Below are 229,075 nucleotides of genomic sequence, written 5' to 3'. Positions count from 1 at the left end.
CGATGAACTGTTGGCGGTCGCCGGACAGCGGGTTGCGGCCGATGTGCCAGCGGTCAATCCGGTGTTCGATGTGACTCCGGCTGATCTGGTGGACTACATCGTGACCGAAAAGGGCGTGATCGAGAGGCCGGATGCAGCCAAGCTGGCGCAACTGATGTGCCGCAAGCGCCTGCACTGATCAGCCGATTCGAAGGTGGCCGCGGGGTAGGTGTGCGGCACGCTTTGTGGTAATCTCCGCCAGTTTCCAAGGGGGCTGACTGCAGCCGCCTTCACTGCATCGAATCGTGGCATAACTCGTTGATTTGTCGTGAGTCGTTAGTGGCCTGAGGCCATAGCGACGAGCTCCGTAGCGTTCAGGAAGAATGGCGCGGAGTTTCACCAGAAAAAGGAACCAGGCTTCTCATGGGCGAACTGGCCAAAGAAATTCTCCCGGTCAATATCGAAGACGAGCTGAAACAGTCCTACCTCGACTACGCGATGAGCGTGATCGTCGGGCGTGCGCTGCCGGACGCGCGCGATGGCTTGAAGCCGGTGCATCGCCGTGTGCTGTACGCCATGAGCGAGCTGAACAACGACTGGAATAAGCCGTACAAGAAATCCGCCCGTGTGGTCGGTGACGTGATCGGTAAATACCACCCGCACGGCGACACTGCGGTGTACGACACCATCGTGCGTATGGCTCAGGACTTCTCTCTGCGCTACCTGCTGGTCGATGGCCAGGGTAACTTCGGCTCGGTGGACGGCGACAACGCCGCGGCCATGCGATACACCGAAGTGCGCATGACCAAACTGGCGCATGAGCTGCTGGCCGACCTGGACAAGGAAACCGTCGACTGGGTGCCCAACTACGACGGCACCGAGCAGATTCCGGCGGTCATGCCGACCAAGGTGCCGAACCTGCTGGTCAACGGCTCGTCCGGTATTGCCGTGGGCATGGCCACCAACATCCCGCCGCACAACCTTTCCGAAGTGATCGACGGTTGTCTGGCGCTCATCGACAACGCCGAGCTTACCGTCGATGACCTGATGCAATACATCCCCGGCCCGGACTTCCCGACCGCGGGCATCATCAACGGTCGTGCCGGCATCATCGAGGCCTACCGTACCGGCCGTGGCCGCATCTACGTGCGTGCCCGAGTCGAGGTCGAGGACATCGACAAGGCAGGCAACCGCCAGCAACTGGTCGTTACCGAGTTGCCCTATCAGCTGAACAAGGCGCGTCTGATCGAGAAGATCGCCGAGCTGGTGAAAGAGAAGAAGATCGAAGGCATCACCGAGCTGCGTGACGAATCCGACAAGGACGGCATGCGTGTGGTGATCGAGCTGCGTCGTGGTGAGGTGCCGGATGTTGTGCTGAACAACCTCTATGCCCAGACCCAGATGCAGAGCGTGTTCGGCATCAACGTCGTGGCACTGGTTGACGGTCAGCCGAAGATCATGAACCTCAAGGACATGCTCGAGGTGTTCGTCCGTCACCGCCGTGAAGTGGTGACCCGGCGTACCGTCCACGAGCTGCGCAAGGCGCGTGAGCGCGGCCACATTCTCGAAGGTCAGGCTGTCGCGCTGTCGAACATCGACCCGGTGATCGAGCTGATCAAGAACTCGCCGACGCCGGCTGAGGCCAAGGAGCGCCTGATCGCAGCTGCGTGGGAATCCAGTGCGGTCGAAGCCATGGTCGAGCGCGCGGGTGCTGATTCCTGCCGTCCTGAGGGGCTCGATCCGCAGTACGGCCTGCGTGACGGCAAGTATTTCCTCTCGCCTGAGCAGGCTCAGGCCATCCTCGAGCTGCGCCTGCACCGCCTGACTGGTCTGGAGCACGAGAAGCTGCTGTCCGAGTATCAGGAAATCCTCAACCTGATCGGCGAGTTGATCCATATCCTGACCAGTCCCGAGCGCCTGATGGAGGTCATTCGCGAGGAGCTGGAGAAGATCAAGGCCGAGTTCGGTGATGCTCGTCGTACCGAAATCACCGCGTCGCGTCAGGATCTGACCATCGCCGACCTGATCACCGAGGAAGAGCGTGTCGTCACCATCTCCCACGGTGGCTATGCCAAGAGCCAGCCGCTGGCTGCTTACGAGGCACAGCGTCGCGGTGGCAAGGGCAAGTCTGCCACCGGGGTGAAGGACGAGGACTACGTCGAGCACCTGCTGGTCGCCAACAGCCACGCGACCCTGTTGCTGTTCTCCAGTAAGGGCAAGGTGTACTGGCTGCGTACCTTCGAGATTCCTGAGGCCTCGCGTGCTGCGCGTGGTCGTCCGCTGGTCAACCTGCTGCCATTGGACGAGGGCGAGCGCATCACCGCGATGCTGCAGATCGACCTTGAAGCCCTGCAGCAGAGCGCTGGCGCCGACGAAGACCTGGACGACGAGGGCGTGGTGATCGAAGGCGAAGCCACCGAGGTGGTCGAGGCCGAGGAAGTCGAAGAAGTCGAGGGTGAAACTCCCGAGCTGGTCGCTGAGCCGACTGGCGCCTTCATCTTCATGGCCACTGCCTTCGGCACCGTGAAGAAGACTCCGCTGGTGCAGTTCAGCCGCCCGCGTAGCGCCGGCCTGATTGCCCTGAAGCTGGAAGAGGGCGACACCCTGATCGCGGCAGCCATCACCGATGGTGCCAAGGAAGTCATGTTGTTCTCCGACGCCGGCAAGGTGCTGCGTTTCGCCGAGAGCAAGGTGCGTACCATGGGCCGTACCGCTCGCGGTGTGCGCGGTATGCGCCTGGGCAAGGATCAGCAACTGATTTCCATGCTGATTCCGGAGTCCGGCGCGCAGATTCTCACTGCCTCTGAGCGCGGTTTTGGCAAGCGCACTGGCCTGGGCAAGTTCCCGCGTCGCGGTCGCGGCGGTCAGGGCGTGATCGCCATGGTCACCAGCGAGCGTAACGGCAAGCTGGTTGGCGCCATCCAGGTGCAGGACGGCGAGGAGATCATGCTGATTTCCGACCAGGGCACCCTGGTGCGTACTCGTGTCGACGAAGTCTCCAGTTCCGGCCGTAACACTCAGGGTGTGACCCTGATCAAGCTGGCCAAGGACGAGACGCTGGTCGGCCTGGAGCGTGTACAGGAGCCGACTCCGGTAGAAGACGACGAGCTGGTCGAAGGTGAAGAGGGGACTGAAGTCGCCGAAAATGCCGAAGTACCGGCCGTCGACGCCGAGGAAGCCGGCGAGGAGTGAAGTCGGGTTCGGTGGGAGGGCTTTAGTCGCGACTGTCGCCGCTGAAGCGCCTCCCGCAGAGCATAGGATGGGTTGAGCGCAGCGATACCCATCGGCAAGCAGTATGGACATGCCATCGCTGGTGGTGGCGTTCTGTGAATCTGAGAGAGACAGACGTGAGCAAGCGAGCTTTTAATTTCTGCGCCGGCCCTGCCGCCCTGCCAACCGCCGTACTGGAGCGTGCCCAGGCCGAAATGCTCGACTGGCAAGGTCGAGGTCTGTCGGTCATGGAAATGAGCCATCGCAGCGACGAATACGTAGCGATTGCCAGCCAGGCGGAACAGGACCTGCGCGATCTGCTCGCCGTGCCCAATGACTACAAGGTGCTGTTTCTGCAGGGTGGTGCCAGCCAGCAGTTCGCCGAGATTCCGCTGAACCTGCTGCCGGAAGACGGCGTGGCGGATTACGTCGAGACCGGTATCTGGTCGAAGAAAGCCATCGAAGAGGCGCGTCGCTATGGTGCCATCAATGTGGCTGCCAGTGCCAAGGCGCACGACTACTTTGCCATCCCTGGTCAGAACGACTGGCAGCTGTCGAAAAGTGCTGCCTACGTGCACTACTGCAGCAACGAAACCATCGGCGGCTTGCAGTTCGACTGGATTCCGCAGGTCGGCGATACCCCGCTGGTGGTGGACATGTCCTCGGACATCCTCTCGCGCCCCCTCGATGTTTCGCAGTTCGGCCTGATCTACGCCGGTGCGCAGAAGAATATCGGCCCGAGCGGCCTGGTCGTGGTGATCGTTCGTGAAGACCTGCTCGGTCGCGCCCGTTCGAACTGCCCGACCATGCTCGACTACAAGATCTCGGCCGATAACGGCTCGATGTACAACACTCCGGCGACCTATTCCTGGTACCTGTCCGGCCTGGTTTTCCAGTGGCTGAAGGAGCAGGGTGGTGTCGAGGCCATGGAGCGTATCAATCGCGCCAAGAAGGATCTGCTGTACAAGACCATCGACAGCAGCGACTTCTACAGCAACCCCATCGCCCACAACGCACGCTCCTGGATGAACGTGCCGTTCCGCCTGGCCGATGAGAAGCTGGACAAGGTCTTCCTGGCGGGCGCCGATGAGCGCGGCCTGCTCAACCTCAAGGGGCATCGCTCGGTAGGTGGTATGCGTGCCTCCATCTACAACGCTGTCGGCCTGGATGCGGTCGAGGCGTTGGTGGCCTACATGGCCGAGTTCGAGAAGGAGCACGGCTGATATGTCCGAGCAGGAGCTGAAGGCGCTGCGGGTACGCATCGACAATCTCGATGAGCGCATTCTCGAGCTGATCAGTGACCGCGCGCGCTGCGCCGAAGAAGTGGCGCGGGTGAAAATGAAGGAGCTGAAGGAAGGCGAGTCGCCGGTCTTCTACCGCCCCGAGCGTGAAGCTCAGGTGCTCAAGCGTGTCATGGAGCGTAACCAGGGGCCGCTGGGCAACGAGGAAATGGCGCGGTTGTTCCGTGAAATCATGTCCTCCTGCCTGGCGCTGGAAAACCCGCTGAAAGTCGCCTATCTCGGCCCTGAGGGTACCTTCAGCCAGGCTGCGGCGATGAAGCACTTCGGTCATGCGGTGATCAGCGTACCGATGGCTGCCATCGATGAAGTGTTCCGCGAAGTGGCTGCCGGTGCGGTGAACTTTGGCGTGGTGCCGGTGGAGAATTCCACCGAGGGCGCGATCAACCACACGCTGGACAGCTTCCTCGAGCACGATATGGTGATCTGTGGTGAAGTCGAGCTGCGTATCCACCATCACCTGCTGGTGGGCGAAACGACCCAGACCAACAAGATCACCCGAATCTACTCCCATGCCCAGTCGCTGGCTCAATGCCGCAAGTGGCTGGATGCGCACTACCCGAATGTCGAGCGCGTGGCGGTTTCCAGCAACGCCGATGCGGCCAAGCGGGTCAAGAGCGAGTGGAGCAGCGCGGCCATTGCCGGTGATATGGCGGCCAATCTGTATGGTCTGACCAAACTGGCCGAGAAGATCGAGGATCGCCCGGACAACTCCACGCGCTTTCTCATCATTGGCAGCCAGGAAGTGCCGCCGACCGGTGATGACAAGACCTCGATCATCGTCTCGATGCGCAACAAGCCGGGCGCGCTGCACGAGCTGCTGGTACCGTTCCACAACAACGGTATCGACCTGACTCGCATCGAAACGCGCCCCTCGCGCAGCGGCAAGTGGACCTACGTGTTCTTCATCGATTTCGTCGGCCATCATCGCGACCCATTGATCAAGGACGTGCTGGAGAAGCTCGCCCAGGAAGCCGTGGCGCTGAAGGTGCTGGGGTCTTATCCGAAGGCGGTGCTTTGAGTGGAGCCTGAGCTTCAGGTGCCACTGGGCTCCTCGCTTGTGGAGTGCAATCAGCGAGCACTGAGCAAGCAGCAGGAGCCTTGTGTCATCTGGTTCACGGGGCTCAGTGGTGCGGGCAAGTCGACTCTGGCCGAAGCGCTGGAGAGCAGCCTGCAAGCTGCAGGTCTGCATACCTATCTGCTCGATGGTGATCGCCTGCGTCTTGGCCTGAATCGTGATCTGGGTTTCTCCGAGTTGGAGCGGCAAGAGAATATTCGTCGGGCTGGTGAGGTGGCGGCATTGATGGCCGATGCAGGATTGATCGTGCTGGCCGCGTTCATTTCGCCTTTTCGCGCTGATCGCGATGCTGTGCGTCAATTGCTGCCCGGCCGATTCGTCGAGGTCTTCATTGATACGCCTCTGCACGTTTGCGAGGCCCGTGATCCGAAAGGACTGTACCGGCGGGCGCGAGCAGGCCTGATCCACAACTTCACGGGGCTTGATTCTCCATTCGAGGCACCGCAGGCTGCCGAGTTGCGTTTCGACACCAGCAGCTGTTCGGTTGAAGAGGCCGTGCAGCAGATCCACGACTACCTCAGGAGTCATCATGCTCTGTGAGTTCGTCAACCGTATTGCGTTAGAGAAGAGCCTCCATTCATGAGTTGCGATTTCCTAGCCCTGGCCCAGCCAGGCGTGCAAAAACTGTCCCCATACGTACCCGGCAAGCCAGTCGATGAGCTGGCCCGCGAGCTGGGGCTCGACCCTGCCGGCATCGTCAAGCTGGCCAGTAACGAGAACCCACTTGGCCCCAGCGCCAAGGTGCTTGCGGCAATTCGTGCCGAGCTGGACGAGCTGACCCGTTATCCCGACGGCAACGGTTTCACCCTCAAGGCTGCCCTGGCTGCGCGCTATGGCGTGCAGGCGGCGCAAGTCACGCTGGGCAACGGTTCCAACGACATTCTCGAGCTGGTCGCCCGTGCTTATCTGGCGCCCGGTCTCAATGCCGTGTTCAGCGACTATGCCTTCGCCGTCTATCCCATTGCCACTCAGGCCGTTGGTGCGCAAGGCAAGATCGTGCCAGCCAGGGATTACGGCCACGATCTGGACGCGATGCTGGCGGCCATCGATGCCAACACTCGTGTGGTATTCATCGCCAACCCCAACAACCCGACGGGCACCTGGTTCGGCCCTGAGGCGCTTGAAGCCTTCCTGGCCAAGGTGCCGGAGTCGGTGCTGGTGGTGCTCGACGAAGCCTACATCGAATACGCCGAAGGCGATGAATTGCCGGATGGGCTGGATTACCTGGCGCGTCATTCCAATCTGCTGGTTTCGCGCACGTTCTCCAAGGCCTACGGCCTGGCTTCGTTGCGTGTGGGTTACGCCATCAGCTCGCCAGCCATTGCCGATGTGCTCAATCGCGTACGCCAGCCCTTCAACGTCAATAGCCTGGCCCTGGCGGCTGCCTGTGCGGCGTTGGCCGATACCGAATACCTGGCCGAAGGGCGCCGCCTCAATGACGCCGGCATGCAGCAGTTGCAGGACGGCCTGCGTGAGCTGGGGCTGAGCTGGATTCCCTCCAAAGGCAATTTCATCGCCATTGATTTTGGGCGCGACACTGCCGCGATCAATCAGGCGCTGCTGCGTGAAGGGGTGATCGTGCGGCCGATGGCTGGCTATCGCATGCCCAACTTCCTGCGGGTATCGATTGGCTTGCCGCGGGAGAATTCGCGTTTCCTCGAGGCGCTGGCCAAGGTGCTGTCGGCGTGACTGTCACTGCAGTGCAATCGAATGCCCCTAAGATCGGCCGCCTGGTGGTGGTCGGTCTCGGCCTGATCGGTGGCTCTTTCGCCAAGGGGCTGCGTGAGCGGGAGCTGTGCCGGGAGGTGGTGGGTGTCGATCTGGATGCCGAATCGCGTCGCTTGGCCGTTCAGCTCGGCGTCGTGGATCGTTGCGAGAGCGACCTGGCGGCCGCCTGTCAGGGAGCGGATGTCATCCAGCTGGCAGTCCCTATCCTGGCCATGGAGAAGCTGCTTGCCGAGTTGGCCGTGCTCGACCTCGGTACTGCCGTGCTCACTGATGTGGGCAGCGCCAAGGGCAATGTAGTGCGCGCCGCGCGCCAGGCATTTACCGGCAAGTCCGTGCGTCTGGTGCCTGGCCATCCGATTGCCGGCTCCGAACAGAGTGGGGTTGAGGCGGCGAACGCCGAGCTGTTTCGTCGCCACAAGGTCATTCTCACGCCCTGCGAACATAGTGATGACGCGGCCTTGGCGTTGGTGGAAGACCTGTGGCGCGAGCTGGGAGCGGATGTCGAGGTGATGGAGGTGGAGCACCACGATCAGGTGCTCGCCGCTACCAGTCATCTGCCGCACCTGTTGGCCTTTACGCTGGTCGACTCGCTGGCCAAGCGCAGCGAGAACCTGGAGATTTTCCGCTATGCCGCTGGCGGTTTCCGTGATTTCACGCGGATTGCCGGCAGTGACCCAGTGATGTGGCACGATATCTTTCTCGCCAACCGCGAGGCTGTGCTGCGTACGCTGGACGTATTTCGCGATGACCTCGACGCTCTGCGCGACGCGGTCGACGCCGGGGATGGGCATCAACTGCTGGGCGTGTTCACGCGCGCTCGTGTTGCCCGCGAACATTTCAGCAAAATTCTGGCCCGCAGGGCCTATGTGGACGCTATGCACTCGACCGATCTGATTTTCCTGGCAAAACCCGGTAGCAGCCTGTCCGGACGTATCCGCGTACCCGGTGACAAATCCATCTCGCACCGTTCGATCATGCTGGGTTCGCTGGCTGAAGGCACTACCGAGGTAGAAGGCTTCCTCGAGGGGGAAGATGCGCTGGCTACGCTTCAGGCGTTTCGCGACATGGGGGTGGTCATCGAAGGCCCGCATCACGGCCGTGTGACCATTCATGGTGTCGGCCTCCATGGCCTGAAAGCGCCGGCCGGCCCTTTGTATATGGGTAACTCCGGTACCTCTATGCGTTTGCTCTCCGGTCTGCTGGCTGCGCAGTCGTTTGATACCACCCTGACTGGCGACGCTTCGCTGTCCAAGCGCCCGATGAATCGTGTGGCCAAGCCGTTGCGTGAAATGGGCGCGGTGATCGAGACCGGCCCTGAAGGTCGTCCGCCGCTGAATATCAAAGGCGGCCAGCGCCTGACGGGCATGGACTATCAAATGCCGATGGCCAGTGCCCAGGTCAAATCCTGCCTGCTGCTCGCGGGTCTCTATGCCGAGGGCAAGACCTCGGTGACCGAGCCGGCTCCGACTCGTGACCATACCGAGCGTATGCTGCGCGGCTTCGGCTACCCGGTCGACGTCGAAGGCAGTACTGCCACTGTCGAGTCCGGTCACAAACTCAGCGCCACGCGTATCGAAGTGCCAGCCGATATCTCGTCGGCAGCCTTCTTCCTGGTGGCGGCGAGCATCGCCGAGGGTTCAGAGTTGGTGCTCGAACATGTCGGCATCAATCCGACCCGTACCGGCGTCATCGATATCCTCAAGCTGATGGGCGGCGACATCACCCTGGAGAACCAGCGTGAAGTCGGCGGTGAGCTGGTTGCTGACATTCGTGTGCGCGCGGCGAAGCTCAAAGGCATCGAAATTCCGGAAAATCTGGTGCCACTGGCTATCGACGAATTCCCGGTGCTGTTCGTGGCGGCGGCGTGTGCCGAAGGCCGTACCGTGCTGCGCGGCGCCGAGGAGCTGCGCGTGAAGGAATCCGACCGTATCCAGGTCATGGCCGATGGTCTGATCGCTCTGGGCGTCAAGGCTGAGCCGACGCCGGACGGTATCGTCATCGAAGGCGGCACCATGGGCGGTGGTGAGGTCTGGGCGCATGGCGATCACCGTATCGCCATGTCCTTCAGCGTCGCCTCGCTGCGTGCCAGCGCGCCGATCCGCATCCATGACTGTGCCAACGTCGCCACCTCCTTCCCTAACTTCCTCGCCCTGGCCGCTGAAGTTGGCATCCAGGTGGCCGAAGAGGGCAAGGCATGAGCGCCCCGGTAATCACCGTCGACGGGCCGAGCGGCTCTGGCAAGGGCACGCTCTGCGCCTTGCTGGCCAAGCAATTGGGCTGGAATCTGCTCGATTCCGGCGCGCTCTATCGTCTGCTGGCCTTCGCTGCGGGCAATCACGGCATCGACCTGACCAATGAAGAAGCGCTCAAGCAATTGGCTGCGCATCTGGATGTGCAGTTCATCGACAAGCGCATCATCCTTGAAGGCGAGGAAGTGACCGATGCCATTCGTAACGAGCAGGTAGGGGCGGGGGCTTCGATGGTCGCGTCCTTGCCGGCGGTGCGTGAGGCGCTGTTGCAGCGTCAGCGCGCATTTCAGGAAATGCCGGGTCTGGTGGCCGATGGGCGCGACATGGGCACGGTGGTGTTTAGCGATGCCCCGCTGAAGATTTTCCTCACCGCCAGTGCCGAGGAGCGTGCCCGTCGCCGCTACTTGCAGTTGAAGGCCAAGGGCGATGATGTTAATCTCGCGAGTCTTCTCGACGAGATACGGGCGCGCGACGAGCGCGATACCCAGCGCGCGGTGGCGCCGCTCAAGCCGGCAGTCGACGCAATCCTGCTGGATTCCACCGAGCTTTCCATCGAGCAAGTGTTAGAACGAATTCTGCGCGAGGTCGCTGATCGCGATCTCGCCGGTTAAGGGTTCTCGATTGCCTTAAATCGATGAACTCGCAAGGAGGCATACGGGAGACCAGTCCTTGTCCCGTAGGCCTCTTTTTACATGAACGAACCCACATGGTCTGGAATGTGGTTTGGGCGAATCCCCGCCCTTGATCAACAGGAATCAACATGAGCGAAAGCTTTGCAGAACTTTTTGAAGAAAGCCTGAAATCCCTCGACATGCAGCCGGGTGCCATCATCACCGGTATCGTGGTCGACATCGACGGTGACTGGGTTACCGTTCACGCCGGTCTGAAGTCCGAGGGCGTCATCCCGCTCGACCAGTTCTTCAACGAACAAGGCGAGCTGACCATCAAGGTCGGTGACGAAGTCCACGTCGCGCTGGACGCGGTTGAAGATGGCTTCGGTGAAACCAAGCTGTCCCGCGAAAAAGCCAAGCGCGCTGAATCCTGGCTGGTTCTGGAAGCTGCGTTCAACGCTGAAGAAGTGGTCAAAGGCGTTATCAACGGTAAAGTCAAAGGCGGCTTCACTGTTGACGTCAACGGCATCCGCGCGTTCCTGCCGGGTTCCCTGGTTGACGTCCGTCCGGTGCGTGATACCACTCACCTGGAAGGCAAAGAGCTGGAATTCAAGGTCATCAAGCTCGACCAGAAGCGCAACAACGTTGTCGTTTCCCGTCGCAGTGTCCTGGAGGCCGAGAACAGCGCCGAGCGCGAAGCTCTGCTGGAATCCCTGCAGGAAGGCCAGCAAGTCAAAGGTATCGTCAAGAACCTCACCGACTACGGTGCGTTCGTTGACCTGGGCGGCGTAGATGGCCTGCTGCACATCACCGACATGGCTTGGAAGCGCATCAAGCACCCGTCCGAGATCGTCAACGTTGGCGACGAGATCGACGTCAAGGTTCTGAAGTACGATCGCGAGCGTAACCGCGTATCCCTGGGCCTGAAGCAACTGGGCGAAGACCCATGGGTTGCCATCAAGGCTCGTTACCCGGAAAATACCCGCGTTGTTGCCCGCGTCACCAACCTCACCGACTACGGCTGCTTCGCCGAGCTGGAAGAGGGCGTGGAAGGCCTGGTACACGTTTCCGAAATGGACTGGACCAACAAGAACATCCACCCGTCGAAAGTCGTTAACGTCGGCGACGAAGTGGAAGTCATGGTTCTGGACATCGACGAAGAGCGTCGTCGTATCTCCCTGGGTATCAAGCAGTGCAAGACTAACCCGTGGGAAGATTTCTCCGGCCAGTTCAACAAGGGTGACAAGATCTCCGGCACCATCAAGTCGATCACCGATTTCGGTATCTTCATTGGTCTGGACGGCGGCATCGATGGCCTGGTTCACCTGTCCGACATCTCCTGGAACGAAGCCGGCGAAGAAGCCGTGCGTCGCTTCAAGAAGGGCGACGAGCTGGAAACCGTCATCCTGTCGGTTGACCCGGAGCGCGAGCGCATCTCCCTGGGCATCAAGCAACTGGAAGATGATCCGTTCAGCAACTACGTCTCCATCAACGACAAGGGCACCATCGTCCGTGGCGTTGTGAAAGAAGTAGACGCCAAGGGCGCCATCATCGACCTGGGCAACGAGATCGAAGCGACTCTGAAAGCCTCCGAAATCAGCCGTGACCGCGTTGAAGACGCGCGTAATGTGCTGAAGGAAGGCGACGAAGTAGAAGCGAAGATCATCAGCGTCGACCGCAAGTCCCGCGTCATCAGCCTGTCCGTCAAGTCGAAAGACGTTGAAGACGAGAAAGACGCGATGAAGGAACTGCGTAACAAGCAAGACGTTGAAAGCACCGGTCCGACCACCATTGGTGATCTGATCCGTGCTCAGATGGAAAACCAGAACTAAGTTCGGGTAATTCATCCAAGAAAAAGGCGACCTTCGGGTCGCCTTTTTTGTTTTTGCTGTTCTTGGCGTATTGAAATCGCTCACAGACCTCTCTTCTAGAGTCCGACTTCTGTCTAGAAGAGATCGTCTGAGTGTCACTGCGCTGGGTGATTCTGGCTGTGCCGTAGCGCTAAATATCTGCTTGGTATCTGCCTGTTTCTGTGCTGAAGAAATCGCTATATGGGCGGTTACTCCCGATGTTGCGCTAACACCTTGTTTTTTGGGCTGTTCAAAAGCTGATCAGCGTGCTAAAACCGAACCGTCGAGTCTTCTAGCCGCTTGAAAAAGAAGGGAAAACCATGACCAAGTCGGAGTTGATCGAAAGAATTGTCACTCATCAAGGTCAGCTGTCCTCCAAGGATGTCGAACTGGCCATCAAGACCATGCTGGAACAAATGTCCCAGGCGCTGGCTACTGGAGATCGTATCGAGATTCGTGGCTTCGGCAGCTTTTCGCTGCACTATCGCGCGCCGCGCGTAGGGCGCAACCCGAAAACCGGTCAGTCGGTACGGCTGGACGGCAAGTTCGTGCCGCATTTCAAGCCAGGCAAGGAGTTGCGTGATCGGGTCAATGAGGATGAGTAGGGCAGTCCTGTTGCTCGCGTAGTGGCTTCGTTGTGCTGGTTTCCGGTATCAGTCTTTAAAAGGCTGACTCGTGCGGCTTCCCTCAATGCTATCGTGGTACTGCAAGGCGTCTAACCAGGCTCTGTCATCAGTTGCAGTGAATGAAAAGTACGTTCGTTCATTGGCTGTAGTCTTTTCTGAGGGCGAATGCTTCTCGAGAGGGCGGGAAAGACTTCCAATCGATAGTTCTCTTGATGCGCTCCAGGTTCTGCTCGCCCCTCCTCATGTCCATATCGACCATTCTGTCGTGTGCCTTCTCTATTGGCCGAAGTTTTCAAGCGGTTGATCTTCTGCGATGAGCCTTCTGCCAGGTTGCTGTTCGTAGTTCTCGATACCGAGCGGTGATACCTGTTCTGCTGGCACGTCCATGCTGAGTTCACGGTTTGGCTTGCGCCGGCGATGATTTGCATTGCCTGGCAGCGGGGGAGGAGAGCGCCATGATCTGGGTGTGCTATGCGTATCGAGCCCTCTGGTGCGGCAGTGCCCCAATACCCTTGCCATTGAAGATATCCATGGCGAGTACCCGGCGGGAGGCGCAGGTGAGCCGCTGTGGATACCGCGAGATGGGACTTTTGCAGGTGGCATGGGGATTGGGGCTATGATGCGCTGGCGTGGGTCATTATCATGCTCAGCTTTACCCCGGTAGCTGCCTTGATGTTCGTATGGCGTGTTCGCCTCCTGTGTTGGGCGCTCTAGTTTGAGGAGACTTAAAATCAACGTTCCCTTTATCGACCTGAAGCGCTTGGAAGCTGGCTTCCATGAGGCGCTGATGGAGAAGTTTCATGCAATGACCCTGGGCGCGCAGTTCATTGGCGGTGCCGAGGTTGCCACACTTGAAACCCGCCTGCAGTCCGAACTGCAGGTCACTCATGCCATCAGCTGTGCCAACGGCACTGATGCACTGCAACTGGCTCTGCGTGCAGTTGGTGTTGGCGCGGGCGACCTGGTGCTGGTGCCGAATGTCACCTTCTGGGCAACCTTCGAGGCAGTGGTTAACGTGGGAGCACGGCCGGTAACGGTCGATGCGGATCTCCGTGATGGCGGTGTCAGTTTCGAGGCATTCGAACAGGCCATTCGCAACGCCAAGCCAAAGGCTGCACTGGTGGCACATCTGTATGGCTGGGGCAGTGCTCGTCTGCTTGAGCTGCGCGCACTGTGTCGCGAGCAGGGCGTTGTTCTGGTGGAGGATGGTGCTCAGTCCTTTGGTGCACGCTACCAGGGGGAGCCCATCTACAAGGGGGCGCAGATTTCAACGACTTCCTTCTATCCGGCCAAGGTGCTGGGGGGGGCAGGAGATGGCGGCGCGGTGTTCACGGACGACGCCGCGCTGGCTGACAAGGTTCGACGCCTGGGCAATCACGGGCGTACTGCCCATTACGGTTACGGTGACGTAGGCTGGAACTCGCGACTGGATTCGCTGCAGGCGGCCTTCCTCAATCTGTCGCTGGATCATATCGACGCCCGTATTGCCTCTCGCCGTGAGGCGGTAGCGTTCTATCAGAAGCATCTGCCGGCTGCTGGTATCCAACTGATGAACGCCCCTTCCGACTATGACGAGAACGGCTATTGCAATGTCTGTCTGGTGCCGGATGCTGCGTTGAAGGCGCGTCTGGAGGCCGAGCTCAAGGCCGAGGGTATCGGCTTCGGCAATATCTATCCCGGCGTTATGTCCAGCCAGCCAGGTGCCGTAGCTTCTCTTGCCGGGCATTTCGGCGGTCAGGTGGGTGAGCAGTTGTGTGCCTCGGTACTCAACCTACCTCTGTTCCCGTACATGACCGAGTCTGAATTGCAGCGTGTGGTCGAGGTCGTCGGCTCCGTCATTGGAGGTACGAATGTCCGCTAACGATATCTACATTCATCCAACAGCCAATGTTTCCGGCAAGGCGAGTATCGGAGCCGGCACCAAGATCTGGATCAATGTGCAAATTCGCGAGAATGCGGTCATTGGCGAAGGTTGCATCCTTTCCAAGGATGTTTATGTGGATCATGCGGTGAAAATCGGCAACCGTTGCAAGATTCAGAACAGTGTCTCTGTCTACAACGGCGTGGAAATTGGTGATGATGTTTTCGTTGGCCCCAACGCCTGTTTTACCAATGATAAGGTTCCGCGTGCCTTCAATACCGAGTGGAAGGTCACTGCAACGCGCATTGATAGCGGAGCCAGCATCGGGGCTAACGCCACCATCGTTTGTGGCATAACGATCGGAGCGTTCGCCATGGTTGCAGCCGGCAGCGTGGTGACTAAAGATGTGCCGCCCTACACCCTTGTCATGGGGAACCCGGCGCGTGCGGTTGCTCGTATAGACCGTGAAGGCAATCGCGTTTGTGGAGAAGTGTGAAAACATGCAAGAGAAAGCTCTCAAGGTAGGTCTGATCGGCCTCGGTAACATGGGGCGCAATCACCTGCGCGTACTGTCGATGCTCAAGGGGGTCGAACTGGCGTTCGTGGCCGATGCCAATGTCGAGGTTGCTGCGAAGGCTGGCGAGTCGCATGGCATTCCCGGTGTGGTCGACCCGACGCCACTGTTGGCGGGTGTCGATGCGGTGGTGATCTGTACCCCGACCGTGACCCATGCGGACTACATTCGTCTGGCCGCTGCCCATGTCAAGAATATCTTCGTCGAGAAGCCCCTGGCGGCAACCCTGGAGGAGGCGCAGGAGATCGCTGCCTTCGCCAAGGATAAAGGTCTGAACATTCAGGTTGGTTTCATCGAGCGCTTCAACCCGGCGGTACAGGCTCTGAAAACCGTGCTCGATCGTACCGAGCGTGTCATCAGTCTGGACTTCACCCGCACCAACAAGGTCAGTGCGCGCATCACCGATGTCGACGTGGTCACCGACCTGATGATCCACGACATCGACCTGGCACTCTATCTCAACGGGCCGGCCATCTCGGTGGCCGCTCATGGCTTCGCCCACGGCAGCATGATCGATTTCGCTTCGGCGCTGATCACCCATGAGAGCGGCCAGTTTTCGCGTATCCAGGCCAGCCGCGTGACGGACAAGAAAATCCGCCAGATCGAAGGCACCTGCGTCGACATGTTCGTGGACTGCGACCTGCTGCGTAAGGAAATCCTGATCAACCGCCAGTCCGAAGCCCGTGATGCTGGCAGCCTGCCTTACGCTATTTCCGCTATCCAGGAAAGTGTTGCTGTTGCTCCGCAGGAGGCGCTGTTGACGGAGTTGCAGGCCTTCATGGCGATCTGTCGCCAGCCAACTGCTGGACGGGTTCCGGGCGTCGACGCCGGTGTTGACGCAATGAAAATATGTGCACAGATTCAGGCGGCGGTTCAGGCATGACGATTCGAGAAGGTTTCGCGGGCAAGGGGGTTCTGGTCACTGGCGGCGCCGGCTTCATCGGCAGCCACCTGGTGGATCGGTTGTTGGCTGAAGGTGCTGCGCATGTCGTGGTGATCGACAACCTCTTCGTCGGCTCCGAAGACAACCTTGCCGAGGCCCTGGCCAGTGGCAAGGCCACCTTCTATCGCGACGATGCCGAGTTGAGCACCAGCCTGGAGTACATCTTCACCAACCATGCAATCGACGTGGTGTTCAACTGTGCCACCAAGGCGCTGAACTATTCTTTCCTCAACCCGGCAAACGCCTTCGACACCAACGTCAAGGTGGTGCTGAACCTGCTCGAGTTGCAGCGGCGAGGGCTTTTCAGGACGCTGTGCCACTTCTCCACCTCCGAGGTTTATGGGTCGGCGGTGTACGAGCCGATGGACGAGGCCCACCCGCGCAATCCCACCACCACTTATGCCGCCGGCAAGGCCGCAGCGGATCTGGCGGTAGAAAGCTACGTGCGCATGTTCGGCGTCGATGCCTATATCGTTCGCCCGTTCAACAACTATGGGCCTCGCCAGAACCACAAGGGCATGCTGGCTGGGGTGATTCCGATCACTGCCGTCCGCCTGCTTACCGGTGGCACTCCGGAAATACATGGCGAAGGTACTCAGAGCCGGGACTTCATCTACGTTCACGACACCGTGGATGCGGTCGTCAAGTTGCATGACGTGCTACCGTCCGGCGAGACGGTGAACATCTCCACCGACAACCAGATTTCGATCAACGAACTGATTCCTCGCATCTGCGACCACTACGGTTACACCGGGGAAATCCTGCGCAAGCCCGCGCGTCATTCTGACGTGCTGTCGCACAACGCCAGTAACGAGAGGGTCAAGGGGGTGATCCAGTATCGCCTGACTCCGTTCGAGCAGGGACTGGCAGACACCCTTGACTGGTACACCCATCTGATCGGGAAGCGCGCATGAGCCAGATTCGTTTGATGAGGCCTTATATCGGGTTCGATGAGGTCGAAGCCGAGTTCCGTGAAGTGTTCGACAGCGGCATATTCACACGCGGTCAGCATGTTGACGCGTTTCGCTCGGAATTGGCTGCATACACCGGTGCGAAGCATGCCTTTCTGACTACGTCAGCGACGACATCGCTGTGGGTTTGCCTGAAACTTCTGGGTATCGGTCCGGGTGATGAAGTGATCGTTTCGGACTTCTCTTTTCCGGCCTCGGCGAATGTGATCGAAGACGTGGGGGCTCGACCGGTTTTTGCTGACGTGTGTCCGGAAACCTTCAACATGCGCCCCGAGGTTCTTGAGGCGCTTATCGGGCCGCGTACCAAGGCCGTGATGTTCGTGGATGCACTCGGCAATCCCACGGGCATTACCGAGATCAAGCGTATCTGCTCGGCAAAGCGTATTCCGTTGATCGAGGATGCGGCCTGTGCCATTGGCAGCTCGGAGAAGGGGGCTCGATGTGGCGCTATAGCCGACCTGACCTGTTTCAGTTTTCATCCGCGCAAACTCATCAGCACGGGTGAGGGGGGGGCTATCACCACGAACAGTGACGAGTGGGCAGACTGGTTGACGGTCAAGCTGGCCCATGGCGCCAACGGTATGAAGGGCGTGGCGTTGGACTTTGTCGACTACGGCTACAACTTCCGCCTTTCGGAACTTCAGGCGGTCATGGGACGCAAGCAGTTGGCCAAGATCGATAGCATCGTCAGAGAGCGCAACGAGATACGTGAACGCTATATGGAACAACTCGGTGAGCTGGGCTTCGTGGCGCAGAAGTCGGGAAGCGACGTCGTTTACAACGTACAGTCGATGGTGTTTCGGGTTCCTGAAGGATGTGACCGTGATCGCCTGATTGCCGACCTGCGGGGGACGGTTGAAACGACCATCGGTACCTATGCCTTGAGTTCAGGTAGTTATTTCTTGAGCAAGTACCGTGATGTCCAGCCGACGGCGGCGCAGCTCGAGGCGACCACCATTACCTTCCCCTGTTTTACCGGGCTGGATGTCGGTGCAGTGGCAGCAGCCGTACGTGCTGTGCTGCGTTAGGGGATGACGGCGGTGGAGTTGCTTGATCAGTTGAAACGCTTGTGGCTGGAACGCCGGAGCGAGGTGAATGAGCGTTTCAAGAGAACTTTGCCTCTGGCTGACTACATTGTTGACCGTTGGGAGAAGGCCCGCGAGTTAGGTTTTGGTGAAGGTACCTCTATCTACGACAGCAGTCTGGTGTTCGGTGATGTGCGTGTTGGTGAACACACCTGGATCGGCCCTTTCACTCTACTGGATGGCTCGGGTGGGGGGCTTGAGATCGGTTCGCACTGTTCTATCTCGGCGGGCGTGCAAATCTATACCCACGACACGGTCGAACGTTCCCTGAGCGGTGGCAAGGCTCCGATTGTTACTGCACCAACCCGGATCGGTTCCAACTGCTATATCGGACCCAATACGGTGATCGCCAAGGGGGTCACCATTGGTGATGGCGTGGTCATTGGTGCCAACAGTCTGGTGCTCAAGGACATACCTTCTGGCAGCAAGGCATTTGGGACACCCTGTCGCGTCGTCGGTGCCGCCTAGGTGAGAGATTGCGGTTCTGGGGTATCGAAGGATGGTTGCGTCTGGAGAATCGGCGGACGCTACGGAGGGAGGCATGGTCAATAAAGCGGCCAGCCTGGGTGTTCTTAATCTGCTTGCAGGCAAGGCACTGCGTGCGCCTCTCTGGCTGTTGATTTCTGCTCTTTTGGCCCGTGTGCTCGGCCCGGAGGGGCTGGGTTCCTGGTCAATGATTCTAGCAGCGGGGATGCTGATGAATCAGCTGCTCTTGCATTGGACTCAGTCGATCACTCAGCGTTTTGGACGAGTGGAGTGGCTGGACTCTGGTTCGCTGGATTCGACTTTCAGCATTCGCCTGCCTTTGTTGGTAGCCGGTACGATGCTCGCGCTAGTCGCGTTGTTCATTCTCCCCTTTGACTGGCTGCAGCGTTTTTTTGGTATCCGGAGTGGTGAAGTTCATGTGTTGCTTGCCATGCTGGCTTTCTGGTGCATGGCTGAAACTCAGGCACTACAACAGGTGCGTGAGCGCTTTGTGCACTTGGCATGGGCGCCTATTAGTGCGGACCTCGTGCTCATGGGGGCTATAGCGGCTATTGCGCTGATCCCGATGTTCAATGAGGCGACTCTTGCCGAACGGCTTCAGTTTCTGTTGCTGGCAATGGCATGTGGCTGGGGGGGGTGGCTGGCATGGGAGCTCCGCGGTATCGGCTTTCGGTTTCCTCTACGATCCTTCAGTTGGTCGCGACTGTCTTCTCAGATGCTCTTCGCGATTCCCCTGGTTCCTGGATTTTTAGTCGGTTATCTCGCGGAGTGGTGTGATTACTTTCTGATTCGCCATTTTTACGGTGAATATGAAATTGGCCTTTTTCATCCTGCGTATCAATATCTTCTGATTTTTATAGGTCTGCCGACCGCACTGGTTTCCGTGTTACTCCCCCGTGCCGTACAGCATTTCGAGGAGAAAGGGGCAGTTGCTATCGATCTGTTGGTCAAGCGAGATGCGCCCCGTTTTGCATTGGTTTGGGGCGTACTGATCCTTATTCCGCTGACGGTATTGCCTGGGCTTTTTCTGCTGCTGGTGGGGGAGGCGTTTACTTCATCGGCGGCACTGCTCAGCATCATGCTTGCTGTGGTTCCAGGTGCCATCGCGCAGCATCTCTTTGGCGTGGTCTATTTTCTGCAGGGGCGCTTACTGATTTCTACCTTCGCCTTCTTCCTTGTGAAACTGCTGGTGAATGCGGCGCTTTCCGCATTTCTTTTGCCGCTCATTGGCGTTACCGGGGCAGCTTACGGGGTGGTGTTTTCTTACATGATCCTGCAGTGGTTGTTCGTGATTTTTGCAGTTCCAGATCATCGCCTTCTGGCTCGTTTCGCCGGTGTCTTACTCTGGTGCCAAATAATCGGCCTACTGCTATGCCTTTTCGATGGCATCGTTCCTCGCCTTTTGATCGGCTGTGCGGCTTTGGCACTGTCGTTCTGCTGTATCCGCTTTACCCCCATCTTCGATGCACGAGAAATTGCGGCAGTTTTGCCACAGCGACTCAAGCGTCATGAGCAATGGCTGCTCTACTGGCTCGCGCGGCCGTCAACCTAGGAACAATCATGTTGTTGTCAATGCTGTTGGTAGTTGTCTTTGCTCTTGTTCTTCGGCTATTGCCCATGCGCCTTGCTCCTCATGGCGGTGGTGTCGATCAGTGGTTTTGGCGAGCCTATGTCGAGGAAACCAGGCGCCAGGGTGAGTTTCCACCGCGTCTCGCTCAGTTTCGGCTGGATGAGGCTCAATGGTACCCCCCGCTTTTTCCTTGGCTCCTGGCTAAGTTGCCACGGGTGGTTTTCGAGCGTTACGCGGGGCAGATGGCAATTTTGCTAGATCTTCTACGCCTGTTGCTGCTGATGGTGGCAGGTTATGTATTGGCTGGTGACTGGGCGGTTGCAGCCGTTGCCGGCTTGGTATATGCGCTGACCCCTGTGTTGATCACCTACAACATGCAATTGAATCCTCGTGGGCTCGGTGCGCTATTTCTTGATGCAGTTCTGCTGTTCACGGCAGCCGCTTTGCTGGGTGAAGAGGGAGGCTGGTGGTTTGCCGTGATCGTCGGAGGACTCGTGCTTTTGACTCACAAGATGACGACTCAATTGTTTGTGTTCACTGCATTGGTGGCGGGGGTCGCTCTACTCGAAGTGAGGTTTTTGTTGCTGCTGGTTTTGAGTGGGGTGGCGGCATTGCTTTTAAGTGCCGGGTTCTACCGTTTCGTGTTCTTGGCTCATGTGGACATTCTGCATTTCTGGTTTGCCAACTGGCGTTGGACTGGAGCGAATCCGGTACTGGAGTCACCGGTGTATGGCGAACCCGGGTTTGAGTCGTCCTCAAAGTTCTATCGCAAGGGCCTGCGCGCAGCTTTTCGCCGCCTCATGTTTGTGGTCGGCTTCAACCCGTGGATGCCGTCTGTTCTTTTGGTTGGATTGGTTCTCTGGCTGGAAGGACATCTCTTCGGTCATGCACAGTTACTGGCGTTCGGTTGGTTGGCCTGTTCATTTGCCTTTGCGCTCATGACCACCCTGCTACCACCGCTGCGTTGTTTAGGGCAAGGTTATCTTTATGGTTACAACGGAAGCTTTCCTGCAGCATTGGCGCTAGGCCTGAGTTGGCAGGCTGTCGCCAGTAGCTGGGTTGCGCTATTGATCTGTATTGCGACAGTCATCGCCTGTGGGGTTGCGCTTGCCGCCTTCTTCCGGACGCTACGCAGCAGTCGAACCCTGAAGGTGGATGAGGATCTGGATCAAGCCATTCGGCGGCTGGCGGAGTTACCCGAGGGCACTGTGATGTGCTTGCCGCAGCACTGGCATGACGTAGTGGCTTTCCGCACTGGGAAAGCAGTTGCGTTTGGTGGGCATGGTTACGGTTTTCGGTTGCTTCAGCCGGTTTTTCCTCGATTGCTTGTCCCGGTCGGTCAGCTCATTCGCGAGCAGAATGTCGCTTACCTGCTTGTCTGGCCTGCCTACGTGAACAAGCGTTTTCTGGACGACCTCCCACCCTCGGAGGTCGAGCAATGTGGCGAGTACTGTATCTATCGCTTTCAATGCAGACAGGAGTTCGGCGATGAGACGTAAACGCCTCTGCTTCATCACCACGGTTCCGATGGCGGTCTCTGCCTTTCTGCGCCTGCATATCGAGCGGCTTGTCGAGGACTACGATGTCTTCGTCATTTCCAACTACGCTACCGAACCACTCCCACGGGCGGCAGGGGTCACATATCTGAACGTGCCGCTGGCCCGCGAGATTTCTCCGTTGGCGGATCTGAAGGTCTTGTTCGCTCTCGTTCGCCTATTTCGTCATCACCGTTTTGACGCAGTGCATTCGGTCACGCCCAAGGCAGGGTTGCTGGGGATTCTGGCTGCTCGGATGGCCGGGGTGCCGGTGCGCGTGCATTGGTTTACCGGGCAGGTCTGGGTTACCCGAGCAGGAGTGGGGCGCGCCGTGCTCAAGAGTGCCGATCGACTGATTGCTGCTGCCGCCTCACATCTGTTGGCTGACAGCCCCTCGCAGCGTGATTTCCTTGTCGCTGAAGGGGTTTGTCGGGCTGGACGGATAGAGGTAATAGGTGACGGCTCGATTTGCGGCGTTGATGGTGAGCGCTTTCGTCCTGATCCACAGGCGCGTGAACGTGTGCGGATCAGCCACGGAATTCCGGCCGATGCGACTGTGGTGCTGTTTCTTGGGCGCTTGAATGCGGACAAGGGGCTACGTGAGCTGGCACAAGCGATGGTGGGGCTGGATGAGGTGTTTCCTGCTTTGCATTGGCTGATAGTGGGGCCTGATGAAGGGGGGATGGTCGAACATATTCGCACGGTTGCTGGAAGTCTGGCAGGGCGTCTGCATTTTCAGGGCTTCACCGGCGAGCCAGAGGCGTATATGGCTGCTGCGGAGATTTTCTGTCTGCCCAGTTACCGTGAGGGTTTCGGCAGCTCGGTACTCGAGGCTGCGGCGGCCGGGGTGCCCTCTGTTGCCTCCCGAATCTACGGGCTCACTGATGCAGTAGAAGAGGGCGTGTCGGGCTTGTTGGTGTCGCCTGCGAACGTACCTGAGTTGGTGGCCGCTCTGCGGCGTCTGCTGGAGAACGATGGAATGCGTCTGGACATGGGGTTGGCGGCGCGTGCTCGGGCATTGCAGCGCTTTTCGCGTGAGCGAATCGTCGGAGGCTTGAGTGACTTTTACGGTCGGGTGTTCGCTCAGGAAGGGAAGGTATGAGCTTCAAGCGGGTTTTCGATATCGTATGCAGTGCCCTGGCGCTGCTGCTGCTCTGGCCGGTGCTGCTGATTCTCTATGTGCTGGTGCGTACCAACCTCGGCTCTCCGGCCTTGTTCAGGCAGCAGCGTCCCGGGATGCATGGCCGGCCGTTCATGATGGTCAAGTTCCGTACCATGCTCGATGCGCTGGATGCGCAAGGCAATCCATTGCCTGACGACGTTCGTCTTACCCGCTTCGGTCGCTTGCTGCGAGCCACCAGTCTGGATGAGCTTCCCGAGTTGTGGAATGTACTCAAGGGCGAGATGAGTCTGGTGGGGCCACGTCCCTTGCTGATGGAATACCTGCCGCTATATAGCGCCGAACAGGCGCGGCGCCATGAGGTGCGCCCCGGAATCACCGGTTGGGCTCAGGTGAACGGACGCAATGCGCTGAGTTGGTCAGAGAAGTTCGCCCTGGATGTGTGGTATGTGGACAACCGTTCGTTGCTGCTCGACATTCGTATTCTGTTGCTGACGGTGAAGAAAGTGTTCGTGCGCGAGGGGATCAGTGCGGATGGGCAGGCCACTGCCAGCAAGTTCACCGGGGGGGAGAAATGAAACGCCTGGCGATTTTGGGGGCCAGTGGGCATGGCAAGGTTGCCGCTGATCTTGCTGAGTTGTGCGGCTGGGACGTTTCGTTTTTTGATGATGCATTCCCCGAGGTGCGATCCAATGGTGCTTGGTCAGTTGAAGGCGATCTGGCGGATCTTCTGAAGCAAGGGAGGCATTTCGACGCGGCGATCGTTGCCATCGGTCATAACCGTACGCGCCTTGCCAAGCTGGCATTGATTCGTGAAACAGGGTTAAGGCTTGCGACATTGATTCATCCCAGTGCCAGCATAAGTCGACATTCCGTCTTAGGTGCTGGTTGCGTCGTTTTTGCGGGGGTCGTGATCAATGCGTTCGCGCGAGTTGGGGAGGGCTGTATCCTTAACACGATGTGCAGCGTCGATCATGATTGTGTGCTGGGTGACGGTGTTCATGTAAGTCCGGGCGCGAACCTTGCCGGGGGGGTCGTAGTCGGCGAGGCGGCGTGGGTTGGCATAGGTGCAAGCGTTCGCCAGCTTGCCCGGATCGGTGCGGACGCCATTGTCGGCGCCGGTGCGGCAGTTATTGGTGATGTAGTGGAAGGAACCACCGTCGTAGGGGTTCCGGCCCGGGACATGTAGTTATTTATTGCGTGCCAGTTCCGTGCTGTTGCGCTCGTCAAATAGAGATCTCTTTGTGTTGAATAGCCCTTTTTCTCCTTGGCCGTCCTTTTCCGTCGAAGAAGCGGATGCCGCTCGAGATGTCATTCTTTCCAATCGAGTCAACTATTGGACGGGCGATCAATGCCGGCAGTTCGAGCGAGAGTTCGCCTCGTGGGTTGGCGCACGCTATGCCGTGGCATTGGCGAACGGCACCGTGGCTCTGGATCTGGCTCTCAAGGCTCTGGGGATCGGTTCGGGAGATGAGGTCGTGGTAACGCCCCGGACGTTCCTGGCTTCCGTTTCATGTATCGTCAATGCAGGGGCTATCCCGGTATTTGCCGAAGTGGATCCTGACTCACAGAACATTACAGCAGAAACGATCAAGGCGGTTTTGACACCTCGTACCAAAGCTGTGATCTGTGTGCATCTTGCGGGTTGGCCCTGTGATATGGATCCGATCATGGCCCTTGCCGAGAAGCACGACCTGAAGGTCGTCGAGGATTGTGCGCAGGCCCATGGTGCCTCTTACAAAGGGCGCTCGGTCGGAACTATCGGTCATGTGGGGGCCTGGTCGTTCTGTCAGGACAAGATCATGACCACCGGGGGTGAGGGCGGCATGGTCACGACCGATTGCCCTGATCTGTGGTCACGAATGTGGTCGTTCAAGGATCATGGAAAGAGCTGGGAGGCGGTCTACGAACGTGAACATACGCCTGGTTTTCGCTGGCTGCATGAGAGTTTCGGTACCAACTGGCGGATGATAGAAGTCCAGGCCGTTATTGGTCGTATTCAGCTAGACAGGATGCCGCTCTGGCACTCTCGGCGATTGGCCAACGCCCAGCGTATATGGGCTGCGGCAGGCGCCATGCCAGGATTGCGAGTGCCTGTCTTGCCAAGTGACATTGGGCATGCAGCATATAAGTGTTATGTGTTCGTCAAGCCTGAAGCTCTTCAAGGCGATTGGTCGAGAGATAGAGTTCTGGAGGCGATCAATTCTCGCGGCGTTCCCGCATTCTCGGGTTCTTGCTCGGAGGTCTACCTGGAGCGAGCATTCGAAGGTACTGGCTGGCGTCCGGAGCCTCATCTGACAGTTGCTCGCGAATTGGGTGAGACCAGCCTCATGTTCATGGTGCACCCAACCTTGACGGATCTGGAATTGGAGAAAACCGTTCAGGTGTTGGGGGATGTCATGTCTGAAGCGGTGAGCGGTAAGTGAATGCAATCCGAAGGACAGAAGGATGAGTAACTCAATAGATCGAGTGCGCCAGGTATTGCTGGAGCTTCCTCGGGGCAGGAAACGCCTTCTTCAGGTCATGGTCGATGTGCTTTTGCTATGGCTCGCACTCTGGCTGGCATTTTTTGTGCGTTTGGGAACATCGGTACTGATTGATCCTTTTGGGGAGTACCTGTGGTTATTCGTTGCCGCTCCGGCGACAGCAATTCCCTTGTTCGTGCGCTTTGGCCTTTATCGCGCGGTTCTGCGTTATTTCAGCAGCGCGGCGCTCATGACGATATTCAATGCGATCAGTTTATCGGCGCTTCTATTGGCTGTTGTGATCTACTTGATTCAGCCTGAAGAACTGATGCCTCGATCGGTTGTATTCATCTATTGGGCAATCTCTTTGCTGTTCGTTGGTGGGCTGCGTCTGCTCATGCGCCAGTACTTTAGCGGTGAGTTGTTCCCGCCCGGTCGTCAGTCGGTTCAGTCGGTCAAGGTGGCGATATACGGCGCGGGGGCTGCGGGAAATCAACTGCTCTCTGCATTGCGCATGAGTCACAGTATGAAACCGGTGGCCTTCATTGACGATGATGTCAGTTTGGGCGGCAGGGTTATCGCTGGAGTCAAGGTCTATGCCCCGAAGCATGTTGGGCGGATGATCGAAGAGACCGGAGCGCGTGAGCTGCTGCTGGCTATTCCTTCTGCATCCCGGGCCCGTCGGCGGGAGATCCTCGCCGCTCTTGAATGCCACCCCCTGCACGTGCGCAGTATCCCTGGATTCATGGATCTCGCCAGCGGGCGAGTGAAGGTCGAAGATCTTCAGGAAGTCGATATCGCCGACCTCCTGGGCCGCGACGCAGTACCTCCGCGCCAGGATTTATTCCAGCGCTGCATCAAGGATCAGGTCGTTCTGGTAACCGGTGCTGGTGGTTCCATTGGTTCGGAGCTGTGTCGGCAGATTCTCGCCAGCGGTGCGCGAACCTTGCTGCTCTTCGAACACAGCGAGTTCAACCTCTACAGTATCCATGGCGAGCTGCAGCAGCGTATCGATCGGGAGTCGCTGCCGATCAAGCTGGTGCCGATTCTGGGTTCTATCCGTAATGTCGAGCGTTTGTTCGACATTCTGCAGACCTGGCGCGTCAACACCGTTTATCACGCTGCCGCCTACAAGCATGTGCCAATGGTCGAGCATAACGTTGCTGAGGGTGTACTCAATAACCTGGTCGGTACGCTCAATGCCGCGCAGGCGTCGATCAAGGCGGGTGTTGCTAATTTTGTTCTGATCTCTACCGACAAGGCGGTGCGGCCTACAAATGTGATGGGTAGCACCAAGCGTCTGGCTGAGATGGTTCTGCAGGCATTGAGTCGTGAGTCTGCGCCGTTGCTGTTCGGTGATGAATCAGGTGTTCATCATGTCAACAAGACCCGTTTCACTATGGTGCGCTTCGGTAATGTGCTTGGTTCTTCTGGGTCGGTTATTCCGCTGTTCAGGGAGCAGATCAAGCAAGGTGGGCCGGTGACGGTGACTCACCCGAATATCACGCGCTATTTCATGACGATCCCTGAGGCGGCACAGCTGGTCATTCAGGCTGGTTCGTTAGGGCTGGGTGGTGATGTGTTCGTGCTGGATATGGGGGAGCCAGTGAAGATCGCCGATCTTGCTGAGAAGATGATTCGGCTGTCCGGCTTGAGCGTGCGTGATGAGTGTAACCCACATGGTGATATCGCCATCGAGTTCACTGGTCTTCGGCCTGGTGAAAAACTCTATGAGGAGTTGCTGATCGGCGAGGATGTAAAGCCGACTGAGCATCCGATGATCATGCGTGCCGAGGAGGACATGCTGCCTTGGGAGGGGCTCAAAACGCGCTTGCAGGGGTTGCTGGATGCAGTCGATGAGGATGATTACGCCCGTGTGCGTCTCCTGTTGCGTGAGGTGGTGCATGGTTATGTGCCGGAGGGTGAGATTGTCGACTGGATTCACCTCAGAAACCGGGAGCGTTGAGACGTCGATTTGACAGCTGGAAGATAGCGTCTAGGTTGATTCAAGTGGGGTTTGAAACCTCACTGGGATCTACTTACGACAAAGGAATGCAATCATGCTAAGACTCAGCCTATCTTCCGTCCTGTTCGCTGTTCTCGCTTCTTTCTCTCTGGCTGCAGCCGCAGCTGAAACTCCGAAAACCGAAAGTGCCAAACCGGCTACTGTTCAGGTGGCGCAGGTTGCTGTGGTCAATCTGAATACCGCTGATGCTGCAACCTTGCAGCGCGAGCTTTTGGGTATTGGAGCGACAAAGGCGCAAGCGATTGTGGCTTACCGAGAGGAGCACGGTAATTTTGCCTCGGTCGATGAGTTACTTGAGGTCAAGGGTATCGGTGAGGCGACGCTAGAGAAAAATCGCGATAAGTTGAGTGTGAACTGACGCCGGGCGGCGTTTCCATATGGGCCGGTCTTTTGACCGGCCTTTTGCGTTTTTGGCGTGCAAGAAATTGTTGTGTGGAGGAGTCGGTGCGCATGGCGCCCCCTACGGAGCGTCGCGTTTTTGAGGTCGTAGTAGGTGAATAGCTCGGTACAATAAATGAGCTAACGAAACCCTGAAAAAGCTCCACGCCGCCACTCTCGTGAATGTGCGAATCCAGGTGCTGCGGGGGCTGGATTATCCCTTTTGGGCCAGCACAAGCTCTGTTCAGCGATGAAGTCGCTGTCCCGCCTGCGCGGGAATAGCGACTATTTCAGACCATCCTTAAGTGATGACCTCGACAGTACAGCCCCGAAGGGGTGAGCGAAGCGAATAACCTGGGACATAGTCCCAGGTGAGAGTCCACAGGCAATAAAAAACCCAGCGCTTAGGCTGGGTTTCTTGAATTTGGCTCCGCGACCTGGACTCGAACCAGGGACCCAATGATTAACAGTCATTTGCTCTACCGACTGAGCTATCGCGGAACAACGGCGCGTATGTTACTGATTAAAAAAGAGAAGTCAACACTTTGGTATGACTTCTACGTTGCTACGATTCGGGCGTTCAGCAGGGGGGGCGTAGGAGGGGCTTTAGCCGCGACAGCCATCTGCCTGCAATAGATCGCGGCTGAAGCCCCTCCTACAGCGGCGTCGTGGTATGACGCATGCGGCGTATGGGCCGGCGTTTTTGTCTATCGCAGAGGCTTACAGCACGGCGTGGATGGCGCGGGTGACGCTATCCAGGTTGCCGTTGTTCAGCGCGGCGACGCAGATGCGGCCGGTGCCGACGGCGTAGATGCCAAACTCTTCCTTGAGGCGTTCCACTTGCTCCACGGTAAGGCCGGAGTAGGAGAACATGCCGCGTTGCTCGGCAACGAAACCGAAGTCGCGCTTGGCACCCAGTGCCGCCAGTTGCTCGACCATGGCCAGGCGCATGCTGCGAATGCGGTCGCGCATTTCGCCCAGCTCGGCTTCCCACATGGCGCGCAGCTCGGGGCTGTTGAGCACGCTGGCGACCACGGTGGCGCCGTGGGTCGGCGGGTTGGAGTAGTTAGTGCGGATCACGCGCTTGAGTTGCGACAGTACACGGCTCGATTCTTCGCGGCTGCTGGTGACCAGCGACAGGGCGCCGACACGCTCGCCATACAACGAGAACGATTTGGAGAAGGAGCTGGATACGAAGAATTCCAGACCCGACTCTGCGAACAGGCGCACGGCTTCGGCGTCCTGGTCGATGCCGTCACCGAAGCCTTGGTAGGCGATGTCGAGGAAGGGCACGTGCTCACGCTCGCGCAGCACTTCCAGCACGGCTTTCCAGTCTTCCAGTTGCAGGTCTACGCCGGTGGGATTGTGGCAGCAGGCATGCAGCACGACGATGGAGCGCGCCGGCAGGTTGCGCAGGTCTTCGAGCATGCCGCCGCGGTTCACGCCGTTGCTGAACGGATCGTAGTAGCGGTAGTTCTGCACCGGGAAACCGGCGGACTCGAACAGGGCGCGGTGGTTTTCCCAGCTCGGGTCACTGATGGCCACGGTGGCGTCTGGCAGCAGGCGCTTGAGGAAGTCGGCGCCGATCTTCAGGGCACCAGTACCGCCCAGGGCTTGGGTGGTGATCACCCGGCCGGCTTCGATAAGGGCTGCGCCCTTGCCGAACAGCAGTTCCTGCACAGCCTTGTCGTAAGCGGCGATGCCTTCGATCGGCAGGTAGCCACGCGGAGCGTGAGCCTCGATGCGCGCTTTTTCGGCTTCTGCGACGGCGCGCAGCAGCGGAATTCGCCCCTCTTCGTTGTAGTAGACGCCCACGCCAAGGTTGACCTTGGTCGTGCGGGTGTCCGCGTTGAATGCTTCGTTGAGGCCCAGGATGGGATCGCGCGGAGCCATTTCGACGGCAGAGAAGAGACTCATGATGGGTGCGGCAACTCGAGTGAGGGGTGGGTGGCCAGGCGTCCCCGACAAAAGCGCTAGGGGGCGCGTAAACGGGACGTTAGTATAACGACCCTGAATCCAGGGGGCGACAGCGCAAAGCCCTGAATTAAGGCCTTTTGCCAGGTAATTTGACTTTGCCTGACGGTATCGCCAGATCGCCCTGCAATTCATGGCTTTTGACGCAGTCCGAATGGATACGTCACAGCCATTTGTCGAGGTGCTGCATGTCCGAGTTTCAGTTGGTGACCCGCTTCAAACCTGCTGGCGATCAGCCCGAGGCGATTCGGCAGATGGTTGAGGGGCTGGAAGCCGGTCTGTCGCACCAGACCCTGCTTGGCGTGACGGGCTCGGGCAAGACCTTTTCCATTGCCAACGTGATTTCCAAGGTGCAGCGTCCGACTCTGGTTCTGGCGCCGAACAAGACCCTGGCGGCGCAGCTCTATGGTGAGTTCAAGGCGTTCTTCCCGAACAACGCGGTGGAGTATTTCGTCTCTTACTACGACTACTACCAGCCGGAAGCCTATGTGCCGTCGTCGGATACCTTCATCGAGAAGGATGCGTCGATCAACGACCATATCGAGCAGATGCGCCTATCGGCAACCAAGGCGCTGATTGAGCGCAAGGACGTCATCGTGGTCTGCACCGTATCCTCGATCTACGGCCTGGGCAGCCCCGAGGAGTACCTGAAAATGGTGTTGCACCTCGATCGTGGCGACAAGATGGATCAGCGCGCATTGCTGCGCCGCCTGGCTGAGCTGCAGTACACGCGCAATGATATGGATTTTGCCCGCGCGACGTTTCGTGTGCGCGGCGATGTGATCGATGTATTCCCTGCAGAGTCGGACCTGGAGGCCATTCGCGTCGAGCTGTTCGACGACGAGGTGGAGAGCATCAGCGCTTTCGATCCGCTCACCGGTGAGGTGATCCAGAAACTGCCGCGTTTCACCTTCTATCCGAAGAGTCACTACGTCACGCCACGCGAGACGCTGCTGGAGGCGGTGGAGCACATCAAGGTCGAGCTGCAGCAGCGCCTGGAATACCTGCGCGGCGCGAACAAGCTGGTGGAGGCGCAGCGCCTGGAGCAGCGCACGCGCTTCGATCTGGAAATGATCCTCGAACTGGGCTACTGCAACGGCATCGAAAACTACTCGCGCTATCTCTCTGGTCGTCCGGCAGGTGCGCCGCCACCCACTCTGTACGACTACCTGCCCGACGAAGCACTGCTGGTGATCGACGAATCCCACGTCTCGGTGCCGCAGGTTGGTGCGATGTACAAGGGCGACCGTTCACGCAAGGAGACGCTGGTGGAATACGGCTTCCGCCTGCCTTCGGCGCTGGACAACCGGCCGATGCGTTTCGAGGAGTGGGAGGCGGCCAGTCCGCAGACCATCTTCGTTTCGGCGACGCCTGGGCCTTATGAGGCGGAGCATGCCGGGCGCGTCGTCGAGCAGGTGGTACGGCCGACAGGCTTGGTCGACCCTCAACTGGAGGTGCGTCCTGCGCGTACCCAGGTCGACGACCTGCTGTCGGAGATCCGTTTGCGTGTGGCTGTGGGCGAGCGCGTGCTGGTCACCACCTTGACCAAGCGCATGGCGGAAGACTTGACCGACTACCTAGGCGATCACGACGTCAAGGTGCGTTACCTGCACTCGGATATCGATACCGTCGAGCGCGTGGAGATCATTCGTGATCTGCGTCTAGGCGCTTTCGACGTGCTGGTGGGGATCAACCTGCTGCGCGAGGGGCTGGATATGCCAGAGGTGTCACTGGTGGCGATCCTCGATGCGGACAAGGAGGGTTTCCTGCGTAGTGAGCGTTCGCTGATCCAGACCATCGGCCGTGCGGCGCGTAACCTCAACGGCAAGGCGATTCTCTACGGCGACAACATCACGGGCTCGATGCAGCGTGCCATCGATGAAACCGAGCGCCGCCGCGCCAAGCAGATCGCCTTCAACGAGGCCAATGGCATCGTGCCCAAGGGCGTGCAGAAGGACGTCAAGGACATCCTTGAAGGCGCTGTGGTGCCTGGCGCGCGCAGCAACAAGCGCAAGGGCATGGCCAAGGCGGCGGAGGAGCGCGCGCGTTACGAGAACGAACTGCGTTCGCCGAGCGAGATCACCAAGCGTATTCGTCAGCTGGAAGAGAAGATGTACGCCCTGGCGCGTGATCTAGAGTTCGAGGCCGCCGCGCAACTGCGCGACGAGATCCAGAAGTTGCGGGATCGGTTGTTGCAGGTTTGACGCCAGGGGCCGAGCAGCCAAGCCATTCCCGGATTGCATCCGGGCTCTGTTGGAGGCGCTTTCGACTCTGGCATCCTGCTTCGTTCTACCTCCTGCATCCATGCAGTCGTAGCGGCGACGGTCGCGGCTGAAGTCCCTCCCACGGTTCTACGTGTCCCCGTGCTTGGATCATGTCTTATCGATCCATTGCCTCGGCGGATGCAAAAAATGGCATCCACTCTGCGACTGAATTCGCGGCTGAAGCCGCTCCTACGGATGAGGCGCCAGCGTAGGCTGGATCACGCTTCATCGATCAGCATCTGGTGGATGCAAAAAGCGACATCAGCCTTAGGTGATAGGCGCGTTAATGCGCTGCGCCACCGCCCGCCATGTTCTGCGGCAGCTTTCGTGTCAACAGGATCGCCAGCATGCTCACTGCCAGGGCGATGCCAATGAAGTGGAAGGCATCGTTGTAAGCCATGATGATCGCTTGTTCATGGACGATCTGGCTGAGCTTGGCCAGCGCTGCCTGCTCGCTGCCCAGTGTCTGCGTCAGCAGGTGCAGGCGTTCCTCTACCTGTGGGTTGGTTGGCACGATGGATTCGCGCAAGTAGTCGAAGTAGACCTTGGCGCGGGCATCCAGCAGGGTAGCGAGCAGGGCGATACCGATGGCTCCACCCAGGTTGCGTAGGATGTTGAACAGGCTGGAGGCCGAGCCAGCGTCCTGCGGCATGATATAGGCCGTAGCGATCAGCGAAACCGTGACCATCACCAGCGGCTGGCCCAGCGCGCGGACGATCTGGATGTGCTGGAACTGTTCGCCCGCGAAGTCCGGGTTGAGCACGCCGGAGAAGAAACTCGCCGCGCCGAACAGGGCGAAGCCCAGGGCGCACAGCCATTTCGGCGAGATGATCTTCATCAGCTTGGGCACCAGAGGGATCAGGAATAGCTGCGGCACGCCCATCCACATGATCACTTCGCCGATCTGCATGGCGTTGTAGCCCTGGATTTGCGCCAGGTACAGCGGCAGCACGTAGATCGATCCATAGAGTCCGACGCCGAGCCCCAGGCTGGAAATGCTGGCCAGGCCGAAGTTGCGTTCGCGCAGCACGCCTAGGTTGATCAGCGGGTTGGGCCGGGATATCTGCAGAATGACGAACAGGATCAGGCTGACCAATGCCACGCTGCCCAGGCCGACGATCAGTTGCGATTCCAGCCAGTCCTTGCGATGACCCTCCTCGAGAAAAACCTGTAGACAACCCAAGCCCATACCCAGGGTGACGATGCCGGCGTAGTCGGTGGTCTTCAGCAGCTCCCAGTGCGGCGCCTTTTTCTCCAGGCCATAGAGCAGGCCGGCGATCATCAGCAGGCCAGGCGGCACGTTGATGTAGAAGATGTACTCCCAGCCCCAGTTCTCGGTCAGCCAGCCACCCAGTGTCGGGCCGATGGAGGGGGCGAAGGTTGCCGTGATGGCGAACAGTGCCATGCCCTTGGCGCGGTGGTGTTCGGGGAGCTTGATCAGCGTCATGGTGAACGCCAGCGGGATCAGCGCGCCGCCGGTGAAACCCTGCAGGGCGCGGAACACGATCATGCTTTCCAGGCTCCAGGCCAGGGAGCACAGCAGCGAGGCGATCAGAAAACCTACCGACACCCATACGGCCAAGCGGCGTGCCGAGAGCAACTGCACCAGCCAGGCAGTCAGCGGGATCATGATGATCTCGGCCACCAGATAGGACGTGGAAATCCACGAACCTTCCTCAAGCGTTGCGGACAGCGCGCCCTGGATGTCCTTCAGCGAGGAGTTGGTGATCTGGATATCCAGCACTGCCATGAAGGCGCCGAGCATGGCGCTCATCACGGCGATCCAGTCACGGCGGCTGGGTTCCGCCGTCGGGCGGATCAGCGCATCACCCGCCATGGCTGTCGTCGCTGCGCAGATCCACGGTGACTTCCACCGACATGCCGGGACGGATCAGCCCGCGCAACGGATTATCGGCGGCGAAGGTCAGCTTGACCGGGATGCGTTGCACCACCTTGGTGAAGTTGCCGGTGGCGTTGTCTGGCGGTAGCAGGCTGAACTGCGCGCCGGAGGCGGCGAACAGGCTGTCGATGCGGCCTTCGATAGGCGTATCCGGATAGCTGTCGAACAGTAGTTCGGCCTTCTGCCCCGGGCGCATGCGGCCGATCTGGGTTTCCTTGAAGTTGGCCTGGATCCAGATGTCCTGATCCGGCACAAGCGACAGCAGGTAGGCGCCGCTCTGTACCACCTGGCCTTCGCGTGCCGAGCGCTGGCCGACGAGGCCGCTGATCGGCGCATGAATCTGCGTGCGCGCGAGATTGAGGTCGGCCTGTTCCAGGTCGGCCTGGGAGGAGAGGATCAGCGCGTCCAGGCGCTTGAGTTCGGCTTCCAGGCTGGCAACCTGTTGCCGTTGCGCCTGCAGGTCGGCTTGAGCCTTGGCTACCTGCGAGCGGGCCACGCGGTTGTCGGCGGCCAGCGTGGTCACGCGTTCTTCGGAGACATAACCCGGCTTGCGTAGGGTCTGGGCGCGGCCCAAGTCGAGCTTGGCGCGTTCGAGGGTGGCCTGGCTGGCAGACACGTCGGCCTGGCTGGCGGCGATCAGGCTGGCCTGCTGGTCAAGCTTGCTCTGCGCCTGGGTGCGTTCGGCCTGATGGGTTTCCAGTGCGGCGAGGGCGCGCTGGCGGGCCAGGCGGAAATCGGCGTCTTCCAGTACCGCCAGGAGCTGGCCGGCCTCTACATGCTGGTTATCGCGCACCAGCACTTTTTCGATGCGCGCATTCAACTGGCTGGAGACCCGAGTGATCTCGCCCTGCACATAAGCGTTGTCGGTACTTTCATGGTAGCGACCGACCAGCAGCCAATGGGCGAGCAGGGCGCCGGCAATCAGCACCAGCAGGATCACGAAGACGAAAAGGCGACGTTGCAGTTTGGCGGGCATGCTTGAGGCTCGAGATGCGGCAGGGAAATGTAAGTAAATTTAACAGTGTTCCCTTTGCGCTAGTAGACTCTAGGCCTGGCATGCTTTGTTGCGTATGAGGAACAATCATGGGGCTGGATGATGCTTTGATTTTTACCCGGGTAGTGGATTGCCATAGTTTCACGCAGGCCGCGACCAGCCTGGGTATGCAGAAATCGACGGTGAGTCGGCGTATCGCACTGCTTGAGGAGCGCCTGGGTGTGCGTCTGCTCAATCGCACCACGCGCAAGTTGCGCCTGACCGAAGTGGGGCAGGCTTACTACGAACGCTGCCGGCAGATCATGCTCGACTTCGCCGAAGCCGAGCAGGCGGTGATGCAGTTGCAACGCGAACCCTCCGGATTACTGCGCATTACTTCACCGATCGAGTTTGGCCAGCTTTTTCTCGGGCGCGTGCTGGGTGAGTTCATGCGCCAGTACCCGCAGATCGACGCCGAGGTGGAGTTGACCTCGCGCTTGGTGGATCCGCTGGAGGAGGGCGTGGATATCGCCATCCAGGTCGGCCAACCGCAGGATTCCACCCTGATCGCGCGCAAGCTGTTCGAAAGCGGTCGACGCCTGTGTGCAAGCCCTGCGTACCTCGCTGCGCACGGTACACCGCGTAGCGTCGCCGAGCTGGAGGGTCATCGGGCGATACTGTTGCAGCACGACGCGCCGCGTTACTGGCCGTTGCTGGGTGAGCATCTGCCGTGTCAGCGGGTGATGACCTGCAACAACATCACCTTTGCCCGTGAGGCGACGCTGGCGGGCGCCGGGATTTCCGGGTTGCCGGTGATGATCAGCGAAGAGGCGGTGCGCAGCGGCCGCCTGGTCGAGCTGCTGCCTGAGGCGCGCTTGCCGGTAGGTGAGGTGTATGCCATCTACCCGTCGCGGCGCTTCCAGGCGATGAAGGTCAAGACTTTCCTCGACTTCCTCATCGCCAGCTTGCCGATCACCCGCGGCGGGTTGCTGGAGCCAGGGGCCGCCGGCCTGCTAACATCGCCCGCTTGATTCAAACCTCGTGTCTTCCATCCGAGAGCATTCATGACCACCGTCCGTACCCGTATCGCGCCATCGCCAACCGGCGACCCCCATGTCGGCACCGCCTATATCGCGTTGTTCAACCTGTGTTTTGCCCGTCAGCATGGTGGCCAGTTCATCCTGCGCATCGAGGACACCGACCAGGTTCGTTCCACGCGTGAGTCCGAACAGCAGATTTTCGACGCGCTGCGCTGGCTGGGTATCGAATGGGACGAAGGCCCGGACGTTGGCGGCCCGCACGGCCCGTACCGGCAGAGTGAACGTGGCGAGATCTACAAGAAGTACTCCGATGAACTGGTCGGCAAGGGCCATGCCTTCCCGTGCTTCTGCTCCGCCGAGCGCCTCGATGAAGTGCGCGCGCAGCAGATGGCCAACAAGGAAACCCCGCGTTACGACGGGCACTGCATGCACATGGAGCCGGCCGAGGCGCAGCGTCGCATCGCTGCGGGCGAGTCCCATGTGGTGCGCATGAAGGTGCCGAGCGAAGGCGTTTGCGTGGTGCCGGACATGCTCCGTGGCAATGTCGAGATCCCATGGGATCGCATGGACATGCAGGTGCTGATGAAGGCCGATGGCCTGCCGACCTACTTCCTGGCCAATGTGGTCGATGACCACCTGATGGGTATCACTCACGTGCTGCGTGGCGAAGAGTGGCTGCCGTCCGCGCCCAAGCTGATCAAGCTATACGAATACTTCGGTTGGGAGCAGCCGGCACTGTGCTACATGCCGTTGCTGCGTAACCCGGACAAGAGCAAACTGTCCAAACGCAAGAACCCGACCAGTGTGACGTTCTACGAGCGCATGGGCTACCTGCCGCAGGCCATGCTCAACTACCTGGGGCGCATGGGCTGGTCGATGCCGGACGAGCGCGAGAAGTTCTCGCTGGCCGAGATGATCGAACACTTCGACATCAACCGTGTGTCGCTGGGCGGGCCGATTTTCGATCTGGAGAAGCTGTCCTGGCTCAATGGCCAGTGGCTGCGTGAGCTGCCTGTGGAAACCTTCGCTGCCGAAGTGCAGAAGTGGGCGCTCAATCCTGAATACCTGATGAAGATCGCACCGCACGTGCAGGGCAGGGTGGAAACCTTCAGCCAGATCGCACCGCTGGCCGGTTTCTTCTTCTCAGGTGGTCTTAACCTGGACGCCAAGCTGTTCGAGCACAAGAAGCTCTCTGCTGATCAGGTGCGCCAGTTGATGCAACTGATCCTGTGGAAACTCGAATCGTTGCGTCAGTGGGAAAAGGAGCGCATCACCGGTTGCATTCAGGCCGTGGTCGAGCACCTGGAGCTGAAGCTGCGTGATGCCATGCCGCTGATGTTCGCTGCCATCACCGGTCAGGCGAGCTCGGTATCGGTGCTCGATGCGATGGAAATCCTTGGCCCGGATCTGACTCGTTTCCGTCTGCGCCAGGCGCTGGAGCTGCTGGGCGGCACCTCGAAGAAGGAAACCAAGGAGTGGGAAAAGCTGCTGGCAGCCATCGCTTGATGCCTTCGTAGGGCACGCCGTGCGCACCGAGTGTCGTGCTGTTGAGCATCGGTGCGCATGGTGCACCCTACGAGACGTCACGCGACCCTAAGTAATTGTTCTAGTGGCAAAAACTTTGGGCTAGCAGGAAAAATGTTGTTGACAGGCAATCGGGGCGCTCTTAACATGCGCCCCGTCCTCGAGATGGGGCTATAGCTCAGCTGGGAGAGCGCTTGCATGGCATGCAAGAGGTCAACGGTTCGATCCCGTTTAGCTCCACCAATCTCGGCTCCTTCGGGAGTACCAGAATCGATGTGAGTCGGTTCACGATCAGGGTCTTGCGTCCCCTTCGTCTAGTGGCCTAGGACACCGCCCTTTCACGGCGGTAACAGGGGTTCGAGTCCCCTAGGGGACGCCACTATTTCCAGCCGCAGCGCTTAGGCGTTGCAGCCAGACCGAAAGGTTTCGGGGCTATAGCTCAGCTGGGAGAGCGCTTGCATGGCATGCAAGAGGTCAACGGTTCGATCCCGTTTAGCTCCACCAAACACTGACAAGGCCAGCTTAGTGCTGGCCTTGTTCTTCGAAGGTTTTGTCCCCTTCGTCTAGTGGCCTAGGACACCGCCCTTTCACGGCGGTAACAGGGGTTCGAGTCCCCTAGGGGACGCCATTTTCCAGTCGTAATGTGCAAGCGTTACGAACCGACCGCAAGGTTCCGGGGCTATAGCTCAGCTGGGAGAGCGCTTGCATGGCATGCAAGAGGTCAACGGTTCGATCCCGTTTAGCTCCACCAACCACACAAGGCCAGCCTAGCGCTGGCCTTGTCGTTCGAAGGTTTCGTCCCCTTCGTCTAGTGGCCTAGGACACCGCCCTTTCACGGCGGTAACAGGGGTTCGAGTCCCCTAGGGGACGCCATTTTTCTTGCCGCATTTGCGGAACCAGGGGCTACTTCTTCGGAAGTGGCCCTTTTTTATTGCCCGCCGTTTCTGCTGCCAGTGATGCCAGTGCGCTTCTGTGTTGTTCGTGGCTCGTGGCCGGCGCTTTCATATTGCAGTGCTGGCTTTATTCGCCCTGGCTGGCGCTTGGGCGTCGTCTTGCCTTTTAATATGATGAATGTAATATTACTTTCATCATATGAAGGGCAATGCCATGAGTGAGCGCAAGACTGAAACTCGCCAACGCATTCTTGAGGCTGCTAGTGGCCTGCTTGTGGAGCGCGGTCCCGCTGATCCGGCTGTAGCGGAGGTAATGGCTGCCGCCGGGCTTACGGTCGGCGGCTTCTATGCGCATTTCGCCAGCAAGGATGCCCTGATGCTGGAGGCCTTCCGCCAGCTATTGGCGCGCCGCCGTGATCGCCTTGCTGCGGTCGACGCAGGTCTCAATGGTGTGGAGCGCCGGGCGTTGCTGGCGGCTTTCTATCTTTCGCGCAAACACCGCGATGCACTCGATGAGCGCTGCCCCGTACCCAGTTCGATCGGTGAGATCGAGCGCTTGCCGGAGGGCTTTCGCCAGGCGCTTGCAGAACATGTTCAGTTGCTGGCGGCACAAATGAGTGAGACGCCGGAGGAGGCTGACATCGCGTTGGCTGATCTGGCTTTGATGGTGGGTGGCCTGGCTTTGGCCAGGGCGTTGGGGCCAGGTGAGCTGTCCGATCGCCTGCTGCGTTCTGCCAAGTCGGCGATCAAATGAAATCAGGTGCGTAGGAGAGTGCGATGAACCAGATGATCTGGGTGCGTGGTGTCAATGCGGCATTGGGGCGACTGGTTCCGCAAATGTTGGCGGGCCGTTTGCGTGAGCGCTTCATGACGCCGCGCAGCTTGCCGCCTCGGGACTGGGAGCTGCCGCTGCTGGCCAGTGCCGAACGCATCACGCTGCGCTTCGGCCTGTCGGCGCTGCGTTGGGGGAGTGGCCCCACCGTGTTGTTGATGCATGGCTGGGAGGGGCGGCCGACGCAATTCGCAAGGCTGATCAGTGGCCTGGTGGAGGCGGGTTATGGCGTCGTGGCACTGGATGCGCCGGCGCATGGTCGATCGCCGGGGCGAGAGGCGAATGTGGTGTTGTTCGCCAGGGCGCTGCTGGAAGCGGCCAGCGAGTTGCCGCCGTTGCATGCGGTAATCGGCCACTCCATGGGCGGAGCCAGTGCATTGCTGGCGACGCAGATGGGTCTGCGTACTGGTGCTTTGGTGAGCATTTCAGCGCCGAGCAGGATTCTTACCATGTTGCGTGGTTTCGCCCGTTTCATGGGGTTGCCGGTCCGGGCGCGTGAGCATTTCATCAGCCAGGTGGAGCGCACGGCAGGAATTCCGGCCGCACATCTCGACGTGCAGCGCTATCAACTGCAGTTGCCGGGTTTGATCGTACATGCCGAAGATGATCCGCTGGTGCCGGTGGGCGAGGCGGAGCTGATTCACCGGGCCTGGTTCGATAGCCAGCTACTACGCCTGCCTGCAGGTGGTCATCAACGTTTGCTCGGTGACCCGCAGGTGCTGCAGGCGGTGCTCGCTCTGCTCGGAGAGGTGCGTCAGGCGCCGTCCAGGGTGCTGGCTTCGTAGCTGGCAACACGGTTGCGCCCGGCCGCCTTGGCGCGGTAAAGGGCTCGATCGGCCAGGTCGAGCCAGCTTTCGCCGCAGTCCGGGGCGTCGGGGATTCCCGCATGCAGGCCGATGCTGATACTCAACGGGATCGACTGTTGCTGGTAGAGGCAGGGGTGGCGGGCCAGGTCGTCACGCAGTTGTTCGGCCAGATCGAGTGCGCCAGTCAGGTCGGTGCTGTCGAGCAGGGCGACGAATTCCTCTCCGCCGAAACGTGCCAGCAGGTCGCTGCTGCGCAGGCGTTGCTGGATGCGTTGGGCGGCGTGGCGCAGGCAGGCGTCTCCGGCGAGGTGGCCATAGCGGTCATTGACCTGCTTGAAGTGATCCAGATCCAGCATCAGTACGGCCAGCGATTGGCGGCTGCGTTCGGCACGGGCGCAGGCGCGCGCCAGCTCCTCACTCAGTGTCTGGCGATTGAACAGGTTGGTCAGGCCGTCACGGCGATTCAGTTCGGCCAGACGCAGGTTGGCGCTGGACAGCTGTTGCAGCGTTTCCTCCAGCGCTGCCGTGCGCTCCTTCACGCGTTGTTCCAGGTTCTCGCTGATCTGCGTTTGCAGCTCCAGGTGTTTGGCCTGCTCGCTGCTGAGCTGGCGCGCCTGGGTGATCAGTTTGGCCTGGGCCATGCGCTCGGCCTCCTGCACCTGGCGGATACGGGCAGCCAGGGCGATGGAGAAGACCGTCATCTCGATCACGCCGCCGATCTGTTGGGCATGTAGCGTCAGCAGCGAATAGGGCAGTACGCCTGTTCCGGTGAGGATGCTGGCCAGGCTGGCGCTGATCAGCACGAACCAGCCCAGAGCGAACAGGCGTGCCGCAGCGTAACCGGCACGCCAGCGCAGCAGGGTGATGACGAAGGCGGCGAGGGCGCAGGCGACGATGAGCACGAAGCTGGCGATCAGTGCCGGCTGGTAGGGGCCGAGCAGGGCCATGACCAGTACCAGCCAGGCGCAGGCTTTCAGGCTGTGAGCGACCCGGCGATAGGCGGCGGGCGCTTCACGCAGCGCCAGCACGCCATAGGTGAACTGGATGCCGAACAAGGTGGCCAGCGCCGAGCTGAGCGGGAAACTCAGCTGCTGCCAGGTCAGGGCGTTGGGCCACAGCCATTGGAAGGCAAAGCCGAGCTGGATGAACTCATAGAGACTGAAGCTGGCGACGAACAGGCAGTACCAGAGGTAGTTGCGGTCGTGGGTGATGCAGAAGATCGACAGGTTGTAGACGAACATCCCCAGCAGCGCACCGAAGAACAGCCCCTGAAACAGCAAGCTGCGCTGCTCCTGGTGGTCGAAGGCCTCGTGGGTCATCAGGCTGGCGCTGAGGTTGGCCGAGCCGTTGGTCTGCATGCGTAGCCAGATCCGTCGTTGTTCGCCCGCGGCCACAGTCAGCGGCAGCACCAGTTGGCGATGTTCGACCCAGCGCCAGTCGAACGGTCGCTGGTCGCCGGATCGATACACGCGTTCACCGTCCAGGCCGTAAGCATCCAGCTGATCCAGCAGTGGATTGCCGATCAGCAGTACCCAGTTCAAGGCGCGGGCGTGAGGGTTGTGCACATCCAGGCGCAGCCAGTAGGTGCTGCTGTCGTAGCCAAAGCTGGCATCGCGTCGGCCCACTGCCTGCCAGGCTGAATCGGGCAGGGCGCGCACCGTCTGGAAATCGCTATCGCCTTGCGGGTCTTTCCAGAGCTGCATGTAAGGGCCGGGCAGAACCTGGGTCTGTCCAGCTGGCAACGGCAGGCTGTCCGCCCAGGCGAGAACGGGTAGCAGCAGAAGCATCAGTAAGCGCAGGGTGGCAGTCAATTGCTCGGTTCTCATGTGCTCGGGCGAGCGCGGTGCAATTATGGCGCGCCGACCAGATGCGATGAAAGAGCGGCGCTGCAGAGAAAAAAACAGCGGCGTATCATGCGCGGCATTGGCGGGGGAGTCCGCCCGTCGATGTGACGCCGACCTGGGAGTTGAGAAATGAAGCTGACGATGGATGAGGTGCTGCGCCAGGCCCGCCCGGTAATGCCCGTTCTGGTGATCGAGGAAATCGAGCTGGCGCTGGATCTCGCTCGGGCGCTGCAGGATGGAGGGATAACCGTGCTGGAAGTGACCTTGCGTACACCGCGGGCGCTGGATGCGCTGGCTGCCATCCGCCGTGAGCTGCCGCAGTTGCTGGTCGGCGCCGGCACGCTGATCCACACCGAGCAGTTTCAGGAGGCGCGCGATGCCGGGGCGCAGTTCGCGGTGAGTCCGGGGTTCACCGAGCGCTTGGCGTTGGCGGCGGAAGATGCGGCGCTGCCCTATTTGCCGGGGGTGATGACACCTTCCGAGGTGCTACTGGCGCTGGAGCATGGTTATCGCTCGCTCAAGCTGTTCCCGGCCGATGGTGCCTCCAGCGTGAAGATGCTCAAAAGCTTCAAGGGGCCGTTCACGGGTATTCGTTTCTGCCCGACGGGCGGCGTCACGGCTGACAACCTGCTGAGTTTCCTGCGTCTGCCCAATGTCGCCTGCGTGGGTGGAACCTGGGTGGCGCCGAGCAATCTGGTGCGTGCCCGCGCCTGGGATCAGATAACCCAGCTTGCCGCTGAGGCGCGTGCGTTGGCTGCCAGCCTGGAGGCGCAACCATGAATTGGGATCTGCCAAGCCCTTTTGTCATCGACATCCAGGTCGGCGCTGATGATATCGATGGGCTCGGTCACGCCAACAATGCGGTGTATGTCAGTTGGCTGGAGCGCTGCGCCTGGCGTCATTCGCAGTTTCTTGGGCTGGATCTGGTCGAATACCGTCGCCTGGATCGTGCCATGGCCGTGGTGCGCCACGAGATCGATTATCTGGCCAGTGCTTATGAAGGGCAGGATCTGCAGATGGCGACCTGGATCGTCGAGTCCGATCAACGCCTGAAGATGGATCGACGCTTTCAACTGGTACGCCCCGAAGACGGGGCAACGCTGTTGCGGGCCAAGACCACCTTCGTCTGCATCGAGCTTTCCAGTGGGCGTCCCAAGCGCATGCCTGCGGAGTTCGTCGAGGGTTACGGCAAGGCGTTGTTACCGCCGGAGCTGTAACGGCGATCAGTCGAGCACTGGCGCGAGAAATACCTGCTCCGGTTCGACCGTGACGGCGAACTGGCGAGTTTCGCCGGGGCGCAGGATGACCGACTGCGCGACATCCGGCCCGCGACCACCGCAATAGCCGTCTGGTGAAATGGCGGCGGCCACGCTCAGTTCGCCACTGGGCAGATCCAGACTGGTGTGTTCGCCGGGCCCCAGCTTCGCTACCACCTGCTGGTTGACGTAGAGCTCCACGTCGCAGGCGTTCGGCGCGTTGTTGTCCCGGCTGAAGATCAGCCGGGCCGGGGCGTCGGCCACTGGATCTGCGGGCGCCGGTTCGATAGCAGCAGACAGCCCGTCGCTGGCTTGTAGGTTCATGCAGCACAGGCCGAGAGCAATTAGCGCGAGATGGCGCATGGCGCGTCTCCTGTTTTGGCGATGTGGCCAGTGTGGCCCATCTTGCGCGGCGCGTGCGCCCCCTTAAACTGTGCGCCCCATTTTTCCGGACAAGCTCATGCAAATCGCCCTGGCGCCCATGGAGGGGTTGGTCGACGAGATTCTGCGCGATGTACTGACCCGCGTCGGTGGCATCGACTGGTGCGTGACCGAGTTCATTCGAGTCAGCGAGCGTTTGTTGCCGGCTGCCACCTATCACAAGCTCGCTCCTGAACTCTTCACCGACGCTCGCACGCAAGCTGGCACGCCGATGCGCGTGCAGTTTCTCGGCTCCGACCCGCAATGCCTGGCCGACAACGCCGCTTTTGCCTGCAGCCTTGGCGCGCCGGTGATCGACCTCAATTTCGGTTGCCCGGCCAAGACGGTGAACAAGTCGCGCGGCGGTGCGGTGCTGCTCAAGGAGCCGGAGTTGTTGCACGCCATCGTCCGCGAAGTGCGGCGCACGGTGCCGGCCGAGATTCCTGTCACGGCCAAGATGCGTCTGGGCTTCGAAGGCAAGGAGGGCGCGCTGGATTGCGCGCGCGCACTCGCCGAGGGCGGGGCCAGCCAGATCGTCGTGCATGCGCGCACCAAGGTAGAGGGCTACAAACCACCGGCGCATTGGGAGTGGGTGGCGCGGGTGCAGGATGTGGTTGGTGTACCGGTATTCGCCAATGGCGAGGTGTGGACGCTGGAAGATTGGCGCCGCTGCCGCGAAATCAGTGGCGTGGATGACATCATGCTGGGCCGCGGATTGGTGTCTCGCCCGGGGCTGGCGCGACAGATTGCGGCGGTCAGGGCCGGTGAGGCGCCGCAGGAAATGAGCTGGGCCGAACTGCAGCCCCTGTTGCTCGATTTCTGGCAGCAGGCGCGGCGCAAGTTGGCGCCGCGCTACGCGCCGGGGCGTTTGAAGCAGTGGCTGGCGATGCTTACGCGCACCTATCCGGAGGCCGTGGCGCTGTTCGCCGAGGTGCGGCGTGAGCAGGATTGCGCGCGCATTGACCAGTTGCTGGCGTTCTCCGTGTAGGGGGCGCTGTGCGCACCGCCTGTCAAACGTTGGTGCGCACGGCGAACCCTATTGTTTTTTTACTCTTGAAAATTTTCCGACCGACCTCAGATAAGTGACTGCGGGATGCCGAAGTCGGGTTCCGCACTATGACACTTGCTGAAATTTCAGGAGAATATTCATGAGCAACGTTCTGTCTCTGGCCCCTCTGTTCCGCCAGTCTGTCGGTTTTGACCGTTTCAACGATCTTTTCGAGTCTGCCCTGCGTAGCAATGATGCTGGCAGCTCCTACCCACCCTACAACGTCGAGAAGCACGGCGAGGATCACTACCGCATCGTGGTGGCTGCTGCCGGTTTCCAGGAAGATGACCTGGAGCTGCAAGTCGAGCGCGACGTGTTGACCGTGGTGGGCAACAAGCGTGATCGCAGCGCCGAGAGCATCAGCTATCTGCATCAGGGCATCGCCCAGCGTGCGTTCAAGCTGTCGTTCCGCCTGGCGGATCATATCGAGGTCAAAGGCGCTAACCTGGCCAACGGTCTGCTCCATGTCGAGCTGGAGCGTATCGTGCCGGAAGAGGCCAAGGCCAAGCGCATCCCCATCGGCAACCAGCGCCCGGCGTTGGAAAGCGGACAGTGATGGATGCATGACCAGAAGGCGCCCTGCGGGGCGCCTTCTTCGTTTCAGCCGTGCGCTTTCATTCGCTCTGGAGTGTTCAACTGGCCGGTTTTCGACGCTGTTTGTCCAGCAGCTCGCGAAACGCCTCCTGTGGCAGCGGCCTGCTGAACAGATAGCCCTGGTAGAGGTGGCAACCCTGCGCTTGTAGAAAGTCCAGTTGATCCTGTTGCTCCACGCCCTCGGCGATCAGTGCCAGCCCCAGGCTGCGTGCCATGGCGACGATGGCGCGGATGATCTCTGCGTCGTTAGGGTCGCAGGTCGCGTCGCGCACGAACGACTGGTCGATCTTCAGCATGTCCACCGGCAGGCGCTTGAGGTAGGTCAGCGAGCTGTAGCCGGTACCAAAGTCGTCCATGGCGAAGCTCACACCATGCTTTTTCAGGCGCAGCATCTTGCCGACGGTGTCGTCGATGTTCTGGATGACGATGCCTTCGGTGATCTCCAGTTTGAGCATGGCGTTGGGTAGCTGGCTGTTGCGCAGGCTGCTGGCGACTCGGTCGACGAAGTCGTGCTGGCGAAATTGTCGCGGGCTGATGTTGACGCACAGGCTGAAGCGCTCGCCGTCGATCAATCCATCGGCCATCAGGCGCGAGCAGAAATGGCAGGCTTCGACCAGCACCCAGCCGCCGACTTCGACGATCAGGCCGCTTTCTTCGAGTACCTGAATGAACTGGGCGGGCGATTGCGCGCCCAACTGCGGATGTTGCCAGCGCAACAGGGCCTCGGCGCCGACCACCTGACCATCGCGAGCATCGACCTGGGGCTGGAAGTGCAGTTCGAATTCACCGCGGGCCAGAGCCAGGCGCAGGTCGTTCTCCAGGCGCAAGCGCGCGCTGGCAGCGTCCTGCATGGTGGTGCGAAACAGCTGGATGGCGTTGCGCCCGGAGTCCTTGGCGCGATAGAGGGCGATATCGGCGCGCTTGAGCAGATCCGCCGGGGTATTGCCGTGGTCGGGAATCAGTGCGACGCCGATACTGGGCGTGACCTGCAGCCGGTGGCCGTCCAGCAGCATTGGCTCGGCCAGCAACTGGCGTAGCTTGTCGGCGACCTGGCGCACGTGGCGGGTCACTTCCGAGCGTTTACCTTCCAGGCCGGACAGCAGCACGACGAACTCATCGCCGCCGAGACGCGCCACGGTGTCTTCCAGGCGCACGCTGGCTTCCAGGCGCGCGGTGACCAGGCGCAGCACGCTATCGCCGACCGGATGGCCGAGCGAGTCGTTGATGTGCTTGAAGTGGTCGAGGTCGAGAAACAGCAGGGCGCCGCGCAGTTCGTGGCGTTTGAGCAGGGAAATCTGCTGGGTCAGGCGATCCATCAGCAGGGCGCGATTGGGCAGGTTGGTCAGCGCGTCGTGATAAGCCAGGTGCTGCACCTGCGCCTGCGCCTGCTTCAGTTCGCTGATGTCGCGCGCGGTGAGCAGCAGGCAGGGCACGCCGTTGAGTTCGATCGGTTGTACGGAAACGTCCACCAGGCGCACTTCGCCTTCGCGGTGCTGCCCGTGCATCTCCATGCGCAGAACCTGGCCGTGCTGCAGCAGGTGTTCGATCATCTGCGTGCGTTCTTCGGGGTAAGCCCAGATGTTCAGTTCATGCACGGTGCGGCCTACCACTTCCCAGGCCTGGTAGCCGGTAATGCGGGTAAAACCTTCGTTGACCTCGATGTAGCGCCCGGTGTCGCGCTCGGTGATGGTGATGGCGTCCGGGCTGGAGTGGAAGGCCTTGGCGAACTTTTCCTCGGAGCCTTTCAGGCGCTGCTCGCGCTCCACGCGTTCGCTGATGTCCACCAGCGTGCCGACCATGCGCAGCGGCTGGCCGGCTGCGTCCAACTGCAGTTTGGCGGTGCTTTCCAGAAAGCGCAGGTCGCCCTTGCCCTGCTGTACCCGATAGGTCACCTGATAATGGGTTTTGCCCTGTTCGACCAGCCGCAGGTAGCTCTGGCGAAGGCTCTGGCGATCCTCCATGGGCACCTGGCGGAAGAACGCCAGGAAATCACTCTCGAATGGTACCGGCTCCAACCCCTGCAGTTGCGAGGCGCGAGCGCTGGCGAACAGGCGGCGGGTAGGAATGTGCCAGTCCCAGGTGCCGAGATCGGCGGATTCCAGCGCCAGTTTCAGGCGCTGCTTGCTCTCCTGCAACGCCAGTTCCTGCGTGCGCTGTTCGGTGATGTTGCGCACGGTGAGTACCAGGCAGGTTTTGCCATCGAGTTCGATCTCGCCGCCGAACAGGAGGTTGATGCTGGCCTTGCCGTCGCGGCTGAGCAGGCGTACTTCGAGGTTGTTCAGATGGCCGGTGCGCAGGGCTTCGAGCATGCGCTGGCGGTCTTCGGGGGCGGCCCAGATGCCCAGCTCCAGCGAGGTACGGCCGACGGCTTCGGCGCAGCTCCAGCCGAACTGCTGCTCGAAGCTGGGGTTGACCTCGATGAAGCGGCCCGTGGCGCGTTCGGTGATGGAGACCGCGTCGGGGGTGTGCATGAAGGCCTTGGCGAACTTCTCCTCGCTGAAGCGCAGGGCATTCTCGGCACGTTTGCGCGCGCTGGTGTCGAGGAATGTGCAGAGCATCAGGCGATCGCCCTGCAGTTCGATGTACTGGCTCGATAGCACGCCGTCGAGGATGTCGCCGCTGCGCGTGCGTAACTGCACTTCCTGAATCACCGGTTCCCGGCTTTGCGGTGCCTGCTGGCGCAGGTGGTCGCGTTGCTGGGCGTGTACCCAGAGATTCAACTCATGAGTGGGGCGGCCGAGAATGTCGCTGGCAGTCCAGCCAAAGGCCTGGGTGAAGTGCTGATTGACCTCGATGATTTCGCTGTTGTCGTAGCGCACCAGCATCATGATGTCCGGGCTCAGACGGAACAGGCTGACGAAGCGTTCTTCCGATGCGCGTAGCGCCTCGGCGCGCTCCTGTTGGGCGCTGATGTCACGGATCACACCGAACATGCGTGGCCGCCCGTCGGCTTCGTACTGCAGGCTGCCGGTGATCTCCAACCAGTGCAGGCTGCCATCGGGCCAGCGGATGCGATGCCGCAGCGCATTGGTGATCTGCTCGCCCTGGAGAATGGCGTGGAAGGTTGCCAGGACTTCCGCGCGTTCCTCTTCGGGAATCAGCTCGATGTAATTCAGCTCGCGGGTGACCGGGCGGTTGGGGTCGAGGCCGAACAGCGCCTGGGCGCCGCGCGACCAGTTCACCTGGCCGCTGCGAATGTCCCAGTACCAGGTGCCCAGATGTGCGCCGTTGAGCGCGGCCAGCAGACGCGGCGCGTCTTGCCAGGTTTGCTCGAATTCGGCGGGATCCATCGCCGGTATGTGCGGCAGGGGCGGAGTCTGGTCAGTCGATCTGGCCATGTCCTGACCTTCCTCTGATAGGCGCGATGCGCGTTACGGGCGTTAGAACCTGTTCACGTTCTTGCGAGCTAGAGCCATACAAGGCAAAAACTGGCGAGGAAGCGGAATTTACGAGCCGTAAGTGAGCATTCCGAGCCTGTTTTTAACGCAGTAGGGCCGACGCGCAGCAGATCGTGATCAGGTTCTTAGAGGCATGCAGGGGGCTTTCTTATCCTTAGTAGTGCCACGTTAGCGTCAGGTCGATTGCCTACGCAAGATCGTCCCGCTGGCTGTCGAGCAGATCCATGAAGGCGCGTGCGGCATTCGACAGGGTTCGTTCGGTATGCAGGATGTAGCCTAGTTGGCGGGTCAGCTGTATGCCCGGTATCGGCAAGCGCGCCACCTGGTCGTCAAGCATGGTGCGTGGCAGCACGCTCCAGGCCAGGCCGATGGAGACCATCATCTTGATGGTTTCCAGGTAGTTGGTGCTCATGGCGATATTGGGCGTCAGGCCCTGGGCTTCGAACAGGCGCTGGACAATGTGATGGGTAAAGGTGTTGCCGCCAGGGAATACCGCCGGGTGCTGGGCGACATCGGCCAGGCTGATTACCTGACTGCGTGCCAGGGGGTGCTCCGGCGCTGCGACGAAATCCAGCGGGTCGTCCCAGACCGCGACGGCGCGGATCGGCTCGCGGGTTTCCGGGGCGAGGGTGATCACCGCCAGTTCGGCGCGGCCATGCAGGACTTCTTCGTACGCCACTTCCGAATCGAGAAACTGGATATCCAGTGCCACCTGCGGGTGGGCGCGGGTAAAGGCGCGCAACAGGGCAGGGAGGCGATGCAGGCCGATATGGTGGCTGGTGGCGAGGGTCAGGCGGCCGCTGACTTCACCCGACAGGTTGGTCAGCGCGCGGCGCGTGTCGTCCAGTACGTTGAGTATCTGGTAAGCACGCGGCAGCAGGGCGCGGCCGGCCTGGGTGAGGCCGATTTCGCGGCCGAGTCGGTCGAACAGGCGCACGCCCAGTTGCTGTTCCAGGCCGGCAATGCGCTTGCTCACGGCTGGCTGGGTCAGGTGCAGGCGTTCGCCAGCTTCGGAAAAGCTGCCGGTTTCGGCGATGGCGATAAAGGCATTGAGGTTGGCCAGATCCATGAAGCGCTCCGCGAATGGAAGGATGCCCTGAGCATACATTCCATCGGGGAATCCTTTGAATAAAAAATATGAATTTGAGTTATTTCGTGCCCGGCCATAGCATTCTCCTCATAAGCCGAAGGGCCATTTTCGCCCTGGCATAGAAAAGGGCACTTCCGACGCCAGGCGGTGATAACGCAGGCAGTCCCGGAAGTGTCCGAAAAGCGCTGATGAGGTAAGGCTGATGACTGGCAAGACGCTCTACGACAAGCTCTGGGAAATGCACGAAGTGAAACGTCGTGACGACGGTTCCTCGCTGATCTACATCGATCGTCACATTCTTCACGAAGTGACCTCGCCGCAGGCTTTCGAAGGCCTGCGTCTGGCTGGGCGCAAGCCGTGGCGCATCGACGCCAACATCGCCACCCCGGATCACAACGTGCCGACCACCAAGGCCGAGCGTCAGGGTGGCCTCGAAGCCATCGCCGACGAAGTTTCGCGCATTCAGGTACAGACCCTGGACGAGAACTGCGATGACTTCGGCATCCTCGAGTTCAAGATGAACGACGTGCGCCAGGGCATCGTCCACGTGGTCGGCCCGGAGCAGGGCGCTACCTTGCCGGGCATGACCGTCGTTTGCGGCGACTCGCACACCTCCACCCATGGCGCCTTCGGTGCCCTGGCTCATGGCATCGGCACCTCCGAGGTCGAGCACGTGCTCGCCACCCAGTGTCTGGTGGCCAAGAAAATGAAGAACATGCAGGTGCGCGTCGAAGGCAAGCTGCCGTTCGGCGTCACCGCCAAGGACATCGTGCTCGCGGTGATCGGCAAGATCGGTACCGCTGGCGGCAATGGCCATGCCCTGGAGTTCGCCGGCAGCGCGATTCGCGACCTGTCGCTGGAAGGGCGCATGACTATCTGCAACATGTCCATCGAAGCCGGCGCCCGTGTGGGCCTGGTGGCGGTGGACGAGAAAACCATCGCCTACGTCAAGGATCGTCCGTTCGCGCCCAAGGGTAGCGACTGGGACAAGGCCGTGGCGCAGTGGCAGAACCTGGTCTCCGATGCCGACGCGGTGTTCGACACCGTGGTTGAGCTGCGTGCCGAGGACATCAAGCCGCAGGTCAGCTGGGGCACCTCTCCCGAAATGGTCCTGGCCGTCGACCAGAACGTGCCGGATCCGGCCGTCGAAGCCGACCCGGTGAAGAAGGATTCCATCTCCCGCGCGCTGAAATACATGGGCCTGACCGCCAACCAGCCGATCACCGATATCCAGCTCGATCGCGTGTTCATCGGCTCATGCACCAACTCGCGCATCGAAGACCTGCGCGCCGCCGCCGAGGTGGCCAAGGGCCGCAAGGTCGCCAGCACCGTCAAGCAGGCGCTGGTGGTGCCGGGCTCCGGTCTGGTCAAGGCGCAAGCCGAGGCGGAAGGGCTGGACAAGATCTTCATCGAAGCCGGTTTCGAATGGCGTGAGCCGGGCTGCTCCATGTGCCTGGCGATGAACCCGGACAAGCTGGGCAGCGGCGAGCATTGCGCCTCGACCTCCAACCGCAACTTCGAAGGCCGTCAGGGCGCGGGTGGTCGTACCCACCTGGTCAGCCCGGCCATGGCTGCCGCTGCCGCGGTAACCGGTCGCTTCATCGATGTGCGCGAATTGATCCAGGCCTGAGGAGTAAACAGATGAAAGCCTTTACCCAACACACCGGCCTGGTCTGCCCGCTCGATCGTGCCAACGTCGACACCGATCAGATCATTCCCAAGCAGTTTCTCAAGTCGATCAAGCGCACCGGTTTTGGTCCGAACCTGTTCGACGAGTGGCGTTATCTGGATATCGGCCAGCCGAACCAGGACAACTCCAATCGCCCGATCAACCAGGAGTTCGTGCTCAACTTCCCGCGTTATCAGGGCGCCAGCGTGCTGCTGGCGCGCGAGAACTTCGGTTGCGGTTCTAGCCGCGAACATGCGCCGTGGGCGCTGGACGAGTATGGCTTCCGCACGGTGATCGCGCCGAGCTTTGCCGACATCTTCTTCAACAACAGCTTCAAGAACGGCCTGCTGCCGATCGTCCTCAAGGACGAGGAGGTCGACGCGCTGTTCGAACAGGCCGAGGCGACCGAGGGTTATCAACTGACCGTCGATCTGCAGGCGCAAACCGTGACGCGTCCGGATGGCGTGCAGTACAGCTTCGAAATCGATGCTTTCCGCAAGCACTGCCTGCTCAATGGCCTGGATGACATCGGCCTGACCCTGCAGGATCAGGACGCGATCAAGGCGTTCGAAGGCAAATATCAGCAGAGCAGCCCCTGGCTGTTCGGCGCGATCAAGTAGGTGCGCTGCGCGCACCGACTGACTCACTATTTAAAAGGTGCGCACGGCGCACCCTACTGCGTATCGAGGATGTGATGAGCAAGCAGATTCTGGTTCTCCCTGGCGACGGTATCGGTCCGGAAATCATGGCCGAGGCCGTGAAGGTGCTGAACCTGGCCAATGACAAGTTCTCCCTGGGCTTTGAATTGAGCTTCGATGACCTGGGTGGTGCGGCTATCGACCGCTACGGCGTACCGCTGGCCGACGAGACCCTGGCGCGTGCTCGCGCTGCCGATGCCGTGCTGCTCGGCGCCGTAGGCGGTCCGAAGTGGGACAACATCGACCCGGCCATCCGCCCGGAGCGCGGCTTGCTGAAGATCCGTTCGCAGCTGGGTCTGTTCGGCAACCTGCGTCCGGCCATCCTCTACCCGCAACTGGCCGAGGCTTCCAGTCTCAAGCCGGAAGTGGTCGCTGGCCTGGACATCCTCATCGTGCGTGAGTTGACCGGTGGCATCTATTTCGGTCAGCCGCGCGAGAGCAAGGTGCTGGAAAACGGCGAGCGCATGGCCTACGACACGCTGCCGTACAGCGAGAGCGAAATCCGCCGTATCGCCAAGGTCGGTTTCGACATGGCGCGCGTGCGTGGCAAGAAGCTGTGCTCGGTGGACAAGGCCAACGTCCTTGCGTCCAGCCAGCTGTGGCGCGCCGTGGTCGAGGAAGTGGCCAAGGACTACCCGGACGTCGAGCTGAGCCACATGTACGTCGACAACGCCGCAATGCAACTGGTGCGTGCGCCCAAGCAATTCGACGTAATGGTCACCGACAACATGTTTGGTGACATTTTGTCCGACGAGGCTTCGATGCTGACCGGTTCCATTGGCATGCTGCCGTCGGCATCCTTGGACGCCAACAACAAGGGCATGTACGAGCCGTGCCACGGCTCTGCGCCGGACATCGCCGGCAAGGGCATCGCCAACCCGCTGGCCACCATTCTCTCGGTGTCCATGATGCTGCGTTACAGCTTCGGCCAGGTCGCTGCTGCCGACGCCATCGAGCAAGCGGTGAGCCTGGTGCTGGATCAAGGCCTGCGTACTGGTGACATCTGGTCCGAGGGCAAGACCAAGGTCGGTACTGCTGCGATGGGTGATGCAGTAGTCGAAGCGCTGCGTAGTCTGTAATCTTCCCAGCCCCGCCGGGGTGGTTCCGGCGGGCTGTTTATATAGGTGTAGTCGTTATGAAACGTGTAGGTCTGATCGGTTGGCGTGGCATGGTCGGTTCCGTGCTCATGCAGCGCATGCTGGAAGAGCGGGACTTCGACCTGATCGAGCCGGTGTTCTTCACCACTTCCAATGTCGGTGGCCAAGGCCCTGCCATTGGCAAGGACATCGCTGCGCTGAAAGATGCCTACAGCATTGACGACCTCAAGGGCCTGGACGTGATCCTGACCTGTCAGGGTGGCGACTACACCAACGAAGTCTTCCCCAAACTGCGCGAAGCGGGCTGGCAGGGCTACTGGATCGATGCTGCTTCCAGCCTGCGCATGGATGACAGCTCGGTGATCGTGCTCGATCCGGTCAACCGCAAGGTGATCGACCAGGCGCTGGATGCCGGTGGCAAGAACTACATCGGCGGCAACTGCACCGTTAGCCTGATGCTGATGGCGTTGGGTGGTCTGTACGAGGCCGGCTTGGTCGAGTGGATGAGCGCCATGACCTATCAGGCCGCTTCGGGCGCCGGTGCGCAGAACATGCGCGAGCTGATCAAGCAGATGGGCGCGATCAATGGCGCTGTCGCCGATGATCTGGCTGATCCGGCCAGCGCCATTCTGGATATTGACCGCAAGGTCGCTGAAGCCATGCGTGGCGAAGGCTTCCCGGTCGACAACTTCGGCGTGCCGCTGGCTGGCAGCCTGATCCCGTACATCGACAAGGAACTGCCGAACGGGCAGAGCCGTGAAGAGTGGAAGGCGCAGGCCGAAACCAACAAGATTCTCGGTCGTTTCAAGAACCCGATCCCGGTCGACGGTATCTGCGTGCGCATCGGCGCCATGCGTTGCCACAGCCAGGCACTGACCATCAAGCTGAACAAAGACGTGCCGATGGCCGATATCGAAGGCCTGATCAGTCAGCACAACCCCTGGGTCAAGCTGGTGCCGAATCATCGTGAAGACTCCATTCGCGACCTCGGCCCGACCGCCGTCACTGGCACCCTGAGTGTTCCGGTCGGTCGTCTGCGCAAGCTGAACATGGGGTCGCAATACCTGGGTGCCTTCACTGTCGGCGATCAACTGTTGTGGGGCGCAGCCGAGCCGCTGCGCCGCATGCTGCGGATTCTGCTGGAGCGCTAAGCGCGCAAAGCCGGCGTCGAGTGTCAAAACAAAGCCCTTCTGCAACAGCAGAGGGGCTTTGTCTTTTCTGGGGACGAACCCGATTGCTTGGGCGGGAGGGCGCGGTTACAGTGCCGCTCCCTCTGCGTCACAGGTCCATTCCATGAGCCAGTCCATCAATATCGCCCTGATTGGCGCCACCGGTAGCGTCGGTGAGGCGCTGGTCGAATTACTCGAAGAGCGCGAGTTTCCTGTCAAGGAGCTGCATCTGCTGGCCAGTAGTGAGTCGGCGGGGCAGAGCCTGTCTTTTCGGGGGCGTCAGGTGCGGGTTCGCTCGCTCGATGCTTTCGATTTCTCTCAGGTGCAATTGGCTTTTTTCGCTGCTGGCAGCGAAGTGACGAAGGCATGCCATGAGCGCGCCCTGGCAGCTGGCTGTTCCTTGATCGATATGAGTGCAGCCTTGCCGCTGGCGCAAGCGCCTTGTGTATTGCCCGAACTGGGGCGCGAAGGCTTGCCGGTACTGAAGGCGCCTTTTCAGGTCAGTGCGCCGACGCCTTCTGCAGTGGCATGCGCTCTGGTATTGACGGCGCTTCGCCCGGTCGTGCAGCCACATCAATTGCAACTCACGGCCATGTTGTCGATGTCCACCCTTGGTCGTAGCGGCGTGCAGGAGTTGGCGCGACAAACCGCCGAGTTGCTGAATGGACGCCCCTTGGAGCCCAAGGGGGTCGATCGCCAGGTCGCCTTCAATCTGCTGGCGCAGGTTGGTGGCGTTGACGAACAGGGGCACGCTGAACTCGAAAAACGTCTGGCTGCTGAATTGCCGCAACTGTTGGAGTTGCCGGATTTGTCAGTTTCAGCAACTTGCGCTCTGGTGCCGGTATTTTTCGGCGACAGCCTGGCGCTCAGCGTGCAATGCGATTCGCCAGTTGACGTGACGGCAGCTCAGCAGGCGCTGGAAGCCGCGACAGGTATAGAACTGGTGGAGGCGGGCGATTACCCCACGGCCGTTGGCGATGCGGTGGGGCAGGATCAGGTGTATGTCGGTCGCGTTCGTGCCGGAGTAAGTGATCCACGGCAACTCAATTTGTGGATTGCGTCTGATAACGTAAGAAAAGGCGCCGCCCTGAATGCTGTGCAAATAGCCGAGTTATTGATAAAACACTATCTGTAAAAGATACTTACCTAGAAATTTGAAGAATCTTTCTAGCTTGGCAATACTGGCTGAGTTGATTGCTGAATGGGGAGCCGTTCTTGGAACGGAGGCAGGCGGCAATTCTCAAGACCTTCTCGCGCGCCGAGAAAAAAGATAAAACAAGGGATAACGCTATGGTTCGGGTTCGCAAACTGGTGCTGGCAATTGCGGCTGCTTCGGCGCTGTCTTCCGGTATGGCGCATGCGTTGGGGTTGGGTGAAGTCACCCTGCAGTCCTCGCTGAATCAGCCGTTGGTAGCGGAAATTGAACTGCTGGAGGTGCGCGACCTGGCCTCCAATGAAGTCATTCCCAGCCTCGCGACCCCTGAAGAATTCATTAAGGCTGGCGTCGATCGTCAATACTTTCTGACCGATCTGAAGTTTACGCCTGTACTCAAACCCAACGGCAAGAGCGTGATTCGCGTCACTTCCAGCAAGGCAGTACGTGAACCTTATCTGAACTTCCTGGTGGAAGTGCTCTGGCCGAATGGTCGGTTGTTGCGTGAATACACCCTGCTGCTCGATCCGCCGCTGTACTCCCCGCAAACCACTGCCGCTGCTGCCCCGCAATTGCCGATCGCAGCTCCGGCGCCCACTCCGCGCCCGTCCGTCGCTCCCGCACCTAGCAGTGCGGCGCCTGCACCCGCTCCACGTCCGGCTGCACCAGCACCGGCCGCACCTGCTTCGCGTTCCATTTCTGGCAACGAATACAGAACCACTGCCAACGATACGCTGTGGGAAATCGCCCAGCGTGTCGGTGGTGGTTCGGTCAATCAGACCATGCTGGCCATTCAGGATCTGAATCCTGATGCGTTCATCGGCGGCAACATCAACCGCATGAAGAGTGGCCAGGTACTGCGTCTGCCTGATGAGCAGCAGATTCGCCGTCGCAGCAATGCCGAGGCCATCGCTCAGGTCGCGGAACAGACTGCGGCCTGGCGTGAGGGCCGTGCAGTGGCTTCGCGTCAGCTCGACGCCACCCGCCGCACCACCGCCGGCTCGGCGCCGGCAACCGCTGAAAGTGGCGACAGCCTGAAGCTGGTGGCTGGCGACTCCGGTCGTTCTACCCGTGGCAGTGAAGCGGGTTCTGCCGATAGCAAGGCACTGACCGACAAGCTGGCGGTTACCCAGGAAAGCCTCGATTCGACCCGTCGTGAGAATGCCGAGCTGCAGAGCCGTGTTGGCGATCTGCAGAGTCAGCTGGACAAGCTGCAGCGCCTGATCGAACTGAAGGACAGCCAGCTGGCCAAGATGCAGGCCGAGATGGCTGGCGCTCCCGCCGCTCCGGCAGCGCCAGTTGCCACCGAAGAGCCCGCCGCTGCTGCTCCCGAGGCTGCGCCGCCCGTTGTGGAGGCTGCGACTCCGCCTGCTTCGCCGCCTGAGGAGGCAGCACCAGACTATAACTACTCCGAGGAGCCCGCAGCGCCAGTCGAAGACAGCGCTGCCACCGAACAGCCGGCCAGTGAGCCGGCTGATGCCGTTGCGCCGGTCGCTCCTGCCGAACAGCCTGCCAAGCCAGTCACTCCGGTAGCGCCGGCGCCTGCTCCAGCACCGCAGAGCTTCGTCGACGACCTGATGGCCAACCCCATGACCCTGGGTCTGGCTGGCGGTGGCGCGTTGCTGCTGTTGCTGGTTGCGTTGATGGCGCTTTCGCGTCGCAATGCCATGAAAGAGGCCGAGCTGCATGAAGAACTGGCCGACGATCTGGCCGAGAAAGACGCTTTCGCTTCTGACCTCGATATGCCGGAAGACAGCTTTGCCGACCTGGTCGACGATGCTCAGCAGGCAAGCCCGCTCGCCGGCGAAGAGCGCGTCACGGCGCAAACCGGCGATGCCTTGGGTGAGGCGGATATCTACATTGCCTATGGTCGTTTCAACCAGGCAGCAGAGCTGCTACAGAACGCCATCAATGACGAGCCGCAGCGCAGCGACCTACGTCTGAAATTGATGGAGGTCTATGCCGAGCTGGGGGATCGTGAGGGCTTTGCCCGTCAGGACAACGAGCTGCGTGAAATTGGTGGCGTCAATGCCGAAGCTGAGCAGTTGAAGTCCAAGTACCCGGCTATGGCTGCCTTCGTCGGCGCAGGCACTGTCGCTGCAGCTGCTGCAGCTGATGATGACCTTGGTGAGTTCAGCCTCGATGACCTGACGCTGGACGAGCCGAACAAAGATGCTCCGCTTGCCGCCGACAATATGGATGATGCCTTCGATCTGAGCCTGGATGATCTCGAGTCCGATCTGGGGCGTGACGCGTCGCCGGCTCAGGATGGCGCCACGACCTTGTCGCTGGACGATGACCTGGACTTCGGCCTGGTCGACGAGCCGACTGCATCGCCGGCAACCGCCAGCGATGATCTGGACTTCGATCTGGCGCTGGATGACGACAAGGTCGAGCTGTCCCAGCCTGCGAGCGATCTCTCTGAATTCAGCCTCGATCTGGACGAGCCCGCTCCGGCCGCGAGTGACGAAGCCGATGATTTCCTGCTGAGCCTCGACGATGACATCGCTGCAACTGCCCAGCCTGTAGATGAACTGGGTGATCTGGGCCTGGATCTGCCGGACGAAACCCCTGCGGTCGACCTCGACCTGCCGGCAGACTTCGATCTCTCTCTGGAAGACGAGGCGCCAGTGCAGCCTGTTGCCAATACCGATAGTTTCGCCGCACAGCTGGATGAAGTGACGGCAGAGCTGGATCAGCTGTCAGGCGACCTTGGGCAGCCGGATGCAGCGCCGCAGTCGTTCGACAGCCTGTCGAGCGATCTGGATGGTGACGACGACTTCGACTTCCTGTCCGGCACTGATGAAACCGCGACCAAGCTGGACTTGGCTCGGGCCTATATCGACATGGGTGACACCGAAGGTGCACGTGACATTCTTGATGAAGTGATTGCCGAGGGCAGCGATGCCCAACAGCAGGAAGCTCGCGAGATGATTGCCAAGATGGTTTGATTGATACATGTCTGACGCAGTACCTGTAGCGGCCGCCGAAATGGCGGCCGCTGGCTTTTCCAGAATCGCCCTGGGCCTCGAATACAAGGGCGCACGTTATCGTGGTTTCCAACGCCAGAGCGCGAACGTTCCGTCGATCCAGGGATACCTGGAGGCGGCCTTGTCCAAGGTCGCCGGTGGTGCGCCAGTGAGCATTCTCTGCGCGGGTCGTACCGATGCCTCCGTACATTCCAGTGGCCAGGTGGTGCACTTCGACACCACTGTCGAGCGCTCGCTGCATGCCTGGATCATGGGCGCCAACATGAACCTGCCCAATGACATCAGTGTGACCTGGGCGAAGGTGATGCCGGCGCATTTTCATGCGCGCTTCTCCGCCATGGCGCGGCGTTACCGCTACGTGATCTACAACGACCCGATTCGCCCGGCGCACATGGCCGAGGAAGTGACCTGGAACCATCGGCCGCTGGATGTGGCGCGCATGCGCGAAGCCTCCCAGGCACTGGTCGGTACGCATGATTTCAGTGCTTTCCGGGCGACGCGTTGCCAGGCCAAATCGCCGGTCAAGACCGTGCATCATCTGCAGTTGATCGAGCATGGCCGCTTCATCGTTCTGGATATTCGCGCCAATGCTTTTCTCCACCACATGGTGCGTAACATCGCCGGCGTGTTGATGACCATCGGTGCGGGTGAGCGGCCGCCGGAGTGGGCGCGCGAGGTGCTCGAGCGTGGTGACAGGCACAGCGGTGGAGTGACTGCGCATCCTTATGGTCTGTATCTGGTACAGGTCGACTACCCGGAAGAGTTCGAGTTGCCGCCGCGCTATCTCGGCCCGCATTTTCTCTCCGGCCTTCCGGACGTGCGACAGCCATAACCCTTTGCTACCATCCGAACCCGCATGGCGAGAGGTGTGAACGTGACGGTCGTACGCAGCAAGATTTGTGGGATCACCCGCATCGAGGATGCCCTTGCGGCGGTGGCGGCGGGAGCTGACGCCATCGGTCTGGTGTTCTATGCGAAAAGCCCGCGAGCAGTCAGCATCGAGCAGGCCGCCGCGATCTTGCAGGCGTTGCCGCCGTTCGTGACTACTGTGGGGCTGTTCGTCGACATGCCGCGCGATGAGTTGCAGCAGTTGCTGCAGCGTCTGCCGCTGGATCTGTTGCAGTTCCACGGCGATGAGTCGCCGGCCGATTGTGAGGGCCATGGCCGCCCCTACATCAAGGCGCTGCGGGTTCGCCCCGGTGAGGACGTGTCGGCAGCCATGGCGCCCTACAGCGGTGCGCGGGGCATTTTGCTGGATACCTTCGTCGAGGGTGTGCCAGGTGGTACAGGCGCTTCATTCGACTGGTCGCTGGTGCCGGAAAATGCTGGCAAGCCGATCATCCTGGCCGGCGGCCTCGATGCAGGCAATGTCGCCTTGGCGATTCGCCAGGTGCGCCCCTATGCCGTTGATGTCAGCGGTGGGATAGAGGCCAGTAAAGGCATAAAGGATGCAGGCAAGATTCGCGCGTTCATTCAGGCCGTGCATGATCTGCGATGTGACGGCGACTCGAACGAGGCCGTCAATTAGCCTGTCACACCGCCAGCAGGCAGTCCTGAACTGACCTGCCGATATGGCGGACAAGAATTGCTGGAGGTGGGCGTCCATCGTGAGTCGCTCACCCGAACCAACGGTTATGGAGAAATGACAGCATGAGCAACTGGTTGGTAGACAAACTCATTCCCTCGATCATGCGTTCCGAGGTGAAGAAAAGCTCAGTGCCCGAAGGCCTGTGGCACAAGTGCCCGTCCTGTGAGGCCGTGCTTTATCGTCCCGAGCTGGAAAAGACGCTCGATGTCTGCCCCAAGTGCAACCATCACATGCGTATCGGCGCCCGTGCCCGTATCGATCTGTTCCTTGACGCCGATGGCCGCGAGGAGCTGGGCGCTGACCTGGAGCCGGTCGACCGTCTGAAATTCCGCGACAGCAAAAAGTACAAGGATCGCCTGAGCGCTGCGCAAAAGCAGACCGGCGAGAAGGACGCGTTGATCGCCATGAGCGGCACCCTCGAAGGCATGCCGATCGCGGTTTGCGCGTTCGAGTTCTCCTTCATGGGCGGTTCCATGGGCGCCATTGTCGGCGAGCGTTTCGTTCAGGCGGCCAATGTCGCACTGGAAAAACGTTGCCCGCTGGTGTGCTTCTCCGCCTCCGGTGGTGCGCGCATGCAGGAGGCGCTGATCTCGTTGATGCAGATGGCTAAGACTTCCGCTGCACTGGCGCGCCTGCGTGAAGAGGGCCTGCCATTCATTTCCGTGCTGACCGACCCGGTCTATGGCGGCGTTTCCGCCAGCCTGGCGATGCTCGGTGACGTGACCGTGGCCGAGCCCAAGGCGTTGATCGGTTTCGCCGGCCCGCGCGTGATCGAGCAGACCGTGCGCGAGAAACTGCCGGAAGGCTTCCAGCGCAGCGAGTTCCTGCTGGAACACGGCGCCATCGACATGATCATCCCGCGTAATGAGCTGCGCCCGCGTCTGGCGCGCCTGCTGGCGCAACTGATGAATCGTCCATCTCCGGTTTCCCTGCCGGCCACTGCATGACCGAGCGCAGTCTGGGCGAGTGGCTCGCCTACCTCGAACAGCTGCATCCCTCGGCCATCGACATGGGCTTGGAGCGCTCGCGCGAAGTCGCGAAGCGCCTCGGCCTGGGCAAGCCCGCGCCGTTGGCGGTCACCGTGACCGGTACCAACGGCAAGGGCTCGACCTGTGCCTTTCTCGCCAGCCTCCTGCGTGAGCAGGGCCAGCGTGTCGGGCTCTACAGTTCCCCGCATCTGCTGCGCTACAGCGAGCGTGTCGTGATCGATGGTCGCGAGGCGAGCGATGCTGAGCTGTGCCAGGCTTTCGCGGCGGTCGAGGCGGCGCGTGGCGAGATTTCCCTGACCTACTTCGAGATGGGCACCTTGGCCGCCTTCTGGCTGTTCGAGCGTGCCGGTCTGGATGCCGTGGTGCTCGAAGTCGGGCTGGGCGGTCGCCTGGATGCGGTGAATCTGATCGATGCCGATCTCGCGCTGATTACCAGTATCGGCCTGGATCATGCTGACTGGCTGGGCGATACCCGGGAATCGGTAGCCTTCGAGAAGGCTGGCATCATGCGGGCAGGCAAGCCAGCCTTGTGTGGCGATCTCGACCCGCCGTCGCCTTTGCTTGAGCAGGTCGTAGCGCTGGATTCACCGTTGTTCCTGCGCGGGCGGGATTACGATCTGGCCCTCTCGGAGGCGGGGTGGAGCTGGTTCGGTCTGAATGCTGCCGGCCAGGTGCTGAGGCTGCAGAGTCTGCCGCTGCTGGATTTGCCGATGGAAAATGCGGCACTGGCATTGCAGGCTTATGCCTTGCTGGATCTGCCCTGGGATGAGCAGGCCATCGTCCGCGGGTTGTTGGCGACGCGAGTAGCGGGCCGCCTGGATCGGCGTACGCTGACATGGCAGGGCAAGTCCCTGACCTTGCTGCTGGATGTCGGTCATAACCCTCATGCAGCAGACTACCTTGCCCAGCGCCTGGAGGCCCGGCCACCTGCAGGGCAGCGCCTGGCGGTGTTCGGTCTGCTTGCGGACAAGGATCTGCCAGGCGTCGTTGCGCCGTTGCTGGCTCAGATCGCTCAGTGGGGTATTACCCCGTTGAATACGCCGCGCTCACGTCCTGCTGCGGAGCTTGCAGCTCACCTGCAGGGGCTTGCCGCTCGTGTCGTGCAGTATCCGAGTGTGCATGCCGCGTTGGCTGGGCAGTGCGACAAGGCTGCGAGCGGGGACGAAATCTTGGTGTTTGGTTCGTTCTTTTGTGTCGCCGAAGCGCTGGATTGGTTGGCCGGGCAGGGCTGAGTTTGGCTGTCGGGTCTGGCGCCATACGGTATTGCGATGGCAGTATCGCAGCCTCAGGCTTTGAGACTGTGGAGTAGGGGATGGCATTGTTGGACAAGGGGCTCAAGCAGCGCATGGTCGGTGCTCTGGTGCTGGTGGCGCTGGCGGTGATTTTCCTGCCCATGCTGCTGTCGCGCGAAGACGAGATGCGCCGTGTGGTCGTGGATGCGCCGGCCATGCCGCAAGCGCCGGCTACTGCCGAGATCATCGTGCAACCTGCCGAGGTCGTTGAGCCTGAGGAGCTGCCGCAGGAGCCGGTTCCCGTCGAAGAGGTGAATCCGCAGATTGTCGAGGTGCCGGAGCAGCCCAAGCCCACTTCGCCACCTGTTGCCGCGCCGAGCAAGCCTGAGCCGGCCAAGACCGAACCGGTGGCTACGAGCGCGCCAGCCAAACCTGATAACCGCCTGGATGCCAACAACCTGCCAATTAGTTGGTCCGTGCAGTTGGCCAGTCTGTCCAGTCGCGCTGGGGCGGAAGCCCTGCAGAAGACCCTGCGCAGTCAGGGCTACAACGCCTATATCCGTACGTTCGACGGCATGAACCGGGTGTTCGTCGGGCCATTGATCGAGCGGGCCGAGGCCGAGCGCCTGCGTGACCAGCTCAATCGCCAGCACAAACTCAGCGGTTTCGTGGTGCGTTTCCAGCCTGAGGCGGGCTGAACCCGTCGTTGACATGCAAAGCCCGGTTACCCGATTCGCCGGGCTCTGCTAAAATGCTCCGCCTTTTCCGCTGGTAGGCCGCACCGTGGTATTCACCTGGGTCGATTGGGCGATCATCGCCGTCATCGCCATTTCTAGTTTGATCAGTCTGAAGCGCGGCTTCGTCAAGGAAGCCCTGTCGCTGCTGACCTGGATCATCGCCGGCGTGGTTGCCTGGATGTTTGGCGGCGCTCTGGCCCAGCACCTCGTCGAATTTATCGAAACGCCTTCTGCGCGGGTGATTGCGGCTTGTGCCATTCTCTTCATCGCCACCTTGCTGGTGGGCGCTCTGGTCAATTTCCTCATCGGTGAGCTGATTCGCGTGACTGGCCTGTCCGGTACCGACCGTTTTCTCGGCATGGTATTCGGCGCCGCGCGCGGTGGTTTGTTGGTGGTACTGCTGGTGGGGCTGATCAGCCTGGCGCCGGTGGAGCAGGATACGTGGTGGCAGCAGTCGCAACTGGTGCCGCATTTTCTGATGGTTGCCGACTGGTCGAAGAACCTCATTCTGGGGTGGTCCGATCAGTGGTTTACCGGTAGGTCGGCTCACCCAGCTGATCTGCTTTAAAAGAGTGACCGGTGCGGAGTAACCGCTGCATCGGTCGCTGAATTAGCCTGAACTATCTAGCAGGGGTCGTGGCACATGTGTGGCATCGTCGGTATCGTCGGTAAATCGAACGTCAATCAGGCGCTGTATGACGGGCTGACCGTCCTCCAGCACCGCGGCCAGGATGCTGCCGGTATTGTCACCAGCCATGATGGCCGCCTGTTCCTGCGCAAGGACAATGGCCTGGTGCGTGACGTGTTCCAGCAGCGTCACATGCAGCGTCTGGTTGGTCACATGGGTATCGGCCACGTGCGCTACCCCACTGCAGGCAGCTCCAGCTCGGCCGAAGCGCAGCCGTTCTATGTCAACTCGCCGTACGGCATCACCCTGGCGCACAACGGCAACCTGACCAACGTCGAGCAGTTGGCCAAGGAAATCTACGAGTCCGACCTGCGCCACGTGAACACCAATTCCGACTCGGAAGTGCTGCTCAACGTGTTCGCCCATGAGCTGGCCCAGCGCGGCAAGCTGCAGCCCACCGAGGAAGACGTGTTCGCCGCCGTCACGCATGTGCATGAGCGTTGCCTGGGTGGCTACGCCGTGGTGGCGATGATCACCGGCTACGGTATCGTCGGCTTCCGCGACCCCAATGGCATCCGTCCGATCGTGTTCGGCCAGCGTCACACCGACGAAGGTGTCGAATACATGATCGCTTCCGAGAGCGTGTCCCTGGACGTGCTCGGCTTTACCCTGATCCGCGACCTGGCGCCGGGCGAAGCGGTGTACATCACCGAAGACGGCAAGCTGTTCACTCGTCAGTGTGCGACGAATCCGAAATACGCTCCGTGCATATTCGAGCATGTCTATCTGGCGCGCCCGGATTCGATCATGGATGGCATCTCGGTCTACAAGGCGCGCCTGCGCATGGGCGAGAAGCTGGCCGACAAGATTCTGCGCGAGCGTCCGGAGCACGATATCGATGTGGTCATCCCGATTCCCGATACCAGCCGCACCGCGGCGCTGGAACTGGCCAACCATCTGGGCGTGAAGTTCCGCGAAGGCTTCGTCAAGAACCGCTACATCGGTCGTACCTTCATCATGCCCGGCCAGGCGGCCCGCAAGAAATCCGTGCGGCAGAAGCTCAACGCCATCGAACTGGAGTTCCGTGGCAAGAACGTGATGCTGGTGGATGACTCCATCGTCCGCGGTACCACCTGCAAGCAGATCATCCAGATGGCTCGCGAAGCCGGCGCGAAGAACGTCTACTTCTGCTCGGCGGCGCCAGCAGTACGCTACCCGAACGTCTACGGTATCGACATGCCCAGCGCTCATGAGCTGATCGCTCACGGCCGTACCACTGAAGAAGTCTGTGAGCTGATTGGCGCCGACTGGCTGGTCTACCAGGATCTGCCGGATCTGATCGAGGCGGTCAGTGGCAGCAAGAAGATCAAGATCGACAACTTCGACTGTGCAGTGTTCGATGGCAAGTACGTGACCGGTGACGTCGACGAGGCCTACCTGAATCGTATCGAGCAAGCGCGCAACGATGCGAGCAAGGTCAAGTCGCAAGCGGTCAGCGCGATCATCGATCTGTACAACAATTGACGCAGGCGGGCAGGGGCGACCCTGTCCGTTTCGAGGGCGCGCATGGCGCCCCCTAAAGTCCGTAGCCCGGATGCAATCCGGGGGAATATCACATTGAATTTCCCGGATTGCATCCGGGCTACTTTTCGTGAGGTAGCGATATGACCCAGGAATGGGATGCCGGTCGACTCGATAGCGACCTGGATGGCGTAGGCTTCGATACTCTGGCGGTGCGTGCTGGCCAGCACCGTTCGCCCGAGGGCGAGCATGGCGAGGCGCTGTTCCTGACCTCCAGCTATGTGTTCCGTACCGCAGCCGATGCGGCCGCGCGTTTTGCTGGCGAAGTGCCGGGCAACGTCTATTCGCGTTACACCAACCCCACCGTGCGCACCTTCGAGGAGCGTATCGCTGCCCTGGAAGGCGCCGAGCAGGCGGTGGCCACTGCTTCCGGCATGTCGGCCATTCTCGCCATCGTCATGAGCCTGTGCAGCGCCGGTGATCATGTGCTGGTGTCGCGTAGCGTGTTCGGTTCGACCATCAGTCTGTTCGAGAAGTACCTCAAGCGCTTCGGTATCTCTGTCGATTACGTGCCGCTGGCTGATCTCGATGCCTGGCAGGCGGCCTTCAAGCCAAACACCAAGCTGTTGTTCGTCGAGTCTCCGTCGAACCCCTTGGCCGAGTTGGTGGATATTGCGGCACTGGCCGAGATCGCTCATGCGCGTGGTGCGCTGCTGGCGGTAGACAACTGCTTCTGCACCCCAGCCCTGCAACAGCCGCTCAAGCTTGGCGCTGATATCGTCATGCATTCGGCGACCAAGTACATCGATGGCCAGGGGCGTGGGCTGGGTGGCGTGGTTGCTGGCCGCAAGGCGCAGATGGAGCTGGTAGTCGGCTTCCTGCGTACGGCCGGGCCGACACTCAGTCCATTCAATGCCTGGCTGTTCGTCAAGGGGCTGGAAACCCTGCGTATTCGCATGCGTGCGCAGAGCGAGAGTGCTCTGCAACTGGCGCTGTGGCTCGAACAGCAGCCTCAGGTCGAGCGCGTTTACTACGCCGGTTTGCCCAGTCATCCGCAGCATGAGCTGGCGAAGAAGCAGCAGAGCGCCTTTGGCGCGGTGGTCAGTTTCGAGGTCAAGGGCGGGCGTGAGGCCGCCTGGAAGGTGATCGATGGCACGCGTGTCATCTCCATCACTACCAACCTGGGCGACACCAAGACCACCATCGCTCATCCGGCCACCACGTCGCACGGCCGGCTGACACCGCAGGAGCGTGCTAACGCTGGTATCAGCGACAGCCTGATCCGCGTTGCCGTGGGCCTGGAAGAACTGGCAGACCTCAAGGTGGATCTGGCGCGCGGCTTGGCCTCGCTCTGAGCATGCTGGAGTGGGGGGCGAATGGCGCGCCCAATAATGGGCGTGTCGCGCTGGTCACCGGTGCCGCGCGTGGCATCGGTCTGGGCATCAGTGCCTGGCTGATCACCGAGGGTTGGCAGGTGGTGCTGGCGGACGTCGACCGTGAGCGGGGCTCCAAGGTAGCGCGTGCGCTGGGTGGCAACGCCTGGTTCGTCGCCATGGATGTAGCCAAGGAAGATCAGGTCAGTGTCGGCGTTGCCGAGATACTCGGGCAGTTCGGCCGCCTCGATGCATTGGTGTGCAGCGCGGCCATTTCCGACCCTTATACACCGCCGTTGGAGTCGCTCGATCTGCGGCGCTGGAATCGCATGCTGGCGGTGAACCTGACCGGGCCCATGCTGCTGGCCAAGCATTGCGCGCCCTATCTGCGTGGCCATCGTGGCGCCATCGTCAACATTGCCTCGACCCGGGCGAATCAGTCCGAAGCCGATTGTGAAGCTTACGCTGCGAGCAAGGGCGGGTTGGTGGCGCTGACTCATGCGCTGTCGGTCAGCCTGGGGCCGGAGGTGCGGGTGAACTGCGTCAGCCCTGGTTGGATCGATGCCCGTGACCCTTCACAACAACGCCTGGAGCCATTGTCAGTGTTCGATCACGTGCAGCATCCTGTCGGTCGCGTCGGTACGGTAGAAGATGTCGCGGGGCAGGTCGCCTGGCTGCTCTCTGATGCAGCTGGTTTCGTCACTGGGCAAGAGTTCGTGATCGATGGCGGCATGAGCCGCAAGATGATCTACCAGGACTGAGTGCGGTAGGGTGGGGGCATCCCGCCGGCAGACTATGGCGGGTTACACCCGCCCTACAACTGTTGCAGATTTGGCAAAAACGAAAAAGGCTCCCTAGGGAGCCTTTTTCGTCTGAGGCGAATTACATGTTGGGGTAATTCGGGCCGCCAGTGCCTTCCGGTGCGATCCAGGTGATATTCTGGGCCGGATCCTTGATGTCGCAGGTCTTGCAGTGCACGCAGTTCTGCGCGTTGATCTGGAAGCGTTTCTCGCCGTCTTCCTGGGTCACCACTTCATACACGCCGGCCGGGCAGTAGCGCTGCGCCGGTTCGTCGTACAGCGGCAGGTTCTTCGCCAGCGGGATGCTCGGGTCGGTGAGCTTCAGGTGGCAGGGCTGCTCTTCTTCGTGGTTGGTGTTGGACAGGAACACCGAGCTCAGCTTGTCGAAGCTCAGTTTGCCGTCCGGTTTCGGGTAGGCGATCTTCTTGCTCTCTGCGGCCGGCTTCAGGCAGGCGTAATCCGGCTTGTTGTCGTGCAGGGTGAAGGGGATCTTGCCACCGAAGATGTTCTGATCCAGCCAGTTGATGCCGCCACCAACGATGGCGCCGTACTTGTGGATAGCTGCGCCGAAATTGCGGCTGCGGAACAGCTCATCGTACAGCCAGCTGGCTTTGAAGCCATCTACGTAGTTGGTCAGTTCATCGCCGCCCTCACGGCCAGCAGCCAGGGCTTCGGCAATGGCGTCAGCAGCGAGCATGCCGGACTTCATGGCGGTATGGCTGCCCTTGATCTTGGCGAAGTTCAGGGTGCCGAGATCGCAGCCGATCAACGCGCCACCTGGGAATACCATCTTCGGCAGCGAGTTGATGCCGCCTTTGGCAATGGCGCGTGCACCGTAGGCCACGCGTTTGCCGCCTTCCAGGTACTTGGCGATCACCGGGTGATGCTTGTAGCGCTGGAACTCATCGAACGGCGACAGGTGCGGGTTGGCATAGGACAGGTCGATGATCAGGCCGACCACGACCTGGTTGTTTTCCAGGTGATAGAGGAAGGAGCCGCCGGTGTTCTCGGTGCCCATGATGTCCATCGGCCAGCCGGCAGTGTGAACCACCAGACCCTGCTCGTGCTTGGCTGGGTCGATGTCCCAGATTTCCTTGATGCCGATACCGTAGTGCTGGGCGTCGGCTTCGCTATCGAGGTTGTACTTCTTGATCAGCTGCTTGCCGATGTGGCCGCGGCAGCCTTCGGCGAACAGGGTGTACTTGGCACGCAGTTCCATGCCGGGAGTGTAGTAGCCTTCCTTTGGATGGCCTTCGCGGTCGACACCCAGGTCACCGGTGACGATGCCGCGCACTACGCCGCTCTCATCGATCAGGGCTTCCTGAGCGGCGAAGCCTGGATAGATCTCGACACCCAGATTCTCGGCCTGCTGGGCCAGCCAGCGGCACAGGTTGCCCAGGGAGATAATGTAATTTCCTTCGTTGTGCATGGTTTTCGGCACAAAGAAGTCGGGAATTCGGGTAGCCTTGTCGGCGTCGCGCAGCAGGTAGATGTCATCGCGCTTGACCGGGGTGTTCAGCGGAGCGCCGAGTTCTTTCCAGTCGGGGAAGAGTTCGTTCAGGGCTCGCGGTTCGAACACTGCACCAGAGAGGATGTGAGCACCGACTTCGGAGCCTTTTTCGACCACGCAGACGCTGATCTCCTGGCCCGCTTCAGCGGCTTTCTGCTTCAGTCGGCAGGCGGCGGACAGGCCAGACGGGCCGGCGCCGACGATGACGACGTCGAACTCCATAAATTCGCGTTCCACAGGCTATCTCCTACTCAGGCTCTTCGATGTTTTATGTGGGAGGACGCGGCTCGCTCCCTAAGCACGGCGTGCGCATTATATCTACACCCTCTCAACGGGCCAATACAAACGTTTGTTTGAATTTTCTGTAGGCCTGTTAGAATCATACTACATCGCGGATGACCGGCCAGTTCGCTGTATTGACCGGGCCAGGCCGCGGGGTCAAGATACGGGCGGTTTTGCGCTCGCCGTCTGGGCTGAAAGGTCGGTTCCTGTCGATTTTGCATCACCGGCCAGGCTCGCCTTGGCGACATTCTTATTCACCGGAGAGTAACGAGGAATCCATGAAGGTTCTTGTAGCTGTCAAACGAGTGGTTGACTACAACGTCAAGGTTCGCGTCAAGGCGGACAACAGCGGCGTCGACCTCGCCAACGTCAAGATGTCCATGAACCCCTTCTGCGAGATCGCCGTGGAAGAAGCCGTACGCCTGAAGGAGAAAGGCGTGGCGAGCGAAATCGTCGTCGTCTCCATTGGTCCGGCCACTGCCCAGGAGCAACTGCGTACCGCGCTGGCTCTGGGGGCCGACCGTGCCATCCTGGTCGAGTCCAGTGACGATCTGAACTCCCTGGCCGTGGCCAAGCTGCTCAAGGCAGTGGTCGACAAGGAGCAGCCGCAGCTGGTCATCCTCGGTAAGCAAGCCATCGACAGCGACAACAACCAGACCGGCCAGATGCTGGGCGCGCTGACTGGCTTCGCCCAGGGCACCTTCGCTTCCAAGGTCGAAGTGGCTGGCGACAAGGTCAACGTTACCCGTGAGATCGATGGCGGTCTGCAGACCGTTGCACTGAACCTGCCGGCGATCGTCACCACCGACCTGCGCCTGAACGAGCCGCGCTACGCATCGCTGCCGAACATCATGAAGGCCAAGAAGAAGCCGCTGGAAACCGTTACCCCGGACGCACTGGGCGTTTCCACCGCTTCCACCGTCAAGACCCTGAAAGTCGAAGCGCCGGCTGCTCGCAGCGCAGGCATCAAGGTCAAGTCCGTGGCTGAACTGGTCGAGAAACTGAAGAACGAGGCGAAGGTAATCTAAATGACTATCCTGGTTATCGCTGAACACACCAATGCCGCTCTGGCTGCCGCTACCCTGAACACCGTTGCTGCTGCGCAGAAGATCGGTGGCGATATTCACGTTCTGGTAGCCGGTGCCAACGCTGGCGCTGCTGCCGAAGCCGCTGCCAAGATCGCTGGCGTGGCCAAGGTTCTGGTTGCTGACAACGCTGCCTATGCCAACCAACTGCCGGAAAACGTCGCGCCGCTGGTAGCCGAGCTGGGCAAGAGCTACAGCCACATCCTGGCTGCCGCCACCAGCAACGGCAAGAACATCCTGCCGCGCGTCGCCGCTGCACTGGACGTCGATCAGATCTCCGAGATCATCGCCGTTGAAAGCGCCGACACCTTCAAGCGTCCGATCTACGCCGGTAACGCCATCGCTACCGTGCAGTCCTCGGCTGCCATCAAGGTGATCACCGTGCGTAGCACCGGCTTCGATGCCGTCGCTGCCGAAGGTGGTTCCGCTGCCGTTGAAGCCGTTTCCGGCCCGGCCGATGCCGGCAAGTCCGCCTTCGTTGGTGAAGAGCTGGCCAAGTCCGATCGTCCGGAACTGACCGCAGCCAAGATCGTCGTTTCCGGCGGCCGTGGCATGGGCAATGGCGACAACTTCAAGCACCTGTATTCACTGGCCGACAAGCTGGGTGCTGCCGTCGGCGCTTCCCGCGCTGCCGTCGACGCCGGTTTCGTACCGAACGACATGCAGGTCGGTCAGACCGGCAAGATCGTCGCGCCGCAGCTGTACATCGCCGTCGGTATCTCCGGTGCGATCCAGCACCTGGCGGGTATGAAAGACTCCAAGGTGATCGTTGCGATCAACAAGGACGAAGAGGCGCCGATCTTCCAGGTTGCAGACTACGGTCTGGTTGCTGACCTGTTCGAAGCCGTACCGGAGCTGGAAAAGCTGGTGTAAGCCGCTTTCTCAGCTACGAAAAACCCGCTCTCAGGAGCGGGTTTTTTATTGTCAGCCATACCTGCTGACCGCGCTGTGGCGCACGTGCACTACGAAGGTGCTACTACCCATTAGCTGCCTCTGCGGGCGTCATTTCAAACTATCGAGGAAATGGCGGTAGAGCAGGGCGCTTTCTTCGGGGCGCTCGAGCATCGGGGCGTGACCGACACCTTCCATGATCGCCACGCTGGGCTTCTGCAGCAGTGGGCGCATGACGTCGATGCTCGAGACATCCAGCACACGATCCTGTTTACCCCACAGCAAGAGAGTGGGCGCCTGGATCTTGGGCAATACGGGTTCCAGGGGGATATAACGCTCGATCAGTTGCTGGAACACCTGGTCGTAATGCGTGGCGTTGGCCATGGCGCGCTCGGCCAGGTAACCCTTGAGCGACTCTGGCAGATAGGGCGGCTCGACGAAGACAAACTGCAGCAGGCGCTGAAAATCCTCCGGCCGCCTGACCACCAGCGGATTGGAGGCTCCTCGCTCTATCAGTTTGAAAAGCTCGCTCTTGTTTGGCGTGTCGATTCCGGCATTGGCGAATAATGCCAGCGAGCGCACGCGATCTGGATAGCGCGCCGCAAAGAGTGCGGCAATATGCCCACCCATGGAATTACCCAGTAGGTGCGCCTGCTCGACTCCCAAGGCATCGAGAATGTTGGCCAGGCGTTCGGCCTGGGTGCCGACATCATAACTGCCTGGTGGACGATCACTCTCACCGAAGCCCGGCAGATCGAGGGCGATGACTCGATAGCCGTCGGTCAGGTGGCGGGAAAAGCGCAGCCAGTTATCCTTGTCAGCAGCAAAGCCGTGAAGCAGCACCAGGGTTTCACCGTTTGCCAACCCTCCCTCGTAGTAATGGATGTTAAGATCGCCGACATGCAGCTGTTGATGGCTGAGCCCAGCGCGCTGTTGTTCGAACAGTCGCAGGCTGGCCAACTGGGTCGCCGGGAAGCAGTACAGTATTGTCGCGATGCCGATTAGCAGTACGAGTAGACCAGAGAGCAGTTTTTTCATGGCGCGTCCTTATCGCGAATTATTATGGCGGCGCCATTAAGCTAGCATGAACACGGAAGCTTTCCGGAGCTCTCCCAACCTTACCGATCACCGCACGAACCGAGAGTAGCCAATGCCCGAGCGTTGTCTGTTTAAGTCACTGTTGCTGTGGTGTGCCGTGGCTCTGATGCCGGCAACTGCCTTGGCCGTGGGTAAATGCGAGCGCCTGGTGGCGACCGGTAACCCCGAGTATCCACCTTACCTGTGGCGTGATCCGCAGAATCCGCAGCAACTGATTGGCGCGAATGCCGATCTGCTCAAGCACCTGGCCAAAGAGTTGGGTGTCGTGGTGGATGTGATCTATACCGGCCCCTGGTCTCGTGCCCAGGACGAGGTGCGCACCGGACGGGTCGACCTGATCGCTGGCGCCTTCTTGACGCTGCCGCGCCTCGATAGCATGGACTACGTGCACCCAGCGTTCTTCTTCACGCCCAGCGTGGTTTGGGTGCGCAAGGGGGAGGCATTTCCCTACGGCAGCTGGATCGATCTGCAGGGGCATACCGGCGATACCCTGGTAGGTAACAGCTTTGGCCAGCAATTCGATGCTTTCGCCAAGCAGAATCTCACCCTGGAAGGCGTATCCAGCCTGACCCAGGCGTTCCAGAAGCTCATGCTCGGGCGCACCGACTATGTGCTTTACGAGCGCTATCCTGGCCTGGCCCTGGCCGAAACCCTGGGTATGGAAGATGACCTCGAAGTGCTGGATCCGCCGATTTCCAGTGAGGGCCTTTACCTGACCCTGTCGCACAACTCGGCTTGCAACGAGCCCTGGCTGCGCGGACAGCTGGCGCGGAAAATGACAGAATTGGTTGCCGCCGGGCTGCCCGAGCAATTGCTGCAGCGCAATCTGGAACTGTGGAAAGCCCAGCAGATGCAACCCGACCCGGTCGGCGACATCAATCAGTAGGATATTTTTGTGAATCGATTTCTTCTCGTGCTGCTGGCATTGGGCCTGACTGCCTGCGCCAGCGACCCGGCCCCCAATGAACAGCTGCGTCTGACCGAGCAGGCACTGGCTCAGGCGAAGGCGCTTGGTGTGGACGGCGAACAATCGGAGTCGCTGCGTCTGGCCGAAGACAAGTTCACACGAGCGCAAGCGGCACTGCAGGACGGGGATAACAAGGAGGCGCGTTTGCTGGCCGAGCAGGCCGAGCTGGACGCCCGCTTGGCTGAGGCCGAGCACCTCAATGGCAAGGGGCGTGAACAACTTGTGGAGTTGAACCACCGTATCAGCCGCCTGCGTCAACAACTGGGGGCCATGTGATGGGGGGCTTGAAAGCAATCTCTAGCCTGTTGCTGGCCAGTGTCGTGCTTGGCGGTTGTGCGGCTCACCAACCGGCAAGCGAGCAGGCATTGGAGGCGGCTCGCGTCAGCTTCCAGTCGGTCAAGGAAGATCCCAATGTACTGCGCGCTGCACCCAAGGATGTGATTCGCGCAGGCGAATCCCTGGGGCGTGCCGAGCGACTGTCGAGTTATTGGGGCAGTGCAGAGGATGTACGGCATTACGCCTACCTCAGCCAGCGCTATGCCGAAATCGCCCGGCAGCACAGCGAGATCAGTCTCAATCAAGAGCGTGCTGCCAAGCTGGAGCTGGAGCGCCAACGTCTGCAACTGACCTTGCGCGAAGCCAAGCTGCTCAGCGTGCAGCAGCACAGTGGATGGCTCGAGGAACAGATGGTCAGCCTCGCCACCAGCGAGACCGAGCGCGGGCTGGTCATGACCCTGGGCGACATGCTGTTCGACGCTGGTCGTGCCGAGTTGCAGCCGGCTGCCAATCGTACGGTACTCAAGCTTGTGCAATTCCTGCAGATCAACCCGCAGCGTCGCGTGCGCATCGAGGGTTATACCGATAACACCGGCAGTGCTGAGGAAAATCTTGAGCTGTCACGCGCCCGTGCGCAGGCAGTGGCTGATTTGCTGGTCGACCTTGGGGTCGACCCCAAGCGTATTCAGGTGGTCGGCTATGGTGTCGACTTCCCCGTGGCAGAGAATGCTTCGGCGCGAGGGCGTGCGCAGAATCGTCGAGTGGAGATCGTCTTCTCCGATGAGCGAGGCCAGCTCGGCGCCGAACGTTGATTTTGGCTTAACCCCTAACCCCGGCTTTGTCCGGGGTTTTTTATGTCTGCTCGATAGTCGTATCGGGAATACAGCTGCTGGCTGACGGCTGTATGGCGAAGACTGTTGTGATCTGTGCCGGTACAATTTTGTAGCAATAGGTTACTGTTATGGTTCAGTGATCCGGAGGAGGCCGCCATGACCAATCTGTTGCTTTATCAACGTATCGCCGGGCAGTTGGCCGAGGATATCCGTCGTGGCGTCTATCAGCCGGGTGAGCGCGTGCCCTCGGTACGCAAGATGAGTGCGCAGCTCAACGTCAGCCATGCCACGGTGTTGCAGGCCTACGCCAACCTCGAAGACCAGGGCCTGATTCGGGCGCGGCCGCAGTCCGGTTTCTACGTGCACCAGACGCCAGCGCTGACGGCGCCGACGCCGGATATCGCCAAGGTCGAGCGTCCGGGTCTGGTCACCCGTTCCAGCATCATCAATCAGGTGCTCACCGAGTCGCGGCGCGAAGGCGTGTTTCCGCTGGGCGCTGCTGTGCCGCATGTCGACTATCTGCCGGTAAGGGCACTGCACCAGCAATTGGCCAAGGTCACTCGTTTTCACAGCCCGCGCGCCTTCAGCTACATGTTCAGCCCAGGTTTCGAGCCGCTGCGCCGCCAGGTGGCGATCCGCATGCGTGATGCTGGTGTGGTGGTCGACCCCTCCGAGGTAGTGATCACCCACGGTTGCGTCGATGCGCTGCAGATGAGTTTGCGTGTACTGACCAAGCCCGGTGACCTGATCGCGGTGGAGTCACCGACCTACTACGGCCTGCTGCAACTGGCCGATCTGCTCGGCCTCAAGGTCATCGAGATTCCCTGTGACCCCACCACTGGCATTAGCCTGGAAGCGCTGCAACTGGCAGCCAACCAATGGCCGATAAAGGCATTGGTGCTGACTGCACGCCTATCCAATCCACTGGGCGGTACTATCCCCGAGGAGCGCCAGCGTCAGTTGTTGCGCCTCGCTGGAGACTACGATTTCCAGATCGTCGAGGACGATATCTACGGCGAGCTGATGTTCGAGCAGGGCCCGACCAAGGCGCTGAAATCGCATGATCGCGACAGTCGAGTGATCTATTGCTCTAGCTTCTCCAAGACGCTGTCGCCAGGTGTGCGCATCGGCTGGATCATCGCCGGCAAGTATCAGGACGAGGTTCAGCGGCTGCAGACTTTCTCCACCCACTCGGCCTGCAGCGTCACCCAGATGGCAGTGGCGGCCTATCTGGAAAATGGTGGTTATGACCGTCACCTGCGACATATCCGTCAGGAGTACCGCAAGAACCTCAGTGCCTTCCAATTGGCGGTACAGCAGTACTTTCCGACCGGCACGCAGATAACCCGGCCCAAGGGCGGCTTCATCCTCTGGGTCAGCCTGCCGGCACGGGTCAACACCAAGGATCTGCACCTGCGAGCGCTGCAGCAGGGCATTTCCATCGCACCGGGGTTGATCTTCAGCAACACCGAGCAGTTCAACCACTGCGTGCGCCTCAACTGCGGCATCCCGTGGAACCGTGAGGCCGAAAGGGCGCTGATGACGTTGGGCATGTTGGCGACGCAGCTATGCCAGGAGGCGGGCGGTTCCTGGGAGGATTGAAATAACCTTCCTGGCTTAACCCGCTTCATCGAAGGTCTGCGTCTACCTGAGCGAAGGTCTCGTGCCATTGCTCAGGAGATGCACCATGTCCGTTTATTCCTCGCTGCTAATTCGCCCGTTCACCGTCGGTTTTTCGGCGGGGACATTGCTTCTACTCGCCGCCTGCAGCGCCTCTGGCCCGGAGCCGGAAGCCCAGGCCAACTCGGAGCCGGCGCCGTCACTCGTACGTGAGCGCCTGGCTGCGCCCGCGGCGGCCGAGATGCATGTCGAGGCGAGTCAGAAGCGCATGGCGCCGATGGCTTACGCGCCGGCCCCCATCGCCGATATCCTGCCGCCGAGCTACCGTGACGAATCGCGCGAGCAGTACCAGGCCTATGCCGACAACCCGGTATTCGCTGTTGCCGAGACGCCGGTGTCCACCTTCAGCATCGACGTTGATACCGGCAGCTATGCCAACGTGCGGCGTTTCCTCAACGGCGGGCAACTGCCGCCGAAGGATGCTGTGCGCCTGGAGGAGCTGGTCAATTACTTCCCTTATGCCTATCCGTTGCCACAGGGGGATGTGCCTTTTGGCGTCAGCACCGAACTGGCTGTGACGCCGTGGAATCCACAGACGCGCCTGCTGCGCATCGCCATCAAGGCGTCGGATCGCAGCGTGGAGGAGCTGCCGCCAGCCAACCTGGTATTTCTGGTCGACGTGTCCGGGTCGATGCATCGCCGCGAAGGCCTGCCGATGGTGCAGGGCACGCTGAAGTTGCTGGTCGATCAGTTGCGCCCACAGGATCGCGTCTCGCTGGTCACCTATGCCGGTGACAGCCAGGTAGTGCTGGACTCCGCGCCCGGCAGCGACAAGGCGAAGATTCGTGCGGCTATCGATCAACTCAGCGCTGGCGGTTCGACGGCAGGGGAGTCGGGCATTCAGTTGGCTTACCAGCAGGCGAGCAAGCATATGATCGACGGCGGCATCAACCGCATCCTGCTGGCTACCGATGGTGACTTCAACGTCGGCATCAGCGACTTCGACAGCCTCAAGCAACTGGCGGCCGACAAGCGCAAGAGCGGCGTCTCGCTGACCACTCTGGGTTTCGGCGTGGACAACTACAACGAGCGCCTGATGGAGCAACTGGCCGACGCCGGTAACGGCAATTACGCCTATATCGACAACCTGCGCGAGGCGCGCAAGGTGCTGGTGGATCAGCTTGGCTCGACCCTGGCCACCGTGGCCAGTGACGTGAAGCTGCAACTGGAATTCAACCCGAGCGAGGTTAGCGAGTACCGCTTGTTGGGTTACGAGAACCGCGCACTCAAGCGCGAGGATTTCAGCAATGACAAGGTCGATGCCGGTGATATCGGCGCTGGTCACACCGTCACTGCGCTCTACGAGATTGTCCCCGCCGGCGGCAAGGGCTGGCTGGAGCCGCTGCGCTATCAGGCCACTGCCAAGCCCGCGAGCAAGAGCGGCGAACTGGCCTGGCTGCGGATTCGCTACAAGGCGCCGGGGGAGGTGAGTAGTCGACTGCTGGAACGCCCCATCGCGCGTGCCGAGGCCAAGCCGATGAACGCTGCCAGCGAGGATCTGCGTTTCGCCGCTGCGGTCGCGGCCTTCGCCCAGCAGCTCAAGGACGGCCGCTACACCGGCGACTTCGGTCTGGCGCAGAGCATCGAGTTGGCGCGCTCGGCCAAGGGCGAGGATCGCTTCGGCCTGCGCGGCGAATTCATCCAGCTGGCCGAAATTGCCCAGAGCCTGCACACTTCCGGCTCCACACCAGTAAGAGTTCAGCAGTGAACGCACCTCTCACGGATGACGACGCCGCGTTATTGCGGCGTTACCGCCGCGGCGATGCCGCGGCCTTCAACGCGCTGTACCAGCGTTATCGGCTCGGCCTGTTCCGCTTTCTGCTCGGCCTGTGTGGCGATCATGCCCTGGCCGAGGAAGTGTTCCAGGAAACCTGGATGAGCCTGATCCGCAGCCAGAGCGAGCAGCGCGAGGCGGTGCTGTTCAAGACCTGGCTGTACCAGATTGCCCGCAACCGCCTGATCGACCACTGGCGCAAGACGGGTCGTCATCAGGCCGGGCATGACGAATATGACGAAGGCCAGCACGCCCAGGCTGACCCGCAACCGAGCCCTGAGCAGCAGTTGAGTATGAGCCGCGATAGCGAGCGACTGCAGGCAGCGCTGGCCGACCTGCCGGAAGACCAACGCGAGGTGTTCCTGTTGCGTACTCATGGCGACCTGGAACTGAACGAGATTGCCGAGTTGACCCGCACACCGGCCGAGACGGTCAAGAGCCGTCTGCGCTATGCCCTGCAGAAATTGCGCCGGCTGCTGGCCACCGAGGAGTTGTCCGTATGACCCATGAACGAGAACCGCTGGATCACGAACAAGAGCTGTTGGCGCATTTCCGTACCCATGGCAGCGGTGAACCCTCGGCCGAGCTGGATGCACGTATCCTGGCGGCGGCCAGTGCGGCTGCCCGTGAAACCCAGCAGGCCCGGACTGATAGCGACAACGCCGGATGGGCGCAACGCCTGCACCAATGGCTGTTCGGCAGTGGCCGCCAGCGCTGGTCGGTGGCCGTGGCCGGGCTGGCTTGTGTCGGGATTGGCGTCAGCCTGACCTGGCGCACGCTGGAGCAAACGCCGGAAGCCTTCGATGCCGCGCCGCCCAGCGTGGCGATGAGCCCCGCCGCGCCAGCACCGGCGCCGATGGCGGCTAAGCGTGCTGCCGAGAGTGAGTCGATGGCGCGTATGTCTGTGCCCCAGGAGCGCCTCAAAGCCGAGGCCATGTCACGGCCAGTGCCGCCTGCTGCAGTTGCCGATACACCGATGGCCAGCACCGCCGCAATCGCTCCGATGGCCGAACTGGTGATCCAGAGCGAACCGCGTGAGGCGTTGCTGCGTCTGCTGGAGCTACGCAAGACCAACAAGCAGGAGGAGGCGCAGCAGCTGCTGGATCAGCTCAAGGTCGATTACCCGCAACTGGATATCGAAGCCGAGCTCGATCATCTGGCTAACGAGCCGTCAGCCGAATGAGCTGCCGGGTAAAAGTCGTGTAAGTCGACTTGTCAGGCGCGCCCAGGCGGAGGAGCATGGGCGCGTTACTGATCGAGTTACCCTTGTCCCATGATGCGTAAGTCCATTTTTCTGTTGCTGTGTGTGGGTTGGCTGAGCGCCTGTGAGCGTGCGCCTGAGCCTGAGCCTGTTGCGCAGCAGCCTGCACCTGAGCCCGCAGTGGTCACCGCGCCTGAACCTGCGCCCGTTGCCGAGGTTGCCAAGCCCAAACCGGTCGAACCTGCGCCGCCTGCCAAGGTGGTCGAAAACAAACCCGTGCCTCCCGCCAAACCGCCTGTTGCCGCCAAGCCCAAGCCTGCTACGGCACCACAGCCCAAGCCTGTCGAGCCCGATTCGAAGCTGGCGCTGGATCTCAGCGTGCCGCAGGAGCTGTTCGAGCAGGCGCTGGAAAGCGAAACCCGCGAAGAGCTTTCGCCAGTGCTGCCACCGCTATTTGGCGAGAAACCCGAAGTCCAGAGCCCGTTCCAGATCAGCGGTCGGCTGATCAGCAACGAGCGAGTAGACGACTACTGGGATTCCATCGAAGGCGCCGAGGTGCAGTTCGAGTTCAAACAGTAAGGCCGCGCGAGCGATCTGCCATTTCCAAGATGCGACCAGGGCCAAATCGATAAAGGCGGCGCGCGGGTATCATGCCTCTCGCCCACTCGCATTACTGGCAAAGGAGTGCCAATGTCTTTCAAAACGACTGAAAACGATTGTCCTGCGCAGGATAAAGTGGTGCTTGCCTTGCTGGCATTCATCACGCCCATCATTGGCGGCATCTTCCTGCCCTGGTGGAGCGTAGTCATGCTCATCCTGTCGATGATCCTTGCGATTGCGATCATCGCCCTTGCCGGATACACGGAGGTGGCCAAGCGGTTGCCTGCACCGCTGTTTATGTTGAGCATCGGGTTTGGCTTTCAACTCTGGGGCGAGGTTTCCGGGTTTCTTGGCTTCTGCGTCGGGCTGTTCGTTCTGCTGTTCAGCGGCGTTCACCTGATGTTCTGGGTGGATTTTCTTGGGCTCGGTGAACAGGACTCCAAACGCAGCTATGCCATGCGCTTTCAAGGTGCGGCAAACGTACTGGAGGTCAGGTCTCGCACGGACTATCTGGTTCAAGGCGTGGCCAACGATGCACGCGGTTCCAGGAAGCTTCAAATCGGTGTCGATCAATGGTCGCTGCCGAGCGCGCAAGCTGTGACGGTGACCAGCCCGGATAGCGAACAGCCTGTGGCAGTGAATGAGGTGCATCAGAAGCATCGCTGCCAAGGCGAAGTCGATCCTAGTGGCCGGCTGGTCTTCAACGCGCCACAAGGTAGCCGCTGTCTGCATGGTGAGCCACTGATGCCGACAGATATGTTGGGTGATCCGGTCTATAGCCTGTGGCTGGACGAGAAGCCGACGGGCCTGTTGATGGAGCAGGGGGCCTTGGTGCTCTGGCGCGATGACGGCCAGGCGCTGGTGTGCCGGGCACGTGTGGAGAGCCAGTCGGTGGGTGAAACGGCCACTTGGTCGTGGCAAATGGCATCTGGTTGGCGACCTTTGGACGAGCCCTGGCAGAGCCTTGTCGATGAACCACAGCTCGAATGGGGAATGCCTGATCGCCTGGATGGCGACCGTCTCGTCTACGAGGCGCGGCTGCTTGATCAAGTGGCCGGGCAGCCCTCGGCTGAAGCCCGGTTTCTGAGCCTATGTATTGAGTTGGCGGGTGAGCGGGCAGCGGCCGTGTCGCTGCAACTCCCGGCGATGCAAGACGGCGTACAACCTTGCCTGAGCATGCTGCGTAAGAGTCTTGACGGCCGCCGCCATGTATTTACTTGCCGAATGGGTGTCTGGCAGTTGCCAGGGCAATGGTGTCTCGATCACCGCATCTCCGACTGTGGGCGCTATCTGGCCTTGATCGCCTTTACCGAGACTCCGGCGGTTGCGCATCAGTTGGTTGTCGCTGACGTTCTAGCGCGGCGCCTGTTGATGCTCGATGAGGCGTTGTTGATTACCGGTCTGGGTGCATTCAACGATGGTGTCATCAGTCTGATTGCTGCCGATGACCGGAGATTACCCCGTCATGAGGCATTGTCCCCGACAGTTGATCAGGCCCAGCGCTTCGCCGCCGCTGGCGGATTGCGTTATCAGACAGCACGAGTTGCCGTCGATGCCTGGTCGTTGCGTCTCCTGCCCAACTGGCGCTTGGAATGGCATCCGGTACCTGCCAGTGTGCAGGACGATTACCTGCTGCCTGCGCCGTGTGGGCGTGATGCCGCGTGGTTGTTCGGCCTGACCAAAGCAGCTGATCAGGCACCGGGTGGCGGCTGCGTATTGACCGCTTCGGGTTGTGGGGTCGCGAACCTTGCGCCTTCGATGGTCTGGTCAGCGGACGGTCGTTACCTGGCTCTCAGTCGCAAGTCGGTCGAGGAAGATGCTGCTGGGGAGCCCTCGCCGCAATGGTTTCTGCTGCTTCTGGATACTCGCGAGCGCACGCTGCGTCAGGCCTTGCAGCCCCTGGGGGACATGCCATGTTTCGAAACATTCGATGATGCCGGCCTGCACCTCAGCAGCGCTGCGCAGAAAACACAGCTGATCATGATGCAAGCGATGTTGGCACTGCCCCGGCAGATGTTGATCCGCAGTGGCGATATCTGGTTGCCCTCCGAGCAACTGAGTGACGCTGTGCACTGGCAGCGTCTGGATAGGAGCCATCTGCAGAGTTGGCGAGCGACCGACGTTGCAGATACACGGGCCTGAGTGGCGCGTCAGAAACGGTAGGCCTGCCGCTCGATGTCGCTGTGCAGTTCGCTATCCAGTGGTTGGAAGGCATTCGAGCCCGGCAGCCGCACGTAGAGCAGACCATCGACCTTGCGCGGCTCATAGCCGGCCTGTTTGAGGTCGGTTTTCTTGTATTTGAAAGTGCCGGTGGTCTCGACTTCGCCGAGTAGGCGCACGAACAGCGGCGCGGCGTAGGCCGGCAGCTCCGCATCCAGGTGAGCGGCCAGTGCCGCGCCATCCAGCACGCAACCCGGCGCCAGGCGCAGCGCGGCCATGCCGCAACGGCCATTGGTGCCGGGAATCTCCACGCCGTAGACCACCGCATCTTCCACGCCGGGGACGGCGCCCAGCACATTTTCCACCTCGGTGGTGGAGACGTTCTCGCCTTTCCAGCGGAAGGTGTCGCCGAGACGGTCGACGAATTGCGCATGCTTGCAGCCGATGTCGCGCATCAGGTCGCCGGTGTTGAACCAGGCGTCGCCCTTCTTGAACACGTCGCGCAGGATCGCCGCCTCGCTCTTGGCCGGGTCGGTGTAGCCGTCGAACGGCCACTTGGCGCTGATCTCGCTGATCAACAGACCGGCTTCGCCCTTGTCGGCCTTCTGCAGGAAGCCGTTGCTGCCACGCACGGGGCGGTCGTTCTCCAGGTCGTAGCGGACGATGGCGTAGGTGGCCGGGGTGTAACCGACGGTATTGTCGAAGTTGAAGACGTTGGTGAAGCCGATGTTGCCTTCGCTGGAGGCATAGAACTCGGTGATCTGCTCGACGCCGAAACGCTGTTTGAACTCTGCCCAGATCGAGGGGCGCAGGCCATTACCGATCATGCAGCGCAGGCTGTTGCCTCGTTCTGCCGGATGCTCGGGCTGGTTGAGCAGATAGCGGCACAGTTCGCCGATGTAGCCGAAGCAGGTGGCCTGGTAGCGCGCCACGTCGCTCCAGAAGGCGCTGGCGGAGAACTTGCGGCGCAGGGCGATGGCCGCGCCGCCGGCTAGCACCGCGCTCCAGCATACGGTGACGGCATTGTTGTGGTAGCAGGGCAGGGTGAGGTAGAGCACGTCGCGTTCGTTCAGGGTCAGGCCGGAATGGCCGAAGCCGCCATAGGCCTTGATCCACTTGCCGTGGCTCATGATTGAGGCCTTGGGCAGGCCGGTGGTGCCGGAGGTGTAGATCAGGAAACAGGCGTCCTTCATGCGTACGCGCAGGCTGTCCGGTGGGTTGTCCTCGGCTTGGCCGCTGGCGATCTGCATGAGGTTGACCCAGCCGTCCGGTGCCTGGCCGGGGTCACGCAGGCAGTCCTGGTCGGCGATCCAGTAGCGGCGCGCCTGCTGGTTATGCAGCTGTGTCGCGATGTCGTCGAAGGCGCCGCGCAGCTCGTCACCGATGACCAGAAAGCCGGGTTTGACCAGGTTGAAGCTATGCGCCAGTACCTTGCCGCGCTGGGTGGTGTTGATCAGGGCGCCGACCGCGCCGAGCTTGCTCAGCGCGGCGAGGATCGCCAGCAGTTCCAGGCGGTTCTCCAGCATCACCGCGACCACGTCGCCATGGTTGACGCCCTCGGCCTTGAACGCCCAGGCCAGGCGGTTGGCCCAGGCATTGAAGGCGTGATAGCTGAGCTGGCGGTTTTCATCCATCAGCGCCGGACGCTCAGGGTGGCGCTCGGCGGCGCGCTGCAGCGCCCAGGCCAGCGACAGATTCTTTTCGCGGTTGCGGATGCCGGCGTAGTAGAGGCCACGCAGCATGCGCGGCACGCGCGGCAGGTGTTGTGGCAGGTGGGCCAGGAAGCGGAAGGGCGAAATCAGATCGGCTTGGCTCATGGGGCTCGCACTTGGCTGTTATGAATTGGAGGCGAGTTCTGACTCTAGTCAGCCAGGCGCGCAACAGCCATGGCTCTGGTGCGCTGAGTGGCGGGCAGATCGGCAAATAGTCTTGCCGTTCGTAGGGTGCGCTGTGCGCACCGGGCCAGGCGCAAATCCCAAGGTTGTTTCGGTGCGCGCGGCGCCCCCTACGGGTCAAGGCGCCCCGTAGCCCGGATTGCATCCGGGCTACGCAGCCAACGCATCCGAGACTTCAATCGACGAACAGATCAGGCACCAGGCTGCCGCCAGCGGGATCGAAGCGGTACTGCTCGAAGTCAGTGACGCCCTGTTCGCGCAGGATGTCCTCGTCGATCAGCAAGCGCCCGGTGATGCTGCGGCCCTGGCTAGCCAGGATCGCATGCGCTGCGTCGGCCATGATCGCCGGGGTGCGCGCGCGCTTGAAGGCGTCGCGGCTGCCCAGTTCGAATTCGATGGCGGCGGTGGCGATCATGGTCTTCGGCCACAGCGAGTTGACGCTGATCCCGTATTTCTTGAACTCCTCGCTCATGCCCAGGGTGAGCATGCTCATGCCGTATTTGGTGACGGTGTAGGGGCCGTGCTGGGCGAACCACTTGGAATCGAGGTTGAGTGGTGGGGAGAGGTTGAGGATATGTCCGCCGGCGCTCTTCTTCAGATAGGGCAGGGCCGCCTGGCTGCAGACCATCACCGCGCGGGTGTTGATCTGGTACATCAGGTCGAAGCGCTTGGGTTCGAGTTTCTCCACGCCCACCAGTTTGATCGCCCCGGCGTTGTTGACCAGCGCGTCGATGCCGCCGAAATGCTCGGCGGCCTGGGCCATGGCTGCCGCCACGGCCTGTTCGTCGCGCACGTCCAGCTGCAGCGCCAGCGCTTTGCCGCCAGCGGCTTCGACCTCGGCGGCGACGCTGAAGATGGTGCCTTCCAGTTTCGGGTGTGGCTCGGCGCTCTTGGCCGCGATGACGATGTTGGCGCCATCGGCGGCTGCCTTGAGGGCGATCTCGCGGCCGATGCCACGGCTGGCGCCGGTGATGAACAGGGTCTTGCCGGAAAGTGACATAGGCGTGCTCCTTCTTATTGTTGTGGGGCTGTGGGAAGGGCCGGGCGGCGATCCGCTTTAGCCGCGATGAACAACGCGCGCGGCTAAAGCCCCTCCCACAGCGATATTTCAGGCCCCTACAGCTTCGATTTCCACCAGCAACTGGCGATTCTTCACCTGGTCGCCCTGGCTCACGCCGACGCGGCGAACGATGCCATCGACGCCAGCCTTGAGCGGGTGCTCCATCTTCATCGCCTCAAGCACCACCAGCAGTTGTCCCTTGCTCACGCTGGCACCCTCGGCGATCAGTACGTCGACGATGGCGCCATCCATCGGTGCCTTAACCGCGCCGCTGCTGGCGGCGTTCTGCCCACCGGCTGGCTCGTGGGTGACATCGACCAGCTCCAGGTTGCCGTGTTCACCATACAGCCACAGGTGTTCGCCTTCGATGTGGTAAGCCTGGCGGCGGCGTACGCCGTCCAGCTCCAAAGTCAGCCAGCGGCCGTCGCTGGCCAGCAGGCGCAGGGACAGTTGTTCCTCACCCCGGCGCACGCAAAGGTGCGCTTGGGCGCCGCTGGCGAGTACGTCCAGCTCCACGGCGTGCTTGTGTTCGCCCTGCTTGAGGACGAAACGCCAGGGCGCGCTGCCGGCGCTGCGCCAGCCGGACAGGCCGGGCTGGTGTGCGCGAGCGTCGGCCGAGACTTGGTAGAGCAGGGCAGCGGCCATGGCCAGCTCGGCCAGGCTGGCCGTGTGCGGATGCAGGCTTGGGTCATCAGCGAAGTGTTCGGCGATGAACGCCGTGGTGGCGTTGCCGGCAGCGAACTCCGGATTCTTGAGCAGGTTGGCGAGGAAGCGCTGGTTGCCGTTGACGCCGAGCAGCACGCACTGCTCGACCGCGCGCACCAGCTTGCGCCGGGCCTCGTCGCGGGTTTCGCCGTAGGCGATAACCTTGGCCAGCATCGGATCGTAGAAGGGCGTGACGGCCTGGCCTTCGACCAGGCCGTGGTCGATGCGCACACCGGCCAGCAGTTCGGGCTCCCAGCGCAGCACCTGGCCGGTTTGCGGCAGGAAGCCGGCGGCCGAGTCTTCGGCGTACAGGCGCACTTCCATGGCATGGCCGGTGAGGCGAATGTCGTCCTGCTGCAGCGGCAGGGGCTGGCCTTCGGCTACGCGAATCTGCCAGGCCACCAGATCCTGCCCGGTGATCAGCTCGGTGACCGGGTGCTCGACCTGCAGGCGAGTGTTCATCTCTAGGAAGAAGAACTCGCCGGAGGTATCGAGGAGGAATTCCACGGTGCCTGCGCCGACGTAGTTGACCGAGGCAGCAGCCTTGACCGCCGCTTCACCCATGGCCTTGCGCAGATCGGGCGTCATGACCGGGCAGGGTGCTTCCTCGACCACCTTCTGGTGGCGGCGTTGCACCGAGCAGTCACGCTCGCCGAGATAGACGATATTGCCGTGCTGGTCGCCGAAGACCTGAATCTCCACGTGGCGTGGGCGGATCACCGCGCGTTCAAGGATCAGCTCACCGGAGCCGAAGGCGTTCTGCGCCTCCGAGCGGGCGGTGCGGATCTGCCCCAGCAGTTCGGCGGATTCGTGCACCAGACGCATGCCGCGACCACCACCACCGGCGCTGGCCTTGATCATCAGCGGGTAGCCGATGCGTTCGGCTTCGCTGGCCAGGGTGTCGTCATCCTGGGCGGCGCCTTCGTAGCCGGGGATGCAGGGCACGCCGGCTTCGAGCATGGCGATCTTCGACAGGCGCTTGCTGCCCATCAGGTGGATAGCTTCCACGGTCGGGCCGATAAAGACGATGCCGGCTGCTTCACAGGCACGGGCGAAATCGGCGTTCTCGGAGAGGAAGCCATAGCCGGGGTGAATGGCGTCGGCACCGGTCTTGCGCGCGGCCTCGATGATGGCGTCGATGCGCAGGTAGGACTGGTTGACCTGGGCCGGGCCGATGCACACGGCTTCGTCGGCGATCTGTACGTGGCGGGCGTCGGCATCGGCCTCGGAGTACACCGCCACGGTGCGGTAGCCGAGTTCGATGGCGGTGCGCATCACCCGGCAGGCGATCTCGCCGCGGTTGGCGATCAGGATCTTGTTGAATGCGGGCATCTTTGTGCTCCTGTGGGGCGATCCCCGGATTGCATCCGGGCTACGTTCTATTTGTTCCCTCTCCCCTTGGGGAGAGGGGAGCTACTACTGAGCCCACTTCGGCTTGCGCTTCTGCACGAAGGCCATGGTGCCTTCGACACCCTCGGCGCCGGTCACAGCGGCGGCGAACTGTTCGGCGGCGCGGTCGAGCAGCGGGCCGAGTGCTTCGTGTTCGCTGGCCAGCAGCAGCGCCTTGGTCTGGGCGTTAGCCTGTGGCGCACACTGACGAATTTGCTCCAGGGTCTCGTCCAGGCGCTGTTGCAGGGCAGCTTCATCCTGCTCGCAGTAGTGCACCAGGCCCAGACGCAGGGCCTCGGCACCGTCGAAGCGGGCGGCGGTCAGGGCCAGGCGGCGGGCCTGGGTCAGGCCGATGCGGTGCACGACGAAGGGGGCGATCTGCGCCGGGAGGATGCCCAGCGTGGTTTCCGGCAGGCCGAACTTGGCTCCGCTGGCAGCGATGGCCACATCGGAGACGCAGGCCAGGCCGAAGCCGCCGCCCAGCACGGCACCTTCCAGTACCGCTACCAATACCTGCGGCGTGGCCTGGGCCTCTTCCAGCAGCGCACCGAAGGCACGGTTCAGTTCGCGGTAGGCGTCTCCACCTTTGGCACGGGCGCCGGCCATGTCCTTGATATCGCCGCCGGCGCAGAAGTGGCCGGCGGCACCGCGCAGAACGAGGGCGCGCACGTTCGGATCATGGCGCACGGCCTCCAGCGTGGCGCGCAGTTCGCCGACCATGGCCAGGCTCATGGCGTTGCGGCTGTCCGGGCGGTTGAGGGTGATGTGCAGCACGCCACCGACGTAGCTCAGCAGCAGGGTTTCGCAGTGGGGCAGGTCGTTCATCGCATAGCCTCGGTGTAGGGCGGGTGAAACCCGCCGCAACGGTATGAGTGGCAGGTCAGCCTTTCTTTTTCCCTGGCAGGATGCCCATCAGCTTGCAGATGATGCCGAGCATGATTTCGTCGGCGCCGCCGCCGATGCTGACCAGGCGCACGTCGCGGTAGGCGCGCGACACCGGGTTGTCCCACATGAAGCCCATCCCGCCCCAGTACTGCAGGCAGGCGTCGGATACCTCGCGGCCCAGGCGGCCGGCCTTGAGCTTGGCCATCGAGGCCAGCCGGGTCACGTCGCGGCCTTTCACGTACTGTTCGGTGGCCTGGTAGACCAGCGCGCGCAGGGCTTCGATCTCGGTCTGCAGCTCGGCCATGCGGAAGTGGATGACCTGATTGTCGATCAGCGGTTGGCCGAAGGTGTGGCGCTGCTTGCAGTAGTCGATGGTGGTGTCGACGCAGTGCTCCAGGCCCTTGATCATGTTGGCCGCGCCGAACAGGCGCTCTTCCTGGAACTGCAGCATCTGCATCATGAAACCGGCGCCTTCGTGGCCGATGAGATAGCGCTGCGGCACGCGTACGTTGTCGAAGAACACCTGGGCGGTCTCCGAGCTGCGCATGCCGAGTTTGTCCAGGTGCGGGCTGACGCTGATGCCCGGGGTCTTCATCGGCACCACGATCAGTGATTTGTTGACGTGCGGCTTGTCGTCGCTGGTGTTGGCCAGCAGGCAGATGAAGTCGGCCGACGGCGAGTTGGTGATCCACATCTTGCTGCCGTTGATCACGTAGTCGTCGCCGTCCTTGCGCGCAGTGGTCTTCAGGCCCGCCACGTCGGAGCCGGCGCCGACTTCGGAGACACCGATGCAGCCGACCATCTCACCGGTGATGGCCGGGCGCAGGAACTCTTCGCGCAACTCGTCGGAGCCGAAGCGCGCCAGGGCTGGGGTGCACATGTCGGTCTGCACGCCGATGGACATGGGGATGCCGCCGCAATGGATGGTGCCGAACTCTTCGGCGGCGACGATGGAATAGCTGTAGTCCAGGCCCATGCCGCCGAATTTCTCCGGCTTGGAGATGCCCAGCAGGCCCAGCTCGCCGGCCTTCTTGAAAATGTCATGGATGGGGAAGCGGCCTTCTTTTTCCCACTCATCGACGTGCGGGTTGATTTCCTTGTCGACGAAGTTGCGGACGGTGCGGCGGAGTTCTTCGTGTTCTTGGGTGAAGATCATTGTTGTTGTTCTCCGTATTGAATGGGTCTGTAGGGCGGGTGAAACCCGCCGCATGCTTGGCGGGTTTCACCCGCCCTACGTTTAAAATCTCGCGACGCCGAAACGGTTGGATTTCAACGGTCGCAGGTTGGCTTCGGCGCAGATATCCAGCAAAAAGCCCAGCAGTTTGCGGGTGTCGCGCGGGTCGATCAGGCCGTCGTCCCACAGGCTGGCGGTGCCGTACAGCGCGGTGGACTGGCTGTCGAGCTTCTGTGCGGTCACGGTTTCCAGCATGTCGAGCATCTTTGGATCTGCTTCCTTGCCCTCCTTGGCGTGCTTGTCCTCGGTGACGATGCGTAGCACCTTGCCGGCCTGGGCGCCGCCCATCACGGCGGTCTTGCTGTTGGGCCAGGCGAAGATGAAGCGTGGGTCGAGGCCGCGGCCGCACATGGCGTAGTTGCCGGCGCCGTAGGAGCCGCCAACGACGATGGTGAGCTTGGGCACGGTGGCGTTGGCCACGGCCTGGATCATCTTCGAGCCGTGCTTGATCACGCCGTTCTGTTCCGATTCCGTGCCGACCATGAAGCCGGTGGTGTTGTGGAAGAACAGGATCGGCGTGTTGCTCTGCTCGCACAGCTGGATGAACTGCGCCGCCTTGGCCGCACCCTGCGGGGTGATCGGGCCGTTGTTGCCGATGAAACCGCAGGCCTGGCCTTCGATCTGCAAGTGGCCGCAGACGGTCTGGCTGTCGAACTCGTTCTTGAAGTCGAGGAACTCCGAGCCATCGGCGATGCGCGCGATGATCTCGCGTACGTCGTAGGGTTTCTTGGCATCGGCCGGCACCAGGCCGAGCAGTTCCTCGGCCGGGTACAGCGGTTCGCGCCAGTTTTTCGCCGGGCGCGTCGGTAACTGCTGGTTCCAGGGCAGCATGCCGAGGATCTCGCGCGCCAGGCGCACGCCGTCGGCGTCGTTCTCGGCCAGGTACTCGGCGGTGCCGGCGACCTGGGCGTGCATCTCGGCGCCGCCGAGTTGCTCGTCAGTGGCGATCTCACCGGTGGCGGCCTTGAGCAGGGGCGGGCCGGCGAGGAACATCTTGGCCTTGCCGCGTACCACTACCACGTAATCCGACAGGCCGGGCTGGTAGGCCCCGCCAGCGGTGCTGGAGCCATGTACTACGGTAATCTGCGGTAGGCCCATGGCGGACATGCGCGCCTGGTTGGCGAAGCCGCGTGCACCCTCGACGAAGATGTCGGCGGCATAGTTGAGGTTGGCGCCGCCGCTCTCGGCCAGGGTCACCACCGGCAGCTTGTTCTCGAAGGCGATCTGTTGCAGACGCAGGGATTTCTTCAGACCAGTGGGGGAGATAGTGCCGCCCTTGATCGCGCTGTTGTTGGCGATCACCAGGCAGCGCACGCCGGCGATGTAGCCGATGCCGGCGATCAGGCCGCCGCCGGCCTGGCTGCCATCCTTGTCGTCGTGCAGCTTGTAGCCGGCCAGCGAGGACAGTTCGAGGAACGGCGCGCCGGCGTCGAGCAACAGGTTGATGCGTTCACGCGGCAGCAACTGGCCGCGCTTCTCGAACTTGGCTTTGGCTTCCTGCGCCTTGTCGAGCACCTTCTGCTCGACGTCGCGGAAGGTTGCGATGGCCGCCAGCATGGTTTCGCGGTTCTGCGCGAAGGCTTCGCCATGCACATCGATTTCCGATTGGATCACGGGCATCGCCTTACTCCTGATCTTTCAGTACGTCGGGCACGTAGGCCCGGTGGAAACCGTTGTAGGACTCGCTGTTCTTCGCCTTGCCCAGCGTCCAGGCACGGGTGCCCTGGCTGGCGGCGCCATCGATACGGATGGTGTTGCCGCTGATGAAGTTGGCGCCGGGGCTGAGCAGGAAGACGATGGCCGCTGCCACCTCGGACTCGGTGCCGATACGCTGCAGCGGCACGTGATCCTTGAGGTTGCGGATCATGTTCTTCATCGACTCGGGGTAGGTGTCCATACCGCTGGAGGCGATCCAGCCCGGCGCTACGGCGTTGACCCGCACACCGGCGTGGCCCCATTCGTAGGCGGCGGTCTTGGTGAAGTTCTCCATGCCGGCCCGCGCCGCCCCCGAATGGCCCATGCCGGGCATGCCGCCCCACATGTCGGCGAGCATGTTGACGATGCTGCCGCCGTGCTTGCTCATGCTCTGCAGGAAGACTTCCTTGGCCACCAGGAAGCCGCCCACCAGATTGGTGCGCACCACGGTCTCGAAGCCTTTCTGGTTGATGCCGATCAGCGGCGCGGGGAACTGGCCGCCAGCATTGTTCACAAGCTGGTGGATGCGCCCACGTTCCTTGACCACCGCGACTACCATGGTCTTCACGGCTTCTTCGTCACGGATGTCACAGACCTGAAAGCTGGCGCTGCCGCCGTCTTCGGTGATCTCGGTGCAGGTCTTCTCTAGCTTTTCCTGCTTGCGCCCGACCAGCACCACATGGGCGCCCAGGTGGGCCAGTTCGTGGGCCACGCAGCGGCCGATGCCGCTGCCACCACCGGTGACCAGGATGGTCTGCCCGGCGAACAGGCCGGGTTTGAATACGGAGTCGTATGCCATTGTTGTTATTGTCCTCGTCGGTTCCTGTGGGAGCGGCTTCAGCCGCGATGCCCTTGCTTTATCCCAATCGCGGCTGAAGCCGCTCCCACGTATCAGCCGTGCAGTCGATCCGCCAATGCCCTGGGCACTGGCACCGGGAATTCCAGCAGTTGCTGGGCGAAGGCCTTGCCCTGCGGGTCGATGCGCAGGCTGGCGACGCCACCACCGCCAAGCGCGTTTTCCAGCAGGAAGTTGAGGCTGTGGCTGCCCGGCAGATACCAACGGCTGACGTGGCCCCGCTCGGCGTCCAGGGTATGCGCCATCCAGTTGGCCACGGCTTCGGGCGTCAGCGCAGCGGCGATCCACGCCAGGTATTCGGGCTTTCTGGCCATCACGCCGATGTTGCTGTGGTTGCCCTTATCGCCGGAGCGGGCCACGGCCAGGCGGATCAGCGGCACGGCAGCGTCGGCTTCACCCATCGCTACGGGCAGAGCGGCCGGTGCGCGGAGTTGCGCTGGGTCGAAGGTATCGATCTGGGGCAGGGCGACCGGATGGCGTTCGCCATCGATCTCGACGCTCAGGGCGCAGGCGCTCTTGTCCACCAGGAAGCTGAACAGACGGATCACCGGGTAGACGGTGGGGCGGCCGCCGACGATGCCGGTCAGGCCCGGCGCCATGCCGGTGGCAGCCTGGGCGATCTCGCGGGAGAAGAGGATCAGCGCCTCCTTCTTGGCATGGCGTGCAGCGATCTTCACCACTACCTCGCGGCTGTACTTGCGATGGGCATGGGCGCCATAGGTGGCTTCGCTGCCGAGCAGCTCGACGCTGACTTCCTGGTAACGACCCCAGCCACGCTCGGCGAACAGCTCTTCGGTCTTCTTGATGATCGCCTCGCTGACCCGTTCGGCCTTGGCCACGGCATCGATACCGGCCAGCAGGAAGCTGGCGGTGCAGCGGAAACCGTCCGGGTGCGTGGCGCTGACCTTGTACTGGTTGGTGGGCGGCAGGCCGAGGGCGCCCTGAAGCTGCACGCGGTTGTCGCCGACCTGGCTCAGCTCGACCTGGGTGAAGTCGCAGATCACGTCCGGCAGCAGATAGGCACGAGGATCGCCGATCTCGTAGAGCATCTGCTCGCCAACGGTAAAAGGCGTGACCAAGCCGCCGGAACCATCCGGCTTGGTCACGACGAAACGGCCATCGTCTTCGACTTCGACGATGGGGAAACCGATGTGCTCGTAATCCGGCACGTCGCGCCAGTCGGTGAAGTTGCCACCGGTGCACTGCGCGCCGCACTCGATGATGTGCCCGGCCAGCGCGGCCTGGGCCAGCTTGTCGTAGTCGCTCCAGGCCCAGCCGAATTCGTGCACCAGGGCAGCGCTGACCACCGCACTGTCGACCACGCGGCCAGTGATGACGATGTCGGCGCCCTGTTCCAGCGCGGCGACGATGCCCGGTGCGCCGAGGTAGGCGTTGACCGAAACGCAGAAGGGCGGCAGCGCGGCACCCGTGAACATCTCGCGGGTGCCGGCCTTGACCAGCTCGCCGAGCTTGGGGTGCAGGTTGTCGCCGTGCAGCACGGCGATCTTCAGGTTCACCCCGGCCTGCTCGCAGGCGGCGCTCAGAGCCGCAGCGCAGGCCATTGGGTTGACCCCGCCGGCGTTGCTGATGACGCGGGTTTTCTTCGCCGCCAGTTCGCCGAGCAGAGGCGCTAGCACCTCGACGAAGTCGCGGGCATAGCCATCATCCGGCTTCTTCATGCGGGCGCCGGCCATGATCGACATGGTGATCTCGGCCAGGTAGTCGAACACCAGGTAATCCAGTTCGGCGCCGCGAACCAGTTGAGCGGCAGCGGTGGAGGTGTCGCCCCAGAACGCGGAGGCGCAGCCGATGCGTACGGTTTTGGTCATTGGAATTGGCCCGTCACACATTTGAGAAGGTGAGCTCACACTACCAAGCAAGCGCTTGGTTGAAAAGTGGCAAAACACGACAAACTGGCCAAAAGTGCGGCCAAGCGCTTGCTTGGTTCATCCACCAGGCATAAATTTCACCAACAACGACAAGCACTTGCTGGCAGTTGCTCGAATTACGAGTAACTGCCAGCAGGGCCAAGAAATGGGGAGAAGCCAGCGTGGATGAACAAAATGCCCAGGCGGTGATGCAGGCGCTGGTCGACAGCGGCCAGCTCACCGACCCGGAGAGCGCACGCGGCAAGCTGCTGCAGATGGCGGCTCACCTGTTCCGCAGCAAGGGCTACGAGCGCACCACGGTGCGTGACCTGGCCAGCGCCATCGGCATCCAGTCGGGCAGCATCTTTCACCACTTCAAGAGCAAGGACGAGATTCTCCGCGCTGTGATGGAGGAAACCATCGTCTACAACACCGCGCTGATGCAGGCCGATCTTGCGCACGCGAAGGGCACCCGTGAACGCCTGCTGGCGCTGATTCGCTGCGAGCTGCAGTCGATCATGGGCGGTACTGGCGAGGCCATGGCGGTGCTGGTCTACGAATGGCGCTCGTTGTCGACGCAAAGTCAGGCCCAGGTGCTGGCCCTGCGCGACACCTACGAGCAGATCTGGCTGCAGGTGCTGAACGAGGCGCGTGAAGCCGGCTACTTCAAGGGTGATCCCTTCATCCAGCGAAGGTTTCTTACCGGAGCGCTGAGTTGGACTAACACCTGGTTTCGTCCGGAGGGACCAATGAGCCTGGATCAACTGGCCGAAGAAGCCCTGTCGCTGGTGTGCAAGGACGCTTGAGCGCGCGAGTCACCTCTGCTTCTGTGCTGCTTGGATGACGCCAGTTTTCGGGCGCTGTAGTAAGGGCGTGAGTTGTCGTCAGACGCGGTCTGGAAAGCGACATACGACTGAAAAACCATCTAGTCGGTCAGGGTAAGACTGGAGTAGGCTGAGCCGCACTAGAAGAAGGATTTTTTGGGGGACTCAAGATGCGGCATTGGGGGCGCTGGAATCATGGATGGCTGGCCGCTATCTGCTTGCTGTCGACCGGCTTGTTGTATGCCGCAGAAGTTGTCCGAGTTGGCGGTGCACACTTTCCGCCCTATGTGATCAAGTCCAACCTGAACGAGTCCAGCGGCCTGCTGCCGCAATTGCTCGATTCGCTCAATCAGGTGCAAGACGACTACCACTTCACCATGTTGCCCACCGCTATCGTGCGTCGCTTCAGCGATCTGCAACGTGGGCGCATCGACATGGCCATTTTCGAGAACCCGGAGTGGGGCTGGCAGGGGATCGATGTAGCCGCTGTCGACATGGGCCTGGAGGACGCCGAGTTGTTCGTCGCACGTGACGAGGAGGGGCGCGACCAGGGCTATTTCGAACAGGTACAGGGTAAGCGCCTGGCACTGTATCGCGGTTATCACTACGGTTTTGCGGGTTTCAACAGTGATCCCGAATACCTGACCCAAACCTTCAATGCCAACCTTGGCCATTCACATGACAGCAACCTACTGATGGTGCTGCGCGGGCGTGCAGATGTCGCTCTGGTCACGCGCTCCAATCTCTATGACTTCATCAAGCGCAATCGTGAGCATGCTCGCTCGTTACTGATTTCCGAGCGTACCGACCAGGTCTACCGTCATCACGCGATGATTCGTACCGGTGCGCCGATCAGCCCCGAGCGTTTCGCCGAGTTGCTCGAAGAGCTCCGGCTCAAGGGCGAACTGGCGCGGATCTTTTCGCCTTATCGCATCGCGGTCATGCCAGTCGTAGCGGATAACTCAACAGCGATAGATGCAGTAGATTGACCGCGCCATGTAGCGCGACCGCCAGGCTCAGGCGGCCGCTGTAGTGGAAGGCCAGGCCATAACCCAGGCCGGCGAGGCTCGCCAGTAGGGCGAATAACAGGCTGAATGGCATGTGAACCGCACCGAAGAGTGCAGCCGTTAGCAACAGCCCTGGCCAGGCCCCGAAGCGCTGCACCAGAGCAGGCTGCAGTACGCCACGAAACAGAAGCTCCTCGGCCAGCACGGCCACGCCCAGATTCACCAGCAACCACAGCAGCAGGCCTTCCGGCCATTTCGGCTGCCAGGCCACCAGTCCTAGTGCGATTGCCAGCACCGGCACCGCCAGCAAGGTGAGTAAGCAGACCCACAATACACGTGCTGGAGAAATGACCGGTCTGCTGGGCTGTCCCAGCCACCAGGCCAGCAGCGCCGTGCCGAGCAGCAACTTGTCCCAGGACAGGCGCAACGTATAGGGCGGTGCGTCAGGGCTGATCTGGCGTGGTTGCCAAAGCGTCTAGGGGCTGAAACCTGGTAGCAAGTGGGCCGCCAGTGCGACGCCAGCGACAAGCACCAACGCTCGCCACAGCCAAGCCGACAGGTGCCGTTCGCCAAGCAGGATCAGGACGCAGGCAGCCGTACCAAGTAACAGACCGACCGGCTGGATGAAGCCCAAAGCATGACCCAGCGCCAGGGTAAAGGCCGGTAGCAGCAGTCGCAGATGCAGGGGCATGGCGCCTCCTCGGGAGAAGGAGGCGCAGTCTAGCAGGCTCTCAGAGTAGAGATGGCGTACAGGATGGGTCAGCGCTCTCGGCTGTCCTTGGCGTCCTGTTCGACGTTGCGCTCGTGGATACGCTTGAGCTGTTCCTCGGTCAGCGGCAATTTCTTCGCCGTGTCGCGTAGCAGCAGGAGGCTGCCGAGGATGGAGCCCAAGGCCAGGATCAGGATGAGCCAGGCGTACCAGGGCATGATCGATTCCTCTTGCGGGTAGGGACTTCCACCATACCCGCTCGCAACCGGCTTGTCAGGCTGGCAGCTCGCGCACCGGCTGCAGGTTGCTGTCGTCCTTGAGCGACACGCCGCTGAGTTGCAGGCGCAAGGCCTGGCGCGCGAGGTAGTCGAGCTTGTGCGCCGCCAGCGCGTAGGGCAGCCCTTTGGGGCGCACGTTGGAGATGCAGTTGCGCGCGCTGTCCGGGCAGCCGATCCGCGGCGCGTAGGTCAGGTACAGGCCGAGACTGTCCGGCGAGGTCAGGCCTGGACGTTCGCCGATCATCACGATCACCAGGCGTGCGCGTAGCGCCTCGGCGATGCCGTCGCCGATGGCCACACGGCCCTGTTCGGCGAGCACTACCGGGGTGTTGGCCCAGTCGGTGTCGAAGTGCGCCTGGAAGGCTTGCAGCAGGGGCAGGGCATGGCGTTGCACGGCAATGGCCGAGAGGCCGTCGGCCAGCACGATCACCAGTTCCGGCGCCGGGGCTTCCTGCAACAGCTGCTGACGACATGCTTCGTGCAGTTGCCTGCCATGATCCGGGCGTAGCAGGTAGCTCTGACGATCCTCGGCGTTGCTGCGCACTTTAAGGGAGCGAAAACCAGCGTTCTGCAACTGGGCTTGTAGCTCGTCGAAGTCCAGCGGACGGTGCACGGCGTCGCGTGCCTGAGCATGGGCCAGGCCGAACTTCAGCACCTCGGTGGTAGGCAGGCTGCAGCCGACCCGGCCAAGGGCGATGCGCGCCGAAGTGTGTGCGCGCAGTTCGTCCCAGGGATTGTGCTGGATCAGGTCGTTGGTCATCAGGCGGCTCCCGAGATGTGTGGCAACTGCTTGAGCAGATGGTGACCACGGCCGATATCGCGTAGGCGGCCTCCCGGTTCGGTGATGGCCATGCGCGCCAGCCAGGCGTCGAATTCCGGCGCGCGTTTGAGGCCCAGCACGTTGCGCAGGTACAGCGCATCGTGGAACGAGGTGCTCTGGTAGTTGAGCATGATGTCGTCGGCGCCGGGGATGCCCATGATGAAGTTGATGCCAGCCGCACCGAGCAGGGTGAGCAGGTTGTCCATGTCATCCTGATCGGCTTCGGCGTGGTTGGTGTAGCAGACGTCGCAGCCCATCGGCAGGCCGAGCAACTTGGCGCAGAAATGATCCTCCAGTCCGGCGCGAGTGATCTGCTTGCCGTCGTAGAGATACTCCGGCCCGATGAAGCCCACCACGGTATTGACCAGCAGCGGGCGAAACTCGCGGGCCACTGCGTAGGCGCGTGCTTCGCAGGTCTGCTGGTCGACGCCATGGTGACCTCCGGCCGATAGTGCGCTGCCCTGGCCGGTTTCGAAGTACATGACGTTATCGCCGAGCGTGCCACGACCGAGCGACAGCGCGGCGTCGTGCGCTTCACGAAGGATCGCCAGGGACACGCCGAAGCCGGCATTGGTCGCCTCGGTGCCCGCAATGGACTGGAACACCAGATCGATTGGCGCGCCGGCTTCGATGGCCTGGATCTGCGTGGTGACATGGGTCAGCACGCAGCTCTGCATGGGGATTTCGAAGTGCTGGCGTACCTCGTCCATCATCTGCCACAGGCGCATCAGAGTCGGCAGCGAGTCGCTGGCCGGATTGATACCCACCACGGCGTCGCCGGAGCCGTAGAGCAGACCGTCGAGCATGCTCGCGGCGATGCCGCGCACGTCATCGGTGGGGTGGTTCGGTTGCAGGCGCACGGCAAGGTGGCCGGGCAGGCCCAGGGTGTTGCGGAAACGGCTGACCACCTGACATTTGCGCGCCACCAGGATCAGGTCCTGATTGCGCATCAGCTTGCTCACTGCTGCGACCATTTCCGGTGTCAGGCCAGCCGCGACGGCACTCAGCCGGGTGCTATCGGTCTTTTCCAGCAGCAGCCAGTCACGCAGGTCGCCCACCGTCAGGTGGCTGATTAGGGCGAAAGCGGCAGCGTCATGGCGATCGATGATCAGGCGGGTGACTTCGTCCTGCTCGTAGGGGATCAGCGCCTCCTCGAGAAAGCGCTTGAGCGGCACCTCGGCCAGGGCCAGCTTGGCGGCCATGCGTTCTTCGTAGGTGGCGGCGGCGATTCCGGCCAGATAATCACCGGAGCGAGCGGGGCTGGCCTTGGCCAGCAGCGTCTTGAGATCGGCGAAGCGGTAGACGAGATCGCCGATGGTGGTCTGGTAGGACATGGCTGCGACCCATGTTGAGATGGAGGAGTGTCGAGACGTCCTTTACCGTGCAGCGCCCATGCCAGGCTGGGCAAGTGGCGTCTGCATGGGCCTTGAGCGCCAACGGCAGTATAGAAGTCGAGCCATGCTGGTGCGTGATGCGCTGGGTTGCACCGGGCTGATTCGCGCGGGGAGGGTTGTCACATGATGGCAACCTGGCACTGTTTGAATGGCGACTTTCCGATCACAGGGAGAGACCGCCCCATGAGCCGTGCCAGCGCTCTGCAGTCCCTGCTACGACCGGTCGCGCCACTGACACCGCAGATGAGCATCAGCGAAGTGGCGGATCGTCTGCTGACCCCCGAACACAAGGCCTTTCTGTCGCTGCCGGTGGTGGATGCCGGTGGCCAGCCTCTCGGTCTGGTCAGCCGTACACGTTTGCAGGACATCTTCATGCAGCGTTTCGGCCGCGACCTGCGTGGCCGTCATCCGGTCAGTGAGGTGATGAACAGCCAGCCGTTGATCGTCAGTCTGGAGGCCGACCTGGAAGCAGCGGCCAAGCAGGTCACGGGGCAGCTGCAATACCCCATCACCGAGGACTTCATCCTGGTCGACGGGCGGGGTCGCTATTGCGGCCTGGGCACTGTGCTCGACCTGCTCAAGGCCATGGAGGCGCGCATTGCCCAGCGCAATCGCGTGCTGCGCCAGGCGCTGGTGGATCTCAAGGAGTCGCAGGCGCAGTTGCTGCAGTCCGAGAAGATGGCCTCGCTGGGGCAAATGGTCGCCGGCGTTGCCCACGAGCTGAATACGCCGCTGGGTTACGTGAAGAACAACGTGCAACTGCTACGTGAGCTGAGCGAGCCGCTGTTCGACCTGGCGGCGGCGCAGGCCCGGCTGGGACAGTGCCTGAACGATCCGGCCTGTGATCAAGCGCGTCTCGGCGAAGCCCTGCAGGCTTCCGAGCTGGCGCGTCAGCAAGCCACTCCGGAGTTGCTGGCCGAAGACCTGCAGCAGCTCTACGGCGACACCCTGTATGGCCTCGAGCAGATCGCCGAGCTGGTCGTGGGGCTCAAGGATTTTGCCCGGGTCGACCGCGCCCTGAGCGAGGAGATCGACCTCAACGACTGCATTCGCAGCGCCTTGTTGATCGCCCGCAACCACCTCAAGGACAAGGTCGAGGTGATCCAGCAACTCGGTGAGCTGCCGCGCATCGCCTGCGCGCCGTCGCAGATCAATCAGGTGTTGCTCAATCTGCTGACCAACGCGGCGCAGGCCATCGACGTGGCCGGGCGGATTCAGATTCGCAGCTGGGCGGACGAGCGGGGCATTCACATCTCCTTGCAGGACAACGGTCGTGGCATGCCCGCACAGGTCATGGCGAAGATCTTCGATCCGTTCTTCACCACCAAGCCGGTCGGCCAGGGCACCGGTTTGGGCCTGTCCATCAGCTACAGGATCGTTCGCGACCATGGCGGCCAGATTCGCGTCGCCTCCGAGCCTGGTCGCGGCACGCGCTTTCTCGTCAGCCTGCCGTTGCCTGCCGCCATCATGAAAAGGAGTGCCTGAAATGACTGCCCCCATCCGCATTCTGTTCGTCGATGACGAGGAGCGCATCCTGCGCAGCCTTGCCATGCAGTTTCGTCGCCAGTACCAGGTACTGACCGAGAGTGACCCGCTGCGTGCGTTGCAACGCCTGCGCGAGGAACCGGTGCATATCCTCGTCAGTGACCAGCGCATGCCGCAGATGAGTGGGGCACAGTTGCTCGCCCAGGCCCGGGAAATCGCTCCGGATACGCTGCGCATCCTGTTGACCGGCTATTCCGATCTGGATGCTGCGGTGGATGCGCTCAACAGCGGCGGCATCTTCCGTTACCTGACCAAACCCTGGGATCAGCAGGAGATGGCTTTCACCCTGCGCCAGGCTGCCGAAATGGCCGCGCGGCATACGCCCCAGGCCAGCGCTCTGTTGAGCAGCGCATTGGCCGCACCGCTGTCCGTGCTGCTGCTCGACGATGACGCGGACACCCTGGCAGTGGTCGACGAGTTCTGTGTGGCAGGCGGGCACCAGTTGCTGCGAGCACGCAATCTGGCCGAAGCCATGCTGCAGCTCAACAATGAGGCGGTGGACGTGCTGGTCAGTGACCTGAAACTTGCTGGCGAGGACACCGCGCCGTTGCTCAAGAGCCTGGCGCAGGCGCATCCGCGCTTGCTCAGCCTGGTGGTGACGCCGTTTCGCGATACCCAGGCCTTGCTGCGTCTGGTCAACGAGGCGCAGATCTTCCGCTACCTGCCCAAACCGGTGCGTCGCGGCCTGTTCGAGAAGGGCCTGAAGGCCGCTGCCGAACAGGCGCTGATCTGGCGTGCACAGCCGCAACAGGTCGTGACCCGTCTGGCCGAGGTGCCGCGAGATGAACGCGAGCAGGAGAGGGTTGGCAGCCTGCTGGGAATGCTCGGGCGATTGCGTGAGCGGTTGATCGCCTGAGCGTCAGCGAGGTAGCCCGGATGCAATCCGGGGCCATCTTCCGCGAAGCTGTCCCGGATTTCATCCGGGCTACAGGAGGGGAACTCATCCCAGCGTCGGGTGGCTTTGCGTTACAATGCGCGGCGTTTTTATCCTGTTCGAGACCCGTCCAATGTCCGCCTGCCAGACCCCGATCATCGTTGCCCTCGACTTTCCCAGCCGCGAAGCCGCTCTGCGCCTGGCCGATCAGCTCGATCCGGCGCTGTGTCGGGTCAAGGTCGGCAAGGAGCTGTTTACCAGCTGCGCGGCGGAAATCGTCTCGACCCTGCGTGATCGCGGCTTCGAGGTCTTTCTCGATCTGAAATTCCACGACATCCCCAACACCACCGCCATGGCGGTCAGGGCCGCGGCGGAAATGGGCGTATGGATGGTAAACGTGCATTGCTCGGGCGGCCTGCGCATGATGGCGGCCTGTCGCGAGACGCTGGATCAGTTCAATGGCCCGAAACCGCTGCTGATCGGCGTGACCGTGCTGACCAGCATGGAACGCGAGGATCTGGCCGGCATCGGCCTGAATGTCGAGCCGCAGGAGCAGGTACTGCGTCTGGCCGAGCTGGCCAACCGTGCGGGCATGGACGGTCTGGTCTGCTCCGCGCAAGAAGCCTCGGCCCTGAAGATCGCCCAGCCGCGCCTGCAACTGGTGACGCCAGGTATTCGCCCGGCCGGCAGCGCCGCCGATGACCAGCGCCGTATTCTCACCCCGCGCCAGGCGCTGGATGCAGGCTCCGACTACCTGGTGATCGGTCGCCCGATCAGCCAGGCTGCCGACCCGGCCCAGGCGCTGGCTGCCGTGGTCGCCGAACTGCGCAGCTGAAACAGGCGGGTAGGGGCGGAAGCGTCGTCGGCACGATCAGCAGTCGACTGACGATTTTTCGCAGGGTGGGTTGATCGCTTGTCACCGTGGCAAGCGGCTGGCGATGCCCGCTACGGCGTAACCCAGCATCGGTGCAGCGTAGGCTGTAGCTTGTCGGGTTGCTTGAAGCATCTCGCGTATCCCTGAGACGCCGTTGCTGGTGCGCACGGCGCACCCTACTGATGCTGACCGCGGCAGAGTTCAGCCGCGTTTCATCACCAATTCGCATGACCTCGCACTCCAAACCCTGATAGTGCTGCTCGCCGGCTGCGCGGCTGGCTAGACTCCTCGCAACTTCAATAAGAATCACTGCGAGGAAGCAGACATGAGTTTGACGTTTTCCGGCCAGGTCGCCCTGGTCACTGGCGGTGCTGCCGGTATTGGTCGTGCCACGGCTCTGGCTTTCGCGGCCGAAGGGCTCAAGGTCGTGGTATCCGATGTCGACAGCGCTGGCGGGGAAGGCACCGTCGAGCTGATTCGCGCTGCTGGCGGTGAGGCGCAATTCGTGCGCTGCGACGTGACCCGTGACGCCGACGTGCAAGCGTTGATGGCCGACACCATGGCTGCCTATGGTCGCCTGGACTACGCCTTCAACAACGCCGGTATCGAGATCGAGAAGGGCAAGCTGGCAGACGGCAGCGAAGCCGAGTTCGACGCCATCATGGGCGTCAACGTCAAAGGCGTCTGGCTGTGCATGAAGCATCAGATCCCGCTGCTGCTGGCTCAGGGTGGCGGCGCCATCGTCAATACCGCCTCGGTGGCCGGCCTCGGTGCGGCGCCGAAAATGAGCATCTACGCGGCCTCCAAACACGCAGTGATCGGCCTGACCAAGTCGGCGGCAGTCGAATACGCCAAGAAGAAGGTGCGGGTCAACGCGGTGTGCCCGGCGGTGATCGACACCGATATGTTCCGCCGCGCCTACGAGGCCGATCCGAAGAAGGCTGAATTCGCTGCTGCCATGCACCCGGTCGGGCGCATCGGCAAGGTCGAGGAAATCGCCGCCGCAGTGTTGTACCTGTGCAGCGATCACGCAGCATTTACCACTGGCCAGGCATTGGCGGTGGACGGTGGTGCCACGGCGATATAGCGCTTGTGGCTGAGGGCGGCAGGGCTCTAGCTTGCGGTTTTCGTGACCTTTCGGTCACTCGCATTTTGTTACAAGTGTGTCCCGATTCTGGCGCGCGAAGCCACTATCGCTAGCGTGACGGGTTACGCAGAATCGGCTGCAGGTCCCTACCTAGACAGAGAACAACAAGATGACCGCAAGCCTTCTGAGCACCGTTTTCCTTCCCCTGGCGCTGGGCATCATCATGCTCGGTCTCGGGCTTTCCCTGACCCTGGCGGATTTCACCCGCGTGGTGAAGTACCCCAAACCGGTGATGATTGGTCTCGGTTGCCAGATTCTGTTGCTGCCGCTGGCCTGCTTCTTCCTGGTCAAGGGGTTCCAGCTGGAGGCGGCGCTGGCCGTCGGCATGATGCTGCTGGCGGCCTCGCCGGGCGGCACCACGGCCAACCTCTACAGTCACCTGGCGCATGGCGACGTGGCGCTGAACATCACCCTGACGGCGGTCAACTCGGTGATTGCCATCCTCACCATGCCGCTGATCGTCAACCTGTCGCTGATGTACTTCATGGATGGCGATCAGGCCATTCCGCTGCAGTTCGCCAAGGTCGTCCAGGTGTTCGCCATCGTGCTGGGGCCGGTGGCCATCGGCATGTGGATTCGCAGCCGCTTCTCCAGCTTCGCGGCACGCATGGAGAAGCCGGTGAAGATCATCTCCGCGTTGTTCCTGGCGCTGATCGTGCTGCTGGCGGTGGTCAAGGACTGGCAGACCTTCGTCGACTATGCGCCGCTGGTGGGCCTGGCAGCGCTGAGCTTCAATCTGCTCAGCCTGGGCGTCGGTTATTTCGTGCCGCGCCTGCTCAAGCTCTCGCAACGCCAGGCAGTGGCCATCGGCATGGAGATCGGCATCCACAACGGCACCCTGGCCATCGCCCTGGCGCTGAGCCCGATGCTGCTGAACAACCCGACCATGGCCATTCCAGCGGCGATCTACAGCATCATCATGTTCTTCACCGCAGGCATCTTTGGTTGGTGGGTGAATCGCGTTCACGGCGCTTCGCTGGCCCGTGAAGAGGCGGCCGAGCAGAGCTGAAGCGCTCGCGACATTCCACGCTGCACGAATGGCCCGGATTTGATCCGGGCCATTTTTTTTACCGCTCGTCATGATTCGCAAAAAAAGATTTGCCTCTGGAGAATGATCGTTCTACCCTATTGAGAACGATCATTCTCAAGGGCGATGCTCATGTTCGACGATCAATCCACCGAACTCAGACTGCTGCAGGCCACCGAGGGCCTGGTGTACGCCGGAGGCATCAATGCCACCGGTATGGATGCCATCGTCAAGGCTTCGGGTGTGGCGCGAAAGAGCATCTACCGCCTCTATCCGACCAAGGAGGCATTGGTAGTGGCTGCGCTGCGTGCCCGCGATGAACGTTGGATGAACTGGTTTATCGACGGAACCGGCGAGGGCACGCCAGGCGAGCGCCTGCTGGCGGTGTTTCCACTGCTGCGCAGTTGGTTCGCTTCGCCTGATTTCCACGGCTGCGCCTTCATCAACGCGGCAGGCGAGATCGGCGATCCCAACAGCGAAATCCGCGCGGTCTCCCTGCTGCACAAGCAACGCTTGCTGGCCTATCTGCAGGAGCTGACCGCTGCCTGCGGCTTTGCCGAACCTGAAGAAATGGCCACGCAGTTTCTCCTGCTGATCGATGGCGCCACGGCCGTGGCCATGGTCACTGGCCAGGCCGAGGCGGCCGACAGCGCTGCCCGCACCGCACAACTGCTCCTGCAAACCCTGTCGCCCAATGATGGGCTCAATCCCCCGCAAGCCTGAGGTGTCATCATGTCGTCCAATCCTGAAGTTCGCCCACCACTGCCGCCGTTCACGCGTGAGAGTGCCATCGAGAAAGTCCGCCTGGCCGAAGATGGCTGGAATAGCCGTGATGCCGCCAAGGTCGCCCTGGCCTACAGCCTGGACACGCGCTGGCGCAATCGTGCCGAGTTCGCCAACGGCCGTGATCAGGCGCGTGGGTTCCTCGAGCGCAAATGGGCCAAGGAGCTGGAGTACCGCCTGATCAAGGAGCTCTGGGCGTTCACCGACAACCGCATTGCCGTGCGCTATGCCTACGAGTGGCGCGACGACTCCGGCAACTGGTTCCGCTCCTACGGCAACGAGAACTGGGAGTTCGGCGTCGATGGGCTGATGGTCAATCGCTACGCCTGCATCAACGACCTGCCCATCAAGGAGTCCGAGCGCAAGTTCCGCTGGCCGCTGGGACGCCGCCCTGACGATCATCCGGGGTTGTCCGACCTCGGGCTCTGATCCAGGCTATATGGGCACGGACGTAGCTGCTTTAATGCGCCAATCAATCTGTGCTCCGAGGCCTCTGGATGAATCGCAACGACCTGCGCCGCGTCGACCTGAACCTGCTGGTGATCTTCGAGACGCTGATGTTCGAGAAGAACCTGACCCGTGCGGCCGAGAAGCTGTTTCTCGGTCAGCCCGCGGTCAGTGCGGCGCTGGCTCGTTTGCGCGATCTGTTCGATGACCCGCTACTGGTGCGCAATGGCCGGACGTTCGAACCGACGGCGCGAGCGCTGGCGATTCTCAAAGAGCTGCAGCCGGCGATGGATACCATTTCCGGCGCTGTTAGCCGGGCGCGTGAGTTCAACCCGGCGACCAACCGCGATACTTTCCGCATCGGCCTCTCGGACGATGCCGAGTTTGGCCTGTTCCCGGCGCTGCTCAACCAGATTCGTGAAGAGGCACCGGAGGTGGTGATCGTCGTGCGGCGGGTGAATTTCCTGCTGATGTCGTCGATGCTGGCTTCGGGGGAAATTTCCGTCGGCGTTAGCTATACCACCGAGCTGCCGGCCAATGCCAAGCGCCGCAAGCTGCGCGAGATGAAGGTCAAGGTGCTGCGCGGCGACGACCGTCCCCGGCCGTTGACACTGGATGAGTACTGCTCGCGTCCCCATGCGCTGGTGTCGTTCTCGGGCGATCTGTGCGGCAACATCGACAACGACCTGGCGCGCCTGAACCGTTCGCGTCGCGTGGTGCTGGCTGTGCCGCAGTTCAGTGGCTTGCGCTCGATCATCGCCGGTACCGAAATGCTTGCCACGGTTCCGGATTTCGCGGCGGCAGCGTTGATCGAAGGCACCCGTCTGCGTGCGGACGACCCACCGTTCGAGTTGGTGAACTCGGATCTGTCGATGGTCTGGAGCGGGGTGACCGACAACGATCCTGCCGAGCGCTGGCTGAGAAGCAAGATCGTCGAGTTCATGGGCGAGCCTGGCGCCTGAACACGGCTCAGTCGCGGTAGAACACCTGGATCAGGTGATAGCCGAATTGGGTCTTCACCGGGCCGTGCACTTCACGCAGCGGCTTCTTGAAAATCACCTGATCGACTGCCCGCACCATCTGCCCGGGACGCACTTCGCCGAGGTCGCCGCCTTTCTTGCCGGACGGGCAGGTGGAGTGCTTGCGCGCCAGGACGTCGAAGGCCTCGCCAGCGGCAATACGCTTCTTCAGCGTGGCGGCTTCCGCTTCGGTCTTGACCAGGATGTGGCGGGCCATTGCCTTTGCCATTGATGGATTCCTCATTTTTGCTGGGGCGCTATTGTGCCAGCAATCTCTGCGCCAGCAGAATGGCGCCAAATTTACGGTTATGCATTGCCTGTCATGCCGGAAGAAACGCTCGGAGCGCCGCTCGGCATCGTCTGCGGTGATCCCTCGGAGCCGCTCGGGATGGCAGGCAACAGAACATGGCCTATGGTATTTCAATCGCGCCCACGGAAACGCCGTCATGGATCTCCACGCAATGCTGAAAGTGCTGTCCAGTCAGGACGGTTCCGACCTTTACCTGTCCACCGGGGCGCCGCCCTGTGCCAAGTTCAATGGCATGCTCAAGGCGCTCAGCCAGGAGCCCCTGAAGTCCGGTGAGGTGGCTGCCATCGCCGACTCGATCATGGATAGCGCGCAGCGTGAGGAGTTCGAGCGTGAGCTGGAAATGAACCTGGCGATTTCCCTGTCTGGTGTCGGGCGCTTTCGCATCAATATCTTCAAGCAGCGCAACGAGGTTTCCATCGTGGCGCGCAACATCAAGCTGGATATCCCGCGCTTCGAAGACCTCAAGCTGCCCGAGGTGCTGCTCAGCACGGTGATGGAAAAACGCGGCCTGGTGTTGTTCGTTGGCGGCACCGGTTCGGGCAAGTCGACCTCGCTGGCGGCGCTGATCGACTACCGTAACCGCAACAGCGGCGGCCATATCATCACCATCGAAGACCCGGTGGAGTACGTGCACCGGCACAAGAAGTCGATCATCAACCAGCGTGAGGTGGGCGTCGACACCCGCAGCTTCCATGCCGCGCTGAAGAACACCCTGCGCCAGGCGCCGGATGTGATCCTGATCGGCGAGATCCGTGACCGTGAAACCATGGAGCATGCCCTGGCTTTCGCCGACACCGGGCACCTGGCGATTTCCACCTTGCATGCCAACAACGCCAACCAGGCGCTGGATCGCATCATCAACTTCTTCCCCGAAGATCGCCGCCCGCAGTTGCTCAACGACCTGGGCAACAACCTCAAGGCCTTCGTCTCCCAGCGTCTGGTCAAGACCGTGGACGGCAAGCGCCGCGCCGCGGTGGAGGTACTGCTGGGGACGCCGACCATTCGTGACCTGATCAAGCGCAACGAGTTTTCCGAGATCAAGGAAATCATGGAAAAGTCGAAGAACCTCGGCATGCAGACTTTCGATCAGGCGTTGATCGATCTGGTACACGAAGGCGCTATCGACGAGGAGGAGGCAGTGAAGAACGCCGACTCGGCGAACAACGTGCGTCTGAAACTCAAGCTGCATCGCGACAATCCGGCCAATGCCAGGCCTGCGCCAGCGGCGCCTGCTGCGCCCGTCACGGCCCCGGCGGCAGCCCCGAAAGTCGCTGCTTCCGGTGATTGGGGGCTGGAGCTGAAGCTGGAGGATATCGAAGAGGAGCAGCCACCAGAGGATCCGGGGCGGCAGGGTATCTAGGGATCAGGCTGCAAGGGCATGTAGGCCTCGCGCAGGCGCTGGCTGATGCCTTCATGCTCCAGTTCGCCGATGGCGGTGCGTAGCGCTTCGACCAGTTGCGCATCGCAGTCCTTCGAGCAGGCGAGATAGAGGCCGGTGCTGGCGAGCGTCGGACTCTTGCGCAGGTTCTGCCGGCGATGCTCCGATCCTTCCCAGATGTACAGGGCCTCCGGTACGCCAGTGAACCAGGCGTCGATCCGCCCCAGGGTCAGTAGCCGAGCCGGGTTCTCGCCAAGTTTCAGCTGAACGATCTGGCTATCGTCGAAGCCTTCGCGCTGCAGGATGGCCACCTGCGCGGTGCCCATTCCCACGCCGATACGCTTATAGCGCTGGCGCGCTTCGGCGAAGCTGTTGACCGGCTCGTCCAGGGTGAAAAAGGCGCGTTCCAGCAGCATGATCGAGGCGATCCAGGTGTATTGGTCTTCACGCTCTGGTGTGCGTGAAAGCGGGATGATCAGCAGGTTCCTGCCATTGGTAACCCGAGCCTGGGCCCGTGGCCATGGCTCGGCGACGATCTGAGTGAGCCTGCCCAGACGCGCCAGCGCTGCCAGCACCACGTCACCGACCATGCCGTGGCCGCCCTCGTAATGATGCAGAGTCAGCGGCGGTGCGTCCGGCATGTAGAGCTTCAGTGGTTCCCTGGCTGAAGCGGCCCCCATGAACAGCAAGGCGAAAAGCAGGCAGACAAGTTTGAGCACGGCGAACATCCTGTTGCTCTGGTCGAAGCAGTATAGAGCCCGCATGGCTCAGGCGTTTATCAGGCAGTCGCTATCGGGCTATTGCTGCAGTTCCGGCAGGTTGCGATATAACTCCAGTGCCTGCGGGTTGGCCAGGGCGTCGGTGTTCTTCACCGGGCGACCATGGACGACATTGCGCACTGCCAGTTCGACGATCTTGCCGCTGATGGTGCGTGGGATATCGGCGACCTGAACGACTTTCGCCGGCACATGGCGCGGCGTGGTGTTGGCGCGGATCATCTGGCAGATTTCGCTGCGTAGCGCGTCGTCCAGCGTCACTCCCTCACGCAGGTGCACGAACAGCACCACGCGCACGTCGCCCTGCCAGTCCTGGCCGATGGCGATGGATTCCAGCACCTGCGGCACCTTTTCCACCTGGCGGTAGATTTCCGCGGTGCCGATGCGTACGCCTCCGGGGTTGAGCACGGCGTCGGAACGGCCGTGGATGATCAGGCCGCCATGCGCGGTTTCCTCGGCATAGTCACCATGGGCCCAAACGCCGGGGAAGGTGTCGAAATAAGCCGCACGGAATTTCTCGCCGTCCGCGTCGTTCCAGAAACCCACCGGCATGGAGGGGAAGTGGCGGGCGCAGACCAACTCACCCTTGTCGCCCGAGGCTGGCTGGCCGCTCTCGTTCCACACCTGCACGTCCATGCCCAGGCCCTTGCACTGCAGCTCACCGCGCCATACCGGCAGCGTCGGGTTGCCCAGGGCGAAGCAGGAGACGATGTCGGTGCCACCGGAGATCGATGACAGGCACAGGTCACGCTTCACGTCGCGGTAGACGTACTCGAAGCTCTCGTGGGCCAATGGCGAACCGGTGGAGAGGATGGCCTTCAGTGGCGTCAGCCTGTGGCTTTCGCGCGGTTTGACGCCGGCCTTCTCCAGTGCGGCGATGAACTTGGCGCTGGTGCCGAAGATGGAGATGTCCTCGGCGTCGATCAGGTCGATCAATCGTGCCGGCTCGGGGTGGAAGGGTGAGCCGTCGTACAGTACCAGGGTGGCGCCCAGGGCCAGGCCGGAGACCAGCCAGTTCCACATCATCCAGCCGCAGGTGGTGTAGTAGAACAGGGTGTCGCTGGCGCCCAGATCGGTGTGCAGGCCCAGTTCCTTGACGTGTTGCAGCAGGGTGCCGCCAACACCATGGACGATGCACTTGGGCACGCCGGTGGTGCCGCTGGAGTAGAGGATATACAGCGGCTGGTCGAAGGCTACCGGGGTGAACTGTGGCGCGCCGCCGGGCTGGTAGAAATCCTGCCAGAGGCTGGCTAGAGCAACTGACTTGTAGTCAGTAGGACTGGCCTCGTCGCGGGAGTAGGGCACGATCACCAACCGTTCCAGGCTGGGCAGTTGCGGGAGGATTTCGTTCAGCTTGTCGGTCAGGTCGATTCGCTTGCCGGCATAGCGATAACCAGCAGCGGCTATCAGCACCTTGGGTTCGATCTGGCCGAAGCGATCGATCACGCCCTGGGTGCCGAAGTCCGGCGAGCAGCTCGACCAGGTGGCGCCGAGGCTGGTGGTGGCGAGCATGCCGACCACGGTCTGCCAGGTGTTGGGCATGAACGCCGCGACGCGATCACCGATGCCCACACCTGCATCGCGCAAGGCACGTTGCAGGCCGGCGACATGGGCGGCCAGTTGCGCGTAGCTGAGTTGCTCGCGGCTACCATCCTCGCCGATGGCCACCAGCGCCGGGTGACCGTCACGGCGACGCAGCAGGTGTTCAGCAAAGTTCAGGCTGGCACCGGGAAACCACTGCGCATCCGGCATTGCCGAACCTTCGCGCAGGACGCGTTCGGCGGGGGTGTGGAAACGAATCTCGAAGAAATCGACGATGGCCTGCCAGAACGCTTCGCGCTGCCCGACGCTCCAGGCATGCAGCGCAGGGTAGTCGGCCAGTAGCAGGGCGTGGCGCTCATTGACGAAGCGGCGGAAGGCATCCATTCGGGTAGCGGCGATACGCTCGGCGGAAGGTGTCCACAGAGGTTGCGACATGCTGAATCCTCGTCGTTCTTGTTCGTATGCTTCAGCTTAGTGGTCGCGGGGTATCAGGCCTATAACCCAGGCGACCTTTGTTGCCATTGCGCCGACCTTTTCATGCGCTCGGGGCACGTTGCAAACAGTGATTCGATATAGAGCATCTACCTGCAGGAGCGAATTCATCCGTGATTTTCGCGGTTAAAGCCGCTCCTACATGCAGGTCGGCACTCAGCGATTCGCCAGCCGGGCACGCGCTACGCGCGAGCCATTGGCCTTGCCCAGCACCTCGCAGATGCGCGCGCCGGCGTCGATCAGCTTGTCCATATCCACGCCGGTCTCGATACCCAGGCCCTGCAGCAGGTAGAGCACGTCTTCGGTGGCGACGTTACCGGTGGCGCCCTTGGCGTAGGGGCAGCCGCCCAGGCCGGCGACCGAGCTGTCGAACACCGCGATGCCTTCGAGCAGACTGGCGTAGACGTTGGCCAGCGCCTGGCCGTAGGTATCATGGAAGTGCCCGGCGAGCAGGTGGCGTGGCACCTCGCGGCCGACCACGTTGATCAGGTGGCGGGTCTGCCCTGCGGTGCCGGTGCCGATGGTGTCACCCAGCGAAACCTCGTAGCAGCCCATGGCGTAAAGCTCGCGGGCGACGCTGGCGACCTGGGCGGCATCGACCTCGCCATCGTATGGGCAGCCGAGCACGCAGGACACATAACCGCGCACGCGCACGTTCGCCGCCTTGGCCGCCTCCATCAACGGCACGAAACGCTCCAGACTTTCGGCGATGGAGCAGTTGATATTCTTCTGCGAGAAGGCCTCGCTGGCGGCGGCGAAGACTGCGACTTCCTCGACCCTGGCTTCAAGCGCTGCCTCAAGGCCGCGCATATTGGGCGCCAGTGCGGCGTAGGTGACGCCAGGTTTGCGCTGAATGCCGGCGAACACCTCGGCGGAGCCAGCCATCTGCGGCACCCATTTGGGCGAGACGAAGCTGCCCACCTCCACGTAGCTCAGGCCGGCGGCGGTGAGGTCATCGGTAAGGCGCACCTTGTCGGCGACGCTGATCGGCTGTTTCTCGTTCTGCAGGCCGTCACGCGGGCCGACTTCGACCAGGCGTACGGAGTGGGGCAGGCTCATCGGGTTTCCTCGTATCTATCCGGTTTACCGTAGGGTGCGCCGTGCGCACCGCCAGAGGCAAGAATGGTTCAGCGCGGTAGGGCGTACTCGGCTTTGGTTTCCTGCGTCGCTGGAGTTTGCACTCGACATGAACCGGCGGGCTGCTCGCTTCGCTCGCGAGACCGCCCTACGTCCGCCCTTGTATCTCGAGCTCCACCAGGACGGTGCCTTCGCTGACCATTTCCCCTTCGTGGCAATACAGGGCCTTGACCGTGCCGGCCTCAGGCGCACGGATGCTGTGCTCCATCTTCATCGCCTCCAGTACCACAAGGGCCGCGCCGGCCTCGACCGCCTGACCGGGTTCGACCAGCACACGGACTATGCTGCCGTTCATGGGCGCACTGAGGCCGCCGTGCTGGGCATGGCTTGCTTCGGCGGCGGCGATGGGGTCGAAGCGGCTGACGGCGTACAGCTCGCCTTGCCATTGCAGATAGAGGGTTTCGCCTCTGCGAATGGCGCACAGGCGCTGGCGTGTACCGTCGATATCGGCCAGCAGCTCTTCGCCCTGCAAGCGGGCCAGGTTGCTCGCACGCACCTTGCGGCTTTCGCCCTGGCAGCTCAGGTGCAACTCGACCTCCGCCGCGCCACCGGCGCGCCAGCCACTGCGGGCCGCCCAGGGCGAATGCGGGTCGTCGTTGCGCTGCAGCGTTTCCTCGCTCTGCACCCAGGCGTCGGCCGCGAGTTGCCAGAATGCCTCCGGCAATTCACCGGGAGCAGGCAGCAACTGCTGCTGGTGGCGCGGGATGAAGCCTGTGTCCAGCTCGCAAGCGGCAAAGGCCGGATGGGCGAGGATGCGACGCAGGAAGGCCAGGTTGGTCTTCACGCCGCCGACCAGGGTGTCGCCAAGCATGGCCAGCAGGCGCAGGCGTGCCTGCTCGCGGTTCTCGCCCCAGGCGATCAGTTTGCCCAGCATCGGGTCGTAGAAGGGCGACACGCTGTCGCCCTCGGCCACGCCGCTGTCGATACGGCGGCCGTCGTCGCTTGCGGCTTCGCGGTACAGGGCCAGGGTGCCGGTGGCGGGGAGGAAGTCGTGATCCGGGTCTTCGGCATACAGCCGCACCTCGATGGCGTGGCCGTTCAGAGGAACCTGCTGCTGGCTGATCGGCAGCGCCTCGCCACGGGCGACGCGAATCTGCCAGGCCACCAGATCGAGCCCGGTGATGGCCTCGGTGACCGGGTGCTCGACCTGCAGGCGGGTGTTCATCTCCATGAAGAAGAAGTCGCCACGCTCGTCGAGCAGAAACTCCACGGTGCCGGCGCCGACGTAGCCAATGGCCTGTGCGGCCTTGACCGCCGCTTCGCCCATGGCGCGGCGTAGCTCGGGGCTCAGACCGGGCGCTGGCGCTTCCTCGACCACCTTCTGGTGGCGGCGCTGGATCGAGCAGTCGCGCTCGTTGAGGTACAGGCAGTTACCGCGTTGGTCGGCGAATACCTGAATCTCCACGTGGCGCGGCTTGAGCACGTACTTTTCCACCAACATGCGCGAGTCGCCGAAGGCCGATTGCGCTTCGCGCTGAGCGGATTCCAGGGTCTCGGCGAGTTGCGCTTCGGATTCGGCCACCTTCATGCCCTTGCCACCGCCGCCCGCAGCAGCCTTGAGCAGCACCGGATAGCCGATGCGTTCGGCGGCCTCGCGGAAGGTTTCATAATCCTGCGCTTCGCCGTGGTAACCGGGCACCAGCGGTACGCCGGCGGCTTCCATCAGCGACTTGGCCGCCGACTTGCTGCCCATGGCGTCGATGGCTGAGGCCGGTGGGCCGAGAAAGATCAGCCCGGCCTGCTCGATGGCGCGGGCGAAGCCGGCGTTCTCCGAGAGGAAGCCATAGCCAGGGTGAATGGCCTGCGCGCCGCTGGCCTTGGCGGCGGCGATTATCTTGTCGATCAGCAGGTAGCTTTCGCCAGGCTTGGCGCCGCCGAGGTTCACCGCGATGTCGGCTTCGCGCACATGCCGTGCATGGGCATCGATGGCGCTGTGCACGGCGACAGTGCGAATGCCCATGGCCTTGGCCGTGCGCATCACGCGGCAGGCGATTTCGCCGCGATTGGCGACCAGCAGGGTATCGATCATGGTCATTGCTCCTGCCAGGACGGTTGGCGTTTTTCCAGGAACGCACGCAGGCCTTCCTGGCCCTCTGGGCTGACGCGCAGACGAGCGATGGCATTTTCCGTGTAACGACGCAGGGCCGGGGTCAGCTCGCCGCTGCCGACTTCGCGCAGCAGATCCTTGCTGGCGCGCATGGCTTGCGGGCTGTTGTGCAGCAGGTTGGCCACCCAGGCTTCGACCTGGGCGTCCAGCTTATCGGCCGGGAAGCACTCGGCGAGCAGGCCCAGTTCGCGGGCGCGCTTGCCATCGAAGCGCTCGGCGGTCAGTGCGTAGCGTTTGGCCGCGCGCTCGCCGATGGCCTGCACGACGAAGGGGCTGATCACCGCCGGAGCCAGGCCGATGCGCACTTCGGATAGGGAAAACAGCGCGTCCTCGGCACCGATGGCCATGTCGCAGCAACTGGCCAGGCCCACTGCGCCGCCGAAGGCCGCGCCCTGGACGACGGCCAGGGTGGGGATCTTCAGGCCGTGCAGGTTGTACATCAGCTCGGCCAGTTCGCGGGCGTCATTCAAGTTGGCGTTGTAGTCGAGGGTGGCGGCGTGCTGCATCCAGGCCAGGTCGGCGCCAGCGGAGAAGTGCTTGCCACGGCCGCGCAGCAGGAGAAAGCGCAGGCTCTTGTCTTCACCGACAGCGTCTAGGGCGAGGATCAGCTCGCGGATCATCTCGGCGTTGAACGCGTTGTTCTTCTCCGCGCGGTTCAGCCACAAGGTGGCGAAGCTGCGCGGGTCTTTCTCAAGCTGTACGGTGGTGAAGTTGGTCATGGTGTCAGGCTCGAAATATGTGCTGGCTCTGTGGGAGGGGCTTTAGCCGCGAGCTTTGCTGTGGCTGTCGCGGCTAAAGCCCCTCCCACGGATTACATACGGAACACGCCGAAACGGGTCGGCTCGATGGGGGCGTTGAGGCTGGCGGACAGGGCCAGGGCCAACACCTCGCGGGTCTGCGCCGGGTCGATCACGCCGTCGTCCCACAGACGGGCGCTGGAATAGAAGGCGTGCGCCTGCTGCTCGTACTGCTCGACGATGGGCTGCTTGAGGCGTTGCTCCTCGTCGTCGCTGAACGGCTGGCCGGCGCGTGCGGCCTGTTCGCGCTTGACCTGCACCAGCACGCCGGCAGCCTGCTGCGCGCCCATCACGCCGATGCGCGCGTTGGGCCACATCCACAGAAAGCGCGGGTCGTAGGCGCGGCCGCACATGCCGTAGTTGCCGGCGCCGAAGCTGCCGCCGATGATCACGGTGAACTTGGGTACCTGGGCGCAGGCCACGGCGGTGACCAGCTTGGCGCCGTGCTTGGCGATGCCGCCTTCCTCGTACTTCTTGCCCACCATGAAACCGGTGATGTTCTGCAAAAACAGCAGCGGAATGCCGCGCTGGCAGGCCAACTCGACGAAGTGCGCACCTTTCTGTGCGGCTTCGGCGAACAGAATGCCGTTGTTCGCCAGGATCGCCACCGGGTAGCCATTGATGCGGGCGAAACCGCAGACCAGAGTGGTGCCGAACAGCGCCTTGAATTCATCCAGTTGCGAGTCGTCGACGATCCGCGCGATCACCTCGCGCACATCGAAGGGCTGTTTGGCGTCAGCCGGGATCACCCCGTACAGCTCCTCGGCGGCGTAGCGCGGGGCGATGGGCGCGCGGCTGTCGAGCTGGCCGAGCTTGCGCCAGTTGAGGTTGGCGATGCAGCGCCGGGCCAGGGCCAGGGCGTGTTCGTCGTCCTCGGCGTAGTGGTCGGCCACGCCGCTGGTCTTGCAGTGCACGTCGGCGCCACCCAGTTCTTCGGCGGTCACCACTTCGCCGGTGGCGGCCTTCACCAGCGGCGGGCCGGCGAGGAAGATGGTGGCCTGTTCGCGCACCATGATGGTCTCGTCGCTCATCGCCGGCACGTAGGCGCCGCCAGCGGTGCAGGAGCCCATGACCACGGCGATCTGCGGAATACCCAGCGCGCTCATATTGGCCTGGTTGAAGAAGATCCGGCCGAAGTGTTCGCGATCCGGGAACACCTCGTCCTGGCGCGGCAGGTTGGCACCGCCGGAGTCCACCAGGTAGATGCACGGCAGGCGATTCTCGCGGGCGATGGTCTGGGCGCGCAGGTGCTTCTTCACCGTCAGCGGGTAGTAGCTGCCGCCCTTCACCGTGGCGTCGTTGGCCACGATCATGCACTCGACGCCTTCGACGCGACCGATACCGGCGATCACCCCGGCGGCGGGCACATCCTCGCCGTAGACCTCATGGGCGGCGAGCTGGCCAATCTCGAGGAAGGGCGAGCCGGAATCCAGCAGGCGGTTGATGCGTTCACGCGGTAGCAACTTGCCGCGCGAGGTGTGGCGCTCCTGCGCCTTGGCGCCGCCGCCTTCGTGGACGCGGGCGAGCAGGGCGCGCAGTTCGTCCACCTGGGTGAGCATGGCCGCCTGGTTGGCGGCGAACTCCGGCGAGCGGGTGTTGATCTGGGTGTGCAGGATGGCCATCTGGGGCGCTCCGTTTTTGGCTACCGTCTGTAGGGTGCGCCGTGCGCACCAAGTCGTTGTAGGTGGTGCGCGCGGCGCACCCTACGGGTCAGCGGCCGTTGTTATTTCGTTTCGTTGAACAGCTCGCGGCCGATCAGCATGCGGCGGATTTCGCTGGTGCCGGCGCCGATCTCGTAGAGCTTGGCGTCACGCAGCAGGCGCCCGGCCGGGTATTCATTTGTGTAGCCGTTGCCACCGAGCAACTGGATGGTATCCAGCGCCATCTTGGTGGCCATCTCGGCGGTATAGAGGATCACTGCAGCGGCGTCCTTGCGTGACTCCTCGCCGCGATCACAGGCCTTGGCAACGTTGTACAGGTAGGACTTGGAGGCGTTCATGCCGGCGTACATGTCGGCCAGCTTGCCTTGCACCAGTTGGAATTCGCCGATGGACTGCTTGAACTGCTGGCGCTCGTGCACGTAAGGCAGCACCACGTCCATGCAGGCGCTCATGATCCCAGTGGGGCCGCCGGAGAGCACGGTGCGCTCGTAGTCCAGGCCGCTCATCAGCACGCGCACGCCACCACCCTCGACGCCCAGGATGTTCTCTTCCGGTACTTCGCAGTCCTCGAACAGCAGTTCGCAGGTGTTGGAGCCGCGCATGCCCAGCTTGTCCAGCTTCTGGTGGCGAGAGAAACCCTTGAAGTCGCGCTCGACGATAAAGGCAGTCATGCCGCGCGAGCCGGCGTTGATATCGGTCTTGGCGTAGATCACGTAGGTGTGGGCGTCAGGGCCGTTGGTGATCCACATCTTGTTGCCGTTGAGCACGTAGTGGTCGCCGCGTTTTTCCGCGCGCAGCTTCATCGACACCACGTCGGAGCCGGCATTGGGCTCGCTCATGGCCAGGGCGCCGATATGCTCGCCGGAGCACAGCTTGGGCAGGTATTTCTGCTTCTGCGCTTCGCTGCCGTTCTTGTGGATCTGGTTGACGCACAGGTTCGAATGCGCGCCGTAGGACAGCCCCACCGAGGCCGAGGCGCGGCTGATTTCCTCCATGGCCAGCACATGCGCCAGGTAACCCATGTCGGTGCCGCCGTATTCCTCCTTGACCGTCATGCCGAGCAGGCCCATGTCGCCGAACTTGCGCCACATGTCCATGGGGAACTCGTTGTCACGGTCGATCTGCGCGGCGCGCGGCGCCAGCTCGTTCTGGGCGAACTGGTGCACCGAGTCGCGCAGCATGTCGAGGGTTTCGCCGAGGCCGAAGTTGAGAGTGGGGTAGCTCATGGGTTCACCTGCTGTTGTTCTTGTTGTGGGGCGGTGCGCATGGCGCACCCTACGCTTGAGTTTCGGCCAAGGCGGCGAGGCAACGCTCCTCGGCGGTATCCAGTTCCAGCTGCATCTGCTGGATATCCAGCAACTGCTGTTCAAGCTGCAGGCGGCGTTCGGCGATCTTGCCCATGAAGGTCTCCAGCTGCTTGCGGCTGCCGGTTTCCGGGTCGTAAAGCTCGATCAGCTCGCGGCATTCGGCCAGCGAAAAACCGATGCGCTTGCCACGCAGGATGAGTTTCAGCGTCACCTTGTCCTTGGCACTGTAGACGCGCTCCTGGCCGCGCCGCTCGGGGGCGAGCATGCCTTGCTCCTCGTAGAAGCGGATGGCACGCGTGGTGATGTCCAGTTCGCGGGCCAGGTCGGAGATGGAGTAGGTGGTTGCCATGGTCATTGCTCGTTTACCTTTACGTTAACGTAAACCTGTGCAAATCTGCCTGTCAATCTCACCGCACAACAATCACAGAGGTTGAGCATGCGTATCGACGAATCGGTATTCCTGATCAGTGGCGGCGCCTCCGGCCTGGGCTTGGCCACTGCCCGTGAGCTGGTCGGGCAGGGCGGCAAGGTGCTGCTGCTGGATATCAACGTGCAAGCGGGCCAGCAGGCCCTCGCCGAGCTGGGTGATGCTGCGCGCTTCGTGCGCGCCGATATCACTCGCGAAGAGGATGGCCACGCCGCCGTGGCTCAGGCGTTGGCGGCTTTCGGCGCCCTGCATGGGCTGGTCAACTGCGCCGGTATCGCGCCGGCCGAGAAAGTGCTGGGGCGGGGTGGCGCGCATGGGCTGGACAGCTTCCGGCGTACCGTCGAGGTCAATCTGATCGGCAGCTTCAACCTGCTGCGCCTGGCCGCCGAGGCCATGGCGCAGAACACACCGAACGCTGGCGGTGAGCGCGGGGTCATTATCAATACCGCCTCGGTAGCGGCGTTCGACGGACAGATGGGCCAGGCCGCCTATGCCGCGTCCAAGGGCGGTGTCGCCGCGTTGACGCTGCCGGCCGCGCGTGATCTGGCGCGTTCGGGTATCCGCGTCATGTGCATCGCCCCCGGCGTGTTCGAGACGCCGATGATGGCCGGCATGCCGCAGGAGGTACGTGACTCGCTGGCGGCCAATGTGCCGTTTCCGCCGCGCCTGGGCCGACCCGACGAATACGCCGCGCTGGTGCGGCATATCGTCGAGAACGCGATGCTCAATGGCGAAGTGATTCGCCTCGATGGTGCGCTGCGCATGGCGGCGAAGTAGCCAGGGCAACCAGATGTTTTTTGTAGGAGCGGTTGGGCTGCATTCCGCTTCAGCCGCGAGTCGTCTTGTCATGATCGCGGCTGAAGCCGCTCCTACGCTCAGATACACCGGTACACGCAGAGCAACTTTCCCGGATTGCATCCGGGCCACGCGATTCGAAGGTGAACCTCATGAAACAACAACTCGATCCCGTCGTCATCGTCAGTGCCGTACGTACACCCATGGGCGGCTTTCTCGGTGATCTGGCCGGCCTTACGGCGGCCGAACTGGGTGCTGCAGCCATCCGTGCGAGTCTGGAGCGTGCCGGCCTCGCCGCCGAGTCGGTGGACAGTGTGCTGATGGGCTGCGTGCTGCAGGCCGGCCAGGGCCAGGCACCGGCGCGCCAGGCGGCGTTGGGCGCCGGGCTGAGCCAGGCGGTGCAGTGCACCACGCTGAACAAGATGTGCGGCTCCGGCATGCAGGCGCTGATGCTCGGCCATGACCAGTTGCTCGCCGGCAGCGCCGATGTGTTGGTGGCTGGCGGCATGGAAAGCATGTCCAACGCGCCCTATCTGCTGGGGCGTGCCCGCAGCGGTTATCGCATGGGCCATGGCCAGGTGCTCGACCATATGTTCCTCGATGGTCTGGAGGACGCCTACGAGCGTGGTCGGTTGATGGGCACCTTCGCCGAGGACTGCGCGCAGCAGTATCGCTTCAGTCGCGAGGAGCAAGACGCCTACGCGCTGGAGTCGCTGCGTCGCGCCCAGCAGGCGATCACGGAAGGCCGCTTCGCCAGCGAGATCGTTAGCGTGGAGGCGCCACAGGGGCGCGAGCGGCGTCAGGTCGACACCGATGAGCAGCCGCCCAAGGCTCGCCCAGACAAGATTCCCGGCCTGAAACCGGCATTTCGCGAGGGCGGTACGGTCACGGCGGCCAATGCCAGTTCCATTTCCGATGGTGCCGCCGCGCTGTTGTTGATGCGTTTGTCCGAGGCTCAGGATCGCGGCCTGGCGCCGCTGGCGCGTATCGTCGGGCATGCCGGCCACGCCCAGGCGCCGAACCTGTTCACCACCGCTCCGGTAGCAGCAATCCAGCGCTTGTTGACGCGCATCGAATGGGCGCTGGAGACGGTCGATCTGTTCGAGATCAACGAGGCCTTCGCCGTGGTGCCGATGGTGGCCATGCGTGAATTGGGCATCGATCACGCCAAGCTCAACGTACACGGTGGCGCCTGCGCTCTTGGCCATCCCATCGGTGCGTCCGGCGCACGCATCCTGGTGACGCTACTGGCAGCGCTGCAGCAGCGCGGGCTCAAGCGTGGCGTGGCGTCCGTGTGCATTGGTGGCGGTGAGGCTACCGCCGTGGCCATCGAGTTGTACTGACTACCTACCTACACACTTGACCTGTGAGAGGGGCTTCAGCCGCGACTGTCGCCGCTAAAGCGCCTCCCACGGATTGATCAAATCGCATCACCGGAGCCAGCCATGCTGCCCAACGAAGAAGAAATCCTCATCCGTGACATGGCCCGCCAGTTTGCCCAGGAACGGCTGAAGCCCTTCGCCGCGGATTGGGATCGCGAGCATCGTTTCCCGGCCGAAGCCATTGCCGAGATGGGGCAACTGGGTTTCATGGGTATGCTGGTGCCGCAGCAGTGGGGCGGCGCCGAGACCGGTCATCTGGCCTACGCCATGGCGCTGGAGGAAGTGGCAGCTGGCGATGGCGCCTGTTCTACCATCATGAGCGTGCACAACTCGGTGGGCTGCATGCCGATCCTCAAATACGGCAGTGAGGAGCAGAAACAGCGCTTTCTTCGCCCACTGGCCGAGGGCAGCATGCTCGGCGCCTTCGCCCTGACCGAGCCGCAGGCCGGCTCCGATGCCAGCGACCTGCGTACCCGCGCGCGGCGCGATGGCGATCACTATGTGCTCAACGGTGCCAAGCAGTTCATCACCTCCGGCAATCATGCCGGGATGGTGATCGTGTTCGCTGTCACTGATCCGCAAGCGGGCAAGAAGGGCATCAGCGCCTTTATCGTGCCGACCGACACGGCGGGGTTCTCGGTAGTGCGCGTGGAGGACAAGCTCGGCCAGCATGCCTCCGACACTTGCCAGATCCAGCTCGACGAGGTGCGCATCCCGGCCAGCCTGCGCCTGGGCGAGGAGGGCGAGGGTTATCGCATCGCCCTGGCCAACCTTGAAGGTGGGCGCATTGGCATCGCCGCGCAATCGGTGGGCATGGCGCGTGCCGCGTTCGAGGCGGCGCGTGATTACGCCCATGAGCGCGTGACCTTCGGCAAGCCGATCATCGAGCACCAGGCGGTGGCTTTTCGCCTGGCGGACATGGCCACGCAGATCGCCGTGGCGCGGCAGATGGTGCACCACGCTGCCAGCCTGCGTGAGGCCGGCCAGGCGTGCCTGACCGAGGCGTCGATGGCCAAGCTGTTCGCTTCGGAGATGGCCGAGCGCGTGTGCTCGGCAGCGATCCAGACCCTGGGTGGCTACGGCTACCTCAAGGACTTCCCGGTCGAGCGCATCTACCGCGACGTGCGCGTCTGCCAGATCTATGAAGGCACCAGCGACGTGCAGCGGATGGTGATTGCCCGCGGTTTGTAACTGTAGGGTGCGCCGTGCGCACCGAGGCTGGCGCCGTTATTGAGGGTAGTCAGCCCTCTCCCCCAGCCCCTCTCCCACAAGTGGAAGAGGGGAGCTCGTTCGTTGTCAGCTTTAATCGAACTGATACTGCACACCCGCGCCGACGTACCAGGCGCGTTCCGGGCCAGGCTCGTAATAGCGGCCGTTGCCATCGCCGACGATCACCGAACCGATGTATTCGCGATCGAACAGGTTGTCGATGCGCAGCACCTGGTTGAAGGTCAGCGCACCGACTTTCTGCTCGAAGCGCGCCTGCCAGTTGAACAGCGCATAGCTGGGCGCCGCCTTGGCGGTGTTGCTGTCCTCGACGTACAGCTTGCTGCGGTACATGCCCTCGACGGCGGTACTGAACCAGTCCACCGGCTGCCAGGCGAGTTCGCCATACAGGCTACGAGTGGGGATACCCGGTAGATGATTGCCCGACTCGATCAAACGGCCGTTGCTGGTGAAGTCCTTGCTGTAGGTGGCATCGATATGGGTGTAGGCGAGGTTGGCGCGCAGGGTTTCGCTCAGGCGGCTTTCCAGGGAAAGCTCAAGGCCGCGACGGCGGGTTTGGGCGGCGTTCTGGAAGCTGTTGCGTCCGCCTTGTGCTGAAGCAACGACCAGCTCGTCGTCGGTGTCGATATGGAACAGCGCCACTTGTAGATTGGTAGCCTCAGCTACACGGGTCTTGAGACCAATCTCGAACTGTTCGCTGGTGGCCGGTTTCAGGTCGAAGCCGAAGCTGTTGTATTGCCCCGAGTAGGACAGCTCGTTCAGTGTAGGTGTCTCCACGCCCTTGCCCCAACTGGCATAGATATTCAGGTCTGGCAGCAGGGCATAGCTGGCGCCCAGGGTCGGCGTCAGCTTGTGGTAGGTCACCGAGCCGCTGTCGTCGCAATTTTCAGTTTGCGGATTTTGGCAGGCAATGGAGAGGATAAAGTTGTCATCTACATCAAATTGGACATGGTTGTAGCGTAGGCCTGCCTGCAGGTCGAGCTTGCCCAACTGCCAGGCAGCCTGCAGATAAGGTGACAGACTGGTCACCTCATTACGCTCGTCTCGGCGTAGATCGCCCTTTACACCGAGTGTGTCGCCGACGAAGTTCTCGTAACCATGACGGTCGTCACGTGAATAGTCGTAGTCCAGACCGGCAGTAATCGTCAGCAGGCTACTGCCCAGATCGAACGGCTGAATCCAGCGGTTACCGAGGCCGTGGAAGCGGCGCTCGAAGTCAATCACGCCGCCGGAGTGCTTATCGCTATTCTCTTGTACCGCCTTTGGAATCGACTGGTACTGAATCACCCGGCGGGTTCCGCTATACAGCGTGCTCTGCCAGGTGCCTGCGGCGAAGCTGCGCTCGTAGTTGAGGCCGAATTGACGGTGATCTACCGTCTTGCGTGTGTTGAACAGCAGTGCATTGGGGGCGGCTGCGCGACGGTCGGTTTTTACCTCCCGCCACTGTAGCCCCTGCGGATCCTGCGTGTCGTTCTGATCCAGCTCGCTGAAGCTCAGGCTGAGCTTGTTGACATCGTCCGGGTACAGGGTCAGCTTGGCGAAGGTTTTGTCGAGGATGGCGCCGCTGTGGTCGCGATAACCATCGGTCTCGAAGTGCGAACGGTTGATGATGAAGCCGGCCTTGTCGTTACCACCTTCGGCGGCGACGCGGGTGCGACTGGTACCGTAGGCGGCCTGGGACGTATCGACCGATACCTTGGGTGCGCCTTCGCCATCGCGCGAGAACAACTGGATCACCCCGCCGGAGTTGCTGCCGTAGACACTGGCGAATGGGCCGCGCAGGACTTCGATGCGTTCCAGAGTGTCGAGGTCGAAGGTCGCCGCCTGGCCCTGGCCATCGGGGTTGGACAACGGTACGCCATCGGCCAGCAGCTTGATGCCGCGAATCCCGAAGGCCGAGCGAGCGCCGAAGCCGCGAGAGGATACCTGCAGATCCTGCGCATAGTTCTGCCGGTTCTGCACCACCAGCCCCGGCACGCTGCCGAGTGCTTCGGACAGGTTGACGCCCGGTTTGCCCAGCGTCGCCTGTTCGGCATCGATACGGTTGACGGAGAAGGGCAGTTGCCAGCCGCTGGCTTCATATCGGCTGCCGGTGATCACCAGTTCGTCGATCTGGTAAGGCGTCTGTTCGGCCAGTGTCAGGCCCGGCAGCAGGGCGATGCAGGTCAGCTTGAAACGCATGGAACCAATCCTTTTCAGCTTCTTCTTGTTGGTTGCGGCCGCAAGAATGGCCGCTTGCTGGCGCGCGAATACTCGCCAGACTCACTCATATCCATAGGTCGTGCCAGGTTTGCTTGAAACTTGCGGGGCAATAAGCGCAGTACCGAAAGTCGTGCGGTAAATATTGCCAGACGGCCATGCTTATAAGGTTTCCTGCGCCTTGTACTTTGGGGCCGGTTCTTGGGTCGCCGGCCTTTGCCCGTGCCCTCCTGAGGGGTTCGAGCCCTCTGTCTTGCGGCTCGCAGGTTAGCAGGCAAGCGCTGTGCGGCTATTGCGCAAACGGATGAATTTATTTGCAGACTGTTGCGCAAAGTGTGCGAAGAAGTTGTAGCGCCACTGCAACAGTTGTTTCGGAAAACGCTACAGGTGTTGCATTGCATCCGCACGCTGGATTAACCGGTTAATAACGACAAGGCCCGCAAGTTCAGGGCTCTGGCTGTTCTCGTTATCACTGGCACAGGCGTTGCTCCAGCAGTTGTAAGCCGCGACATCAAGTTCGCGGTCACAACAAGAACTGGAGAAAAACCATGAGTTCGATTGGCCTGAACATGCCTATCGCCCGCTCGACTCTCGACTGGCAACCCACCCTGCGTCTTCCCCGTACCGCTTTGCTCGCCGCGCTACTGCTGGCCGGTGCTGCTCAGGCTGCGGATGTCGATGGCAAGCGCATCATCGCCGCCGACCAGGAACCCGGTAACTGGATGAGCCACGGGCGTACCTATGACGAACAGCGCTACAGCCCGCTGGAGCAGATCACCCAGCAGAACGTCGATCAGCTCGGCCTGGCCTGGAGCTACAAGCTGGACATCGACCGCGGCGTGGAAGCCACGCCCATCGTCGTCGATGGTGTGATGTACACCACCGGGCCGTTCTCGGTGGTCTACGCGCTGGATGCGCGCAACGGCAAGCTGCTGTGGAAATACGACCCGAAATCCGATCGCAACCGAGCTGGTGAGGCCTGCTGCGATGCGGTCAACCGTGGCGTGGCGGTGTGGAAGGGCAAGGTCTACGTCGGTGTGCTCGACGGCCGCCTGGAGGCCATCGATGCCAAGACCGGTCAACTTGCCTGGTCGGTCGACACCCGTGCCGATCACAAGCGCAGCTACACCATCACTGGCGCGCCGCGCGTGGTAAACGGCAAGGTCATCATCGGCAACGGCGGCGCCGAGTTCGGTGTGCGCGGTTACGTCACCGCCTATGATGCCGAGAGTGGCAAGCAGGCCTGGCGCTTCTACACCGTGCCGGGTGATCCCAAACTGCCGCCGGAAGACAAGGCCATGGAGATCGCCGCCAAGACCTGGCATGGCGATGCCTTCGCCGAGCAGGGCGGTGGCGGTACCGCGTGGGACTCCTTCGCCTTCGACCCGGAGCTGAACCTGCTCTATATCGGTGTCGGCAACGGCTCGCTGTGGGATCCGAAATGGCGCAGCCAGGCCAAGGGTGACAACCTGTTCCTGTCGTCCATCGTCGCCATCGATGCCGACACCGGCGAGTACGCCTGGCACTACCAGACCACACCGGGCGACGCCTGGGACTTCACCGCCACCCAGCACATGATCCTTGCCGAGCTGGAAATCGACGGCAAGCAGCGCAAGGTGCTGATGCAGGCACCGAAGAACGGCTTCTTCTACGTCATCGACCGTGCTACCGGCGAGCTGCTGTCGGCCGAGAACATCGTGCCGGTGAACTGGGCCAAGGGCATCGACATGAAAACCGGCCGGCCCATCGTCGACGACGAAGCCGCCGCCTACTGGAAGGATGGCAAGCGCAAGCTGGTCACCCCGGCGTTCTGGGGGGCGCATGACTGGCACCCGATGTCGTTCAACCCCAAGACCGGTCTGGTCTACATTCCGGCGCACATCATGTCCGCCTACTACGAGCACATTCCGGAGGCGCCGGCGCGCAACCCGTTCAAGAGCATGTACCAGCTCGGCCTGCGCACCGGCATGATGCCGGAAGGCCCGGACGGCCTGCTGGAGATGGCCAAGACCTGGTCCGGCAAGCTGATTGCCTGGGATCCGGTAAAGCAGAAGGCTGCCTGGGAAGTGCCCTACATCACCATCTTCAACGGCGGCACGCTGAGCACCGCCGGCAACCTGGTGTTCGAGGGCAGCGCCGATGGCAGAGTGATCGCCTACGCCGCCGAGGATGGCAAGAAGCTCTGGGAACAACCCGCTGCCAGTGGCGTGATGGCCGCGCCGATCACCTACTCGGTGGACGGTGAGCAGTACGTGACCTTCATGGCTGGTTGGGGCGGTGCGTTCTCCACCTTCGCTGGCGCTCTGTCGTTGCGTGCCGGCGTACAGCCTTACGCTCAGGTGCTGACCTACAAACTCGGCGGCACCGCCAAGCTGCAGGAGCCGGCACCGCTGGCCGACGCACCGAAGCCTCCGGCGCTGACCGGCGATGCCGCCACCGTAGAGGCCGGCGGCAAGCTGTACGACAGCTACTGCTCGCAGTGCCACGGCATTCATGCCGTCAGTGGTGGCGTGCTGCCTGACCTGCGCAAGATGGCGCCGGAGAAGCACCAGATGTTCCTCGGCATCCTCTATGGCGGCCGCGTGCCGGACGGCATGCCGTCGTTCGCCGAGGCCTTCGATGCCAAGCAGGTCGATCAGATTCATCAGTACCTGATCAAGCGCGCCCACGACCTTCAGGAAGAAGGCGACGCCTGGAAGAAATTCAGCGCCAACTGACCCATACGGGGCGCTTCTAAAAACGTAGGCGAGGCAGCCAGCGCAAGGCAAAAACAGGCGAAAAAGCGGAGTTTACGAGCTGTAAATGAGCATTTTGAGCCTGTTTTAAACGCAGCGATGGCAACGCAGGTAGTTTTTAGAGGTGCCCCGCGGGCGTGTGCCGATCCGGCGTGCGCCCGTCCGCCCACTCCCATAGCGAGAGCGACCATGAGCGACACCATTTATCAGAACTACATCGACAACGCCTTCGTCGGCAGCGACAAGCTGATCGAAGTGCGCAACCCAGCTACCGCCGAACTTCTGGCGCGGATTCCCGAGGCCAGCAACGAGCAGGTCGACCGCGCCATCGCCGCCGCGCGCAAGGCGCAGAAAGGCTGGGCTGCCAAACCGGCCATCGAGCGCGCCGGCTACCTACGGCGCATCGCCGAGAAGGTGCGGGCCAACGCGCCACGTCTGGCGCAGATCATCACCCGCGAAGGCGGCAAGGTGCCGGCGCTGGCCGAGGTGGAAGTCAACTTCACCGCCGATTACCTCGACTACATGGCCGAGTGGGCGCGCCGCCTGGAAGGTGAAGTGCTGACCAGCGACCGTGCCGGCGAACACATCTTCCTGCTGCGCAAGCCGCTGGGCGTGGTGGCCGGCATCCTGCCGTGGAACTTCCCGTTCTTCCTCATCGCCCGCAAGATGGCGCCGGCGCTGCTGACCGGCAACACCATCGTCATCAAGCCCAGCGAAGAAACCCCGATCAACTGCTTCGAATTCGCCAAGCTGGTGGCCGAAGTCGGCCTGCCGACTGGTGTGTTCAACGTCGTTGGCGGCACGGGTGCAGGTGCGGGTAGCGCGCTGACCAGCCATGCCGGCGTCGACCTGATCAGCTTCACCGGCAGCGTAGGTACCGGCTCGCGGATCATGGCCGTAGCCGCGCCGCACATCACCAAGCTCAACCTGGAGCTGGGCGGCAAGGCGCCGGCCATCGTCCTGGCCGATGCCGATCTGGATCTGGCGGTGAACGCTATCAAGGCCTCGCGGGTGATCAACACCGGGCAAGTGTGCAACTGCGCCGAGCGTGTCTACGTCGAGCGCAAGGTGGCGGATCAGTTCATCGAAAAGATTGCCTCGGCGATGGCGGCGACCCGTTACGGTGATCCGTCCGCACAGGCTGATCTGGACATGGGCCCGCTGATCAACCAGGCCGGGCTGGACAAGGTCGCGCAGATGGTGCGCACAGCGGTCGGGCAGGGCGCACAAGTGATCACCGGCGGCAATGTTGCCGACCTGGGCCAGGGCTTCCATTACCAACCGACCGTGCTGGCTGGTTGCGGCACTGACATGGAGATCATGCGCAAGGAAATCTTCGGCCCGGTGTTGCCGATCCAGATCGTCGACGACCTCGACGAGGCCATCGCCCGCGCCAACGACAGCGAATACGGCCTGACCTCATCGATCTATACCCGCAACCTCAGCGCCGCGCTCAAGGCCAGTCGTGAGCTGGACTTCGGCGAGACCTACATCAACCGTGAGAACTTCGAGGCGATGCAGGGCTTCCATGCTGGTACGCGCAAATCGGGCATCGGCGGTGCGGATGGCAAGCATGGGCTGTACGAGTACACCCACACCCATGTGATCTACGCGCAGGAATAACCAGCGACGCTTGAGCGGGCCGGTGCTGTGGCGTCGGCCCGCTCTTTTTTGTTTGTACGACTGGGATGTGGGCTGAAGCCCACCCTACGATCTGGCACTGTGGGGGCGTAGGGTGGGCCGGGCGGCGTTCCGCTTTAGCCCACCAGTAGAACTGGCACTGAGGGGCGTAGTGCGTAGGGTGGGCTTCAGCCCACCAACAGAACGTTTAGAACAACTCGTTGGGCTGCACGATCCCGTATTTCTTCATCTTGCGGTACAGGGTCGAACGGGCCACGCCGAAGGCATCGGCCACCGCGCTGATGTTCCAGCGGTGCTCGCGCAGCGCCGCATGCAGGTGGCGCGCCTCGTCATTCTCCAGTCGGCCGGCGAGCTTGCCTGCGGATATGTTCGCCGGTTCCTCCGTGTTCAGACTCAGGTGCTGCAATTCGGCTGGCAGGCAATCGACGTCGATGCGACCGTCTTCGGCCAGTGCGGCCGCATACCGCAGGCAGCTGGACAACTGGCGGATATTGCCGGGCCACGGGTGATCGAGCAGCCGCTGACGCGCCGCGGCGGTCAACTGGAACTGACCGTGGCGGCTCAGCAGGCTGTCGATCAGCACGTCGCGATCGCTGCGCTCGCGTAGGGCGGGCAGGGCCAGCGGCATACCGTTGAGGCGATAGAACAGATCTTCGCGAAACGCCTTGCTGGCGATCATCTGCGCGAGGTTCTGGTGGGTGGCGGAAACCACCTGCACATCCAGCGGCACCGGCGTTTCGGCGCCCAGCGAGAAGATTTCACGTTCGGCCAACACGCGCAGCAGGCGAGTCTGCAGGTGCGCCGGCATGTCGCCGATCTCGTCGAGGAACAGCGTGCCGCCGTTGGCCAACTCCAGCTTGCCCTTCATGCCCTTCTTGTTGGCGCCGGTAAAGCTGCCGCCGCGATAGCCGAACAGCTCGCTCTCGATCAGGCTTTCCGGGATTGCTGCGCAGTTCAGCGCCACGAACGGGCCACGAGCGCGTGCGCTGGCCTGGTGAATGGCGCGAGCGAAGGCTTCCTTGCCGGTGCCGGTTTCACCAGTGATGAGGATCGGAATGTCCTTGTCGAGTACCTTGCGCAGGCGACGCACGCCTTCCTGCAGGCGTGAATCGCTGCCGCCCAGGCGCTGCAGATCCGGATGTTCGCTGTTGCCGGCAGGTGCCGTGCGGGGGCGCGTCTGTGGCTGCAAGGCCGGGATACGCAGGCTGACGCCGACTGGCGCGTCGCCCTGCAGCGTGCGCAGGTTGAGGCTGCGGGCGCCGCCATTGCTCTGGCTCAGCAGTTCGTCAACGCTGGCCGGCAACAACTGGTCGATGCGGCTGCCGAGCAGGTCGATCTGGCGTTCCTGCTGGTAGCTGACGAAGGCTGCATGGTTGGCGCCGATGATCCGGCCCTGTTCGTCCAGGGCCAGCAACTGTTCATTGGCCAGGTCGCTGATGTCGTCGTGGGATTTCACCGAGAGCGTCATGCGGTCGCGATAACGCTGGCGGAAGCTGGCGTTCTCGATCATCCGCGCATACATGACCACCAGTTGCAGGGTGAGGTACTGCGTTTCCTTCGGCCCTGCACTGTTCAGGCAGGTGGCATTGAGGCAGCCACGCAGGATGTTCTGCGCGTCATAGATTGGTGCCACCGAGCAGCTCAGGCGGAAATTGGAGACCAGGAAATGTTCCTGGTGGTGAATGGTCATCGCCTGGCGCGAGGCCAGCGCAGTGCCGATGCCGTTGGTGCCGACCGTGGACTCATCCCAGCAGGCGCCGACGATCAGGCCGGCCTGGGTGTAAACGTCGTATTGCAGCGGCAGGCGGGTATCGAGGGTAACGCCATGCTCGTCGCTGAGCAGCACGGCGAAGCCCGCCGGTACCACGCGCTTGGCCAGCCCGGTGACGCCTTGGCTGGCGATGCTCAGGTAATCCTGATGCAGACGCTGGTGTTCACGCAGTTCACTGGCAGTGAGCACATGCTTTTCGCCGATGCCGTGTGGATCGAGGCGATGTTGCATGACGCTGCGATACCAGGACTGGACGATGGGCGCGTCGGGTCGAATGTTGCGCTCGGGGAAATGATCCGCAACGAAAGCAGTCAGGTCACTGGGGCAGGATCCCGAGGTGTGGATGCTCATTGGCACTCCTTCGAGTGGTGCGTTGTCTCGCAGCCTCTTGTTCTTTTTTGCCGGTTCGCTCGTCGCTCAAGATCGGCGAGGCGGACAGGAATGTCACTCTAGCGGGAATGCAGTGGGTTTGGAACCGATGAGTCGGATCGGGACCATGGTGCCAGCCATGGCCCGCTGGCGGTGTGCTCAGTCGTTCTTGCGTGCTGCCGCGAGCTGCTCGGCCGCATCCAGGCGCAGGCGTTCACGCTCATCGAAGCGCTCCGTTGCCAGCGCCTCGATGGCCGTATGCTTGTCGCTACTGCTGAGCCCTTCGCTAGCCTCGATCCGCGCCTTGGCGGCGAGGTAGTCGTCCAACCGGCGTTGCCAGTTCTGTCGCTGGTTATCCAGCACTTCGAGGCGTGCGGTGGCTTCGGCGCCGACCAGTTGTTGGCGCATCTGCCGGATCTGCGCCGCGCTGGCGCCTTCTGCCTGCAGGCGAACGGTGTTCTGCCGCAGCTCCTGCTGCAATTGCGGCAGTACGGCATCTTGCAGATCCTCCGGTAGTGCGGCGCGCAGTCGGTCGACGGCCTGGCCTTTCTCTTCGGCGCTGAGCCTGGCGTCGTGCTGGATGGTCAGGCGCTCCAGGGTGAAGCGGTTGTAGCCTTCCTCTCGGGCGAAGAAGGCCTGGTGGGTTTCACTATCGAACAGGCGCGCACGCAGTGCCTGCACCGCAGCCTCGCGCTGACGCATGGCGTCTAGGTTTGCCATCTGCGGTAGATCGCGCTCCAGCAGCACCAGCTCGCGCTTGTAGGCGAGGTACTGATCGAGCAGGGCTTGGGCGCGTGCACGCGCAGGTTCCTGCAACTGGCTGTCGATATAACCACGCAGGCGCTCGACGCTGGCTTGCAGGCTTTCTTCACCGATGCTCGCCAGGAAGTAATCGAAGATACGCCGGATGTCCTCGCTGATGATCAGATTGCCCGTGGCATCGACGCGAAAGCGGCCGTCGACGTCGGTGCCGGCGAAGGAGGCGGGTAGGGTCAGCTTGGTCGCCTTCTTCTGCGTGTCGCTTGCAGTCGGCGTCATGGCCTCGGCAGGTGCCTGCGGCACAGGTTTCGTCACTGTAGTGGTGGCAGGAGAGCTGACGTGGGTGGGCTGATGTCCGGGTTGCAGGTACAGCATCAAGGCCAGGCTGGCGCCGATCAGTAGAGGCAGGGCGAATAGGGCTTTCTTCACGTGTGGCTCTGGGTATCAGGGGGCGGGTGCGCCGTGCGCACCGATGTCTCGATGCGCACGGCTCGGGCGGATGTTATCCGTGAGCCTAGAGCCCGGCGTTCTTCAGGCGGTTGGCGTGTTGACGGTAGACGGTCACCGGGTCGGTCTCGAACAGGCTGGTCAGCCCCAGCGTCTGGTTGACCTCGTCGAGGTGGTTCATCCGGTAGTTGTCACGAATGACCTGACCCATGCGCGAGCTGCAGCGGCCAACCAGGCCGTCGTTGGCTTCGCTGCCGAAGGTCAGCGAGGACGCGCCCATCAGCAGGTCGCTCGGGTCGAGCAGGTTGGTCAACGGGCTGGTGCCGCTCCACGAGTAGTAACGCACGCCGTTCACGCTGTAGGCGCCTTCGCCACAGGCGCTGGTCGGGATGCCCTGCGGGAACTTGGCGTTGAAGCGGGCGGCGCCTTGGCTGTTGAGCGATTCCAGCGAGCCGAGCGCGTTCTGCGGCGTGGTGCTGGGGCTGCCGGAGAGGAAGTTGATCAGCGCGCCGAGGCCGTTGATGATGCCTGCCAGCACCGGGGTCGCTACCGGCCCGGCAGGGCCGTCGCTGATGCCCTTGAGGAAGTCGGCAGTGGCCGAACCCTTGTGCGGCGCGCCGACGCTGGTGACCGAGGCGACCAGATCCGGGCGCACGGCGGCGACATAGCGAGTGGTTGGGCCGCCATGGCTGTGGCCGATCAGATTGACCTTGCCCTTGCCGCTGATAGCGACGATGTCCTCGACCTGCTGCAGCAATTGTTCACCACGTGCTTCGGAGGTGTCCAACTGGCTGACTTCGGTGACGTAGACGCTGGCGCCGTCGCGGCGTAGCGCGGTCGGGATGCCATACCAGTAATCGACGCCGAGGATGCTGTCGAAACCCAGCATGCCGTGGCCGAGGACGATGGGGTATTTGGTCTGGGTATAGCCGGACGAACCGAACCAGAAAGCCTGGGTCTGGCCGCTGGCGAGCAGGCCGGCGCCGAGGCAGAGGGCGAGCAGGGTTTTATTGTTCTTCATGGGCGCTCTCGATGGGGTTTATTGAGGCAGTCAGGCTGCATCCTGCAACACAAGCGTGCCCATCCCATGGCACGTACGGCGACAGAACGATGGCAGGAAACATGCCATCGTCAGGTTTTCCCGATTAACCTCTCTATTGCGGCGCTTTCCCGAAGATAACCCTGTTTTGTCGGCGTGATTGCCGCAGCTTTTCTGTTACGTGGCGACACGCCGAGTTGTGATGGCAGGCCGCAATCGTTCAGTTCTGCGACGGCGTGACCGGGCAGGTTGAGCCATTTGAGCTGCGTCCAGGGGGAAGATGGTCAGGCGGCCAATCGAAGGTTGGGGTGCGATGATGGCGCGCCTTGACAGTCCTGCATGGGAGTCTCTAGGATGCGCCCTGCGCCGATTTAAACAGCTACTTGCGGGGCGCCACAGGGTGTTGTTTGCAGCGCCTGAAATTCCGCTAAAGCGCTGGTTCGGTGTCGCCTCTCACCGCTGCCCAGCGGGATTTCCGAGGCGGAGACTCGACAATGATCTGTCCCCAACCCCTGATTCGTCTGGCGCCCATCACTTCGGGCCTATTGCTGCGCAATCCGCGTGTATTGCTCGGTGGCAGCCATCAACCCACCCTGTTGCGTTATCTCGAAGGCTGGCCCAAGCGCTGGAGTGGTTCGCGTGCCTTTCGCATCCAGTTCGTGCAGAACGGTGAGTCGCTAGCGCGCTTCGCCCGTGACAGCTTCGATCTGGCGGTTATCCAGGCACCAAGCTCCGACGTATTGGCGGACACGGTTCATGAACTGGTGCGGGTCGCGCGCCAGGGATTGATTACTCGGCGGTAGGGTGCGCCGCGCGCACCGAGAAATATCTCGTGAATGTCTTTGACCAGCCGTGCGCACGGCGCACCTTACGTGCTCAGCGCCTCAGAGGTATGCGATCTCGACGATGTAGCAGGTCTTCTCGCCGCTGGGACTGTGTACCCGGACTTCGGCGTCCAGTTCCTTGCCGACCAGGGCACGGGCCAGCGGAGAGTCGATGCTGATCAGGCCCTGTTTCAGATCGAGCTCGTCGGGGCCGACGATGCGATAACGCGATTGTTCGCCGTCCTCGTCCTCGATGGTGACCCAGGCGCCGAAATACACCTTGCCCGGATCGGACGGTTTGTCGCTGACGACCTTGAGTTTTTCCAGGCGCTTGGTCAGAAAACGCACGCGGCTGTCGATCTCGCGCAGCATCTTCTTGCCGTAGGTGTATTCGGCGTTTTCCGAACGGTCGCCTTGTGCCGCGGCTTCGCTGACCGACTGGGTCACCTGGGGGCGGCGCACGTGCCAAAGCTCATGCAGCTCGGCACGCAGGCGCGCTTCGCCCTCGGGAGTGATCAATGGTGTGCCAGCGGGGCGTGGAGGGCGATAGCGGCTCATGGTGTCTCAGGTGTGTGGAGGGGGCGCCAGTCTAGCAAACCCCTCCGATCCTTCTCAGCCTTCACGCAGCACGCTCAGCGGGCTGGCATTCAAGGCGCGGCGGGTGCCAAGCACCCCCGCCATACCGATCAGCAAGGCGCCGATCACCGGCAGCAGCAGTAGCCATGGGTGTGGTTGCCAGCTCATGTCGAAGGCGTAGCGATAGAGCAGGAAGCTCACCAGTTCGCATCCGACGGCGGCCAGCAGGCCAGCGGCGGCGCCGAGCAGGCCGAACTCGGCACGGCGAGCGTTGATCAGCAGCTTGCGTTCGGCCCCGAGCGCGCGCAGCAAGGCGCCCTGGCGAATGCGCTCATCGAGGGTTGCCTGCAGTCCGGCCAGCAGCACGGTGATGCCCGCGGCGAGCACGAACAGCAGCACATACTCGATAGCCAGGGTCACCTGCGCCAGAATGCTGCGCAGTTGCGCCAGCAGGGCGTCGACCTGCAGCAGAGTGACACTGGGGAAGGCGCGGCTGAGGCTGACCAGTTCGGCATCCTGTCCAGGCGGCAGATAGAAACTGGTCAGATAGGTCGCGGGCAGATCCTGCAGGGTCTGCGGCTCGAAGATCATGTAGAAGTTGGGCTGGAAGCTGTCCCAATCCACTTCGCGCAAGCTGGTGACCTGCGTTTCGCGTTCGATCCCGCCGACATTGAAGCGCAGGCGATCTCCCAGCTTGAGTTGCAGGCTCTCCGCCAGTTCGGATTCGACCGAGACGCCCGGCAGGCCGTCATCTCGCCCTGACCACCAGGCACCGCTGGTGATGCGGTTGTCCGCCGGCAGCTCCTGCGACCAGGTCAGGCTGAGATCGCGCTGGATCGCGCGTTCACCGCGGCTTTCCTTGGTCACCAGCTGGCGTACCGGCTCGTCGTTGATCATCACCAGGCGACCTGGAACCACCGGATACAGCGGCGCAGGGTGCGGTGACAGCTCTGTCAGGCGGGCGGCGAAGGCATCACGCTCGGCGGGCAGTACGTTGAGGGCAAAGTGGTTCGGGGCATCTTCCGGCAGTTGATCCTGCCAGGTGTCGAGCAACTCGCCACGCAGCAGGGCGATCAACGCCATGGCCAGCAGAATCAGACCGAAAGCCAGCGACTGGCCAGCGGCGGCCAGCGGGTGGCGCAGCAATTGACCCAGGCCCAGGCGCCAGGGCAGGGCGGCGCGTTGCAGCAGGCGACGCAGGCTCTGCAGGCCGAGCAGGAGCAGCCCGCCAAGCAGCAGCGCTGCCAGCAGACCGCCGCCGAGCAGTGCCAGAGTCAGGCGCAGATCCAGGCTCAGGCGCCACATGATCAGGCCAAGTGCGATCAGCGCGGCGCCATAGACCAGCCAGGAGCTGGCCGGTACCGGCAGCATGTCGCGGCGCAGCACGCGCAGCGGCGGCACGCGACCGAGTGCCGCCAGCGGCGGCAAGGCGAAACCGGCCAGCGCCACCAGGCCGGTGGCCATGCCGGCCAGAGCGGGCCACAGGTTGGCGGGCGGCAGATCAGCCGGAATCAGGCCCTGCAGGAGGTAGAACAGGATGTGCTGGCCGGCCCAGCCAAGCAGGGCGCCCAACAGGCAGGCAAGCAGGCCGAGCAGGGCCAGCTGCAAGCCGAACAGGGCGAGCGCCTCGCGTCGCGACAAGCCCAGGCAGCGCAGCAGGGCGCTGGCATCGAAACGGCGTGCGGCGAAGCGTGCGGCCGAGAGGGCGACAGCCACCCCGGCGAGGAGTACCGCGGCCAGGCTGGCCAGGTTCAGGTAACGCTCGGCACGGCCAAGGGCTCCGCCGATCTGACGGTTGCCATCACGTGCGTCATCCAGGCTCTGGCTGGGCTCAAGGCCGCTTTCCACGGCCTGGCGGTAAGCTGCCAGGGTATCGCTGTCGCCGCGCCAGAGCTCGCGAAAGCGCACGCGGCTGCCTGGCTGCACCACTTCGGTGGCGGCCAGGTCATCGAGGTTCATCAGGGCGCGGGGGGTAAGGCTGTAGAAGTCGCCTGCGCTGTCCGGGTCATAGGTGAGGACGCGACTCAGGCGCAGACGCTTGGCGCCGACTTCGATTTCATCACCGACCTGCAGATCCAGCGCGACCATCAGCCGTGCTTCGGCCCAGACTTCTCCGGATGCCGGGCCAGATCCCGTTTCTTCTGCCGCATAGGGCGCGGCCGCGCTCTTCAATTCGCCGCGCAATGGGTAACTGCTGCTGACGGCCTTGATGCTGGCTAGCTGAATGCCGTTGTCGGCAGCTACCACGCTGGAGAACTCCACCATCCGGGCGTGGTCGAGCCCGAGCCGTGTCCCGGCTTCGATCTGTTCGGCACTGGCAGGCGAGCTACCGCTCAGGCGCAGATCGGCAGCGAGAAATTCGCTGGCACGCAGCAGCATGGCGTCGTTCAGGCGCGCACTGAAATAGCCGATGGCACTGCTGGCCGCTACTGCCACCAGCAGAGCGAAGAACAGCACGCGCAACTCGCCGGCGCGGGCGTCGCGCAGCAGTTGGCGAGCAGCTAGCGACAGCAGGCGAGTGAAGGGCTGTTTCATCAGGGTTCCACGCTGTCGATCAGATGGCCGGCTTCCAGGCGGATCAGGCGATGGCAGCGGTGGGCGAGGCGCTCGTCGTGAGTGACCAGTACAAGAGTGGTGCCCCGCTCCTGGTTGAGTTCGAACAGCAGGTCGCTGATGCGTTCGCCCGTGTGGCTGTCGAGGTTGCCGGTGGGCTCGTCGGCGAACAGCACATCCGGTTCGGCGGCGAAGGCGCGGGCGATGGCTACGCGCTGTTGTTCGCCGCCGGACAGCTGCCGCGGGTAATGAGTGAGGCGCTGGCCCAGGCCGACACGCTCGAGCAGGGCGCGGGCGCGCTGGCGGGCATCGGCGTGGCCCTCCAGTTCGAGCGGCAGCATGACGTTTTCCAGCGCGTTGAGGCTGTCGAGTAGCTGGAACGACTGGAAGACGAAGCCAACATGTTCGGCACGCAGGCGTGCGCGCTGATCTTCATCGAGTTCGCCGAGATCCTTGCCGGCCAGCAGCACTGCGCCACCGCTGGGCAGATCGAGTCCGGCGAGCAGCCCGAGGAGGGTGGACTTGCCCGAGCCCGAGCTGCCGACGATTGCCAGGCTGTCGCCTTTGTCCAGGCTGAGATCGAGGTCGTGAAGGATGGTCAGCTCACCTTCCGTGCTGCTGACCACTTTGCTAAGGTTCCGCGCAACGAGAATGCTCGAAGTCATGGAGATTCCAAATGCGTGCATGGTGGCTGAGTGGTGCCTTGGCCCTGCTGTTCTGGGCCCAGGGAGCGGTTTCAGGCACCCTGCTTGTGGTCGGCGATAGTATCAGCGCGGCTTTTGGCCTGGATAGCCGCCAGGGCTGGGTCGCACTACTGGAAAAACGCCTTGCCGATGAAGGTTTCGAGCACAAGGTGATCAACGCTTCGATCAGTGGTGACACCAGCGCAGGCGGCGCCGCGCGGCTGCCTGCGCTGCTTGCCGAGCACAAGCCGGAGCTGGTGATCATCGAGCTGGGAGGCAACGATGGCTTGCGTGGACAAGCCCCTGCGCAATTGCAACAGAATCTTGCGTTGATGGTCGAGAAGTCGCAGCAGGCTGGGGCCAAGGTGCTTCTGCTGGGGATGCGCCTGCCGCCCAATTATGGCGCGCGCTACACCACGGCCTTCGCCCAGATCTTCAGCGATGTGGCAGAGCAGAAGCAGGTGCCGCTGGTGCCGTTCTTTCTTGAAGGGGTAGGCGGTGTGCCGGGGATGATGCAGCGCGATGGCATCCATCCCACGGAGGGCGCGCAACCACTGCTTCTGGAGAATGCCTGGCCAGCCCTGAAACCGCTGCTTTGAGAGGCTGCCTACGATCTCGCGAGCCAGTGTCATGCAAGGAAAAACAGGTGAAAGAGCGGTGTGTGCTGTGGCACATGAGCATTTCGAGTCTGTTTTTGACGTGGCAGGGGCGACGCGCAGCGGGTCGTAGATGGGCTCTCAGGCTTTTCGGCTTCAGACCTTTCGGCTAATGTGGCCGGCCTGTCATGGAGCCCCAGATGCCGCGTCTTGCCTGGTCCCTTTACGCCTATCAACTGATCGAGCCAGACGAACAGCTGGATCTGTTCGCCTGCCGCGAAGTGCGCCTGCATCTGGTTGCCCGGCAGCTGCGTCTGGGCGGCCACGCCGACCGCACCCTGTGCGGCGGCTTGTTGCCGGCGCAGCCGCGTTGGCGTCAGTTGGACAAGCCTCTGTTGCGTGACCGCCGCTTGTGCCCGGCGTGCCTGGCTACCTTCGAGGCGCAACGCCAGGGGCTGTGCTCGAATTGGGCGGATAGCTGACGTCTGCCCGACGTCCGTATGGCGGTGTACAATCACAGTAATTTCATTCAACTCATCAAGGACATCCCGGATGTTGTCGCGATTCTCTGCGGTCAACCGTTGCCTGACGCTCATGGCGCTGTGCTCCAGCGCAGCCGTACAGGCGCTCGAACTGCCACTGCCGCCGCCGGGTGAAGATGTGGTCGGCCAGGTACAGGTGATCAAGGCCAAGTACGAGGACACCTTCGCTGATCTGGGAACTGCGAACGACCTGGGCTATCTGGAAATGGTCGCCGCCAACCCGGGCGTCGACCCCTGGTTGCCGGGCGAAGGCACCGAGGTCATCCTGCCTACACGCTATGTGCTGCCGCCAGGCCCGCGCGAAGGCATCGTGATCAATCTGGCCGAGTACCGTCTGTACTACTTCCCGAAAGGTGAGAACGTGGTACATACCTATCCTCTCGGTATTGGCCGCGAGGGTTGGGGCTCGCCGCTGGGTGTGGGCCGTGTGACGGTGAAGACGCCGAACCCTGCCTGGTATCCGCCGCAGTCGATCCGCGATGAGCACGCAGCTGACGGCGATATCCTGCCAACCGTTGTGCCGCCTGGTCCTGACAACCCGCTGGGGCCGTACAAGATGACCCTGTCGTTCCCCGGCTACCTGATTCATGGCTCGAACAAGAAGTTCGGTATCGGCATGCGTGTCAGCCATGGCTGCTTCCGCATGCTCAACCACAATGTTCTGGAACTGGCCGCGATGGTGCCGGTAGGCACGCCAGTACGCATCCTCAACGAGCCATACAAGTTTGGCGTGAGTGGCGGCAAGGTCTATCTGGAAGCCCACGCGCCGCTGGATGATGAAGGTGATCCGTCGGTGGTCGATAAGCACACTGCGGTGATCAATACCCTGCTCAAGCGTGAAGAGCTTAGTGGTCTGCGTCTGGATTGGGAGATGGTGCGCGAAGTGGTGGCTTCGGAAGATGGTTTGCCGGTGCCGATCGCCACGCAAGACGATCATGTCGTTGCGAGCAGCGATAACCCGTTCTAACGCATCTGACAAACAGCCCGCTCGTACTTGTACCGGCGGGCTTTTTATTGCCCGAGGGAAAAGTTAGCCAAGCGCGGGCAATAAAAAAGCCGACCCAGTTGCCTGGGTCGGCTTTCGAAAGCTGGGTCGCTTATTTGCGGCTAGCTTTTTCCAGCATGCGCAGAGCGCGCTCGTTGGCTTCGTCAGCGGTCTGCTGAGCCTTCTGAGCGGCAGCCAGAGCTTCGTCGGCCTTGCGGTAGGCTTCATCGGCACGGGCTTGAGCGCGAGCAGCTGCGTCTTCGGTAGCAGTCAGACGAGCTTCGGTTTCTTTGGAGATGCTGCTGCAACCGGTAGCCAGAACTGCGGCCAGAGCCAGAGCAGAGAATTTCAGAACGTTGTTCATCGTGTTCCCCTTGAGGTGGAGTTTTCCATAAAAGCAATTCCCCAACGGCGGGAAATTAGCCGGCCTACATACTACCTATTACTTTTAGTAAGTAAACGGAAGTAGTGCAAGAGTTGCACTTTTTTTTTATAGCAGATGGGCTGGGCCAGGGCCGAACCTGCGTTACTTGTATAAAAAACAATCAAAGTTGTCAGGGCACGCCACCATCGGGGCTGTTATAACTGTCCCGGTTAGAAAACTAGAACAATAAATACGGGGGCGAATATGCTCGGTAATGCAGGGCTCTTGCTGGGGTTGGGCTTGCTCATTTTCATGGCGCTGCGCGGTGTGAACATCTTCATCGCGGCGCTGGTGTGCTCTATTTTGGTGGCCGTGAGCAATGCGCTCTCCGTGCCGGCCGCCTTGCTCGAACACTTTCCCTTTGGCCCGCTGGGTGCATTCACCTTTGCCGGCAAATTCTTCGTGCTGTTTCTCTGTGGGGCTATCTTCGGCAAGGTCATGGCGGCCAGCCAGGCTGCCAGCAGTATCGCGCAGGCGATTACTCGGGGGCTGGGCACTCAACGTACGCTCTGGGTGGCGATGCTGGTGTGCGCGGTGCTGACCTATGGTGGCGTGGTGGTCTTCGTGGTGATTTTCACCATGTATCCGCTGGGGATCACGTTGATGCGCGAGGCCAATCTGCCCAAGCGTCTGTTTTGTGCAGCTATCGCCCTGGGGGCGGGAACCTTCACCATGACCGCGCTGCCTGGGTCGCCGTCGATCCACAATGTCATCGCCGCCAGTGCATTGGGTACTGACCTGTTCGCCGGTGCCTGGATCGGTTTGTTCGCTTCGGTCGTGATGGTGGTGCTGGGAATGGCCTATCTGCAGCGGCAGTGGCGGCTGGCTCGGGAGTGTGGCGAGGGCTTCGAGCCCAATGCCCAGGACGAGCGCATGGCGCAATTGGCTGGTGTTCCGGGAGCAGGGCCGCACTGGGGTATGGCGCTGGTGCCGATCATCGTGGTGCTGGGCGTGATCCTGCTGCCGCGGTTGCTGATGTTGTTCGCTGTCGAGCTGTCAGCCGAGAGTGTTTGGGGCGCAATTCTGGCGTTCAGTCATGCTCAGCCGATCCTCTGGCCGAGTCTGGCATTGGTATTGGCCACCGCTGTCGCCGTGCTGATGTTCGCGCCGTTGCGGCGCAATACCCTGGCGTTGCTGGGGCAGGGGGCGGATGACGCGATCATGCCGCTGCTCAATACCGCCGCGGTTATCGGTTTCGGTGGGGTGGTCACGCAGACCGCAGGCTTCGGCCAGTTCGTGCAGTGGATACTGGCGGCGGATCTGCCTCCGCTGCTCTCGGTATTCGCTTCGATCAGCGTGGTATCCGGTATCGTCGGTTCATCTTCTGGCGGTTTGCAGATCTTCATGCAGACCCTGGCGCCACACTATCTGGAAATGGGCGTCGAACCGGAAGTGCTGCACCGTATCGCCAACATCGCTGCTGGAGGCCTGGATTCGTTGCCGCACTGCGGGGCGGTGATCGCCATGCTGATGATCATGGGCTTGACTCACAAGCAGGCATACAAGGATATATTCGTCATCACCGTGCTGATTCCGGTCGTGGCCGTTCTGCTCTGCATTGCGCTGCTGAGCCTGTGATAGCGCATGACTGGCCGGTCTGCCGCCTGATAAGCTTGGGTCAAGCAGCGTCCGCATGTGGACGAAAAGTTGCGCTTTTATCAAAGCGCCGGTAAGAAATACAAAGGCGTCGCGACGGGTTCGTGGCTAGAGGAGTGAAGATGAGCGAGGCGTTGTCCATCCAGCATGATCAGGCGAGTCACCAGTTCGTGACCACGGTCGAGGGTGATCGTGCGTATCTGGCCTACATGGATCTGGGCAAGCAGACGCTGGATATCTATCGCACCTTCGTGCCCAACTCCCTGCGCGGGCGCGGTATTGCGGCGGCACTGACCGAGCACGCGCTGCGCTATGCCGAAGGTCGAGGCTACACGGTGATCCCGTCCTGCTCCTATGTGGAGCGTTACATGGAGCGGCGTCAGCGCCACCAGGCCAGCTAAGGACTGGAATCGAATACGAAAACGCCGGGCATTGCCCGGCGTTTTCATGTGCGCAGTACCCTCAGCTGCGTTGGCGCTTGGGCAACACGTCCTTGAGCTTGGCGTGCATGCTGCGCAGGCTCTTCTCGGTGGTTTCCCAGTCGATGCAGGCATCGGTGATGGAAACGCCGTACTTCAGGTCGTCAAGATTCTTCGGAATCGATTGGCTGCCCCAGCCCAGGTGGCTTTCCACCATAAGGCCGACGATGGAGTTGTTGCCTTCGAGAATCTGGTTGGCGACGTTCTCCAGTACCAGTGGTTGCAGGGCCGGATCCTTGTTGGAGTTGGCGTGGCTGCAGTCGACCATGATGTTCGGGCGGATGCCGGCTTTGCTCAGCTCCTGCTCGCAGATGGCCACGCTGACCGAATCGTAGTTGGGCTTGCCGTTACCGCCGCGCAGTACCACGTGACCATAGGCATTGCCTTTGGTGGTGACGATGGAAACACCACCTTCCTGGTTGATGCCGAGGAAGCGGTGCGGGCTGGAAACCGATTGCAGTGCGTTGATCGCCACGGTCAGGCCACCGTCGGTGCCGTTCTTGAAGCCGACGGCCGAGGACAGGCCCGAGGCCATTTCGCGGTGGGTCTGCGATTCGGTGGTGCGTGCGCCGATGGCGGACCAGCTGATCAGATCCTGCAGGTATTGCGGGGAAATCGGGTCGAGCGCTTCGGTAGCGGTGGGCAGGCCCATCTCCGCCAGGTCGCGCAGCAGTTTGCGGCCGATGTGCAGGCCGTCCTGGATCTTGAACGAGTCATCCAGGTAGGGATCGTTGATCAGACCTTTCCAGCCGACGGTGGTACGCGGCTTTTCGAAATACACGCGCATGACCAGGAACAGGCTGTCGGACAGCTCGGCAGCCAGCGCCTTGAGGCGCTCGGCGTACTCGTGGGCGGCCTTGATGTCATGGATGGAGCAGGGGCCAACCACCACGAACAGACGGTGATCCTTGCCATCGAGGATGTCGCGTACGACCTGGCGGCCATGTGCGACGGTCTTCAGGGCGGCATCGGTCAGGGGGATTTCGTGCTTGAGCTGGTCGGGGGTGATCAGGGTTTCGTTGGAGGCGACGTTGAGGTCGTCGATCGGTAAATCAGCCATCGTGCTATTCATCGGGTCAGGTCGTCAGGTCACGGGTGCCGGCCGCCAGCGATCCCCTATGGCGGTGCACAGCTAGTTTGCGCAGGGGGAGCGGAACCTTAGCGCGTACGCGGCGTCGCGACAATGGGCGTTAAGTCCAATGAGGCTCATAGATTGGGAGTATTAGGTCGTATAGGGGAATTCTGCGGCATGTTGGGCGATCCACTCGCTAGCGCATTGTTCGATGGCCCTGGCCTCGCCGGACTCCTGCTCCAGTTGTTTGCGGTAATGCTGGATCTGGCAGACCTGTTCGACCATGCGCGCACGGAACAGGGTGTCCTCGTCAATGAAGGCGATGCCCACCAGATAATCTTCCGCCTGCCTTTTGCACCAGGCGATCACGCCGGGGTAGCGGGCCTGCTCGCCGAGCAGTGGGATGCGCAGCTCCACCGAGGTGCCACGGCGAAAGCCGCGCGGTGAGTTGCACGCGACCCCACCGAGGCTGATATTGTTCAGCCGTTGCCTGGGAATGCAGGCCTGTTTGCGCAGCACCAGTTCCACTGGCATATCGCTTGGATGACGCAAAAATTTACGCATGAACACCGACCTCAAATGCAGGCAAACTGATATCAGTGAGTCCAGTATAGCGGCGCAATTGGAACTGACCGACCTGGATGCGGATCGCCTTCTGCTCGACCTGCCCGGTACGTCGCTACTGGTGTTCACTAGCATGGGCTGTGCCAGCTGTCGCTGGGCGCGCCAGGCGCTGCCGGGTATGGCGCTGCCGGCGGAGCGTCTGTGCTGGGTCGATGCAGGCCACAATGCCGGGTTGGTGACGCGCTACGAGGTTTTTCACCTGCCCGCGCTGTTTCTGGTTCGCGATGGTCAGTTCTTTGGCGCGCTGCAGTCACGCCTTACTCCCAATGATCTTGTTGCCGCCATGAGCGAAGCAGCGCTTCGCCCGGCTGAGGAGCTTCCCTGATGTCTCAAATACCCGCGCCGCGCATCGGCATTATCGGTACCGGCGCCATTGGCGGCTTCTATGGTTTGCTGTTGGCACGGGCTGGCTATGACGTGCATTTTCTCCTGCGCAGTGAATACGCCGCGGTGGTCGAGCAGGGGCTGCAGCTCAATAGTGCCGTGCATGGTGCTGTGCAGCTGGCGCCAGTGCAGGCTTACCAGCGGGTTGAAGACATGCCGCCGTGCGACTGGTTGCTGGTTGGTGCGAAAACCACCGGCAATGCCGAGTTGGCGCCGCTGATCGCCAAAGCCGCCGCGCCTGGTGCCAAGGTCGTCCTGTTGCAGAATGGCTTGGCCGTGGAGGACGAGTTGCGGCCCTTGCTGCCCGACACCCTGCATCTGCTTGGCGGGCTCTGCTACATCTGCGTGCACCGCAGTGCGCCTGGAGTGATCGAGCACCAGGCGTTGGGGGCGATCAACCTGGCTTACCATTCCGGGCCAGCGAACGATGATGAGCAGCGTCTGGCGCTGGTCGAGGAGGGCGCTGGCCTGTTCCGTAAGGCCGGGCTGGATTCGATGGCCATGCCCAATCTGGCGCAGACGCGCTGGCAGAAACTGGTGTGGAACGTGCCCTACAACGGACTTTCCGTCCTGCTCGATGCCGATACGCGCCGACTGATGGCCAACCCTGACAGTCGTGTGCTGATTCGCGACATGATGCTGGAAGTGATCCAGGCCGCCCAGGCGCTCGGCCATGGCATGCCGGAGAACTATGCCGACAAGCTGCTGGCGGCCACCGAGCGAATGCCCGATTACCTGCCCAGCATGTATCACGACTTCGCCCAGGGGCGACCTGCGGAACTGCACGCGATCTATGCAGCGCCGCTGGCGGCGGCTGAGGCGGGTGGTATCGACATGCCCAAGGTACGCGCGCTATATCAGGCGCTTCGTTTCATTCAGGCTCGTCAGGAGGCCTAAGCATGGGCAAGGGGCTGGGGGACAAACTGGTGCTGGCGATTTCTTCGCGAGCGCTGTTCGATCTGAGTGAAAGCCACCAGATCTATGAGAGCGAAGGGGTCGAGGCCTACCGCCGCTATCAGATCGAGCACGAAGATGAAGTGCTGATGCCGGGCGACGCCTTCCCGCTGGTGGAGAAGCTGCTGGGGCTCAACAAGCGGCTCAGTGAGCAGCGTGTCGAGGTCATCCTGGTTTCGCGCAACAGCGCCGATACCGGCCTGCGGGCGTTCAATTCGATCCAGCACTATGGCCTGGGCATCTCTCGTGCTGCTTTCGTGGGTGGTCGCAGCCCAGATCCTTATCTGGCGGCCTTTGGTTGCCACCTGTTCCTTTCCACCCACGCCGATGACGTGCGTAACGCGCTGAAGGCGGGTTTTGGTGCCGCGACCCTGCTTTCCGGTGGCGCGCGACGAGCAAACAGCAACGAGCTGCGTATCGCCTTCGATGGCGACGCGGTGCTGTTCTCTGACGATTCCGAGCGCGTCTACCAGAGTGGTGGTCTGCATGCCTTCCAGGATCACGAGCGCGAAGCCGCGCGGCAGGCGCTGCTGGGCGGGCCGTTCAAACCTTTCCTGGCGGCTCTGCACAGCCTGCAGCAGGAATTCCCCGAGGCAGACTGCCCGATCCGTACCGCGTTGGTCACCGCGCGTTCGGCACCGGCACACGAGCGGGTGATTCGCACCCTGCGCGAGTGGAACATTCGCCTGGACGAGTCGTTCTTCCTGGGTGGGCTGGACAAGTCGGCAGTGCTCGAAGCCTTCGCTGCCGATGTGTTCTTCGATGACCAGACCGGGCACTGCGAGAGGGCGCGCCAGGTGGTGGCGACCGGTCATGTGCCGCATGGCGTGAGCAATGAACTGCTGCCCTGAGCGCGTGCGTGGCGCCTACGTCATTCATATGAATGGCTGCATATAGCCATTCGTCCTAAATAAGGCCTCCCACCTTGCTTTATCTGGCGCGCTGCTAAGCTCAATCAAGGGCCTGAGCCAGCAGTCAAGGAGGCCACGTGATCCGCTCCATACTCTATGCCACCGATCTCGGTCTCTATGCCTCCTATGTATTGCAGCATGCCCTGGCGCTGACACGCAGCTTCAAGGCCGATCTGTACGTGGTACATGCGGTCGAGCCGATGGGGCTGTTCGCCGAGTCCGTGCTGCAGACCTACCTCGATGAGGACACCCTGGCCGAGCTGAGGCGCAATGGTCTGAATACGGTGATGGCGAGCATCGAGCAGCGTGTGCTCGAAGGTTTTCGCGATGAGTTGGGGGATGCCCAGCAGGATCTGCAAATGATTCGAGCTGTGCGTGTGCTGCAAGGCGACCCGCCTGCAGTGATTCTTGGGGAAGCGCAGAAACTCGGCGTGGATCTGCTGGTCGTAGGCAGTCATAGCCATGGACCTGCATTGGCCGTACCGCTGGGGCGCACGGCCGCGAGGCTGGTGCAGCTGGCCGATGTTCCGGTTTATCTGGTGCCGATGCTGCAGCATCGTGGGCATGGTGAGTTATAGGAGATAAATTAGTAAATGATCTAGGATGTGCGATTAAACCAATAATATGGTTATATACGGCATTGGCGGCTACTGGTCTGCCTTACTGCTCTGAGGGAAATATATGAAGCTTCAGCAACTGCGCTACATCTGGGAAGTCGCGCACCACGACCTCAACGTATCGGCTACCGCTCAAAGCCTGTACACCTCGCAACCAGGGATCAGCAAACAGATTCGTTTGCTCGAGGACGAGCTGGGCGTGGAAGTTTTCGCCCGTAGTGGCAAACACCTGACTCGTGTCACCCCGGCCGGTGAGCGAATCATCACCACTGCCGGTGAGATTCTGCGCAAGGTCGAGAGCATCAAGCAGATCGCCCAGGAGTTCTCCAACGAGAAGAAGGGCACACTCTCCATCGCCACCACGCACACCCAGGCGCGTTATGCCTTGCCGCCGGTGATCAGTGCGTTCATCAAGCAGTACCCGGACGTCGCGCTGCACATGCATCAGGGCACGCCGACTCAAATCGCCGAGATGGCGGCCGACGGTAGCGTGGATTTCGCCATCGCCACCGAAGGGCTGGAGATGTTCAACGACCTGATCATGATGCCTTGCTATCGCTGGAACCGCTGCGTAGTGGTGCCGCAGGGACATCCGTTGACCAAGTTGCCGAAGCTGACCCTCGAAGCCCTGGCCGAGCATCCCATCGTCACGTACGTATTCGGTTTCACCGGCCGCTCGAAACTGGACGAGGCCTTCAGTCACCGCGGCCTGACGCCGAAGGTGGTGTTCACCGCAGCCGATGCCGACGTGATCAAGACTTACGTGCGCCTGAACCTGGGTGTGGGCATCGTGGCCAAGATGGCCGTCGACGCCAAGCTCGATCCGGATCTGGTGGTGCTCGATGCCGATGACCTGTTCGAACCCAGCGTGACCAAGATCGGTTTCCGTCGTGGCACCTTCCTGCGTGGTTTCATGTGCGACTTCATCGAGCGTTTCGCTCCGCACCTGACCCGCGACATGCTGGCCAAGGCGGTGCAGTGCCACAACAAGTCCGAGTTGGAAGAGTTGTTCAGCGGTGTCGAGTTGCCGATGCACTGAGTCCGTACGCAAATGAAAATGGCGCCCTTGGGCGCCATTTTCGTTTTTGGAGAGGATCAGTGGCTCAGGTGCAGCCCGCACTCACGATTGTCCTCGCCCTTGGTCGGGTCGAAGTAATCGAACTCGTTCGGCAGGTCATGGGCCACCAGGTACTGATAAAGATCCTTGGACGACCAGTGCAGCAGTGGGGCGACCTTGATCAGGCCATCCGGGTTGATGCTGATTGGATCCATCTGCGCGCGTACGGCGGTGTCGGTTGCGCGCAGGGCGGTGAACCAGACGCTGGGCGCCGTCTCGCGCAGGGCACGGGCGAATGGCTCGAGCTTGACCTCTTCGGTGAAGGCGGCATGACGCGGATCATCCAGAGCCGGCACCGGGCCGTCGATGGCCTCGCGGTGCGCACGCGAGCGCTTGGGCAGGTAGGTGATGAGATTGAGGTTGAGCTTGCGGGCCACCTCATCGGCGAAGCGGTAGGTCGCGTCGGTGTTGTAACCGCTGTCCATCCAGACCACCGGGATATCCGGCTTGACCTGGCTGACCATGTGCAGGATCACCGCTTCGAAGGGGCGGAAGTTGGTGGTGCAGATGGCGGGTTTGCCCAGCCCTATGGCCCACTGAACCAGCTTTTCTGGCTGGTTACCGAATTCGGCGTTGAGCGCGTCCAGGTCGAGTTCCATGGTGAGGATTCCAGATCGTGTGCGTGAAGGCGCGATGGTAGCAAAGGCCGGTTATGCAGCTAAATAACTAGCTGGATGGTAGAGCTTCAATATGGTTATAAACAGTCGCATTGCGCCCGCCAGGCCCAGCGGCTAGAGTGCCGGCTCCTTTTTGGCTCAACCGAGGAGTGGCCTGTGGAAATCGCGTGTCTCGACCTGGAAGGTGTACTGGTTCCGGAAATCTGGATCGCCTTCGCGGAAAAAACCGGTATCGAGTCGCTCAAGGCGACCACCCGCGATATCCCCGATTACGATGTGCTGATGCAGCAGCGCCTGCGCATTCTCGATGAGCATGGCCTGAAGCTGAAGGACATTCAGGACGTGATCGCCACGCTCAAGCCGCTCGATGGCGCGGTGGAGTTCGTCGACTGGCTGCGTGAACGCTTCCAGGTGGTGATTCTCTCCGACACCTTCTACGAGTTCTCCCAGCCGCTGATGCGCCAGCTCGGTTTCCCGACCCTGCTGTGCCATCGTCTGATCACTGATGAAAATGATCGCGTGGTCAGCTACCAGCTGCGCCAGAAGGATCCCAAGCGCCAATCCGTTCTCGCCTTCAAGAGCCTCTACTACCGCGTGATTGCGGCCGGTGACTCGTACAACGACACCACCATGCTCAGCGAGGCCCACGCCGGCATCCTGTTCCATGCGCCGGACAACGTGATCCGCGAGTTCCCGCAGTTCCCGGCGGTGCATACCTACGAGGATCTGAAGCAGGAATTCCTCAAGGCATCGAACCGCAAGCTGAGCCTGTAGCCGACATAGGGCCGGGTGCAACTCGCTGTCGGATCTGGCGGGTTGCATCCGGCCCTACGTTTTAAAGCCCCTCCAGCGTCTCCAGCAGCACCTTCACCTTGGTGATCGACTCCTGATACTCGGCCTGCCAGTTGGAGTCGGCGACGATGCCGCCGCCGCCCCAGCAGCTGACCTGTCCATCCTTGACCAGCAGGCTGCGGATGGCGATGGAGCTGTCCAGCTCGCCGCGTACGTCCAGATACAGCAACGAGCCGCAGTACAGGCCGCGCCTGGTTGGTTCGAGCTCGTCGATGATCTGCATGGCGCGAATCTTCGGCGCGCCAGTGATGGAGCCCCCGGGGAAGCTGCCGGCAACCAGGTCGAGCGCATCCTTGCCTGGCGCCAGTTCGGCGGTGACGCAACTGACCAGATGATGCACGTTGGGGTAGCTCTCCAGAGCGAACAGCTCTGGCACGCGTACCGAGCCTGTGCGGCAGCTGCGGCCGAGATCGTTGCGCAACAGATCGACGATCATCAGATTCTCTGCACGATCCTTGCGGCTGCTCAGCAGTTCCTGTGCCTGTGCCTGGTCGTCCTGGGCATCGCTGCCGCGCGGGCGGGTGCCCTTGATCGGCCGGGTTTCCACCTGGCCAGCGCTGACCTTGAGAAAACGCTCGGGTGACAGGCTGAGAATGGCGCCGCCATCGGCGAGAGTCTGGAAACCGGAGAAGGGCGTAGGGCAGGCCTTGCGCAGCGCCAGATAGGCAGCCCAGGGGTCGCCCTCGCACGGTGCCTGGAAGCGTTGGGCAAAGTTCACCTGGTAGCAATCGCCAGCCAGGATGTAGGCCTGGATGCGTTCGATGGCCTGACGATAGTCGGCTTGAGTCAGATCGGCATGAAAGGCCTGGCTGAGGCGAAAGCTTGCAGGTGCATCCGTGTGTGGCGCCTGGAACAACGCCAACAGGCGTTCACGCTCGGGTTGTGCCAGGGCGGGATGGAACAGCAGTGCGCTGGTACCAAGCTGGTGATCGCTGATCAGCGCCCAGCCGTACAGGCCGAAGCGCGCATCCTCCAGCCCCAGGTCGTCGCGGCTCTGGCTAGGCAAGTCTTCCAGGCGACGACCGAAGTCATAGGCCAGGTAGCCGATCAGCCCGCCGACGAATGGTGCGCTGTGGCCGTCCGCCAATTGTGCCGGACCAAGGCTCTGCAGCGCGCCGCGCAGGCGTTGCAGGAAAGCGTTGGCCGATTCGTCGGCAGTCGGCGCCAGCTCTGCCAATGGCCAAGCGCTCATAAGGTCATAGCGTCCACGCTCGGCACCCGGTCGCCCGGCATCCAGCAAGACAGCACCCGGTGCTTGTCGGATACGCTGGAAGTACTCCGCAGGGTCGGCGCGATAAGGCAGAGGGTGCAGGGAGCAGCTGGGCATGCGTGGTCGTCAGGAAGGGTGGAAGGGCGATTGTAGTCTGCCGCTAACATTCATCCTAGAGCTTCTGCCCGTGTTTACTCGGATGTGTCCAGCTGATTAGTATTGAGCGGTGCCAGGACGTTGAATTTAGGGTCTGTTCCCGTTTCATCGCGAGCCGCGTTGCCGCGAGAAATGGCTCCCGATTAGGCGCAGGACGCCGGTAATGGTGATTCCCTTGCCAAGTCCTGCAACGACAGCGGGAGTCATTTCCCGCGCAACCCTAAGGGCCGGGCCAGTTTTAGCGCGGGGCGTTGTTGCTCGACGGCTCATTGGGGCGACCAAACTTCGCGTCTCGCGCCTAGCCCCGCGCTAAAACTGGCTCCGGCGCGGCCGCGAGTGAAATGGAAACAGACCCTAGTACCAGAACAATAATTAATGAAGGGATCCAGGCTATGGATGACGTCGTAGGTCAAGCCGCTGGAAGCCTGCTGCGCTCGAAGCTTTCGCCGCCCCAGGCTTGCGCTGACTATCTGGCAAGACCCCAGGTCGAAGCTGCGCTTTGTGCCCATCCTCATGCCCGCCTCGTGCTGTTTTCCGCCCCTGCCGGCTTTGGCAAGACCACTGCCCTGGCGATGCTCGCTGCTGAGCGTCGTAATGCTGGCTCCGCTGTGGCCTGGCTGTCGCTTGGCCCAGGCGATGACGACCCAGTGCGTTTCTTTCAGCAACTCATCGAAGCTCTGAGCCGTGCGCTACCGGGGTTGGGTGAAGACGCGCTGGGCTATTTGCGCAATACCATGCGGGTGCCGGTCGAGGCGGTGATGGAAAGCCTGCTGGTAGATCTGACGCAGCACCAGGCGCCGCTGCTGCTGGTACTCGATGATCTGCACCTGATCCAGGATGCGGAGTTACTGGCTGCGCTCAATCGCCTGATCAAACTGACGCCACCGACCTTCACCCTGGCTATCGGCAGCCGCTCGCAGCCGCCGCTGAGCCTGGCCACGCTGCGTGCCAAGGGGTTGTTGCTGGAACTCGGCAGCGAGGAGTTACGGCTGAATCCCGAGGAGGCGCGCGGTTATCTCGAGCGCAGCGGCCTGCAGCTCGATAACGAGGCATTCGGCGAGCTGTACAGCCACACCGAGGGCTGGATGGTCGGCGTACACCTGGCCAGCCTGTGGCTGCGTCATCAGCCACGGCCGGTCGAACGCATGACCGAACTGGGCGCTGACCAGACGGCAGTGGGCGATTACCTGCTGCGTTCGGTGTTCGAGCAACTGCCCGCTGAGCGCCAGGAGCAACTGCTGGCATTGGGCGTGGCGCAGCAGCTCAGTGGCGACCTGGCCAATGCCCTGAGCGGGCGCCACGACGGCCAACAGTTGCTGGAGGAACTGGAGGCCATGCAGCTGTTCCTGTTGCCACTGGATCGTGAGCGGCAGTGGTATCGCTTTCATAACCTGTTCGCTGACTTCTTGCGCAACCGCCTCAAGGAGCGTGATCCGGAGCGCTTCAAGCAGCTGCATTTCAACGCCAGTCTGTGGTTCACCAATCACCATATGCAGAACCTGGCCATCGAGCATGCCTGTCTTGCCGAGGATGCCGAGATGCTGGCCGCGCTGCTCGACGGCTGTGGCCTGGAGCTGATCAACCGTGGGCAGCTCAATCTCATCTACAAGTGGCGCCAGCATGTGCCGGACGAGATTGCCGCACGTTTCCCTGTGCTGGTTCTGGCCGATGTCTGGACGCGCGCGACCGAGCTGGGCCTGAGTGAAGCTAATCGTATGCTCGACGAGTTGCTGGAGCGCTGGGGTGAATCCCGCACGTCCGGCCCGCTCAGCGACAAGTTGTTGGCGACCCTGGCGATCAAGGCAGTGATCGCCTTGCAGAAGGACGATCTGGACACCTGCGTGAGCCTGGCGCGCCGCATCGAAGCGCAACTCGGTCAGCACACCGCATTTCTCGAGGTGGCGATTCTCACCGTTGGGGCGTTGGCCAACGTGATGCTCGGTCAGGCCGAGCAGGCACGTAAACTCCTGGCGTTGGCGCAGCAGCGCAATCATTTCCTCGAAGGCCACTACCTGGACATGCAACTGGCCAACGTGGAAATCCTCCTTTGCCTGGAGCAGGGACGGGTCAAGCAGGCGCAGCTGCTGTTCGAGCAACTGCGCGCGCGGATGATGCCCTGGTTCGGCGAGAAGTCGCGGGCACTGGTGCTGCCGACCATCAGCGAAGCGCTGATTGCCTACCATCAGGGCCGCCTGGACGGTTTGCAGGAGCGCCTGCGCTGGGCGCTGGCCACGGTCGACGTGATCAACCCCATCGATCTCTATGCCCAGGCCATGCTTTGCCTGGCACGCGTGCAACGCTTGCAGGATGCACCGAAGGAAGCGGCTGCGACGCTGGTGCTGATGCAGAACCTGGCCGCGCGAAACCATTCCTGGCGTTTCTACGTGCAAGCGATTGGCGATGAAATTTCGTTGATCCTGCAGGAGCCAACTGCCGACCGCAGCAAGCGTGCCGAGCAGCGCCTGAAATCGGTGGACTGGGCCAAGCTGGCCAGCCACTACAAGCAGCGCAGCTTCAATCCGGTCAATTGGGTGCTGGGCCTGAGCCGTATTCGCCTGCAGCAGGCGCGTGGTCATTACAGTGAAGCCCTGCACGAGATCACCCAGCTGCGCAGCCAGTTACAGAACAACTGGCACGGATTGCAGCGCCTGCGACTGGATCTGCTGGCAGCCCTCAGCTATCAGCGCCTGGGTTATCAGGAACGCTCGCAGAGCCTGCTGGTGCAGTGCCTGATTGGCGCTGAACGAGAAGAGGCGCGCAGCCTGTTCATCGAAGAGGGCGAGGCCATTCGCCAACTGCTGCAGCAGTTGGAGTCGGCGGAGCGTCAGCCAGCACTGCAGGGGTTCATCCGCAGTCTGCTGGCGATCTGGCCTGGCCAGGACTCCCGTCAGGCGCTGGATGTGCTGGAGGAGGGACTGACCGATCGCGAGCGTGAAGTCGTCTGTCTCGCCGCCAAGGGCATGTCCAACGAAGAGATTGGCCAGCAACTGTCGCTGGCGCTGGGAACCGTCAAGTGGCACCTGCACAACATCTACGAAAAGCTCAAGGTGCGTAACCGCACCCAAGCCATCCGCCGTGCCCGCGAATTGAGCCTGCTCGAATCATGACCAATCAGACCCCGTCCTGTCCGTCCGCTATTCCGTTGCTGCGTACCAAGCTCTATCCAGCCCATGGCGAAGGCGCTCCGCTGCTGGAGCGTTCAGCGTTGCTGGAGCGTTTGCAGGCTGCCCGTGAACAACGCCTGATCGTGCTCAGTGCGCCAGCCGGCTTCGGCAAGAGCACCGTGCTCAGCCAGTGGCGCCGTCGCTTGCAGGCGCAAGGCGCGCGAGTCGCCTGGCTGTCCTGCGATGAGGCCGACAGTGAGCCGCCACGATTTCTCCAGTACCTGGTGGCGGCCATCGAAGCGGCTTGCCCGGGCGTTGGGCGCAGTGCTTCGGCGCTGCTTCAGGGCGAGGTCAACTGGCCGATCGAAGCCGTGATCGATGCCTTTCTCGAAGACCTCAAGGGAATTCCTGGCGAGCTGTACCTGATGCTGGATGACTTTCATCGCATTCGGCATCCCTCTCTCGGGCAGGGCGCGCGCTACCTGGTAGAGCGCCTACCCAAGCATGTGCGGCTGGCGGTCAGTACGCGTTATCAGCCGCGCTTTCTCGAAGAGCCGCCGTCGCTCGGCGGCTGGGCGTTCTGGCTCAAGGTCGAGGACCTGCGCCTGACGCGTGCCGAGACCGCCGCCTATTTCCGCGACATCAAGCGCCTGGCTTTGGATGAAGCTGAACTCAACCAGCTGTATACCCGCACCGAGGGTTGGATTACCGCTTTGCACCTGGCCGCCCTGGCGCTGCCGCGACAGCATGATCGTGCAGCGTTTCTGGCCGGTCTTTCGGGTTCCGAGCGCAACATTGCCGATTACCTGGCCGAGGATGTGGTGGCCAGCCTGCCTGAAGCCCTGCAGCTGTTTCTCGACCAGACCTCGGTGCTCGACGAGTTCAATGCCGACCTGTGCAATGCGCTGACTGGTCGTCACGACGGGCGTGACATGTTGCGTCGGCTGCAAGGCGAGCAGTTGTTCGTGATACCGCTGGACGAGCAGGGTGAATGGTTTCGCTATCACCACCTGTTCGCCGAGTTTCTCCAGGCCAGGCTGGCCAAGCGGGGTGACCCGGCACACCTGCTGCACGCCGCCGCGCGCTGGTGCGAAAGCCATGATCTGGCCGACAAGTCGATCAAGTACGCCCTGCGCGCCCGCGATTACGCTTTCGCCGCCGAACTGCTGGAGCGCCAGGGCGCGCGTCTGATCGCCGGCAACCGGGTGTACGGCATCCTGGCCATTCTCAAGGACATTCCGCCGGTGGTGATCGCCGAGCAGCCGGTGTTCCAGATCTTCTACGCCTGGCAGTTGGCTTTCGAACAGAAGTTCGCCGAGTCCGAGGCGCTGATCGAAGAGGTCAGCACGCGGCTGACCCAGGGGCGCGGCAAGGGCATTCATTTCGGCCTGATCGAGTTGCTGGCCGCGGCCCAGGTGCTCAAGGCGCTGGTGCTGCTGTATCAGGACAAACTCGAGGCCTGCCTCAAGGTCGCCGGTCACTGGCTGGCCCTGGTGCCGCAGAACCAGCCGGTGTTTCGTGCCAGCCTGGCGTGCGTGCAGGCCGCGGCGTTCGCCCTGCTGGGCGAGTTCGGCGAAGCGGCCAAGGCCATTGCCGTCGCGCGCGAGTGCCTGCGCGAGTGCGAGAGCGAATACCTGCATGTGATGGCCAGCCTGATCGAGGCACTGATCTGCAAGGAATATGGCGAGCTGGAGCGTGGCCGCGCCCTGGCCGAGGCCGCGCGGGCGCGGGTGGAGCAGGTGTTCGGCCGGCGCAGCCGGGTCGGTGGCCCGCTGGGGCTGGCGTATGCCGATCTGTTGTACGAGCAGGATCGCCATGGCGCGATCCTCGCCGAATTGCCGTTGGCCACGACCTGGCGCGATGTCGCCACGCCGGTCGAGCTGATCAGCCGCGGCAAGCTGGTCATGGCGCGTGCGCGTTTCTTCGCCGGTGCCGCTGAGCAAGGGTTGGAAGAGCTCGACGAGTGGCTGTCCGGTTTGCAAGGGCCGGGCTACGAGCGGGTGTTCGCCCTCGGTATGGGCTGCAAGGTGCAGTTCCTGTTGTGGTTGCGCCGGCCTAACGAGGCGCAGCGCATTTACATGCAGTTGGAGCGTCATCTGGCTGCGCTGCCCATCGAACGCTATGGCGATGCTCACACTGCTCTGGCGTTGAGCCAGGCGCGGCTGGCGTTGAGCGAGCGACGGGTGGAGAAGGCCCAGGCTAGCCTGGAAACTTGTCTGGCCAAGCAGGGCGCCGAGCACCAACGCGACCGGCGTCTGCGTTTGAGCCTGTTACTTTCTGTGGCGTACTGGCGCAAAGGTAACAGCGAAAAAGCCTTCGCCTTGCTGCGCACGACCCTCGAAGAAGCCTGGCAATGCGGCTATCGCCGGCTGTTCCAAGATGAGGCCCTGTGGCTGCTGCCGCTCTGGGACGCCTGGAGCAGCGCCGAGCCCAAGCGCGCCGCAGCCTGGCAGGGTGTTGCTGAAATGCTTCGCGAGCAGTGCCGTAGGCTGGCTGTGGATACGGAAAGTTTTGAGGAAAATCAGGATGTTAGCCATCGCGAGCGAGAGATCCTGCGGCTCGTCGCGGCCGGGCTTTCCAACCGTGATATCGCTCAGGCAGTGCACTTGTCGGAGGCCACCATCAAGTGGCATCTGCACAATCTGTTTTCCAAGCTGGGGGTACGCAGTCGTACTCAGGCCGTGCTCAAGGGCAAGAGCCTGGGGCTGCTGAGTGAGGCGTGATGGAAGTGGTAGGGGATGGGAGCGTCATGCTCCATCCCTTGGATGGGCTGGCAGTTCAATGGTGGATTAGTAGCTTGTAGCCATCTCGAAGCGCAGCGCGTTTCGTGAATCCAAACCTGGCGTACTTAGGGAAGCCGCGACAGGTCTGGTGGTCGGCATGGGCCGATCAGGCTGCTCGTGACAGGACGTCACCGGCAGAGCCCGGGGAACCCCCATTTGAACTGTGGAGATAACAACAATGATGACCCTGAAAAAACTCGCTCTTGCCGCCGCCGTCATGGCCGTCCCGTTCATGGCCCAGGCCGACCTGAAGGCGTTGGACGACGCCGACCTCGCTGGCGTAACCGGTCAGGCCGGTATCAGCATCGCCGGTAACTTCGATGCCACCATCGGCTCCATCGTCTACACCGACACCGAGACCGGTGTCAGCGATGGCAGCAACAGCCTGAGCCTGAACACCGTCAGCCTGTCCGGCTTCAACATCGATGAGTCCAACCCGCTGACCATCGACGTCAAGGACAACAAACTGGAAATCGGTCTGCCGGGCATCAACGGTGGCGTTTCGGTCGGTGCGGTGAAGATCGGCGCCAACAGCATTGGTGGCGTGGCCATCAATGGCCTGGACATGGCCGGCTCCACCGTCAAGATCTGGGGTCATTGATCCTCGTCTGATCTGATTGACAGGGGCTCTGCCGCCGTTCGCGGCCGGGCTCCTGCCCCGTTGTACGCAGTTGCGGATTGACCAATGATCGAAATTCTCGTGGGCAGCCTGATCGGTTTGTACGGTTTTACCGAGGCTGTCGACATCAAGCCGCAGCCCGCCGGTACCGTGAACATCACTCAGCAACTGGTGCCCAACGGCCCGCTGCGCGAGTCGGTGGTTCTCGAGCCGATGAGCCAGTTGCAGTTTCGCAACGTGATCCGCCAGGCCTATGACTACAGCTGCGGCTCTGCGGCGTTGACCACGTTGCTGGACTATTACCTCGGGCGCAACCTGGAAGAGCGCCAGGTGATGGAAGGGCTGCTGCACTTCGGCGAGGCGGAGAAGATCGTCGAGCGCCGAGGTTTCTCGCTGCTGGACATGAAACGCTTCGTCACCGCTCTGGGCTACAAGAGCGGTGGCTTTCGCGCCGGATTCGATGACCTGGCCCAGCTCGAACACCCGGCCATCGTGCCCATCGAGTACGCCGGCTTCAAACACTTCGTGGTGGTGCGTGACGTCTACAACGACCACGTGTTCATTGCCGATCCGGCGCTCGGCAACATCAGCTTCACCCGCGTGCGCTTCGAGGAAATCTGGGATCAGAACGTGCTGTTCGTGATTTTCCCCAGTGGTAACGAGCCGCCCAATGCCATGGCGCTGACCGACCGCGACCTGCGCATCATCGACGACCGCACCATCAGCATGCTGGCTTTCCGCGAATTTCCGCAGATGGCCAAGTTCACCACGAATCAGGCCGACCAACTGGGGTCGGGAGGCGACATTCAATACATTCGCCGCAAGTGATTCACCCGGCATAACAATAACGATCTGGGGATAGCGTCATGGGAGTTTGGGGGTATGCATGGCTGGCCATGCTGACGCTGGTTGCGACACAGCCGTTGATGGCCGAAGAAGCCACGGTCGACGATGCACGCGATGCGTTGACCAAGAAAGACGACGACGCCGATAGCGCCAAGGCGCTGGAGGAGGTGTTCCAGGCTGCCGAGAAGAGCTACACGCTGCTCAAGAAGGGCGAGCGTACCCTGACTTACGGCTTCGACTATTCGTTGCTACGCGATACGCAGATCCAGACCGTCCGCACCGGGCAGAACGTCTACAGCGTGATCGGCCAGAGCGAGGCGCAGCATACCTTCACCAACTCCTTCACCTTCGATTACGGGGTGTGGGACAACCTCACCTTCAGCATGCGCGTGCCGTTCCTGGCCAAGTACGACACCGAGCGCGATCTGAGCACCTATAGCCTCGGCGATATTTCCGCGAGCTTTCGCTGGCAGCCCTGGTCGTCGGCGCGCGGCCGTCCCGTCACCACCTTGTTCGCGACCCTTGGCCTGCCGACCGGCGATAGCCCATACGACGTCAGCCTGGACAATGGCCTGGCCACCGGCAGCGGTTACTACAGCCTGGGCGTGGGCGCGAACCTCTCTTACGTGATCGATCCGGTGGTGCTGTTCGGCTCGCTTGGTTACACCTACAACCTGCCAATCCGCGATGCCGATCAGGTGCGTGGCGGGCGCTTGCTGGAGGAAGTCGACCCGGGTTCGAGCCTGTCGCTGAGCATGGGCTTCGCTTACGCGCTGTCTTACGACGTGTCGCTGGCCACGTCATTCCAGATGGCGCACAACCTGGCGCCGAAATTCAAGTTCAGCGACGCCACCTTCGAAGGCAACGAGCAGACCAGTGCGGTGATGAACTTCTCGCTGGGCCTGCGCACGTCGCCGAATACCATCGTCAACGTCAATGCCGGTTTCGGTATGACCGAAGATTCGCCCGATGTCCTGCTCGGGATCTCCATGCCCCTGGATATCAAGGGCCTCAAGGCCGAGTAAGCAGCGAGCGAACCTGATATGACTCATCTTGCCAAGCTGCAGGCTCTGCTGCTGGTTGGGCTCGGCGCGGGTTGCGTCCTGCCTGCCCAGGCGCAACTGGCCAACAACCTGACCATCGGCAACCCCAAGGCCATGGCCATGGGCAACGCCGTCACCGCCGATGTCACCGGTATCGATGCCGTGCACTACAACCCGGCGGCGCTGAGCAAACTCAAGGGGCGGCAGACCACGGTCAAGCTGCTCAGTGGCGTGATGGATATCCGTGCCAAGTTCAACGCCAAGAAAGACTACGGTTTCATGGGCTTTGACGACGATCCCTACAAGAACTCCAGTAGCCGCACCCTGACGCCGACCATGTACCTGCCGGGTGTCGGCGGTATGACCGAGTTACCGGTGCTGGTGGCGCCGCTGGCCGGTTTGTCGATCAACCCGCCTGGCTCCAAGTTCACTTTCGCCACCAATGTCTATGCGCCGATGGCGCTGGGCTATTCGCGTGATTCCGATGATGATCCAGGGCGTTTCCAGGGGCGTCAGGTGTCCTTGCAGCGCATCACCTATTTCTCGCCGTCGCTGGCCTATCAGGTCAACGACGAGCTGTCGCTGGGGCTGTCCATCGGCTTTTCCCATCAGGCGGTGGCGCTCAATCAGGACTTTCGCAACCCCGGTATGCTTACCGGCCTGACCCGTATTCTCAACGAAGCACTGTGCCTGCCGGGCCTGGAAGAGATCACGGGGCCATTTATCGATGTCTGCAGCGGCAAGATCGGCCCGTTCGACTCGCTGGCCAATCTCGATCTGGATCTGCAACAGAGCCTGTCGCCGACCTACAACCTGGGCATTCTCTGGGAGCCGACGGACTGGTTCGCCTGGGGGGCGACTTACCAGAGCGAGGCGCGGATGAATCTCAAGGGCAAGTATCGTGTCGACTATACCGAGGACTGGGCGGGCTTCTGGTCTGGCCTGCAAAGCTCGTTGTTCGGTCAGATACTCAGCCCGATCTTTCCCTATGGCGCCGACGAGGAGAGCGGCAACGCCTCGTTGAAACTGACCTATCCGGATGCCTTCAGCACCGGTATCAAGGTGCGCCCGTTCGACAAGTGGCAGTTCAACCTGGATTTGCGTTGGGTCGGCTACAGCGACTGGAACAACTTCGAGATCGAGTTCGATCGCGAGCTGGATCTGCTGCGCATCGCCAAGACCTTCGGCGGTGGCAATGCCACCGATCGCAGCATCATTCTCGACCGCGGTTACCGCGACACCTGGAGCTGGGGCGTCGGCGTGCAGTACGACGTCAATGATCGCCTGGCCCTGCGCGCTGGCTACGAATACCGTCCTTCGGCCATTCCCAAGAACAAGGCCGACGTGCTGGCGCCGGTAGGCGATGCCGACCTTTACGGTCTTGGTCTGGGCTATCGCTGGGACAAGGACACCACCATCGATGTCGGCTTCAATTACTTCGTCTCCAAACAGAACATTCCCGCTGGCAGCAGCTGCAACGCCAGCTGCGAAGGGTTGGATAACCTGGTCTATAACCCCTATGCCGGGCTCCATATCGAAACCACGGTCAAGGCCTATATCTTCGCCATGACCTATACCTCGAGGTTCTGAGGCGATGCGCAGTCTGTTGTTGCTCCTGATGCTGCTGCCCGTGCTGCATGCCACTGCCAGCAGTCGTTACCTGACCTGGGTCGATGAGCTGGGGCGAGTGCACAACACTTTCGTTGACGCCCGTTTCGCCGAGCAGCAGCAACTGGCGCAGCGTCGTGCCGAGCAGAGCGATCAGGCCCGCCTCGGTGATGGCGGCGCCTGGCCTGGAAGTGCGCCAAGCATGGGGGAGAGCAAGCGTCGCTATTTCACCTGGGTCGATGGCAGCGGCCAGCTGCAGAACAGCTTCTATGCCGGCACACAGGTCGCAGGTGCGTCGGGGCGTGATCAGGTGCTGGCCAGCGGTGAGCGGGCAGGGGATTATATCGACTCAGCGGTGCTGGAAGGCAGAGGCTTTGCGCGCGACAGCTACGACAGCCCTTATTACACCTGGGTCGACGAGCAAGGGCGGATGCACAACTCGCCGGTTCCCGCTAAATCGCGCGATGGCCAGTCAGGTATGACGCCCTCTAAGGTTCGTTACAGCGAAGGTCGACAGATCGAGTTCGAGCGCAGCAGGCCAGCGCTGCCGATGCTCGACGGCCAGCCTACTGCAGCCATGCAGGCGCTACTCGAAGGCAGTCAGGCGCGTGGCGATAGTCTCTACGGTGAGTTGTCGGCACGCTGCTGTGGCCAGTTGCGAGAAAGCGACTTCACCGCGCTATCGGCGGACGAGCCGCGTTTCGAGGAGCTGGGTCGATTCTCGCCCAGTTTCGAGTTTCCCATGGGCCGCAGTTACTACGCCGCGTTGAAGTTACCGGCCTCACGGCAAAGCTATGGCTTGCGTGTGCGCAGTTTCGCCAAGCGCCAGGTGGTCTATCCGTCGCTGCTGTTTCTCGATGAGGCCAAACGGCCGACGCGGCTGGTCAGTGATGCGGTGTACCAGTTGCATCCGGAAACCTGGTACCGCTATGCCTTCATCGAAGGCACGGTGCAGGTACGGGCTGAACGTGGCGAGCGCTATGTGTTGCTGATTACCACCGACGAAGACCGCAGCTTGCAGACCCTCGACAACAAGCCGTTCAAGCGACCGTTGCAGCAGTTGGCGCTGGATGAGGCCGGTATGCAACGTCATGCGCATGCCGATGAGGGAGAGTTCGAGCTGGCGATAGTGCGGTAGGGTTGGCCGCGTGCATTGGCTGGAGTAACAGCCCGTAGCCCGGATGCAATCCGGGGCTGTTTGCCGGCGAATCCCCCGGATTTCATCCGGGCTACGCGAACTACCAGGTAGGGCGGGTGCAACCCGCTGTTAGCGGGCTGGCGGGTTGCACCCGCCCTACGAATTGGTGGTGCGCACGGCGAACGTCAGACTTCCTTGCTGGCGACGTGACCGAACAGCTCCTGGGAGAAGCGCACACGCTCTTCGGCGTTCTCCTGGATGCCTTTGGCCTTCAACTCTTCCAGGCGGGCTTCCACCGCATGGGCGCGATGGGTTAGGCCGCAATCGTTGGCAATCTGGATGTTCAGACCTGGGCGGGCGTTGAGTTCGAGAATCAATGGGCCCTTGTCCTGATCCAGCACCATGTCCACGCCTATGTAGCCCAGGCCGCACAGCTCGTAGCAGCCGGCCGCGAGCTTCATGAAACCATCCCAGTTCGGCAACTGAACACCATCGACCGCGTTGGTGGTATCCGGGTGTTTGCTGATCTTGTTGTTCAGCCAGGTGCCGCGCAGGGTGACGCCGGTAGCGAGATCGACGCCGACGCCGATGGCGCCCTGGTGCAGGTTGGCCTTGCCGCCGGACTGCCGGGTCGGCAGGCGCAGCATGGCCATCACCGGGTAGCCCATCAGCACGATGATGCGGATGTCCGGTACGCCTTCGTAGCTGATGCTCTTGAAGATGGTGTCCGGGGTCACGCGGTATTCGATCAATGCGCGGTCGCGGTGGCCGCCCAACGAGTACAGGCCGGAAAGGATGCTGGAGATTTGCTGCTCCAGTTCCTCGTGGCTGACGATCTTGCCGGATACCGTCTTGAAGCGATCTTCGAAACGGTCGGCGATCACCAGAATGCCGTCACCGCCAGCACCCTGGGCTGGCTTGATGACGAAGTCGGTGCGCCCGGCGATGATCTCGTCGAGCTTGTCGATGCCTTTCTCGGTATCGATGATGCCGTACAGCTCGGGCACATCGATACCGGCCTCGATGGCCCGCTCCTTGGTGATGATCTTGTCATCGACGATCGGGTACAGGTGCCGCTTGTTGTACTTCAGCACGTAGTCCGCGTTGCGTCGGTTGATGCCCATGATGCCTTTGGCTTCGAGGGCCTTCCATGTCTTGATCAGACCGAACATAGGCTTAGTCCTTGAGGAAGGCTTTGAAGCGGAACAGTTCGGTCAGGCGGTAGCCGCGGTAACGCCCCATCGCCAGCATGAAACCGACCAGGATCAGCAGAACCGCCGGGAAGGTGAACACGAAGTAGACCAGCTCCGGCACGCTCATCAGCAGATGCGCGATGGTCGCGGCGAACAGGGTGCCGATGGCGACCTTGAAGGCATGGCCACCGCCACGTTCTTCCCAGGTGATCGACAGGCGTTCGATGGTCATGGTCAGAATCACCATCGGGAACAGGGCGACGGACAGGCCGCGCTCCAGGCCCAGCTTGTGGCTGAACAGGCTGATGGTGGCGATCAATACCACGACGAAGGTCAGCACCACCGATAGGCGTGGCAGCATCTGCAGCTTCAGATGTTCCAGGTAGGAGCGTAGTGACAGGCCGAGCGCGGTGATTACCGTGAACAGGAAGATACCGAAGCCCAACTGCGTCTCGCGGAAGGCGAGGGCTATCAGCACCGGGGTGAAGGTACCCAGAGTCTGCAGGCCACCGAGGTTGCGCAGGATCAGTATCACCAGTACGCCGATCGGGATCATCACCATGATCATGAAGGTCTGCTGGGTCTGCAGTGGCAGGCCGTACAGCGAGTACTCCAGGAAGGTGGCGTCGGTGTTCTCGTCGGTCAGCTTGGCCAGGCGGATGGCGTTCATCTCGCTGTTGTTCAGGCTGAAACTGACGACAGCTTGGCGGCCACCTTCGAGGCTGACCAAGTCGCCGTCGCCAATCCACCAGACCAGGCGGTCGGCAGGCAGACCCTGCTCGCCGGATTCAGGGTTGAAGTACAGCCATTTCTGGCCGTTGAAACTGCGCAGCCAGAGTTCAGGCGACTGGGCGACTTCGGCTTGCAGACGAATGGTGTGCACACGCTCCATTGGCACGTGGGCGATGGACAGCAGCAGGTCGACTACCTTGGCCTTGTTTGCCGTGGAGGTATCGCCGCCAAGCAGCAGCTTGACGTTGTCATCACCCACGTTGTTGACGCGCTTGATGGTCTCGCTGATGAAGGTCTCGACATCCGCCGAGTGCTGGCGGATTGGTGCCAGCAGGGCTTCTGCGGCAATTTTCTCCGGGCCTTCCACAGGCAGGCTATCGCGGAAGATCGGGCCTTTGGCCTGAGTCTGTTCGCCGCTGTAACGCTTGGTCAGTACCAGGCGGTAGTAGAGAGTCTGCTTGCCGTTGGCGCGGCGGGCGGACCAGGTGACGCGGCGGTTGCCGTCGACACGGTTGACGCTCACGCCATAGTTGTTGGAGATGAAGCTCTCGTTGAGGCTCACGTAATCCTGGTTCAGCGGCGGCACGAACATCTGCAGTTTCACGGGTTCGCGCGGGCTGGCCTGGAATTCGACCTTGGCGTCGATGTTCCACAGGTCGTCGGTCTCGTCTTCGGTCACCGGAATGCCGAGGATGAAGATTTGATATGCCGTAATCAGAACACCCAGAGCCACCAGCAAGGTGATCAGGATTTTCAGATGCAGGTTCAGAGAGCGCATGGGAATTACTCGCCAGGGGTTGCGTCAGAGTCGCAGCCGGGCTTGCCGGCAGCGTATTTAAGGCTTGGATCGATCACGGCTTCGAAGTTTTTCAGCGCTTCGGAGCCAATCAGCAGCGGGTATTGGAATGCGCTTCGGTCGGTCAAGTTCACTTCGATCGTGCGCAGGGCCTGTCCCATGCACAGGTGAAGCTCGATAACCGGGCGTGGTGTGTAGGTCTTGCCTTCGTCCGGATCGAAGTCACCGGCACGGCGTTTGATCTTGCTGATACGCGCCAGTGGCCGCTCGACGATCTGATCTTCTGCACCGTCGATGGCCAGGACGAAACGAACCCAGGTTTCCCCGTCACGTTTGAAGCGTTTGATGTCGCGCGCACTGAGTGAGGCGGTCTTGGCACCCGTGTCGAGTTTGCCTGCAACGACCAGATCGAGATCCTGGATGAGGATGTATTCGTTGAGACCATAAATGGTTTTGCCTGCCGCAAGACTTGGGCAGGAGAGAGCTAGCAGGCAAAGCAACAGGGCGAAGGGCTTGAGGGTCATAAGTCCTTGAGGAGATGTTGCCAGGGGCGTTGTGGGCGACTGACGGCAGTTTACCGACGCGTTTGCCTGTCAGGAGTCTAGCAGGCATAGCCAGGCATGTGGCCCGGCGTGAGCGGGCGCCATTCTAGCATGGAGATTTTCCATGCAGACAGACGCTTATGTAGCTTTCTGCAAGTAACGTCAGCAGTGGTGCGGTTGAGTGGCTCAATAATATTGTCGACAATACTTTGGTCTGCTTTGACGAATTTGCCTTTTCGGCGTAGTTTTATCGGTACTGAACGTCAATGGTGTCGACAATTATGCTGCTCGAATCAGAAGCGCCCGCAGCGCCTCAGGTGGATTCGGAAACACTTTCCGAACACGTCTTTCGCCTGATCCAGGCGGCTATCGTCAAGGGCGAGATCGCTCCCGGCAGCAAGATTTCCGAACCTGAGTTGGCGCGTACCTACGGCATCAGCCGTGGCCCGCTGCGCGAGGCTATTCATCGCCTGGAAGGGCAGAAGCTGCTGGTGCGGGTGCCGCATGTGGGCGCGCGAGTGGTTTCGCTCAGCCATGTCGAACTGATCGAGCTGTATGAGATTCGTGAATCGCTCGAAGGCATGGCCTGCCGCCTGGCTGCCGAGCGCATGACCCAGAAAGAGATCGACGAACTGCGTCGTGTGCTAGAGCTGCATGAGCAGGACGCCGCCTTCAAGGCTGGCGTCGGCTACTACCAGCAGGAAGGCGATTTCGACTTCCATTATCGGATCATCCAGGGCAGTGGTAACCGCACCCTTGCCAAGCTGTTGTGCGATGAGCTGTACCAACTGGTGCGCATGTACCGCCTGCAGTTCTCCGCCACCCCGAATCGGCCGCACCAGGCCTTCGCCGAACACCACCGCATTCTCGATGCCATCGCCGACCGTGACGGCGAACTGGCCGAACTGCTGATGCGCCGTCACATCGGCGCTTCCAAGCGCAATATCGAGCGCCACTATGTTGCTCAGACCGGGCAAGGCGCGCTCGCCACTTCATCCAAGACCCGAGGTGATTCATGACCCAGCTTTCCGCCGGCCAACGCTTCCGCCAGGCCCTCGCCGAAGAGCAGCCGCTGCAGGTAATCGGTGCGATCAACGCCAACCACGCGCTGCTGGCCAAGCGTGCGGGCTTTCGCGCGATTTACCTGTCCGGTGGCGGTGTCGCCGCAGGTTCCCTTGGGCTGCCTGATCTGGGTATCAACACCCTGGACGACGTGCTGACCGACGTGCGCCGCATCACCGATGTCTGCGACCTGCCGCTGCTGGTGGATATCGACACCGGCTTTGGCCCCAGCGCTTTCAATATCGAGCGCACGGTCAAGAGCCTGATCAAGGCCGGCGCCGCCGCCGCGCACATCGAAGATCAGGTTGGGGCCAAGCGCTGCGGTCATCGTCCGGGCAAGGAGATCGTTTCCTGCGAGGAAATGGTCGACCGTGTGCGGGCTGCCGCCGACGCCAAGACCGATCCGAATTTCTTCCTGATCGCCCGTACCGATGCGATCCAGGCTGAAGGCGTGGACGCTGCCATCGAGCGCTGTCAGCGTTACGTCGAGGCCGGGGCCGATGCGATCTTCGCCGAGGCAGCCTACGACCTGCCGACCTACAAGCGCTTCGTCGATGCGCTGAACGTGCCGATTCTGGCCAACATCACCGAATTCGGCGCTACGCCGCTGTTCACCCGTGACGAGCTGGCCTCGGTCGGCGTAGCCATTCAGCTGTACCCGCTGTCGGCATTCCGTGCCGCGAACAAGGCGGCGGAAACTGTCTACACCGCGATCCGCCAGACCGGTCACCAGAAAGACGTGATCGACTTGATGCAGACCCGTGTCGAGCTTTACGACCGTATTGGCTACCACGCCTTCGAGCAGAAGCTCGATGCGTTGTTCGCCGCCGGCAAGAAGTAAAAAAGAACAAGAAGATTCGAGGAGATAACCATGAGTGCCACTGAAACCACCCCTGGCTTCAAACCGAAAAAATCCGTTGCGCTGAGCGGCACTGCCGCCGGCAATACGGCCTTGTGCACCGTCGGCCGCACCGGTAACGACCTGCATTACCGTGGCTATGACGTGCTCGATTTCGCCAACCGTTGCGAGTTCGAGGAAATCGCCCACCTGCTGGTGCATGGCAAGCTGCCCAATGCCGCCGAACTGGCTGGCTACAAGACCAAGCTGAAGGCCCTGCGCGGCCTGCCGGCTGGCGTCAAGGCCGCGCTGGAAACCCTGCCGCCTTCGGCCCACCCGATGGACGTGATGCGCACCGCCGTGTCCGTGCTTGGTTGCCTGGCGCCGGAAAAGGACGACCATAACCATCCGGGTGCCCGCGATATCGCCGACAAGCTGATGGCCTCCCTCGGCTCCGCGCTGCTGTACTGGTACCACTACAGCCACAACGGCAAGCGCATCGATGTGGAAACCGACGACGACTCCATCGGCGGTCACTTCCTGCATTTGCTGCATGGTGAGAAGCCGCGCGAGTCCTGGGTGCGCGCCATGCACACCTCGCTGAATCTGTACGCCGAACACGAATTCAACGCTTCGACCTTCACCTCACGGGTGATCGCCGGTACCGGATCGGACATGTTCTCCTGCATCGCGGGTGCCATCGGCGCGCTGCGCGGCCCGAAACATGGCGGCGCCAACGAAGTGGCTTTCGAGATCCAGAAACGCTACGACAATCCGGACGAGGCCGAGGCCGACATCCGCGCCCGTGTCGAGAAGAAGGAAGTGGTGATCGGCTTCGGCCACCCGGTCTACACCGTGTCCGACCCACGCAACAAGGTGATCAAGGAAGTTGCCCAGCAGCTGTCCGTTGAGCAGTCCAATACCAAGATGTATGACATCGCCGAGCGCCTGGAAAGCGTGATGTGGGAAATCAAGAAGATGTTCCCCAACCTCGACTGGTTCAGCGCGGTGAGCTACCACATGATGGGCGTGCCAACCGCCATGTTCACCCCGCTGTTCGTCATCGCCCGCACCGCTGGCTGGTCGGCGCACGTCATCGAGCAGCGCATCGACGGCAAGATCATCCGCCCGAGCGCCAACTACACAGGCCCTGAAGACCTGAAGTTCGTGCCGCTCAAGGATCGTAAATAATCATGAATGACACCGTGAATAGCCAATACCGCAAGCGTCTGCCCGGTACACAGCTGGACTACTTCGACGCACCTGCCGCCGTTGAAGAGATTCAGCCTGGTGCCTGGGAAAAGCTGCCGTACACCTCGCGTGTGCTGGCCGAACAGCTGGTGCGCCGTTGTGATCCGCAGGATCTGACTGCAGCACTGCAACAACTGATCTACCGCAAGCGCGACCTGGATTTTCCCTGGTATCCGGCGCGTGTGGTCTGCCACGACATTCTTGGCCAGACCGCGTTGGTCGACCTGGCAGGTCTACGCGACGCCATCGCCGAGCAGGGCGGTGATCCGTCCAAGGTCAACCCGGTGGTACCAACCCAGTTGATCGTCGACCACTCGTTGGCCGTGGAGGCGCCGGGTTTTGATCCGGACGCTTTCGAGAAGAACCGCGCCATCGAGGATCGTCGCAACGAGGATCGCTTCCATTTCATCGACTGGACGAAAACCGCGTTCAAGAACGTCGACGTGATCCCGGCCGGCAACGGTATCATGCACCAGATCAACCTGGAGAAGATGAGCCCGGTGATCCAGGCGCGCGGCGGCATTGCCTTCCCCGATACCTGCGTCGGCACCGACTCGCATACTCCGCACGTGGACGCCCTGGGCGTGATCGCCATTGGCGTCGGTGGCCTGGAGGCCGAGACGGTGATGCTTGGCCATCCATCGATGATGCGTTTGCCGGATATCGTCGGTGTCGAGCTGACTGGCAAGCGCCAACCGGGCATTACCGCCACCGATATCGTCCTGGCGCTGACCGAGTTCCTGCGGAAGGAACGGGTGGTGGGTGCCTACGTCGAGTTCTTCGGCGAGGGCGCGGACAGCCTGTCCATTGGCGATCGCGCGACCATCTCCAACATGTGCCCGGAATACGGCGCCACCGCCTCGATGTTCTATATCGACGGTCAGACCATCGACTACCTCAAGCTCACCGGGCGCGAGCCGGAGCAGGTGGCGCTGGTGGAGAATTACGCCAAGATCCTCGGCCTGTGGAGCGACGCGCTGAAAACCGCCGAGTATGAGCGCGTGCTGCGTTTCGATCTGGGCAGCGTGGTGCGCAACATGGCTGGCCCGAGCAACCCGCATCGCCGCCTGCCGACCTCGGCGCTGGCCGAGCGTGGTATCGCCGACGAAGCCAAGCTGCAAGCCGGCAAGGGCGAGGAAGCCCAGGGCCTGATGCCCGATGGCGCGGTGATCATCGCCGCCATTACCAGTTGCACCAACACCTCCAACCCGCGCAACGTCATTGCCGCCGGCCTGGTGGCGAAGAAGGCCAACGCGTTGGGCCTGGTGCGCAAACCCTGGGTGAAGACATCGTTCGCGCCGGGCTCCAAAGTCGCCAAGCTGTACCTGGAAGAAGCCGGCCTGCTGCCGGAACTGGAGAAGCTCGGCTTCGGTATCGTCGCCTACGCCTGCACCACCTGTAATGGCATGTCCGGCGCGCTCGACCCGGTGATCCAGAAGGAAATCATCGACCGCGACCTGTATGCCACTGCCGTGCTCTCGGGCAACCGTAACTTTGACGGGCGCATCCACCCCTACGCCAAGCAGGCCTTCCTGGCTTCACCGCCGCTGGTGGTGGCGTACGCCATCGCCGGCACCGTGCGTTTCGACATCGAGCAGGACGCGTTGGGTAGCGATGCTCAAGGCAATCCGATCACGCTGAAGGACTTGTGGCCGAGCGACGAGGAGATCGATGCCATCGTCGCCGCCTCGGTGAAGCCCGAGCAGTTCAAGCAGATCTATATCCCGATGTTCGATCTGGGCACCGTGCAGGAGGCAGAAAGCCCGCTGTACGACTGGCGCCCGATGTCCACCTACATCCGCCGTCCGCCGTACTGGGAAGGCGCGCTGGCTGGCGAACGCACGCTCAAGGGCATGCTGCCGCTGGCGATCCTGCCGGACAACATCACCACTGACCATCTGTCGCCGTCCAACGCCATCCTGCTGGACTCGGCGGCGGGCGAATACCTGCACAAGATGGGTTTGCCGGAAGAGGACTTCAACTCTTACGCCACTCACCGCGGTGACCACCTGACCGCGCAGCGCGCCACCTTCGCCAATCCGCAACTGGTCAACGAGATGGCCGTGGTCGACGGCCAGGTGAAGAAGGGCTCGCTGGCCCGCGTCGAGCCAGAAGGGCAAGTGATGCGCATGTGGGAGGCGATCGAAACCTACATGAACCGCAAGCAGAACTTGATCATCGTTGCCGGTGCCGATTACGGCCAGGGCTCGTCCCGCGACTGGGCGGCCAAGGGCGTGCGCCTGGCAGGTGTGGAAGTGATCGTGGCCGAAGGCTTCGAGCGCATCCACCGTACCAATCTGGTGGGCATGGGTGTGCTGCCGGTGGAGTTCAAGCCAGGCACCACGCGCCTGACCCTGAGCCTGGATGGCACCGAAACCTATGACATCGAGGGTGATATCTCGCCGCGCTGCGACCTGACCCTGGTGGTCAGTCGCCGCAACGGTGAGGTGGTGCGCGTGCCGGTTATCTGTCGTCTGGATACCGCAGCCGATGTCAGCGTGTACAAGGCCGGTGGCGTGCTGCAGCGTTTTGCCAAGGACTTCCTCGAAGGCGCGGTGGCTTGATAGCTGGGAGAGGGTTGGGGAGAGAGTGCTTCAGGTAGCTCGCGGTTTTGGGATGCTCCCTCTCCCCCGGCCCCTCTCCCGCAAGCGGGAGAGGGGAGACAAGCGCGTAGCCCGGATGAAATCCGGGGCAAGGTCGAATGATTCACCCGGATTGCATCCGGGCCATTTTTCAGGACTGCATCCATGGCTCATCTGCCGCAAGTGAAAATCCCCGCCACCTACATGCGTGGCGGCACCAGCAAGGGCGTGTTCTTCCGTCTGCAGGATCTGCCCGAGCGTTGCCAGGCGCCTGGCGAGGCGCGCGACAAGCTGTTCATGCGCGTGATTGGCAGCCCTGACCCGTACTCGGCGCATATCGACGGCATGGGTGGCGCCACTTCGTCGACCTCCAAATGCGTGATCCTGTCGAAAAGCACCCAGCCCGAACACGATGTCGATTACCTCTATGGCCAGGTTTCCATCGACAAGGCTTTCGTCGACTGGAGCGGCAACTGCGGCAACCTGTCCACGGCAGCCGGCGCCTTCGCCATCCATGCTGGCCTGGTCGATCCCGCGCGAATTCCCGAGAACGGCACCTGCGTGGTGCGTATCTGGCAGGCCAATATCCAGAAAACCATCATCGCCCATGTGCCGGTCAGCAACGGCCAGGTGCAGGAAACCGGCGACTTCGAACTCGATGGTGTGACCTTTCCGGCGGCGGAGATCGTGCTGGAGTTCCTCGACCCGTCCGATGACGGCGAGGAGGGCGGCTCGATGTTCCCCACCGGCAACCTGGTGGATGACCTTGAGGTGCCAGGCATCGGTACCTTCAAGGCGACCATGATCACCGCCGGTATCCCGACGGTGTTCGTCAATGCCGAGGACATCGGCTACCAGGGTACCGAGCTGCGCGAGGCTATCAACGGTGACCCGGCGCAACTGGCGCGCTTCGAGCGGATCCGCATTGCCGGTGCGCTGCGCATGGGGCTGATCAAGACGGCCGAGGAGGCTGCGACACGTCAGCACACCCCGAAGATCGCCTTCGTCAGTCCGCCCAAGGATTACCGCACGTCCAGTGGCAAGGACGTGAAGGCCGGTGAGGTCGATCTGCTGGTGCGCGCGCTGTCCATGGGCAAGCTGCACCACGCGATGATGGGTACCTGCGCGGTGGCAATCGGCACGGCGGCGGCGATTCCAGGCACGCTGGTCAACCTGGCTGCCGGTGGCGGCGAGCGTGAAGCGGTGCGCTTCGGTCATCCATCCGGCACCTTGCGTGTCGGTGCGCAGGCGCAAAAGGTCGACGGTCAGTGGACGGTGACCAAGGCGGTGATGAGCCGCAGTGCGCGCATCCTGATGGAAGGCTGGGTGCGGGTGCCGGGCGACAGTTTCTGAGTCGCTCAGTGCTGGCTGGTGCCCAACAAGGCGCCCCCGGCTCCGACAAAGAAGGCGCCGGTGGTGCGGTTGAGGTTGCGCATGCCACGAGCGGTTCTGATCAAGCGGCGAATCTGCAGGCCGAATAGCGCATACAGCAGCGAGGCCACGTATTCGGCCAGCAGGTAGGTCGTGCCCAGGTAGAGAAACTGTTCGGGGGCTGGCTGATCGGGGCGGATGAATTGCGGGAAGATCGCCGCGAACAACAGGATGGCCTTGGGATTGCTGATACCGATAAGAAACTCCTGGCGTGTCGCCAGCCACAGGTTGCGTCGTGGCGGTAGCGCGTCATGCTGCTCGCTCAGGGCGAAGGCGCGACTGCGCCAGGCGTTGATGCCCAGGTAGATCAGGTAGGCGGCGCCGATCCATTTGATGGCTGTGAACACGTGCTCGGACGCCAGCAGCATCGCGCCGAGACCGACTGCTGAAACCAGCAGGAAAAAGGCGAAAGCGACGACCCGCCCAGTGGTGGCCAGCACCGCGGTGCCCACGCCATGGCGGATGCCGTTGTTCATCGCACAGAAATTGTTGGGCCCCGGAGTTATGGCGATCAGAAGAGCGACCGGGGCAAACAGCAAGGCATCGTTGAGCGTCATGATGGGCTCGTGAACGGTTACTTGAGGCGGCGTTCCACGCCTTTTTCCACGAGGATCTTGGCTGAGATCTCCTCGACCGAGAAATGCGTGGAGTTGATGAAGGCGATATTTTCGCGACGGAACAGACTTTCCACTTCACGCACTTCGAACTCGCATTGGGCGAAGCTGGCGTAGCGGCTGTTGGGTTTGCGTTCATGGCGGATGGCAGTAAGGCGATCCGGATCGATGGTCAGGCCGAACAGCTTGTCGCGGTATTTTTTCAGCGACTCGGGAAGTTGCAGGCGCTCCATGTCGTCTTCGGTCAATGGATAGTTGGCTGCGCGAATGCCATATTGCATGGCCATATACAGGCAGGTGGGCGTTTTGCCGCAGCGTGATACGCCAACCAAAATCAGGTCGGCCTTGTCGTAATAGTGGGTGCGGGCGCCGTCGTCATTGTCGAGGGCGAAGTTGACCGCCTCGATACGCTCCATGTAATTGGTGTGTTGGCCGATGGAGTGTGATTTACCCACGGAGTAGGAGGAGTGCGAGCTCAACTCCTGCTCCAGTGGGGAAAGAAAAGTGGAAAAGATATCGATCATGAAACCATTGGCGGTATCGAGGATCGCACGAATATCGCGATTGACGATGGTGTCGAAGATGATCGGACGGACTCCGTCTCTTTCTGCGGCAGCATCGATTTGTTGTACCATTGCGCGCGCTTTTTCGACGCTGTCGATATAAGGGCGCGTCAGTTTGGTGAACTGAATGTTCTCGAACTGTGCGAGCAGGCTCTGACCCAGGGTTTCGGCAGTAATGCCGGTGCCATCGGAGATGAAGAAAGCGGTTCGTTTCATTTGCGCCAAAGGCCTTAAGCTGAGTTCGATTCTTGGCTATGATAGGCCGCGTTTTTCGCCGGGGCCCACGGGTTCTGGCATTGTTACTTATTCAAGGGCAAGGCCACAATCTTGCGGCAGCGCGCCGCCGGATCATCCAGCCCCCTAAGAATTTGTATAAAGGCTTGCGAGCTAGAGCCATGCAAGGAAAAAACAGGCGAGTAAGCGGAGTGTGCTGTAGCACATGAGCATTACGAGTCTGTTTTTGACGCAGCAGGGCCGACGCGCAGCTGGCTTTACGCAAATTCTGAGCTTTTCCAACATCTTAGTGGAGAGATCACCTTGGTAGAGTACGTAGTTTCCCTCGATAAGCTCGGCAATCACGATGTTGAGCATGTGGGGGGCAAGAACGCATCCCTCGGCGAGATGATCAGCAACCTGGCTGGTGCCGGCGTTTCGGTTCCCGGCGGTTTCGCCACTACGGCTCAGGCCTACCGCGATTTTCTCGAGCAAAGCGGCCTGAATGCGCAGATCCACGCAGCCCTCGACGCGCTCGATGTCGACGATGTGAATGCCCTGGCCAAGACCGGCGCGCAGATTCGCCAGTGGGTGATGGACGCCGAATTCCCCGCCGAGCTGGACAAGCAGATCCGTGAAGCCTTCGCCACCATGAGCGCTGGCAACGACAACATGGCCGTGGCCGTGCGTTCCTCCGCTACCGCCGAAGACCTGCCGGACGCTTCCTTCGCCGGCCAGCAGGAAACCTTCCTCAATATTCGTGGCGTGGACAACGTGATCCGCGCTGCCAAGGAAGTATTCGCCTCGCTGTTCAACGACCGCGCCATCGCCTACCGCGTACACCAGGGCTTCGACCACAAACTGGTCGCCCTGTCCGCCGGTGTGCAGCGCATGGTGCGCTCGGAAACCGGCACCGCCGGCGTGATGTTCACCCTGGACACCGAATCGGGCTTCCGTGACGTGGTGTTCATCACCGGCGCCTATGGCCTCGGTGAGACCGTGGTGCAGGGCGCGGTTAACCCTGACGAGTTCTATGTGCACAAGCCGACCCTGGAAGCGGGCCGTCCGGCGATTCTGCGTCGCAACCTGGGCAGCAAGGCGATCAAGATGGTCTACGGCGATGAGGCCAAGGCCGGTCGTTCGGTGAAGACCGTCGAAGTCGACCGCGCCGAGCGTGCGCGCTTCTGCATCACCGACGCCGAGGTCAGCGAGCTGGCCAAGCAGGCGCTGATCATCGAGAAACACTATGGCCGCCCGATGGATATCGAGTGGGCCAAGGACGGTGACGACGGCAAGCTGTACATCGTGCAGGCGCGTCCGGAAACCGTTAAGAGCCGTGCCAGCGCCACCGTGATGGAGCGCTACCTGCTCAAAGAGAAAGGCACTGTGCTGGTTGAAGGCCGCGCTATCGGTCAGCGCATTGGCGCCGGCAAGGTACGCGTGATCCACGACGTGTCCGAAATGGACAAGGTGCAGCCGGGCGACGTGCTGGTCTCCGACATGACCGACCCGGATTGGGAACCGGTGATGAAGCGCGCCAGCGCCATCGTTACCAACCGCGGCGGGCGTACCTGCCATGCGGCGATCATCGCCCGTGAGCTGGGCATTCCGGCCGTGGTCGGTTGCGGCAACGCCACCAGCGTGCTGAAGGATGGCCAGGGTGTCACCGTCTCCTGCGCCGAGGGCGACACCGGCTTCATCTTCGAAGGCGAGCTGGGCTTCGATATCCGCAAGAACTCGGTCGACGCCATGCCGGATCTGCCGTTCAAGATCATGATGAATGTTGGCAACCCGGATCGCGCCTTCGACTTCGCTCAGTTGCCGAACGAAGGTGTGGGTCTGGCGCGTCTGGAGTTCATCATCAACCGCATGATCGGCGTGCATCCGAAGGCACTGCTGAACTTCGCCAGCCTGCCGCCGGAAATCAAGGACAGCGTCGAGAAACGCATCGCCGGGTACGGTGATCCGGTCGATTTCTATGTCGAGAAACTGGTCGAGGGCATCAGCACTCTGGCCGCAGCCTTCTGGCCGAAGAAGGTCATCGTGCGTCTGTCGGACTTCAAGTCCAATGAATACGCCAACCTGATCGGCGGCAAGCTGTACGAGCCGGAAGAAGAAAACCCGATGCTGGGCTTCCGCGGTGCTTCGCGTTACATCAGCGAGTCGTTCCGCGATTGCTTCGAGCTGGAATGCCGTGCGCTGAAGAAAGTGCGCAACGAGATGGGCCTGACCAACGTCGAGATCATGGTGCCGTTCGTACGTACCTTGGGCGAGGCGTCGCAAGTGGTCGAGCTGCTGGCCAGCAATGGCCTGGCGCGTGGTCAGGATGGTCTGAAAGTCATCATGATGTGCGAGCTGCCGTCCAACGCGCTGCTGGCCGACGAGTTCCTCGAGTTCTTCGACGGTTTCTCCATCGGCTCCAATGACCTGACTCAGTTGACTCTGGGCCTGGATCGCGATTCCGGCATCGTTGCCCACCTGTTCGATGAGCGTAACCCGGCGGTTAAAAAGCTGCTGGCCAACGCCATTGCCGCTTGCAACAAGGCCGGCAAATACATCGGCATCTGCGGCCAGGGTCCGTCGGATCACCCGGATCTGGCCAAGTGGCTGATGGAGCAGGGTATCGAGAGTGTCTCGCTGAACCCTGACTCTGTGCTCGATACCTGGTTCTTCCTGGCCGAGACGCAGCCTGCCTGAGAGCAAACAGTCGATCCGACCCTAATGTCGATACGCGCGTAGGGCGGGTGCAGCCCGCCATTGCAGAGCCGGTGGCCTGTGGCCCGCCCTACGCAGCGACGACAACTCAAGGAAACGCCGCGACTTCGCAAAGAAGTTGCGGCGTTTCCTTGACTGGCTGGCATCAAGGTCTTGATTCCGTCTTCGTTACCTTTGTGGCATAGCGCCGTTGCGGTCACCTGATCCATGCAAAGCAGTAGTGAGCTTTTTCCCGTTTCACTGATCAGCGCCGAGCTGCGTGGCGATCTCAGTGAAGACGTTTATCTTCTGAAACCCAACAACAGCCCGGACTTCAGCGTCGAGCTGGCCTTGACTCGCCTTGGGCGGGCGGGTGCCGAAAGTACGCGGGGCGTGCCCGTAGTGCTGCTGCACGGCAGTTTTTCCAATCGCCGCTTCTGGTATTCGCCCAAGGGCATCGGTTTGGGGGCATACCTCGCGCGTGCGGGATTCGATGTGTGGATCGCCGAGATGCGTGGTCATGGCCTGTCGCCACGTAACGACAGTTATCGAGACAACAATGTGGCGCAGTACGTGCGTTACGATCTGCCCGCCATTGCCGATTTCATCTTCGAACAGTGCGGGCAGGCCGCGCACTGGCTTGGGCATTCGCTGGGCGGGGTCATTCTGGCCGCTGCGCTGGGCGGCGGTTTTCTCGATGAGGCGCGCGCCCGTTCGGTAGCCCTGTTCGGCAGTCAGATCAGCCGTACCTACTGGCCGCTGAAAGTACCTCCTGTGGAGTGGGGCGGTCGCCTGCTGTTGCGCTCATTTCCCTATCTGTCGGGGCGCAGGCTGAAGCGTGGCCCGGAAGACGAGCCCATCGGCCTTGCGCTGGAAACCCTGCGCTGGCTGCGATTGTTCGGACGCTTCGGTGATGCTGAGCAGGATTGGTGGGCCGGGCTTACCCAGGTGCGCCTGCCGGTTCTGGCGGTGGGCGCCGCCAATGATCATCAGGATCCCGCATGGGCTTGTCGCAAGTTGCTGCAGCAATGCAGCGCAGCGGCGACGCAGTTTTTGCTGTTGGGCAAGGAAAATGGCTTTTCCAGCGATTTCGGTCACATCGAGATGCTGGTCAGCAAGGAGGCTCAGCGCGAAGTATGGCCATTGGTCGAGTATTGGCTGGAGCATCTAGAGTTACCAGCAGGCTTCTCCGAGCCAGGGCTGGCTCCGGCCTGATAGACGTTTCTTCGGCTGCTCCATGCCGGTAAGATGTGACGCTTTGAGTGGCTTTGGTCATTCTCGGAGCTGAGTGGCAGATAGCCGTTCATCATAGAAAGCTGCTTTTCCACTGACTGTTGAAAGGAGTTTCGCCATGCACTACATCACGCCCGATCTGTGCGACGCCTACCCGGAGCTGGTTCAGGTCGTCGAGCCGATGTTCGCCAACTACGGTGGTCGCGACTCCTTTGGTGGTGAAATCGTCACCATCAAGTGCCATGAAGACAACTCGCTGGTGAAGGAGCAGGTCGACCTGCCTGGCAAAGGCAAGGTGCTGGTGGTCGATGGTGGTGGCTCCCTGCGTCGTGCGCTGCTGGGCGACATGCTCGCTGAGAAAGCAGCCAAGAACGGCTGGGAAGGCATCGTCGTCTATGGCTGCATCCGTGATGTGGATGTCATCGCACAGACTGACCTGGGTGTTCAGGCGCTGGCCAGTCATCCGATGAAGACCGACAAGCGTGGCATTGGTGATCTGAACGTCGCGGTTACCTTTGGCGGTGTGACCTTCAAGCCGGGTGAGTACCTGTACGCTGACAACAACGGCATCATCGTCTCCCCGCAAGCGCTGAGCATGCCGGAATAAACCCTATGCTCGATCAGGACGCGGCGCTGCTGCATGCATTCGTGCTGGATGGGCGTGGCGGCGCGCGCAACATCACTCACAGTGCCCTCGAAGACCTACAACTGGGCGAGCAGGAAAGCCTCTGGCTGCACTGGGATCGTGGTCAGGCGCAGGCGCAGCACTGGCTACGCGAGCACAGTGGCCTGGACGAGTTCAGTTGTGACCTGTTGCTCGAGGAGAACACCCGTCCGCGTCTGCTACCGCTGCCAAACAATGAGTTGTTGCTGTTTCTGCGTGGTATCAACCGTAATCCGGGGGCGGAACCCGAGGATATGGTGTCGGTGCGCATTTTTGCCGATGCGCGGCGGGTGATCTCCCTGCGGTTGCGGCCGTTGTTGGCCACGGACGCGCTGATCGCCGACTTGATGGCAGGCAAGGGGCCAAGGACTTCCTCGGAGCTTCTGCTGGAGTTGGCCCGTCATCTGACCAATCGGGTCGATGACCTGATCGCCGAGCTGAGTGATCGGCTCGATGTCGAAGAAGATCGCCTGGACGGTGACGAGCGCTATCGGCCCGATCACAGTCTGATGCTGCAGCTTCGGCGGCGTGCCGCCAGCCTGCGGCGCTTCCTGGCGCCGCAGCGTGATCTGTATGCGCAGATGATGCGCAGCCGGCAACCCTGGTTCGTCGAGGATGATGACGGTTACTGGAATGAACTGCACAACCGGCTGACCCGATACCTGGAAGAGCTGGAGCTGATCCGCGAGCGGGTCAGCCTGGTGCTCGAGGCCGAAAGCCAGCGCCTGGGTGAACGGATGAACCGCATCATGTATCGCTTTACGGTGATCGCCGGCATGTTCCTGCCTTTGACCTTTCTTACCGGTCTGCTCGGCATCAACGTCGGCGGTATCCCAGGCGCCGAAAACCCGGTGGGTTTCTTCATCGCCTGCGGCCTGATGCTGCTGCTGGCAGTGGGGCAAGTGCTGTTGTTTCGCCGTTGGCGTTGGCTGTGATGTGTGACTCAGTCCGCTGCTGCTGCGTCTAGCCGTGACATCCCGTGAGGTGCGCATGCACGATCCATTTGAAGAGTCTCTGCGTGATCTGCTCAAGTCATCGCCTACCAGCCATGACGATGACGCCTGCTTGCACAGAGTGCTCAAAACCGCCAACCGCCAAGTCGGCGCTGGTGATCTGTTCAGCCTGATGGGCCACTGGCTCGAGGCGTTGATGATCGCCCTGAACAACGGTTCGGCGCATGTTGCTCCGGTGTCTCGCCGTACCCAATCCACTGTTTCCGCTGACAAGGCAGATTGAAATGGAACTCGACCCCTGGACCCAAAGCCTGATCTCAGCCATGACCGCACTGTGGACTAAGGTTGCCGGTTTCATTCCCAACCTGTTCGTCGCGCTGGTGCTGGTGCTGCTCGGTTTCGTCGTGGCCAAGCTGCTCGACACCCTGCTCTCGAAGTTGCTGGGCAAGGTTGGGCTGGATCGCCTGATGACCGGTACCGGTTTGACCAAGTTGCTGGCCCGCGTCGGCATTCAGGCTTCGGTATCGACCCTGATCGGCAAGATCGTCTACTGGTTCGTGCTGCTGATCTTCCTGGTTTCGGCTGCCGAGTCGCTGGGGCTGCAACGCGTTTCTGCGACGCTTGACGTATTGGCGCTGTACCTGCCGAAAGTCTTTGGTGCAGCTCTGGTGCTGCTGGCGGGCGTGCTGCTGGCGCAACTGGTGAGCGGTCTGGTGCGCGGCGCTGCCGAGGGCGTAGGCCTGGATTACGCCAATGGGTTGGGTCGTGTAGCACAGGGGCTGGTAATCATCATCAGCATCTCCGTGGCCATCGGTCAGCTCGAGGTCAAGACCGATCTGCTCAACAACGTCATTGCCATCGTGCTGATTTCCGTTGGCCTGGCCGTTGCGCTGGCGTTGGGATTGGGCAGTCGCGAGATTGCCAGTCAGATCCTGGCCGGAATTTATGTGCGCGAGTTGTACCAGGTCGGGCAACAAGTGCAGGTTGGTGAGGTCGAAGGCCAGATCGAAGAGATCGGCACAGTGAAAACCATTCTGTTGACCGATGCCGGTGAGTTGGTATCGGTGGCCAATCGAGTGATGCTCGAGCAACGCGTGAACAGTCGCTGACGCCAATCTGTTATTTTATGCAGCTGCCCGGCAGGCATGACCTGCCGGGCACTTTTCGTCCTGACCGTCGGCCCGACTCGTTTTGAACAAAGCTCAGCCCCTGCCCACGCGCTATGACCCCCGCGAGCTCACTGATGAAGAGCTGGTGGCACGCGCCCATGACGAGCTGTTTCATATCACTCGTGCTTATGAAGAGCTGATGAGGCGTTACCAGCGCACATTATTTAATGTGTGTGCGCGTTATTTAGGGAACGAAAGGGATGCTGACGATGTCTGTCAGGAGGTGATGCTGAAAGTTCTCTATGGCCTTAAGAACTTTGAGGGTAAATCCAAGTTCAAGACCTGGCTATACAGCATCACCTATAACGAGTGTATTACTCAGTATCGAAAAGAGCGGCGTAAGCGTCGATTGATTGACGCCTTAAGTTTGGATCCGCTCGAAGAAGCTTCCGACGAAAAGACACCCAAAGTCGAGGAGCGAGGCGGTTTGGATCGATGGCTGGTACATGTCAACCCGATCGATCGCGAGATTCTGGTGCTACGTTTTGTCGCAGAGCTCGAGTTTCAAGAGATTGCCGACATCATGCACATGGGCTTGAGCGCTACGAAAATGCGCTACAAGCGAGCATTGGATCGGTTGCGGGACAAATTTTCGGACACTTCCGAAACTTAGTTCAGCTTTCCGACCACTAAGGGAGTGGCGAAACCTGATAAAATCGCCAACAAGTTGCCGACTGAAGTTAACGGCGACTTATTAACCACCAAGATGGGGATTTAACGGATGAAAGTAAAAAACACCTTGGGCGTAGTCATTGGCTCTCTCGTTGCCGCAACCTCCTTCGGCGCGCTGGCGCAAGGCCAAGGCGCTGTCGAGGTGGAGGGCTTCGTCAATCGCTACTTCACCGACGTTCAGCGTGATTACGCGCACAACGAAGGCAACCTGTTTGGTGGCAGCATCGGCTACTACCTGACTGACGACGTCGAACTGGCGCTGTCCTACGGCGAATACCACGACCTGCGTGGTGAAGGTTCGCAAGGCAGCAAGAACATCAAGGGCAACCTGACCGACCTGAAGGCCATCTACCACTTCGGTCAGCCGGGTGTTGGTCTGCGTCCGTACGTCTCTGCCGGTTTCGGCCATCAGAGCATCGGTGACGCCAACAGCGGTGGTCGTAACCACTCCACCCTGGCTATCGCTGGCGCTGGTGCCAAGTACTACTTCACCGAAATGTTCTACGCCCGTGCTGGCGTTGACGCTCTGTACAACATCGACCAGGGCGACACCGAGTGGCAAGCTGGCGTGGGTGTTGGTCTGAACTTCGGTGGTGGCAGCAAGCCTGCTCCGGCTCCGGTCGTAGCTGCTGCACCCGAGCCGATTCCTGAGCCAGCTCCGGAGCCGGCCCTGGAAACCGTTCGTGTTGAGCTGGACGTCAAGTTCGACTTCGACAAAGACCGCGTTAAAGAAGAAAGCTACGGCGACATCAAGAACCTGGCTGACTTCATGAACCAGTACCCGCAGACCACCACCACTGTTGAAGGTCACACTGACTCCGTCGGTTCTGACGCTTACAACCAAGGTCTGTCTGAGCGTCGTGCCAACGCCGTACGTAACGTACTGGTCAACCAGTACGGTGTAGACGGCAACCGCGTGAACGCTGTTGGCTACGGCGAAACCCGCCCGGTAGCTGACAACGCCACCGACTCCGGCCGCGCCATCAACCGTCGCGTTGAAGCCGAAGTGGAAGCTCAGATCAAGCAGTAATGCTTCTGATGCTCTAAGAAAAACCCGGCCTTGGCCGGGTTTTTCTTTTTCCGTTACTCCGACACATGTTTAGCCATGCAGTAACTGACTCATGCCGAGCTGAGCGCTGGTGCGCGCGACCTCGCCAATCACCAGAATGGCAGGGCTTTGCAGTGCGAAGGTTGCGGCGGCATCCTGCATCGCGGCTAGTTGGCTGCGACATTCGCGTTGTGTGGGGAGTGAGGCATTCTCGATCATGGCTACCGGCATTGCCGGATTCATGCCGCCGGCAAGCAGGCCGGCCCTTATCTCCGCCAGTTTGGCCACACCCATATAGATCACCAGTGTCGTACCGCTCTGGGCCAGCGTTTGCCAGTTTAACGGGCTGTCATCCTGCGTATGTGCCGTGATCAGTGTTACGCCGCGTGCGACACCGCGCAGCGTCAGGGGAATGCCGCAACTGGTGGCTCCCGCAAGGCCGGCAGTGATGCCGTTGACCAGCTCCACCTCGATGCCATGTTGACCAAGCCAGTCGGCTTCTTCACTGCCGCGACCGAAGATGCACGGGTCGCCACCTTTCAGGCGCACCACCGATTTGCCCTGGCGCGCGTAGCGCAGCATCAGGCGATGAATGAATGCCTGTGGGGTGGAGCGGCAACCGCCGCGTTTGCCCACCGAGACGACCCGTGCGCCCGGGCAGTGTTCGAGTACGGCTGGATTGACCAGATCATCGATCATCACCACTTCGGCCTGATTCAGTGCCTTTACCGCCTTGAGGGTCAGTAGTTCGGGATCACCAGGCCCTGCGCCCACCAGCCAGACTTTAGCGTTCATCTCGAATTCCTCGGTAGGGTGCGCCGTGCGCACCAAAAGTAGGGGAGGCTGCGCACGTTCATGCGTTCACTGCCGTGGGCTGTTGAGCCAGCAAGCGCTTGATTTCGGGTACGCAGGAACCACAGCTGGTGCCGCATTTGAGCGTCTGCTTTAGGCCGTCGAGATCCAGGCCTTGGGCGATGCCGGTACAGATCGCGCTTTCGCTGACGTTCAGGCAGTTGCATAGCGTCCGTCCGACCTTGCTGCTGGCCACGTTGCCCGGTGGTGCGGACAGCGGTGCGAGCAGCCAGCGACGTAGCTCGGCATCAGCCCGGCCTTCCTGCCAGAGTCCCTTGAGCCATTCGCTGGCAGCAGTCTCGCCGGCCAGACGGATACTGACGATGCGACCGTGCTCGATACGCACGCGCTTGCCTATGGTGCGTCGTGGGTCGTCGTAGGCCAGTACCGGGCCTTGATCCAGATCCAGCAGGCGATCGATCTGCGCCAACAATTGCGGCTCGGGGGCAACGGCACTGGCGGCTCGGATCAGCAGTGCAGGGCGTTCACGCCCGGTGGGTGTCAGGCTGGCATAGGCGAAGCCCTCGAACAACGGACGCAGTGCCTCGAAGCGTGATTGCACCTGGCCTTCGATCAAGGCGAAGAACTGCCAGGGCAAGTCGACACGATCCACCTCGACGCCGGCATGCTTGAGCTCCGGCTGTTTGGACAGCGGATCGAAGGCTGGCAGGGTCAGTACATTGGTGCCCAGGCCACGCAAGAAGCGATTGCCCCAATGCATGGGCAGCCAAGCCTGGCCGGGACGTATGCTGTCATCCGCTTGCACCGGCAGGATCAAACTGCCGCGGCGGCTGCGCAGTTTGACCAGATCTCCGTCCACCAGGCGACGACGGCGCAGCTCATCGGGATGCAGCTCCAGTACTGGCCCCTGAGCATGGCCAAACAGTTGCGGTGCAGTGCCGGTGCGGCTCATACCATGCCACTGGTCGCGCAGGCGGCCAGTATTGAGAGTCAGCGAATAGCGCGCCTCGCGCCGCTCCTTCGCGGCTCGGTAAGGCTCGGCCAGAAACTGCGCGCGGCCACTGGTCGTGGGGAAGTGTCCATTGGCATAGAGGCGTTCGCAGCCGCTGAGTGCGCCAGCCGGGAACGGCCATTGCTGGGGGCCTTGGTCATCCAGCAAGGCGTAGCTCAGACCACTGAGGTCAAGGTCGCGTTTGCTGGTCAGGTGCTTGTATTCCTCGAACAGTGCTTCGCTGTCGTGGAAATCGAAGAGGCTGGGCAGGCCGGGGCGGAGCAGTTTTTCCAGGCGACGGGCGAAGTCGCAGGTGATCGACCAGTCGGGGCGCGCCTCTGCGGGCGCTGGCACGGCGCGGCGTACATGGCTGACGCGGCGCTCGGAGTTGGTCACCGTGCCTTCCTTCTCGCCCCAGCTGGCAGCGGGCAGCAGCAGGTCGGCGTAGTGGCAGGTCTCGGTGGTGAAGAAGGCTTCCTGCACCACCACGAAGGGGCAGGCGACCAGGGCTGCATGGACTTTGTTCTGATCCGGCAGGGACTGGGCCGGATTGGTACAGGCGATCCACAGCGCCTTGATGCGTCCATCGTGCACTGCATCGAACAGTTCGATGGCGGACAGGCCGGGCGTCTCCGGCAGAGCGTCGATGCCCCAGTAGGCGGCGATTTCTGTGCGGTGGTCGGCGTTGCCGACTTCGCGGTGACCGGGCAGCAGGTTGCTCAGGCTGCCGGTTTCGCGGCCGCCCATGGCGTTAGGCTGGCCAGTGAGGGAGAACGGGCCGGCGCCGGGCTTGCCGATCTGTCCGGTGGCCAGGTGCAGGTTGATCAGTGCGCTGTTCTTCGCGGTGCCGGCCGTGGACTGATTGAGCCCCATGCACCATAGCGAGAGGAAGCTGGGTGCCTGGCCGATCCATTGCGCACAGGCCTGTAGCGCCTGGCAGTCGATGCCGCAGATCTCGGCGACGGCAGCGGGTGTGTAGTCGCGCACCAGGGCTTTCAGCGCCTCGAAGCCTTCGGTGTGGGCGTCGATGTAGGCTCGGTCGATCCAGCCCTCCCAGAGCAGTACATGGAGGATGCCGTGGAACAGGGCAACATCGGTGCCGGGCAGGATCGCCAGGTGCAGATCGGCCAGGTCGCAGGTGTCGGTACGGCGGGGGTCGATGACGATCACTTTCATGTCTGGCCGGCGCGTCTTGGCTTCTTCCAGGCGGCGGAACAGCACGGGGTGGGCGTAGGCCATGTTGGAGCCGGCAATCAGCAGGCAATCGCTCAGTTCGATGTCGCTGTAGGAGCAGGGCGGCGCGTCGGCGCCGAGGCTGCGCTTGTAGCCGACCACCGCGCTGGACATGCACAGGCGCGAGTTGGAGTCGATGTTGTGGGTGCCAACCAAGGCACGGGCCAGTTTGTTGAAGGCGTAGTAGTCCTCGGTCAGCAACTGGCCGGAGATATAGAAGGCGACGCTGTCCGGCCCGTGCTCGCGAATGGTTTCGGCGAAGACGGTGGCAGCGTGATCCATGGCGCTGTCCCAGTCCGTGCGCGAACGCGCCAGGGCCTTGCCCAGACGCAGTTGAGGGTAGAGGCCGCGGGCGTCAAGATCGCCGGTCAGGTGCAAGGTCGAACCTTTGCTGCACAGTTTGCCGAAGTTGGCGGGGTGGCTGGGATCTCCCGCTACGCCGAGGATCCTCTCACCGTCGTGCTCGATCAGTACGCCACAGCCGACGCCGCAGTAGCAGCAGGTCGAAGCGGTTATTTGCGTGGGACTGGCCATGTTCGTGGTTCCTGCGGAAAACGGGAAAAGAGTGGGAGGTGTCGCGGCTAAAGCCCCTCCCACAGGGCGTTAGGCGAAGGCCAGCAGCACACGACCGTTTTCAACCTTGGCCGCGTGCCGGTGCGCACAACCCACGTCTGGCGCCACCGCCGCGCCGCTGTCCAGTTCGATCTGCCAGTTGTGCAGCGGGCAGGCCACGCGTTTGCCGTAGATCAACCCCTGGGACAGCGGGCCGCCCTTGTGCGGGCAGCGGTCGTCGAGGGCGAAGACCTCGTCCCTGGTGGTACGAAAGATGGCGATGTCGCCCTTGGGGCCGCTGACGATGCGCGAGCCCAGCACGTTGATCTCGTCCAGGGCGCAGATATCCAGCCAGTTCATAGCGTGGCCTCCTCGAGTTGCACGACCTTGATCGGGTCGAATTCCTTCTTCAGCTGCGGTGTTTCGATGCGCTGCTTCCAGGGATCCTGTTCGAACGACAGGGCGTAGTGCAGGCGCGTAGCCAGGGCCTTGCGGTTGTCTTCGTCTTCCAGCACCGCCTTCTTGATATGCTCCATGCCGACGCGCTGCAGGTAGTGCACGGTGCGTTCGAGGTAGAAGGCCTCCTCGCGGTACAACTGAAGGAAGGCGGCGTTGTATTCGCGCACTTGCTCGGCGGTCTTGACCTTGACGAAGAACTCGGCGACCTCGGTCTTGATCCCGCCGTTGCCGCCGATGTACAGCTCGAAACCCGAGTCCACGCCGATGATGCCGACGTCCTTGATGCCAGCCTCGGCGCAGTTGCGCGGACAGCCGGAGACCGCCAGCTTGACCTTGTGCGGCGACCACATGTTGAACAGGTCGTGCTCCAGGTCGATGCCGAGCTGGGTCGAGTTTTGTGTGCCGAAGCGGCAGAACTCGCTGCCCACGCAGGTCTTCACCGTGCGGATGGATTTGCCGTAGGCGTGGCCGGAGGGCATGTCCAGCTCCTTCCACACGGCTGGCAGGTCTTCCTTCCTGATCCCCAGCAGGTCGATGCGCTGGCCGCCGGTGACCTTGACCATGGGCACCTTGTATTTGTCGGCGACATCGGCGATGCGGCGCAGCTCGGAGGGATTGGTCACGCCGCCCCACATGCGCGGCACCACCGAGTAGGTGCCGTCCTTCTGGATATTGGCGTGTGCGCGCTCGTTGATCAGGCGTGACTGCGGGTCGTCCTGGGCTTCGCCCGGCCAGGTGGAGATCAGGTAGTAGTTGAGCGCCGGCCGGCAGGTGGCGCAGCCGTTGGGCGTGCTCCAGTTGAGGAAGGCCATGGTCTGCGCCATGGAGGTCAGGTGCTGCTCGCGGATGGCCTTGCGGATCTGCCCGTGGTTGAGCTCGGAGCAACCGCAGATGGCCTTCTCGCTTTTGGGTTTGACGTCCGCCGCGCCGCCGACGGTGCTGATCAGGATCTGCTCCACCAGGCCGGTGCAGGAGCCGCAGGAGCTGGCTGCCTTGGTGTGCTTCTTCACTTCGTCGACGGAGAACAGGCCGTTTTCCTGGATGGCCTTGACGATGGTGCCCTTGCACACGCCGTTGCAGCCGCACACTTCCATGCTGTCGGGCATGTTGGCGGTTTTGTCCGCGCCCTGGTGGCCGACGTCGCCGATGGCACCCTCGCCGAACATCAGATGATCGCGGATCTCACTGATGGACTGTTTCTCGCGGATCTGCCGGAAGTACCAGCCGCCGTCGGCGGTGTCGCCGTAGAGGCAGGCGCCAACCAGCACGTCGTCCTTGATCACCAGTTTCTTGTAGACGCCGCCGATAGGGTCGGAGAGGGTGATGCACTCGGCATCGTCCGAGCCCATGAAGTCGCCGGCGGAGAACAGGTCGATGCCGGTGACCTTGAGCTTGGTCGAGGTCACCGAACCCTGGTAGCGCGAATAGCCGAGTTGGGCCAGGTGGTTGGCGCAGACCTTGGCCTGCTCGAACAGCGGCGCCACCAGGCCGTAAGCGATGCCGCGGTGGCTGGCGCACTCGCCGATGGCGTAAACGCGCGGGTCGAAGGTCTGCAGCGTGTCGTTGACCAGGATGCCGCGGTTGCAGGCGATGCCTGCGTTCTCGGCCAGTTCGCTGTTGGGGCGAATGCCGGCGGCCATGACCACCAGATCGGCGGGAATCACCTCGCCGTCCTTGAACTTCACCGCGCAGACTCGGCCCTCGCCGTTGTCCAGCAACTCGGCGGTATGCTTGGGCAGAAGGAACTTCAGGCCGCGATCTTCCAGTGACATCTGCAGCAGCTCGCCGGCGGTGCGGTCGAGCTGACGCTCCAGCAGCCAGTCGCCGATGTGCACCACAGTCACGTCCATGCCGCGCAGCTTGAGACCGTTGGCCGCTTCCAGGCCGAGCAGGCCGCCGCCGATGACCACGGCATGTTTATGGGTCTTGGCGGTGTCCATCATCGTCCGCGTGTCGGCGATGTCGCGGTAGCCGATCACGCCGTCCAGATCCTTGCCCGGTACCGGCAGGATGAAGGGGATGGAGCCAGTGGCGATCAGCAGGCGGTCGTACTCGGCTTCGCTGCCATCGTCGGCGATTACGCGGCGCGCCTTGCGGTCGATCTTCACCACCTTGCGGCCGAGCAGCAGTTTGATGCCGTTGTCCGAATACCAATTGAGGTCGTTGAGGATGATTTCCTCGAATGCCTGCTCACCGGCCAGTACCGGCGAGAGCAGGATACGGTTGTAGTTGGGGTGTGGCTCGGCGCCGAACACGGTGATGTCGTATAGATCGGGGGCGAGCTTGAGCAGTTCTTCGAGGGTGCGCACACCTGCCATGCCGTTGCCGATCATCACCAGCTTGAGTTTTTGCATGCCGGCTATCTCCTGGGTCAATAGTCACGGAAAGCTGACTGCCAGAAATGGCAGGCCAGAAAAACAAAAAAGGCGTCCCGCTAGTCACCTAGCGAGGACGCCTTTGTCCAAGTCCCGAGCTCTCGGGAAGTGCGATGCTCTTCGTTGAGCAGCGCGCTTTAATCAAGTTGTGTGGTTAGCAATGCAGTGCTTGTGCCAATTTGCAAAAGCCGCAAGTTTGGCGGGTTTCAGGGTGCATAGTGAGTGCCCGCACTTTCTGCGGGTGCACCTTTTCAAGGCTGTTGGCGCCGATTTGGTGCGGCGCTGGCCTGTCAGCGGCTGGGTTCGACCTTGCCGGCCGTGTGCTCGACCTGAATCGGCACCTGCGTCGTGGCGGCTTGATTGGTTGTTGTAGTGGCGTGAGTGGGAAGGGGTAGGGTGAGGAGTGGCCAGGCGGAGAGGCTGGCGATCAGAGCAGCGCGCTGGGCGCGTTGACGCATGGCTGGCATTGCGGTTCCTCCCAAGGTAGCTCTGCACCGAGGCGGCGCAGGGCTTTTATCGTTATGCCCTAAGGCGTAGCAGAGGAATTAGCAACTGTCACGCCAACAGGTCGGTTATCCGACCACGCGATTGACCTTGGGGAATTTGGCGCTGAAAGGTTCCGGCATCGGCACCACCTTCGACTGCAGATAGTCGAAGAACACGAAGCCGGATTTGGCCATCGCCACCAGCGCGCCATCAGCCGGACGGGTGATGCGGAAGGTGATGTCGCCGCCGTACCTGTTGAAGTCCATCACACCCACCTCGAACAGCAACTGGTCGCGCGCATGGGCTTCGGCGCGGTAGGTGGTGGCCAGGTCGGTGACGATGATGCCGGTGCCTTTGCCGTCAGTTTCGCGGATGCCGAACTCGAAGAGAAAACGGGCACGCGCCTCGGAAATCATCGAGATCATCGAGTCATTGCCCAGATGGTTGGCGCCGTTGATGTCGGTGACGCGTACGGTCAGGTGGGTACTGTAGTAATACTGGTCTTCGGGGAAGTCGAGGGTCAGGCGCGCCATGATCAGGCCATTGTCGAGGGAAACGGCGATTGTAAGCCGTCACGCCTCAGCGGTGCAGGCTGTTGAGGTGATGGAAGGTGACACGGCCACCTTCGCTGTCCGGCCCGTAATTGTCCTGAATGTAGGCGCCTGCCTTGAAGTACAGGTGCTGGGTCCTCCAGGCGCTGCTCAGTTGACGGTAATAGCTGCCATCGTCGCCATCCGTGCTGGCCACGCTGACGCCGATGCGTCCGCTGGGCGTAACCCGCAGGTCGTAACCGAAGCGCTCGCCAAGCTGGACGTTCTCGGCCAGCAGAATGTTCTGCACTTCGCTGTCGCCTGGGCGAACGCGCAGCAACAGTTCCACCCGGCCAACGCCACGGCGATAGTGATATTGCAACTTGAGCAGTGGATCGTTCTGGCTACCCGGCACGTCGGTGCTGTGGATCTGGCCGATCACCACCTTGTTGCGGCTGGGTACCTGGTCGACCTGTAGCACCGCGCTGAGATAGCTGTCCGAACTCGCATGCAGCCAGTTGCCGAGGCTGCCGTCGCGCTGGGTTTCGCGCAGTTCGCTACGCGGATAGCGGGCATCGGGCGTGGTCGAGCCGGTGACCGGTACCCAGAAGGTCACGCTGCCGTCGGCATTGCGGCGAAAGTAACGGCTCTCGTAGCCGTTGTTCAGGCGCTGGGTGGTGATGGTGGTGGGCGTCGGTTCGGTGGGAATCGACAGGTTCCAGGTGGTGAGGTCGAGCACGGGATTCTCTGCTTGTCGGTTGAGGACATTCGTTCGTCCCTGCGATGAGCCAGAGGTTCAACCGCTCCAGCCCTTGAGCCAGAGCGGTTGCTGGTACTCAGGCGGCAGGCCGCTGCTGACGCTGGTAGAGGAACTCCAGCACAGCGGTACGATAGGCGTGGTACTGCGGGTCGTTGGCCAGAGCCAGTCGATCGCGCGGACGGGGCAGCTCGACGGTGAGGATTTCGCCGACAGTGGCGGCCGGGCCGTTGGTCATCATCACGATGCGATCGGACAGCAATACGGCCTCGTCCACGTCATGGGTGACCATCACCACCGTGCTCTGGGTTTCGCCGACGATGCGTAGCAGCTCGTCCTGCAGATGCGCGCGGGTCAGGGCGTCGAGGGCACCGAACGGCTCGTCCATCAACAGCACCTTGGGCTCCATGGCCAGGGCGCGGGCGATGCCGACGCGCTGCTTCATGCCCCCGGAAATTTCGCTGGGATGCTTGTGCATGGCGTGCGCCAGGCCAACCATGTTCAGCGCCTGTTCGGTCCGGGCCTTGAGCTGCGCCTTGTTCTCGTGTTCGCCGAACACGCGTTCCACTGCCAGGTGCACATTGCCGAAGCAGGTCATCCACGGCAGCAGGCTGTGGTTCTGGAACACCACGGCGCGTTCCGGGCCGGGGCCGTCGATTTCGCGACCGTTGCAGATCAGGCCGCCCTCGTTGGCATCGAGCAGGCCGGCGATCAGGTTGAGCACCGTCGACTTGCCACAGCCGGAGTGGCCGATCAGCGCGACGAACTCGCCGCGGGCGATGCTCAGGTTGACGTTGGACAGCGCCTGGAAGCGGCCTTTCTTGGTATCGAAGTGCTTGCTGACGCCGGTCAGCTCCACGAATTTGTCCATGTTCGTCTCCTTAGCTGGTGTAGTCGAAGCGTTTGGCGATCAGCAGCAGGCCCTGCTCCAGGGCGAGGCCGATCAGGCCGACGACGATGATGGCGATGAGAATGTGCTCGACGTTGAGGTTGTTCCACTCGTCCCACACCCAGAACCCGAGGCCAATGCCCCCGGTGAGCATTTCTGCGGCGACGATCACCAGCCAGGCCACCCCGATGGACAGACGAATGCCGGTCATCAGGTGCGGCAGCACGGCGGGGAAGAGGATGCGCGTCAGCACCTTGAACTCCGACAGCTTGAGCACGCGGGCGACGTTCAGGTAGTCCTGCGGCACGCTGGCCACGCCAGCGGCGGTGTTGAGGATGATCGGCCAGATCGAACTGATGAAAATCACCCAGATCGATGCCGGGCCGGCGGCCTCGAATACCAGCAGGCCAATAGGCAGCCAGGCCAGCGGCGAGACCGGACGTAGCAAGCTGATGATCGGCGCGAGCATGCCGGCGAGGAAGGCGAAGCGGCCGATGGCGAAGCCCAGCGGAATGCCCACCAGCGCCGCCAGACCAAAGCCGACGCCGACCCGGCCAAGCGAGTTGAGGATGTTCCAGCCGATACCCATGTCATTCGGGCCGTTGTCGTAGAACGGATCACTGAACAGCACCAGTGCTGACTGCCAGGTGCTCAGCGGGCCGGGCAGGCCTTCGCTGTAACTGGCCAGCAACGACCAGAAGCCGATAAAGGCGAGAATACCGAGGAGCGGCGCGACGCTGGCCTTGCACAGGTTGCCCAGGGTTTCGAGGCTCGGTAGCAGGGCCGTGGGCGAGAATCGCGGTTTGACGCTTTGCGGCAGAGGCGTTTTCAGGGGCGCATTCATATCGACCTCCGATCAGGCTTTGATGGCAAAGGAATCGGCGTAGGCGGCCGGGTTCGTGCCGTCCCAGACCACACCATCGATCAGTGTGCTGCTGCGTAGCGGGCTGCTCGGCACCGCCAGCTTCAACGCGCTGGCCGCCTCGCTGTAGAGCTCTGTCTGGTTGACCTGCGCCGCCACGGACGCGTAATCCGGCGCATCCTTGAGCAGGCCCCAGCGCTTGAACTGGGTGAGGAACCACATGCCGTCGGAGTGATAGGGGAAGTTGACGCTGCCGTCCTTGCAGAAGGCCATGGCGTGCTCGTCCTTCCAGCTGTTGCCCAGGCCGTCTTCATATTGGGCAAGGAAGCGCGGCTCGATCACCTGCACCGGCGCGTTGACGTAGGCCTTGCCGGAAATCAGCTTGGCGGTGCTCTTGCGGTTTTCCTCGCTGGCCTCGATGAAGCGGCTGGCATCGAGCACCGCCATGATCAGTGCGCGAGCGGCATTCGGATACTGCTCGATGAAGGCGCGGGTGGTGCCCAGTACCTTCTCCGGGTGATCCGGCCAGATCTGCTGGGTGGTGGTCGCGGTAAAACCGATCTTGTCGAAGATCGCCCGTGCGCCCCAGGGCTCGCCGACACAGAAGCCATCCATGTTGCCGACACGCATGTTGGCCACCATTTGCGGTGGCGGCACGACGATGGTCTTCACATCGCTCATCGGATTGATGCCGACGCTGGCCAGCCAGTAATACAGCCACATGGCGTGGGTGCCGGTGGGGAAGGTCTGGGCGAACGTCAGCGGGTTGCCGCCTTTCTTGACGTGCTCGGCCAGTTGCGCGCCATTGGTGACACCCGCTTCGCGCAGTTGCTTGGAAAGGGTGATGGCCTGGCCGTTCTGGTTCAGGCCCATCAATACGGCCATATCCTTCTGCGGGCCGGCCAGACCTAGCTGGGCACCGTACATCATGCCGTAGAGCACATGGGCGGCATCCAGCTCACCGGTATTGAGTTTGTCACGCACACCGGCCCAGGACGCCTCCTTGCTTGGGGTGATGCTCAGACCGTACTTCTCGCCGAAGCCCTGCGTTGCCGCGACTACCACCGAGGCGCAGTCGGTCAGCGGGATAAAACCCACTTTCAGCGCGGCCTTTTCCGGGGCGTCGGAACCAGCTGCCCAGGCAGCGCTACGCAGTGAGGCAGGGGCCGAGAGCCCAAGGGCGGCGATACCACCGAGTGCGCCGGCCATGGCGATGGATTGCTTGAGGAAATTGCGGCGGCTGCTGTCGACGGTCTTTTTCGAATCACGATCGGTCATGGGCTGATCTCTTTTTCGGGCGCATAAAAAACGGCGTACGTCAGATCACCTCGATGGGAGGAAGGTGACCTGACGGACGCCGTTGTCCGTGATCCTCGGCCCGCCGCCGTTGGCGTGCTACACAGGATGCTTGCCGTGATCTAGCAAGTGGCTTGCCAGTTCTGTTTCCTGGATGCGTTTGCTTTAGCCGGCTGGCTCGCAGCGCATTCTCTACAGGCGTTCCTGAGGTGTTTGCCGCCTGCTAGCGGCGGGTTTTTGGCCTGGGCCGGTGCACGTCGTTATGAGCCAATGTCGTGCACGGCTATAGCTTGCTGAGCTTTTTTGGGTCGGTACTCGCTCCTACGAGGCCGGTTGGATATGCGCTTCTTCGACGAAGTCGCGCAACCAGCGCAGCACCTCCACGGCTTCCCAGCGGGCCGGGTCGAACAGCGCGTAAGCGAGCCCCTGATAACCGACCACATCCAGTTGCCGGTGATAGCCCGCACGCTGTAACAGCGCTTCGATCTCGGCAAAGCAGGTATTGAAATGCTGGCGATTGAAGGGCGTGCGACTCTCGGTGACGATGCCTTCGAGCAGCAGCTCATCGACCATCTCGCGCACGCGCTCCAGCGGCATGCGGTTCACTCGGTGTTTCAGCTGCAGTACGTCCAGCATGATGGCGCTCCTGTGCAATCGTTCATTTACCTGCCAACTAGGGTAATCGAAAAATACTGTACAAATAAACAGTATTGAGTGATAGTGGCCTCACTCAGGCGACAACAACCCGTCCACCGTGCAGATGTGGGCGCCTTGCAAGGGGGTATTGGCAATGCAACAGATGCTGATGACGATTGTGCTATTGGCCCTGCTCAGCGGCTGCGCGCAACCGCAGATCGAGCGACCACAGGCCAATGGTGCCTATCTGGTGATCGAGGGGGAGCAGGCCTGGGCCGTACTGGTTTCCGATGGCCAGCGAGTCGAGGAGGCAGGCGTCGTGCTCGATGTGATTCGTCTGCCCAGCCATCACTCGAATATCGCCGCCAGTTACGTGATCGAAACACCCAACTGCGGCAAGCTGCAGTGGCTGACCGAGCGGCACGGCGCCGCAGAGGGAGAAACCACGCTGTTACCGGCGGCGTTCAACGAGCAATTGAGCCGGCCAGGTTGCGTGTTGGCACAAGGCCTGAGCCGAGCCTGGACGGCCCTCGACTATTCCGGCTGACGCACAGGGTTTGCCGTGCGCATCAATACTCACAGCAGTTAAATGTCCGAAAAAAGCGCCGCGACCTCAACGGAAGCGGCGCTTTTCATTTTCCCAGTACCGCGTGCTTACATCAGATGCTGTTTGTCGATCTCAATCGCGGCATCGAGGGTTTCCAGCAATGCCTTGCGCACCTTCAACTTGGTGTTCTTGTGCGCGGCCATGTTGATCTTCTTCATCTGTTGCGCCGCGGCCTGTGCGGTGGGCAGCAACTGTTCGGCCGGCACTACCTTGTCCAGAAAACCTGCATCAACCGCGCCTACCGGGTCGAACATCTCGCCATTGATCACCGAACGGTGGAACGCTGACTTGCGGAGGCGATCACGGGCCAGTTCGATGCCGACATGGTGCATGGTCATGCCGATCTGCACTTCGTTCAGACCGATGCTGAACGGGCCTTCGACTCCGATGCGGTAGTCGGACGACAGCAGGATGAACGCCCCCTTGGCCACGGCATGGCCAGGGCAGGCCACGATGATCGGGTAGGGGTGGGAGAGCATGCGCCGCGCCAGAGTCGAGCCGGCAGCCACCAGGTTGATCGCGTTCTGCGGGCCGGAGGTCATCACTTTCAGGTCATAGCCACCGGAGAGAATGCCCGGCTGTCCGGTGATGATGACGATGGCGCGATCCTGTTCCGCACGATCGAGCGCGGCATTGAATGCGGCGATCACGTCGGGCGAGATGGCGTTGACCTTGCCATTGCTCAGGGTGAGGGTGGCGATGCCGTCTTCGAGTTGGTAGCTGATCAGGTCGCTCATGGCAGTTTTCCTTGTTAGAGCCGTGGGGCCGAATGTGGGCAGAAGGTACTCAGCCCAATCGCTCTGGTAAAGCGCCGCGACTGACCGGTGAGTCAGTGTTTTTGCCTATCGCGGCCATACCGGATGGCAATTGGCCGAGTGCAAAACCTGGGCTTTAAGGTGAGCAGCGTACCGAAGGAGCTGCTCATGAATATCTTCTATTCCATCCTTTATATGGCTGCGGTGATTGGCCTGCTGCTGGTGTCGGTTCTGCTCAGCGAAATCCTTGCCCTGCGTAGCCCATCCGGTGTGCTGCTGCTATTCGGCATAGGCTTGTTCACGTCCCTGGGGTTTCTGCTATTCGGCCATATCCGCTTCGACGAGCAGCCCTCCGAGAAGCCCGACGAAAACCCGCTGCGCTCTTAAGCGCATGAATCCTTTAAAAAAAATTTGCCATCGAGAAAACATTCGACTACATTAGCGCACCTCGACGGGCTGCACAGCCAATCGAGATCCGGTGAAGTGTCCGAGCGGTTGAAGGAGCACGCCTGGAAAGTGTGTATACGGGAAACCGTATCAAGAGTTCGAATCTCTTCTTCACCGCCACTTTCGCAATACCTAAAGCCCTGAAAGCTAACAAGTTTTCGGGGCTTTTTGCTTTTCAGCTTTCGGCAGGTGTCGAAGAAGTGTCGAAAAGCGGATTCAAGGTCAAAGCATCCTGCAAATGATCGGGAGACAGGTGCGCATAGCGCATGGTCATCGCCAACGACGTATGACCCAGGATTTTCTGTAGCGTCAGGATGTTCCCGCCCCGCATGACGAAGTGACTGGCGAAGGTGTGCCGCAACACATGAGTGGCCTGGCCGGCCGGGAGCTTGATCGAGGTCTTCTCCAGGACCCTGCTAAAGGTCAGTATGCAGTTGGTGAACAGGCCGTGTCGCTTGAAGTAGATATGCAGAGCCTTTTCCAGTTCGCCAGCAATCGGTATCGACCGGGTTCGCTTCGACTTGGTGTTGGCGAAGGTCACCATGCCGTTACGCACTCGCTCAGGTGTCAGCGCTTGGGCTTCTCCCCATCTGGCACCCGTACTCAGACAGACGCGAGCGATCAGGCCGATGCCTGGGCTAGTCGTGCGTCCGTCCAGGGCCTCGAGCAGTTCCGCTATCTGGCAGGTCGACAAGAAGGAGATAGGGCGTTCCTGAAGGCGTAGCGGACGTACCTTGGCCAGCGGGTTGGGGTAGTCGATATCGCCCAGGCGGTGCAGCTCGTTGAACAGTGCTTTCAGGTAGCCCAGCCGGTTATTCATGGTCTTGCCTTGAATACCAGCCTTGAGCAGCTCGCTTCGCGTTTCGCAGAAGGCGTTGCCGGTAAGCTTGATCGCGATAGGGTCGCCTAGATCCTTTGCCAGGTTCTGCAGGGTGCGGAGTATGGCGGCACCGTCAGCCAGGGCGTGACCATGCAGTTCGTAGTAACGGGTGCAGAGTTCAGAGAGGCGGCGACGGTCTTTCGGCTTGGGCGTCCAGGCAGGGAATTCGATGCAGTTGGCCCGGCAGGTTGCCTCAAAGCGCTGGGCTTCACCCTTGGTCTTGAACGTCTTGCGGAAGCGCCGGCCCTTGATGGGCTCAACGTCGACCTTCCAACGACCATCGCTCAGTTGCTCAATTGCCATGATGTCGGCCCCGGCCAAGAGCGTGAACGTCAGCGTGTTTGTCTTGTTTGTGTATTTGGCAAACAAACATCAGACAGCACGCCCCCAGCGGATATGGCGTTCCTCTAGGATGCCTTTGATGTGCTTGTACAGCCCGTCTTCATCCATGCCCTTGGCGGCATAGTGGTCGCGGATCACCGGCCAGCACTCCCAATCCTTGAGCCGATAAAAAGCCTTTCTAGCGCCCACTCGCTCCCGTGCCAGCAGGCTGACGAAGTTTCCCAGAAACAATTCCACGTTCTTGCCGGAGAAGCCCCGTGAGGTCTTGTATTGGCGCTTGTACTCGGTTTCGTCCACCAGGGAATCGACCGGTAGATCGACGCGCACGTCGTCGCGGATCAGCGTCCAGATGGGTTCGAAGTAGCCAGGGCGAGCCAGCAACTTGAATTGGCGCAGGCCATAGCGCCACAGGCCGTCGAGGTGAGGTGCAAAGGCCGCGTAGCTGTTCGTTTCGATGGCCGCACCGGTGTGCAGATCGACAGAGCCCGAGGCGAATTGCTGGATGATCGAGTGGTGGTAACGCAGTTCGACGCGCCACACGTCCTGTTCCGGGTTGTAGTTGTCCGGGTCGGTTTCGTCGAAGCTGTCACGACGCTTCCAGATGCCCTCCCAGTAGTCGAGCTTATCGATGGCGCGGGCCTGTTCGGTCTTGTTGTAGATACCTAGCTGGACGCCACCAGCAGAGCCGAACAGGTAGGACTGGCCTTTGCCGTAAGTGGCGGACTCCAGCGTCCACTGGATTTCCTTGATGCCGGAAATATCACGGGCAGCACGTGCGCGGCAGTGCATGCGGGCGACCAGATCAGCGGGCGGTTGCCAGCCTTGGAGGTCTAGCGCGAGGTGGACAGCGCATTGGTTGCGCTCGACGTTGGTCAGGACGTGGCTGGCGTAGTAGTCGAGGCGCTCTTGCAGACGCTCAGGCGAGAAGGTGTCGATGGCATGGGGCGACACTTCGATTTTGAGGTGTGGCCCGATATTCTCCAGCTTGGCGTTGAAATTCTTCACCAGCAGGATGATGCCCAGGTCAGCGTTCTGCAGCTTGTATTGGTAACCAGAATCCTTGCTGACACGCCCGGAGTGCCAACGCTGGCCAGCGAAGTCAACGATGGTGCCGGGCTTCTCGAACAGGCACATGATTTCCGGGCGGATCAGGCCACGATACAACTGGCGGACGGTATCGACGCTACAGGCCAGGATTCGGACGTTGGATAGGTCAGTTATCCGAGCGGTCATGCTGTCGAAGAACAGCCTACCGGTTGGAGTTTTCTTGAACTCACGATCTACGCGGAGTAGGTCTTTAACTGCCATTTTCTAATGCTCCAAATAGTGCCGAATCGACACGTTTAACCTTGGTTTATCTGACGTGCTACAGGGACGTCAGCGGGCGCTGTGCGCTCGCGCCTGCGTTCTGAACTGAACCACTTCGGCGCTCGCGCATCAGCGCCACGGCCTGCTGGCATATTCGTTATCCGGAACCACCGTGACGCGGACTGGGGATGAAGCTTGGGCGGGTTGGGAAGGCACGGAAACGCTACTGGTGCCGGGTGTTTGAGCGGATGACGCGACTTCTCTTGGCTTCACACCCGGGCAGATGGCCGTTCCTTTGAATCCCATCGGGTGCTGGATATCCACGAAGCATTCACTGCGCACGTGGATCAGGTAGCCGAGCTTGTGGAGGTCGGCAAAGCTTTGCCTCAGAACGGAGCCGTTTGCGTCGACGACCTCCAGTTGGCCAACCTGCACGGGCTTGCCGTTGCGTTCGGCGAAGAGCACACCGCGCAGGACGAATGTTCGCCCCGCGAGCGGGTGATTCAGGTCAGGAGCAGGAACAGCACTTTGCTGGTCAGCCACATTAGGAATACGAAGAGCAGCAAGCGGAGAGTCAGAAACCGCAGCAGGCGTAGCGCTAGACGGAGGGGTGTCCGCAGGCGGGCCAGGATTGGCTTTGTCAGCTGTAGCAGGGCCGAAATCGATGCCGCCGAGAGATAGTAGAGCGACAACAAGAATGGCCATAAATACCAGTAGAGCAAGTAGCTTAGGCGACTTGAGAAGACTTTTGCCGGCCTTGGTGTCCTGGGTTTTTCCGGTGGCGGTGGACTGGTAGAGGCGGAAGGTATCGGGCTTGATACGCTTGTATTCGATGACCGTTCCTTCCATGGGGGGACGGTTGACTTGAGCGTCATGCTGGGCCTCCTTGTAACGGCCACTAATGCCGATCACGGCAAGGTTGGAATGCCTGTAAGCCATCTCACAGGTCATGCGGATGTCGTCGCGTATGTAGGCGATATTCGGAGTGGTGAGGACGATGTCCCAGTTCCAATGCCGGTGGCGTGTCCAGCCGTCGAGCCAGCTCATCGGGCGGTCAGCTTTCGCCGCCGCCTCGGGGCCGCCCGGAAAATCGAAGCGTTCCAGATCGCGTTCGCGCCAGGCCTTGGGGAAGACCAGTTGGGTTTCATCAAAGATGATGAACGCGCCGCGCGGCGCCCACTGGAACCAGGTGCGCATGCGCTCCATATCATCGAGCGATTCAAGGTCGAGGTTGATGATGTCGACCGTTTCCGGAATATCCGGCATGACCTGCAGCACGCGTTCCAGGGTGAAGCCGCGGACGTTGGTGATGATCAGCCGGCCTTCCTTGAGAGCCGGCACCGCGTCGTCCTGTATCGCGCCGGATGTTTTATAGGAGCCGTTGGGGCCGTGGTGAATCTTGATCGACATGCTTAGCGCCCCAGGAACGGTACGAACTTGAGGACGAAGCGGGTCGAGAGCGCGGAAAAGATGATGTTCAGCGCCTGGGGGATACCGAAGAAGGAGAGTGCAGACGCCACTTCGGCAGGCAGACCAGCCCAGCGCTGACGAACAGCCTCCGCCACACCGATATCCGACATGATGCCTTGCGCGGCCTCATAAGCGACTTCCAGCGCCATGACCTGTAGCGAGACCCAGGAATAAATAGCCGCCTTGGTCAGCAGGACGAGGAAGTCTTTAATCAGCTCATAGATGCCTGTGGTTAAAAAATCCCACACCCACTGTATGAAGGTAAAGAAGTTATCAATAACACCCGCAATCCATTCCATCATTCACCTCAGAATAATTAATGCAGCCAGCGCGGCGGCAGCCAAAAGAAGGGCGTAACGTATGTAACCCAGCGGTTCGCTGAAGTTGTCCAGGCACATATCGAGGGTGGTTTTAGTTGCGCCAAACGAAATCGGAACTTGTTTGCAAGGCAACGAGCCCGAGGACGAACCTAAGTTAAGGTCGAAGACGCCGGAGAACAGATCGCTGTACTGAGCAATCTTTTCATCCAGTTCGCCGCGAGCCGTTTCAATCTTTTCGTCCCACTCAGAGAAGGCATCTTGCAAGGAAGATTGTTCGCCTTTGGCAAGCGCTGTTGAAGGGCCGGGAATGCCGTCATCCTCTTCATCATCGCCCTTGTCTTCACCTTCACCAGACTTGTCGCCAGACCCCTTGCAGTCGTCCCCCTTGCAGTTGTTCGTTTCACCTCCTGGCGTTCCATCACCGTTGGTGACGCTGGTGTGGGTAGTGGTGGTGGTTTTGGTGGTACAGGCGTTGGTGCCGACGCAGTTCTTGATCGTAGTGGTCGCGGTGGTAGTGGTCTTGGTACCGCCGTTGGCCGTGGGCTCGACGGTCTTTTGTGTCTGGGTGTGGGTTTGAGTGGCTTTAGGGCCTTTGCTCTGAACACAGGTGAGCATGGCGCCGGTACCAAAATCCGTGGAGCCAAGAGCACCACCAGCCTGGAGGCAAGCGCGTTGATCCTTGAAAATGTCGGTGTCTTCACAAGAGCTGACCTGGCGACCTTCGGCGTCCGTAACGGTTGCCGTGCAGCTGTTGCTTGAGCTGGATTCGGTCGGTTGAGGCGCGGGGGTGTCGGAGGGGGAACCGCTGGGATCAAAACAGGATTGGCCGGAGTAGACGCCGTAGTTCCTGAACAGAACATCCTCGTTCACATCGGTCTTATAGGCTTGGCGTTTGTTACTACTGGCGTAAATAGAGTTTGTCATGACCGCTTCGCATTTGTTGGTCATGCAAGCAGAAAAGACAACCTCAGAAGAGTCCCACTCGACTTCTTGGCCCTCTAACTCACCACAGGGATCTAGTGATCGGCACTGACTAGAACCATCAGTAACTGATGCATCAAAAAACGTACCCGGGGGGCACGAGTCACCAAAAAGACCTATAAAGGTAGCTGCAGTTGTGAATCTATCGGGATTCCATGAGCAACGATAAAGAGGCCTACCTAAAGAATCGGAACCCTGAATAGTTAATACGTAGGCCTTGCCATCATTCGCAGAAGACCAATAGTCAGAACACGCAGATTGCGGAGAGTCGTATCTCTTGTCTATATCGATTGAAACAGAACCACTATTAGTGCCAGAGTGATATTTCCAATAATAACTCTCAGCACTTAAAGAGGAAGATATAAGTGACAAAATTAAAAATAAGCAGCGCATAAACAAATAAGGGGCCTTTCGGCCCCTCACCTCAGTCAGAAAAACTCGCCAGTTCGGAAGCCGGTTATGAACGCCCCGGCTACGAACGCGCCGAGCATCACTGACCAGAGCACGGGTTAGGCCTTGCGCAGCATGCCGAACACGACACCGGCGCAGGCCAGCACAGCCAGAGCCAGGGCGACGTAGCCCGCGACCTGACCCGCGCTGGTACCGCCAGCAGTGATCTGCGCTTCGATGCCACTGATGTCGATGGGGATGGCAGCGGCCATGGCCTGGCCAGCGGAAGCCATGGCGACACCAGCACCGATAGCGGCGTTGCGGGCATAGCGACGGGCGCGACCGAAGGACGAAGCGCCGTTTTGCAGTTGGGTTTTCAGTTGTTGCATGGGTGTTACCTCATACGTCGAAGGATGGATGCGACCATTCCACCGGAAAGGCCGATTGCGAAAACCAGCAGCGTGCCGCCGAAACCGACGGCGAACGCCTCTGGCGAAAATCCCCCTGAGACCAGAATGTCCACATAGCCAGCGGCCTCGGGAGGGATCAGGTAGGCCTGATGCCATTCAAGGGCTGTGCAGCGAACGGACGAATCGGGATCCGTCGTCCATGCCGAGCAGCCTTGAACCCACACCAGAGCCATATTCAGTACCTCGCCAGAACGCTATCGATGGGCGCCCAGTTCACGCCCTCAGCGAAGCCATCGGCGGAGCCGAGGACGTAGCCGCTCGCGAAGGCGAGTGCGGCGAGGAAGAACAGGCGACTCATGATTCAGCGCTCAAGCAGTTGCCCGACTACTCAGCCAGGCTGGGGTCGCGGATGACCTCAGCCATGTCCAGGCAGTCGGGGCATAGGGTTTGGTGGGGCGCCTGGTTCAGATCGGGCAGCAGGTCGGGCTGTGGGGCAGGCTGGCTGTAGAGCTGGCCCATGGCTTGCCCGCAGCAGTCACACAGCACGCGATCAACGATCAGCACGGCGGCGCCCTCCGGTTAGGCCTTGGCCGCGTCCGGCTGGGTGCCGGTCGGCTTGGCTTGTTGTTGGGTGCCTTGCGGGGCGGCAGGCTTGCCGGCCTGAGCAGGCTTGGCCGACTCGACGTGCAGGACGATGAACTTGCCCGCGTTCTTGGAGCCCCGGTCGATTTCCACGGTGACGCGGACGGTCTCCAGCACATCGAGGCCTTTGCAGGACGCCCATACTTCGTCCAGGGAGCCTTCTGCCACCTGCATCGAGAGCAGGGAGACGCCCAGGTCTTTTTCGCCGTCCGGTTCGTCGCCCAGGTACAGCTTCACCAGATCCACGTTGTCGAACTTCACGCGCTCAGCGCTGATGAATGCCAGTTCCATAGTGGTGCGTGCCATGTGTGTTTCCTCGCTTGGTTGCGCGTTAGTGCGCGGGTTTGCCTTTCAGCAGGCCGAGCGAGTCCACACGGGCAAACTTCGCGTTTTTGCCCTGGTGGTTTTCTCGACTTGCCGAGGTTTTCAGTTAGCGCCGCTGGTGCAGCGGGTTAGTTGTTCAACACCAAGGGCTTTGCCCTTGTCATCCCACTCTTGCCGCCGAGGGCTCGGGAGCGCGGGGCGGTGGAGCTGCCCCACACTCACGAGCGGAGGCTATTTAAGGTGGTGGGTGTTCAAGGGTGCGCTCCGCCCGTGCCTCCGTTTGACCGAACGGTGGAGCGTGTTCGGACAAGCCGGGGGCGCGGCCCTTGACCTGTTCAGCATCGGCGGTGTTGGCCGGATCGCTGGGGCGGGGCTTGAGGCTGGAGTCGAGCCACTCGGCAGCATCCAGCAGCCCAAGGCTTTTGGTCATGACCAAATAGATGAACCCGGCCATAGCAACCACGGCCGCGACAATGGCGCGAGTGGTGTCCGAGGCGAGCAGGTTGATTGCACCGCTGACCAACGGGAACACGGCCCAGAAGATCAGGAAGTACAGCGCCCAGCCACAGACCAGCTTGAGCGGAGCAGTAAAGCGGCTCATGCGATCACCCCACCAGTTCGAACGGTTCGCGCAGCGGCACGAAGGGCGTGGGTTTGCCGGTGTCGCTCACAACGCTCCAGTACTTCTCCGGTCGGCCGCCTGGCTTGTGCTTCTCGCAGGTAAAGGCCGGCGAGAGGAAGGTTGCCCGCCCATTTTCCAGCGACCAGCGAGCGGGGCGGCAGTCGGTGCATTGTGTGTATGGGTAGGTACCCCAGTGAGACGACCGACGGGGCGAGACCCAGTTGCGTTTCACGTAGCACACAGAGCAGTCGCAGTTGTCGGCATGCGGTTGGCGGTGATACCGGGCGAGACTCTTCATTGGCCGACACCTCTGGCTTTACCTGGGTGAAGCTGGCTTGAAGGCGGGTGACGATTTCGGCGTTCAGGGAGCGGTTGGCCTGTTCGGCGGCTTGCTCTACTTGGGCGCGGAGGGCTGGCGGCATGCGCAGCTTGAATTGCGGGTCGGTGCGGCTCATTGGTTCACCCCCGGAAACAGCACCATGCGGGTTTTGCCGAGCTTCACGCTGTCGACGGCGCCGGTTCTGATCCAGTACGCGACCTGCTCGACGGGAACACCGGCCAGGGCGGCGAAGGCGGCTTGCGTATAGAAGGGAGGATTCATGCCGTCCACTCCTGTTCCAGCAGCCAAGTGCGGAGCAGGGCGCTGTTGACCATGCGGCGCTTGCCTAGCTTTACGGTGGGGAGAACGCCTTTCATTGCCCAGGCACGCGCGGTGCCGTAGGTCAGGCCGTTACGGTCGGCCCAGGACTCGACGGTTTCCACGTCCTGTTGCGGGCCTATCAGCTTCGAAGGTTCCAGCTCTTCCAGTTCCATGCTCGTTCCGTCACTATTCGTGTCATTAGCCATAAGAGGCTATTGGAGTAAATATTTCTCTGGGGGAATTATTAACCCGTCCGCCAGGTAGAGCAACAATTTCTCTGGAAAAGATTTCTATATGGAAAAGGCTGCTGATAGGGCTCGCCTATTGATTAAGAGGCTGGGCCCCAAAAAGGCCAGCACTTATGGCGGTGACTACGAGCGCTGGAAAAGTGTGAGCAAAGGGGCAGTAAGAGTAAGCACGGAAGAAATAGACGTACTGGTTGAGGTTTACCCCCAATATGCCCTTTGGCTAGCTAGCGGGAAGATTGCACCCGATGTAGGTCAAGTAAGCCCGGAGTACGACGAGGCGTGCAAAGGGTAGTCAATGAAAGATAAAAGCCGTAATAAGAACTGCTAAAAAATCAATAAATACTAAAGGGAATTGTATGGCACCGTTGAAAGCCTTCATTAGCTACAGTCATGCAGATGAGAAGCATAAGAATGACCTGGCTAAGTTTCTTGTTATGCTAAAAAGAAATGGTGTTCTTGAAAGCTGGGATGATAGGCAGTTGCTTGCAGGCGATAAGCTTGATGTTGAGATTGAGCGAAAGTTATTGGAGGCTGACTTAATAATACTATTGGTCTCTCAAGACTTTATCTCGTCATATTATTGCTATGAAATAGAACTCCAAAAGGCTTTTGAAAAGGCAAATAATGATAGTGGTCGAATCGTTGCGATAATTGTTGATCACTGTACATGGGCGGAAACGCCAATGAAGGATTTCGTACTGCTGCCCCAAGATGCTAAACCTGTTGTGGGGTTTAATAACCCGAATGAAGCCTGGCTTGCGGTTTCTAAAGCAATTGGAGAGGTGTGCAAAGATGTCAAAAAAAAAGATCTAACCCCGGCTGATGAAGGAGTCTTAGAGCCGGGAGGAATTACAAGTGCTTTTAAAGAATACCTAAACTTAAATGAAATTATATTGCAGCACCGCTCCAAAGATGAGGTTGGGTTAGACGACATTTATGTTGCGCCTGACTTGAAATTGATTGATGTGGATCCCGATAAGTTTGATTTAATAATTACAAGTGCCAAGATAACGAACCCTTTTTTGTGTCCGAGGCGAGTTGTAATAGCTGGTGACGAGCAATCAGGGAAAACCGCTTTGGCGAAAGAGATTTTTAAAAGACATAGCGAGGCTGGACGAACACCTGTTTGGATTAAGGGTGATGAAATAAAGACGGCAAATGTGGGTGAAATAATTGAGGCGGCAGCGTTTCAGCAATACGGCGTAAATAATGTTAATGTACAAACTTATATAGTTGAGTCTATTGAGCATAGCAAGCTAAATGCAAAATTCTTGATAGCGCTGATAAAATCAATTTGTGGGCTCGATGGTCAGGTAATATTTATCTCTGGTAATGGACTTAGATTTAATGAGTCTACTTGGAAAGAATTTTCTGACTTTGATAAATATGAAATTCTTCCATTTGGTCATGTGCTTCGCGGTGAGTTGATTAACAAGTGGAACTCGCTTGGGCAAGAGGAAACTATTGATCTTTCTGAGTTGCATGCCGCCAATGACCGCGTAACACACCATATAGATGCCATGCTTAGAAAGAACATTGTTCCGCCGAAGCCTGTATTTATATTGATGATACTCCAAACCTTGGAGTCCAACTCGCCTAGCGACTTCTCATTAACCGCTTATGGCCATTGCTACAATGCGCTTATTCAACAGCAATTGCGGAAGTCTAGTATTAAGAGTGATCAGGTAGATAAGTATATAAACTATCTTACAGAGTTGGCTTATTATATATTTAGTCTTGATGCCTCAAAGATAGAGGATGATGAGCTGTCATCCTTTAAGCGTGAATATTCAAGTCGGTACTTAATAGATTCGCATGAGCGAGTGATATCTGAGCTTTGCAAAATAGGCTTGCTTAGAAGTGATGTTTCAGGCTTGTATTTTTCGTATAAATATATATTTTATTTTTATGCAGCTAAATACATTGCGGAAAATTATGCTGAACAAGGCTCTGACAGGGTAAGGATGCTATGCGAGAAGATGCATAGCGAAAGGCATGCCAATGTATTGATATTCGTAACGTATCACACAAAGGATCAACGGGTTCTTGATCATATTTTGAGCTTCGCGGAGGGTATATTCTCTGCTGAAAAAGCAGCAACGCTAGAAGCTGCCGATACAGAGCATTTTGAGGATGTTCTAAAGAGTATTCCTGAGCTGGCAATGGAAATCAGGAGTGCTGAGGATGTTGAAAGTCAGAGAAAGTTAAGCCTTGATCAAAAGGATAAGCTTGTAAGTCAGCTGGATAGCGGTGCTGATGATGACGACGATGAATTAATTGAAACACACACCTTTGCGGATATAAATAAGTCTGCAAAAGCAGTTGAAATTATCGGGCAGATATTGCGTAACAGGCATGCATCATTAAAGATAGATCAGCTTACGTCTTTGTCTCAGGCCTCTTTTCTAACTGGGCTTAGATTTTTGTCTTTCTATTTTAAGATTACGAGGTCGCTGAAGTCTGAAATTGTTGATGAAATATCGCGAATTATTCAGCAGCAGTCGTCAATGACCGATGGAGAGGTTACTGATCAAGCGAGAAAGTTATTCTTTCATTTTTGCTATGCAATGTCATTTTCTGTCATCAAGAAGATATCTTTCTCGGTGGGGAATGATCAGTTGATCCAGATTTTCAAAAACATTGCTGACGAAATTGATACTCCTGCTGTGCATCTTATTAGCATGTCTATACAGTTGGAATTTACAAAGAAAATTAACAGGGATTATATACTTGAAGTCAAGAGAAAGATGGATAGAGGTTCAATCTCTTACAGGTTGATGCAAGAGGTTATATTGCAGCATTTGTATTTGCACAATATTGATTACAGCGATCGGCAGTGGCTTTCAGCAAAGTTGGATATACCGATGAAGAATCAGCGGGTGGTGCAGAATAAAAAACAGGCAAAGATTCTTTCTTCTTAATACATTGTGTAAATGAGGAAGGTGGATCTATTTGGGGGGATAAATCCACTATTCCTTAGTTGGAGGGGCGAAATACTTGGATAGAGCTGTTACAGGACAAAGGCGTAAAGCTGCAATCAACTCTAGCCCGTTACTGGGGAGCTCAACCATGCGGGAAGGTCGGTCATGGTGTGCAGCACCCGCCAAACATCAATATGGCTATCTTGCTCAACATAGAACACTAGGTAGGGATAACGCTGAAGCGGCCAGGAGCGTAGACCGGGCAGATCCAGTTCATGGGCATAGCGAGCAGAGCCGGAAGTAGGGTGACGGCTGATCTGCTTATAAGCACGCTCCAGGGCGTCAATAAAACCTAGTGCGGCTTTCTCGGCCTGCTCTTCGATGTAGTAGGCAATGGCGTTGTCTACGTCTCGGCTTGCTAGCTCACGCGGGATTACGGGCTTTTGCTTCATCCTTGAGCGTTCCGCACGCGAGCACGGAGCGATTCGAAGTAGTCAGCATCGGCAGGGGCGGCGGGGGCGGATGCAGCACCGGCAAGTAGAAGGCCACGCAGATGTTGGCGGTCTTGATCTTTACGAATCAGCTCACGCACGTATTCGCTGCTGGTGCCGTAACCACGCTGGCTCACTTGCTCATCAACAAAGCTCTTGAGAGCGTCCGGCAGGGAGATGTTCATGGTGCTCATTGGACGTTCCTCTTGCCAAATTTTGCCAAATCTACACCGGTTACACCTCAGGGTGAAGCGGTAGCCGCCAAGTGGCCGGATTCTGCAAGCAGGGGCAGAGCTTCTCAGCTATGGTTAAGCGCCCCATGAGAAGGCAGGGCCGCAATACAGCACGGTATTGCATGACAGGAACATGCTGAGGAGATAGCCGCCCAACGCTCCCGTGCAGCCCAAGGCAAAGCCATTCTCAAAGGTTTGGCTGAGCTTGACCTTGGAGTAAATCAGAATAGCAATTAGGCCGATCACGGCCCCCATCAGCCCCAGCAGGTAGTCCACTCCAGCGCCATGCAGGCTGACAAGTGACATGTTGATTGCCCTGATGATTACAGTGGCAGCAAACGATACGGCAATCCCTGTAAGAAACCCTTGGAGTGGTTTGAGTACTAGGCTTAGCAGGAGGCACGTCAACGCAGAAAAATAACTGTATGACGAGACCCAGGATGGAAGAGAGGCGCTGCTGTTAAGTAGAAAGGCTGCTGTTGTCAGGTGAGTAATGCCCAGCGCGACGGGAAAGTCGTATTGCTTAAGTAATCGTCCATTGATCAATTATGGTCTTCCTTGTGATTAGCCAAAGTGATGGCCTATGTACGGGGCGAGAGCATCGTTGATGCTGAAAGCTACTATTCCAATAATGATTGCGAGCATCAAGCCGATCAAGGTCATAAGCTTGCTACCGCCAAATTTTCGTTTCCACCACCAGCGTAAATAGAACAGTGAAATGCATAGCGATGGAATTGTTACTAGTGCTATGGCAAGCCCAGTAAGACTATTAGGTCGAGTGCGCTCTACGGATACAACGACCAAAAGAGTTGCGATCAGAAATTTGCGTCGGCGTTCTGGCCATGGGTTGTTAAGCGGAATGGGGCGCATGCTATCTGGCACTTGTTCAATGAATTGTCTTGTCTAGTTTCTTGGCTTTCGAAACTAGAATGAGGCTGAATACTAGAAATGCAATCGGTGTAATCAGTAAGGCGGCGAGCTTAATTAGTAAGGGCTTTACGGTGGTCGCTGCTGATGGACTAAGCCAGTATTCTAAATTTAATACGCTGGTCTGAGATATTTGGTTCAGAATCCCAATAACGCCAGTTACTGCTAATATCTGATAGGTCAGTTGTGATATGCCGTAGGCATAAAGGAATAAATTGACCCTAGGGAGCGCATGGTGATTACGTGCCAGGAATAGGATTAGAGCTAATGCTGCCATGCTGGATGCAAGTCTAAAGTACGCCGCTTCCTGAGGAATGATGACAAGGTAGACATGATGAAAGAAGGAGACGCTGCCGGCTCTGGTTAGGCTTCCTTTCTGCGTTGCAAGTAAGTGCTGTATGTCACCCACTAGCAGATAAGTGGTAGCAGCCGCCAGGACTACCAATAAGATGTTCAGCGTGAGGGTAGCTGACTTTGGCTGAGGGGCGATAGCTGCGGGTGGTTTGAACGGATCACTCACAAAGCTTGACTCTAGAAGTTCTAATTCTGGTGTCGATAGGCGCTGACATCCTTGTCGGCACAGGTTATTTGGCGCAGTTGCACTCTGCAGTAATGAGTTGCAGGTCTTGCATGTACTGGTTTGTTGCCTTTTCGAGAATTGGCTGATTCAACTGCTGAAAGTGCAGTGTGAATTTTTCCAGCGCTGCGCGGGAGACCTGAATTTCCTTTTGAGCCAAAGGTGAAGAGTAGAAAGCGATAAGTTGGTCAAGCTCAGCATCTGTGAAGCCAGGCCCATAGAACTTTGCCCATACATCGACCATGTCGTCGGCTGTCCACGGCGTTACGGCGCTATCAATGAACTTGTCGCTAGCGGCATCGAACCGCTTCTTGAACTCTTCATTGGGTGCTAGCTTGGCGGTCATCTGTCCCATGACCTGCTGAGCTACTTGCTTGTTGTATTCCTTGCCTCGTTGAATTTGCTCTGCCCAGGTGTCTACCAGACCTTGAGCACGCAGTAACTCTTCAATTTTCTGCGTTTTGGTATCTGCAAAAGCTTGAGAGGCGACGGCAATGGAGAGAGCGGCAACGAGATAGCGCATTTATGACCTTCCTTAGTGAGCAACAGATTCGTTTGCGTGCGCTGGATGGTAGTCTCTAGCCATGAGAGGAGCCAATGGCAAAGCGAGAGGTGTGTCGAAAAAGTGTCGAAATCATAGGGCCGAATAGCAACGAATCGAGCAGGCGAGGTGAGCGGAAAGCCCGTATTGAGCGGGTTTGGCACGGATTGAGACGCTACCGGAACGGGTTCGAATCTCTTCTTCACCGCCACTTTCGCAATACCTAAGGCCCAGAAAACTAACAAGTTTTCTGGGCCTTTTGCTTTCTGGCTTTTCTTTTCTAATTTCTCATAAGCCTGCCTGGCTACAGGCTTGTCTTTCCATATGTCTGCCTGTCGTTCCTTCGTTCCCTGGATCGGCCATTGGCAATATCCATGGTCACTATCGAAAGCACTGATTTCTGTCTGACGAGGCATCGGCCTAATGTTGACCTCAACGCAGATTGAGTTGGATTGGAGGTCGTGATGTCCCGTATCGATGTGGTTTCCCTAGTTGGTAGCGCCGTACCGGCTGAGCTCAGATCAGATGGTCATATGGCGTGCTGGCTGCTGATGGTCGATGGTCAGCCCAAAGCCGGCCCCTTCGCTTCCCGTGAGGCCGCGCTGGCTTGCCAAGCCGTCTGGCTGCTTAGCAGTGCCGTTCGCCGTGAGGGCGATTCGCTGCTGGCCTGATTCACCGTTTTACCCCGCGCTCGCTCCAGCGCTCCCCTTGGCCCGCCTCTGGCGGGCTTTTTCTTGTCTGCCGGTTAGAATGGCGATCATTTTTTGAAGGGGCGTAGCGTGGCCAGGTGGGACATCTTCTGCAGCGTAGTGGACAACTACGGCGATATTGGCGTGACCTGGAGGCTTGCACGGCAACTGGCGGCCGAGCAGGGTCATTCGGTGCGTCTGTGGGTCGATGATTTGGCTTCCTTCGTGCGCTTGTGTCCAGCGGCCAGTAGTGATGCTGAGTGCCAGCACTGGCGTGGTGTCGAAGTCCGCCGCTGGGCGGAGCCGTTCCCCATAGTGGAGCCGGCCGAGGTGGTGATCGAGGCCTTCGCCTGCCAGTTACCGTCTTCATATGTCGCGGCGATGACCGCCAGTGGCACCCGGCGCCTCTGGCTGAATCTGGAGTACCTCAGCGCCGAGGATTGGGTCGCGGGCTGCCATGGCTTGCCATCGCCGCAGTCGGGCGGGTTACAGAAATTCTTCTTTTTCCCTGGTTTCGTGGAGGGTACTGGCGGATTGCTGCGTGAGGCTGACCTGTTGCCGCGACGTGATGCGTTTCAGGGCGACGAACAGGCACAGCAGGCTTTTCTGCAGTCATTCGGCGTTGTGCGTGAGGCAGGCGCGCGGCTGATTTCCTTGTTCGCTTACGAGAATCCGGGGTTGGCGAAATGGCTCGATGCGCTGGCAGCTGACTTGCAGCCAACTCAATTGTTGGTGCCGCAGGGCAAGATTCTGGCGGACTTGCAAGCCTGGCTTGGTGAGACGCAACTGGCGCCTGGTGACAACCGTCGGCGCGGCAATCTGCAGATCCATGTGCTGCCTTTCGTTGCGCAGGATGATTATGACCGCCTGCTGTGGTGCTGTGACCTCAATGCGGTACGTGGCGAGGACTCGTTCATTCGTGCGCAATGGGCGGGGCGGCCGCTGCTCTGGCATATCTATCCGCAGGAAGAGGGCGCGCATTGGGACAAGCTCGATGCTTTTATGGCGCTTTATAACGTCGGTTTGATGCCGGAAGCAGCTGCCGCGCAGGCCGGGTTGTGGCGGGCGTGGAATGCAGGCGAAGGGATGGAAACGGCCTGGCCCGCGCTTCTCGACACTTGGCCGGTACTGCAACGGCATGCCGAGCAGTGGTGCGATCAGCAGGCCGCTCGGGTAGATCTTGCCACGGCGCTGGAACAGTTTTACCGAAATTGGCTATCATACGCGGCCTAGATTTCTGTACCTCCCGCATATTTCGGATATCCGCATGAAAACTGCACAAGAAATGAGAGTCAACAGCGTGGCCCTGATCGATGGCCAGCCGTGGCTGATCCAGAAGGCCGAGTTCACCAAGTCCGGCCGTAACAGCGCCATCGTCAAGATGAAGCTGAAGAATCTGCTCAACGGCTCCAAGACCGAGACCGTCTACAAAGCCGACGACAAGATGGAGCCGGTGATTCTCGAGCGCAAGGAAGTGAACCTGTCCTACATCAGCGGTGAGGACTACGTGTTCATGGATCCGGAGTACAACTCCTACGAACTGCGTGCCGAAGATCTGGAAAGCGTTCTGCCGTTCATCGAAGAAGGCATGAGCGACGTCTGCGAAGCCGTGTTCTTCGAAGGCAAAGTGATCTCCGTTGACCTGCCGACCACCATCGTGCGTCAGGTTGTCTACACCGAGAACGCTGCTCGTGGTGATACCTCCGGTAAGGTGATGAAGCCTGCCAAGCTGCGCAACGGTACCGAGATCAAGGTCGCCGAGTTCGTCGATATCGACGACTGGATCGAGATCGACACCCGTGACGGTTCCTACAAGGGCCGCACCCAGGCGCCGCAAGCCTAAGCTTGAGCGTCACGAAAAACCCGGCCTTGGTGCCGGGTTTTTTATGCCTGACTCAGGGGCTCTAGGGAGTTTTCCCACGGCGAGCTCGCGGCTGAAGCCGCTCCTACGTGATATGCGGATCGGTGGGGTCAGCCATGGAGAAAGCCCGTGCTCAATACACGGGGCACTCAGCCGTCATGGCTGGGTGGCCAGGCTTGCCTGTAGTGCCTGATCCCAGGGTGGCGGAAAGCCGAAGCGCTGCTTGAGGAAACTCAGCAGCAGGCGCGTGCGCGGGCTGGCTTCGCGCTCCAGACGCAAGGCGTAGATGCTAACCGGCTCGGCGGCTGGCAGCCCCTGTTCGCAGAACAGCGGGATCAGCTCGCCACGCTGCAAGTGCTCGCTGCTCATCCAGGTGGGCAGGTGAGCCACGCCGAGGCCGGCAAGGGCGCTGAACAGCAGGGTTTCGGCGTTGTTGCTGGTCTGGCGCAGGCGTTTGGGTTTGCACTGCTGCAGCTTGCCGTCGACTTCGAAGCGCCAGGCGTAGGGCGGTGCCAGGCTGTCCCAGTCGAGGCCGTCGTGCTGTTCCAGCTCCAGCGGGCTGCGCGGGATGCCGCGGCGGCGCAGGTAGTCCGGGCTGGCGCAGACGATGCGGGTCATCGACGCCAGCGGCGTGGCGACCAGGCGGCTGTCCGGCAGCGGGCCGATGCGTACGACGATATCCACTTCACCGAGGTGCTCGCCTTGCAGGTCGATGAAGCTGTCGATCAGGCGCAATTGCACGTCCAGGCCCGGATTGGCGCCGAGAAACTCGGCAATCGCCGGTGCCAGATGGCGTCGACCGAAAGGCGAGGGCGCGTCGATGCGGATTAGTCCTTCCGGTGCGCTGCTCAGCGATACCGCCTCGGCACGTGCCAGATGCAGTTCGGCGAGGATGCGTCTGGCGCGTTCGGCAAACGCCAAGCCTGCCGGAGTGACGCGCACGGCATGAGTGTTGCGGCTGAACAGTACGCTCCCCAATGCGCGTTCCAATGCGTCGATGCGCCGCGCAACCGCCGAGGGTGTGAGTGGATGGCGCCTGGCAGCTGCGGAGAAACTGCCGGTTTCCAGCACGTCGAGGAAGAGTTCCAACTGGTTGGTCAGAGCATCGGGGTTCATGGTTACCTGCTTATGCGTAATCAGCAAAGCCATTGTGCGTTGCTGTGCGTTTCCGCGCTAGCCGCGACTGATTAACATGCGCCCACTGTCTGGAGGTGCCATGAATCTGTTCGATCTGTTTCTGAATCTGTTGCTCGGTCTGAGCCTGGGAACCCTGGGCGGGCTGTTCGGGATTGGCGGTGGGCTGATCGCCATTCCGGTGCTGGGTGTGTTGTTCGGCCTGGATCAGCAATTGGCGCAGGGCACCGCTCTGGTCATGGTGGTGCCGAACGTGATGCTGGCGCTGTGGCGTTACCATCAGCGCAATCGTATCGACCCCCGACATGCTTTGCTGCTCGGCGTGAGCAGCTTCTTCTGCGCCTGGCTGGCATCGTTGTACGCGGTGGAACTGGACTCGCGCACCATGCGCTGGGCCTTCGTTGGTTTCCTGCTGGCGCTGGTGACCTACAACCTGTTGCGCATGTTGATGGCCCAGGCGCCGGCCAGCGGCACGCTACGTCATCACTGGGGTTGGCTGGGGGCGCTGGGCGGGGTGTCCGGCGCGATGGGGGGCTTGTTTGGCGTCGGCGGCGCGGTAGTGGCGACGCCGGTGCTGACCAGTGTGTTCGGCACCACCCAGGTGGTGGCACAGGGGCTGTCACTCTCTCTGGCGCTGCCCAGCACCGGGATTACGTTGTTTACCTACGCGCTGCACGATCACGTCAACTGGTGGATGGGCGTGCCGCTGGCTATTGGCGGCCTGCTCAGTATCAGTTGGGGGGTGCGTCTGGCGCATTCGCTGCCGGAGCGCCTGCTGCGCAGTCTGTTCTGCGGTTTCCTGCTGGTTTGTGCGTTGCTGCTGGGGTTGGAATCCGGCGGTCTATAGACGAAAACCTTCGACGATATGATCGGCCAGGCACTCGGTGACAGGGGACTGGCTGCTCTCGTTACGCAGCAGCACGATGCTGGTCAGTGGCAGCAGGGGCAGGCCTTCGGCTTCACCGAGGATGCGCAGATCCGGGGTGATCAGACTTTGCAGCTGTGCGGTGACGGCCAAGCCGGCGCGCACCACGGCGAACAGTGCCGACAGGCTGGGGCTGGTGTAGGCGATACGGTAGGGGCGGCCCATCGCATCCAGTGCGTTGCAGGCCCATTCCCGGCAGAAACAATCGGCGTTGAACATGGCCAGCGGCATGGGGTTCTGCTCGTGCGGGCAGAAGCCCTGAGCCACGGCCCAGGCGAAGCGTTCCTGGCGCAGCAGTTGGCCGATCTCCTTGCCAGGCTGACGGGTGACGATGGTCAGATCCAGATCCTGGCGCAGCAGCAGTTGGCCCGATGGTTCGCAATGCACCTCCACCTGCACCAGCGGATAGGCCTGGGCGAAGCGCGAGAGAATCTCCGGTAGAAAGCGCATCACGTAGTCATCCGGCGTGCCGATACGCACGGCGCCGACCATATGTGGCTCGCGCAGGGTATTGAGCACTTCGCCGTGCAGCTTGAGAATGCGCCGCGCATAACCCAGCAGCACCTGGCCTTCGGGCGTCAGTCGCACCTGGCGGCCGTCACGTTCGAACAGTGCGCGTTGCACCACGTCTTCCTCCAGCCGTTTCATCTGCATGCTCACGGCCGATTGGGTGCGATTGACTGTTTCCGCGGCGCGGGTGAAACCACCGGTGTCGGCAATGGCAACGAAGCTGCGCAGCAATTCGGTATCAATACTGGGGTGGAAGGCCATTCATCAATCCTCGAGATGGATTCCATAAGAAACATTCGTTGGATTGATCTTAAGCGCGACATGACACTGATGCCAACCCCACAGGGAGGGCATCGAGATGAAAGGTCAGAAAGGTTATGCGTTGGTTCAGGCTATCCATTTCGAACGTCTGCCGTCATTGGCTGGCGTGTGGCGTATGCTGCGGCGCTGGCGTCAGCTGGCACGCGAGCGTGGACAATTGGCGCGACTGGATGGTGCGGCGTTGAAGGATCTGGGTCTGTCCCGTGCCGATGTGTTGCAAGAGGCCGAGCGGCCGTTCTGGGATGATCCGTTGAGTAAGTGAGTGACAATGACTGGAGTTGTTGAATGACCGCGGTACGCAAGGGCGCCGATTTTTTCCTGTTCCAGCTGATGATGCTGTTATGCGCCATCTGGGGCAGTCAGCAGGTGGCGATCAAGCTGGCCGCGGACGATATTGCGCCCATGCTGCAGGTGGCCTTGCGCTCCGGCATCGCCGCTGTGCTGGTTGGCTTGCTGCTGCTGTGGCAGCGCGGATGGCGTGAATGGGTCAGCTCGACATGGCTGGCCGGATTGCTGGCAGGCGTGTTGTTCGCGCTGGAGTTCTTCTTCATCGCCCTTGGCCTGCGTTACACCACGGCTTCGCATATGGCGGTATTCCTCTACACCGCACCGATCTTCTCGGCGCTTGGGCTGCACTTCATGTTGCCCAGTGAGCGCCTGCGCCGCCTGCAATGGCTGGGTATCGGCTTGTGTTTCGGCGGGGTGGTGATGGCATTTGGCGTCGGTGGCAACTGGGCCGAGGTTGACCTCAGCATGCTGCTCGGCGATGCGCTGGGTCTGTGTGCGGGTATGGCCTGGGGCGCTACCACGGTGGTGGTGCGTGGCTCACGCCTGTCGGAAGCGCCGGCCGGGCTGACACTGTTCTATCAACTGACTGTGGCGTTCGTGCTGCTGCTTGCTTACGCCTTGGCGGTAGTCGACCTCGGCCAGTTGCGTTGGAGCCCGGTGGCCATTGCCAGCATCCTGCTGCAGGGCGTAGTGGTGTCGTTCTTCAGCTATCTGGCCTGGTTCTGGCTATTGCGCCGCTACCTGGCCTCGAACATGGCGGTGTTCTCGTTCATGACGCCGCTGTTTGGCGTCAGCTTCGGCGTGCTAGTGCTGGACGAGCCGCTGACGTTGAGTTTCATCATTGGTGCCGCGCTGGTGCTGTCCGGGATCACCCTGGTCAGCAGCGAGGCTTGGCTGCGTCGGCGTCTGGCTGACTGGCGCGGCTTGCCGCAACAACCCTGAGTATTCGCCTGCAAGGAGGCTGGAAATTGTCCGCCTATCATTTGGCCCAACTGAATATCGCCTGGATGAAAGCGCCGCTGGAGTCGCCGGAGATGGCCGATTTCGTCGCCAATCTGGAGCGCATCAATGCGCTGGCCGAAGGTTCGCCAGGTTATGTCTGGCGCCTGCAGGACGAAGCAGGCGATGCCACGACGATCCGCCCGTTCGGTGACGAGGTGCTGGTCAACATGTCGGTCTGGGAGGATGTGCAGTCGCTCAGCGACTACGTTTACAAGTCCGCGCACACCGAGATGCTCAAGCGGCGCCGCGAATGGTTCGAGCGTGTCGAGCAGGCGCATCAGGTGTTGTGGTGGGTGCCGGCCGGGCACCAACCTGGCGTGGTCGAAGCGGCCGAACGCCTGGAGCATCTGCGTGAGCATGGCGCGACGGTGCAGGCCTTTACCTTTCGTCATGCGTTCGCGGCACCGGCCTAAGGTCACCTCTAAAAACTACCTGCGTTGTCATCGCTGCGTTAAAAACAGGCTCAGAATGCTCATTTACAATCCGTAAACTGCGCTTCTTCGCCTGTTTTTGCCTTGCGCTGACTGCCTCGCCTACGTTTTTAGAGGTGCCCCTGATAGGCTGAGTCGCCATGACACTCTCTCTTTCTCTCGCTGAAGCGCGCCGTCTGGCCCTGGTAGCACAGGGCTTCGGGCGTACGCCGCGCGGGGCGATCGCCCACAAGCAGTTGCAGGTACAGATCGAGCGACTTGGCGTGCTGCAGATCGACTCGGTCAACGCGTTGGTGCGTTCGCACTATCTGCCAGCGTTTTCCCGCCTTGGCCATTACCAGGCTGAACACCTCGATGAGCTGGCCTGGGGCCGCGCGCGGCGCCGGCGTTTGTTCGAGTACTGGGGGCATGAGGCGTCACTGTTGCCGCTTGAGCTTTACCCGCTGCTGCGTTGGCGTATGCGCCGGGCTGCGGATGGGCAGGGCATCTACAGCCAACTGGCGAAGTTCGGTGTGGAGCGACGCGATGCGATAGACCGCGTATTACAAACCGTGCGCGAGCGTGGCGCGTTGGGCGCTGGCAGTCTTTCCACTCGTACCGAAAAGGCCGGACCCTGGTGGGACTGGAGCTCGGAAAAGACGGCGCTGGAATGGCTGTTCGCGGCAGGCGAGGTGACGGTTGCCGGGCGGCGCGGCTTCGAGCGGCTGTACGACCTGCCGGAGCGGGTCATTCCTGCTGATTATCTGAATCACGCCGATCTCGAGGAAGACGAAGCGCAGCGCCGCCTGTTGCTGCGTTCGGCCGATGCGCTGGGTGTGGCGACCGAGAGGGATCTGCGCGACTACTATCGCCTGGATGCCTCCGACAGCAAACTTCGTATCGCTGAGCTGGTGGAAGCGGGCGAGTTGTTGCCCGTTGCGGTGCAGGGCTGGCGGCAGTTGGCCTATTGTCGGGGCGAGGCGCGCATCCCTCGGCGCGTGCGCCACAGCGCGCTGCTGTCGCCTTTCGACTCCTTGATCTGGGAGCGCGAGCGCACCGAGCGGCTGTTCGGTTTTCGCTATCGACTGGAGATCTACACCCCGCAGGCCAAGCGCGTGTACGGCTACTACGTGCTGCCATTCCTGCATCACGAGCGTTTGCTGGCGCGGGTGGATTTGCGCAGCGAGCGGGCGGCCGGTCGCCTGGCAGTGCATGCCGTGCATCTGGAGGAGGCGGTGCTAAGCGAAGAGGCGCGCCTGGCACTGGGTGACTCGCTGCGCGCGCTAGCGCACTGGCTGGGTCTGGATGAGGTGTGGCTGGCGCCGGGTGTCAGTCTGCGTGGGCTGCTTGGCTAACCGCCGTTATCCAACAGAAATTTCAGTTCATCGACGCGCTGGATGTTCAACTGCATCGGGCAGGTGTAGTACATCGGTGAGCCGACATGTTTGCCCTGCAGGTCGCATTGGCCGTTGCGGTAGATCAGCCAGGCTTTCTGCGCCTCTTCCAGTTGCCGGGCATCTTCCGGAGCGCTTTCCTGCAGCTTGAGGAAAAGCTGCTGGTAGACGCGATTCATCTCCTTCTTCACCGCTTCCGATACGCCCTCGGCGCAGCCAGCGACGCTGGCGTTGTTGATCATCCCGCTGGCGTCCAGGCAGGCCTGGTACCGTTGGTCGTAGTCGGCCCAGCTGCTGCACGGCAGGATCAGCAATAGCGGTATCAGGTGTTTACGCAGGGCTGGCATGGCAGTTTTCCAATGAAACAGGGGCTGCCGGGCAGCCCCTGAGCGTCGTGCTTACTTGGCGGCCAGGCGGGTGCGCATGTTGTTGGCGCGATCCGTGGAGCCCGGGTGCGAGGAGAACATGCTGCTCTCGCCGCCGCCCAGCTTGGCCAGCTTCTCGAACGCGGTGACCAGGCCTTCACGCGGAATGTTGCGCTGGGTCAGCAGGTCGAAGGAGAAGTTGTCGGCAGAGGTTTCCTGGCTTTGCGAGAACTGTGCGTTGACCAGCTGCTCGCCCAGTTCACCGAGCTGCGAGGCGGACAGCGCGGCGACGGTGCCGTTGCCCGATGCTGCGGCGGCGTTGCGAGCGGCGGCGGTGGCGTAGGCGGTCTGCATGGCCTTCTTGGTGTGGCCGAGGGCGACGTGGCCGATCTCGTGGCCGAGCACGCCTTCCACTTCGTTGTCGGTCATCAGATCCATCAGGCCGCTGTAGACGCGTACGCAGCCGTTGGCCATGGCCCAGGCGTTGACTTCGTCGGCCTGGTAGACCTTGTAGTTGATCGGTGTGCCGTTGATCTGATGGCCAAGGTTGTTGGCGATCTTGTCCAGGCGCTTGGTGTACGGGCTGCTCGGACCGGCGACGTTGGCCGCGGCGTCCATTTCGGCGCAGGCCTGGTCGGACATGCTCTTCACTTCGGCGTCGCTGAGGGTTGCGGCCTGTACGGCCATCAGGCCGGATTGCAGCATGGCGTCAGGGGACATGTTCTGGCAGCCGGTCAGCAGAACGGCGCTGGAGAGGGCGAAAGCGGAGAGGGTGGTGCGCAGTTGCATGGATCATCGTCCTTGTTGGAGGTGTTGGCCGCGAGTCCTTTCCGGCTGGGGAACGTCGTTTGGCGCCCATTTGGGTGGGCTCGCGATGGGCCGGCATTATGCCGGATAACGCACAAAAGAAGTGCGAGCTTGTTCGCGCCCTGGCCAGTGGCCAGGGCGCGAATCGTCAGCGGCGTACCTGCTTCAGCGTCTCGGCGATCATGAAAGCCAGCTCCAGGGATTGGTCGGCATTCATGCGTGGGTCGCAGTGCGTGTGATAGCGGTCGGAGAGGCCGTCCTCGGTGATCGGACGCGAGCCACCAATGCACTCGGTGACGTTCTGCCCGGTCATCTCGATATGAATACCGCCGGCATAGGTGCCTTCGGCCTGGTGCACGGCGAAGAACTGGCGAACTTCGCTGAGAATCTGCGCGAAATCACGGGTCTTGTAGCCGCTGCTGGCCTTGATGGTGTTGCCGTGCATCGGGTCGGAGCTCCACAGCACCTGGCGGCCTTCGCTCTGCACCTTGCGCAGCAGGCGCGGGAAGTGCGCTTCGACCTTGTCCGCGCCCATACGCACGATCAGGTTCAGGCGGCCCGGATCGTTGTCCGGGTTGAGCGCATCGATCAGGCGGATCAGCTCGTCCGGATCCATGCTCGGGCCGACCTTCACGCCGATGGGGTTCTCGATGCCGCGCATGAATTCGACATGGGCGCCGTCCAGTTGGCGGGTGCGGTCGCCAATCCACAGCATGTGCGCGGAGCAGTCGTACCAGCGGCCGGTAAGGCTGTCGCGACGTACGAAGGCCTCTTCGTAGTTCAGCAACAGCGCTTCGTGGGCAGTGAAGAAGCTGGTTTCCCGCAGTTGCGGCGCGCTGTCCATGCCCACGGCGCGCATGAAGGCCAGGGTTTCGTCGATGCGCCCGGCGAGCTGGTGGTACTTTTCTGCCAGCGCCGAGTTGGCAATGAAATCCAGGTTCCACTGATGCACCTGATGCAGGTCGGCGAAACCGCCCTGGGCAAAGGCGCGCAGCAGGTTGAGACTGGCGGTGGCCTGGTGATAGGCCTGCATCAGGCGCTCGGGGTCGGGCACGCGGCTGGCGAGGTCGAAACCGATGCCGTTGACGATGTCGCCGCGATAGGCGGGCAGGGTGACGCCGTCGATGGTTTCCTCGCCGGAGGAGCGTGGCTTGGCGAACTGCCCGGCCATGCGCCCGACTTTCACCACCGGGCAACCGGCGGCAAAGGTCATGACGATGGCCATCTGCAGCAGCACCTTGAAGGTGTCGCGGATTTTCGCGGCGGAAAATTCGGCGAAGCTTTCCGCGCAGTCGCCACCTTGCAGCAGGAAAGCGCGACCCTGAGTGACCTCGGCGAACTGACGGCGCAGCTCGCGCGCCTCGCCAGCGAACACCAGCGGCGGGTAGCCTGCCAGCGTCTGCTCGACACGACTGAGGTGGGTGGCGTCAGGGTATTCGGGCTGCTGCTGGATGGGTTTTACCCTCCAGCTATCGGGGCTCCAGGCGTGCGACATGCGGTGTCTCTAACGGTTGATCAGGCGGAGGCGCATGGTAACCGATAAGCCCTGAGACCCGTACGGGTATCGCAGTGCCTCGAGTTACGAGGCAGGAGCCGGATCGAAGTCGCGTACCGGCGCTTGCCGCGGCAGAACATCGCGAGCAGGCAGGAAGCGCCCGTAACCCTGTACCTTGCCCAGATCTTCCGGATATTCCAGGCCACGGCGGTAGGCGATACGGCCATTGATCAAGGTCAGTTCGACCGCCGCATCGTTGCGTTTGACCACTCGCACCAAGCCGAGTACCTCCATCGGTGCTTCATGCAGTTCGTCCAGCGTGTCGTCGAGGCCGGTGGGGTCGATCAGCACCAGATCGGCGCGATCCCCGACTCGCAGGTAGCCGGCATCGACACCGATGAAGTCCGCCAGCTCGCCGCTGCAACGGCGTACGGCCTGGCCTAGCTCCATGAACGACTCGCCGGCCAGGTCGGCGTCCCGTACGTATTTGAGAAAGCGCAGCGGGAAGTTGTACTGGGCGATGGAGCGCAGGTGCGCGCCGGAGTCGGCGAAGCCGGGGTGTGTCCAGGGGCTTGCCAGCAGTTTGCGCATGATCGCTTCGCGCTGGTTGCCGTAGCAGGTCGTCCATTTCAGCGCCTCGCGGTATTGGCAGGCCAGTTCGAAATAGGCATCCACCGCGTCCAGGCCTCGGGCCTGGCCCAGTTGCTTGAAGTTCTTGCCGACCAGGCTGGCATCCGGGCATTCGGTTACCCAGCAATCGGAGAAGTCACGGTGCCAAAGGCCCTTGGTCAGCACCGCCTTGACCTGTTTCTTGAACAGGGCGCGGAACTCGGGCTCCTTGACCTTGGCGTAGAGCTCGTCCGGATCCTTGATGTTGCGCAGGATCTCGCCAGCGCCGAATTCCTCGAAAGCGTTCACGTTGAGCCCTTCCAGGCGCAGGGTGAAGGGCGCCGGCAGGGTCTGCCAGCGGAAATGACCGCGCAACACCTTGTTCGCCAGCCAGCCGGATAGGCGCGTGAAACGATGCAGCAGTGGCTGCGATTTGAGATCCAGGGCGGTGAGCATGGTGCACTTGAGCGGTTTCCTGAACCAGCCATGGGCCTGCCAGAGGAAGGCGAACACGTTGACCTTGGTCACCGCGTTGGGCGCTCCCTGCAGCACGGCGCCACGACGGCGGAGCACGGCGAACAGGCGGGAGAACTCCTTCCAACTGGCGAAGGTGGAGGGCAGCGGGCTGGACCAGGCACGGTCGCCATCCATCTTGTCCAGCCGGGTGGTCATCACCGACAGGCCGATGCAGCCGGCATCCAGCGCTTCTTCGAGCAACTGCTGCATGCGGGCGAGTTCGGCTTCGCTCGGCGTCACTCGGCTGGTGGCGCGCTCCAGGCCCATCACCGCCACGCGTAGTTCGGAATGACCGAGAAAGGAGTTGACGTTCGGCCCCAGTGGCAGTTGGTCATAAAAGGCGCGATAACCGGCAGCGTCACGCCAGGTTTTCTTCTCCTGCAGGATCGGCAGCACGTACTCGCGCGGTACCGCTTCGACGCGGGTGAACAGGTCAGAGCAGTCCTCGGCATCGGCCAGCACCATGCTGATCGAGCAGGAGCCGATGGTCACGCTGGTGACGCCGTGGCGCACCGATTCTTTCAGCGCCGGCGCGGCGATCACTTCGGCGTCGTAGTGCGAGTGAATTTCCAGAAAACCGGGGGTGATCCATTTGCCGCCAGCATCGATCACGTGCGGGCAATCGCGCTCATCCAGCGGGCTGAGGCTGAGCGTATCGACCTTGCCGTCCTTGATGCCGATATGGCGCACCGTGCCGGGGGCGCCGGTGCCGTCGAAGTACAGGCCGTTGTTGATGATGATGTCGTAGCTCATGGCAATCTCCAGGGCGCCAGCAGCAGGATGCCGGTGACCAGCAGCAGGATGTAGATGGCAATGCGGAAATGACGCTCGTCGACGCGTCGGTGCAGGCGTTCGCCCAGCCATATGCCAAGCAGCAGGAGCGGGGCGTAGCTGAGAACCTGCGGTAGCGCTGGCAGCAGACGGCCGTCGAGCAGAAAGGCGATAGTGAGCAGGCTGTTGAGGGTGAACCAGACGGTTACCAGGGTGGCGCGCAACCGTGCCTTGTCCAGATGAGTGCCGGCCAGGCCATAGACCAGCAGCGGGCCGCCCGAGGCGAACAGGCCATGACTGAGTCCTGCGGCCAGGGTAATGCAGCGAGTCAGCCAGGTTGGGCGTACCGTCAGCGCATGGTTCTGGCGCAGGCGCCACAGTTCACGGCCGGCAAACCAGACGATGAGTGCGCCGAAAGCGACCTTCAGTATCTGGGTGTCCAGATACGCCAGCAGCCAGTAGCCGAGCAGGGTGCCGACGACCATGCCGGGCAGCAGAGTGCCGAGCAGCAGGCGACGGTCGATCAGTCTCCAGTGGCGGTGCACCAGATAGCCGGTCATGCAGATGTTCAGCGGTACCAGAATCGGCAACAGCTGATCGATGGGTAGCAGCAATGCACCGAGCGACAGGGCGATGACCACGCTGCCGAAACCGGTGATGGCCTCAAGGGTGTAGGCCAGCAGGATAAAGGCGCCGAGCGCATAGGGAGCCAGCGCCATCAGCTCATCTCCCCGGCGAAGCGCTGGCTCATCTTGCGGTAATACAGACCGGGTGCCAGGCGCCATAGCAGACTGGCCAGCCAACTGCCGCGATCCGGAAACAGTCGTTCGCGACGACGATCGAGCGCATCGAGGATCAGGTGCGCCATCCAGTCGGCGCCACGGATCTTGCCGATGGTCGAGCGTGCATGGTCAGCGGGTTGGCCGTCGCCACCCAGTGCGTTGCGGTCGATAGGCGTATCGAGAAAGCTCGGATAGACCATCAGCAGACCAATGCCGTCACGGCTGATTTCCGCCCGCAGCACTTCGAAGGCCTGGCTCAGTGCGCTTTTCGCCGCGCAATAACCGGCGCGGCCGAGCAGCGGCATCCAGCCGGCCATGGAGCCGACGGCGACCACCTGGCCGCGGCTCTCGCGCAGCAGTGGCAGGGCTGCCAGGGTCAGCTCCAGGGGTGCGTGGTAATCCACCGCCATGACCTTGCGAAAGACCGCCGGGGTGGTTGCTACGGTCGGTGATCGATGGGTGATGCCGGCGTTGTTGATCAGCAGGTCGAGGCGGCCGAAGCGCGCCTGGCAGGCCTCGACAAGCTGCCTGTGCAGGTCTGGATCGGTGATATCGCCAGCGAGACCATGGGTACGGGCATCGCCCAGTTCGGCCAGGCGTGGAGCCAGGCCGGGCGCATCGATATCGGTGAGCAGCAGTGCGTCGCCACGGGCATGACAGGCGCGCGCCAGTTGCCAGCCGAGGCCGCTGGCGGCCCCGGTGATCAGGGTGACACGCATCAGGCTTCTCCGGGCTGGGCGGCAGGTGCCTGTGTCTGTGCAGGCGCGGGTGGGCGGCGTGACCAGAACCAGGCCAGGCTCAGCCCCGATACCAAATGCCAGCAGCCCCAGAACGCGGCTATCAGCAGCATGCCGCCGGCCTGCGGAAAGAAGGTGAAGATGATCACTAGCCCCAGTGCCGAATTCTGGATGCCGGTTTCCAGAGTCACCGCACGTTGATCCGCTTCGTTGAGGCCGGCCAGGCGTGCACTGAAGTAGCCAATCAACAACGCCAGCAGGTTGTGCCCCACCACCAGCCAGAAGAACAGGTGGAAGTGGCTGACGAACTGATCCAGGTTACGGCTGAAGGCCAGGGCGACGAACCCCAGCATCACGCACAGGCTGAACAGGCGCAGTGGTTTTTCCACACGCAGGGCCAGCAGCGGGAAGCGTCTGCCGATTGCCATGCCGACGACCAGCGGCACGCCGAGCACCAGTACCACCAACAGCAGCAGGCCCAGCGGGTCGATATCGATTTCAGTCAGCAGCGGTCGGGTATAGGGGTTCAGCCAGGAGTAGAGGGCAAAATTGAACGGTGTCAGCACGCTGGCAGCAAGGCTGGACACTGCGGTCATGCTCACCGAAATCGCCACGTTGCCGCGGGCCATCCAAGTCATGATGTTGGAGAAGCTGCCGCCAGGGCAGGCCGCGACCAGTATCATGCCCAGTGCCAGCTCCGGCGGGATGCGCAGCAGCCAACAGGCCAGGCAGGTCATTGCCGGTAGCAGCAGGAACTGCGCTAACAGGCCGATGACCGGCGCCTTGGGCGAGCGCACGATGCGGCGAAAATCCTCGGCGCACAGATCCAGGGAAACGCCGAACATCATCAGGGCGACGATGAGGTTGATCAGTACCAGGCTGCTGGGGTCGAAGGCAATCTTGATCGGTTCCATGTTCAGGCCTCCTGGGTGGCTGGTACGCCACCTTCAGCCAGCTCGCGGCGCAGCGCCGCGGTATGGCTGGCAATGCGTTTACGGTAGCTGTCCTTGTGCACGTAGTAGGCCATGCGCTCCAGCTCCAGGTACTGGTAACCGCCGTCCAGGCGTTGGCCCGCCTGTTCTCGAATAGTTTGGCGCAACGCCTGCGCCGCCGGGCTGCCAGCCTGTAACTGGCGGATATACAGGGCCACCAGTTCGGCCTGCTCGTCACGGCCCTGCCAGCCCAGGCCGGAAGCCTCGACCATGCCGAGCATGAACAGGTCGTCGTGTTCAGGATGAAAGACGTTGAGGTACAGCTGTGGCGCACCAGCGCCTTCCGGCCAGTTCAGCTCGCTGCGCGCGATGAAGGGGTAGTCGAGCTTGTAGCCGGTGGCCATCAGGATCAGGTCGTAATCCGCCTGTTCGCCATTGGCGAAGGACACGCGCTGGCCGTTCACCGCGGTGATATCACCACGGGGGCGGATATCACCATGGCCAATGTGGTGCAGCACCAGCGAGTTCATCACCGGGTGTGATTCGTACAGGCGATAGTCCGGGTCTGGCAGGCCGTATTGCGAAGGTTTGCCAACCAGCGCGCGCACCAGCAGGCCGTCGACCAGTTGTTTGAGTCGACGCGGCAGCTTGATCGCACCGCCGAAGGTGTCGGTCGGCTTGCCGAGAATGAACTTGGGCAGGAAGTGGTAGCCGCGACGTACCGAAAGATCCACGGCCGCAGCGCGGTGCGCGGCGTCCACGGCGATATCGCAGGCCGAGTTGCCGCAGCCGACCACCAGCACCCGCTTGCCGGCAAACAGGTCGGCGTTCTTGTAGGCGCTGGAGTGCAGCACCTCGCCGCTGAAGTCGCCCGGTAACTGGGGCAGGTTGGGCGTATGCAGCGTGCCATTGGCGATCAGTACACCATCGAAACGCCATTCGCGCTGCTCGCCATTGCGTTCACTGATCAGTTTCCAGCCCTGATCCAGGCGCTGCAGCTGCACCACGCGGGTATCGAACTGATAGTGATCGTAGAGGCGAAACTGCCTGGCGTAGTCGCGAAAATAGCGACGCATCTCGCTGTGGTGCGGGTAGGGCGCCACTTCGGCGCGCATGGGAAATTCGCTGAACTCGGTGGTGCCCTTGGAAGAGATCAGGTGCGCCGAGTGGTACATGGTGCTGTGCGGGTTATCGATGTCCCACAACCCGCCGACATCGCTGTGCAGTTCGAAACCGACGAAGTCGATCCCTTGTTTCTTCAATTGCCGGGCCGTGCACAGGCCCATGGGGCCGGCACCTATGATGGCGTACATGGCGATCCTCGTTATTGTTATGAGTAGCAGCGCAAGTGGTGGAATTATTGCGTGACCGGGGGCGGCTGCTTCAATGACAATCGGCGCCTTTAGCCCGCCACTTCTGGTGCGGGATGTCACTGTTGGAGACGGATCGATGCCAGGTTTGCCGCCGGACGACGAGATGCAGAAGCTGGACGAAGTGCTGCTGGCCGAGGTTCGCGATGCTTTCGGGGTGATCCGCGTGGTGCAGATCGGCGCCTACCGTTTCCTCGAATTCGGTGATGCCATCGAGCAGAGCTGCGTGTTTCAGGGCGATCCGAGCTGGCTCGAGTACGACTACACCCGTGCCATGCTGCTTGGCGCGCTGTGCCACGATGCGCCGGAAACCGCACTGTTCCTCGGTCTCGGCGCCGGCAACCTGACCCAGGCCTGCCTGAAGTTCCTGCCGCTCGAAGATGTCGAGGCCATCGAACTGCGTCCGGACGTACCGCGTCTGGCCATGGAGTTTCTTGGTCTGGATGACGACCCACGGCTGACCATTCGTATCGGCGACGCCGTCGAGTTGCTGGACAGCGCAGAAACCGCTGATCTGATCTTTCTCGATCTCTACACCGATCAGGGGCCCGGTGTCGGTCATCTGGCCTGGCGCTTTCTCGAACGCTGTCGGGAAAAACTCAATCCCGGCGGTTGGCTGATCATCAACCAGTGGGCCGGCAATGACGGCAAGCCGCTTGGTGCGGCGCTGCTGCGTGGGCTCTACCACCGGCACTATTGGGAGTGCCCGGTGAAGGAGGGCAACGTGGTGCTGTTGATCCCGGCGGAGCTTGATCAACGCATGGATCTCGGGCGTCTGCAGGCCCGTGCTGGCGAGCTGGCCCCACGTCTGGGTTATTCGCTGCAGCCGCTGATCGCGGCCTTGCGCCCGGCTACCTGATACGCCGCCCGGCGTAAAAACTACGAAAAGCTCTAGAAAAGCCTCTTTGGGTGGCGTGTAGGGATAAAAAACAGCACCTTGGTCAGGAATTTCCGGTATGATGCGCGCCGGCCAATTCTCTGGCCACGTTCAGGTAGTGCAACTCGCCCGGGAAATTAACTCCCGGCAGCCAGTCCCCAGCGGACTATCCTTGACGATTCACTTTCATCACGTTTTCGCAAATCCCCGCCGACCAGGCTGCCAGGGTGACCCAAAAGGTCTTACACGGCATGCGCAGCTTTGGAACATGGGTCTTTGCGGATGCACTTGAGGCAGACCCATGACCCAGGAAATCGGCGGCTTCGCCGCGCTCGGACTTCACCCCAATATTCTCGCCGCTCTGACCGCCGTTGGTTACGAAGAGCCGTCCCCGATCCAGTCGCAGGCCATTCCGGTGATCCTCGCCGGCCACGACATGATCGGCCAGGCACAGACCGGTACCGGTAAGACCGCCGCCTTCGCACTGCCGCTGCTGTCGAAGATCGACCCGGCCAAGCGTGAGCCGCAGGTGCTGATTCTGGCGCCGACTCGCGAGCTGGCCCTGCAGGTGGCTACCGCTTTCGAAACCTACTCCAAGCAGATGCCTGGCCTGAATGTGGTCGCCGTGTATGGCGGCGCACCGATGGGCCCGCAACTCAAGGCCATTCGCCAGGGCGCCCAGGTGATCGTCGCCACGCCTGGCCGTCTGGTCGACCACCTGCGTCGTGACGAGAAAGTGCTGTCCACCATTCAGCACCTGGTTCTCGACGAAGCCGACGAAATGCTCAAGCTGGGCTTCATGGATGACCTCGAAGTGATCTTCGAAGCCATGCCGGAAAGCCGTCAGAGCGTGCTGTTCTCCGCGACGCTGCCGCACTCGATTCGCGCCATCGCCGAGAAGCACCTGCGCGAGCCGCAGCACATCAAGATCGCTGCCAAGACCCAGACCGTCTCGCGTATCGAGCAGGCGCACCTGATGATCCATGCCGATCAGAAGACCAACGCCGTACTGCGCCTGCTGGAAGTCGAAGAGTTCGACGCGCTGATCGCCTTCGTGCGCACCAAGCAGGCCACCCTGGATCTGGCCAGCGCCCTGGAAGCCAAAGGCTACAAGGCGGCTGCGCTGAACGGCGACATCGCCCAAAACCAGCGTGAGCGCGTGATCGACTCGCTCAAGGACGGTCGTCTGGACATCGTCGTGGCAACCGACGTGGCCGCCCGTGGTATCGACGTACCGCGCATTACCCACGTATTCAACGTCGACATGCCGTACGACCCGGAGTCCTACGTGCACCGTATCGGCCGTACCGGCCGTGCTGGTCGTGATGGCCGCGCACTGCTGCTGGTAACGCCGCGTGAGCGCCGCATGCTGCAAGTGATCGAGCGTGTCACCGGGCAGAAGGTCGGTGAGGTCAAGCTGCCGAACGCCCAACAAGTGCTCGATGCGCGCATCAAGAAGCTGACTTCTTCGCTGGCGCCGCTGGTTGCTGATGCCGAAGCCAGCCATGGTGACCTGCTCGACCGCCTGACCGCCGATATCGGCTGTAGCCCGCGCGCCCTGGCCGCGGCCCTGCTGAAGAAGGCTACCAATGGCCAGGCGCTGGATCTGGCTACCGTCGAGCGCGAGCAGCCGCTGGTGCCGGGTGTTGGTGGCGCTCCGCGCGAACGTCGTGAGCGTGACAGCGAGCGTAGCGATCGTGGTGGCGAGCGCGGCGAATACCGCGAGCGTCGTGCGCCGGTACCGCTGGCCGAAGGCCGTGTGCGTTGCCGCACCGCGCTGGGTACTCGCGACGGCATCGCCGCGAAGAACCTGCTGGGCGCCATTCTCAATGAAGGTGGTCTGGCTCGCGAAGCCATCGGTCGTATCCAGATCCGTGAGACCTTCAGCCTGGTCGAACTGCCGGAAGACGGCCTGGATCGCCTGCTGGGCAAGCTCAAGGACACCCGCGTTGCCGGCAAAGCCCTGAAGCTGCGTCGCTACCGCGAGGATTGATAGGCCTGGCGCGCCGCCTGATCGAGCATCAGGCAG

At 61.3% G+C, this 229,075-nt stretch carries 207 protein-coding genes, 8 tRNA genes and 1 pseudogene (1 of these 216 running past the window's edge); 127 read left to right on the top strand and 89 right to left on the bottom strand.

Annotated features, from left to right (window positions below):
• From mtnA to HS968_RS15085, 24 genes are all read left to right on the top strand, one after another.
• On the top strand, positions 1-178 hold the final stretch of the coding sequence (gene mtnA, locus HS968_RS15200) for an S-methyl-5-thioribose-1-phosphate isomerase (protein ID WP_182366898.1). 899 nt of this gene lie to the left of the window's left edge; the window shows 178 of its 1,077 coding nt (coding positions 900-1,077); its start codon lies beyond the left edge, outside the window; the stop codon is at positions 176-178.
• 224 nt (positions 179-402) lie between these two features.
• Complete coding sequence (gene gyrA, locus HS968_RS15195) at positions 403-3,171, top strand: DNA gyrase subunit A (protein ID WP_182366896.1); 2,769 nt, start codon at positions 403-405, stop codon at positions 3,169-3,171.
• Positions 3,172-3,326: 155 nt separating this feature from the next.
• Positions 3,327-4,412, top strand: coding sequence for a 3-phosphoserine/phosphohydroxythreonine transaminase (serC, locus tag HS968_RS15190; protein WP_179624705.1), 1,086 nt, complete (start codon positions 3,327-3,329; stop codon positions 4,410-4,412).
• A 1-nt stretch (position 4,413) separates the two neighbouring features.
• Positions 4,414-5,508, top strand: coding sequence for a prephenate dehydratase (pheA, locus tag HS968_RS15185; RefSeq protein ID WP_182366894.1), 1,095 nt, complete (start codon positions 4,414-4,416; stop codon positions 5,506-5,508).
• Positions 5,509-6,105 carry an adenylyl-sulfate kinase gene (gene cysC, locus HS968_RS15180; RefSeq protein ID WP_182366892.1) on the top strand — a complete coding sequence of 199 codons (597 nt, stop codon included), beginning with the start codon at positions 5,509-5,511 and terminating at the stop codon, positions 6,103-6,105.
• A gap of 39 nt (positions 6,106-6,144) precedes the next feature.
• Positions 6,145-7,254 carry a histidinol-phosphate transaminase gene (hisC, locus tag HS968_RS15175; RefSeq protein WP_182366890.1) on the top strand — a complete coding sequence of 370 codons (1,110 nt, stop codon included), beginning with the start codon at positions 6,145-6,147 and terminating at the stop codon, positions 7,252-7,254.
• Positions 7,251-9,491 (top strand): bifunctional prephenate dehydrogenase/3-phosphoshikimate 1-carboxyvinyltransferase, encoded by a 2,241-nt coding sequence (locus tag HS968_RS15170; RefSeq protein ID WP_182366888.1) that lies wholly within the window; start codon positions 7,251-7,253, stop codon positions 9,489-9,491. The genes hisC and HS968_RS15170 overlap by 4 nt, the downstream gene beginning before the upstream one ends.
• The gene (cmk, locus tag HS968_RS15165; protein WP_182366886.1) at positions 9,488-10,153 is read left to right on the top strand and encodes a (d)CMP kinase; all 666 of its coding nucleotides are present in this window, start codon (positions 9,488-9,490) and stop codon (positions 10,151-10,153) included. Before HS968_RS15170 ends, cmk begins: the two co-directional genes overlap by 4 nt.
• Positions 10,154-10,302: 149 nt before the next feature.
• Positions 10,303-11,985, top strand: coding sequence for a 30S ribosomal protein S1 (gene rpsA / locus HS968_RS15160; RefSeq protein ID WP_061239651.1), 1,683 nt, complete (start codon positions 10,303-10,305; stop codon positions 11,983-11,985).
• Between the two features lie 338 nt (positions 11,986-12,323).
• The gene (gene ihfB / locus HS968_RS15155; RefSeq protein ID WP_003243558.1) at positions 12,324-12,608 is read left to right on the top strand and encodes an integration host factor subunit beta; all 285 of its coding nucleotides are present in this window, start codon (positions 12,324-12,326) and stop codon (positions 12,606-12,608) included.
• Positions 12,609-13,416: 808 nt separating this feature from the next.
• On the top strand, positions 13,417-14,490 hold the full coding sequence (locus HS968_RS15150; RefSeq protein WP_202884188.1) for a DegT/DnrJ/EryC1/StrS family aminotransferase: 1,074 nt from the start codon (positions 13,417-13,419) through the stop codon (positions 14,488-14,490).
• A complete protein-coding gene (locus HS968_RS15145; RefSeq protein ID WP_182366884.1) occupies positions 14,480-14,986 on the top strand; it encodes an acyltransferase in 507 nt (168 codons plus the stop codon). Before HS968_RS15150 ends, HS968_RS15145 begins: the two co-directional genes overlap by 11 nt.
• Positions 14,987-14,990: 4 nt before the next feature.
• Positions 14,991-15,947, top strand: coding sequence for a Gfo/Idh/MocA family protein (locus HS968_RS15140; RefSeq protein ID WP_182366882.1), 957 nt, complete (start codon positions 14,991-14,993; stop codon positions 15,945-15,947).
• On the top strand, positions 15,944-16,921 hold the full coding sequence (locus tag HS968_RS15135; protein ID WP_182366880.1) for an NAD-dependent epimerase/dehydratase family protein: 978 nt from the start codon (positions 15,944-15,946) through the stop codon (positions 16,919-16,921). Before HS968_RS15140 ends, HS968_RS15135 begins: the two co-directional genes overlap by 4 nt.
• On the top strand, positions 16,918-18,006 hold the full coding sequence (locus HS968_RS15130; RefSeq protein ID WP_182366878.1) for a DegT/DnrJ/EryC1/StrS family aminotransferase: 1,089 nt from the start codon (positions 16,918-16,920) through the stop codon (positions 18,004-18,006). Before HS968_RS15135 ends, HS968_RS15130 begins: the two co-directional genes overlap by 4 nt.
• Before the next feature lie 12 nt (positions 18,007-18,018).
• Entirely contained in the window at positions 18,019-18,531 is a 513-nt protein-coding gene (locus HS968_RS15125) for an acyltransferase (protein ID WP_202884187.1), read from the top strand.
• A gap of 73 nt (positions 18,532-18,604) precedes the next feature.
• Positions 18,605-20,101, top strand: coding sequence for an oligosaccharide flippase family protein (locus HS968_RS15120; RefSeq protein ID WP_182366874.1), 1,497 nt, complete (start codon positions 18,605-18,607; stop codon positions 20,099-20,101).
• Between the two features lie 8 nt (positions 20,102-20,109).
• Positions 20,110-21,618 (top strand): hypothetical protein, encoded by a 1,509-nt coding sequence (locus tag HS968_RS15115; protein WP_182366872.1) that lies wholly within the window; start codon positions 20,110-20,112, stop codon positions 21,616-21,618.
• Positions 21,608-22,756, top strand: coding sequence for a glycosyltransferase family 4 protein (locus HS968_RS15110; protein ID WP_182366870.1), 1,149 nt, complete (start codon positions 21,608-21,610; stop codon positions 22,754-22,756). Before HS968_RS15115 ends, HS968_RS15110 begins: the two co-directional genes overlap by 11 nt.
• A complete protein-coding gene (locus HS968_RS15105) occupies positions 22,753-23,352 on the top strand; it encodes a sugar transferase (protein ID WP_182366869.1) in 600 nt (199 codons plus the stop codon). The genes HS968_RS15110 and HS968_RS15105 overlap by 4 nt, the downstream gene beginning before the upstream one ends.
• Positions 23,349-23,963, top strand: a complete 615-nt coding sequence (locus HS968_RS15100) for an acetyltransferase (protein WP_182366867.1) — start codon at positions 23,349-23,351, stop codon at positions 23,961-23,963. The genes HS968_RS15105 and HS968_RS15100 overlap by 4 nt, the downstream gene beginning before the upstream one ends.
• Before the next feature lie 55 nt (positions 23,964-24,018).
• Positions 24,019-25,200 (top strand): DegT/DnrJ/EryC1/StrS family aminotransferase, encoded by a 1,182-nt coding sequence (locus tag HS968_RS15095; protein WP_182366865.1) that lies wholly within the window; start codon positions 24,019-24,021, stop codon positions 25,198-25,200.
• Positions 25,201-25,222: 22 nt separating this feature from the next.
• On the top strand, positions 25,223-27,205 hold the full coding sequence (locus HS968_RS15090; RefSeq protein ID WP_182366863.1) for a polysaccharide biosynthesis protein: 1,983 nt from the start codon (positions 25,223-25,225) through the stop codon (positions 27,203-27,205).
• Positions 27,206-27,299: 94 nt separating this feature from the next.
• Complete coding sequence (locus HS968_RS15085; protein ID WP_182366861.1) at positions 27,300-27,623, top strand: ComEA family DNA-binding protein; 324 nt, start codon at positions 27,300-27,302, stop codon at positions 27,621-27,623.
• A 445-nt stretch (positions 27,624-28,068) separates the two neighbouring features.
• Here the strand turns inward: HS968_RS15085 and HS968_RS15080 are convergent.
• Positions 28,069-28,144, bottom strand: a tRNA-Asn gene (locus HS968_RS15080).
• 219 nt (positions 28,145-28,363) lie between these two features.
• Positions 28,364-29,560, bottom strand: a complete 1,197-nt coding sequence (locus HS968_RS15075) for an amino acid aminotransferase (RefSeq protein ID WP_182366859.1) — start codon at positions 29,558-29,560, stop codon at positions 28,364-28,366.
• A gap of 245 nt (positions 29,561-29,805) precedes the next feature.
• Here HS968_RS15075 and uvrB point away from each other — a divergent pair, with 245 nt between their 5' ends.
• Complete coding sequence (gene uvrB, locus HS968_RS15070) at positions 29,806-31,821, top strand: excinuclease ABC subunit UvrB (protein ID WP_182366856.1); 2,016 nt, start codon at positions 29,806-29,808, stop codon at positions 31,819-31,821.
• Positions 31,822-32,164: 343 nt separating this feature from the next.
• On the opposite strand, the gene HS968_RS15065 is transcribed toward uvrB, so the two are convergent.
• Complete coding sequence (locus HS968_RS15065) at positions 32,165-33,658, bottom strand: MDR family MFS transporter (RefSeq protein WP_182371629.1); 1,494 nt, start codon at positions 33,656-33,658, stop codon at positions 32,165-32,167.
• A gap of 49 nt (positions 33,659-33,707) precedes the next feature.
• On the bottom strand, positions 33,708-34,757 hold the full coding sequence (locus tag HS968_RS15060) for an HlyD family secretion protein (protein WP_182366853.1): 1,050 nt from the start codon (positions 34,755-34,757) through the stop codon (positions 33,708-33,710).
• A 107-nt stretch (positions 34,758-34,864) separates the two neighbouring features.
• Between HS968_RS15060 and HS968_RS15055 the strand changes: the two genes are divergently transcribed.
• The 10 genes from HS968_RS15055 (at position 34,865) to HS968_RS15010 (ending at position 39,828) form a co-directional block, all read left to right on the top strand.
• Entirely contained in the window at positions 34,865-35,785 is a 921-nt protein-coding gene (locus HS968_RS15055) for a LysR family transcriptional regulator (protein WP_106740358.1), read from the top strand.
• A 33-nt stretch (positions 35,786-35,818) separates the two neighbouring features.
• Positions 35,819-37,300 carry a glutamate--tRNA ligase gene (gene gltX, locus HS968_RS15050; RefSeq protein ID WP_182366850.1) on the top strand — a complete coding sequence of 494 codons (1,482 nt, stop codon included), beginning with the start codon at positions 35,819-35,821 and terminating at the stop codon, positions 37,298-37,300.
• A 185-nt stretch (positions 37,301-37,485) separates the two neighbouring features.
• Positions 37,486-37,561, top strand: a tRNA-Ala gene (locus tag HS968_RS15045).
• A 60-nt stretch (positions 37,562-37,621) separates the two neighbouring features.
• A tRNA-Glu gene (locus tag HS968_RS15040) sits at positions 37,622-37,697 on the top strand.
• Positions 37,698-37,746: 49 nt separating this feature from the next.
• A tRNA-Ala gene (locus HS968_RS15035) sits at positions 37,747-37,822 on the top strand.
• Between the two features lie 48 nt (positions 37,823-37,870).
• Positions 37,871-37,946, top strand: a tRNA-Glu gene (locus HS968_RS15030).
• A 47-nt stretch (positions 37,947-37,993) separates the two neighbouring features.
• Positions 37,994-38,069: transfer RNA gene (locus tag HS968_RS15025), tRNA-Ala, on the top strand.
• A 46-nt stretch (positions 38,070-38,115) separates the two neighbouring features.
• Positions 38,116-38,191 (top strand) — tRNA-Glu (locus HS968_RS15020).
• A 234-nt stretch (positions 38,192-38,425) separates the two neighbouring features.
• Positions 38,426-38,965, top strand: a complete 540-nt coding sequence (locus tag HS968_RS15015; RefSeq protein WP_182366847.1) for a TetR/AcrR family transcriptional regulator — start codon at positions 38,426-38,428, stop codon at positions 38,963-38,965.
• A gap of 23 nt (positions 38,966-38,988) precedes the next feature.
• The gene (locus tag HS968_RS15010) at positions 38,989-39,828 is read left to right on the top strand and encodes an alpha/beta hydrolase family protein (RefSeq protein WP_182366844.1); all 840 of its coding nucleotides are present in this window, start codon (positions 38,989-38,991) and stop codon (positions 39,826-39,828) included.
• Here the strand turns inward: HS968_RS15010 and HS968_RS15005 are convergent.
• A complete protein-coding gene (locus HS968_RS15005) occupies positions 39,798-41,660 on the bottom strand; it encodes a sensor domain-containing diguanylate cyclase (RefSeq protein WP_238338847.1) in 1,863 nt (620 codons plus the stop codon). The genes HS968_RS15010 and HS968_RS15005 overlap by 31 nt on opposite strands.
• 162 nt (positions 41,661-41,822) lie before the next feature.
• Here HS968_RS15005 and HS968_RS15000 point away from each other — a divergent pair, with 162 nt between their 5' ends.
• Both HS968_RS15000 and HS968_RS14995 read left to right on the top strand, forming a co-directional pair.
• Positions 41,823-42,473, top strand: coding sequence for a bifunctional 4-hydroxy-2-oxoglutarate aldolase/2-dehydro-3-deoxy-phosphogluconate aldolase (locus tag HS968_RS15000; protein WP_119691602.1), 651 nt, complete (start codon positions 41,823-41,825; stop codon positions 42,471-42,473).
• Entirely contained in the window at positions 42,470-42,910 is a 441-nt protein-coding gene (locus HS968_RS14995; protein ID WP_119691601.1) for an acyl-CoA thioesterase, read from the top strand. The genes HS968_RS15000 and HS968_RS14995 overlap by 4 nt, the downstream gene beginning before the upstream one ends.
• 6 nt (positions 42,911-42,916) lie before the next feature.
• On the opposite strand, the gene HS968_RS14990 is transcribed toward HS968_RS14995, so the two are convergent.
• Positions 42,917-43,312, bottom strand: coding sequence for a hypothetical protein (locus tag HS968_RS14990; RefSeq protein WP_182366841.1), 396 nt, complete (start codon positions 43,310-43,312; stop codon positions 42,917-42,919).
• A 97-nt stretch (positions 43,313-43,409) separates the two neighbouring features.
• Between HS968_RS14990 and HS968_RS14985 the strand changes: the two genes are divergently transcribed.
• Both HS968_RS14985 and HS968_RS14980 read left to right on the top strand, forming a co-directional pair.
• Positions 43,410-44,357, top strand: coding sequence for a tRNA dihydrouridine synthase (locus HS968_RS14985; RefSeq protein ID WP_182366839.1), 948 nt, complete (start codon positions 43,410-43,412; stop codon positions 44,355-44,357).
• 160 nt (positions 44,358-44,517) lie between these two features.
• The gene (locus HS968_RS14980) at positions 44,518-44,973 is read left to right on the top strand and encodes an Hsp20 family protein (protein ID WP_106740380.1); all 456 of its coding nucleotides are present in this window, start codon (positions 44,518-44,520) and stop codon (positions 44,971-44,973) included.
• Positions 44,974-45,049: 76 nt separating this feature from the next.
• Here HS968_RS14980 and HS968_RS14975 read toward each other — a convergent pair whose 3' ends face one another.
• Positions 45,050-48,349 carry a sensor domain-containing protein gene (locus HS968_RS14975; protein ID WP_182366836.1) on the bottom strand — a complete coding sequence of 1,100 codons (3,300 nt, stop codon included), beginning with the start codon at positions 48,347-48,349 and terminating at the stop codon, positions 45,050-45,052.
• A gap of 247 nt (positions 48,350-48,596) precedes the next feature.
• The gene (locus HS968_RS14970) at positions 48,597-49,478 is read right to left on the bottom strand and encodes a LysR family transcriptional regulator (protein WP_003461102.1); all 882 of its coding nucleotides are present in this window, start codon (positions 49,476-49,478) and stop codon (positions 48,597-48,599) included.
• Between the two features lie 223 nt (positions 49,479-49,701).
• Here HS968_RS14970 and leuC point away from each other — a divergent pair, with 223 nt between their 5' ends.
• The 15 genes from leuC to HS968_RS14895 all read left to right on the top strand — a co-directional run bounded on the left by leuC (position 49,702) and on the right by HS968_RS14895 (position 67,104).
• Positions 49,702-51,129 (top strand): 3-isopropylmalate dehydratase large subunit, encoded by a 1,428-nt coding sequence (gene leuC / locus HS968_RS14965; protein ID WP_182366833.1) that lies wholly within the window; start codon positions 49,702-49,704, stop codon positions 51,127-51,129.
• An 11-nt stretch (positions 51,130-51,140) separates the two neighbouring features.
• On the top strand, positions 51,141-51,788 hold the full coding sequence (leuD, locus tag HS968_RS14960; protein ID WP_182366830.1) for a 3-isopropylmalate dehydratase small subunit: 648 nt from the start codon (positions 51,141-51,143) through the stop codon (positions 51,786-51,788).
• A gap of 74 nt (positions 51,789-51,862) precedes the next feature.
• On the top strand, positions 51,863-52,945 hold the full coding sequence (gene leuB / locus HS968_RS14955) for a 3-isopropylmalate dehydrogenase (RefSeq protein ID WP_182366827.1): 1,083 nt from the start codon (positions 51,863-51,865) through the stop codon (positions 52,943-52,945).
• A 56-nt stretch (positions 52,946-53,001) separates the two neighbouring features.
• Positions 53,002-54,114, top strand: a complete 1,113-nt coding sequence (gene asd / locus HS968_RS14950; protein WP_106740393.1) for an aspartate-semialdehyde dehydrogenase — start codon at positions 53,002-53,004, stop codon at positions 54,112-54,114.
• Positions 54,115-54,256: 142 nt separating this feature from the next.
• A complete protein-coding gene (locus tag HS968_RS14945; RefSeq protein ID WP_182366824.1) occupies positions 54,257-55,267 on the top strand; it encodes an aspartate-semialdehyde dehydrogenase in 1,011 nt (336 codons plus the stop codon).
• A 155-nt stretch (positions 55,268-55,422) separates the two neighbouring features.
• A complete protein-coding gene (locus HS968_RS14940) occupies positions 55,423-58,236 on the top strand; it encodes a FimV family protein (protein ID WP_182366821.1) in 2,814 nt (937 codons plus the stop codon).
• Between the two features lie 7 nt (positions 58,237-58,243).
• Positions 58,244-59,107 (top strand): tRNA pseudouridine(38-40) synthase TruA, encoded by an 864-nt coding sequence (gene truA / locus HS968_RS14935; protein ID WP_182366818.1) that lies wholly within the window; start codon positions 58,244-58,246, stop codon positions 59,105-59,107.
• Positions 59,108-59,131: 24 nt separating this feature from the next.
• Positions 59,132-59,803 carry a phosphoribosylanthranilate isomerase gene (locus HS968_RS14930; RefSeq protein WP_182366816.1) on the top strand — a complete coding sequence of 224 codons (672 nt, stop codon included), beginning with the start codon at positions 59,132-59,134 and terminating at the stop codon, positions 59,801-59,803.
• A 122-nt stretch (positions 59,804-59,925) separates the two neighbouring features.
• Positions 59,926-60,810 carry an acetyl-CoA carboxylase, carboxyltransferase subunit beta gene (accD, locus tag HS968_RS14925; RefSeq protein WP_182366813.1) on the top strand — a complete coding sequence of 295 codons (885 nt, stop codon included), beginning with the start codon at positions 59,926-59,928 and terminating at the stop codon, positions 60,808-60,810.
• Entirely contained in the window at positions 60,807-62,084 is a 1,278-nt protein-coding gene (gene folC, locus HS968_RS14920; RefSeq protein ID WP_182366810.1) for a bifunctional tetrahydrofolate synthase/dihydrofolate synthase, read from the top strand. Before accD ends, folC begins: the two co-directional genes overlap by 4 nt.
• Positions 62,085-62,164: 80 nt before the next feature.
• Positions 62,165-62,782, top strand: coding sequence for an SPOR domain-containing protein (locus HS968_RS14915; RefSeq protein WP_182366807.1), 618 nt, complete (start codon positions 62,165-62,167; stop codon positions 62,780-62,782).
• Between the two features lie 85 nt (positions 62,783-62,867).
• A complete protein-coding gene (locus HS968_RS14910; RefSeq protein WP_108233074.1) occupies positions 62,868-63,389 on the top strand; it encodes a CvpA family protein in 522 nt (173 codons plus the stop codon).
• Positions 63,390-63,464: 75 nt separating this feature from the next.
• Entirely contained in the window at positions 63,465-64,973 is a 1,509-nt protein-coding gene (gene purF, locus HS968_RS14905) for an amidophosphoribosyltransferase (RefSeq protein WP_119691587.1), read from the top strand.
• A 140-nt stretch (positions 64,974-65,113) separates the two neighbouring features.
• Entirely contained in the window at positions 65,114-66,325 is a 1,212-nt protein-coding gene (locus HS968_RS14900; protein WP_182366804.1) for an O-succinylhomoserine sulfhydrylase, read from the top strand.
• Positions 66,326-66,327: 2 nt separating this feature from the next.
• On the top strand, positions 66,328-67,104 hold the full coding sequence (locus HS968_RS14895; protein ID WP_179624749.1) for an SDR family oxidoreductase: 777 nt from the start codon (positions 66,328-66,330) through the stop codon (positions 67,102-67,104).
• A gap of 121 nt (positions 67,105-67,225) precedes the next feature.
• Here the strand turns inward: HS968_RS14895 and HS968_RS14890 are convergent, their stop codons facing one another.
• Positions 67,226-68,890, bottom strand: coding sequence for an electron transfer flavoprotein-ubiquinone oxidoreductase (locus HS968_RS14890; protein ID WP_119691584.1), 1,665 nt, complete (start codon positions 68,888-68,890; stop codon positions 67,226-67,228).
• A 323-nt stretch (positions 68,891-69,213) separates the two neighbouring features.
• Here HS968_RS14890 and HS968_RS14885 point away from each other — a divergent pair, with 323 nt between their 5' ends.
• Together HS968_RS14885 and HS968_RS14880 are read left to right on the top strand one after the other, a co-directional pair.
• A complete protein-coding gene (locus tag HS968_RS14885; RefSeq protein WP_182366801.1) occupies positions 69,214-69,963 on the top strand; it encodes an electron transfer flavoprotein subunit beta/FixA family protein in 750 nt (249 codons plus the stop codon).
• A complete protein-coding gene (locus HS968_RS14880) occupies positions 69,964-70,893 on the top strand; it encodes an electron transfer flavoprotein subunit alpha/FixB family protein (protein WP_119691582.1) in 930 nt (309 codons plus the stop codon). It abuts the gene before it with no gap.
• A gap of 129 nt (positions 70,894-71,022) precedes the next feature.
• Here the strand turns inward: HS968_RS14880 and HS968_RS14875 are convergent, their stop codons facing one another.
• Positions 71,023-71,949, bottom strand: a complete 927-nt coding sequence (locus tag HS968_RS14875; protein ID WP_119691581.1) for an alpha/beta fold hydrolase — start codon at positions 71,947-71,949, stop codon at positions 71,023-71,025.
• Between the two features lie 112 nt (positions 71,950-72,061).
• On the opposite strand from HS968_RS14875, the gene HS968_RS14870 reads away from it, so the two are divergent.
• The 9 genes from HS968_RS14870 to HS968_RS14830 all read left to right on the top strand — a co-directional run bounded on the left by HS968_RS14870 (position 72,062) and on the right by HS968_RS14830 (position 81,482).
• Positions 72,062-72,895, top strand: a complete 834-nt coding sequence (locus HS968_RS14870) for a substrate-binding periplasmic protein (protein WP_119691580.1) — start codon at positions 72,062-72,064, stop codon at positions 72,893-72,895.
• A 3-nt stretch (positions 72,896-72,898) separates the two neighbouring features.
• Positions 72,899-73,252 carry a DUF4398 domain-containing protein gene (locus HS968_RS14865; RefSeq protein WP_407681661.1) on the top strand — a complete coding sequence of 118 codons (354 nt, stop codon included), beginning with the start codon at positions 72,899-72,901 and terminating at the stop codon, positions 73,250-73,252.
• Between the two features lie 8 nt (positions 73,253-73,260).
• Positions 73,261-74,064: an OmpA family protein gene (locus HS968_RS14860; protein WP_407681632.1), complete on the top strand. Its 804-nt coding sequence runs from the start codon at positions 73,261-73,263 to the stop codon at positions 74,062-74,064.
• Between the two features lie 177 nt (positions 74,065-74,241).
• On the top strand, positions 74,242-75,687 hold the full coding sequence (locus HS968_RS14855; RefSeq protein WP_182366797.1) for an aminotransferase-like domain-containing protein: 1,446 nt from the start codon (positions 74,242-74,244) through the stop codon (positions 75,685-75,687).
• 85 nt (positions 75,688-75,772) lie between these two features.
• Positions 75,773-77,473, top strand: a complete 1,701-nt coding sequence (locus HS968_RS14850; protein ID WP_182366795.1) for a vWA domain-containing protein — start codon at positions 75,773-75,775, stop codon at positions 77,471-77,473.
• On the top strand, positions 77,470-78,042 hold the full coding sequence (locus HS968_RS14845; protein WP_182366793.1) for an RNA polymerase sigma factor: 573 nt from the start codon (positions 77,470-77,472) through the stop codon (positions 78,040-78,042). The genes HS968_RS14850 and HS968_RS14845 overlap by 4 nt, the downstream gene beginning before the upstream one ends.
• Positions 78,039-78,722, top strand: coding sequence for a hypothetical protein (locus tag HS968_RS14840; protein ID WP_182366790.1), 684 nt, complete (start codon positions 78,039-78,041; stop codon positions 78,720-78,722). Before HS968_RS14845 ends, HS968_RS14840 begins: the two co-directional genes overlap by 4 nt.
• 90 nt (positions 78,723-78,812) lie before the next feature.
• On the top strand, positions 78,813-79,319 hold the full coding sequence (locus HS968_RS14835; protein WP_182366787.1) for a hypothetical protein: 507 nt from the start codon (positions 78,813-78,815) through the stop codon (positions 79,317-79,319).
• A 111-nt stretch (positions 79,320-79,430) separates the two neighbouring features.
• Positions 79,431-81,482 carry a hypothetical protein gene (locus HS968_RS14830; protein WP_182366784.1) on the top strand — a complete coding sequence of 684 codons (2,052 nt, stop codon included), beginning with the start codon at positions 79,431-79,433 and terminating at the stop codon, positions 81,480-81,482.
• Positions 81,483-81,490: 8 nt separating this feature from the next.
• Here HS968_RS14830 and HS968_RS14825 read toward each other — a convergent pair whose 3' ends face one another.
• From HS968_RS14825 to HS968_RS14790, 8 genes are all read right to left on the bottom strand, one after another.
• Positions 81,491-83,317 carry a long-chain-acyl-CoA synthetase gene (locus tag HS968_RS14825; protein WP_182366781.1) on the bottom strand — a complete coding sequence of 609 codons (1,827 nt, stop codon included), beginning with the start codon at positions 83,315-83,317 and terminating at the stop codon, positions 81,491-81,493.
• Between the two features lie 253 nt (positions 83,318-83,570).
• A complete protein-coding gene (locus HS968_RS14820; protein ID WP_182366779.1) occupies positions 83,571-84,395 on the bottom strand; it encodes an SDR family oxidoreductase in 825 nt (274 codons plus the stop codon).
• 108 nt (positions 84,396-84,503) lie between these two features.
• Positions 84,504-86,492: an acetyl/propionyl/methylcrotonyl-CoA carboxylase subunit alpha gene (locus tag HS968_RS14815; RefSeq protein WP_182366776.1), complete on the bottom strand. Its 1,989-nt coding sequence runs from the start codon at positions 86,490-86,492 to the stop codon at positions 84,504-84,506.
• An 84-nt stretch (positions 86,493-86,576) separates the two neighbouring features.
• Complete coding sequence (gene atuE / locus HS968_RS14810; RefSeq protein WP_182366773.1) at positions 86,577-87,374, bottom strand: isohexenylglutaconyl-CoA hydratase; 798 nt, start codon at positions 87,372-87,374, stop codon at positions 86,577-86,579.
• A gap of 55 nt (positions 87,375-87,429) precedes the next feature.
• A complete protein-coding gene (gene atuD / locus HS968_RS14805) occupies positions 87,430-88,590 on the bottom strand; it encodes a citronellyl-CoA dehydrogenase (protein WP_182366770.1) in 1,161 nt (386 codons plus the stop codon).
• Between the two features lie 81 nt (positions 88,591-88,671).
• The gene (gene atuC, locus HS968_RS14800; RefSeq protein ID WP_182366767.1) at positions 88,672-90,288 is read right to left on the bottom strand and encodes a geranyl-CoA carboxylase subunit beta; all 1,617 of its coding nucleotides are present in this window, start codon (positions 90,286-90,288) and stop codon (positions 88,672-88,674) included.
• A gap of 4 nt (positions 90,289-90,292) precedes the next feature.
• On the bottom strand, positions 90,293-91,162 hold the full coding sequence (locus HS968_RS14795; RefSeq protein WP_182366764.1) for an SDR family oxidoreductase: 870 nt from the start codon (positions 91,160-91,162) through the stop codon (positions 90,293-90,295).
• A gap of 92 nt (positions 91,163-91,254) precedes the next feature.
• Positions 91,255-93,048, bottom strand: a complete 1,794-nt coding sequence (locus HS968_RS14790) for an acyclic terpene utilization AtuA family protein (protein WP_182366762.1) — start codon at positions 93,046-93,048, stop codon at positions 91,255-91,257.
• A 221-nt stretch (positions 93,049-93,269) separates the two neighbouring features.
• Here HS968_RS14790 and HS968_RS14785 point away from each other — a divergent pair, with 221 nt between their 5' ends.
• Positions 93,270-93,893, top strand: a complete 624-nt coding sequence (locus HS968_RS14785; RefSeq protein ID WP_119691564.1) for a TetR/AcrR family transcriptional regulator — start codon at positions 93,270-93,272, stop codon at positions 93,891-93,893.
• A gap of 188 nt (positions 93,894-94,081) precedes the next feature.
• Entirely contained in the window at positions 94,082-94,900 is an 819-nt protein-coding gene (locus HS968_RS14780) for a type 2 periplasmic-binding domain-containing protein (protein ID WP_182366759.1), read from the top strand.
• Here the strand turns inward: HS968_RS14780 and HS968_RS14775 are convergent.
• From HS968_RS14775 to HS968_RS14760, 4 genes and pseudogenes are all read right to left on the bottom strand, one after another.
• Positions 94,851-95,609, bottom strand: a pseudogene (locus HS968_RS14775) (CPBP family intramembrane glutamic endopeptidase). The gene HS968_RS14780 and the pseudogene HS968_RS14775 sit on opposite strands and share 50 nt — an antisense overlap.
• Positions 95,610-95,677: 68 nt before the next feature.
• Entirely contained in the window at positions 95,678-95,845 is a 168-nt protein-coding gene (locus tag HS968_RS14770; RefSeq protein ID WP_013715159.1) for a DUF2897 family protein, read from the bottom strand.
• A 55-nt stretch (positions 95,846-95,900) separates the two neighbouring features.
• A complete protein-coding gene (gene eutC, locus HS968_RS14765; protein ID WP_182366756.1) occupies positions 95,901-96,665 on the bottom strand; it encodes an ethanolamine ammonia-lyase subunit EutC in 765 nt (254 codons plus the stop codon).
• Positions 96,665-98,059: an ethanolamine ammonia-lyase subunit EutB gene (locus HS968_RS14760; RefSeq protein ID WP_182366754.1), complete on the bottom strand. Its 1,395-nt coding sequence runs from the start codon at positions 98,057-98,059 to the stop codon at positions 96,665-96,667. Before HS968_RS14760 ends, eutC begins: the two co-directional genes overlap by 1 nt.
• Positions 98,060-98,302: 243 nt before the next feature.
• On the opposite strand from HS968_RS14760, the gene HS968_RS14755 reads away from it, so the two are divergent.
• The 8 genes from HS968_RS14755 (at position 98,303) to HS968_RS14720 (ending at position 105,778) form a co-directional block, all read left to right on the top strand.
• The gene (locus HS968_RS14755) at positions 98,303-99,604 is read left to right on the top strand and encodes a sensor histidine kinase (protein WP_182366752.1); all 1,302 of its coding nucleotides are present in this window, start codon (positions 98,303-98,305) and stop codon (positions 99,602-99,604) included.
• 1 nt (position 99,605) lies between these two features.
• Positions 99,606-100,520, top strand: a complete 915-nt coding sequence (locus HS968_RS14750; protein WP_182366741.1) for a response regulator — start codon at positions 99,606-99,608, stop codon at positions 100,518-100,520.
• Positions 100,521-100,671: 151 nt separating this feature from the next.
• On the top strand, positions 100,672-101,373 hold the full coding sequence (gene pyrF, locus HS968_RS14745; RefSeq protein WP_182366739.1) for an orotidine-5'-phosphate decarboxylase: 702 nt from the start codon (positions 100,672-100,674) through the stop codon (positions 101,371-101,373).
• 364 nt (positions 101,374-101,737) lie between these two features.
• Positions 101,738-102,499, top strand: coding sequence for an SDR family oxidoreductase (locus tag HS968_RS14740; protein ID WP_119691556.1), 762 nt, complete (start codon positions 101,738-101,740; stop codon positions 102,497-102,499).
• Between the two features lie 169 nt (positions 102,500-102,668).
• Positions 102,669-103,568, top strand: a complete 900-nt coding sequence (locus HS968_RS14735) for a bile acid:sodium symporter family protein (RefSeq protein ID WP_119691555.1) — start codon at positions 102,669-102,671, stop codon at positions 103,566-103,568.
• A 150-nt stretch (positions 103,569-103,718) separates the two neighbouring features.
• Positions 103,719-104,309, top strand: coding sequence for a TetR/AcrR family transcriptional regulator (locus HS968_RS14730; RefSeq protein ID WP_182366737.1), 591 nt, complete (start codon positions 103,719-103,721; stop codon positions 104,307-104,309).
• Positions 104,310-104,318: 9 nt separating this feature from the next.
• Positions 104,319-104,798, top strand: a complete 480-nt coding sequence (locus HS968_RS14725) for a nuclear transport factor 2 family protein (RefSeq protein ID WP_182366735.1) — start codon at positions 104,319-104,321, stop codon at positions 104,796-104,798.
• A 68-nt stretch (positions 104,799-104,866) separates the two neighbouring features.
• Positions 104,867-105,778, top strand: a complete 912-nt coding sequence (locus tag HS968_RS14720) for a LysR family transcriptional regulator (protein WP_182366733.1) — start codon at positions 104,867-104,869, stop codon at positions 105,776-105,778.
• 7 nt (positions 105,779-105,785) lie between these two features.
• On the opposite strand, the gene HS968_RS14715 is transcribed toward HS968_RS14720, so the two are convergent.
• Complete coding sequence (locus tag HS968_RS14715; RefSeq protein WP_182366731.1) at positions 105,786-106,064, bottom strand: peptidylprolyl isomerase; 279 nt, start codon at positions 106,062-106,064, stop codon at positions 105,786-105,788.
• A 217-nt stretch (positions 106,065-106,281) separates the two neighbouring features.
• Here HS968_RS14715 and HS968_RS14710 point away from each other — a divergent pair, with 217 nt between their 5' ends.
• The gene (locus tag HS968_RS14710; protein WP_170965117.1) at positions 106,282-107,505 is read left to right on the top strand and encodes a PilT/PilU family type 4a pilus ATPase; all 1,224 of its coding nucleotides are present in this window, start codon (positions 106,282-106,284) and stop codon (positions 107,503-107,505) included.
• On the opposite strand, the gene HS968_RS14705 is transcribed toward HS968_RS14710, so the two are convergent.
• From HS968_RS14705 to HS968_RS14670, 8 genes are all read right to left on the bottom strand, one after another.
• A complete protein-coding gene (locus tag HS968_RS14705; RefSeq protein ID WP_182366729.1) occupies positions 107,502-108,251 on the bottom strand; it encodes a substrate-binding periplasmic protein in 750 nt (249 codons plus the stop codon). The genes HS968_RS14710 and HS968_RS14705 overlap by 4 nt on opposite strands.
• Before the next feature lie 69 nt (positions 108,252-108,320).
• Positions 108,321-110,276 carry an acetoacetate--CoA ligase gene (locus HS968_RS14700; RefSeq protein WP_182366726.1) on the bottom strand — a complete coding sequence of 652 codons (1,956 nt, stop codon included), beginning with the start codon at positions 110,274-110,276 and terminating at the stop codon, positions 108,321-108,323.
• Between the two features lie 213 nt (positions 110,277-110,489).
• Positions 110,490-111,392 carry a hydroxymethylglutaryl-CoA lyase gene (locus tag HS968_RS14695; RefSeq protein ID WP_182366724.1) on the bottom strand — a complete coding sequence of 301 codons (903 nt, stop codon included), beginning with the start codon at positions 111,390-111,392 and terminating at the stop codon, positions 110,490-110,492.
• Between the two features lie 166 nt (positions 111,393-111,558).
• The gene (locus tag HS968_RS14690; RefSeq protein WP_182366722.1) at positions 111,559-113,499 is read right to left on the bottom strand and encodes an acetyl/propionyl/methylcrotonyl-CoA carboxylase subunit alpha; all 1,941 of its coding nucleotides are present in this window, start codon (positions 113,497-113,499) and stop codon (positions 111,559-111,561) included.
• 2 nt (positions 113,500-113,501) lie between these two features.
• Positions 113,502-114,296: a gamma-carboxygeranoyl-CoA hydratase gene (locus HS968_RS14685; protein WP_182366720.1), complete on the bottom strand. Its 795-nt coding sequence runs from the start codon at positions 114,294-114,296 to the stop codon at positions 113,502-113,504.
• Positions 114,297-114,388: 92 nt separating this feature from the next.
• The gene (locus tag HS968_RS14680) at positions 114,389-115,996 is read right to left on the bottom strand and encodes a carboxyl transferase domain-containing protein (RefSeq protein ID WP_182366718.1); all 1,608 of its coding nucleotides are present in this window, start codon (positions 115,994-115,996) and stop codon (positions 114,389-114,391) included.
• A gap of 101 nt (positions 115,997-116,097) precedes the next feature.
• Positions 116,098-117,261: an isovaleryl-CoA dehydrogenase gene (locus HS968_RS14675; RefSeq protein ID WP_182366716.1), complete on the bottom strand. Its 1,164-nt coding sequence runs from the start codon at positions 117,259-117,261 to the stop codon at positions 116,098-116,100.
• 49 nt (positions 117,262-117,310) lie between these two features.
• Positions 117,311-117,691 carry a MerR family transcriptional regulator gene (locus tag HS968_RS14670; RefSeq protein WP_119691545.1) on the bottom strand — a complete coding sequence of 127 codons (381 nt, stop codon included), beginning with the start codon at positions 117,689-117,691 and terminating at the stop codon, positions 117,311-117,313.
• 87 nt (positions 117,692-117,778) lie between these two features.
• Here HS968_RS14670 and HS968_RS14665 point away from each other — a divergent pair, with 87 nt between their 5' ends.
• The 3 genes from HS968_RS14665 to HS968_RS14655 all read left to right on the top strand — a co-directional run bounded on the left by HS968_RS14665 (position 117,779) and on the right by HS968_RS14655 (position 121,137).
• Positions 117,779-118,546, top strand: a complete 768-nt coding sequence (locus HS968_RS14665; RefSeq protein ID WP_119691544.1) for a 3-hydroxyacyl-CoA dehydrogenase — start codon at positions 117,779-117,781, stop codon at positions 118,544-118,546.
• A 170-nt stretch (positions 118,547-118,716) separates the two neighbouring features.
• The gene (locus HS968_RS14660) at positions 118,717-119,907 is read left to right on the top strand and encodes an acetyl-CoA C-acyltransferase (RefSeq protein ID WP_182366714.1); all 1,191 of its coding nucleotides are present in this window, start codon (positions 118,717-118,719) and stop codon (positions 119,905-119,907) included.
• A gap of 102 nt (positions 119,908-120,009) precedes the next feature.
• The gene (locus HS968_RS14655) at positions 120,010-121,137 is read left to right on the top strand and encodes an acyl-CoA dehydrogenase family protein (protein ID WP_179624779.1); all 1,128 of its coding nucleotides are present in this window, start codon (positions 120,010-120,012) and stop codon (positions 121,135-121,137) included.
• A gap of 111 nt (positions 121,138-121,248) precedes the next feature.
• Here HS968_RS14655 and HS968_RS14650 read toward each other — a convergent pair whose 3' ends face one another.
• Entirely contained in the window at positions 121,249-123,354 is a 2,106-nt protein-coding gene (locus HS968_RS14650; RefSeq protein ID WP_182366712.1) for a TonB-dependent receptor family protein, read from the bottom strand.
• Positions 123,355-123,920: 566 nt separating this feature from the next.
• Here HS968_RS14650 and HS968_RS14645 point away from each other — a divergent pair.
• Together HS968_RS14645 and aldA are read left to right on the top strand one after the other, a co-directional pair.
• Positions 123,921-126,089 carry a PQQ-dependent dehydrogenase, methanol/ethanol family gene (locus tag HS968_RS14645; protein WP_182366710.1) on the top strand — a complete coding sequence of 723 codons (2,169 nt, stop codon included), beginning with the start codon at positions 123,921-123,923 and terminating at the stop codon, positions 126,087-126,089.
• A 207-nt stretch (positions 126,090-126,296) separates the two neighbouring features.
• The gene (gene aldA, locus HS968_RS14640) at positions 126,297-127,730 is read left to right on the top strand and encodes an aldehyde dehydrogenase (protein WP_182366708.1); all 1,434 of its coding nucleotides are present in this window, start codon (positions 126,297-126,299) and stop codon (positions 127,728-127,730) included.
• A gap of 205 nt (positions 127,731-127,935) precedes the next feature.
• Here the strand turns inward: aldA and HS968_RS14635 are convergent, their stop codons facing one another.
• The 3 genes from HS968_RS14635 to HS968_RS14625 all read right to left on the bottom strand — a co-directional run bounded on the left by HS968_RS14635 (position 127,936) and on the right by HS968_RS14625 (position 132,115).
• Positions 127,936-129,870, bottom strand: coding sequence for a sigma-54-dependent Fis family transcriptional regulator (locus HS968_RS14635; RefSeq protein WP_182366706.1), 1,935 nt, complete (start codon positions 129,868-129,870; stop codon positions 127,936-127,938).
• Positions 129,871-130,047: 177 nt separating this feature from the next.
• Positions 130,048-131,076, bottom strand: a complete 1,029-nt coding sequence (locus HS968_RS14630) for a lipase secretion chaperone (RefSeq protein WP_182366704.1) — start codon at positions 131,074-131,076, stop codon at positions 130,048-130,050.
• Positions 131,077-131,161: 85 nt separating this feature from the next.
• On the bottom strand, positions 131,162-132,115 hold the full coding sequence (locus tag HS968_RS14625; protein WP_106740556.1) for a triacylglycerol lipase: 954 nt from the start codon (positions 132,113-132,115) through the stop codon (positions 131,162-131,164).
• Between the two features lie 512 nt (positions 132,116-132,627).
• Between HS968_RS14625 and HS968_RS14620 the strand changes: the two genes are divergently transcribed.
• Entirely contained in the window at positions 132,628-132,936 is a 309-nt protein-coding gene (locus tag HS968_RS14620) for a class I SAM-dependent methyltransferase (protein WP_119691536.1), read from the top strand.
• 81 nt (positions 132,937-133,017) lie between these two features.
• Here HS968_RS14620 and greB read toward each other — a convergent pair whose 3' ends face one another.
• From greB to HS968_RS14605, 3 genes are read right to left on the bottom strand one after another with little or no spacing between them, the layout of a single operon-like run.
• Positions 133,018-133,515, bottom strand: a complete 498-nt coding sequence (greB, locus tag HS968_RS14615) for a transcription elongation factor GreB (RefSeq protein ID WP_119691535.1) — start codon at positions 133,513-133,515, stop codon at positions 133,018-133,020.
• A 54-nt stretch (positions 133,516-133,569) separates the two neighbouring features.
• Positions 133,570-136,068 carry an ABC transporter permease gene (locus HS968_RS14610; RefSeq protein WP_407681631.1) on the bottom strand — a complete coding sequence of 833 codons (2,499 nt, stop codon included), beginning with the start codon at positions 136,066-136,068 and terminating at the stop codon, positions 133,570-133,572.
• Positions 136,068-136,751, bottom strand: coding sequence for an ABC transporter ATP-binding protein (locus HS968_RS14605; protein WP_119691533.1), 684 nt, complete (start codon positions 136,749-136,751; stop codon positions 136,068-136,070). The genes HS968_RS14610 and HS968_RS14605 overlap by 1 nt, the downstream gene beginning before the upstream one ends.
• A gap of 11 nt (positions 136,752-136,762) precedes the next feature.
• Here HS968_RS14605 and HS968_RS14600 point away from each other — a divergent pair, with 11 nt between their 5' ends.
• From HS968_RS14600 to HS968_RS14590, 3 genes are all read left to right on the top strand, one after another.
• Positions 136,763-137,368: an arylesterase gene (locus HS968_RS14600; protein ID WP_182366702.1), complete on the top strand. Its 606-nt coding sequence runs from the start codon at positions 136,763-136,765 to the stop codon at positions 137,366-137,368.
• A 197-nt stretch (positions 137,369-137,565) separates the two neighbouring features.
• Positions 137,566-137,847: a hypothetical protein gene (locus HS968_RS14595; RefSeq protein ID WP_106740569.1), complete on the top strand. Its 282-nt coding sequence runs from the start codon at positions 137,566-137,568 to the stop codon at positions 137,845-137,847.
• 70 nt (positions 137,848-137,917) lie between these two features.
• On the top strand, positions 137,918-138,874 hold the full coding sequence (locus tag HS968_RS14590) for a L,D-transpeptidase family protein (RefSeq protein WP_119691531.1): 957 nt from the start codon (positions 137,918-137,920) through the stop codon (positions 138,872-138,874).
• A gap of 130 nt (positions 138,875-139,004) precedes the next feature.
• On the opposite strand, the gene oprI is transcribed toward HS968_RS14590, so the two are convergent.
• Complete coding sequence (gene oprI, locus HS968_RS14585; protein ID WP_106740573.1) at positions 139,005-139,256, bottom strand: outer membrane lipoprotei OprI; 252 nt, start codon at positions 139,254-139,256, stop codon at positions 139,005-139,007.
• A gap of 264 nt (positions 139,257-139,520) precedes the next feature.
• Here oprI and HS968_RS14580 point away from each other — a divergent pair, with 264 nt between their 5' ends.
• Positions 139,521-140,894 carry a GntP family permease gene (locus tag HS968_RS14580; RefSeq protein WP_182366700.1) on the top strand — a complete coding sequence of 458 codons (1,374 nt, stop codon included), beginning with the start codon at positions 139,521-139,523 and terminating at the stop codon, positions 140,892-140,894.
• Between the two features lie 140 nt (positions 140,895-141,034).
• Positions 141,035-141,313 carry a GNAT family N-acetyltransferase gene (locus HS968_RS14575; protein ID WP_119691529.1) on the top strand — a complete coding sequence of 93 codons (279 nt, stop codon included), beginning with the start codon at positions 141,035-141,037 and terminating at the stop codon, positions 141,311-141,313.
• Positions 141,314-141,374: 61 nt separating this feature from the next.
• Here HS968_RS14575 and HS968_RS14570 read toward each other — a convergent pair whose 3' ends face one another.
• Both HS968_RS14570 and HS968_RS14565 read right to left on the bottom strand, forming a co-directional pair.
• Entirely contained in the window at positions 141,375-142,451 is a 1,077-nt protein-coding gene (locus HS968_RS14570) for a 3-deoxy-7-phosphoheptulonate synthase (RefSeq protein ID WP_182366698.1), read from the bottom strand.
• A 162-nt stretch (positions 142,452-142,613) separates the two neighbouring features.
• Positions 142,614-143,027, bottom strand: coding sequence for a PilZ domain-containing protein (locus HS968_RS14565; RefSeq protein ID WP_179624789.1), 414 nt, complete (start codon positions 143,025-143,027; stop codon positions 142,614-142,616).
• Here HS968_RS14565 and HS968_RS14560 point away from each other — a divergent pair.
• From HS968_RS14560 to cysB, 5 genes are all read left to right on the top strand, one after another.
• Positions 143,026-143,412 (top strand): thioredoxin domain-containing protein, encoded by a 387-nt coding sequence (locus HS968_RS14560; protein ID WP_179624790.1) that lies wholly within the window; start codon positions 143,026-143,028, stop codon positions 143,410-143,412. The two genes, HS968_RS14565 and HS968_RS14560, sit on opposite strands and share 2 nt — an antisense overlap.
• Complete coding sequence (locus HS968_RS14555) at positions 143,412-144,368, top strand: putative 2-dehydropantoate 2-reductase (protein ID WP_182366697.1); 957 nt, start codon at positions 143,412-143,414, stop codon at positions 144,366-144,368. The genes HS968_RS14560 and HS968_RS14555 overlap by 1 nt, the downstream gene beginning before the upstream one ends.
• 2 nt (positions 144,369-144,370) lie before the next feature.
• On the top strand, positions 144,371-145,276 hold the full coding sequence (locus tag HS968_RS14550; RefSeq protein WP_179624792.1) for a 5'-nucleotidase: 906 nt from the start codon (positions 144,371-144,373) through the stop codon (positions 145,274-145,276).
• A gap of 137 nt (positions 145,277-145,413) precedes the next feature.
• A complete protein-coding gene (locus HS968_RS14545; protein WP_119691523.1) occupies positions 145,414-145,914 on the top strand; it encodes a universal stress protein in 501 nt (166 codons plus the stop codon).
• Between the two features lie 103 nt (positions 145,915-146,017).
• Positions 146,018-146,992, top strand: coding sequence for an HTH-type transcriptional regulator CysB (gene cysB, locus HS968_RS14540; RefSeq protein WP_037003999.1), 975 nt, complete (start codon positions 146,018-146,020; stop codon positions 146,990-146,992).
• A gap of 56 nt (positions 146,993-147,048) precedes the next feature.
• Here cysB and HS968_RS14535 read toward each other — a convergent pair whose 3' ends face one another.
• On the bottom strand, positions 147,049-147,669 hold the full coding sequence (locus HS968_RS14535) for a phosphoadenosine phosphosulfate reductase domain-containing protein (RefSeq protein WP_182366695.1): 621 nt from the start codon (positions 147,667-147,669) through the stop codon (positions 147,049-147,051).
• 174 nt (positions 147,670-147,843) lie between these two features.
• On the opposite strand from HS968_RS14535, the gene thrH reads away from it, so the two are divergent.
• Complete coding sequence (thrH, locus tag HS968_RS14530) at positions 147,844-148,461, top strand: bifunctional phosphoserine phosphatase/homoserine phosphotransferase ThrH (RefSeq protein WP_106740600.1); 618 nt, start codon at positions 147,844-147,846, stop codon at positions 148,459-148,461.
• 61 nt (positions 148,462-148,522) lie between these two features.
• Here the strand turns inward: thrH and pabB are convergent, their stop codons facing one another.
• Positions 148,523-149,866 carry an aminodeoxychorismate synthase component I gene (gene pabB / locus HS968_RS14525; RefSeq protein ID WP_179624794.1) on the bottom strand — a complete coding sequence of 448 codons (1,344 nt, stop codon included), beginning with the start codon at positions 149,864-149,866 and terminating at the stop codon, positions 148,523-148,525.
• A gap of 431 nt (positions 149,867-150,297) precedes the next feature.
• Between pabB and HS968_RS14520 the strand changes: the two genes are divergently transcribed.
• The 7 genes from HS968_RS14520 (at position 150,298) to HS968_RS14490 (ending at position 161,046) form a co-directional block, all read left to right on the top strand.
• Positions 150,298-153,012 (top strand): LuxR C-terminal-related transcriptional regulator, encoded by a 2,715-nt coding sequence (locus HS968_RS14520; protein WP_182366693.1) that lies wholly within the window; start codon positions 150,298-150,300, stop codon positions 153,010-153,012.
• Entirely contained in the window at positions 153,009-155,732 is a 2,724-nt protein-coding gene (locus tag HS968_RS14515) for a helix-turn-helix transcriptional regulator (protein ID WP_182366691.1), read from the top strand. Before HS968_RS14520 ends, HS968_RS14515 begins: the two co-directional genes overlap by 4 nt.
• Positions 155,733-155,970: 238 nt before the next feature.
• The gene (locus HS968_RS14510; protein ID WP_106740610.1) at positions 155,971-156,393 is read left to right on the top strand and encodes a DUF6160 family protein; all 423 of its coding nucleotides are present in this window, start codon (positions 155,971-155,973) and stop codon (positions 156,391-156,393) included.
• 84 nt (positions 156,394-156,477) lie between these two features.
• Complete coding sequence (locus tag HS968_RS14505; protein WP_182366689.1) at positions 156,478-157,239, top strand: C39 family peptidase; 762 nt, start codon at positions 156,478-156,480, stop codon at positions 157,237-157,239.
• 38 nt (positions 157,240-157,277) lie between these two features.
• Positions 157,278-158,282 carry a transporter gene (locus tag HS968_RS14500; protein ID WP_106740616.1) on the top strand — a complete coding sequence of 335 codons (1,005 nt, stop codon included), beginning with the start codon at positions 157,278-157,280 and terminating at the stop codon, positions 158,280-158,282.
• An 18-nt stretch (positions 158,283-158,300) separates the two neighbouring features.
• Positions 158,301-159,890 (top strand): outer membrane protein transport protein, encoded by a 1,590-nt coding sequence (locus HS968_RS14495; protein WP_182366687.1) that lies wholly within the window; start codon positions 158,301-158,303, stop codon positions 159,888-159,890.
• Positions 159,891-159,894: 4 nt separating this feature from the next.
• On the top strand, positions 159,895-161,046 hold the full coding sequence (locus HS968_RS14490) for a MalM family protein (protein WP_182366685.1): 1,152 nt from the start codon (positions 159,895-159,897) through the stop codon (positions 161,044-161,046).
• Between the two features lie 185 nt (positions 161,047-161,231).
• Here the strand turns inward: HS968_RS14490 and HS968_RS14485 are convergent, their stop codons facing one another.
• From HS968_RS14485 to rloA, 3 genes are read right to left on the bottom strand one after another with little or no spacing between them, the layout of a single operon-like run.
• Positions 161,232-162,218, bottom strand: a complete 987-nt coding sequence (locus tag HS968_RS14485) for an alpha-L-glutamate ligase-like protein (RefSeq protein WP_119691515.1) — start codon at positions 162,216-162,218, stop codon at positions 161,232-161,234.
• Positions 162,219-162,222: 4 nt separating this feature from the next.
• Positions 162,223-163,749 carry an osmotic stress tolerance membrane protein RloB gene (gene rloB / locus HS968_RS14480; protein WP_182366683.1) on the bottom strand — a complete coding sequence of 509 codons (1,527 nt, stop codon included), beginning with the start codon at positions 163,747-163,749 and terminating at the stop codon, positions 162,223-162,225.
• A 5-nt stretch (positions 163,750-163,754) separates the two neighbouring features.
• Positions 163,755-164,291, bottom strand: a complete 537-nt coding sequence (gene rloA, locus HS968_RS14475) for a retropepsin-like aspartic peptidase RloA (protein ID WP_106740627.1) — start codon at positions 164,289-164,291, stop codon at positions 163,755-163,757.
• Positions 164,292-164,590: 299 nt separating this feature from the next.
• Here rloA and HS968_RS14470 point away from each other — a divergent pair, with 299 nt between their 5' ends.
• From HS968_RS14470 to prpF, 5 genes are all read left to right on the top strand, one after another.
• Positions 164,591-165,328, top strand: a complete 738-nt coding sequence (locus HS968_RS14470; RefSeq protein WP_182366681.1) for a GntR family transcriptional regulator — start codon at positions 164,591-164,593, stop codon at positions 165,326-165,328.
• A complete protein-coding gene (gene prpB, locus HS968_RS14465) occupies positions 165,325-166,212 on the top strand; it encodes a methylisocitrate lyase (RefSeq protein ID WP_182366679.1) in 888 nt (295 codons plus the stop codon). The genes HS968_RS14470 and prpB overlap by 4 nt, the downstream gene beginning before the upstream one ends.
• 30 nt (positions 166,213-166,242) lie before the next feature.
• A complete protein-coding gene (gene prpC / locus HS968_RS14460) occupies positions 166,243-167,400 on the top strand; it encodes a bifunctional 2-methylcitrate synthase/citrate synthase (protein WP_179624799.1) in 1,158 nt (385 codons plus the stop codon).
• A gap of 14 nt (positions 167,401-167,414) precedes the next feature.
• Positions 167,415-170,024, top strand: coding sequence for a Fe/S-dependent 2-methylisocitrate dehydratase AcnD (acnD, locus tag HS968_RS14455; protein WP_182371626.1), 2,610 nt, complete (start codon positions 167,415-167,417; stop codon positions 170,022-170,024).
• A 183-nt stretch (positions 170,025-170,207) separates the two neighbouring features.
• Complete coding sequence (gene prpF / locus HS968_RS14450) at positions 170,208-171,395, top strand: 2-methylaconitate cis-trans isomerase PrpF (RefSeq protein WP_182366677.1); 1,188 nt, start codon at positions 170,208-170,210, stop codon at positions 171,393-171,395.
• A 5-nt stretch (positions 171,396-171,400) separates the two neighbouring features.
• Here the strand turns inward: prpF and HS968_RS14445 are convergent, their stop codons facing one another.
• Together HS968_RS14445 and ppsR are read right to left on the bottom strand one after the other, a co-directional pair.
• Positions 171,401-172,030: a LysE family translocator gene (locus HS968_RS14445; protein WP_182366675.1), complete on the bottom strand. Its 630-nt coding sequence runs from the start codon at positions 172,028-172,030 to the stop codon at positions 171,401-171,403.
• 17 nt (positions 172,031-172,047) lie between these two features.
• Complete coding sequence (gene ppsR, locus HS968_RS14440; RefSeq protein WP_119691508.1) at positions 172,048-172,866, bottom strand: posphoenolpyruvate synthetase regulatory kinase/phosphorylase PpsR; 819 nt, start codon at positions 172,864-172,866, stop codon at positions 172,048-172,050.
• A 321-nt stretch (positions 172,867-173,187) separates the two neighbouring features.
• Between ppsR and ppsA the strand changes: the two genes are divergently transcribed.
• The 8 genes from ppsA to HS968_RS14400 all read left to right on the top strand — a co-directional run bounded on the left by ppsA (position 173,188) and on the right by HS968_RS14400 (position 181,278).
• A complete protein-coding gene (gene ppsA / locus HS968_RS14435; protein WP_182366673.1) occupies positions 173,188-175,560 on the top strand; it encodes a phosphoenolpyruvate synthase in 2,373 nt (790 codons plus the stop codon).
• 225 nt (positions 175,561-175,785) lie between these two features.
• Positions 175,786-176,772: an alpha/beta fold hydrolase gene (locus HS968_RS14430; protein WP_179624803.1), complete on the top strand. Its 987-nt coding sequence runs from the start codon at positions 175,786-175,788 to the stop codon at positions 176,770-176,772.
• 136 nt (positions 176,773-176,908) lie between these two features.
• Positions 176,909-177,397, top strand: coding sequence for a ribonuclease E activity regulator RraA (gene rraA / locus HS968_RS14425; RefSeq protein ID WP_119691505.1), 489 nt, complete (start codon positions 176,909-176,911; stop codon positions 177,395-177,397).
• A 5-nt stretch (positions 177,398-177,402) separates the two neighbouring features.
• The gene (locus HS968_RS14420) at positions 177,403-178,389 is read left to right on the top strand and encodes a zinc transporter ZntB (protein ID WP_182366670.1); all 987 of its coding nucleotides are present in this window, start codon (positions 177,403-177,405) and stop codon (positions 178,387-178,389) included.
• 49 nt (positions 178,390-178,438) lie between these two features.
• Entirely contained in the window at positions 178,439-178,690 is a 252-nt protein-coding gene (locus HS968_RS14415; protein ID WP_179625262.1) for a CrfX protein, read from the top strand.
• Position 178,691: 1 nt separating this feature from the next.
• The gene (locus tag HS968_RS14410) at positions 178,692-179,516 is read left to right on the top strand and encodes a mechanosensitive ion channel family protein (RefSeq protein ID WP_182366668.1); all 825 of its coding nucleotides are present in this window, start codon (positions 178,692-178,694) and stop codon (positions 179,514-179,516) included.
• Between the two features lie 82 nt (positions 179,517-179,598).
• A complete protein-coding gene (sigX, locus tag HS968_RS14405) occupies positions 179,599-180,189 on the top strand; it encodes an RNA polymerase sigma factor SigX (RefSeq protein WP_179624807.1) in 591 nt (196 codons plus the stop codon).
• Between the two features lie 108 nt (positions 180,190-180,297).
• Complete coding sequence (locus tag HS968_RS14400) at positions 180,298-181,278, top strand: OmpA family protein (RefSeq protein ID WP_119691501.1); 981 nt, start codon at positions 180,298-180,300, stop codon at positions 181,276-181,278.
• A 69-nt stretch (positions 181,279-181,347) separates the two neighbouring features.
• Here the strand turns inward: HS968_RS14400 and cobA are convergent, their stop codons facing one another.
• The 11 genes from cobA to HS968_RS14345 all read right to left on the bottom strand — a co-directional run bounded on the left by cobA (position 181,348) and on the right by HS968_RS14345 (position 193,175).
• The gene (cobA, locus tag HS968_RS14395; protein WP_182366665.1) at positions 181,348-182,091 is read right to left on the bottom strand and encodes a uroporphyrinogen-III C-methyltransferase; all 744 of its coding nucleotides are present in this window, start codon (positions 182,089-182,091) and stop codon (positions 181,348-181,350) included.
• A 58-nt stretch (positions 182,092-182,149) separates the two neighbouring features.
• Positions 182,150-184,867: a nitrate reductase gene (locus tag HS968_RS14390; RefSeq protein WP_182366662.1), complete on the bottom strand. Its 2,718-nt coding sequence runs from the start codon at positions 184,865-184,867 to the stop codon at positions 182,150-182,152.
• Between the two features lie 69 nt (positions 184,868-184,936).
• Positions 184,937-185,245 (bottom strand): nitrite reductase small subunit NirD, encoded by a 309-nt coding sequence (gene nirD / locus HS968_RS14385; protein ID WP_182366659.1) that lies wholly within the window; start codon positions 185,243-185,245, stop codon positions 184,937-184,939.
• Positions 185,242-187,698: a nitrite reductase large subunit NirB gene (nirB, locus tag HS968_RS14380; protein ID WP_182366656.1), complete on the bottom strand. Its 2,457-nt coding sequence runs from the start codon at positions 187,696-187,698 to the stop codon at positions 185,242-185,244. Before nirB ends, nirD begins: the two co-directional genes overlap by 4 nt.
• A gap of 311 nt (positions 187,699-188,009) precedes the next feature.
• Positions 188,010-188,186, bottom strand: coding sequence for a hypothetical protein (locus HS968_RS14375; RefSeq protein WP_182366653.1), 177 nt, complete (start codon positions 188,184-188,186; stop codon positions 188,010-188,012).
• Positions 188,187-188,291: 105 nt separating this feature from the next.
• Positions 188,292-188,738, bottom strand: coding sequence for a thioesterase family protein (locus tag HS968_RS14370; RefSeq protein WP_106740680.1), 447 nt, complete (start codon positions 188,736-188,738; stop codon positions 188,292-188,294).
• A gap of 46 nt (positions 188,739-188,784) precedes the next feature.
• Complete coding sequence (locus HS968_RS14365) at positions 188,785-189,474, bottom strand: polysaccharide lyase family 7 protein (RefSeq protein ID WP_182366650.1); 690 nt, start codon at positions 189,472-189,474, stop codon at positions 188,785-188,787.
• A 97-nt stretch (positions 189,475-189,571) separates the two neighbouring features.
• Complete coding sequence (locus HS968_RS14360; protein WP_182366632.1) at positions 189,572-190,363, bottom strand: ABC transporter ATP-binding protein; 792 nt, start codon at positions 190,361-190,363, stop codon at positions 189,572-189,574.
• A 10-nt stretch (positions 190,364-190,373) separates the two neighbouring features.
• On the bottom strand, positions 190,374-191,225 hold the full coding sequence (gene ntrB, locus HS968_RS14355) for a nitrate ABC transporter permease (RefSeq protein WP_182366630.1): 852 nt from the start codon (positions 191,223-191,225) through the stop codon (positions 190,374-190,376).
• A gap of 12 nt (positions 191,226-191,237) precedes the next feature.
• Complete coding sequence (locus tag HS968_RS14350) at positions 191,238-192,521, bottom strand: CmpA/NrtA family ABC transporter substrate-binding protein (RefSeq protein ID WP_182366628.1); 1,284 nt, start codon at positions 192,519-192,521, stop codon at positions 191,238-191,240.
• Between the two features lie 339 nt (positions 192,522-192,860).
• Positions 192,861-193,175 (bottom strand): transcriptional regulator, encoded by a 315-nt coding sequence (locus HS968_RS14345; protein WP_182366626.1) that lies wholly within the window; start codon positions 193,173-193,175, stop codon positions 192,861-192,863.
• Between the two features lie 154 nt (positions 193,176-193,329).
• On the opposite strand from HS968_RS14345, the gene HS968_RS14340 reads away from it, so the two are divergent.
• On the top strand, positions 193,330-193,722 hold the full coding sequence (locus tag HS968_RS14340; protein WP_182366624.1) for a hypothetical protein: 393 nt from the start codon (positions 193,330-193,332) through the stop codon (positions 193,720-193,722).
• A 107-nt stretch (positions 193,723-193,829) separates the two neighbouring features.
• On the opposite strand, the gene HS968_RS14335 is transcribed toward HS968_RS14340, so the two are convergent.
• Positions 193,830-194,519 carry a crotonase/enoyl-CoA hydratase family protein gene (locus HS968_RS14335; RefSeq protein WP_182366622.1) on the bottom strand — a complete coding sequence of 230 codons (690 nt, stop codon included), beginning with the start codon at positions 194,517-194,519 and terminating at the stop codon, positions 193,830-193,832.
• A gap of 186 nt (positions 194,520-194,705) precedes the next feature.
• Here HS968_RS14335 and HS968_RS14330 point away from each other — a divergent pair, with 186 nt between their 5' ends.
• Positions 194,706-194,924 carry a hypothetical protein gene (locus HS968_RS14330; RefSeq protein WP_182366619.1) on the top strand — a complete coding sequence of 73 codons (219 nt, stop codon included), beginning with the start codon at positions 194,706-194,708 and terminating at the stop codon, positions 194,922-194,924.
• A gap of 90 nt (positions 194,925-195,014) precedes the next feature.
• A tRNA-Ser gene (locus HS968_RS14325) sits at positions 195,015-195,104 on the top strand.
• A 55-nt stretch (positions 195,105-195,159) separates the two neighbouring features.
• Here HS968_RS14325 and HS968_RS14320 read toward each other — a convergent pair.
• The 14 genes from HS968_RS14320 to HS968_RS14260 all read right to left on the bottom strand — a co-directional run bounded on the left by HS968_RS14320 (position 195,160) and on the right by HS968_RS14260 (position 203,486).
• Positions 195,160-196,167, bottom strand: a complete 1,008-nt coding sequence (locus tag HS968_RS14320; RefSeq protein WP_182366617.1) for a phage integrase — start codon at positions 196,165-196,167, stop codon at positions 195,160-195,162.
• 69 nt (positions 196,168-196,236) lie between these two features.
• Positions 196,237-197,514, bottom strand: a complete 1,278-nt coding sequence (locus HS968_RS14315; RefSeq protein WP_182366615.1) for a hypothetical protein — start codon at positions 197,512-197,514, stop codon at positions 196,237-196,239.
• Positions 197,515-197,643: 129 nt separating this feature from the next.
• Entirely contained in the window at positions 197,644-198,924 is a 1,281-nt protein-coding gene (locus tag HS968_RS14310) for a zonular occludens toxin domain-containing protein (RefSeq protein ID WP_182366613.1), read from the bottom strand.
• Between the two features lie 2 nt (positions 198,925-198,926).
• Complete coding sequence (locus HS968_RS14305) at positions 198,927-199,283, bottom strand: DUF2523 family protein (protein WP_182366611.1); 357 nt, start codon at positions 199,281-199,283, stop codon at positions 198,927-198,929.
• Positions 199,284-199,286: 3 nt separating this feature from the next.
• Positions 199,287-200,252 carry a hypothetical protein gene (locus HS968_RS14300; RefSeq protein ID WP_182366609.1) on the bottom strand — a complete coding sequence of 322 codons (966 nt, stop codon included), beginning with the start codon at positions 200,250-200,252 and terminating at the stop codon, positions 199,287-199,289.
• Between the two features lie 542 nt (positions 200,253-200,794).
• A complete protein-coding gene (locus tag HS968_RS14295) occupies positions 200,795-201,064 on the bottom strand; it encodes a major capsid protein (RefSeq protein WP_182366607.1) in 270 nt (89 codons plus the stop codon).
• Positions 201,065-201,069: 5 nt separating this feature from the next.
• Positions 201,070-201,318, bottom strand: a complete 249-nt coding sequence (locus HS968_RS14290) for a hypothetical protein (protein ID WP_182366605.1) — start codon at positions 201,316-201,318, stop codon at positions 201,070-201,072.
• A gap of 2 nt (positions 201,319-201,320) precedes the next feature.
• The gene (locus HS968_RS26530; protein WP_272970047.1) at positions 201,321-201,443 is read right to left on the bottom strand and encodes a hypothetical protein; all 123 of its coding nucleotides are present in this window, start codon (positions 201,441-201,443) and stop codon (positions 201,321-201,323) included.
• A 26-nt stretch (positions 201,444-201,469) separates the two neighbouring features.
• Positions 201,470-201,649: a hypothetical protein gene (locus HS968_RS14285; protein ID WP_119692683.1), complete on the bottom strand. Its 180-nt coding sequence runs from the start codon at positions 201,647-201,649 to the stop codon at positions 201,470-201,472.
• A 15-nt stretch (positions 201,650-201,664) separates the two neighbouring features.
• On the bottom strand, positions 201,665-202,033 hold the full coding sequence (locus HS968_RS14280; protein ID WP_182366603.1) for a hypothetical protein: 369 nt from the start codon (positions 202,031-202,033) through the stop codon (positions 201,665-201,667).
• A 253-nt stretch (positions 202,034-202,286) separates the two neighbouring features.
• On the bottom strand, positions 202,287-202,652 hold the full coding sequence (locus tag HS968_RS14275; protein ID WP_182366601.1) for a hypothetical protein: 366 nt from the start codon (positions 202,650-202,652) through the stop codon (positions 202,287-202,289).
• A gap of 4 nt (positions 202,653-202,656) precedes the next feature.
• Positions 202,657-202,971, bottom strand: a complete 315-nt coding sequence (pflM, locus tag HS968_RS14270; RefSeq protein WP_238338846.1) for a lysogeny maintenance protein PflM — start codon at positions 202,969-202,971, stop codon at positions 202,657-202,659.
• 153 nt (positions 202,972-203,124) lie between these two features.
• On the bottom strand, positions 203,125-203,274 hold the full coding sequence (locus HS968_RS14265) for a hypothetical protein (RefSeq protein WP_182366597.1): 150 nt from the start codon (positions 203,272-203,274) through the stop codon (positions 203,125-203,127).
• On the bottom strand, positions 203,271-203,486 hold the full coding sequence (locus HS968_RS14260) for a hypothetical protein (RefSeq protein WP_013715705.1): 216 nt from the start codon (positions 203,484-203,486) through the stop codon (positions 203,271-203,273). Before HS968_RS14260 ends, HS968_RS14265 begins: the two co-directional genes overlap by 4 nt.
• 431 nt (positions 203,487-203,917) lie before the next feature.
• Here HS968_RS14260 and HS968_RS14255 point away from each other — a divergent pair, with 431 nt between their 5' ends.
• Positions 203,918-206,482, top strand: coding sequence for a TIR domain-containing protein (locus tag HS968_RS14255; RefSeq protein ID WP_182366595.1), 2,565 nt, complete (start codon positions 203,918-203,920; stop codon positions 206,480-206,482).
• 122 nt (positions 206,483-206,604) lie between these two features.
• Here HS968_RS14255 and HS968_RS14250 read toward each other — a convergent pair whose 3' ends face one another.
• The 5 genes from HS968_RS14250 to HS968_RS14230 all read right to left on the bottom strand — a co-directional run bounded on the left by HS968_RS14250 (position 206,605) and on the right by HS968_RS14230 (position 209,233).
• Positions 206,605-206,934 carry a type II toxin-antitoxin system RelE/ParE family toxin gene (locus HS968_RS14250; protein ID WP_182366593.1) on the bottom strand — a complete coding sequence of 110 codons (330 nt, stop codon included), beginning with the start codon at positions 206,932-206,934 and terminating at the stop codon, positions 206,605-206,607.
• Positions 206,931-207,167 carry a type II toxin-antitoxin system ParD family antitoxin gene (locus HS968_RS14245; protein WP_119691472.1) on the bottom strand — a complete coding sequence of 79 codons (237 nt, stop codon included), beginning with the start codon at positions 207,165-207,167 and terminating at the stop codon, positions 206,931-206,933. Before HS968_RS14245 ends, HS968_RS14250 begins: the two co-directional genes overlap by 4 nt.
• Before the next feature lie 114 nt (positions 207,168-207,281).
• On the bottom strand, positions 207,282-207,752 hold the full coding sequence (locus tag HS968_RS14240) for a hypothetical protein (protein WP_182366591.1): 471 nt from the start codon (positions 207,750-207,752) through the stop codon (positions 207,282-207,284).
• Between the two features lie 340 nt (positions 207,753-208,092).
• Complete coding sequence (locus HS968_RS14235; protein ID WP_182366589.1) at positions 208,093-208,653, bottom strand: hypothetical protein; 561 nt, start codon at positions 208,651-208,653, stop codon at positions 208,093-208,095.
• Between the two features lie 64 nt (positions 208,654-208,717).
• Positions 208,718-209,233 (bottom strand): DUF2059 domain-containing protein, encoded by a 516-nt coding sequence (locus tag HS968_RS14230; protein WP_182366587.1) that lies wholly within the window; start codon positions 209,231-209,233, stop codon positions 208,718-208,720.
• A gap of 482 nt (positions 209,234-209,715) precedes the next feature.
• Here HS968_RS14230 and HS968_RS14225 point away from each other — a divergent pair, with 482 nt between their 5' ends.
• The 3 genes from HS968_RS14225 to efp all read left to right on the top strand — a co-directional run bounded on the left by HS968_RS14225 (position 209,716) and on the right by efp (position 211,783).
• Positions 209,716-209,922 (top strand): hypothetical protein, encoded by a 207-nt coding sequence (locus tag HS968_RS14225; protein WP_106740729.1) that lies wholly within the window; start codon positions 209,716-209,718, stop codon positions 209,920-209,922.
• Between the two features lie 108 nt (positions 209,923-210,030).
• Positions 210,031-211,173: an elongation factor P maturation arginine rhamnosyltransferase EarP gene (earP, locus tag HS968_RS14220; protein WP_182366586.1), complete on the top strand. Its 1,143-nt coding sequence runs from the start codon at positions 210,031-210,033 to the stop codon at positions 211,171-211,173.
• A 34-nt stretch (positions 211,174-211,207) separates the two neighbouring features.
• Positions 211,208-211,783 (top strand): elongation factor P, encoded by a 576-nt coding sequence (efp, locus tag HS968_RS14215; RefSeq protein WP_119691468.1) that lies wholly within the window; start codon positions 211,208-211,210, stop codon positions 211,781-211,783.
• A gap of 174 nt (positions 211,784-211,957) precedes the next feature.
• On the opposite strand, the gene HS968_RS14210 is transcribed toward efp, so the two are convergent.
• Positions 211,958-212,917 (bottom strand): LysR family transcriptional regulator, encoded by a 960-nt coding sequence (locus tag HS968_RS14210; protein ID WP_182366584.1) that lies wholly within the window; start codon positions 212,915-212,917, stop codon positions 211,958-211,960.
• 100 nt (positions 212,918-213,017) lie between these two features.
• Here HS968_RS14210 and HS968_RS14205 point away from each other — a divergent pair, with 100 nt between their 5' ends.
• Positions 213,018-213,782: a sulfite exporter TauE/SafE family protein gene (locus HS968_RS14205; RefSeq protein WP_182366582.1), complete on the top strand. Its 765-nt coding sequence runs from the start codon at positions 213,018-213,020 to the stop codon at positions 213,780-213,782.
• Here the strand turns inward: HS968_RS14205 and HS968_RS14200 are convergent.
• A complete protein-coding gene (locus tag HS968_RS14200; protein WP_106740741.1) occupies positions 213,777-214,631 on the bottom strand; it encodes a LysR substrate-binding domain-containing protein in 855 nt (284 codons plus the stop codon). The genes HS968_RS14205 and HS968_RS14200 overlap by 6 nt on opposite strands.
• Positions 214,632-214,728: 97 nt before the next feature.
• On the opposite strand from HS968_RS14200, the gene HS968_RS14195 reads away from it, so the two are divergent.
• The 4 genes from HS968_RS14195 to HS968_RS14180 all read left to right on the top strand — a co-directional run bounded on the left by HS968_RS14195 (position 214,729) and on the right by HS968_RS14180 (position 217,746).
• Positions 214,729-214,953: a DUF1127 domain-containing protein gene (locus HS968_RS14195; RefSeq protein WP_119691465.1), complete on the top strand. Its 225-nt coding sequence runs from the start codon at positions 214,729-214,731 to the stop codon at positions 214,951-214,953.
• A gap of 23 nt (positions 214,954-214,976) precedes the next feature.
• Positions 214,977-215,921, top strand: a complete 945-nt coding sequence (locus HS968_RS14190) for a DMT family transporter (protein WP_182366580.1) — start codon at positions 214,977-214,979, stop codon at positions 215,919-215,921.
• A 26-nt stretch (positions 215,922-215,947) separates the two neighbouring features.
• On the top strand, positions 215,948-216,394 hold the full coding sequence (locus HS968_RS14185) for a DUF3291 domain-containing protein (protein ID WP_182366578.1): 447 nt from the start codon (positions 215,948-215,950) through the stop codon (positions 216,392-216,394).
• 158 nt (positions 216,395-216,552) lie between these two features.
• Positions 216,553-217,746: a winged helix-turn-helix domain-containing protein gene (locus HS968_RS14180; RefSeq protein ID WP_182366576.1), complete on the top strand. Its 1,194-nt coding sequence runs from the start codon at positions 216,553-216,555 to the stop codon at positions 217,744-217,746.
• Here the strand turns inward: HS968_RS14180 and HS968_RS14175 are convergent.
• The 8 genes from HS968_RS14175 to HS968_RS14140 form a co-directional block, all read right to left on the bottom strand.
• Positions 217,743-218,132 carry a lysozyme inhibitor LprI family protein gene (locus HS968_RS14175; RefSeq protein ID WP_182366574.1) on the bottom strand — a complete coding sequence of 130 codons (390 nt, stop codon included), beginning with the start codon at positions 218,130-218,132 and terminating at the stop codon, positions 217,743-217,745. The genes HS968_RS14180 and HS968_RS14175 overlap by 4 nt on opposite strands.
• A gap of 51 nt (positions 218,133-218,183) precedes the next feature.
• Positions 218,184-218,939: a metalloprotease LoiP gene (loiP, locus tag HS968_RS14170; RefSeq protein WP_182366572.1), complete on the bottom strand. Its 756-nt coding sequence runs from the start codon at positions 218,937-218,939 to the stop codon at positions 218,184-218,186.
• Positions 218,940-219,105: 166 nt separating this feature from the next.
• Complete coding sequence (locus tag HS968_RS14165) at positions 219,106-220,452, bottom strand: class II 3-deoxy-7-phosphoheptulonate synthase (protein WP_182366571.1); 1,347 nt, start codon at positions 220,450-220,452, stop codon at positions 219,106-219,108.
• A gap of 84 nt (positions 220,453-220,536) precedes the next feature.
• Positions 220,537-222,330: an N-acyl-D-amino-acid deacylase family protein gene (locus HS968_RS14160; RefSeq protein ID WP_182366569.1), complete on the bottom strand. Its 1,794-nt coding sequence runs from the start codon at positions 222,328-222,330 to the stop codon at positions 220,537-220,539.
• The gene (locus HS968_RS14155; RefSeq protein ID WP_179624828.1) at positions 222,327-223,067 is read right to left on the bottom strand and encodes a sulfite exporter TauE/SafE family protein; all 741 of its coding nucleotides are present in this window, start codon (positions 223,065-223,067) and stop codon (positions 222,327-222,329) included. Before HS968_RS14155 ends, HS968_RS14160 begins: the two co-directional genes overlap by 4 nt.
• Complete coding sequence (locus HS968_RS14150; protein ID WP_182366567.1) at positions 223,067-223,849, bottom strand: SDR family NAD(P)-dependent oxidoreductase; 783 nt, start codon at positions 223,847-223,849, stop codon at positions 223,067-223,069. Before HS968_RS14150 ends, HS968_RS14155 begins: the two co-directional genes overlap by 1 nt.
• Positions 223,849-224,781, bottom strand: a complete 933-nt coding sequence (locus HS968_RS14145) for a bile acid:sodium symporter family protein (protein ID WP_182366565.1) — start codon at positions 224,779-224,781, stop codon at positions 223,849-223,851. Before HS968_RS14145 ends, HS968_RS14150 begins: the two co-directional genes overlap by 1 nt.
• Before the next feature lie 2 nt (positions 224,782-224,783).
• A complete protein-coding gene (locus HS968_RS14140) occupies positions 224,784-226,112 on the bottom strand; it encodes a flavin-containing monooxygenase (protein ID WP_182366562.1) in 1,329 nt (442 codons plus the stop codon).
• Between the two features lie 136 nt (positions 226,113-226,248).
• Between HS968_RS14140 and HS968_RS14135 the strand changes: the two genes are divergently transcribed.
• Both HS968_RS14135 and HS968_RS14130 read left to right on the top strand, forming a co-directional pair.
• Positions 226,249-227,028, top strand: coding sequence for a spermidine synthase (locus tag HS968_RS14135; protein ID WP_119691452.1), 780 nt, complete (start codon positions 226,249-226,251; stop codon positions 227,026-227,028).
• Positions 227,029-227,347: 319 nt separating this feature from the next.
• A complete protein-coding gene (locus HS968_RS14130; RefSeq protein ID WP_119691451.1) occupies positions 227,348-229,039 on the top strand; it encodes a DEAD/DEAH box helicase in 1,692 nt (563 codons plus the stop codon).
• Positions 229,040-229,075 lie beyond the last annotated feature (36 nt).

This window comes from Pseudomonas berkeleyensis (assembly GCF_014109765.1).
GTDB classification, from domain to species: Bacteria; Pseudomonadota; Gammaproteobacteria; order Pseudomonadales; family Pseudomonadaceae; genus Aquipseudomonas; species Aquipseudomonas berkeleyensis.
Note: the sequence above shows the minus strand (reverse complement) of the source record. Positions and strands in the feature narration are given on the sequence as shown.

Bases quoted from the DNA above. Each gene is read 5' to 3' on its own strand.
- HS968_RS15145 (WP_182366884.1), top strand. From the start codon at position 14,480: ATGTCCGCTAACGATATCTACATTCATCCAACAGCCAATGTTTCCGGC.
- HS968_RS14315 (WP_182366615.1), bottom strand. From the start codon at position 197,514: ATGGCAGTTAAAGACCTACTCCGCGTAGATCGTGAGTTCAAGAAAACT.
- HS968_RS15010 (WP_182366844.1), top strand. From the start codon at position 38,989: ATGAACCAGATGATCTGGGTGCGTGGTGTCAATGCGGCATTGGGGCGA.
- asd (WP_106740393.1), top strand. From the start codon at position 53,002: ATGAAACGTGTAGGTCTGATCGGTTGGCGTGGCATGGTCGGTTCCGTG.
- HS968_RS14160 (WP_182366569.1), bottom strand. From the start codon at position 222,330: ATGAGCTACGACATCATCATCAACAACGGCCTGTACTTCGACGGCACC.
- HS968_RS14400 (WP_119691501.1), top strand. From the start codon at position 180,298: ATGAAAGTAAAAAACACCTTGGGCGTAGTCATTGGCTCTCTCGTTGCC.
- HS968_RS14740 (WP_119691556.1), top strand. From the start codon at position 101,738: ATGAGTTTGACGTTTTCCGGCCAGGTCGCCCTGGTCACTGGCGGTGCT.
- HS968_RS14535 (WP_182366695.1), bottom strand. From the start codon at position 147,669: ATGGAACTCGACCTGGACGCGCTCAACGCCGAATTCGGTAACCAGCCA.
- HS968_RS14310 (WP_182366613.1), bottom strand. From the start codon at position 198,924: ATGTCGATCAAGATTCACCACGGCCCCAACGGCTCCTATAAAACATCC.
- HS968_RS14360 (WP_182366632.1), bottom strand. From the start codon at position 190,363: ATGGACAAATTCGTGGAGCTGACCGGCGTCAGCAAGCACTTCGATACC.
- HS968_RS14500 (WP_106740616.1), top strand. From the start codon at position 157,278: ATGGGAGTTTGGGGGTATGCATGGCTGGCCATGCTGACGCTGGTTGCG.
- HS968_RS14320 (WP_182366617.1), bottom strand. From the start codon at position 196,167: ATGGCAATTGAGCAACTGAGCGATGGTCGTTGGAAGGTCGACGTTGAG.
- HS968_RS14625 (WP_106740556.1), bottom strand. From the start codon at position 132,115: ATGAAGAACAATAAAACCCTGCTCGCCCTCTGCCTCGGCGCCGGCCTG.
- HS968_RS14840 (WP_182366790.1), top strand. From the start codon at position 78,039: ATGACCCATGAACGAGAACCGCTGGATCACGAACAAGAGCTGTTGGCG.
- HS968_RS14510 (WP_106740610.1), top strand. From the start codon at position 155,971: ATGATGACCCTGAAAAAACTCGCTCTTGCCGCCGCCGTCATGGCCGTC.
- leuB (WP_182366827.1), top strand. From the start codon at position 51,863: ATGAGCAAGCAGATTCTGGTTCTCCCTGGCGACGGTATCGGTCCGGAA.
- HS968_RS14895 (WP_179624749.1), top strand. From the start codon at position 66,328: ATGCTGGAGTGGGGGGCGAATGGCGCGCCCAATAATGGGCGTGTCGCG.
- HS968_RS14300 (WP_182366609.1), bottom strand. From the start codon at position 200,252: ATGACCAACAAATGCGAAGCGGTCATGACAAACTCTATTTACGCCAGT.
- aldA (WP_182366708.1), top strand. From the start codon at position 126,297: ATGAGCGACACCATTTATCAGAACTACATCGACAACGCCTTCGTCGGC.
- rloB (WP_182366683.1), bottom strand. From the start codon at position 163,749: ATGCGCTCTCTGAACCTGCATCTGAAAATCCTGATCACCTTGCTGGTG.
- leuC (WP_182366833.1), top strand. From the start codon at position 49,702: ATGACTGGCAAGACGCTCTACGACAAGCTCTGGGAAATGCACGAAGTG.
- HS968_RS14245 (WP_119691472.1), bottom strand. From the start codon at position 207,167: ATGAGCACCATGAACATCTCCCTGCCGGACGCTCTCAAGAGCTTTGTT.
- cobA (WP_182366665.1), bottom strand. From the start codon at position 182,091: ATGAACGCTAAAGTCTGGCTGGTGGGCGCAGGGCCTGGTGATCCCGAA.
- HS968_RS14505 (WP_182366689.1), top strand. From the start codon at position 156,478: ATGATCGAAATTCTCGTGGGCAGCCTGATCGGTTTGTACGGTTTTACC.
- HS968_RS14350 (WP_182366628.1), bottom strand. From the start codon at position 192,521: ATGACCGATCGTGATTCGAAAAAGACCGTCGACAGCAGCCGCCGCAAT.
- HS968_RS14335 (WP_182366622.1), bottom strand. From the start codon at position 194,519: ATGAGCGACCTGATCAGCTACCAACTCGAAGACGGCATCGCCACCCTC.
- cmk (WP_182366886.1), top strand. From the start codon at position 9,488: ATGAGCGCCCCGGTAATCACCGTCGACGGGCCGAGCGGCTCTGGCAAG.
- HS968_RS15100 (WP_182366867.1), top strand. From the start codon at position 23,349: ATGAAACGCCTGGCGATTTTGGGGGCCAGTGGGCATGGCAAGGTTGCC.
- HS968_RS14445 (WP_182366675.1), bottom strand. From the start codon at position 172,030: ATGACGCTCAACGATGCCTTGCTGTTTGCCCCGGTCGCTCTTCTGATC.
- HS968_RS15115 (WP_182366872.1), top strand. From the start codon at position 20,110: ATGTTGTTGTCAATGCTGTTGGTAGTTGTCTTTGCTCTTGTTCTTCGG.
- HS968_RS14930 (WP_182366816.1), top strand. From the start codon at position 59,132: ATGGCGAGAGGTGTGAACGTGACGGTCGTACGCAGCAAGATTTGTGGG.
- HS968_RS15055 (WP_106740358.1), top strand. From the start codon at position 34,865: ATGGGGCTGGATGATGCTTTGATTTTTACCCGGGTAGTGGATTGCCAT.
- gltX (WP_182366850.1), top strand. From the start codon at position 35,819: ATGACCACCGTCCGTACCCGTATCGCGCCATCGCCAACCGGCGACCCC.
- HS968_RS14595 (WP_106740569.1), top strand. From the start codon at position 137,566: ATGCCGCGTCTTGCCTGGTCCCTTTACGCCTATCAACTGATCGAGCCA.
- HS968_RS14650 (WP_182366712.1), bottom strand. From the start codon at position 123,354: ATGCGTTTCAAGCTGACCTGCATCGCCCTGCTGCCGGGCCTGACACTG.
- HS968_RS14515 (WP_182366691.1), top strand. From the start codon at position 153,009: ATGACCAATCAGACCCCGTCCTGTCCGTCCGCTATTCCGTTGCTGCGT.
- gyrA (WP_182366896.1), top strand. From the start codon at position 403: ATGGGCGAACTGGCCAAAGAAATTCTCCCGGTCAATATCGAAGACGAG.
- HS968_RS14730 (WP_182366737.1), top strand. From the start codon at position 103,719: ATGTTCGACGATCAATCCACCGAACTCAGACTGCTGCAGGCCACCGAG.
- HS968_RS14210 (WP_182366584.1), bottom strand. From the start codon at position 212,917: ATGAACCCCGATGCTCTGACCAACCAGTTGGAACTCTTCCTCGACGTG.
- HS968_RS14715 (WP_182366731.1), bottom strand. From the start codon at position 106,064: ATGGCAAAGGCAATGGCCCGCCACATCCTGGTCAAGACCGAAGCGGAA.
- HS968_RS14700 (WP_182366726.1), bottom strand. From the start codon at position 110,276: ATGTCGCAACCTCTGTGGACACCTTCCGCCGAGCGTATCGCCGCTACC.
- purF (WP_119691587.1), top strand. From the start codon at position 63,465: ATGTGTGGCATCGTCGGTATCGTCGGTAAATCGAACGTCAATCAGGCG.
- HS968_RS14915 (WP_182366807.1), top strand. From the start codon at position 62,165: ATGGCATTGTTGGACAAGGGGCTCAAGCAGCGCATGGTCGGTGCTCTG.
- HS968_RS14485 (WP_119691515.1), bottom strand. From the start codon at position 162,218: ATGTTCGGTCTGATCAAGACATGGAAGGCCCTCGAAGCCAAAGGCATC.
- HS968_RS14770 (WP_013715159.1), bottom strand. From the start codon at position 95,845: ATGCCCTGGTACGCCTGGCTCATCCTGATCCTGGCCTTGGGCTCCATC.
- efp (WP_119691468.1), top strand. From the start codon at position 211,208: ATGAAAACTGCACAAGAAATGAGAGTCAACAGCGTGGCCCTGATCGAT.
- nirD (WP_182366659.1), bottom strand. From the start codon at position 185,245: ATGAACTGGCTGGATATCTGCGCCCTGGACGAGATCAACGTGCTGGGC.
- atuE (WP_182366773.1), bottom strand. From the start codon at position 87,374: ATGAACGACCTGCCCCACTGCGAAACCCTGCTGCTGAGCTACGTCGGT.
- loiP (WP_182366572.1), bottom strand. From the start codon at position 218,939: ATGCAACTGCGCACCACCCTCTCCGCTTTCGCCCTCTCCAGCGCCGTT.
- HS968_RS14755 (WP_182366752.1), top strand. From the start codon at position 98,303: ATGAGCCGTGCCAGCGCTCTGCAGTCCCTGCTACGACCGGTCGCGCCA.
- HS968_RS14390 (WP_182366662.1), bottom strand. From the start codon at position 184,867: ATGGCCAGTCCCACGCAAATAACCGCTTCGACCTGCTGCTACTGCGGC.
- HS968_RS14205 (WP_182366582.1), top strand. From the start codon at position 213,018: ATGAATCTGTTCGATCTGTTTCTGAATCTGTTGCTCGGTCTGAGCCTG.
- HS968_RS14940 (WP_182366821.1), top strand. From the start codon at position 55,423: ATGGTTCGGGTTCGCAAACTGGTGCTGGCAATTGCGGCTGCTTCGGCG.
- HS968_RS14675 (WP_182366716.1), bottom strand. From the start codon at position 117,261: ATGAGCTACCCCACTCTCAACTTCGGCCTCGGCGAAACCCTCGACATG.
- HS968_RS14570 (WP_182366698.1), bottom strand. From the start codon at position 142,451: ATGGCTGATTTACCGATCGACGACCTCAACGTCGCCTCCAACGAAACC.
- HS968_RS14495 (WP_182366687.1), top strand. From the start codon at position 158,301: ATGACTCATCTTGCCAAGCTGCAGGCTCTGCTGCTGGTTGGGCTCGGC.
- atuD (WP_182366770.1), bottom strand. From the start codon at position 88,590: ATGATCTTCACCCAAGAACACGAAGAACTCCGCCGCACCGTCCGCAAC.
- pabB (WP_179624794.1), bottom strand. From the start codon at position 149,866: ATGCCCAGCTGCTCCCTGCACCCTCTGCCTTATCGCGCCGACCCTGCG.
- HS968_RS14260 (WP_013715705.1), bottom strand. From the start codon at position 203,486: ATGGAACTGGAAGAGCTGGAACCTTCGAAGCTGATAGGCCCGCAACAG.
- HS968_RS14555 (WP_182366697.1), top strand. From the start codon at position 143,412: ATGTCTCAAATACCCGCGCCGCGCATCGGCATTATCGGTACCGGCGCC.
- HS968_RS14580 (WP_182366700.1), top strand. From the start codon at position 139,521: ATGCTCGGTAATGCAGGGCTCTTGCTGGGGTTGGGCTTGCTCATTTTC.
- prpF (WP_182366677.1), top strand. From the start codon at position 170,208: ATGGCTCATCTGCCGCAAGTGAAAATCCCCGCCACCTACATGCGTGGC.
- HS968_RS15105 (WP_182366869.1), top strand. From the start codon at position 22,753: ATGAGCTTCAAGCGGGTTTTCGATATCGTATGCAGTGCCCTGGCGCTG.
- HS968_RS14265 (WP_182366597.1), bottom strand. From the start codon at position 203,274: ATGAATCCTCCCTTCTATACGCAAGCCGCCTTCGCCGCCCTGGCCGGT.
- HS968_RS14550 (WP_179624792.1), top strand. From the start codon at position 144,371: ATGGGCAAGGGGCTGGGGGACAAACTGGTGCTGGCGATTTCTTCGCGA.
- HS968_RS14340 (WP_182366624.1), top strand. From the start codon at position 193,330: ATGCAACAGATGCTGATGACGATTGTGCTATTGGCCCTGCTCAGCGGC.
- HS968_RS15075 (WP_182366859.1), bottom strand. From the start codon at position 29,560: ATGAGTCTCTTCTCTGCCGTCGAAATGGCTCCGCGCGATCCCATCCTG.
- HS968_RS14685 (WP_182366720.1), bottom strand. From the start codon at position 114,296: ATGACCAACTTCACCACCGTACAGCTTGAGAAAGACCCGCGCAGCTTC.
- hisC (WP_182366890.1), top strand. From the start codon at position 6,145: ATGAGTTGCGATTTCCTAGCCCTGGCCCAGCCAGGCGTGCAAAAACTG.
- HS968_RS15130 (WP_182366878.1), top strand. From the start codon at position 16,918: ATGAGCCAGATTCGTTTGATGAGGCCTTATATCGGGTTCGATGAGGTC.
- HS968_RS14520 (WP_182366693.1), top strand. From the start codon at position 150,298: ATGGATGACGTCGTAGGTCAAGCCGCTGGAAGCCTGCTGCGCTCGAAG.
- oprI (WP_106740573.1), bottom strand. From the start codon at position 139,256: ATGAACAACGTTCTGAAATTCTCTGCTCTGGCTCTGGCCGCAGTTCTG.
- HS968_RS14815 (WP_182366776.1), bottom strand. From the start codon at position 86,492: ATGCCCGCATTCAACAAGATCCTGATCGCCAACCGCGGCGAGATCGCC.
- HS968_RS14230 (WP_182366587.1), bottom strand. From the start codon at position 209,233: ATGCGCTATCTCGTTGCCGCTCTCTCCATTGCCGTCGCCTCTCAAGCT.
- nirB (WP_182366656.1), bottom strand. From the start codon at position 187,698: ATGCAAAAACTCAAGCTGGTGATGATCGGCAACGGCATGGCAGGTGTG.
- accD (WP_182366813.1), top strand. From the start codon at position 59,926: ATGAGCAACTGGTTGGTAGACAAACTCATTCCCTCGATCATGCGTTCC.
- HS968_RS14990 (WP_182366841.1), bottom strand. From the start codon at position 43,312: ATGCGCCATCTCGCGCTAATTGCTCTCGGCCTGTGCTGCATGAACCTA.
- eutC (WP_182366756.1), bottom strand. From the start codon at position 96,665: ATGACCAACGACCTGATCCAGCACAATCCCTGGGACGAACTGCGCGCA.
- pyrF (WP_182366739.1), top strand. From the start codon at position 100,672: ATGTCCGCCTGCCAGACCCCGATCATCGTTGCCCTCGACTTTCCCAGC.
- HS968_RS14705 (WP_182366729.1), bottom strand. From the start codon at position 108,251: ATGTTCGCCGTGCTCAAACTTGTCTGCCTGCTTTTCGCCTTGCTGTTC.
- atuC (WP_182366767.1), bottom strand. From the start codon at position 90,288: ATGCCCGTGATCCAATCGGAAATCGATGTGCATGGCGAAGCCTTCGCG.
- HS968_RS14490 (WP_182366685.1), top strand. From the start codon at position 159,895: ATGCGCAGTCTGTTGTTGCTCCTGATGCTGCTGCCCGTGCTGCATGCC.
- HS968_RS14295 (WP_182366607.1), bottom strand. From the start codon at position 201,064: ATGCAACAACTGAAAACCCAACTGCAAAACGGCGCTTCGTCCTTCGGT.
- HS968_RS14900 (WP_182366804.1), top strand. From the start codon at position 65,114: ATGACCCAGGAATGGGATGCCGGTCGACTCGATAGCGACCTGGATGGC.
- HS968_RS14680 (WP_182366718.1), bottom strand. From the start codon at position 115,996: ATGGCCATCCTGCACACCCAGATCAACACCCGCTCGCCGGAGTTCGCC.
- HS968_RS14760 (WP_182366754.1), bottom strand. From the start codon at position 98,059: ATGTCCTACCAGACCACCATCGGCGATCTCGTCTACCGCTTCGCCGAT.
- HS968_RS14255 (WP_182366595.1), top strand. From the start codon at position 203,918: ATGGCACCGTTGAAAGCCTTCATTAGCTACAGTCATGCAGATGAGAAG.
- HS968_RS14410 (WP_182366668.1), top strand. From the start codon at position 178,692: ATGGAACTCGACCCCTGGACCCAAAGCCTGATCTCAGCCATGACCGCA.
- HS968_RS15150 (WP_202884188.1), top strand. From the start codon at position 13,417: ATGGAGAAGTTTCATGCAATGACCCTGGGCGCGCAGTTCATTGGCGGT.
- HS968_RS14190 (WP_182366580.1), top strand. From the start codon at position 214,977: ATGACCGCGGTACGCAAGGGCGCCGATTTTTTCCTGTTCCAGCTGATG.
- HS968_RS14885 (WP_182366801.1), top strand. From the start codon at position 69,214: ATGAAGGTTCTTGTAGCTGTCAAACGAGTGGTTGACTACAACGTCAAG.
- HS968_RS14875 (WP_119691581.1), bottom strand. From the start codon at position 71,949: ATGAAAAAACTGCTCTCTGGTCTACTCGTACTGCTAATCGGCATCGCG.
- HS968_RS14430 (WP_179624803.1), top strand. From the start codon at position 175,786: ATGCAAAGCAGTAGTGAGCTTTTTCCCGTTTCACTGATCAGCGCCGAG.
- HS968_RS14575 (WP_119691529.1), top strand. From the start codon at position 141,035: ATGAGCGAGGCGTTGTCCATCCAGCATGATCAGGCGAGTCACCAGTTC.
- HS968_RS14565 (WP_179624789.1), bottom strand. From the start codon at position 143,027: ATGCGTAAATTTTTGCGTCATCCAAGCGATATGCCAGTGGAACTGGTG.
- HS968_RS14635 (WP_182366706.1), bottom strand. From the start codon at position 129,870: ATGAGCATCCACACCTCGGGATCCTGCCCCAGTGACCTGACTGCTTTC.
- HS968_RS14610 (WP_407681631.1), bottom strand. From the start codon at position 136,068: ATGAAACAGCCCTTCACTCGCCTGCTGTCGCTAGCTGCTCGCCAACTG.
- cysB (WP_037003999.1), top strand. From the start codon at position 146,018: ATGAAGCTTCAGCAACTGCGCTACATCTGGGAAGTCGCGCACCACGAC.
- HS968_RS14130 (WP_119691451.1), top strand. From the start codon at position 227,348: ATGACCCAGGAAATCGGCGGCTTCGCCGCGCTCGGACTTCACCCCAAT.
- HS968_RS14180 (WP_182366576.1), top strand. From the start codon at position 216,553: ATGACACTCTCTCTTTCTCTCGCTGAAGCGCGCCGTCTGGCCCTGGTA.
- HS968_RS14145 (WP_182366565.1), bottom strand. From the start codon at position 224,781: ATGGAACCGATCAAGATTGCCTTCGACCCCAGCAGCCTGGTACTGATC.
- HS968_RS14975 (WP_182366836.1), bottom strand. From the start codon at position 48,349: ATGGCCAGATCGACTGACCAGACTCCGCCCCTGCCGCACATACCGGCG.
- HS968_RS14345 (WP_182366626.1), bottom strand. From the start codon at position 193,175: ATGCTGGACGTACTGCAGCTGAAACACCGAGTGAACCGCATGCCGCTG.
- HS968_RS14985 (WP_182366839.1), top strand. From the start codon at position 43,410: ATGCAAATCGCCCTGGCGCCCATGGAGGGGTTGGTCGACGAGATTCTG.
- HS968_RS14165 (WP_182366571.1), bottom strand. From the start codon at position 220,452: ATGTCGCACGCCTGGAGCCCCGATAGCTGGAGGGTAAAACCCATCCAG.
- HS968_RS14660 (WP_182366714.1), top strand. From the start codon at position 118,717: ATGAAACAACAACTCGATCCCGTCGTCATCGTCAGTGCCGTACGTACA.
- HS968_RS14330 (WP_182366619.1), top strand. From the start codon at position 194,706: ATGAATATCTTCTATTCCATCCTTTATATGGCTGCGGTGATTGGCCTG.
- HS968_RS15120 (WP_182366874.1), top strand. From the start codon at position 18,605: ATGGTCAATAAAGCGGCCAGCCTGGGTGTTCTTAATCTGCTTGCAGGC.
- HS968_RS14725 (WP_182366735.1), top strand. From the start codon at position 104,319: ATGTCGTCCAATCCTGAAGTTCGCCCACCACTGCCGCCGTTCACGCGT.
- greB (WP_119691535.1), bottom strand. From the start codon at position 133,515: ATGAGCCGCTATCGCCCTCCACGCCCCGCTGGCACACCATTGATCACT.
- HS968_RS14855 (WP_182366797.1), top strand. From the start codon at position 74,242: ATGACCAATCTGTTGCTTTATCAACGTATCGCCGGGCAGTTGGCCGAG.
- HS968_RS14690 (WP_182366722.1), bottom strand. From the start codon at position 113,499: ATGATCGATACCCTGCTGGTCGCCAATCGCGGCGAAATCGCCTGCCGC.
- pheA (WP_182366894.1), top strand. From the start codon at position 4,414: ATGTCCGAGCAGGAGCTGAAGGCGCTGCGGGTACGCATCGACAATCTC.
- HS968_RS14200 (WP_106740741.1), bottom strand. From the start codon at position 214,631: ATGGCCTTCCACCCCAGTATTGATACCGAATTGCTGCGCAGCTTCGTT.
- HS968_RS14710 (WP_170965117.1), top strand. From the start codon at position 106,282: ATGGATCTCCACGCAATGCTGAAAGTGCTGTCCAGTCAGGACGGTTCC.
- HS968_RS14750 (WP_182366741.1), top strand. From the start codon at position 99,606: ATGACTGCCCCCATCCGCATTCTGTTCGTCGATGACGAGGAGCGCATC.
- HS968_RS14735 (WP_119691555.1), top strand. From the start codon at position 102,669: ATGACCGCAAGCCTTCTGAGCACCGTTTTCCTTCCCCTGGCGCTGGGC.
- HS968_RS14590 (WP_119691531.1), top strand. From the start codon at position 137,918: ATGTTGTCGCGATTCTCTGCGGTCAACCGTTGCCTGACGCTCATGGCG.
- rloA (WP_106740627.1), bottom strand. From the start codon at position 164,291: ATGACCCTCAAGCCCTTCGCCCTGTTGCTTTGCCTGCTAGCTCTCTCC.
- HS968_RS14420 (WP_182366670.1), top strand. From the start codon at position 177,403: ATGCTCGATCAGGACGCGGCGCTGCTGCATGCATTCGTGCTGGATGGG.
- HS968_RS14140 (WP_182366562.1), bottom strand. From the start codon at position 226,112: ATGTACGCCATCATAGGTGCCGGCCCCATGGGCCTGTGCACGGCCCGG.
- HS968_RS14945 (WP_182366824.1), top strand. From the start codon at position 54,257: ATGAGCCAGTCCATCAATATCGCCCTGATTGGCGCCACCGGTAGCGTC.
- HS968_RS14795 (WP_182366764.1), bottom strand. From the start codon at position 91,162: ATGGCATACGACTCCGTATTCAAACCCGGCCTGTTCGCCGGGCAGACC.
- HS968_RS15015 (WP_182366847.1), top strand. From the start codon at position 38,426: ATGAGTGAGCGCAAGACTGAAACTCGCCAACGCATTCTTGAGGCTGCT.
- HS968_RS14830 (WP_182366784.1), top strand. From the start codon at position 79,431: ATGTCTTTCAAAACGACTGAAAACGATTGTCCTGCGCAGGATAAAGTG.
- HS968_RS15085 (WP_182366861.1), top strand. From the start codon at position 27,300: ATGCTAAGACTCAGCCTATCTTCCGTCCTGTTCGCTGTTCTCGCTTCT.
- HS968_RS14665 (WP_119691544.1), top strand. From the start codon at position 117,779: ATGCGTATCGACGAATCGGTATTCCTGATCAGTGGCGGCGCCTCCGGC.
- HS968_RS14620 (WP_119691536.1), top strand. From the start codon at position 132,628: ATGATCTGTCCCCAACCCCTGATTCGTCTGGCGCCCATCACTTCGGGC.
- HS968_RS14150 (WP_182366567.1), bottom strand. From the start codon at position 223,849: ATGCGTGTCACCCTGATCACCGGGGCCGCCAGCGGCCTCGGCTGGCAA.
- ppsR (WP_119691508.1), bottom strand. From the start codon at position 172,866: ATGAAACGAACCGCTTTCTTCATCTCCGATGGCACCGGCATTACTGCC.
- HS968_RS14290 (WP_182366605.1), bottom strand. From the start codon at position 201,318: ATGGCTCTGGTGTGGGTTCAAGGCTGCTCGGCATGGACGACGGATCCC.
- HS968_RS14645 (WP_182366710.1), top strand. From the start codon at position 123,921: ATGAGTTCGATTGGCCTGAACATGCCTATCGCCCGCTCGACTCTCGAC.
- HS968_RS15135 (WP_182366880.1), top strand. From the start codon at position 15,944: ATGACGATTCGAGAAGGTTTCGCGGGCAAGGGGGTTCTGGTCACTGGC.
- HS968_RS15000 (WP_119691602.1), top strand. From the start codon at position 41,823: ATGAAGCTGACGATGGATGAGGTGCTGCGCCAGGCCCGCCCGGTAATG.
- HS968_RS14275 (WP_182366601.1), bottom strand. From the start codon at position 202,652: ATGAGCCGCTTTACTGCTCCGCTCAAGCTGGTCTGTGGCTGGGCGCTG.
- folC (WP_182366810.1), top strand. From the start codon at position 60,807: ATGACCGAGCGCAGTCTGGGCGAGTGGCTCGCCTACCTCGAACAGCTG.
- HS968_RS14375 (WP_182366653.1), bottom strand. From the start codon at position 188,186: ATGCCAGCCATGCGTCAACGCGCCCAGCGCGCTGCTCTGATCGCCAGC.
- ihfB (WP_003243558.1), top strand. From the start codon at position 12,324: ATGACCAAGTCGGAGTTGATCGAAAGAATTGTCACTCATCAAGGTCAG.
- HS968_RS14600 (WP_182366702.1), top strand. From the start codon at position 136,763: ATGCGTGCATGGTGGCTGAGTGGTGCCTTGGCCCTGCTGTTCTGGGCC.
- HS968_RS15060 (WP_182366853.1), bottom strand. From the start codon at position 34,757: ATGCCCGCCAAACTGCAACGTCGCCTTTTCGTCTTCGTGATCCTGCTG.
- HS968_RS14670 (WP_119691545.1), bottom strand. From the start codon at position 117,691: ATGGCAACCACCTACTCCATCTCCGACCTGGCCCGCGAACTGGACATC.
- HS968_RS14155 (WP_179624828.1), bottom strand. From the start codon at position 223,067: ATGGCGCTGGCTCCCTATGCGCTCGGCGCCTTTATCCTGCTGGCCTAC.
- HS968_RS14470 (WP_182366681.1), top strand. From the start codon at position 164,591: ATGCTGCTCGAATCAGAAGCGCCCGCAGCGCCTCAGGTGGATTCGGAA.
- HS968_RS14135 (WP_119691452.1), top strand. From the start codon at position 226,249: ATGCCAGGTTTGCCGCCGGACGACGAGATGCAGAAGCTGGACGAAGTG.
- HS968_RS14995 (WP_119691601.1), top strand. From the start codon at position 42,470: ATGAATTGGGATCTGCCAAGCCCTTTTGTCATCGACATCCAGGTCGGC.
- truA (WP_182366818.1), top strand. From the start codon at position 58,244: ATGTCTGACGCAGTACCTGTAGCGGCCGCCGAAATGGCGGCCGCTGGC.
- pflM (WP_238338846.1), bottom strand. From the start codon at position 202,971: ATGAAGAGTCTCGCCCGGTATCACCGCCAACCGCATGCCGACAACTGC.
- HS968_RS14980 (WP_106740380.1), top strand. From the start codon at position 44,518: ATGAGCAACGTTCTGTCTCTGGCCCCTCTGTTCCGCCAGTCTGTCGGT.
- HS968_RS14175 (WP_182366574.1), bottom strand. From the start codon at position 218,132: ATGCCAGCCCTGCGTAAACACCTGATACCGCTATTGCTGATCCTGCCG.
- HS968_RS14970 (WP_003461102.1), bottom strand. From the start codon at position 49,478: ATGGATCTGGCCAACCTCAATGCCTTTATCGCCATCGCCGAAACCGGC.
- uvrB (WP_182366856.1), top strand. From the start codon at position 29,806: ATGTCCGAGTTTCAGTTGGTGACCCGCTTCAAACCTGCTGGCGATCAG.
- HS968_RS14280 (WP_182366603.1), bottom strand. From the start codon at position 202,033: ATGGCACGCACCACTATGGAACTGGCATTCATCAGCGCTGAGCGCGTG.
- HS968_RS14835 (WP_182366787.1), top strand. From the start codon at position 78,813: ATGATGCGTAAGTCCATTTTTCTGTTGCTGTGTGTGGGTTGGCTGAGC.
- HS968_RS14780 (WP_182366759.1), top strand. From the start codon at position 94,082: ATGCGGCATTGGGGGCGCTGGAATCATGGATGGCTGGCCGCTATCTGC.
- HS968_RS15090 (WP_182366863.1), top strand. From the start codon at position 25,223: ATGAGTAACTCAATAGATCGAGTGCGCCAGGTATTGCTGGAGCTTCCT.
- HS968_RS14790 (WP_182366762.1), bottom strand. From the start codon at position 93,048: ATGACCAAAACCGTACGCATCGGCTGCGCCTCCGCGTTCTGGGGCGAC.
- prpC (WP_179624799.1), top strand. From the start codon at position 166,243: ATGAGTGCCACTGAAACCACCCCTGGCTTCAAACCGAAAAAATCCGTT.
- HS968_RS14695 (WP_182366724.1), bottom strand. From the start codon at position 111,392: ATGAGCCTGCCCCACTCCGTACGCCTGGTCGAAGTCGGCCCGCGTGAC.
- HS968_RS14880 (WP_119691582.1), top strand. From the start codon at position 69,964: ATGACTATCCTGGTTATCGCTGAACACACCAATGCCGCTCTGGCTGCC.
- prpB (WP_182366679.1), top strand. From the start codon at position 165,325: ATGACCCAGCTTTCCGCCGGCCAACGCTTCCGCCAGGCCCTCGCCGAA.
- ntrB (WP_182366630.1), bottom strand. From the start codon at position 191,225: ATGAATGCGCCCCTGAAAACGCCTCTGCCGCAAAGCGTCAAACCGCGA.
- HS968_RS14870 (WP_119691580.1), top strand. From the start codon at position 72,062: ATGCCCGAGCGTTGTCTGTTTAAGTCACTGTTGCTGTGGTGTGCCGTG.
- HS968_RS14250 (WP_182366593.1), bottom strand. From the start codon at position 206,934: ATGAAGCAAAAGCCCGTAATCCCGCGTGAGCTAGCAAGCCGAGACGTA.
- HS968_RS14195 (WP_119691465.1), top strand. From the start codon at position 214,729: ATGAAAGGTCAGAAAGGTTATGCGTTGGTTCAGGCTATCCATTTCGAA.
- leuD (WP_182366830.1), top strand. From the start codon at position 51,141: ATGAAAGCCTTTACCCAACACACCGGCCTGGTCTGCCCGCTCGATCGT.
- HS968_RS14825 (WP_182366781.1), bottom strand. From the start codon at position 83,317: ATGAGCCAAGCCGATCTGATTTCGCCCTTCCGCTTCCTGGCCCACCTG.
- HS968_RS14225 (WP_106740729.1), top strand. From the start codon at position 209,716: ATGTCCCGTATCGATGTGGTTTCCCTAGTTGGTAGCGCCGTACCGGCT.
- HS968_RS15110 (WP_182366870.1), top strand. From the start codon at position 21,608: ATGAGACGTAAACGCCTCTGCTTCATCACCACGGTTCCGATGGCGGTC.
- rraA (WP_119691505.1), top strand. From the start codon at position 176,909: ATGCACTACATCACGCCCGATCTGTGCGACGCCTACCCGGAGCTGGTT.
- HS968_RS14605 (WP_119691533.1), bottom strand. From the start codon at position 136,751: ATGACTTCGAGCATTCTCGTTGCGCGGAACCTTAGCAAAGTGGTCAGC.
- HS968_RS14850 (WP_182366795.1), top strand. From the start codon at position 75,773: ATGTCCGTTTATTCCTCGCTGCTAATTCGCCCGTTCACCGTCGGTTTT.
- HS968_RS15140 (WP_182366882.1), top strand. From the start codon at position 14,991: ATGCAAGAGAAAGCTCTCAAGGTAGGTCTGATCGGCCTCGGTAACATG.
- HS968_RS14305 (WP_182366611.1), bottom strand. From the start codon at position 199,283: ATGGAATGGATTGCGGGTGTTATTGATAACTTCTTTACCTTCATACAG.
- HS968_RS14720 (WP_182366733.1), top strand. From the start codon at position 104,867: ATGAATCGCAACGACCTGCGCCGCGTCGACCTGAACCTGCTGGTGATC.
- HS968_RS14370 (WP_106740680.1), bottom strand. From the start codon at position 188,738: ATGGCGCGCCTGACCCTCGACTTCCCCGAAGACCAGTATTACTACAGT.
- HS968_RS26530 (WP_272970047.1), bottom strand. From the start codon at position 201,443: ATGAGTCGCCTGTTCTTCCTCGCCGCACTCGCCTTCGCGAGCGGCTAC.
- rpsA (WP_061239651.1), top strand. From the start codon at position 10,303: ATGAGCGAAAGCTTTGCAGAACTTTTTGAAGAAAGCCTGAAATCCCTC.
- HS968_RS14560 (WP_179624790.1), top strand. From the start codon at position 143,026: ATGAACACCGACCTCAAATGCAGGCAAACTGATATCAGTGAGTCCAGT.
- HS968_RS14655 (WP_179624779.1), top strand. From the start codon at position 120,010: ATGCTGCCCAACGAAGAAGAAATCCTCATCCGTGACATGGCCCGCCAG.
- HS968_RS14820 (WP_182366779.1), bottom strand. From the start codon at position 84,395: ATGTCACTTTCCGGCAAGACCCTGTTCATCACCGGCGCCAGCCGTGGC.